The following is a 169,928-nucleotide window of genomic DNA, read 5'->3' as shown; positions in this document are numbered from 1 at the left end:
ATGATTTTTATTAATCGTCGTGGCTATTCACCGGCCATCATGTGTAACGAATGTGGTTATGTGGAAACCTGTCAGCATTGTGACAAGCCATACACCTTTCACAAATCCACTCAGCAATTGCACTGTCATCATTGTGGGTCGGTGCGCAAACGCCAGTTTAGTTGTCAGTCTTGCGGCAGTCACAATCTGTCTGCCGATGGGGTGGGAACAGAGCAATTAGAGGAAGCCCTGGCCCGCATTTTTCCGGAATACCAGGTGGCGAGAATTGACAGCGACACCATGGCCAGTAAACGCGCGCTTAATCAGACATTGGAGGATATCAACCAGCGTAAATACCAGATTCTGGTGGGCACCCAGATACTGGCAAAGGGGCATCACTTTGCACATTTGTCTATGGTGGCGATACTGGACGTGGATGCGGCATTGTACAGTGCCGATTTCAGGGCTACGGAACAACTGGCTCAGTTGGTAACGCAGGTGGCTGGCCGCACCGGCAGGGCAGGTAAAGAAGGCGAAATGTGGCTGCAAACCTGTCACCCTGACAATGGCTTGTTGCTGGATCTGTTGCACAATGGCTATGGGCATTTTGCCCGAACCACCTTAAAAGAGCGACAGGCAGCGCAACTACCGCCCTTTGAATTTCAGATACTGCTCAAGGCCGAGGCCATTAAACTGTCAGACTGTCAGCAGTTTTTATTACAGGTGGCGAAAATGTTCCATATGGAACAATCACTTAATGAACCAGCCTTAAAAGTCATAGGACCCTTTCCGTCATTGATGGAAAAACGCCAGGGCCGCTACCGGGTGCAATTGTTATTATCCCATCTGCAACGCTTGCCATTGCACCGCGCTGTGAATAAATATCTGGCGAATATTGAAGGGCTTGCAACAAAACAGAAAGTACGCTGGTCTGTGGATGTGGATCCCACTGATTTTTATTAGTTTTTTAATATTCCTGCGAGACGCGCAAAGAATTTAACTTTGAAGTGGTTTCCACCATAGTTCAGACACGGTAAGATCTGCCGCGCGCTAAATATCACAACACAACTATAAAATTAATTTATGGCACCAAAAGATTACGTCGCCAGGGACAGAGTTCCTCCAAAGAAAGGCACAGGAGCGGCTGCAAAAAAGCGGCCCAACAACAAATCACCCGGTAATTCCGGCAGAAGCCGGGGCAATCAATCCGCCCAAAAACCGGTGGAATCACAGGGGCAGGCTACGCCCTGGTTAAGAATCGTGTTTACCCTGGCGGTGATCATCGGCTTTGGGGTGTTTCTGTGGAGTATTAAAGACGCATCCGAATCAAACAAGCCGGTTGCCCAAAAACAGGAAACCGTGAAAAAAACAGAGGATAGTTTACCCGAAGCACCAAAGGAAGAATGGGAGTTTATGAAAACCCTGACGGATCCTGATTACGAAATTGAAGTAGAAAAACCGGATACCAGTCAAACATCCGATACCACTTATGTACTTCAATGTGGCTCGTTCAGACAAAAAGACCAGGCTGAAAGTATGCGGGCCCGTATCGCATTTCAGGGGCTGGAATCCAATATCAAAGAAAGTAATGGTAACAACGGTCGTTGGTTCAGAGTGGTGATGGGGCCTTACGATCGCAAGCGCATGGCGGAAAAAGATCGCCACACCCTGCAACGGGCGGGCTTTACCACGTGTCGCATCTGGTAAAGGTATTTTTTACATCTCTGGGGGGCTGATAGGTACATTTTTTTCGGAACCGAAGTCTAACTCAGTCATTATCATTTGATTGAAATCATTGGCGGGGCGCCGACTGCGCCTTCAGGTGACCGGGCTGCGCTTCGAACAAATACTTGCTTTATCTCTAAATGAGCATCCATGTTCTCGCCCCGGCAAACATGCCAGTAAAGCAAGCAACCCAAGTGTTGCGCCAGACATTCACTTACAACTTGTGAAATCGTCAGCGACGCAAAAACCTTGAAATCACACTAATCACCCCCACAAATTGCTCATAGTCTGAAAGTGCGCACTATGGCGCCAAATTAAGCAGGAACAAAAATGACAACGATAGTGTCTGTCCGCCGCGGAAATCAGGTGGTAATGGCTGGCGATGGTCAGGTTTCATTGGGCAATACCGTGATGAAGGGTAATGCCAAAAAAGTCCGTCGTTTGTATCACGACAAAGTTTTAGCCGGATTTGCCGGTGGCACCGCGGATGCTTTTACCTTGTTTGAGCGTTTTGAGTCAAAACTGGAAAAGCATCAGGGGCATTTAACCAAAGCCGCTGTAGAGCTGGCTAAAGACTGGCGAACTGATCGCATGTTACGTCGACTGGAAGCGCTGCTTGCGGTGGCTGATGAAACCGCCTCCCTTATCATTACCGGCAACGGTGACGTGATTCAGCCGGAAATGGATCTGATCGCGATAGGTTCCGGTGGCAATTACGCTCAGGCGTCTGCGACCGCTTTGCTGGAAAATACCGAACTGTCCGCCAAAGATATTGCCGAAAAGAGTTTATTTATCGCCGGAAGTATTTGCGTCTTCACCAATCACAGCCAAACTGTGGAAACACTGGATTACTAATCAGGATCAAGCATGTCTGAAATGACCCCTCGTGAAATCGTCCATGAGTTGGACAACCATATTATTGGTCAACAAAATGCCAAGCGTGCGGTAGCTATTGCACTGCGCAATCGCTGGCGTCGCATGCAGTTGGATACTGAATTGCGTCAGGAAGTGACCCCTAAGAACATTCTGATGATAGGCCCCACCGGTGTCGGTAAAACCGAAATCGCCCGACGTCTTGCCAAACTGGCCAATGCCCCGTTTATCAAAGTGGAAGCCACTAAATTTACCGAAGTGGGTTATGTGGGTAAAGAAGTGGAGTCCATCATTCGGGATCTGGCGGATATCGCCGTCAAGATGACTAAAGAACAGGAGCTGGCCAAAGTGCGTTATCGCGCTGAGGAATCCGCGGAAGAACGTATTCTGGATGCCTTGTTGCCGCCAGCAGAAAATGTCTGGGGTGAAAAAGAACAGACCGAAGACAAGGGTTCCCGTCAGGTGTTCCGCAAAAAACTGCGGGAAGGACAACTGGACGACAAAGAAATCGAAATTGATGTTGCGCTACCGCAGGTTGGCGTTGAAATCATGGCACCGCCAGGCATGGAAGAAATGACCAATCAGCTTCAGGGTATGTTCCAGAACCTTTCTGGTACCCAAAAGAAAAAAAAGAAGCTGAAAGTTAAAGACGCGCTGAAATTGCTGGTGGAAGAAGAAGCCGCCAAACTGGTGAATCAGGAAGAACTGAAAGAAAAAGCGCTGGAAGCCGTAGAGCAAAATGGCATTGTGTTTATAGATGAAATCGACAAAATCTGCAAGCGGGAAAATGTCAGCAGCGCCGATGTCTCCCGTGAAGGTGTGCAGCGTGACCTGTTGCCTTTAGTGGAAGGTTCAACCGTTAGCACCAAACACGGTATGGTCAAAACTGACCACATACTATTTATTGCCTCTGGCGCCTTCCAGATGGCGAAACCCAGTGATCTGATCCCGGAATTGCAGGGCCGTTTACCTATCCGCGTGGAGCTGTCGGCCTTAACTACCGACGACTTCAAACGCATTCTCACTGAGCCCAGCGCTTCGTTAACCGAGCAGTATCAAGCCCTGATGGCCACCGAAGGCGTCAATTTATCCTTCTCTGAAGACGGTATTGATCGCATTGCCCACGCCGCCTGGCAGGTGAACGAAACCACCGAGAACATCGGTGCCCGTCGTTTACACACGGTACTGGAACGTCTGATGGAAGATATCTCTTATGACGCCTCAGAAATGGACGGTGAACAGGTCATCATCGATGCGAAATACGTAAATGAGCATCTCGAATCCCTGGTAGAAAATGAAGATCTGAGTCGCTTTATTTTATAACTCAACTCTGATGTTAAAAGAAGCCCGCTGTCATTGCGGGCTTTGTTGTTTTTGCGACAACACAAATGTGTCTCCAATGTACTAACGCATCCATTTTTACCCGAAAAATGACGCTCAGAGTTTATTTATACCCGAAATTTCCGGTGTTATTTTTACTCATTCTTATAAATAAACTTATTTTTAAACGCTAAGCCCCTGATTTTATTACTTTGTTAACAAGCTATTATGATTTTTGTTAAAGCCTTCCTGTCTTAACCGAAACCGGCAAAGTAGTTGTTGTGAATTGACGCTGATTTCTGTGTCTCAGGCACAGAAATAATAACAACAACAGACCCTAATACAGGAACCCTATCCATGTTGACAAAACTCTCTGTGATTTCCGCCGCTGTAATGGCGGCAACCACTGCCCTGGCCGATGATATTTACATTTCTGAATATATCGAAGGCAGCAGTTATAACAAAGCTATCGAATTGCATAATCCCACCGGGGCCGCCATTGATCTCTCGGCCTACAGCCTGGATTTTTACTTTAATGGCAACACCTCGGTGGGATACAGCATCGCACTGGAAGGTTCTCTGGCCTCTGATGCTGCCTATGTGGTGGCTCATGGCAGTGCTGCTCAGGCAATTTTAGATAAAGCCAATCAACTGAAAAGTGGTAGTTGGTTTAATGGTGACGATGCTGTGGTACTGAGTAAAGAAGGTGTCGTGGTTGATGCTATCGGACAGGTGGGCGTTGATCCGGGTTCCAGTTGGGACAGCAATGGTGCCAGCACTAAAGATAAAACCTTACGGCGTATCAGTGGCATTGTCAGCGGTGACAGTGATGCGTTTGATGCTTTCTACCCTGATGTTGAATGGCAGGTTTTTGATAAAGACAGTTTTGATGATCTGGGCAGTCATGGCGGAAGTGACGGTGGTAGCGACGGAGACAACGGCGACAATAACGTCGATTTAGGGCTTTGCTCAGAGGCTGCCACGCTGATCAGTGCAGTGCAGGGAACCGCTGCCGAGAGTCCGTTAAAAGGCACTAGTATGGTAGTGGAAGCCATAGTGGTGGCGGATTTACAGCAAAATAATCAGCTCAATGGCTATTTTATTCAGGAAGAAGATAGCGATACCGACAATGATACGGCCAGTTCTGAAGGGGTGTTTGTGTACGACAGTACTACCGAGGTCAATGTGGGTGACAAAGTTCGCCTGGTGGCTGAAGTTCAGGAATACTATGGGGCAACGCAATTGGGTAACGTGGCCGCCGCAGAAGTGTGTGGCACAGGCTTTAGCGTTACCGCTGCGAGTATCAGCCTGCCGGTGGCAAATAACGAGGCATTGGAAAGTGTAGAAGGTATGTTGGTGAACATACCACAGACCTTAACGGTGGCCGATAACTACAGCCTCAGCCGTTACGGTGAAATCGTGGTGTCATCAGGGCGGTTGTACAACCCGACTCAGATTGCCTTACCTGGTGACGCGGCCAATGCCGTTGCAGCAGCTAACGCCTTAAATCAAATCACCATTGATGACGGCAGTACGCAACAAAACCCTGATGCGGTTCCCTATCCTGCTCCGGAGCTAAGCGCTGCCAATACCCTGCGCGCAGGCACCGAAATTCAGGGGGTTACGGGGGTTGTTACTTATGGCTTCAGCAAATACCGGATTCATCCTACACAATCGTTGAATTTTGTAGACGCCAATCCCAGAACGGTTGCGCCTGAATATAGCTATGAGGGAGAATTGCGGGTGGCCAGTTATAACGTATTAAACTACTTCAATGGCGATGGCCAGGGTGCCGGATTCCCTACTTCTCGTGGTGCCGATTCAATGGAAGAGTTTGTGCGACAGCGGGATAAAACCATCGCAGCCATTCTGACCATGGATGCGCATATCGTCGGCCTGTTGGAAGTGGAAAACGATGGCTTTGGCGAATTTAGCGCCATTCAGGATCTGGTCAATGGCCTGAATGATAATGCCACTGAAGGTGAGTGGGATTTTGTGAATTTTAATGCTGATAATATCGGAACTGATCAAATTACGTCTGCAATCATTTATCGCAAAGACATGGTGGCAGAAGTAGGCACCGCTGCTCATACCACCGCCGTGCCCTTTGATTATGGTAACCGCGCACCGGTGGCTCAGACCTTTAAAGACCTGTCCAATAACGATGAGTTAACCTTTGTGGTGACTCACCTGCGCTCTAAAGGCAGCTGTAGCAGCGCCGAAGGTGACGATCAGGATCTAGGTGACGGTCAGGGTTGCTGGAATGCCACCCGTGTGTTGGCCGCCAATGAGTTAATGTCCTGGCTGACCACTAACCCCACCGGAATAGCCGAGTCAGACATTATGATTCTGGGTGACATGAATGCCTATGGCATGGAAGATCCCATCACCACCTTTAAAAGTCATGGCTTAACGGATTTAAAAGCAGCGTACCTGGGTAGCTATAATTACTCCTATATTTATCAGGGCGAGTCAGGCAGTCTGGATCACGCATTTGCATCAGCCAGCCTGAGCAACAAGATAAAAAGCGTAACGGATTGGCATATCAATGCGGATGAACCCATCGCCTTAGATTACAACACCGAGTACAAGTCAGCCTATCAGCAGGCCAACCTGTATGCCCCTGACGCGTACCGCGCCTCGGATCACGATCCGGTGATCATCGAAATTGATACTTACCAGGAATCTGAGCTGGAGTGGGCAGATTTATCCGGCAAACGCGGATGGCGTACCTATCAATTTGAGTTGCCAGAAGACGCAAAATACCTGGAAGTGACCACCAGTGGCGGTCAGGGTGAACTGTCATTGTGGCTGAATCACGATAAAAGGCCCAACAAACGCCGTTATCAGTGTCGTTCAGATGATCAGGGCACCGCACAGCGCTGCGTCATTGAGTCACCAGAATCCGGCAAATGGTACATCCGACTGCGCGGCGAAAAACGCTATTCTGGTGTGTCTATGAAAGTCTATAGCCACAACTAACGGCTACTTTTTTTGCCGTATAAATGAAAGCCGGATTACCTGACGTGATCCGGCTTTTTTGTGATGCTGTGTTGCTACTCACTTGATTTTCTGCGTCTCCAGGGTTCAATGGGCTGCGCAAAATACCGCCACCAAACGTACTTCCAGGGAATCAAAATGAGTAATATAGTAATTCCGATAATTGAAGCTTTTGCATTGACGATGCCCGGTATCTCCTGGCCAGCCAGCCATGGCGGAAGGGCAACGACAGACAACCAGACAAGCTTCCAGGCGATTTCATAGAGCATAACAGGCAGAAATGCTAAAGGACGAAACACGCCACCGATCGCCAAGATGGCAAGGGTAAACAACATTGAATGCCCAAGTCCCCGCCAGTTAGTCCATTCAGACGCTCCCTCTAAAATATAATTCAGCTGCTTTGAACCCAGCACCATTACCATGGCAGCAAAAATGATTCTAAGCCCCCATGTTTTCCATAGTGGCACGGGTGGAGCACTGCTGGTTATTGCTTCATTCTCGTTCATATTACTTCTCCTTTTGAGACTCTTATTGATTGCTGCTTCGGTATTAAGTGCGACGCTCAGGATGCCTGCTTTTAGTCTTTCAGCGCATCTTCTCAGGTCGCTCTGATAGCCCTATTTACACAGTGCCTTCAGGCTTTTTGGGATAGTGGTTTTTGATTGTCCAAAACCATCCCTCGTTTTCTGAGTTCGCTGCAATGCTGCCATGGGTAAGGGCTTCAGGAGCATCGAATTTGAAAATCGATACACGAAAAACACAAAAATAAGAAAAATTTCGAAAATGAACACAGTTCACGTAATATCAATGTTGGCAAAAGAGAGAGCAAAAATTGGAACTAAACTGGGACTTGCTGAAATTGGCTCAACTATGCATAGTTTTGCTGAGTCTGACGCTGGCTATCATTCATTTTCGTCGAAGAGAAACGCATATTTTACATGTCGCTTTCGCCGTTTTTTGTGCCTCATCGTCAATGTATATTGCCGGTAAATTATTAGACGACTATTGGTCCCCTTATCACCATTTGCTCGGTACTTTGGGTTTTGCCACTTGTAGCGGCTATTGGCTGTTTGCGCGGGCGTTTTTTCGAAAAGCTAATCCTATAAATCGCCATCACCTGCTTTTCGTCGGTTTTCTTGGGGCATGTCTTATATTGCGACACCTTTTAAGGTTTACGGAAAAAATGTGGCTTGTTAGCACTGACTGGATCCCTGTATTGACAACCATTTTATCCGAAACCATTGCGTTGTTATCTTCAGGTATGCTCATTCTCGCGTTTTGGGAGGGATATCGAGGGCTGCAGAGTGCCAGAGCGCTGCAACGTAAAATAATTATTATTTACCTGGCTTCACTTGTTATCTCTATTATTAGTGTAATGTTGATTGCCACAGTACTGCCCAAAGATGTATTGGCTGGTGCAGGTCGAGACTGGCTCGTTGTTTTCGCTTACCTGTTGATACTGATCAACACTCATGGCCTGATTGAATTTCGTCAACATCAGCTTGAAATAAAATATAAAGTCGTTGATTCAACCGTTCATGAAGAAAATACACTCGCACAACAGCTCCGAGAGTTATTGATTGAAGAAAAACGCTTTTTGGATTCGAATTTACGGGTCGTAGATATTGCTCGTGAACTGGACGTTCCTGAATATCGGATCCGAGCCATTATGCTCAATCATTTTAATGCCAAAAACTTTAATCACTACGTTAATCAGTTGCGCATTGAATATGCAAAAACCTTATTGCAAGCACCTGATAAACTGGACTGGCCGGTACTTGTTGTGGGAATTGAAAGTGGCTTTGCATCTGCCGCTCCATTTACGCGGGCGTTCAAAGAGTTTGCCGGTTGCACTCCAGGGCAGTATCGCAAGCAACAACTGGCAAACGAATAGCTCTGGATAACAACAGCAGGTATGGCGCATTTCACGTTGATGATCCAATGTGTAATCAGTAACATCGACCTCTCCGCTATTGTCGTTATTTATCAGTCGTTTATGCTTTACTGATAGATTAAGAGTGTAACGATCAACATTTACCTGACGAGAATCTTAAAGCGCATGTCAATCATGTGGGAATTTCTTCCAGCGGCACATAGTCAAAATCAAAACCAAAGCAGCGAGGGCTGACGGCAGCTAGTGCTTTTTCGCTGCGAAAAAAAGCAGGGCAAGCCACGGCAAATACGGCCACTCTTTGCCCGTAGCGCAGTCGTTCAGCGTTGATGGGTTGAACTGTTTCGTAATCTACGATCACAATCAAATCAGGAACAGAGGCCAACACTTTGTCACCTTCTCTGGCCAACAGGTACTCGTTCTTGATGCTGATTTTTATTTCGCGATTGGTGTCTGAAAAATCCATGATGCTGGCTTGTCCCAAATCATAACCGCCAACAATCTGGGTGCTTTTGTCAATAATTTTACCGCAACTAAGTAGTCGGCACGTTCCGTACAGGGATGTCTCAAATAACTCCTGAAGCGCGGGCAGAATTTGCTCGGCGTTACCTTTGTGTTGCTTCAGCAATTGCCCTAACTGAATGGCGAAGCTTAGGGTGCCAGGAATAATGGCCCTTTTAAGCTGTTTTCCTGTCATGGGGTGCTCTGCCGTGGTGAGCATTCCGCCAGATGCCACAGTTAAGGCCCGAATGTGGCGCTCATAGGTGGCAGTATCCTTAGTGGAAAAGCTGGTGACATTGCCCTGATAATCATAGGCGACCGCTGGAGAGGGGGATACACCTTCTATGGCGTAGCTCATCATCTGCGCTTCGGGCAATGCCCGTCCCATTCCGTCTCCATCCACTATGGCCGTGCCAGAGGTGGCTGCGGCAATCAGAGGCAGCAAGGAGTTGGCTCCGCCAATCTCAAAAGCGGCAACAGCATCCACAGTTTCTCCTGTGTGTTTTTGCCATGCTTGCAAGGTTGCAGATGCTTCGGTCAATGAAGGTAATAGCTCCAGACTAACGGTAGGTGCACCAACACCGCCAAGAGTGATAACGCGAGCATCATCTTGTAAGTTTTCCGGGTTAAGCAGAGTTACATCCCCATAAGTCCGCAGCGCTTGTTTGGCTAATTGCAGCGGCACATAAGGATCACCTCCGCCACCTGTTGCTAAAAATACTGCACCCAGTGCCAGGTCATCCAGTTGTTGTACAGAAATCTTCATGCTTAAGCCCCCTTATCGCTTGCAAATACGATGTCACCAATGACTTTCACCCGCACTTTAATGTTTCCGTCATCCATATAAGGAATGTTGGTTTCTTCGATGTCTGCCAATTTCAGACTATCTGCATTGGCACCTGCCGCTACGGCGTTGTTTATTGCCTGACTTTCTACCTGTGCAATGGCGGCTTCTCTGGACATTTGGCGATAGTTGAGCATCGCCTCTGCTTCTCCACCGACCTGGGCTATAGAAGCGCCAATGGCATTGGCCACGGCGGCATTTTCCGGGCGGATAATTTGTGATGCCGAAGGCAAATCATCCTGCACCAGGATCGCACCCCCACCCACCAGAATAACGGGTACTGGTTTGCTGCTGGGCTTCATCATATCTATGTGTTGATCTAATAGTGCGTGCATGGTGTTGCGAGCATTTTTAATTGTGTTTTGCGACAGATGTTGGAGAAAGCGAGCATTGCCGATATCCGCTTTGCCTGATGCCACGATAATGTCTGTTGCCGTCAAGGTTGAACCGCCAAATATCAACGCCTCCTTTACCAGGTTGTGTCCTGTAGATTGTGGGCCGATGCGTAGGCCATCATCCTGCACAATACTGCCTCCGCCTAACCCCACTGCTTGAATATCAGGCATGCGAAAGTTAGTACGTACTCCGCCTACTGAAATGACGATATTTGACTCTCTGGGAAAACCATCCTGTAAAATCCCGATATCAGAGGTAGTGCCTCCTATATCCACCACTATGGCATCTTTGAGTCCTGTGAGTTTACTTGCTCCTCTGAGTGAATTGGTGGGTCCTGAGGAAAAGGTTAACGCTGGATATTGAGTGATAAATTGCGCGTTCATCAGCGTGCCGTCGTTTTGACTGATAAACATAGGGCAATTCAGGCCCTCATTGTGGATTGCTTGTAGCATGGCGCTGACCACTTTATGGGCGAACGGCAGTAATGCCACATTCAATGCAGCGGCATTTTCCCGTTCTAAAATTCCCAATTTACCCATTTTATGAGACAGAGTGATATTGGCATCCGGGATCTGTGTCTTGAGTAATTTTTCTACCTGAAATTCAGGCTCTGGATTCATGGGAGAGAAAGCCGACGCCACAGCGATATTTTTAATACCACTAACGCGAATATCGGCTATGACTTTGTGAATTTCTTCCTGATTGAGTGGACTTAACGGCCAGCCATCATAGAGATATCCACCATTGACCTGATAGGTTTTCAGTTGCATAGCGCCAACCAGATCTGTTGGCCAGTCACAACCCGGTGGCAAACCTTCTCCTGAGGGAGAGCTCATGCGAATGATGGCCGTCGGTGCCAATTCCCGGCGTTCCACGACGGCGTTGGTAAATTGTGTGGTGCCAATCATCACTGATTGAATTTGTGTAGCGGATATCGCTGCATCCTGAATAACCTGCCTCAGTGCTTGGATAATACCGGACAGCACATCCTGACTGGTAAGGGCTTTGGTGGCCGCCAGCAGTTGCTCTCCCTGCATTAACACAGCGTCGGTGTGTGTACCGCCGACATCGATACCTATTCGCATTGTCTGACTCCTGAATCGGGTAGATTCGATACTGATAAAGGGTTTAAATAATTAATTTGCAGTGTTGCCCGGTGGTGGCTTTACTGCTAAAAATCGTTTGCTGGTGACCCAGTAAACTAGTGCGCAGAGTAAAATGGCATCCAGCACATTGATACCTGTGACAGTGGGTAGTGTGATGAACATCTCAGTTATCGCCAGGCCGGCACCGGTAAGCCAGGCAATAGCCGCAGCGGGAGAAAATGGGATTTTTTGCGCCAATGTGAGCGCCTGGTAATCACCGCGATACAGCAAAAAGTAATCAACCATGATTACACCTGCCACCGGCACAAAGATGGCGGACAAAATCACCAGAAATTGAATGAATACTTCCAGAATGTTGAAGGACGCAGCAACAATTCCGGTAATGCCAAGCAGTGCCGTATTTAAATTATTTTGTGCTTTTGGCCAGGTTGCCGCAACGCTTAAACAAGTGCTGTAAAGGTTCAGAGAATTTAAGATCCAACTGCCGCAGATAACAATCGCAAATGCCATAACCCCTAAACCAATAGCCAACATTAATTGCAGAATTTCATGGCTGTTAGTCGCTGCACCTGCCCAGGCGGCAACGATCATCACCAACAACTGCACCACCAAATAAGACCAAAAAGCAGTATGCCATGCGCCGTGTTGGTGTCGGCTGAAACGGGTAATATCAGGTAAAATAATAGCGCCTATAATAATGGCGCCGACGATAGCGCTGACACCCTGACTAATAGCAATCTTGTTCTCGCCTGGTACATTGAGAAAGTCAGCCAGGGGTAAAAGTTGCAGCGCGCTGTACAGCATATATAGAGTCACAAGCGCAATAACCGGCACCATCCAGGAGGCAATGCGGTTGATGGCTGAGAAGCCGATTACCGTGGTAACAGTCATCAGAGTACCGGCTATAAGTTCGATTGCGAAACCCGGTAGCACATCCATTTGATATTGTTGAAACAGGACGTTGACCGCCCCGGAAAACAGATCGATATTGACCCCAAACCAACCCAATAACGACAGGGCAAATGCCAGATTAATCGCAGCAGCACCTTTATCACCAAATGCAATACGTACCAGTTGATAGGAGCTCATGCGGGTCTGAACCCCGATAGTGCCCATGGCACCGCCAATCAGGGTTAATATCAGGCAGCCAATTAGCATGGCCAGCAATGCGTCCGGTATAGACAGGGAATGTGCTACCTCTAGCCCTGTGATAAAGGTAGGTAGAGAAAAGGCAACCATAGCGGAGGTGGCTGCAATACGAGGCCAGGCAATCAACTGGTTTTGGTGGGGCAGCGTGTTCCTATGCTCTTGCGGGATCATGTCATTGTGCATTGTCTGAGCCTTTCACTGAAGTTGCTCTGATGGATGACTTAAGTCTATAACATGGCAGAAAAATATTAGTTTGAAGTGATGGGTGAGAAAAACAGATTGTTTTTTATTTCCCTGCAAATCAAAATCTTATTTTTTTCTAAGCGGAAAGTCTGATGACAAAAAAGAATATTAAGCTGGATGCAATCAATAAACGCATTTTGGCTACCATCCACAAACAGGCTGATTTGTCCAATCAGGAATTGGCGGATCTGGTGGGGTTGTCACCCAGTGCCTGCTTTCAGCGCACCAAAGCACTAAAAGAGGCCGGTTATTTCTTTAACTTTCACACCGAAATGGATTTAGACCGTATCTGTGAACACGTGCTGGCCTACGTGGAAGTTAAGCTCGAATCCAATACCCCTCAGGCCCGTAAACCCTTTGAACAGGCCATTCAGGATATCCCGGAGTTTATGGATTGTTTGAGAGTAGAAGGAGAATTTCACTACATGATGTTCAGTTGCTTTCCCAATATGCAGGCGTTGAACAAAGTTTGTGATGACGTGGCCGGAAATCCAAAACTAGGTATCAGGGAAATGCGTATCAGAACCATTTTAGAGCGATCTAAGTGGTATCTGGGTTATCCTTTGGAAAAACTCAACTGGTTAGAGTGAGACTTTAACGTCCGGCAGATAATTGCAGGTTGTTGCCGACCTTGTGCGTTTGTTGGGCAAGATAACCGGACCAGAAATCGGCACCTAATTCGTTCATCAGGTTGGCCTCGGCGTTCATCAGCATGGCAACTCCAATACCCAGCTCGCTGCTAAACGAGACTTCGGCGCGATAGCCTTTAACCCAGCCACTGTGATAAGCCACCTGCAGGCCGTCGATTTCATAAACTCGCCAGCCCAGGCCGTAGTGAGCATTGTCCAGTAAGTTTCGCCATGCGCGGCGTCTTAATTCGCGGGAGGTACGGATGTGAGGTTGGGTGATCTCGGTAATGATTTCCGGCTCGATAACATCCGGATATTCCCCCAACATGGCCTGTAACCAGATGCCCATATCGTGACTGTTAGTATTAATCCCTGCGGCCGGGGAAACCCGATAATAGGATTCGTTGAGTCGGGTTTTGGTCCAGTTTCTGGCACGGGTAAGTACATGGGGCTTAGCCCAGTCGGCGGCCTGCATCAGCGGCTCACGACCAACACTGGTGTGATACATGTTCAGCGGTGTCAGCAGCTCCTGCTCCAGCACCCGGCCGTAAGAGGTGTTTTGTTGCTGAAAGTGGTATTCCAGTACGCCAAACAGGGCATTCTGATAGGTGTAACATTTGCCGGGCTGGCACAAAGGGTCCAGATCTTTGAGTTGATCGATAATCTTTGGCAAGGGATATTCGGCTTCAATCAGGTTGTCGTAGGCATTGCGCATTAAGCCACTGCTTTGACTGAGCAGGTGCTCCAGAGTAATGGTGCGATTGTTATCGCTAAAGGAAAAATCAGGGGCCAGCTCCTGCAACGGTTGTTGCCAGTTCAGTTGCCCTTTGTGCACCAGTTTTGCTGTCAGCCCTCCGGTGAATGTTTTTGATACCGACGCCAGTCGAAACAGGGTTTGTTCGTTAACTGGCTGACCGCCCTTTTCGGTTAATCCGGTATTAAAATAACGCGGTGCATGGTCCTTTTCGATAAATACCATGCTAAACCCGGGGATCTTTTGGCCGCGAATTTTGGAACGGGTGTCCTGCCAAAATTCATCAATAAAATGTTCATCGGCTAATGCAGAAAAGCACATAGCAGACAGCAGGGCAACAATAGACAGACGCAAAAAAATCAACCAAAACTCCGGTAAAAATAACAACTTATTATTGCACACCTGAACCTGTTGGCAGCGTACAACCGCGCTATTATCGCGATTAAGGGCTGTGCTTGCAATGCCACACCGCTCAACAATTAGTCTGATAGTCAGAAATTAACGCAACATTCAGTTCCGGTTTCATCGCATCCGCTACAAAAAATAACGTAAACTGGCGTTAATTCCTTGCTCAAACCCGGAGCCAAATAATGAATTCACAGCAATGGCAACAAGCCAGAATGAGTCGTGATCGGCGCTTTGACGGTCGATTTTTTGTGGCTGTGAAAACCACCGGTATTTTTTGTCGCAATATTTGTCCGGCCAATCTGCCCAAAGAAGAAAATGTCGAATACTACCCCCATGCGGCGCAGGCGTTGCATCAGGGTTACCGGCCCTGTTTGCGTTGTCGACCCGACAGTGCCCCCAGCTCCTTTGCCTGGATGGGCGTTGAAACCACCGTGGCACGTGCAATGCGCCTGCTACGGGAAAACCCGGAATCCGATTTACAACATATAGCGCACAGGCTGGGCATCTCCGATGGCTATCTGCGCAAGCTGTTTCGCCAGCATTTAGGGGTATCACCAAAACAATTCCAGCTGACCGAACAATTGCTGTTCGCTAAAAAGTTGCTGCACGAAACCAACTTAACCGTTGAGCAGGTAGCCGCCACGGCGGGCTTTCAGTCAGCCAGACGATTGCAACAGAATATGAAACAGGCTATGCAACTGACGCCTTCGCAAATTCGCCTGAAACAAGCTGAGTCGGGTGGGCAATTGCAACTGTATCTCGCTTACACCCCGGAGTATTGCTGGCGTCAGGTACGGGATTTTTGGCAGGTGCGGGCCGTGCCCGGTATGGAAGAGGTTACCGAAACCAGCTATGCCCGAAGCTTCAACTGGCAAGGTCAGAAGGGCTATTTCAAAGCCGAGATAGAACCTGAGCGGTTTCGTTTTCGGGTTACCCTGAATATGGCCAGTTACGGTGAGTTGCGGGGTATTTTGCAAAATATTAAGCGCATTCTGGACCTGGAAGCGGATCACAGCCTGGTGCAGCAGGCATTACTCAATACCGGTTTAGCTGAGCAGCAATTAACTGTGGGTATACGTATTCCGGGAGTCTGGTCCCTATTTGAAGCAGGATGCCGGGCAGTGTTAGGTCAACAAGTGTCAGTTAAAGCGGCAGTGAATAAAGTGGCGCAGCTCACCGAAGTATTGGGCGAAGCTATTAACGTTGATGCGGATTCCGATGACGTTAGGGTTAGTCGCCTATTCCCTACGCCGGAGGCGGTTGCCAACAGTGACCTGGAATTTTTCAGGATGCCACAGGCCCGAAAAAATGCACTCAAGTCGCTGGCGCAGTTTGTGTATGAGCAAGGCGAACACACTTCACCCGATGAGTGGTTGAATATTAAAGGGATTGGACCCTGGACCATCGCCTACGCCAAAATGCGCGGACTGTCTGAGCCGGATATCTGGCTGGGCACCGATCTGGTGATAAAAAATCAGATTAAACAGTATTCCCTGAATACCGATGCCGCTGCTCCCTGGCGCAGTTATCTCACTTTCCAGTTATGGGACAAAGCCTGATGAACAATACCAGGACTCGCATTTTTGACTATCTGACAACGCCTTTGGGCTGGCTGGAAATTGCCGCCAGTCAGGGGCATTTGCAACATATACTGTTTGTGGATGAACCCGTGCATGGTGCATCGTCTGATTCCTTATTAACAGAAGCAAAACAACAGCTTGAGCAGTATTTTACCGGTAAACGCACAACGTTTGAGCTGCCACTGGCGCCCAAAGGCACTGAATTTCAGAGCAAGGTTTGGCAGGCGCTGTTGACCGTGCCCTATGGCGAAACCTGCAGTTATCTGGATATCGCACAAACCCTGGGGGATCACAAAGCGGTGCGGGCTGTCGGGGCTGCCAATGGTAAAAATCCGCTGAGTATTGTGGTGCCCTGTCACCGGGTTATCGGTAAAAACGGTAAATTGACCGGTTATGCAGGGGGATTGTCCAGAAAAGCATGGTTGCTGCAACTAGAATCAGGGCAAAATAGCGCAAAGCAAACCTCTTTCTGGGATGAGTAAAAGGACAGTGATATGCAGGCTAAATCTTATCTGGAACTTTTGATACTCGGTGCGCTGTGGGGCGCGTCATTTTTGTTTATGCGCACCGCTTCGCCGGAGTTTGGTGCCTTTTCTTTAATCCTGTTTCGGGCGTCGATTGCGGCGGTGTTTTTACTGGTGCTGATGGCCTTTATTCGCCGTCAGGAAATGCAGCAAATTCGCACTCACTGGCGACACCTGGTGGTGCTGGGATTAACCAATACCGCCATGCCTTTTACCTTGTTCGCCTGGGCCACCTTGTCGCTGGAAGCCGGGTTGACCGCTACCCTGAATTCCACCGCGCCCATGTTCGGCGCGCTGGTGGCCTGGCTGTGGTTAAAAGACAAAATAGCGCCAGCCACCATCTTTGGTTTGGTGGTGGGCTTTACCGGGGTGTTTATCCTGATGTCAGAGAAGATTTCCGATGACGCGATGTTGCTGCTGCCCATTATGGGGGCCCTGTTTGCTTCTACCTGCTATGGCTTTGCCGCCTGCTATTCCAAGCTCTATGCGGCGGGCATGAAACCGCTGGCCGTGGCTACCGGTAGTCAGGTTTACGCCGCTTTGCTGTTGATTGTTCCGGGCGTTATCACCTGGCCAGAGGCGATGCCGTCGGTCAGTGCCTGGCGGGATGTGATTTGCCTGGGCATTGCCTGTACCGGTGTGGCCTATATTCTGTATTTTCGCATTTTATCCCGCGAAGGTGTCAGCAAGGCCTTATCGGTAACCTATCTGGTGCCGCTGTTTGCCTTTATCTGGGGCTGGTGGTTCCTCGATGAGCAGGTTACCCAGAGCATCTTACTGGGTGCAGCGACAATTTTATTGGGTGTGGCACTTACCACCGGTGTGTTTAAGCTGCCGTCGAAATTCTGGTTTGCCAAGCCGGAAACCAAATAATAATCCGTGTGTAACCAAAACTTCTGAAAATCCATATTGACACAGCGCCTGGCGCTACAGTAATTTAAAAGGGAAATTGATACTTCTTGTCGGAGTGCCAGATTCTTCGGTGGTGGGTGATACCCACCGTTGAATTATTCTGGCTGAGATCGCAGTTGCGGGATCCGTGAACCTGACCAAGTTAATACTTGCGTAGGAAACAAGAAAGCAAGCTTCAAAAGCCAGGGATAATCCAGTTCAGGCACTTTCCAGGGCATTTGTGGCGGCTTCCTGTCCAGCTTCTTCTTATTTCTGACAAGACCGATTTAACACAAAGAGGTCTTATCATGACAACCAATACAAAAAATGCGCGTCAGCGCCGCGCTGAAGCCGAAGAGTTTATTCAACAACTACGCGGCTATGATTATCCCAATTCCAAAAAGGTTTATGTAACCGGTACCCAACCTGATGTGCGCGTGGGTATGCGGGAAATTCATCTGGCCGACAGCCTGATTGGCGGCAGCGAAGAAAATCCACAATATGAGTCGAATGCACCAGTGCGGGTTTACGATACTTCCGGTGCCTACGGTGAACCTGATGTCGAAATTGATGTGCGCCTCGGCTTGCCAAGGCTCAGGGAAGGCTGGATTGCCCAGCGTCAGGACTGCGAAACTTTACCTGCACCCAGCGCCGGATTCTCTCAGCAAAGGCTTGCGGATGAAGGGCTGGATCACATTCGTTTCGAGCATTTACCCGCGATTCGCAGAGCCAGAACCGGGGCGAATGTCACTCAGATGCACTATGCCAGAAAGGGCATCATTACCCCGGAAATGGAATACGTAGCGATTCGGGAAAACATGGGCAGAGCCAAACTGGCCGATGAGATACGCGCCGCTCAGCAAAAAGGCGAGTCTTTTGGTGCCAGTATTCCCGAACAGATCACCCCGGAGTTTGTGCGACAGGAAATCGCCCGCGGGCGGGCCGTACTGCCCTGTAATATCAATCACCCGGAAAGCGAGCCGATGATCATTGGCCGGAACTTTCTGGTAAAGGTGAACGCCAATATTGGAAATTCCTCGGTGACCTCTTCTATCGAAGAAGAAGTGGAAAAACTGGTGTGGTCAACCCGTTGGGGGGCAGATACCGTGATGGATTTGTCCACCGGTCGTTATATTCACGAAACCCGCGAGTGGATTATTCGCAACAGCCCGGTACCTATTGGCACAGTTCCCTTGTATCAGGCACTAGAAAAAGTGAATGGTGTTGCTGAGGATCTCACCTGGGAAATCTATCGGGATACCCTGATTGAGCAGGCCGAGCAAGGGGTTGATTATTTTACTATTCACGCCGGTGTTTTGCTCAGATACGTGCCCTTAACGGCAAAAAGGGTGACCGGCATAGTATCCCGGGGTGGCTCTATTATGGCGAAATGGTGCCTGGCCCATCACAAAGAAAACTTTCTCTACACCCATTTTGAAGACATTTGTCAGATCATGCAGCAGTACGACGTGAGTTTCTCACTGGGTGACGGCTTGCGTCCTGGCTCCATTGCCGATGCCAATGATGCAGCCCAAATGGGGGAATTATCCACGTTAGGTGAACTGACTAAAATTGCCTGGCAATAAGATGTGCAGACGATTGTGGAAGGGCCGGGGCATGTACCCATGCAATTGATTAAGCACAATATGGAAGAACAACTTAATCTGTGTCACGAAGCGCCGTTTTACACCCTTGGCCCACTCACCACTGATATTGCGCCCGGCTACGATCATATCACCTCTGCTATCGGTGCAGCGCAAATTGGTTGGTATGGCACCGCCATGCTGTGTTACGTGACACCCAAGGAGCATCTGGGCTTACCCGATAAACAGGACGTAAAAGAAGGGCTGATCACCTACAAGATTGCTGCTCATGCCGCCGATCTGGCGAAAGGCCACCCCGGAGCGCAGGTTCGCGATGATGCCTTGTCTAAAGCGCGTTTTGAGTTTCGCTGGCACGATCAATTTAATCTCAGTTTAGATCCGGAACGGGCACGGGAATACCACGATCAGACCTTGCCGCAGGAGTCTGGCAAGGTAGCGCACTTTTGCTCTATGTGTGGCCCTAAATTCTGTTCCATGAAGATCTCGCAGGATGTACGTGATTATGCCGCCGGATTGGGTGATGAAGTGATAGAGATCCAGATGCTGGATATTGAGGCTGAAATGCAACAAAAATCCGCTGAATTTAAATCCTCAGGCAGTGAGCTTTATCACCCGGTGAAATAAACCATGCAGATTGCAATATTAGGGTTTGGCTTGTTGGGGCGTTTGTGTGCTCTGCAACTCATGGGGCGGGCCAATCTGACCGTGTTCAGTGCTGATGATCCGGACATGCCGCAAGGGGCAGGTGCGGTAGCGGCGGCCATGTTGGCACCACTGGCTGAAGCGGTGCATTGTGCCGAGCCGCAATTGTTATCCCTGGGAAGGGAGTCGATGGTGCTCTGGCCGATGTTGCTGGCCAATCTGCCCAAACCGGTGTGGCTGCAACAGTCTGGTACGCTGGTGGTGTCCCATCATGCTGATGATGCACTGTTGGCGGAGTTTCAGCAGCGTACATCCCGGTATCAGGACCAGGCCAACCCCTGGCTGAATCGGCCGGAAATTGCGCAGCTGGAACCTGACCTGCCGGGGCATTTCCGACGCGCCTTGTGGTTGTCGGGAGAGGGACAGTTAGACAATCGCAGCTTTTATCGCGCCAGTTTGCAGGCCTGTCAGCAAGCCGGGGTCACTCTGTATTGGCAAACCGCGATGGATAATTTGTCCGCTCAGCAGTGGGCTTCGGAATGGACCAGGGGGCGTCTGGCCGGTCAGGCTTTTGATGCGGTGCTGGATTGTCGTGGTCTGGGGGCGCGCAAGACACTGGCCTTAAGGCCGGCAGTGGCCATGGCGCATCAGCGCGAGTCACCACAGGTGCAACGAAATTTGCGAGGTGTGCGTGGCGAGATCATTCGCGTTTCTGCGCCAGATGTACAGCTTACCCGTCCGGTGCGTTTTATGCACCCGCGTTACCCGTTGTACATTGCCCCAAAGCCAGAGCAGCAGTTTGTGATTGGTGCCACGGAAATCGACAGTCAGGATGACTCGCCCATCAGTTTGCAATCCAGTATGGCGTTGTTATCAGCGGCCTATGCTTTGCACCCGGGCTTTGCCGAAGCCCGCATTCTCAACGCCCGCACAGGGTTGCGCCCGGCATTTAGCCATCATTTGCCGGCCATTTATCGCCATGGCCGGTACTTTAGTCTCAATGGCTTATTTCGACATGGTTATCTGCTGGGGCCGCTGTTCAGTAAGGCGTTAACTGCCATGGTTCTCGGTCATGCCATACCGGAATCCGTGGCACCATTTATCACCGATTGCAATCAGGAGTCATGATGCAAATTCGATTTAACGGTGAACTAATTCACACTGAGCATCACAGTCTTGATGCGTTTTTAGTCTCTATGGTAGACACCAAACAGGCCTTTGCCGTGTCAGTAAACGGCGATTTTGTGGCGAAACAAAACTATCAGCACACTACTCTGCATGAGGGGAGCCAGATCGATGTGCTGTCACCCATGCAAGGCGGATAACAATGCTAAATGGCCACAATGACACCATCAAAAATAAGATTGAATCGTCAGAAATGTCTTACCCGCAATCACTTTTTAAGAACAGTCGCCTGCTTTTAGGCACGGCACAATATCCGTCTCCGAAACTGATGCAACAGGCAATCAATACGGCGCAACCTGCCATGGTGACAGTGTCTTTACGTCGTCAGGGCAGTATTGCCGGCGGGGCTGAGTTTTGGGATTTGGTAAAACAAACCGGGGTTCCGGTATTGCCTAATACGGCGGGCTGTCGCACCGTCAAAGAAGCCATTACGGTGGCGCAAATGAGTCGCGAGGTGTTTGCCACAGAACTGGTTAAGCTGGAGGTCACCGGCGATGATTACAATCTGCAACCGGACCCTTTTGCTTTGCTGGAAGCGACAACAGAGCTTATCAACCAGGGATTTAAGGTATTGCCCTACAGCACTGATGACCTGGTGTTGTGCCAGCGTCTGGTTGAGGCAGGGTGTCAGGTTGTGATGCCCTGGGGAGCGCCCATCGGCAGCGGCAAAGGTTTACTCAATCCCTATGCACTTAAAACCCTGCGGGCCCGATTGCCGGATGTGCATCTGATTGTCGATGCCGGCATAGGGAGTCCGTCGCATGCCTGTCAGGCTATGGAGCTGGGGTTTGATGCGGTGTTGTTAAATACCGCTGTGTCTCAGGCAGCTGATCCGGTGCGGATGGCGGGTGCATTTCGACAGGCAGTACAAGCCGGGCGAGACGCTTATCTGGCAGGACAAATGCAATCCCGGGAAACTGCCAGTCCATCCACTCCGGTATTGGGTACACCCTTTTGGCAACAATCATGAAAAGTGACAACAAACAGGCTTTTATCTGGGCTATTGGTGGTTCTGATTGTAACGCGGGCGCCGGTATTCAGGCGGACATCAAGGCGGCGCAGAAACTGGCAGTGTACTGCAGTACGGTTGTCACGGCGGTAACGGTACAAAACAGTCAGGGGGTGTCGACCATTAATCCGGTGGCGCTGGAGATATTCAGCGGCCAGATACTGGCGTTGGCACAGGATGGTTTGCCACAGGTTATCAAGATTGGTTTGTTGGCCAGCACAGAGCAGGTGTTGTGGTTGAGTGACTGGCTGCAGAGGCTTGAGCAGCAAAATAAAAAACCGCAGGTGATATTCGATCCCGTGGTGGTGGCCGGTGGCGGTGAACGTCTTACTCAACAGGATACCCGCCAGGCGTTGACTCAATTCCTGTTGCTCCGCGTGGATGTATTAACCGCCAACTGGCACGAAGCACTTTGGCTGACGGATAGCCAGGGCAACCCGGATAGTGAAACCCTGTTAGCCAGGTTGCAGCAACTACCGGTAAACCGGGTGTTGTTAAAAGGCGGCCATGGGCCGAATTCTGGGCAAAGCATCGACTGGTTGCTGGACAAAAGCGACGTGTTGGCATTGAGCACTAAGCGCATAACAGGCGTCGATGCTCACGGCACGGGATGCACTATGGCCAGTGCACTGGCGGCTGCCTTGGTAAAAGGACTCCCGCTAAAAGAGGCGTTTGTGCTGGCCAAAGCACTGGTTTTTCAGGGGATACAAAACCATTTGTCCATAGGGGACGGCGCGCCAAAGTTGGGCCTGCAAGCGCTGCGTTTTTCTGCTGAAAGCTTTCCGCAATATTATCCAGTACAAGAGGCGATACTACCAACCGCCGCTTTTGCCCGTTGCAACACAAAACAATTGGGGCTGTATCCTGTGGTGGATTCGCTGGTATGGGTCGAACGACTGCTAAACTATGGCGTTAAAACTTTGCAGCTGCGCATCAAAACCGGGGATATGCAATTTATCTCTGAGCAAATCCGCAAGGCCAATCAACTGGCCCGTGCTCACCAGGCCAGATTGTTTATCAATGACTACTGGCAGCTTGCCATTGAACATCATTGTTACGGCGTACATCTGGGTCAGGAAGACCTGGACTCGGCTGATTTAACCGCTATTCAAAAGGCGGGGTTGCGTCTGGGTATATCTACTCACGGCTATTATGAGTTATTGCGGGCCATGTCGTTACGGCCCAGCTATATCGCTATCGGCGCGATATTTGCCACAAACACCAAAGATATGTCGGGACAGATTCAGGGGACAGAAAAACTGCATCATCTGGTGCAATTAGCGAAAGATTATCCGCTGGTGGCAATAGGGGGCATTAATCTGGCAAGAGCGCCTGAAGTATTGTCTACGGGAGTTGGCTCTGTCGCCGTGGTCAGCGCCATTACTCAGGCGCACGATCCGCAAGAAAGCGTTCGCCAGTTCCGGTCACTGTTGCAACAACAGGGTATCGCAAATGAGCCAGAGCAGTACTGATAAACGTTACGTGCGGCAAATGGTGCTGCCGCAAATTGAGCCGGAGGGACAGGCATTGATTGCAGCCAGTCATGTGCTGGTGGTAGGCGCAGGTGGCCTGGGGTGTGCGGCATTGAGTTATCTGGTGGCTGCCGGAGTGGGGCAGATCTCCATCTGGGATGCGGATACTGTCAGTGCAACCAATCTGCCCAGACAACTCTTGTATCGCGCCGAAGATATTGGCCGTTTTAAGGTGGAGGCGGCAAAAACCCAATTACAGGGAATCAACCCCGATTGTCTGATTCAGGTGCAAAACCGGGCTTTTACGCCAGACGCTGACATAGTCGTCAAACCTCAGTTAGTACTGGATTGCTCGGACAACTTTAAAGCCCGCTTTGACATTAACCAATGGTGTTTCCGAAATCAGGTAAACCTGGTAGGGGCGGCAGCATCGCAGCTGAGCGGGCAGCTGTGGCTGTGCCATCACGCTCAGCAACAATCCCGACAGGGATGTTATCAATGCTTGTTTGGCGAGGGTGAATTGCCGGTCGAAAATTGCCTCAACCAGGGAATTTTAGGGCCCGTTGTGGGTACGATGGGCACAATGCAGGCCACGCAGGCGTTGTTAATCCTGGCCGGAAATAAATCAGAAAACCAATTTGTGCAGGTAAACTGGCAAACTCTGCAATGGCAAAACATGCATATTCATCAAAATACGCAGTGCTCCCTCTGTGCTTAGTTCTCCGGATTCATCAGCACTTACACGGGGTAACATAAAACTGTGGTTTCGGGAATGGCGGTTTGCTTCTAAAATCAGTATAGACCCAACACCTGAGGATTCTGTCGCGGCAGAACTGTTTTCTGACGCACTATTACATGAGCAACCAGCTTTATCAGAAGTTTACTATTGCCAGTGAACGCGCCTGGATCGTGGGGGATATCCACGGCCAGTACGAACTGCTGATTAAGCGTCTCGCACAATTGGGGTTTGATCCACAACAGGGGGATCGCTTGTTTAGTGTTGGCGATCTTATCGATCGTGGACCTGACTCACTGAAAACCCTGCAGCTTCTGAACAAACCCTGGTTTTATGCGGTAATGGGCAATCACGAACAAATGTTGCTCAAAGGACTGGATGCCATGGCAGGCAAAGGCAATATTGCTGATATTCTCAACTGGCAAACCTTCAATGGTGGCGACTGGTACCATCCTAAATCCGATATGGCACTCAAAGTGGCTGCCATGTTGGAGAAAGTAAAATCCCTGCCCATGGCTATTGAGCTGGAAACCGAGTCAGGACGCATTGGTATCGTGCATGCGGCTGTGCCGGGAAATCAGTGGCTCAGACAGGAATGTTTAGCCGCTGCAGATATTCAAAAGCACCTGCTATGGTACCGCGACAATGCGTTACTGGCACGCCAGTATCAGCAGCCGGAAGTGACTTCCAGTCCGCAGCAACGGGAAACTCATCAGGTGTCCGGTATCGACAAAGTGGTGGTGGGGCACACTATTATGACCGGCGGCAATCCGGTGTATCTGGGCAATACCCTGTATCTGGATGTGGGGGCCGCCAATGGCACTACACCGGCGGTGATATCAGCCCAAAAAGTGCTGCAAATCCACACTCAGGGTTCGTTTACACTTTCCTGAAAAGTAAGCGAAGGCCGCAAATCATACCTTATCTGCCAAATTGGCGACGGCTTTTCATTGCAGGGTGAGTTGCATTCGTTACAATAAGCACAATTTTTTGCAAAGGATGAGTTATGTCAGTTTCTGCCGTTGTTTTGGCTGCCGGTAAAGGCACCCGTATGAAGTCAGAGTTACCCAAAGTGTTACATCCCATCGCGGGCAAGCCCATGGTGCAACACATTATTGATACTCTGGGCGAAGTGGGCGCAGCACAAATCAACCTCATTTATGGTCATGGCGCAGAGCAACTGCAATCCGCATTAGCGCATAACAGCCTAAACTGGTGTTTACAGACAGAACAATTGGGTACGGGCCACGCAGTTATGCAGGCTGTCCCGCATATTCAGGATGACGACGATGTCTTGATTCTGGTGGGCGATGCGCCCCTGATCAAAGCCGAGACCTTGCAGTCGTTGATAGCCACTAAAGCAGAAGCGGATTTGGTGCTGTTAACCGTGGTGCTGGATGACCCGTCCGGCATGGGGCGCATTGTGCGTGATGGTGATCAGGTAAAAGCCATTGTTGAGCACAAAGATGCCAGTGCAGCACAACGACAAATTCAGGAAATTAACACCGGTATCATGATCATGGGTGGTGCTGATCTGAAGTGCTGGCTGGGCCAACTGGAAAACAACAACGCGCAGCAGGAATATTACCTCACTGACGTCATTGCTATGGCCGCAGAAGAAAACAAGGTGATAAAAGCCACGCAGGCCAGCTCGGCTGTAGAAGTAGAAGGCATTAACAATCGGGTGCAACTGGCCAAAATTGAGCGGGCTTATCAATGGCAACAGGCACAAACACTGATGCTTAACGGTGTTAGCCTGGCCGATCCTAACCGCATCGACATTCGCGGTGACGTGAGTACCGGCACAGATGTCAGCATCGACGTGAACGTAGTGTTGGAAGGCAAGGTTGTCTTAGGAAGCAAAGTAAAAATCGGTGCGAATTGTATTCTCAAAGACTGTGAAATTGCTGATGGTACGGTAATCGAGGCCTTTTCCAGTATTGAACAGGCAGTGGTTGGTACTGACTGCAATGTCGGACCATACGCACGCCTGCGCCCCGGTTCAGTGATGAAGGCCAAAGCCAAAGTGGGCAACTTTGTAGAGATGAAAAAAACCGAGTTGGGTGAGGGCGCCAAGGCCAATCACCTGACTTATTTAGGCGATGCCACTGTGGGCGCGGGCGCGAATATCGGGGCCGGCACCATTACCTGCAACTATGACGGCGTTAATAAATTCAAAACCGACATTGGCGAAGGGGCTTTTATCGGCTCCAACAGTTCGCTGGTGGCCCCGGTGACTATTGGCAAAGATGCGACAGTAGGTGCCGGTTCGGTGATCACCAAGACCGTCGAAAGTGAACAACTGGCCATTGCCCGCGGTAAGCAGCGCAATGTCACTGGCTGGGCGCGCCCGGTCAAAAAATAAGTTCTACAGCTTTCAGGTATCAGGCCGGGCTTTTTCAGTCCGGCCTTTTTTAGTGCTTTTCTCACCAGGATGAGAGCATGAATACTTGTTTTATGACCACAAAGTCCAGAAACTAAATATTCCTTTTTTAAAGTAAAGCCAAAGTGACTCTTATATGGATTCAGTAAGGTCAGCGTTTGTTCGAAGTACAAAACCCTATTCCCCTTTACGCGTAGTCGGCGCCCCGACAATGATATTAATTAAATGGTAGTGCTTTAAATTAGACGCCGGCGTCGAAAAAAGCCTATATACCATTAAACTCAACTAAGAAATCTTAGGGCTGGTTGGTAGTCCCGCCTCAAAATTTCTGGGCAAATCCAAATTAATTAGCTTTTGGCTCTGATTAGAGCTGGCCATGTTCGAATGTTGCTCAAAAAAGTTTTCCAATTAACCTCTGTTTTACCTGCCAGTTCGGCTATTTTTGCTTGCATTAAGTTTCGTTTTGAATAATATGTTTCGAAACGAAACTTAAGGTGCTTGTTTTGAAACGTAATACCCAGCAACGTCGTCGCCAGATTGTCTCTGCATTGGAGCAGCGAGGTGAACTCAGCGTTGAACAAATGGCCAGAGAATTTGCCACTTCAGAAGTAACCATTCGAAAGGATTTAGCAGCTCTGGAGCAAAGTGGTTTGGTATTGCGTCGTCACGGCGGCGCGATCCTTTCTCCGGGTGAAAGCAAAGAAGTAATTGAAGAAGTTTCAAAGCGAAAGATAGCGATTGCTAAAGCTGCGGCTGAGTTGATTCAGGATCACGATCGCATATTGATTGATTCCGGTACCACCACTCATGCCCTTGTGCCTTTTTTAAAGAACAAACGCGGCCTGGTGGTGATGACCAACTCCATGAATACCGCACAGGAAGTACTGGAGCTGGAGCCGGAGCCTACCCTATTGATGACAGGCGGTACCTGGGATGTGCAAAGCCAGTCGTTTCAGGGCGCGATGGCAGAACAAATGGTGACCTCCTACAACTTTGATGTGGCGTTTGTGGGGGCTTCGGGTGTGGATCTGGCCAGAGGCACCACCACCTTTAACGAGTTTACGCAACTGACCCTCGCCATGACGCGGGTAGCAAAAACCGTGGTGGTGTTAGCGGAATCAGAAAAGTTTGAGCGCAAGATGCCTAATTTAGAGTTGCCGTGGCAGCAAATCTCGCAACTTATAACCGACGATCAACTGGGCGATGATGCGGTGAGTCAGCTACAAAGCAATCATGTAGCGGTAACCCGCGTCGCCGTTTAACGAACAAAATTAACAACGAGAGAAATACTATGTGTGGAATAGTGGGGGCAATTGCAGAACGGAATGTCGTGCCTATTTTGGTGGAAGGTCTGCGCAGGCTGGAATATCGCGGTTATGATTCCGCCGGTGTCGCGGTCATTACCGAAAACAACAGCCTGCAACGGGTACGCCGGGTGGGTAAGGTAAAAGCCCTACAGGATGCCATCAAAGAGTCTCCGGTAAAAGGTGCGATTGGTATTGCCCATACCCGTTGGGCTACTCATGGCGGTGTGACGGAAAGCAACGCCCACCCTCATTTTTCAACTGACCGAATTGCTGTAGTACACAACGGTATTATCGAAAACTACGAGCCACTCAGTAGCAGGCTAAGCAGTGAGGGTTACACCTACGAAAGCCAGACCGATACCGAAACTATTGCGCACACTATTCACCACAAAATGCAAACCAGCAGCGATTTGCTCAAAGCCGTGCAGGAGAGTGTAGACGGTTTTCACGGTGCTTACGGTACCGTGGTTATGGACCTGGAAGATCCTGAAAAGCTGGTGGTTGCGCGCTCCGGTAGTCCACTGGTTATTGGCCTGGGTATTGGCGAAAACTTTATCGCCTCCGATCAGTTGGCGTTGTTGCCGGTAACCCGCCGTTTTATCTTTTTAGAAGAAGGCGATGTGGCCGAAGTAACCCGTACCGAAGTACGTATCTTTGATAAAGGTGGCGAAGCTGTTACCCGCGAAATCCACGATTCTGAAGTGGAGCACGACGCCGGTGATAAAGCGGGCTACCGCCACTACATGATGAAAGAGATCTACGAACAACCCATTGTTACACGCAATGCTTTGGAAGGTCGTTTGTCAGACAATGATTTATCTACCGATTTATTCGGGCGGCATTCGGAAGAACTGCTGAGTCAGGTACAACACGTGCAAATCGTCGCCTGTGGTACCAGTTACCACGCTGGCCTGGTGGCGCGTTACTGGCTGGAAGAACTGGCTAATGTCTCCTGTAACGTGGAAATTGCCTCCGAGTTTCGCTACCGCAAATCCCATGTACACAGTAACAGTCTGCTGCTGACCATTTCTCAGTCCGGTGAAACCGCTGATACCCTTGCGGCATTGCGCTTGTCTAAAGAATTGGGTTATCTCACCAGCTTAACCATCTGTAACGTACCGGGTTCTTCCATGGTACGTGAATCGGATCTGGCCTACATGACCAAAGCCGGTGCGGAAATTGGTGTTGCCTCCACCAAAGCCTTTACCACTCAGCTCACAGCCTTGTTGTTGTTTACTCTGAAACTGGGTCAACTGAACGGTTTGGCTAAAGAGAAACAACAAAAGATTATTCATGCCCTGCACACCCTGCCCAGCAAGTTAGAAGAAGTGTTAAACCTGAATAGCACCATCGAAAAACTGGCACCGGAATTTGCTAATAAGCATCACTCACTGTTTCTCGGCCGTGGCGAGCACTATCCTATTGCAATGGAAGGGGCGTTAAAGCTTAAAGAAATCTCTTACATCCACGCAGAAGCCTATGCCTCTGGCGAATTAAAACACGGCCCGCTGGCTCTGATCGACGATGAAATGCCGGTTATTGTAGTGGCTCCCAACGACCAGTTACTGGAAAAACTGAAATCCAATGTGGCTGAAGTACGCGCCCGTGGCGGCATCATGTATGTGTTTGCCGACAAAGACGCCAACTTCCAGAGCGACGACACTATGCGGGTGATTAACGTCCCTCACGTTGACGACATCATTGCTCCCATGGTGTACACCGTACCGCTGCAACTGTTGTCCTACCATGTCGCCATCATTAAAGGCACCGACGTAGATCAACCTCGCAATCTCGCCAAGAGCGTCACGGTGGAGTAGAAAAAAGGCCGAAAGGCCTTTTCTATGTGGGAGAGGAATAAAGATGCATACTAAGTATTAAAGTACCATACTAAGTAATATAGTTTCATACCAAAAAATAGATTGCACATAGAGCAATCAAATTGATTGTGATTAAATAGAAACCTAAGCTGTCATATTTTGATGATTAAAGCTAAGAATTCTTAATGATTCTTGAAACTTGTGACTGAGTTAGTCCAAAAGTCTTAGCTATTTTGGACTGGCTATCACCTCTTCCATCGTTATAAAGCTTATTAATCATTGCGTTTCGTTCTGTTTGAGACATCTCATTGGGATTAAAGTTAGTCAATTGACTGAAACCCTTACCAGATATAGTTTGTGTGATCGTTTCTACTTTTCCTGACCTTCTTTTAACAGATGCTTCCAATAATCCATCTTTATAGGTGATTGTAAATTCATCACATGTTTTGACTGATGGCATACCTAAACGCTCAAATAATGCTGGAACTGGGTGCTTGGATTTACTATTCATATTGTACTCTCTTACTGACGCATGCAATGCATAATAAGTTATGTATTTAATGCGTGTCAATGCAATTTTCGATTTTTTGGAGCACTTGATAAACTGAGAGCCGAATATCTAAATTGTATTAATGTTTGTTTAGACAATATTATTTTAATGGGGCATTAAAAGATGTTTACCCCTCTAGTTTGATAGTGCCTTTTCTAGTCGAGTTAGAGAAACTGCACTTGTTGATATGAGCTCCGTAGAAATCCCATTTTTCATAACAATTACATCTTTTGGGTTGTTTACAATAAAGTTTAAGTCATGCGTTATTACAATTGTCACACATTTTCTTTGCTCTGTTATTTCTTCGAGATCGCGCCATATTAACTCTTTAATACTATGATCCATTGAGCGCAGTGCCTCATCAACTAGAAGAATATTTCCTTTGTTTCCTAATGTAGCTGCCCACAAAATAAGTTGTCTTTGTCCACCAGATAATTGACTCAACATTCGATTGTGAATTTTTTCTACAGAGCGAAGCTCTCTATACGTTTCTCTCGAAAAGATATGTTCTAAGTGATCTCCTGAAATTCCAAAAGCTAAAAAAAGCTCTGAGACGGTCACGTCAAATGGGGTTATAGAGTCAATATCTTGAGGATAACAAAAAGCGATTTCTTTAATAAAAGAGTTTGCTTTCTGCCCATTCCAAAAAAAATCACCATTGAATAATAGTTCACCTGTTATTGCTTTAAATAATGTTGATTTCCCTGACCCATTTCTACCAAGAAGATATGTAATGCTTGGGGCTTGAAGTGTCTGATTAAACCCACTTAGTGCGGATACTTTTCCTTCCGCAGAATCGTAATACACTCGCAAGTCTGATATTTTGAATCCTCTTTTTGTCACCATTGTGCTCCAGTGATTCTGGTGTTGGCTCTTTTTCTAAAAAATAAGAGCACTAGGAGTAGTAAGCCTATCAAAGCACTTTTATCAGTATCTAACAGTACCTGATTAAAATCTTCTTGAAGTTTCAAAGAGAGTTCTTCAGAAACAACTAAAACAAAACTAAGAATGCCCGCTCCAACAGGGACACACCAAAATGTAGGTCTAGAGGTAAGTCGAAGAAAGTAGAGAACTCTTTCACCTGCAAGAGAGGCAAATAAGGCCTTTACTAGAAGTCCAATTCCGTTAGCATTCATGGCTGTTCCATAGAAAATGGAGTAAACCGCCCCTCCTAAGCCGAGAAATGCACCTGAAATCAAAATTCCTATGAAATAATAGTTTCTATCTTTGCGCTTCAGAATTGAGGAGGCTCCACCATTAGTTTCCCCCATGATTCTTAAAATAATACCGTGTTTTGATTTTTCCCAAAAAGCTAATAGTATTAAACACATGCAACTGACAATACTAATCCATAGAGCTGATGCTATCCGGGTATCTGAAAATCCAAATGAGTTTGCACCAAATTCCGCGTATATCATTGCGCTGCCGTCTAATAAACGGTATCCAATTGCCATTACAAGAAAGTAAGCAATCATTCCAGATAAAAGCTTTTGTTTGCCAGTACACCAGAAGATAAAACAGGTAACTGAACTTATTAGTATTCCAATCATTGGCGAAATGGCAATTAAAGATATTGAAGAATTAAATATCTCAGTACCATTAAATAATTGAAGTGTGACGATGCCTGAAACAGCCCATGTAGTTTCAAGCGATAAATCAGCCATTCTCAGTTTTAAGTAAGTGATATAACCAGCAGCAACTAAAGGGAGAAATATAATAGTATTGATAAAAAGATCAGCAATCATAGAGTTTATTTTTACCTAATGACTTCATCTGCACTTGATATTAAATTCTGAGGTAAGCGGATACCAAATGCTCTCATCGCCTGCAAGTTAACAATCAATTTATCTCCTGAGATTGTTTTTCTTCTTATGTTTCTTGGCTCTGTTCCTTTTAGGACTTCTATCACGACCTCCGAACTACTTTTACCAAATTTTTCATAGTCAACCGAATAACCTGCAACAGCACCTGCTCTTACGCTTCCACTGTCACTAGCAAAAACAGGTATATTGTTTTCCAATGCTATTTTGCGAATAATTTGAAAGGAGCCCACAGTTAAGTTATCGCCACCTACATAAATGACATCAACTGTTTTAGCTAAACTTGATACCGCTTGCGGAAGATCTGACTCGGTCATCACTGCTACTTTTGAGAGGGATAGTGATTTTGTATCAATTACTTTTTCAATGCTCTCTAAACCGGATACAGAATTCGGTTCATTTGGATTGTATAAAAAACCTATTTTTGTGGATTTGCCTAACACCTCTTCAATTAGTCTAATATTCGAGGAATAATTAACAGCATCGCTTAATCCTGTGCTATTTGTTCTGCTTAAGTCTGCACCTAAATCCTGAGGGTTGGTTACGAACGTGTAAACGATCTTCTGATTTCCATCCAGCTCTTTCATCACACCTTTTGAAACTGGTGTAGATATCGTGACTATTACATCAGGAGAGCGACTGGTGACCGTTCTGGCTAGCTGTGGAATTTCTTCGACTCTTCCTTGAGAAGATAAGATTGAAATATCCACTTCATGCTCACTGTACTTACTTCTGATCCCTGCTACTAATTCAGATTCAATTGTGTTTAAAACTGGATGGTCAATAAAATTGATTATTGTTAACTTCTTTTGATTTAAATCCGTCTTTTTCGATGGGATAGTTATATAAATTGTAGCTGCAGCTAGCACTACGGCTAATGTGAACCCAATTATTCTTTTCATTCAATTTGCTCTCTATGTTCTTGACTACATCTGCTTTCTCGCCATGCGAAGTCGCCAGGATGAGAATAGCTTTTAAGTATAACCTCTAGTTCGAGTTCTTTATGTGTACCAAAGCCGACTTCTCCCACAAGTATTCCCAATTTTTTCAGTTTTCTTTTGATATCATTAATTACAATTTTAGCTTCTTTTGGTTTCTTCAGGTCTCTAGCAAAATGTGCGAATGGGACAATCACTACCCCTTTTCCAATTTGATTAGAGTATTTGACGATTTCAGAAACCATAAAATCTTGATCTAATGTGCTGTCTCGTTCTTCAACGCATACTGCTGCAATTGCTACACTTTCAAATGATTTAAATCCCAAGAACTCTGATTCCAATTCAATTCCCTTTGGCCTCGTAGAGCATGCTGTGTCGTTAAAACTTGCGTATCTTGTGTTTATTAATAAAGTTCTCACTAAAACATCCTATAAGTCTGAATTCAGAGTGAATCCTGAGCTATCGTCCAAAGGTGTATAAATAAAGCTCTCGAAGCGTCAACTGGATCTCTTTTAACCGTTAAACGAGATCCTGATATTTCCTTTTTCTGATTATGCGTAACAAATAAAGTGGAAGTAGTGTCGAATAGTACGAAATCTATAGAGCCACCTAATTGAGATTTGAGATTGAGATACTTATCAGAATTTTCAATCTGACTTTTTTTGATGACCCTAATTAAAACTCCTAATTGTCTTTGCTCATAAATAAGCTTCCCCAACAGCTCTTTATTGGTTTGATCATCAATTATGAAAATTCTTCTTATTGCGATTCCTCTACTAGTGGCATCAATATGTGCTGATTTTTGGATACTGTTAAACGCTGTATCTTCTCTCCAAAAACTCTCAGATATATAATTTGTTGCATCAATACTAGTGTTGGTTCCATCAAACATTGTCTTCCATATGTTGACTGTTTCTTCTTTTCCAGGGTAGTAAACCTCTCCTAAAATCCCCTTCCTGATATCGCTCTTCATGCGCTTATCTAAATCCCTTAATGCGTCTTTAAATCCAGATTCTTCATATTTTGATAATACGATTGCCAACTCGTCTAACTCATTTTTATCTTCAAGTTGTGTCAACTTGTTAAGGACGGTGATGTTTTGTGTTTGGGTTTGAAAAAGACAAACTACAATCAGTCCGATAACTCCAGCATGGATTGAACTATTGAACTTTTCTCTCTTGGTCTTTCCGCTTGATAAGAAAAGAGCGCATGTTGCGGGAATTAATAAACCGGCAACATTTATAATTATGTATGTAAACACTGATTAATTTGCTCCATGTCTATATATCGACTTATCAAGAGAGTACAGCTGTCACAACACTTGACTAAACATTGTAAGAATATATCCGTTGAGTAAAAAAGCAACCATGTTTATAAATCGATAGTTGTTGACTTGTTGATATCTAAATTTAAGTAATAAAGTTGCATACCGATACGGCTCGACTTTAAGCCTTATACAGATCTGAGGTTAATTAAAATCGGACTAAGTTTAAGTTTTGTAAGGAGACACGTATGAACATGAAAGAACTAACCGACGGCGAATTTTAGCTGATCAAAGAGAGTCTGACTTACTACAAACGCAATATTGCGGAGTATAAGGATTATCCGAGCTACGAGTTCAAACAAGATCAGTTGCAGCGAGTGGACGAATTACTGGCAAAGCTAAAATCATAGTATGAAACTTTATTACTTAAAATAGGCTCCATTTTGGAGCTTAATTTCATTTCGGTATGATACTTTATTTTTTCGGTGGTGAAGTTGCCTAACGAAAAACAATATTTGCAGAGCATCTCAGTATGATACTTTATTACTAAACCACATTCTATTGTGGTAGAGGAATAAAGTATTCTGTCAGGAATACAAACAAGCCGTCTAAATTTGACGGCTTGTTTGTTTCGTAAGCGATAAAATTTTCATGCTAATTTAACTATTACCCCGGCAACCGCAATGGATTACTCGGGTTATGTAAAAAAGGACCATATATATTCCACCCCAAATCGGCCACTGTTCCATTCAAAATGCGCCAGCTTTCAACAAATCAGTAAGCCACGCCAATAAATTACGGCTTTTGTCTCTAAACGTTGAATAAGTGGCAGTATCTTGAGCGGCTTGTTTCATACCTGAAAACCACGGTTTTCGATATAACCTTCACATTTTGGCGACATTTTAGTCACATTGGCTTTGCTACTCTTTTTTCCGTTTCATCAAATTGTATTCATTCAACTCTCGAAAGCATCGACGTGAGCAGGCTATCGAGATTGATATCACAAACACTTAGAAGGAAAACGTTATGAGTTGGCAATTCAGACAGGTTTCATGGTTGACTATATGGGCGCTCTTGATTGGTTTACCACTTTTGGTTCACGCTGCGGAAGCGCCAGGAGTGTTGACCATTATAGTTAAGGATCAGGTCACTGAGCGGCCAGTGCCGGGTGTGCAAATATTGATCAGAGAACGGGAAACCGGTGACACCCAAGAATTAGTTACTGACTCACAAGGGCGCGTGGTTACAGAACAGCTTGATCCGGGTCTTTATTCTGTCAATCTGGCAAAGGTTGGTTTCGCGTCTTTATTTGAGCCTGGTGTCCGGGTGATTACCCGCAAAAATATCAAGTTAGATTTTGAACTTCGAATAGAAGATATTGAGGTAGTGGAGGTACGGGCGCAGCAATCTGATTTGTCCACTTCCGCCTCCGGAACTTATCTCAACCGAGAAGCCTTGCGCAGTGCGGTGGGTGGAGGAGCAGATCCTCTGCTCTCTTTAGATGGATTGCCAGGGCTGGCGTCAGCCAGTGAATTTGCAAGTTTTAGTGTACGTGGCCGTGGCCCAAGAGATAATTTGATATTCGTGGATGACTTTCCCTTCGATAAAGCTGTGCACTTTGATGCAACACTAGGTGAAGAAGAGGATGTGGGCGGGGGTGGTCGTTTCTCAATTTTTGCGCCCAATGTTATCAGCGGTGCTGAGTTCTCACCCGGCGGATGGGGGCCTGCTTATGGTGGGCGCGCCGCATCACTACTCAACCTGGAAGTTGCCGATGGTAACCCCAGCCCTTCAGCAAGCTTTCGCTATGATTTGGCAGGCTTTGAGGTAGGTTACGACGGTCCTGCCGGAATTATTGATGATTCCACAATACTTTTTTCAGCTCGTCGACTGGATTTTGGTTCATTGTTTGAAACTATTGACGAACTTGATATTGGCGAGCCAGTTTTAAGAGATGTGATCATTAAATCGGTCATTCCCATAAACACGAATAACACTTTTGAAGTGTTACTGATGGATACTCATGAGGAGTACACCCGTGGTGTTACTCACGTTTTTGCGTCACCTGATTTTGAAGATGCTGCGCTTCAGGATGCTGAACAAGATAGTGATTTATTTGGTGTGACATTGCGCACTTTAATCGGTGAAGAAGCGGTTTGGAACAACAAGGTTTACTACCGCAAAAGTGACAAGCTGAGTTCCGAGGGCGAGGCATTTCCCGATCTCGTCCCGGCCGGGTCGCCTGCGTCCAGTTTCCCGGTAAGAGAGAACATTATTACTATTGGCGAAAATGAAAGCGAAATCGGTTGGCGAAGTGATTTTGAAACAATGAATCATTGGGGCAAGCTGAGTGCCGGAGTCCGGGTAACGCAAATTGAACTGGATTACTATACCGAGTTAGATGGTGAGTGGATCCGATTTGTCTACGACGATGATGATTTCAGAGCCAATCCTGAGCAGCGCTATATCGTGTTGACATCAGAGAGCATGAACTCTTCAACTCGTCGGCAGGAAACAAATTACGCTGGCTACATAGATCAAGTTTTTGAATTCGGCGACTGGGATTTTGGTGCTGGTATGCGATTTGAACGGGATGGCTTTGCCGAAGAAAGCTTTGCCTCTCCGAGGTTTAACATTAACTGGCAACAGAGCAAAGCGGTTAAATATTTTGCGACAGCAGGGCTCTATCATCAATCTCCACGGTATTTGGAGCTTGCTGCCAACGAATCAAACAATCTGAAAACCGAAAAAATAGCCCATACCAGTATCGGTGTTAAATATTTTCCCAACAAGAACTGGTCAGTATTGACGGAGGCCTATTATCAGAACCTTAATAACTTGGTAGTGGACCTTGATCGGGCAAGTGGAACGTATGCTAACTCAGGCGAAGGTTCATCTTATGGCGTTGATATTGTGCTCAATGGAACAATTTTTGAAGGTCTTTACGCTACAGCAACCTATTCTTACAATGACGCAGTTGTGGATCGACAAGATGGTCGTGGTGATGTTGCCGCTGAATTTAGTAGAAAACATGTTGCGACATTGGGCCTGACCTGGGAAATTAATGATCGCTGGAAGGTTGCGGGGCGCTACAAATACCTGTCTGGCAGACCAGACGACCTGTTCATTATTCACACTGATGTATTGGGAGCGGGTCAACCTTTGAGATATTCGAAAGAAATCGTACAACGCAATGTCGGGCGCAAAAGTGGCTCTGGATTGTTAAACATTCGCGTCGATTATCGTCGCGCTTTTGGGCCTTTAGATGTGACAGCCTTTCTTGATGTCATCAACGTAACTGCAGCATCTTCAGGCGACGAGAGTGAGTTTGATTACCGTCGAGGCGTTATAGTAAAAGACGAAAGTGAAGCCGAACCCTTGATTGGCTTGCGACTGGATTATGCCTGGTAGAGGAGAGCTGCATATGGTTCACGCGCTTGGTACCGCGCCTATCAAAGTCTTGATTGTGGAAGATAACCGCGATATTTGTGAAAACATCGCCGCTTATCTCGAAAAACACAATTATCTACTGGATTTCGCTTATGATGGGATAAGCGCAATGCACCTGGTTTTAACCAATCCTTTTGATGTTATCGTGCTGGATTTAATGCTTCCAGGCATGGATGGATTAAGTTTTTGTCAAAAGTTGCGGACTGATGCCAAAGTGCAAACTCCCGTACTAATGTTAACGGCACGAGACAAGCTTGACGATAAGCTGAAAGGGTTCGAAGCGGGAGCCGACGACTATTTGGTTAAACCATTTGCATTACAGGAGTTGCATGCGCGACTTCAGGCATTATTCAAACGCAGTCACGGTAAAACCGATAATCTGCTAGCCGTTGGCAATTTGACTTTGAATAGTTCCACGTTGCAGGTACATCGCGCTGGGCGGCATATTGATCTCAACCCTTCTTGCATGAAACTGCTACAACGATTAATGGAGGAGGCGCCTTCGGTCGTGACGCGCGAAGCTCTCGAAACCTTGTTATGGGCTGATGAGCACCCCGATGGCGATGCCCTTCGTTCTCATATGTACAAGCTAAGACAGGCTGTCGATAAACCATTTGATACGCCGCTAATTCACACAGTTCATCGCATCGGATATCGCATAGCAGGGGGAACTGATTAATGTATCGTCGCAGTCTTCGCAAGCGTGTCGCCATTGCGTTTGCACTGTGCGTTGCGGTACTCAGTGTGGTTTGGGGGCTAGCCTTTTTCGCGGCGATCAGGTTGAGCGAAGATCGAGTGCTGTCACAACAGCTTGAGGTTGCTGCCGCAAGCTATCCTGACCTAACAACGAATCTTCGCGGATACACTGAAATTGCGAGCTTGCCTCAATCACTCAGCGAGTGGGCCAGTACCGATCCCGAAACAGGACTATACGAGTTTAGTGATAAAGAATTGCATGTTGCTGTAATACCTGTCGACAATGAACAAAAACGGGCTTATGTGGTTTTCGATGTTGCCGGAATTGAAGCAGCTTCCACAGAAGATTGGTGGTTGCTTCTGATGATTACCGGAGTTGTTGGTACACTCGGATTTCTTGGTTTTGGTTTAGGTATATTCGTCATGCGCAAGGCGGTTGCGCCGGTAATGGAACTGGCTGAAGTCGTCGCGGGTATCGACCCCAGGCAACTATCTGCAGAAGATTATAAGCGCATTGAATCTGACCGTTTTGGCGATGATGAGGTAGGCCTACTTGCCGGAACGATTGAGCAGACATTTGAGCGTATTAGTGCTTTTGTTGAGAGGGAACGCAACTTTACAGATTCAGCCAGTCATGAACTGCGGACACCGATCACCGTGATATCAGGAGCATTAGAGATCCTGGAACAAAGCGACTTATCTGAAAAAGATGTAAAAACACTGGAAAGAGTGAAGCGTGCAACGCTCGATATGAAAACTATGATAGAGATGTTTTTGTGTCTTGCCCGCGAAGTAGACGATGGCTTGTATGAAGAGCAGTTTTTACTATTGCCTCTGGTGCGCAGTGCAATAGAGCAGCAACGTCACCTGCTGCGTAGTAAGCTTGTCGATGTTGAAATTGATGCTCTCGCTAATCCAAATATTTACGGACATCCACAAGCTTTTTCTATAGCGGTCAATAATTTAGTACGCAATGCATTCGAACACACACTTGAAGGACAAGGGCCAATCACGATTCGCATCAAAGAACAGGAACTATTCATCAGTAACAAAGTTAGCAATGGTGTTGACGAACAGCATTCAGTGTCTTGCGTTTCGTCACCTCAAGGCTACGGTTTGGGTCTGGGAATCGTGCAGCGACTTTGTGAGCGCAACGGTTGGTCATTCTCTTTAATTGTTGATGAGAAGCGTGTAATCGCTCGATTGTCGTGGTAAATGCAGTTTATTAGTAACGCCAAAACCTCAAACCCGATACCAGTTTGAGAATGGCGAAATCACTGAAACCTATATGGATGGCAAAAAGACGTTTGCTGAGTCCATGGAGGCAGGTAAGCGATAGTTAACGCCCTGAAAAAACCAGTCGTCCTCCCATCACTGTACTGAAGATTATCTTGAATTCAGGGATAGCAACGCCAAAAAGGCATTTATCCGCTAAGTATCTATTTGGGTGAGCAAAAACCCGTGTTAACACTGTCGTGCAAGTTATCCTGAAAATCAGGCTTTTTAACTTATTTGGGAAAATTTTTCTGATTGTTTGGTCGCTGTTGCCTGCGTCAGGTGATATGCTGTTGCACGTTATTTCAACGTCAATTGTGTTTTATTTTCTGTGCGCCCATTAGTGATTAGTTTGTTGATCTTGTCTGTATTGTGTCAGTCGCTGTTGGCGGTGGCACAGTCGGTGGATTTGCATACCTATGATGCAGAACACGTGCAAACCTCTCATGATCACAGCCAGGATACCAAGCCATCTGTTGATCAGTATGGTGCTGAAGATAGTGAACACAATGTGGCGGATTGTCATCATTGTGGGCATTGTTCCGGCACTCACCTGAACTGGTTATCCGGCACCCTGGATACGCCATTGATCTGTTTTTCTGCCTCTCAGGCAACGGAAATCCCACTTCATAATCTGCCCCTGCGATGGCAGGAGTTTTTGCGCCCTCCTATCTCTTAAACCGTCCTTCAAAACACATACGCAGCGTAACAGTCGCTGCACAACGGTTTTTATTAAGAGAGTTAAATTATGACATTTTCCATTAAAACGATGGCGATCACGCTATGTGCTGCCTGTTTTAGTCTTCAGGCTTTGGCCAACCAGGCGCATCATCATCAGGACGCTGAGTCAGAACATAATCCCGAGGTTTTACCGGCAGATACCCATGACAATCATGGCGATCATCAAACCGATACCCAAAGTATTCAACTAACCGCGCAACAGATGGCAATGGCGCAGATTAGTGTCAATGCAATTTACCCACAGGTGTACGCCTTTGAGGTGTATGCTCCCGCTGAAATCCGGGCCAATGGTTACAGTTCATATCTGATTTCCCCGAGAGTGGACTCGGTGGTGATGAAACGCCATGTTTCGCTGGGTGAACAGGTAGAAAAACAACAGCCGTTAGTGACCCTGTTCAGTGAAACCGTGGCTCAGGCGCAGGCCGACTATCGTTTAGATTATGCTGAGTGGCAACGGGTTCGTCATATGCAATCGGCCACGGTAAGCCAAAAACAGCTCAGCGAAGCGCAAACCCGATTTGTGGCGGCCCGGGCTAAATTACTGGCGTTTGGTTTAGACGAACAAGCCCTGACGGAGTTAACCAAAGACAACGCTTCGCCGCTGGGGGAATATACCCTTTATGCCGCTCAGGCCGGTTCGGTTTTAAACGATGATTTTCAACAGGGGCAGCGGGTTCAGGCTGGTGAAGCGCTGCTGACCTTGGCAGATGAAAGCAATTTGTGGGTGGAAGCCCGGTTATCTGCGAATTCCAGATTAGACATTCCGCCGGGAGCCCACGCCAGGATCAGCATTCAGGGAAAATCCTATGCCGCAAATGTCATTCAGGAAGCCCATACCGTTGACCAGGTAACGCGCACCCGCGTTGTTCGTTTGCTGGTTAACAATGAAGCACATGAACTGCATTCCGGGATGTTTGCTGATTGCTTTTTTCAGTTTGCAACGCAGCAGGCCGTTATGGCCGTGCCCGATTCGGCACTGTGGCGCAATGCAGAGGGACACTGGGCGTTGTTCCTGCAAGAAGCGCCCGGCGAGTTTGTGGCCACGGAAGTAAAACCGGGGCGGCGTTTTGGTGAATACCGGGAAGTCTCAGGCCTGGCAGAAGGTACAAAGGTGGTGACTGAAGGGGCCTTTTTTGTGGCCTCTGAGCAAGCTAAATCGGGTTTCGATCCGCACAATCACTAACGGCAAAGGGAGTTTGTTATGTTACGTACATTGATAATCAGTGCGGTGAAATTCCGGCTGCTGGTGGTACTGGGGTTACTGGTGGTTATTCTGATGGCCGCTAAATTACTGCCCAAGATCAATCTGGATGCGTTTCCGGATGTGACCAACGTACAGGTCACCATCAATACTGAAGCCCCCGGACTGGCGTCTGAAGAAGTTGAACAGTTAATTACCTATCCAATAGAGGCCGTTATGTACGCGCTGCCGGATGTGGTGGAAGTTCGCTCGGTATCAAAAACCGGGCTTTCCGGGATCACGGTGGTGTTTGCCGATGATGTCGATATTTATTTCGCCCGGCAATTGGTGTTTGAGCGGCTGCAAACGGCACAAACCCTGATCCCGGAGGGAGTAGGTGTGCCACAAATGGGGCCCAATACCTCGGGGCTGGGGCAGGTGTTTCAGTATTTATTGTTAGCCGAACCGGAAGTCGAAATCAGCAGTGCGCAATTGCGCAGTTTAAATGATTGGGTGGTAAAGCTATTGCTGATGCCGGTAGATGGCATTACGGATGTGTTGTCTTTTGGCGGAGCCGTGCAGCAATATCAGGTCAACCTTAACCCTACCCGGTTGTTGTCATATGGATTGCAGCAAAGCGATGTGGTGGCGGCACTGTCTCGAAATAATAGCCAGACAGGGGGCTGGTACATGAACCGCGGTCAGGAGCAACTGGTCATTCGCGGCACGGGATGGCTTAGCCATGGCGCCGAGGGTTTGGCGCAAATTGCTCAGATCCCGGTAGCCACCATTGAAGGCGTGGTGATCAGGGTTGCCGATGTCGCTGCTGTACAAATGGGCAGTGAAATCCGCCAGGGCGCAGTGTCCATGACACGCCGAACTGCCGACGGCCAATCACAGCCGTTAGGGGAGGTGGTTTCGGGTATCGTGCTAAAACGCATGGGAGCCAATACCAAAACAACCATAGATGCTATCGAGCAGCGCCTGGCACTGATTCAACGCGCATTGCCGGAGGGCGTCACTATCCAGCCGTTTTACGACCAACGTTCGCTCATTGAAGCGGCGGTCAACACCGTGGTTGAAGCCCTGGCCATGGCATTCGTGTTGATATTAGTGGTGCTGTTTTTGTTTCTGTTAAACCTCAGCGCTACGCTGCTGGTGATTATATCAATTCCGTTGGCATTGGCGATTGCACTGATGTTGATGAGTTATTATGGCATCTCAGCCAACTTAATGTCGCTAGGCGGGCTGGCTGTTGCGATTGGCATGCTGGTGGATAGCTCGGTGGTGGTGGTGGAAAATATTTTCAGGCGATTGCAACACCAGGAAACGCCCTCGATACAACAGCAGGGGGTGATCAGTCAGCGGGTAAGCGACGCTGTGGTTGAGGTGGCTAAGCCGGTACTGTTTGCCACCAGTATTATCATTTTGGTTTTTATGCCGCTGTTTAGTTTTGAGGGCGTGGAAGCGAAATTGTTCGAGCCGATGGCGGTGAGTATTATTTTGGCGCTGTTGGCCGCAGTATTTATCGCTTTGTTGGTGTTACCGGCGCTGGCAACCTTGCTATTCAGACAAGGCGTGAGTGCAAGGCCGACTCCGTTATTGTCTGCGCTGGAGCTGGGGTACCGCAGGGCGGTACAACAGGTTATGCGCGTTCGCGGCTGGTTGTTGGCTGCCGTGCTAATGCTGGTTGTGCTGTCAGCGGGATTACTGACTCAAATTGGCAGCGAGTTTGCTCCGGAGCTGGAAGAAGGCACGATAAACCTGCGGGTGACTCTGGCACCTTCAGCAAATCTGGAAACGGCGTTGGATGTGGCAGCGAAATTGGAGGCACAGTTGCTGACATTTCCTGAGGTCAGTTATGCGCTAAGTCGCATAGGGAGGGCTGAACTGGGCGGCGATCCGGAACCGGTCAACAATATCGAAATTTACATCGGTTTGTTACCTGTCGCGCAGTGGACTTCTGCCCGGACGCGCTCCGAATTACAAGTATTGATGGCCCAAAAACTCAGTGTATTTCCCGGCTTGCTACTGAATTTTTCGCAACCCATCGCTACCAGAGTGGATGAATTGCTGTCGGGGGTAAAAGCACAACTGGCGGTTAAACTTATGGGCCCGGACTTATCCCTGTTGGCAACTAAAGGGCAACAAATGGAACAATTGGTATCCGCCATTCCCGGTACCTCGGATGTGGCGCTGGAACAAATTCAGGGGGAAGCGCAACTGGTGGTGCAGCCAGACAGGCGTCAGTTGTCCCGTTACGGTATTGCTGTGGCTGATCTGATGGCGGTGGTCAGAGATGGGTTAGGCGGGCAGGTGGCCGGACAGATCATCAAAGCGAACGAGCGCTACGATATTTATGTGCGCATCGATGCCCGCTACCGGCAATCTCCGGAAGATATCGAAGCGTTGCGACTGCTTTCACCGGGTGGCGCCTGGGTGCAGGTGGGGGATGTTGCATCCGTGCAGATTCAGTCGGGGCCACCGCAAATTCGTCGTGATGATGTACAACGGCGAGTGGTCGTGCAGGCGAATGTCAAAGGCCGGGACATGGGCAGCGTTGTTCAGGATATTCAGTATACCCTGACAACCGGGTTGTCATTACCGCCGGGTTATTCATTCTCCATCGGTGGTCAGTTTGAAAACCAGCAACGGGCTCAGGCAAAACTGTTGCAGATTATCCCCATTTCGTTGTTGCTCATTACCTTGTTGTTGTATTTTGCCTTCAATTCAATGCGCCTGGCGGGCATCATTCTGCTGAATGTCCCGTTGGCAGCAATAGGGGGGATTTGGGCCCTGTACCTGAGTGGTCAGTATTTATCTGTGCCCGCCAGCGTTGGATTTATCACCCTATTTGGCCTGGCAGTACTCAACGGCGTGATGATGGTGGACAGGATCCAGCGGTTTATAGGAGATGGTCAACCCCTGAATGAGGCAATATTAAATGGCGCGGTGTCGCGATTAAGGCCGGTGTTAATGACAGCCCTGACCTCTACATTGGGATTGATACCCATTGTGCTGAGCCAGGGGGTGGGGGCTGAAATTCAGCGGCCGCTGGCAACGGTGATCTTAGGCGGTATGTTTAGCGCAACCCTACTGACATTGTTTATCTTGCCGGTAGTTTACGCCATGCTGCCCGGGCGAGGTGGTAAGCTATCATCCTGATAACGTCAGGGAACGGAGCCTTTTGGGCTCCACTTTTTTGAAGTGGCCTGTCCCCGGTGTTTTATAATCGGGTTTACAGCGCTTATTTTTTGGTGAAAACTGCCATATTGTCATCGCTAATTTTAAAGGAACACCATGAAAACAGAATGGAAAATTGCCATTGGGCTAATGAGTTTTTACGCGCTGTTTGTGTCAGCGACACCAGCCCCTCTGTTGGCGTCAGCTCAGCATCAGGCCTTCTGGCAGAAGGTGTCTGCGTTATGCGGACAGGCGTATGAAGGTAAAATAGTCAAAGATACCGATGGTGATACCTTCGTTGGCAAAAAATTGATAATGCATGTGCGCAAATGTTCCGGACGGGAAATTCAGATCCCGTTTCACATTGGCGAAGATGCTTCCCGTACCTGGATTCTCACCAACACCGGGGCCGGTATTATGTTGAAGCATGATCACCGCAATCCCGATGGCAGCTATCATCCCACCACGATGTACGGTGGTCATACCGTTGCTGCTGGTTGGCCGCAAATGCAGTCGTTTCCGGCGGACCCTTATTCACAGCAGCTCTTTATGACACAGGGACTGCCCGGTTCCGTGGACAATGTCTGGCAGATGCTGATTTACCCCACCGTTTTTAGTTATCGTCTGGTCAGAGCAGCCCGTGAATTTCAGGTAGACTTTGACCTCAGCCAGCCGGTAAGCCCACCCGAAGCGCCCTGGGGCTATGAAAACTAAAGAATACTGTCGTATTCTGTCAGTGTGATTCGTTACTATAGTTAACACAATGGTAACACCAGGTTACAGAATGCTTTTCACTTCGCTACAGTGGCGGCGTAGAATTCGCTTTCTGACAACAGCTGTCACCTGAACAAGACTCAATTTCGCAACGCACTTACAAGGAGAATCAGCGTGAGGAAGTCGATTGCCAATGCTATGGCCAGCGTCGCCATAGCCAGCACCCTCATAGTAACCAGTATGGTTTCATACGCACAATTTGGCCCCACGCCGGTAAATGTGGAGGCAGCACAAATGCGTATGTTGGCCCCGGTAAGTTCCGTATCCGGGGCGATAGTCAGCCAGAACGATTCACAGGTGGCGGCACGGGTGTCAGGGCAACTGGTGCAGGTGGCTAAGGTGGGCACAAGGGTGCAGGCGGGCGAAACTTTTGCCGTTATTCGCGATCCCTCTTTGGTGTTTCGTCACGCTGAACAACTGGCCCGTATGAAATCCTCCGAATCCAATCTCACATTCCAGAACAGTGAAGTGAACCGGTTGCGCTCACTGGCCGAGAGAGATTTAAGCTCAAAAACCGAATTGGACAGAACTTTAGCCGCGCGAGATCAGGCGCAGGCTGAAGTGCAAGAGAATAAGGCGTTGCTGGATCAGATTGAACTGAGCCAGTCCTACCAAAATATGCAGGCGCCTTTCGACGGCGTCATTATGGAGCGGCTGGCAGACGTGGGCGAGCTGGTGGCGCCTGGTACAGCGGTGGTGCGTCTGGTGCAAACCACTGATCTGGAAGTCAGCGCTCGTGTTCCGGTGGCGTCTTTAGCCTATGTTACGCCAGGTAAAACCATCAGTTTCAGTTCTTCTGTGGGCAATGGTCAGGCGGTGGTACGCACCACAGTGCCTGTGGCCGATAATCGTTCCCGACTGGTGGAAGTGCGGGCCGATGTTACTGACGATAAATGGCCCGTTGGCCTGGACATCACTGCCAAAGTGCCTTCCGGCGCGGAAAAACAGGTGCTGGCAGTACACAGAGATGCGTTGGTTTTACGTCGTGACGGGGCCCGGGTGTTTCGTATCAATGGTGAAAACAAAGCTGAGCAGGTGATGGTAGAAACCGGAATTGCCACCGAGCGGTGGATTGAAGTCAGTGGTGATATTCAGGAAGGCGATAAAATCGTCATTCGTGGGGCGGAACGTCTGCAACCGGGTCAGCAGGTGATGATCCGCGAAAACAATGAGAGTCTGATAAGTCAATGAAACTAACGGCAGCCTCTTTAAATAATCCAACGGCGGTAGTGGTTGGGATTTTACTGATATTGTTATTCGGGGTATTGAGTTTAACCCGTTTACCAGTGCAACTTACGCCAGATGTGGAACAGCCACAAATTGTCATCAGTACCAGTTGGCGGGCGTCAGCGCCGGAGGAAATTGAATCGGAAATCATCGAGCCTCAGGAAGATGTATTAAAGAGTCTTCAGGGAGTTGTGACCATGGAGTCCAGTGCCTCCCAGGGCAGTGGCAGCATCGTTTTGCGCTACAAGACGGGCACTGATCTTAACCGCGCTCTGATTGATGTGATGAACGCCCTGAATCAGGTGCCTTTTTATCCACCAGATGCCAATGAGCCGATACTGGCCGTGGGTGGCGATTCGGTATTTGATGCCATTGCCTGGTTCGGTTTGCATACCTTGCCCGGGAATGACAAACTCATCGAAAGCTACCAGGATTTTGTGGAAGACGTTATTCAGTCCCGACTGGAACGGGTGCCGGGTGTCTCACAAACCAATGCCTTTGGCGGACTACCCACAGAAGTACGGGTTACCTTCGACCCTTACAAAGTTGCCGCGCTGGGTTTAAACATTCCGGAAATTGCCGCCAAAGTGGGGGGTAATACCGACTCGTCCGGTGGCTTTAAAAATATTGGGCGACGCAAGTATACGCTGCGCTTTGACGGTAAATATGACATTCCGGATCTGGAAGGTATGATCCTCGAATGGCGGGACGATACGCCCATTTTACTGCGTGATGTGGCCCGTGTAGAAGCGGTTTTAGGCGAACGCTTTGGGGTACTGACCCTGGACGGCGTGCCGGCCATAGCCATGAATGCTCAGGCGGAAGTGGGGGTTAACGTCATGGATGTTGACGAAGGTCTGAAGCAGGTGGTTAAAGAGCTGAACGAAGGGCCGCTGGCTCGCGCCGGACTTGAAATAATTCAAATGTACGACCAGACCATCTACATTGAAGATTCGATGGCGCTGGTGCGCAATAATCTGCTGCTGGGTTTTATCCTGGCGGTCTCTATTTTGTGGTGGTTTTTACGCAAGTTTAAGGCCACGCTGGCGGTGGCCTTGTCCATTCCGATTTCCCTGACGGTAACGTTTGTGGCGCTGGATTTAATGGGGCGCAGCCTTAATATTATTTCCATGGCAGGCCTGGCGTTTGCTGTTGGTATGGTGCTGGATGCGGCGATTGTGGTGCTGGAAAACATCGTGCGAATGCGGGAGCACGGTGCCAAAACCGGTGATGCTGCATTCCGGGGTACAACCCAGGTGTGGGGCGCGTTACTGGCGTCCACTACGACCACAGTCGCGATATTCCTGCCGATTGCTTTTTTAGAAGATGTGGCCGGGCAACTGTTTGCTGATTTGGCCATAGCCATCTCTGTGGCCGTGGTGGCATCGCTGCTAGTGGCTGTGTCGGTGATCCCGGCGGCATCTACGCGGCTGTTAAAAACCATTAATTCGGAAGATCCTCACGATCACTGGTGGGACAATATCACACGCGGCATTATGCGGATCACCGGCAGCAATAAAAAGCGCTTCGCCTGGGTGTTCGGCTTGTTTGGTTTTGCCGTGTTCGCCAGTTATTTGTTGTTTCCGCAAAAGGATTATCTGCCCAAGGGGAACGAAAACCAGTTTGGCGCCTTTATGTTGCCACCGCCAGGACTGAGTATTGACGCCGGCAGACACGAAATGATTGATGTCATTAATCAGCGCATGGAGCCTTACCTCAGCGGTGAAAAGCAACCAAAAGTGGCGCACGACTGGCTGGGCATTTTTGGTACCTTTGGCTTTATGGGTGGCCGCGCGGAAGACGCCGATGATATTCAGGCGCTGCTGGGTATTTTGAATTCGGAAATTTTATCCGGTTTTCCGGATACCATCGCATTTGCACAACAATCTCAAATTTTTCAGGGATTAGGCGGTGGTCGCCGCATTGATATTGATATTCAGGCCAATGATGAAGAACAGTTACTCAATGCCGCACGCGTGGGGTTTGGCGCTGTTATGGAAGCGTTGCCAAACGCACAAACCCAGCCGGTGCCCGGACTGAATCTGGCGGAACCTGAATTGCGCTTAATTCCCTACGAGCGCAAACTTGCCGAATCCGGCTGGACCCGCAAGGAAATGTCTCAAATCAGTCGGGCGCTGGGCAATGGTTTGTATGTGGGGGATTATTTCGACGGGCAAAAGCGTTTAGACGTGATTTTGCGCTCAGAGGAATGGCGCACACCTGAAGAGCTGGAGTCTACACCCTTATATACACCTGACGGCGGAGTACAACCGGTCAGTGCCCTGGCAGAAGTCAGTCGCACTTCCGGACCCGGAGAAATTCGCCGGGTAGACCGCAAGCGTACCATCACATTGCAGGTTACCCCGCCCGATAACCTCTCGCTGGAAGCGGCCATAGCGACCCTGAAAGAATCAGTGGATGACAAAGTCCTGGCGTTGTTGGGGGATGAAGGTGCCGTTACCTACCGGGGGACGGCCGAAGCCCTCACAGAAGCCATCACTAATATGAGTCAGAGTTTCATACTGGCGCTGATCATATTGTATTTGCTGATGTCGGCGCTGTTCCGCTCCTTCAAAGACAGTTTGCTGGTGGTGGCCACGATCCCGCTGGCTACCGTCGGAGGCATCGCCTCATTGCGCTTAACGGATCTGCTTACCGGCTTCCAGCCGTTGGATCTGTTGACCATGATTGGCTTTATCATTTTGCTGGGGCTGGTGGTAAACAACGCGATTTTGCTGGTGTATCAGACCCGTATGGCTGAACGCGAAGGCATGGCCCGGGTGGACGCGGTGGAACAGGCGGTCAGATTGCGTTTGCGACCCATTCTGATGAGTACACTAACCAGCTTATTTGGGATGTTGCCTTTGCTACTTATCCCCGGCGCCGGTGCAGAGCTGTATCGCGGCATCGCCGCTGTTATCGTGGGTGGCATGAGTGTCAGTACCTTCTTCACCCTGATTTTCCTGCCCAGTTTGTTGCAGTTAGGACAAAGCAAAGCCGAACAGCAGCAGGATGTGTCTGACGGCGAACCGGTAACGGTATCCTGATATCTGTAATGACTCACCGGCTTCCTGCCGGTGAGTCATCATTCCCGGTTTAATAATTCTGTTTAAAATTCAGTACTTTTTCCAGGTAACGGCGGCTTTCGGCGCGGGGATGTCTGGTTGTCAGGCTATCGTAAACTTGCTTAGCTGAGAGTCGATTAATGTTACTAATGGCCCGTTCGCGGTTGCTGTTGAAGGTTTTAAACACATTGCCCGCGCCGCCGTTGTACGCTGAAATGGTGGCATATTCCCGGCTTTGCGCCTGTTTGATGTTCTTCAGATAAACATCATCCAGCAGATGTAAATAGGCCGTGCCGATATCAATGTTGTCCTGTGGCCGGAATAACACCGATTGCGTGGGCTGATCGCTGCGGCCTTTAATGCGTTGGTACACGTCCTTACCCGCTGAGGCCGGGATTATCTGCATCAAGCCGTAGGCATTTGAAGTACTTACCGCGAAGGGGTTGAAGCTACTTTCGGTTTCGATAATGGCGTAGATCAGGCTGGCCGACACCTGATAGCGAGCAGAAGAAGCCAGTACGTATTGCGCGTACTGCTTTTTACGCAGTTCGTGATGATTGCTCACCAGCGGAAAGTTCACAGAATGGCGGGTACCGGCTTCGATGCTATGGATTTTGAGTTGGGTTGCCATCAGGTATTCAGCAAAGCGACCTGCACGCCACTGGAACCGCACCGCAACACCATCCTGATCCCGAACCTGTCCGTACAGAAAGGGTTCGCCATTAAACTGCGGAGTGTCGGCATTAAAAATGTCAGTCGCGGTTGGATCGGCGGTCGTCAGTAAGGTGGTGACAATGGCTTCTCTGAGCTGAGTTTTATAATCTTCGGCATTGATGGTTTCGACCCTTACCTGCCCCAGTGAAAAATCCACAATGGCTCTGGCCCGATAATCCTGGGTGTATTTTACATAGGTATCGTTGTCAGGTAGCTCGGTTTGTTGTTCTCCCCATTGGTCTGCCGCGTTTTCTTTCAGTGTCTCCAGCAGCTCCTTGAGGTTTTTTAAGTCGTATATTAAAGCGCCGGGATTGTTTTGATACTGAACCGCTTTTTGTTTGGCAAAGGATTCCAGTATTTGCCCGGCATCACCGGATTTAGCGGCCTGCGCCAACATGACGCGGTCGGTATGTGTACAGGAACCAATAAGCAGGGACAAACAAAAACAGAACAGCGGACGAATGAGTTGCGGCATGAAATTCAGGCATTGTGTTTTTCTGCTATTAGAGCAATAAAAAAGGCGTCAGATCAAATGCGAAAATCTGACGCCTCTTTGCTTCCTCATACCCAACATGAGAAACCTTTAAAATTCAGTAAGTCATGACCTGACAGATAACATGAACGATACTGAGTCATTGCTGTGCTGAACCCGGTGTAGCCGTGAGGCCACGGAACAGCTCAATCAATGACTGTGCAAATAATGTTATAACATCACAAAAAGATCAAGTGATTTTTTTATCTGCAAAGTCGCAGCGCCGGGCGGCGCTTGCACAGACCATATTGAATAGACGAAAAGGTGAATATATGTGATAGTTCATCACACTTTTGACACATAAGAAAAACGACATTGTCTTCTACCTCTCAGGCGCAACTCAGCGATATTGCACTCATCAGTAAATTACTGGAAATCTACGATCAAAAACAACTGGCTGGCTATCTCAACCAGTATTCTCCGGGCAAGTGGGCCAGAGAAACCATCAATCGGTGGTTGAAGGGCAAAGCCACGCCCACATTGACCCATCATGAATATCTGCATTTACAGGCATTATTACCGCAATCCAAAGTCACCTCAGAGAATGCCCAATTTCGCTTTATCGATTTGTTTGCCGGTATCGGGGGTATCCGAAAAGGCTTTGAGGATATTGGTGGATTGTGTGTGTTTACCAGCGAGTGGAACAAGTTTGCACAACGAACTTACAAAGCAAATCATCACTGCGATCCAGACAATCACGTTTTCAATGACGATATTCGCTCAGTGACTTTATCCCGGCGGGATGATGTTAGTGAGCAGGATGCTTACCGGCACATCGATGAGCAGATCCCGCAACACGATGTGTTGTTGGCGGGATTCCCCTGCCAGCCCTTTTCACTGGCGGGTGTTTCCAAGAAAAATGCCCTGGGCAAGGCTCATGGTTTTGAGTGTCAGACTCAGGGGACTTTGTTTTTCGATGTAGCCAGAATCATCGCGGCAAAACAACCGGCGGCTTTTGTGCTGGAAAATGTGAAAAACCTGAAAAGTCACGATAAAGGCAAGACCTTTAAAATTATCCTGCAAACGCTGGATGAACTGGGCTATGAAGTGGCGGATAAGGCGTTTTCCGGCAAAGATCCGAAAATCATCGACGCCAGACACTTTCTGCCGCAACACCGGGAACGGATCGTATTGGTGGGTTTTCGCCGCGACCTTAATTTGCATCAGGACTTTAGCCTGGCAGGCATAAACCAGTTTTTCCCGGACACCCAGATTAGCCTTGGGCAGTTACTGGATAAAGATGTTGATAGTAAATACATACTCACTCCAAAGCTATGGGAATACTTGTACCAATATGCACAAAAACACAAAGCCAAAGGCAATGGTTTTGGCTTTGGTCTGGTGAATGAGCACAGTGTGGCCAGAACCCTTTCAGCCCGTTATTATAAGGACGGCTCTGAGATCCTGGTGGACCGAGGTTGGGATCTAAATGGGTCTTTTGAAGCACAACTCATGGGAAATACTCGCCCTCGCAGATTAACCCCGGTAGAATGCGCCCGCCTGATGGGATTTTCTGCTCTCGGTAAAGATGAGTTCAGAATCCCGGTTTCTGATACTCAGGCATATAAACAGTTTGGCAATTCTGTGGTGGTTCCGGTTTTTGCTGCGGTAGCAAAGCTGATGGCGTCGCGCATTAAACTCGCCGCTGCCCGCCAGAATATTCAATCAGTGGCATAATTTTTAGGAACCATAGGAATATTAATGGACTGGAAAATCTTCTTCACGATTTTTGCTTCGGTGTTTATTGCGGAGCTGGGGGATAAAACCCAGTTGGCGACTATGTTGTTTGCCGCAGACAAGGCCGTGAGTAAATACACAGTGTTTCTGGCAGCTTCAGCGGCGTTGATTGTGGCTTCCGCCATAGGTGTTTTGGCCGGTACACTGTTGAGTGAATACCTCAATCCCAAATATCTGCAATATATCGCGGGTGTAGGTTTTATATTAATTGGTCTGTACACCCTTTACACTGCCTGAAGGTTATTGCCCGGCGGTTGAGGTAAAGGGGTACTCTGAGCGCACCCCATGCTTGTGATACAGGGCTTCCAACTGACCGTTTTGCTTCAGATCACGCAGTGCTTCGTCCCAAATCGTCATCAGTTGGGCAAAATGTATGTTTTGCTTACTAAAGGCAGGATACAGCGGAAGATCCCCGAACTTTTGCCAACTAAAGCCGGTATTTTGAATGTTTTCTGCGGCCATGAGTTGCTGCATTTCAGAGCTATCCCCCAAAATAAAGCGCACCTTTTCGGCTTTTAACAACCGGAATGCGGTAGTCGCGTCATTCACTTCATAACCCTGCAATCGATATTGTGGGAAGTAGCGGTCGTATAAATAATCGGTTAACCAGGCGGCGGGGGCGTCAAAAAAATCCGGTCCCCGGGCCTGGTACCTGGCGCTGAGGTAGATAGCGTAGATAAAGTCGGCATCCATGGCTTCTTGCGGTGTACTGATGTACTGCTCTTCGTTTTTATAGGCACCCAGCCAGATATCGGCACTGCCATTGACGACCATGGCTTTGGTGCGGGCGTAATCGGCATACACAAAACGCATCTCGAAGTCCGGAAAGACCCGCCTGAGCAATTCCTCATATAAGCCATCACTTTGCTCGGAGGTATATTTGGGCCAGATATCGGTAGCCACGATGAGCTGCTGCGCATGGCAAAACAGCGAAAATGGCAAGATTAAAAGCAGTAACTTTCTCACGGATAACTCCCGACGGTCTGACTACAGTGTCGTACAGCGCGATAAAAATGCCAGTTTTATTATCCGGATTTTTCCCTGCTATTGATTCAGACCAGAGTGTAGTGCCCGCCGGTAAGCCCCGATAGCCGGAATACAGGCCACGATACTGGTGGCGATTACAACCATAAGAGCGATAAGCATTGCGTCCTGAGTTAATAAGTCGGTGCTGATGAATAAACCGTAATAGGTACTCAGCCATTCGTTGCTGACCACCAGGGTGAGCCACACCAATAAAAACGACAGCAGTGTGGCAACTGCGGACACCAACAGAGCTTCAGCCTGAATAAGCACAAACAGCAAGCCAGGTCCCGCGCCTATGGCCCGAAGTACGGCAATTTCCCGGTGACGCTCACGCATTGAGGCTAATAACATCGTCGCTAAGCCGAACAAAGAGGAAATTAAAATTAACACCGAGATAACCCGCAGCAGGTTTTCCACCGTTCCCAGCATTTGCCACAATTCAGCCAGGGCAACACCGGGTAAAATTGCCAGTAAAGGTTCACCGCGATAGTTATTGATGCTGCGTTGCACACCAAAGGTGGCAAATTTTGAGTTTAAGCCCAAAAAGAAGGCCGTAATGGTTTTAGGTTGCAACGGATTTTGGTTCAGTGCGGCTTGTGGATCGCTGACATACCTGGCGATATGAGCGGCGGGCAAATGCACCAGTTCCAGCGATTCCAGACTGACGTGTACCGTTTGATCTACCGGTGTTCCGGTGGCTTTTAGTATTCCGGTAACCACAAACGGGGCTTCATCGTGATTACTAAAACTGACGCCGCCCACACCATGAGACAGGGTGATGCTATCGCCAACCTGATATCCCAGCTTTTGCGCCACTTCCGCGCCTATCACCGTTTGCAGAATATCACCGAAGGCTTCACCCTGCTGAAAGTCCAGCAGCTGCTTTTGACCATAACGGAAATGCTTAAAATAATCGCTACTGGTACCCATCACCCGGTAACCTTTGTGGGAATCCCCCAGCGAAACCGGAATGGCCCATTTTACCAGCTCGTCAGCCTGTATTTTTTCAAAGGTGGCCCAGTCTATATTGTTGGTGGCATTGCCCACCCGAAACACCGAATAGAGCAACAAATTAAGTTGCCCGGTTCTCGCGCCCACGATTAAGTCTACCCCCGATACCGTGCGCCCAAAGCTGTCTTTTGCTTCGCTGCGGATGTGCTCCACACTCAGCAGCAGGCTGATACTCACCACCAGGGAGATTATGGTCAGAATGACGGAGCTTTTTCGGCTTTTCAGGCTTCCGCTTGCAATACTCAGGATCATTGTTCCGCCTTGGCTGGTATGGCCTGATTGAGACTGGCCAGTGATACCCGCTCGTCAAAATACTGACTGAGGCTTTGGTCATGGCTGACAAAAACCAACGTGCTGTTTGCCTGCTCGCAAACCTGCAGTAACAGCTGCATAAAACTGTCTCTGGCATCTGAATCCAGTGCCGATGTGGGTTCATCCACGATCATTAATCTGGGGTTGTTGATCAATGCACGGGCTATCGCTACCCGCTGTTGTTGCCCGACACTCAGCTGCGAAGCCTGTTGTGCCAGTATGGTTGTCGGCAGTTGTAACTGCCTGATGGTTTGGGCAATCCGGTGGCTGAGATCGGCGCGGGTATTGCCCGCCAACCAGGCGGCTGCCTCGATGTTTTGTGCCACACTCAGATAAGGAATAAGGTTAAATTGCTGAAAAACCACGCCGATATTTTGAGCTCTGAATTTGTCCCGTTTGCGCGCTGACAACAAGGCGATGTCCTGGTTTAATATCCGGATACTGCCCTGTTGCGGCTTTAACGTACCTGCCAACAGATTGAGCAGGGTACTTTTACCGCTGCCTGAGGGGCCGTATAAAAATACTTTTTGTCCAACGCGCAGATCCCACTGCGCAATTGCCAGCAAGTCCGCCTCGGAAGTGGCCTGATAACGAAAGGTCACATCGCGCATTTGTAACAGGTAGTCGGTGTTGTGTTGTGTCATTAACGCCTAGCTTAAACGAGTTCTTATTGCTTTATTGATGTCCAGGGCAGAGTGCCACACTGAGCTGGCCTTGTCATCTGTATCGGTCCCGCTCTCAGAGGATGCCGGGTAGATAATCTCCAGGCGTGAATCGTCACTTTCACTGAGCTCAATGCAACTTAAAATGCCATCGGTTTTGTTAAAACCAAAAATACCGCGTTCTGTGATAAATACCCCTTTGAGCCGTTCCGGATTGATGCCATTGAGGAGTGTAAATATCTGAGTAAAATCAAAGATGTGACTTTTGTCGTAGATCCAGCCTTCGGTGATAAAACCGGAGCGGGTTTGTTGGGTATAGGCACAACCATCCTGTTCCAGTTGGGTTTGCCAGGCTGGTGTCGCCGGCGCGTCTGCGTGATGGTGATGATGGGCTTCTTCGTTAGCCGGTGCGCTATTGCGACGGGTCTCCAGTAGCGCAACTGGCAAGTTGCCCTGTACTGAAAAGTGCCGGGGTTTGTCCTGCAGCCCCAACTTTTCCAGGGTGTGTAGCATGTCGACTTTATCTTGCTCTGTGTATAAATCCGCCTTAGCGGCTACCAGTATGTCGGCGATTTCCAGTTGTTCGCGAAAGATGTGATGGTCATGGTAACGGGGTTGCACCAGCTTGCGGGCATCAAACATCGTCATTACGGCTTTGAGGTCAATGACTTCGCGGTTGTGGGGCTTCTGCAGTTCGCTGATTACTTCGTTTGGATGACCTAATCCGGTGGGTTCGATGAACAGGCGATCCGGTTTACTTTGGCTGATGAGCATAGCCAGCGCAATTTGCATGGGTAAGCCCGAAGTGCAGCACATACACCCGCCGGGTACCTCTTTGATAAAAATACCCTTTTGCTGGTCTTGTGGGCCGCTGAGTAATTGCCCGTCTATCCCTATTTCGCCAAACTCATTGACCAGTATGGCCCATTTTTCATTCCTGGGTTTGTGTTCCAAAAGATGCTTAATTAAGGTGGTTTTGCCGACACCTAAAAAGCCGGTAATGAGATGGGTGGGAATGGGTGATGAAATTCTGGCAGTCACGGTTCTGGGCGTTTGTGAAATTTGCAGTAATGTTATATTGTAACTGTACATTAAACAATAGTTGTGCCTCCGCGGCGTCGGACGGTTGTCAGGTGCGTTTATCAGTAACCTTTGTTGGCAACATTCATCAGAAATATATATCAGAAATATTGATCAGGTTTTTTCAATAAACACAGCATTATGTCTTTAAATCTAACCTCCCTGAAAAGGGCTAAATTCAGCCGCTACATCACACTGCTGGTGGTGATCGCGTGTTTCGCTGCGACGGGTTATGGGTTATCAGGCATGGTATTCAGGTTGTGGTTTCACCATGATGCTGTTCTGTATCATGTAGAGAATTCCTTGCAACCCAACGCTATCGGCTGGCAGGACCTGATGGGCGAAGATGATAAATTCTTGCTGCAGCAGCTACAACGCAATACCGCGGCTTTGTTAACGCCGGGTCAAACCGAATCTTCCGGCATCAGCGAAGAGCAGCGCCTGCTGGCATCGGTACTTAAAGCACAAACCTGGCAGGGACTGGATGGCTATCAAATCAATCGGGCAATGGCGCAACAGAATGTGAGTATTCCGGGTTTTATGGTGCCGCTGGAAGTCGACGGGCAGCAAGTCAGGAGCTTTTTTGTGGTGCCTTACTTTGGTGCCTGTCTGCACTTTCCACCACCGCCACCCAACCAGATGTTTTATGTTCAACTGCCCAACGCTATTGCGTTACCGGCGTTGGATAAGCCCTATTTATTCTCAGGCACCCTGAACGCCGAGTTGTTTGAAGATCCACTGGGAACTTCTGCCTGGAGTATGGAAGTTATGACTATTAATCAGTATGCTGAACAGGCCGACGATGCCAGAGAGCATCGTTTTTGACACACCTGAGCCGATCTCAGCGAAGCACAGAGAGCAGATAAGAACCACTTTATGCATATTCAATATGAAATTAACGAAAACGTTAAGCCGGAAGATTTTCGCCAATTACTGCATGACTCTACGCTGGCGGAACGCCGTCCGGTGGAAGATTATGCCTGCCTGAAAGGGATGCTGGAAAACAGCAATCTGATCATCAGCGCCTGGCATGAGCAAAAACTGGTTGGTATTGCCCGCTCTGTGACTGATTTTCACTATTGTTGTTATTTGTCGGATTTAGCGGTGCACAAATCATTTCAGGGTGAAGGCATAGGACTGAAGTTGCAACAGTTGACGCAGCAACGCCTGGGACCCAAATGCAAAATCATTCTGCTGGCCGCACCGGCGGCCAAAGACTATTACCAGCACATAGGTTATCAACACAACGAACGCTGCTGGGTACTGGATAGGGAGCAGCATTTAGGGGCTGACTAAACGCTGATGTGCTCCAGTTTGTACTGCAGGATGGGGCGGTACAGGTCGACACATTCTTCCCCGATTTTTATCAGGGCTTCAGCCTTGTCAAAATCCATAATGCCGTAGTCAGACAGCTTTGGTTGGATCACCAGATCCGGGGGATCGCCCGCCAATTGTGAGCGGGTGATGCGATCCTGCATAATATCGATACACCCCGACATCACAGCGAATACATCGGGGGTACGGGCTTTTACCTGTTTGCGTTCTTTCAGTTGTTGCAGGTAGTTTTTGCCCGACAACAACAGTTTGTCAAAGTGATTTCTGTCCGAACCCGGCTTGGCCACGTAATCCAGCGGTTTTTCCGGTTCGCTGGGCAACTCTTCGGCTTCGGCCTGAGGGAGTACTTTTTCCTGATTTTTCGCTCCCAGATTGGACTTGTCTGAATTTAAATCTACCGCTATTACAAAATCCGCACCCATGGCTTTACACAGCGAAACGGGTACCGGATTAACCGTGGCACCATCGACCATCCAGCGCCCCTCATATTCGTACGGTGCCAGGATACCCGGAATGGCGCAGGAGCAGCGCAGGGCATGTTTTAGCGAACCCTGAGTTAACCAGGTTTCCCGCCCGGTAAATAAGTCAGTCGCTACCGCGCCAAAAGGCAAGTTTAAATCCTCGAAGTTTACGTCGCCGATGGTTTCTGTAACCTTTTCGAATACCTTTTCGCCACTGATCAGGCCGCCCTGACCAAGACCCCAGTCCAGCAGGCTGAATACCTGCCAGTTATCCAGACTTTTAACCCATTCCTGCAGCTCTGCCAGCTTTCCGCTGGCCAGTGCTGCGCCAACCAGTGCGCCAATGGAACTGCCGGTTACAATGTGAGGCTCAAAACCAATTTCTTTCAGGCGGTTGATTATGCCGATATGTGCCCAGCCTCTGGCTGCACCACTACCTAAAACTAAGCCTAACTTCATTGCACTACTCCCGATTTAACACTACTCATCATTGCGGTTTTTGTGGCGATTTTAAAGGGTTTTTTACGAAATTTTGTTGTACCCGGACCCGCTTTGACGCAGTATGTAGCCTGCTTTTATTAGGTCCATTTAGCTTGAGGATTAACGATGAAAAAACAAGCACTTATTTCGCTATTTATGTTGTTGGCTCTGGCCTCCTGCAGCAAAAATGATGAAACTGCAGCGACCAGGGAAACTCCCGTAACCACTGAACAGCCGTTGCTCAAAAAAGCGGCGCCTGACGGTATAAAAGTAGGTAAGGATTATCACTCCCTGGCCAACCCCGAAGAGATCAAAGTCACGCATATTTCACTGGATTTAACCGTCGACTTTGAACGAAAAGTACTGGCCGGTACCGCTGAGCTGGAAATCACACGGGTTAATCCGGAAAAGAAACGATTAATTTTAGATACCCGCGATCTCACCATATTGTCAGTGACTGCAGATGGCAAAGACGTGCCCTATATCCTGATGGAACCCGATCCTCATCTGGGTACCGGGTTATTGATCACCGTCCCGAAAAAAGCCCGGAAGATTACCGTAGCTTATGAAACCTCACCAGACGCCTCAGGCGTGCAATGGTTAACGCCGCAGCAAACCGCCGGTAAACAACAGCCATTTTTGTTCACCCAGGCACAGGCGATTCATGCGCGTAGCTTTATTCCGTTACAGGACACGCCCAAAGCCAGAGTGACCTACGATGCAATTATTCGCACCCCCAAAGAGTTGTTGGCTGTTATGAGTGCTGCCAATGATCCGAATACTGAAAGGGACGGCGTGTATGAATTCACTATGCCGCAACCTATCCCCTCTTATCTGATAGCACTGGCGGTGGGTGATTTACAGTTTAAAGCCATGGGAGAGCGCACCGGCGTTTATGCCGAGGCCAGTTGGCTGGAGCGTGCGGCAAACGAGTTTGAAGACACCGAAAACATGCTGATAGAGACGGAAAAACGCTATGGCGACTATAGCTGGGGGCGATATGACCTGCTGATCCTGCCTCCGTCTTTCCCGTTTGGTGGCATGGAAAATCCCAGATTGTCATTCATTACCCCGACGGTGATTGCAGGTGATAAATCCCTGGTGGCGCTGATTGCCCATGAGTTAGCCCATTCCTGGTCGGGTAATACCATTACCAATGCCACCTGGCGGGACCTCTGGTTAAACGAAGGTTTTACCACCTATCTAACCTACCGCATTATGGAATTTATATACGGCACTGACCGCTACAACATGGAACTGGTGTTAGGCGCGCAGGATTTAGCCGCTGACATCGCCAGTTTACCGGAGAAAGATCAAATTTTAGCAATCGACTTACGCGGTCGTGACGCCGATGATGTGTTTAGCAACATTCCCTATGAAAAGGGCGCTTTGTTCCTCAGGGAACTGGAGACTAAAATCGGCCGTGAGAACTTTGATGCTTTTCTGCTGGGCTATTTCGAACACTTTGCTTTCCAGAGCATCACCACAGAGCAGTTTATTGATTATCTGGATGACACTCTGTTAGCTCAGTATCCGCAGGAACTCAATAAAGAGCGTATTCTGCAATGGATTTTCCAGCCTGGTATTCCAGAAGGCGCACCCGGTGCCAGCTCTGATGCCTTTGCCATTGTGGATGAAGCCCGCGATGCCTGGTTGCAGGGCGCGTTGAGAGCCGGAGACATCGACACCAAAAACTGGAACTACCATCAGTGGAAGTATTTTGTAGATAAGCTGCCCGCCATGAGCATAGAACAAATGTCGGAACTGGATGCGGCGTTCAATTTTACCGGCCATCAGAACAACGAAATCGCCCACAGTTGGTTGCTGCACGCGATCAACAACGATTACAAAGTGGCCTGGGACAGATTATACGATTACCTCACCAGCATCGGGCGCAATAAGTTGGTAAAGCCCCTTTACAAAGCCTTGGCAGAAACACCGGAAGGTAAAGCCTTTGCGAAAAAGGCCTTTGATGTGGCCAAAGCGGGCTACCACCCGCTCACCGTAAAAGCCAACGAAGCTTACGTGCAGTAAGTTTCAGGAAATAATTTCAGGGGCGGAGTTGCTGAAACGCTTTCAGGCACTCTGACCCTTTGAAATTATGCCCCTTTGAAATGACTACCCCTTGATATCAGGTGTTTCTCATGTGGCGAGCTAGTTGCGTGATGGGTTGGCGGATGGCTTCCCGCACCTGGCCGTCACTGACTACCTCATTTAGCGCTTTGTTGAAGCAGTACAACCATTGTTCAATCATTTGCTCTGTGACGGCAAATGGCAAATGTCTGGCGCGAAGTCGCGGATGACCATATTGAGACTCGTACAGTGGCGGTCCACCCAGCCAGCCGGCTAAATATTCAAAAAACTTTTGCCGAAGTTTGTCCATTGGCTTAGGGTGCAATGCCAGTAACTCGGCGGCGACGGGATCTGACTCCATAATATCGTAAAACCGGTTTGCAAGTTGCCGTGTGCCCTGTTCTCCGCCTATGGCTTGATAAGCGCTGACAGGCTTTTTTTTGAATAATTTGTTGAGCAAATTTAAGCTCCTGAGGCTGAAACTGGCGGCATTATAGCGCCGAATTAAACTGACGCGGAAATAAACAGGGGATGGGCACTGTCAGAGTTTGGGGTATTGGGGTTGTCTGCAGAACGTAACTCAACTGACAGGCAATCCTAAAGATGACCAGTCGTAAAGGGTTTCCACCGCAGGAGTATCGGGAAAATCCCGGTAAAACTGGGTAATGGCCTGGCGTTCATGGGCGTATAGGGCATTACGCGACGGTTCAGTGATCACTGTTTCTGAAGGTTTGCAGATGATGTCGATGTGAGGACTAAAATGTCGAAGCCATAAAAAGCCTCGCTGGATGTGGAAATCAGAAGTCACCAGGTACACTTTTTTGACGTTAAACAGGCGTATCGCCTGAGCGCAGAGTTTACCGTCTTCGTAGGTGTTTCGACTGGCGGCATAAGGCAGAAACTGTGTAGCCGGGGCACCTTGTTGCTGCATCCAGCGTTGCACATGGCTGGCGTGAGCGCAGGGGTGCTGATTGAACTTTTCTCCCCAACCACCGGTACACAGGATGGGAGTGTTAAATTGCTGTGCAATTCGCAGAGCCTGTTTGGCTCGTTGTTGCATAACAGGCAGTAGCTCACCCTGGGCTGTGTTTTTGTAACCTAATACCAGGGTGATAACATCGCTCTGAAAATGGTGCAATTCAGGTTGAGGCCGGGTCATTGCCATTAATTCGCAGGGTGAGTTTTGGCCATTGTGTTAACCAGGCTTTGGCGGCAACACGGTCTTTAAACAGTGACAGAGGGCGTTTGTCATTCCAGGTGATACAGGCGTCAAATAACAATGCCAGACCCCAGGGAGCCACAAACTCAGGCTGCTGATTTTTATTCAGTCGCACCGCAATGGCGGTTTCTTTTTCCGGCCAGTTGGACATCGCCTCAGCACATCCTGAATAGGGAGCGTGGCCGTGTTTTTTATGCATTCTGGCCTGATTTTTTACATCCCACTCCATCTGCACAAACTGCTTTTGTAAATGCATTTTCGCCTGACTCTCACTGAAACTGTGGTCAGTATCAAAATAAATAATGTCAATATCATTAAGGGCTGAAAAACTTTTTTGATGCAACCGATCCCAAACCAGATTGCGCAAGAACCCCGCAGCAATATAAGCCTGTGGTAGCGCTAATTCCCGCACAGCCTCAAGCACCTGCATTCTGAATTTGTCCTGCAATAGCCAGCGGCTGATTGTCTCCTGCGCTTCAGTTTCCGTCATACTCTATGCGGTGCTTTTGAGTAGTGCATTCACCAGTGCGAAACTGGCCGACAGAGAACACAAGGTCAACAGAATCGGCCTGAAACTGTTATCTACAAAGCGCTGCAGGTGTTTGCCCGTCCAGAAACCCAGTAACGCAAAGGGCACCATAGTGAGGCTGATTAGCCAGGTTGTTGTCGTCATTAGGCCGGTAACCTGATAACCCACCAGGCTGATCACACAGCTGTAGACAAAGAAGATCGATAAATTTGCCCTAATGGTTCTGGCATCACCGTGTTGCATTACCAGCGCCATGGGTGGACCGCCAATGCTGGTGGTGGTACCTGCCACACCCGATACAAAACCCGCAATCCCCAAATTTCTGGCATTGGCGGGAAAGGGTTTCAACCACAGGGATACAACCACAGTCAGTAACACCATAGTAGCTACCGTAATTTGCAGTGTCGCGACAGACATTACTATTAACAACCAGGTACCCAATACCGTACCTGGGATCCGGCTGATAAACGGTGCTGTCATAGTACGCCATTGAATGGCGTTTCTCTGTTGCCAGGCATTACTGGCACTGACAACCAGCGCGGTTACGGTCAGAATGTAGGGCACCCATTGGGGTTGCATGACCACCAGTATAGGTGCCGCAACAATGGCCATGCCAAAGCCAATAGCGGCCTGAACAACACAACCTAAAAACAGTGCCAGCGCACAAATCAGCCAGATGTAATCGAATTCCAGGGGCATAAGTTATTCTTTAGAAGGGAAGCGGAGAATGCATTGATCTTACGCTTTTTCAGTTACATTATGGATACCTGTCTCAAAATTTTTTCGTTTATGTTAAACACTCAGGCCGAAGATTTAGCCATCTCAGCAGCATTGCCAACCCCGGCGGAGTTTAATGCCCTGCGACAGTTGATGGGGTGGCGATGTATGACGGAACAGCAAACCGGGAACGCGCTTAACCATTCTCTTTTTGCTATTTGCGCACGCCAGCAAAGGCGTTTGGTAGGTTTTGCCCGCGTTATAGGTGACGGTGTTATGTATTTTTATGTTCAGGACGTCATGGTACATCCTGGTTTTCAAAATCAGGGTATAGGGCAGCGAATGATGCAGCAAATAGAAAGCTGGCTGGACAAAAACACACAACCAGGTAGCACCGTCGGTTTACTATCCGCAGAGGGCAAAGAGGGCTTTTATCAACCTTTTGGTTATCAGTGCCGACCTGCCAAAGGGATCGGCGCTGGTATGTCGCGATTTGTATCTTCAGGCAGGCGGGACAAACCATGAATGACTCAATAAGTAACCGGTTTAATGGTTTGGTACTGGCTGGTGGACGCTCGTCCCGTATGGGCCAGGATAAAGCGCAGTTAACTCTCCCCGGAAGAATCTCTTTGCTGGAACATGCCCGACAGCAGTTGTTGTCCGCTGGTGCAGGTGAGGTTTACCTCAACCACAGTTCGGTGTCCGGAGCGCAGAAACTGGTCGAACCCTTTCCGGATCGTGGGCCGTTATCGGGTATTCACGCCGCGTTGTGTAATAACAGCCATTTACCACTGTTGATCCTGCCGGTGGATATGCCCCTGATGACGCCTGTATATCTTCGGCAACTGGTGCAACACGGCCAGCATAAACAACATAGTTGTTATTTTCATGAACAATGCCTGCCTTTATTTGTATTCCAAAGTGACCAGGCAAAGCAGCTAATCTCTGCATGGTTAAGTGCTGGCGAATCGCCTTCAATATGGCGGCTCCTAAAGGCTTTGCAGGCTCTACCGCAGAATATAGAGGATGCCAATGCCTGTAAAAATGCCAATAATCCTGAGCAATGGCGCGAATGTTTAAAATCGCTTGGCGCAAACTGATGGGCTGACCTGTGACAGCTTTTTTGCTCCATATTGGTGCATTCAATGCCAAAGTCAGGTGGGCGGTCTATTGCTAACCTTATGATATCTATTGAAAAAACTATCTGGCGTGGGAGTTGCTAATAATCACCTTAGTGCAATTAACCCGTAGCAAGTACCCATTTTTCCATGGCTCAAGACGATCATTCACAACCTCTATGTGTGTTGCTTATTGATGACGACCCGCAGCGGGCAACGGAGCTCTCTGCTGCGCTGGACAAGTCCCGTTATCAGGTCAAACACATGCTCGGTGCTGAGGTATCCTTGTTAAAGCAGGTGGATACCCTGCAACCGGATGTCATTATCATTGATATCGAATCCCCCAGTCGGGATATCCTGGATTCATTACATACTCTGAATAGTTTTAATCCTAAGCCCATTGTGATGTTTTCCGAGCAGGAAGATACCAACACCATCAACCAGTCGGTACATAGTGGTGTCAGTGCTTATGTGGCACGAGATGTCAGTACGACAAGGGTACGGGCCATTATGGATGCAGCGGTGGCGCGTTTTCAGCAAATGCAGTCGTTGCGCAATCAATTGCAGGAAACCCAACAGGAATTAGCATCCCGAAAAATCATCGAAAAAGCCAAAGGCTTGTTAATGGAGAATCGTAATTTGAGTGAGAAAGAGGCCTACCAGGTTATACGCAAAATGGCCATGGACAATGGTTTACGTATGGACCAGGTCGCGAAAAACATGATTGATATCATTACGACGTTGTCGGTATAAGGCGGGGATATGTTCACACCAGAAAAAACAGATATCAGCATTGGTTTTATGCCGTTAAGCGATTGTGCCCCCCTGGTGGTGGCAGAAAAACTGGGATTTTTTCAACAAAATAATCTCAATGTGCAGTTAGTCAGACAAAATTCCTGGGCAACCCTGCGGGACAAACTCCTGGCCGGTTATCTGGATATGGCGCAAATGCTGGCACCTATGCCGCTGGCTATGCATCTTGGTTTGGGGAGCAGCGCTCAGGACATGACAGTACCGATGATCCTGAGTTACAACGGCAACGGGATCACCTTGTCCAATGCCTTATTTGCTGAAGTACAGCAAGCCGGAGATGAGAGTGCGGCGCAATTGTTATCGGAACCTCTGAGCGCCCAACGGCTTAGCATTATCGCCAAAGAACGGCGTAGTCAGGGGCAGAAAAAACTCTGTTTCGCGGCCGTTTTCCCATACAGCTGTCATTACTATCAACTGGTTTCCTGGTTGCAGCAGGGCGGATTATCCGCTGACGATGTGGATATTCGCATTATCCCGCCTTCGGGGATGGTGCAGGCCTTAGCAGAAAATGAAATTGACGGATTTTGTGTGGGTAGTCCCTGGAATGCGGCGGCAGTCAGGGCGGGCATAGGGGCAACGGTAATCGCATCCTGTGAAATATGGCACAACACACCGGAAAAAGTACTGGGGCTTACCAGAGCATGGCAGGCACAGCATCCGCAAAGCCTGTTCGCGGTGATTGATGCACTGAAAAAGGCCTGTCAGTGGTTAGCCTCGAAACCTAATCGCTTTGAAGCCGCCCGTTGGTTGGCTGAACCCGAATACGTAGGTAGCAGTCTGGACAGTGTTGCACCGGCATTGCTGGACAGCTGTCTGACCACCGAGGGCGTGGATTGCCGTGAAATCAAGGGCCACACCTTGTTTCAGGTGCCGCAAAAACTCAATCAACCCACACCGGAACAAGGAATATGGTTATTGCAGCAAATGCAGCGCAGCCAGCATTTACCCAGGGATACGGATCTGCACCAGGTGATCCGTCAGGTGTATACCACTGAACGTTATGATGATGCACCGAGGTAGTGCCAAAATGCACTAAAAGGATCTCTGAATAACGCAGCTGAATGAATCGAAAAAATGTAAGTGATTGAAATATAACAGTTATAAATTTTGGCATTAAGAATGCAGTGCTAAAGTCAGAGTGATAAGAATAATAACAATCCACTCCTAAAATATCGCAAACAGCTATTCCAGGTGTGAATCGCTGTTTGCCAGGCAAAGTAGCCCGCAGAACGAATTTCTTTGAGAAATTCGCGCTGTGGGTTTTTTTTTGGCTAAAAAAAGAGGACACGAGATGTTAAGCACACATTGGATAAAGAAATTTAAACGCTCGATATGCGTTGCAATGTCTTCCGTAACATTGCTGTCGACTGCTGTTTTTGCAGATGGGGATTGGCCGGAAAAAGAAGAGTTGAAGTTTGGCTTTATCAAATTGACCGATATGGCACCGCTGGCCATTGCCTATGAAAAGGGTTATTTCGAAGATGAAGGTCTTTACGTCACCCTGGAAGCGCAGGCCAACTGGAAAGTGTTACTGGACCGGGTGATAGACGGTCAGCTGGACGGCGCGCATATGCTGGCCGGTCAGCCGTTAGGTGCCACCATTGGTTTTGGTACCCAGTCTCATATAGTGACGGCCTTCAGCATGGATCTCAATGGCAACGGTATTACGGTGTCTAACGATATCTGGGCGCAGATGAAGCCGCACATTCCCCATGAGAATGGCAAACCTGTGCACCCCATTAAAGCCGATGCCCTGAAACCTGTGGTGGATTCTTATATTGCCAAAGGTAAGCCTTTCAATATGGGCATGGTATTTCCGGTCTCTACTCACAATTACGAGCTGAGATACTGGCTGGCAGCCGGCAATATTCATCCGGGTTTTTATGCGCCCCATAAAGGCGATATCAGTGGTCAGATCGATGCTCAGGCGTTGTTGTCAGTGACACCACCGCCGCAAATGCCCGCCACCATGGAAGCCGGCACCATTTATGGTTACTGCGTTGGCGAACCCTGGAACCAGCAGGCGGTATTTAAAGGTATCGGCGTACCGGTGATCACCGATTATCAAATCTGGAAAGACAACCCGGAAAAAGTGTTTGGCGTCAGTAAAGAATGGGCTGAACAAAACCCCAATACCCATAAGCGTGTGGTAAAAGCGTTGATCCGTGCCGCAATGTGGCTGGATGAAAACAACAACGCCAACCGTCCGGAAGCGGTAAAAATACTGGCGAAACCGCAATACGTAGGCGCTGATGCCGACGTCATTGCCAACAGTATGACCGGCACCTTTGAATTTGAGAAAGGCGACAAGCGCGAGATCCCGGATTTCAATGTGTTCTTCCGCTATCACGCGACTTACCCCTATTACTCAGATGCCATCTGGTATCTCACGCAAATGCGCCGCTGGGGCCAGATCAGTGAGCAAAAACCGGATCAGTGGTACTTCGATATCGCCGAGCAGGTCTATCGTCCTGACATTTATGAAGCCGCGGCCAAAGATCTGATCAAGGAAGGATATGCCACACCGGCAGGATTCCCAGACTTTGCAACCGAAGATGGTTTCCGCGACCCGCAAACTCACTTTATCGACAACATTACATACGACGGTAAAGCGCCCAATGCCTACCTACAGAAGTTTGCCATTGGCCTGAAAGCGGACGACAAAATTTGACCCCGACTTCGTGTCTCGAAAAAGAGCATGTGGTTGTTTTTGGACCTTAAGTACAGGGAAGTACATTTTTTACAGAACTACTGAGAACGACTAGTAACCCGGACAGATATGGATTCTGTTTTTTGATTAACCCGTAAACTTACACCCCGGAGTATTGTCATGAACCGAACTGCAGCATTGCAAAAAGTGACATTCCTGAAATTACCTGCGCCACTGGCCAATAGTGCCTGGCTGGCCGCTTTAAGAAGCGCGATGTTGCCGTTGATCGGCCTGACCTTGTTTCTGGTTTTCTGGAACATCGCCGCTAAAAATATTGATACCTCACTGGGCCAGTTTCCCGGCCCGGTGCAGGTTTACCAACAGAGCGTGAATCTCTGGCAAGAGCATCAGGCCGAACAGCAAAAAGCGGAAGCCTTTTATGAGCGCCAGGAAGAACGCAACGCCCGGCGTGTCGCGGCAGACCCTGATTATCAGCCCAAAATCAGACCTTATACCGGTGCCCCGACTTTTTTCGAGCAAATCTGGACCAGCTTATACACTGTGTCTGTGGGCTTTTTTATCGCTTCGTTGGTAGCGGTTCCGGTGGGTATCTTATGCGGTTTAAGTAAATCCGCTTATGCCGCCATCAACCCGTTAATTCAGCTGTTTAAACCGGTATCACCACTGGCCTGGTTGCCGCTGGTGACGATGGTGGTGAGCGCGGTGTACGTTAGCGATGACCCGCTGTTTTCAAAGTCTTTTTTAACCTCCGCTTTCACGGTCGCCCTGTGCTGTTTGTGGCCCACCCTGATCAACACCGCGGTAGGTGTATCGGGTATTCCTGGTGATCTGGTAAACGTCAGCAAAGTGTTGCGTCTGAACGCCTTGTCGCATGTCGTGAAAATTGTTTTACCTGCTTCTATTCCTATGATTTTTACCGGTTTACGCCTGTCTCTGGGCATTGGCTGGATGGTGTTGATTGCCGCCGAAATGCTGGCGCAAAACCCGGGTCTTGGCAAGTTCGTCTGGGATGAGTTCCAAAACGGCAGCTCTGATTCACTGGCCCGCATTATGGTGGCTGTGCTGGTTATCGGGGCCATTGGCTTCTTCCTGGATCGACTGATGCTGATGTTGCAGCGCAAGGTCAGCTGGGACAAGTCCATCAATTTGAGATAACACCTGGGCAGCGCCGCAGCCTGAATAACAAACGCTGCTGCCTGCAAATTTTAACGCTAAACAGCGGAGCAAAATCATGAGAAAGCATTTAGAACTAACCCAGGTGGGCATCGAGTTTCCAACACCAAAAGGGCCATTTGTGGCACTGCAGGATGTCAACCTGACTATTGGAAAAGGCGAATTTATCTCCCTCATCGGCCATTCCGGTTGTGGTAAATCCACGGTACTGAATATTGTGGCAGGCCTGTATCAGGCCACTACCGGTGGCGCGATTTTAGAAGGCAAAGAAGTCAATGAACCCGGCCCGGAAAGAGCGGTGGTATTTCAGAACCATTCTCTGTTGCCCTGGCTGACGGCTTATCAAAATGTGGAGCTGGCAGTGAAGCAAACCTGCAAGCACATGGATAAGGCGCAAAAGCACGAATGGATTTTACACAATCTGGAACTGGTGCACATGACCCACGCCAAGGACAAACTTCCCGGCGAAATCTCCGGTGGTATGAAGCAGCGTGTGGGTATTGCCCGCGCCCTGTCTATGGAGCCGCAGGTGCTGTTGATGGATGAACCTTTCGGTGCCCTGGATGCCCTGACACGGGCCCACTTGCAGGATTCCTTGATGGAGATCCACGCCGAATTAGGCAATACCGTGATCATGATCACCCATGATGTGGATGAAGCGGTACTGCTCTCAGATCGCATCGTCATGATGACCAACGGTCCGGAAGCCACTATCGGTGAGATTCTGGATATTTCATTAGAGCGACCACGCAACCGCATTGAGTTAGCGGATGACAAACAGTACAACCACTATCGCCATGAAGTGCTGAGCTTCCTGTACGAAAAACAACGCAAGGTTGAACCTGTGGCGGTGAAAAAGTCGCAACAGCAAGCCGCAGCAAAGCCCGATGCGGCCTGATTGGGGGAGAACAGTATGACTAAGCAAATGACAACAGCACAATCGCGCATTGTCGTGGTGGGTAACGGAATGGTGGGCCATCATTTTGTAGAACAAATGGTGGAGGCCTTGCCACAAGCACATATCACAGTGTTAAGCGGTGAGCCGCGACTGGCTTATGATCGGGTGCATTTATCAGAATATTTCACCGGAAAAACGGCCGCTGAGTTGGCTTTAACCGATGAAGCCCGTTATCAGTCTTTGGGAGTGGAGTTCCACGTTAACGCCAAAGTGGTGGATATCAATAAATCGGATAAAACCGTGACCACCGAAAGTGGTGCTACCTACAGCTGGGACAAACTGGTGCTGGCCACCGGCTCTTTTCCTTTTGTACCGCCCATTCCCGGTCACGACCAGGAACACTGCCTGGTGTATCGCACCATCGAAGATCTGGAGGCCATCCAGCATTCTGCCAGTCAAAGCAAAGTTGGTGTCGTCGTAGGCGGTGGCCTGTTGGGTCTTGAAGCGGCTAACGCGCTAAAACAAGCCGGCCTGGAAACCCATGTGGTGGAGTTTGCCCCACAACTGATGGGTGTGCAACTGGACGAAGGTGGCGGTGCGCTGCTTAAGCGCAAAATTGAAGAGTTGGGCGTGCAGGTGCATACCAGCAAAGCCACAGAAATTATTGAAGCGGGTGATAACAATCGCTATCAACTGCGCTTTAAAGACGGAGCCGTACTGGGTACAGACATGGTGTTGTTCTCTGCTGGTATTCGTCCGCAGGATGCACTGGCCAGAGAATTTGATATCGAAATTGGTCCGCGCGGTGGCATCGTGGTGAATAACCAGTGTCAGACTTCAGCACAAGATATTTACGCCATCGGCGAATGTGCGCTGTGGAATAACTTTATATTTGGTTTAGTGGCACCCGGTTATCAAATGGCTCGGGTAGCAGCAAGTCATATCGCAGGAGGCGATTTGGCGTTTACTGGTGCAGATATGAGTACCAAACTTAAACTCCTGGGTGTGGAGGTTGGGTCTATTGGCGACGCTCATGCCAGAACACCGGGTGCCCTTACCTACATATTTGAAAATCAGCCGAAGCAGGTTTACAAGAAAATCGTGGTGGATGCCAAGCAGGAACTGTTGTTGGGTGCTGTGCTGGTGGGTGATACCGGCGAATACGATACCTTGCTGCAATTTGCCCTGAACGGCATGGCTTTACCGGAAAATCCGGAATCCCTGATTTTGCCTGCTTCTGACGGTGCCGCTCCGGCCATTGGCGCAGGCGCTTTGCCGGATACTGCGACGGTGTGTTCCTGTCACAACGTTTCAAAGGGCGACATCATTTCTGCGATGGACGGCGGTGCTTGCGATTTAGGCAGTGTTAAAAGTTGCACCAAAGCCAGCACTGGCTGTGGTGGCTGTACTGCCTTGCTGAAAACCGTCGTAGAGACCGAGCTGGAAGCGCGCGGTGTGGAAGTGAAAAAAGACATCTGCGAACACTTTGCTTACAGCCGCCAAGAGCTGTACCACATGATTCGGGTAGAGCAAATTCACTCCTTCGATGAATTACTGGACAAACATGGCTCCGGCCATGGCTGTGACGTGTGCAAACCCACGGTGGCTTCAATTCTCGCCACTGCCTGGAATGACTATGTGCTGAAGAAGCCCCACATTGGTTTGCAGGATACTAATGATCGCTACCTGGGCAACATGCAAAAAGATGGCACCTATTCCGTGGTGCCGCGCATTGCTGGTGGTGAAGTGACCCCTGATAAATTGATTGTTCTGGGTGAAGTGGCCAAAGAATACAACCTGTACTGCAAAATCACCGGGGGGCAACGCATCGATTTATTTGGTGCCCGACTGGAAGAGTTACCGGCTATCTGGCGCAAGCTTATTGATGCCGGATTTGAAACCGGTCACGCCTATGGCAAATCTTTGCGTACCGTTAAATCCTGTGTGGGCAGCACCTGGTGCCGCTATGGCGTGCAGGATAGCGTTGGCACCGCCATCAATATCGAAGATCGCTATAAAGGATTGCGCTCACCGCACAAAATCAAAATGGCGGTCTCCGGTTGTACCCGTGAGTGCGCCGAAGCACAGAGTAAAGATGTGGGTGTCATCGCCACTGAAAATGGCTGGAACCTCTACGTCTGTGGTAATGGCGGAATGAAGCCTCGTCATGCCGACCTGTTTGCTACCGACCTGGATACCGAAACCCTGGTGAAGTACATCGACCGCTTTTTGATGTTCTACTGTAAAACCGCAGACCGTCTGCAGCGCACGTCCGTGTGGTTAGAGAATCTGGAAGGTGGCCTGGAGTATCTCAAGCAGGTAGTGATTGAAGACAGCCTTGGCATCGCTGAGGAACTGGAAGCACAAATGGCAGCAGTAGTGGGCACTTACCAGTGTGAGTGGAAAACCACGGTGGAAGATCCCGAAGCCCTGAAACGCTTCCGTCAGTTTGTGAACAGCCCGGAACAGGATGAAAACGTCGTGTTTGTGCAGGAGCGTACCCAAATTCGCCCGGCCACCAGTGAGGAAAAACAAGCCTACTGGTCACAACAGAAAATCGCGGTGCTGGATGCCACGCATTCCGAAACGACACCTCACACCGAACCGGCTTAACAGGAGCAAGATCATGAACTGGCAACCCGTATGTCAACTGGATGATTTGATTGATAACGCTGGCGTGTGCGCCAAACTGAATCAACTACAAATCGCGCTGTTTAAATTTATTGTGCAGGGCGAAGCGCAATACTTCGCTACCGGAAACTGGGATCCCATTGGCGAGGCCAATGTCATGAGCCGGGGCATTCTCGGCTCTGTGCAGGACGAGCTGGTGGTGGCATCACCACTGTACAAGCAGCATTATTCGCTGACCTCAGGCAAATGTCTGGAAGATGATTCCAGATCAATCCCGGTGTATCCGGTGCGCCTGGTGGGTGAACAACTGGAAATCCAGGCCTGAATTCAGGCCTAAAGTGAGTAACAGCAATGAACCTACCGGCCAATAACAAACATATGCTGGAGGCGTTTCCCAGCCTTCGACGCACGACTTGCCCCTATTGTGGGGTGGGGTGTGGCGTTGATGCCAAAATGGCTTTTGCGACGGATGATGCCGGTAAAATGTGCAGTCAGCTGGTGGCTGTCAGCGGTACACCCGAGCATCCGGCCAATCACGGTCGTCTGTGTGTTAAAGGCAGCAAATTGGTGGAGAGTAACGGTCCGGATAATCGCCTGTTGCAACCGCAGATCAATGGCCAGGCCAGTGACTGGCAAACGGCCATCAGTAAGGTCGCCACAGGTTTCAGTGATATTATTGCCAAACACGGCCCTGACGCCGTGGCGTTTTACGTTTCAGGGCAATTGCTGACCGAAGATTATTACGTTGCCAATAAGCTGATGAAAGGCTATATCGGCAGCGCCAACATAGATACCAATTCCCGACTGTGTATGTCTTCGGCCGTGGCCGGATACAAGCGGGCGTTTGGTGCGGATGCTGTACCCTGCTGCTACGAAGATTTGGAACAAACCCAATTGCTGGTGTTTGTGGGCAGCAACGCCGCCTGGACACACCCGGTGTTGTATCAACGTATAGAGCGGGCGAAACAACTGAACCCCGCCATCAAGGTGGTGGTGATTGATCCCCGAAAAACCGCCACCTGTGATCTGGCGGATTTACATCTGGCCATCAAGCCAGGCTCCGATGCCGCTATTTTCAACGGCTTGCTGAATTACCTTAATCGTCATGATGCTTTGGATAAGCAGTATATTCAGCGCCATACCGAAGGTTTTGAAACCTGCCTGGAAGCCGCCGCCAAATGGTGTGTTGAATGTGTCAGTGAATTTGCTGATGTTCCGGTGAATCAGCTGCGTCAGTTTTATCAACTGTATATGCAAACCCGTCGCAGCGTGACTTTTTATTCCATGGGGGTGAATCAGTCCTCCAGCGGAGTAGATAAATCCAATGCTATTATTAACTGCCATCTGGCTACCGGAAAAATAGGTAAAACCGGATGTGGCCCTTTTTCTATTACCGGACAACCGAATGCGATGGGGGGACGGGAAGTGGGCGGTCTGGCCAACATGCTGGCAGCCCATATGGATATCGACAATACCGCCCATCGCGAGTTAGTGAAAAGCTTCTGGCAATCCCCTACCATTGCCAACAAACCGGGCTTAAAAGCGGTGGATCTGTTTCAGCAAATCAAACAGGGTAAGGTGAAAGCCGTTTGGATCATGGCCACCAATCCGGTGGTGAGTATGCCGGACAAAGATGCCGTGGCAGAAGCACTGCAAGCCTGTGAACTGGTGGTGGTTTCCGATTGCGTGGCCAGCAACGATACCCTGGCCTTTGCTGATGTTTGTCTGCCCGCCAGCGGCTGGTCAGAGAAAAACGGCACGGTAACCAATTCTGAACGGCGTATCTCCCGTCAACGAGGGCTGTTGCCACCGGCTGGTGAGGCCCGACACGACTGGCAAATCATCTGTGATGTGGCCAAACACATGGGCTATGCCGGTTTCGATTTTCAGAACAGTTGCGATATTTTTAACGAACATATCGCCTTGTCCGGGTTTGAAAACCTGGGGCGCAGAGATTTTGATTTATCGGGGCTGGGTCATCTGAGCCTGAGTCAGTACGATAACCTGGCACCCATACAATGGCCAGTTACAGCGGATAAACCCCAAGGTACCCAGCGCCTGTTCAGTGATGGCCGATTTTATACCGCTTCGGGTAAAGCACAATTTGTGGCTATTACGCCGAGGTTGCCGGAGCAACAAACCAATGATGTCTTCCCGTTTGTGTTGAATACCGGGCGTATCCGCGATCAGTGGCACACTATGACCCGCACCGGCAAGGTGGCTGAATTGAACCAACATACCGAAAAGCCTGCCATTCATCTGCATCCGGCGGATGCCCATCGTCTCAGTATTGCTGACGGAGACCTGGTGAAAATCACTGCGCGGCATCGTCAAGGCGCGTCTGACACGGAATTTTGTCTGATGACGGCGGTTCTGGACAAACAGCAGCGGCGCAAAGACGTGTTTGTGCCGATGCACTGGAATCGCGAATACGCCTCACACGCCAACATCAATCGCCTGGTGGCACCGGTGGCAGACCCTATTTCCGGTCAGCCAGAATTGAAAGCCGCGGCGGTAGCCATTGAACCCTGGTCAGTAGAGCGCTGGGCGACCCTGGTGACCCGCCAGCCCCTGACCACAGAGAAACTGTCGGGGACATCGGGCTTTTGGTTAAAGCAGGTGTTGCAGCAAGGGTTCTGTTACCAGTTTGCATTCGATAAATTCGATGAAGATACGCTTCAATGGTTAAAAACATTGATTCACGTGGAACATAGCCTGATCCGGCTGGAGCAACCCGGGTTGTCTGGCTGGATGGCCAGTGCAACAAAGGCTGAATCTGATTCTCAGACATTGACTGCCATGCTCTGGTGTTCACAACAGCCATTACAGAACAATCTGGCCTGGTTTAACCATTTACTGGCATCTGATGATTTACCCGAAGACGACATTGTCAGCACACTGAAACATCAGGCATCGCTGGCGTTTCAGCAGGGAAAATTGGTGTGTAGTTGTTTCCAGGTGCGAGAGAAAACCATTCAACAAGCCATAGCTGACGGAGTTATTTCTGTGGCCGGGCTGGGTGAGAAACTGCAGTGTGGTACTAATTGCGGCTCCTGTAAGTCGGAATTAGGTAGCATGATCAAACAATTCGCTGACAATTCACGGTCAGAGGATGCCGAATATCATTTGGCTCAGGAGGTCTTATGAACCTGACTACTTCTATAAATAATCTGTTCGGACTGCTGAATTTCAGACGGTCCGGCCCGGCACAATCTTTCAAAGGCTTTTTTGACCTGTACTTTAAAAAGTACAGCGACGATCAGCGAGTTACAGGTGGTCGCGGCGAAGTCTTTATTGTCGGCGCAGGTCCCGGCGATCCGGAATTATTAACCTTAAAAGCCCATCGTTTAATTCAAAGCGCTGATGTGGTGCTGTTTGACTGGTTGGTGTCAGAGGATTTATTACGCCTGATACCGGCGTCGGCTACCCGACAGTTTGTGGGTAAGCGCTGTGGTCAACATTCTTTTGAGCAGCAAACCATCTGCAATCTGATGGTGGAGCACGCCCGTCTGGGACGCAAAGTGGTACGCCTGAAAGGCGGTGATCCTTCTGTTTTTGGCCGAGTCAGTGAGGAGTGCGATGCGCTGCAAAACGCCAATATTCCTTATGCCATCGTGCCCGGAATTACTGCGGCCTCCGGTATGGCGGCGTATTCCGGTATGCCACTGACCGACCGTCGTTATGCCCAAAGCGTGCGTTTTATCACTGCCACCTTGAAAAATCCAGAGGATGAGCCCGACTGGTCAGGCATGGTGACGCAATCCGGTAAGTCGCAGGACACCCTGGTGTTTTATATGGGGCTGAAGCGCATTGGTACTATCGCTCAGCGCTTAATATCCCACGGTATGAAAGCGGATATGGCCTGTGCTGTGGTGGATCAGGCCACGCAACAACAACAACAGATTATCACCGGAAATCTGCGCAATATCGCCGATTTAGTGGCCGCAAAGGTAATTGAAGGACCGGCTTTATTGGTGGTGGGCGAAGTGACTCAGCAACCCTGGTCGGTGGATTTGGCTTTGCTGCACAAGGAGCACATTACCTTTTAACAACACGCTACGGTTTAACTATTAACGCAAAATTTGTTCCCAACAAAACACCCATGTTTGCCGACAGCCCGGATTGTTGTCAGCCAAACAAAACTGATTTGTAACACACAACATGAGCAAAAAGCTCAACACTAAGAGGAACACACAATGCGTACTCAAAAAACAATATTGTCTATGGTAGTTGGGCTGGCTTGTACTCCGGCGATGGCGCAGGCTCAAGGCTCAGCAGCAAACTCAGTAGCCGAAGCAATTCAGGAGGCCAGTGTCAGCACCCTGTTTCGCTATCGCTATGAGGGCGTGGATCAGGATGGCCTGAGTGAAGATGCCAGCGCCAATACCCTGTTAGGCCGAATTACTGCTACCACCGCCAGCTACAACAACTGGCAGGCTGTAGTAGAGTTTGACTATGTTACCGAATTACTGGACAAGGATTACAACGACACCATCAATGGCAATACGGATTATCCGGTGGTGGCGGACCCCAGTGGTGCTGATCTGAATCAGTCCTATCTGAAATACAGCTCACAGGGTGGCACAGCCGTAACCTTTGGCCGGCAACGTATCAACCACAATAATCAGCGTTTTGTGGGCGGTGTGGCCTGGCGTCAAAACGAGCAAACCTTTGACGGGGTTCGCATTGAATCAAAGGTGGCTGAAAATTTTACCTTAGATTATGCCTGGTCATCCCGGGTGAACCGGATTTTTGGTTCGAAAAGTCCCAATGGCGATCTGGATGCCAGTCTGCATTTGTTTAATGCCGTCTATAGCCCGGCAAAAGGCCATAAACTGGCGGGTTTCATTTATCACATGGATTTTGATGATGCCCTGGCCCTGTCAAACAGCACGGCCGGTATCGACTATAACTACAGCGGAGCCGCTGGCGATATTGGGTATCAGGTGCACCTGAGTTATGCCAGCCAGAAAGACACCGGCGATAATCCGGTGGATTATTCTGCTGATTATTACGCGGTGGATGCCAGTGTTAAGGTGTCTGGCATTACCTTAGCTGCGGGCTTTGAGTCACTGGGTGCTGATAATGGCAAGGGCTTTGTCACGCCGCTGGCCACTCTGCATAAGTTTCAGGGCTGGACTGATAAATTCTTAGGAACGCCGGGAGTGGGTATTGAAGATACCTGGTTTAAGCTGGCCACTAATCTGGGAGGCGTGGCCGTTGCCGCCGTCTATCATCAGTTTGATGCTGAGCAAGGCAGTGCTGATTTGGGCAGTGAACTGGGCTTAGTGGCCAATTATGGCTTTGCTAAGCATTATAAGCTGACCGCCAAATACGCCAGTTACGATGCTGACAGCCATGCTACCGACACCGACAAAGTCTGGGTGCAACTGGTGGCTAAGTTTTAACAACTTTTGGCAATAAATAAAGCGGGCAGCGATACAGGCTGCCCGTTTATGATTGGCATTTGTGTCGGTTTAACTTTGCAATAGCACAAAGTTAAACCGGTTTTAGTTACTTTTTATCATAACCCGAATACTGCCCCGGTTATCCTTAAGACCTGCACCATATAAGCCTTGCAGATCATCATTGATGCATAAGAAGAGTTTCCCGGTTTCATCTTTCGGGGTTTGGCTTAGCGCATTCCCCACCAGAAACGGTTGCCCCTGTTCACCAATTTTGCCAATTAAGGCGCCCATGGCTACCTGCGTTAAGGGGTAACCCGGCTGGGTTGCGATAACATTCGGGCAACCATCGGCGTCGTACAGTTGACCGTTGTGAGTATCCGGGTCGGCAGTCCATAAACCGCTAACCCTGGAGATGGCAACTGTGCTGCCTTGTTTAACCTGGATACCGGTATCAAACCAGGGCTGACTGGCCTGAATACCTGTAAAGGGTGAGTCTCCAACAATCACTTCCAGCAATACCGGATAAGATTGGGTCGGGTTAGCCGGGGGCGGGTTGTAATCCAGTAAAATGTTGGATTCAAAACGATCGGTAAAGGCAAAGTTATAGGCATCAACATTGGGCACCTTATAGAGTTTCCAGGCCCAGGTATTCCAGAAGTTAGTGACGGGCTTTTTATTGAATTTCACGTTCTGCCAGGCTTTCTCTCCCCAACAGCCTGCTGTATAGGGGTTATTACCGGAGGTAAACCAGTCCTGAGGAGAGCCTCCAATGGTAGTACCTTTAGTATTGCCCACTGGCCAGGAGGCCGGACATCCCACCAGACCGGCGTTTAATGCCGCGAGTAAATCGGCCACCACCCAACCAAACAGGTCATTGTTCAGGGAGGGGACATCGCCATTCAACAATGTGTTGTCCCCGGTCAGACCCGCAATGGTATAGCCCGCATTTGCACCGTATATGCCTGCTGGCATGCTCAGTGTGGTCCAGCTACTGTCCTGACCACTGCCGGTGAATGCTGATGAGTTCAGCGTTGCTGAAAATGCAGCAAACTTGTTGCTGCTTGCCGCTATCGTCAGGCTGGCGGGTTTGGTTTTCCAGACCGCACTGGCCTGTATGAAGATATTGCGCAATTCTGGTGCGTGTTTGACCGTCACCGTAATGGCCACATTGTTATTTAAGTTGCTATTACCGGCCGGGATAGTCCAGCTGGTGCCCAGCGCCACACCGGGATCTGCCTGATAATCAGAAATGGTGGCCGAGTAAATGTCGCCCTTATCGTTTGTCAGTAGCGTCAAGTTAGTGCCTGTATGGTTGGGCAACTGCACAACACAGGTTTTATTGGCGCTGCAAGTCAGATTGCCCGACGAAGAAACACTCACAGTGCCATTGGTCAGTAAGTTATCCAGTGAGGTCCCCGTTGGGTCAGTATTCAGGCTATACACCAGATGCAGCAATACTTTTTGTCCTGTCGTAGGAGTGAGCGCTTCGCCCTGGGCGTTTAATGCTGTGGCTTCTACCGGAGCATATATCCCGCTGGCACCTGTATTATGGGTACTGCTCAGGGTTAACCAGCCTTCTTTAACGGCATCGTGGGCGTTGTTAAATTGGGAGACGGTTTTTAGTGAGGTATCTGGTGAGGATTTATACCAGGGTACGCTGATGGTAAAGGGGCTTGCTTTGCTCCCCAGCAGAGGGGTTTTCGTTGGATCGTCGGTGGTGGTGAAACCAGAAAACAGAATGTAGCTGTCCTGACTGATCTGAGTGACCTTACCGCTGGGATAGGTATTGTTCTCAGACTTAATATGGCTGAAGTCCACCGTAAAATTAAACTGTTGTTTTTGATCCGGAATTGCACTCTTACCGGTACCGGAAAAAACGCCAGTCAGTGTTAATGCGGCGGCGTTTTCGCTCAGATACAGTAAGTAATCGGTAAAATCGTGATAGGGGAAAGGGTTGTTTGCCGGATCAGTGTAATAGCTGGCTGGCGCGGCTGCCATTGTCGGGCCTGTGAGTCGGCTTGCGACCATATTGTTTGATGAATTTGTATTCACCGTGGTATCTGGAAACTGCTGACACGGATAAGCGTTGCTGGCCTGGCCAGGGGTTTTGGGTTGCAACAAGGCCTCATAAATGGCCTGACCACTGCCGCCCTGTTTGCTGTTGGTTTCGCTCAGTCGGCCGTTATCACTGGCAAAATCGTAACTCCAAACCTTTAGCGTTATAGGAAAACTAAACCAGTCGATGTCTGTGATATCGGCGTTGTTTCCCGGGATGTCGGTGGTGTTAATGGCTGCTGCGATATAAGGTTCAAAAAAGTCATACAGACTGGAATAGGTACGGCTGGTGGTATCGGAGGGATCGGGTTCACCCCCCGCTTCTTTGTGCAAATCAGCATTGCTGAGGTAAATGCGTCCCCCGGTGTAATGATCCAGAAACACATTAGCATAGTCATTCAAACCGGCGGATGCCGCCTGAGAAGAGGCCCAAAACGTTAATGCCTCATCAAAATGGGCGGCCCCTGTTGCATTGGTGGCTTTTAATCCGGTAATCCCGGATAGGGTTTGCGTTAATGGATAGCTTGTGCCGGTAGTAAGGGTTTTTTGATTGCTGCCGCCATAACCATAATATTGCTTCTGACCTAACTGCACTCCGTTCCCGGCAGGCAGGGTAAGATAGAATTGCTCAAGGAATTCATTGTAGGTGAGATCATTGCCGCCATAAGTGAAAACAATGGGGATATAGCCATTTGGATTTTTACTGGTACTCATTAAGGTCCCTCTAATTCAGGTTAAGAAAAGTGACATGACCTGAAGAGTATTAACCTAAATGCTGAAAAATCCACACCGAGCGTAAAAAAGCGTCTGGATTTACATTCCGAAACCTGATTTGGCTGGGTATTACCGGGCTTTGTTTTGCGCCAGTATCCGGTCTAACTGGTTGGCAAAAGCCTGTTTGTCTTTTTGCGAGTAGGCTGCGGTTTTCCCGGTTTGCTCGCCACTGGCGCGCATGGTGTCCATAAAATCCCGTATGTTAAGACGTTGTCGGATATTTTCCGGGGTGTAAAGTTCGCCTCTGGGGTTCAGCGCCTGGGCCTTTTTATCAATGACTTCCGATGCCAGCGGGATATCGGAGGTGATGATTAGATCGCCGGCCTGACAATCATTAACGATCCGGTGGTCGGCAATATCAAAGCCTTTTTCTACCACCACTGAGTGCAGAAAATCCGACCCCGGTAGTTGCGTGTAGCGGTTTGCCACAAAGTAACAGTGTGTTTGTGTGCGGTGCGCCGCCTTACTCAGAATCTCTTTTACCACCACCGGACAGGCGTCGGCATCTACCCATATTTTCATAAATTATTGAATTACCAGGTCTGTGTCCTGAATTTCCTTGCCACGCGGTAATGCATGTCCGGCAATCAGCACTTCTTCGTTATTAAATGATTCTATTGCATTTTTGTTGATGAGGTAAGAACGATGTAAGCGCAAAAACTGCTCCGGCAGTTGCGACTGAGTATCTTTCAGCGAGCTGTACACGACCCTTTTTTCACCGTCTCGCAGGTGGTAAGTCACATAATTGCCCAATCCTTCAACAAACAAAATATCCGCCAACTGTATTTTGCAGGTGCGCCGCTCGGATTTAACCAGAATAAACTCCGGGGGCTGCGTTGTACTGATGGCCTGTTTTTCCAGCAAGCCGATGTACAACATGAATATTTTTACCGTACCTAAAAGCAGCACTGTAGTATTGATTAAAATGCAATTGCGTACCCAGCCGGACAGGGTCAGGGCGAAACCTTGTTCTGTCGCTAACAACAGCTTTTCGTAAAAGAAATAGCCGAACAGCATTTGCAGTAAACCAGACACCGCGATAAGCAGGGCGTAACCACAGAAAAACCACCGGTATTGGCGCGCCACCAGAAAATGGGGGATCAGCAGGTACAGCATGGCATAGGCTGCCATAATGCGCACCGGCATCAGAATAAACTCCAGATAAAATGAGGCGAAATAGCCCAGCTCCGGGCGCATCCAGATATAACTGAACAGCAGGTAGTAACCCAACCAAAAGATCAGATGGGTCAAAAATCGCGAGCCAAACAGATAGAGTCCACTGTAGGTGGGTGCCCAGCGCCAGATGCCAGTCATTTATTTTTATCCTTACACATCAAAAAATCCTGCGTTGGCATAAAAGGCCAAAAAGCATCGCATTCTGATCCTAGTATGAAGGGCCGAATACCGGTGAACAAGCGAATACGATTATTTGCGGAAAAGGAAAGTTAAATGACATTACATCTACTGCTCAAACCCCTTGCTTTGTTTTTGCTGTTGTTAGCGCTACCCCCCGTCAGTGCCGACATTAATCCTCAGGAACGGCGCGCAAAATGGCATGCCACCTTTAAAGCGGCTCAACCCGTTGGGCGGGAAATAGTCACAATTGACCCGCAGTCAGTATTGAATGAGGCGGCGTTGCAAGTGGGTGATGTGCTGCTGTCAGTGAATGATGAAGTGATTCGCGATGGTGACCAGTGGTGGGACATTATTTACGGTCTGCGAGCTGCGACAGAAACCAAACTGACCTATCGCCGGGCGCAACAAGTGCATTCGGTCAGTGTGGTTTTTGAGCCGGTACCGTTGGAGCAATACGATAGTTTACGCACTGAATATGGCTTTGTTACCTCTGATTATAATATCCGGCAACGCACTATTGTGACCCTGCCGGAAAGTGAAGCGCTACTACCTGCCATTTTTGTGGTGGGCGGGCTTAGCTGTTCCAGTATGGAGTATACGCCCGGTCGACAATCCAACTTTATTCGCTCGTTGCGTTACCTGGTGGAACATTCTGACATGATGGTGATGCGAGTGGAAAAACCCGGTGTCGGTGACAGTGAAGGTCGCTGCTCGCAAACTGATTTTTTAACGGAACTCAATGGCTATGAAGTGGCATTAAAAACCTTGCTGGCGGATGCGCGTGTCGACAGAGAAAAGGTAATTGTTTACGGCAGTAGTATGGGCAGTGCACTGGCACCTTATCTGGCCAACAAATATCAACTCAATGGGGTAATCTCTGACGGTACTTTTTATCGCAGTTGGTTTGAACACATGCTGGAAATAGAACGACGTATTCTCACCATGAAAGGCGACGATCAGGCGACAGTAAACGACAAGATAAATCGCGCTTATATCCCTCTGTACTACGGCATGTTAATCGAGAAAAAGAGCTATCAGCAAGTGATTGCACAGTCACCGTTATTGGCTGAACACAACTACCACAGCCCGGCGCATATGTATGGCCGTCCGGTCAGCTTTTATCATCAGATGCAGGACTTTAACTTTGCCGGAGAGTGGGCAAAGTTGGATGCCCCTGCGCGCATCCGTTGGGGTCGCAATGACTGGATCATGTCGGAATACGACATTGATATGCTTGCTCAGGTGCTGGCAGCAAAAGGCCACAATGACTACGAAGTTCTGAAGGTGCCCGGACTGGATCACTGGGATACCCTGCATGACAGTGCGCTGAATTCATTTCAGGGAAAACCCGGTCAATGGAATGAAGCGTTACCACAGCAATTAGTAGATTGGGCCAGGTACATGCAGGACTAAAAAATCTCGCCATAGGCTGGAATTTGGCGGTGTAATCTGCATTAATAATAGCTGGTTAATTTAATCTGCCTTTAAGAGTGCATCATGTCTAAGGTTACACCGTTTTCCCCCTGGCACAGGCTTATGCCAATGCTGATTTTCGCCATGATTCTGTTACCGCAAGCATCCGGCGCGGTATCACTGGAAGTTAAACAAAAAAACGGTGATCCGGCAGTTGGTGTCGTGGTGTTATTAAACAATGAGGCGGCGACGGGCGCGAATACCAGCAAAGCTGAAATGGGACAGCGTGAGCGTCAGTTTGATCCGCATGTGTTGGTGGTGCAGAAAGGCTCGACGGTGAGCTTTCCTAATTATGACGATATTAAACACCATATTTACTCCTTTTCATCAGTAAAAACCTTCGAACAGGAATTGTACGAAGGCACCGAGAGTACCCCCGTCACCTTTGAAAAAGCCGGGATCGTTGAATTAGGTTGCAACGTACACGACTGGATGTTGGGTTACATTTACATTGCGGAAACCCCGTTTTTTGGCATGACAGACGAACAGGGGCAGGTCAATATAGGCAATGCCCCGGCAGGCGATTACGAGGTGACTGTCTGGCATCCCCGTATGGAAAACGTCAGCCATCGTTTTACTGCACACACCCGAATTGCACAGACGGCGCTGATCACGTTAGATAGCAACGTGGCTGAAGCGGCAGAAACCGATTTTGATCTGGATTTTGACGACTACTAATCTTCTGTAGGGTTAATCATCTTGTTGGCAAATTCAAACAGGTGTAGTGCCGCCGGGTGTTTGAGTTTGCGCTCTGGTGAGATCAGATAAAAGTCTTCCCGAATATCATTAGTACTGCCGACTATTTCCACCTGAAATTGTTTGGTAACGTGTTCGGCAATGGGGGATGGCGCACAAAATACACCGTAACCTCCCTGACCAAACAGCTTCATCAATGCGCTGTCTTCAAATTCAGCGGCAATGTCTGGCACGATACCTAATCGATCAAACCAGGCGATTAACTCTACCCTCAGTGTTGATTTTTCTCCGGGCAACAGCATGGGTGCCTGGTGCAAAGATAAGGGGAATCCCGCTTGTAAGTTCTCTGCCAGTGACTTTTCCGCAAAAAAAGTCATGCCGGTTTCGCCCACAAAGTGATTGTAAGCTTTAATGTTCCCACCCGGCGGCAGTGGTTGGTCTGAAAAAATCAGATCCACTTTATTCAGCGCCAGATCGCCCAGTAAACTTTCTAAATCGCCTTCTTTGCAAACTAATTTCAGGTTTTCATCGTAATCAATGCAGGTGCGGAATAAATCGAATGCCAACACCTTAGGAATGATATCCGTCACACCAATGGTAAATTGCAGCTGGTGCAGGGATTCTTTTTGTTTCAGATTTTGTAACAGCTCAGAGCCAAGACTGAAGATATCTTCTGCATAGCTGTAAACGAACTGACCCTGCTGATTCAGGATTAATCGCTTGCCCTTTCGATCAAACAGTTTTTTACCCAGATAGTCTTCAAAGGTTGCTATCTGACCACTGACAGTTTGTGGTGTCAGGTGTAGTAAGCTGGCGGCGCGCATAATGCTACCTTCACGAGCGGTAACGTAAAAATAGTATAAGTGGTGGTAATTCAGTTGTTGCATCGGAGTCTCGCCAGGCTAATTTGTAATCAGAGAATATCTGAATAAAAATTAAAAAGATACGAATATTACGATTCTAAGTTGTATCTGATAATGTCCGCCTGTTTCATCAATAGCGGAGGTTTTATGACTGACGCGGTAAAACGTTTCTTCCAACATGATGCGGCTGGCGGCATCTTGTTGGTCGCGGCGGCTTTCCTGGCCATGGTGATGGCTAACAGCCCTTTGCTGGGTGTCTACAAAGGCTTTTTAGAAGTGCCGGTGGTTTTCAAATTTGGCGCCTTTGAAATTGCTAAGCCATTAATTTTGTGGATCAACGACGGTCTGATGGCGATATTTTTCTTCCTGATAGGTCTGGAAATAAAACGCGAAGTGCTGGACGGACAATTAAAGTCAGTCGAGCAAATTACGTTACCAGGTGTGGCGGCTATTGCGGGGATACTGTTTCCTGCTCTGATTTATGTTTGGTTTAATTCTGGTGATCCGGTTGCGATGAATGGTTGGGCCATTCCGTCCGCCACAGATATCGCCTTCGCATTGGGTATTTTTGTGTTATTCGGTAAGGGGTTACCTTTGTCCCTTAAGCTGTTCCTTTTGAGTGTGGCCATCTTTGATGATATCGGCGCCATTGTCATTATTGCCCTGTTTTATTCTGAAAATCTGTCCACTACCTCATTGCTGGTAGCGCTAACCGGACTGGCCGTATTGTTCCTGCTGAATCGCAAAAAAGTGCGTTATCAGGCGGCTTATATCTTGGTGGGGGGGGCGTGGTCTGGGCGGCAGTACTAAAATCTGGCGTGCACGCCACTTTGGCCGGCTTTGCACTGGCCTGGTTTATCCCATTGAAGGTTAAAAATGCCGATGGTCACCAAATGCTGCCACACCTGGAGCATGCACTGCATCCCTGGGTGTCATTTCTGGTGCTGCCCATTTTTGCCTTTGCCAACGCCGGCGTGAAGGTCCTGGGGGCGACCACCGAAGATCTGCTTAACCCCATAACGTTAGGCATCGCTGCAGGCTTATTTCTGGGTAAGCAAATAGGCATTTTTGGCACCTGTTGGCTGGTGATCAAATTGGGCTGGGCGAAACTGCCCAAAGACGCTAACTGGGCGCAGTTGTATGGCGTGAGTTTGCTGTGCGGTATCGGATTTACCATGAGCTTGTTTATCGGCACCCTGGCGTTTGCCGATCAGGGCCTGGATTACCAACTGAGCGTTAAAGTTGGGGTATTGATGGGCTCATTATTGTCAGCGGTTGTAGGGGCTACCGTGTTGCTGGCTTCAAAACCGCAAGAAGATTATCAACTTTCTGGAGCAAAAGTATGACTAAAGGTTTGAAAAGGGGGATGGCCTGTGCAGCCGTTTTGTTGATGAGCAGTGCCAATGCGAAACCCGCGAGCGAGTTTTACGATGACATGAATCGCATGTGCGCTGATACCAACACCCAATCCAGCACCGTATTTATTACCAGTTGTTATCAGTACATTCGGGGCTTTTTGCAAGGTGCCATTTTAACGGATACCGCCATTATGGATGAAATGCAAAATGCCGGGTTTGATACCGGGTTTGCCAACCGGGCCTATCGAACCCGGGTTGGCATCGATAGAAAAAGCGTGCCAGCAACCCTTTATGCCGGCTTTTGTTTACCGGATGATTTGGTGACCCACGAAGTGGTGGTGAATTTGCTGGAAGATGTGCAAAAACGCTTTCAACAGGCGCAAGAGGGGATTCCCAATAACCCACTTTCTGAGCACTTGTATGAACTGCTGAAGCGCCGCCATCCTTGCGCTCAGGAGCCGCACCCGGTAACGCAGTAACACCAATATGGAGCAGGGTGAGTGCGGTCTCTTGGGGGCCGCCTTCACCAGGGCTTTGCAATTTCTCTCTGTAAATGCAGGTCTATCACTACAGACATTTTTATTGCGCTAATTAGCAGGAATACCCGATTTTGGTTTCGAGACTAAACTTAGGCGTATCCAATACCGCAAAATACTAAAGAGAGAACTATGACCTCACTGCTTAAACAAGGCCAAAACATCCTTAATACAACTCAGGCTGCTGATTTCATTGCGCCGTTATTATTGCGTTTATACCTTGCACCGGTACTTATGCAGGCAGGCTGGAACAAGATGAATCACTGGCAGGATACCGTGGCATGGTTCGGTAATGCCGATTGGGGTTTGGGTTTGCCAATGCCCGCTGTAATGGCTGCGCTGGCTGTGGGGGCTGAGTTTTTTGGTGCCATTCTTTTACTTATTGGTCTGGCAACCAGACTGGTGGCAATACCGTTAATGGTAACCATGGTGGTGGCGGCCATTACAGTGCATGGACAAAACGGTTGGTTGGCAATAGCTGACGCCAGCAGTTGGTTTGCTGATGGTACGATTATGAGCAATCCGGCCATTATGGAAGCCCCCGAAAAGCTGGCCGCCGCTAAATCCCTGTTACAGGAGCACGGTAATTATGAATGGCTTACTTCCAGCGGTAATTTTGTGATCCTCAACAACGGCATAGAGTTCGCAGCCACCTATTTCATCATGCTGCTAACCCTGTTTTTTATTGGCGGTGGCAGATATATCAGTGCAGATTATTGGTTGAACAAACATCTGACAAAGGTATAAGTCGCCTGAACGTATTTTAAAAAGCGGACTCAAAATCCGGTTTGATACACCTGATTGTATAGCTGAGTCAGCTCCTTGTGCGTGTCTGCTGTGTACCAGTCTAAATGCAACTGCAGGTAATCCCTTTGCTGACTGGCCTGGGCAATGGCCTGATTGAGTCGGGCTGCTAACTTTTCCCCTTGTGGGCCAGGTGAACACATAATGTAGCCGGTTTGGTAGTTATTCAGTTCGGCTACCGAAAAGGAGTAAAGCGGCGTGTCGGCACGCAAACTGGTGCTTTGGTAATGGTGTAACACGTTAGGGTATTCAATAATAAAGTCCACCCGACCGGCCAGCAACATATCCACCATGCCCCGCGCGGTGCCCTGGTCATTACGACGGTAAATGCGGCGGGATGTTTCAGCCTGACTGATGATGGTATCCACTATATCACCGTAACTTCTGCCCTCCTGGATGCCAAAAACCAACTCATCAGGCAACTGCAACAGTTTCTCAATTTGTACCTGGTGTTGTGCGTTTTGGGTTGTGGCTATTGCATCTTTAATCGCCGGATTTGAAGAGTACAGTCGCTGACCTAAAAACAGCGTTTGCGGTAACCTGGTCATTGGAAAAGTTTCCGTGCGTTGCCGGGTTTTGAGCTTGTTACCGGTACAGGCATTGTTGTGACTGAGCAAGATAGACTCGGCTCTCAGGTTATTGGCCTGCTGATACTGATAAGGCAGATTGGCTTCTTCGCTGAGCAGATCAAATAAGCGGTTTTCCAGGTTGACCCCGGAAGATGGCTTCGCATTGGGTGCGCTCATTTCGCTGACCCAGATAAGTGTTTGTGCAGCCAGTGCTTTATTGAACAGAAACAGGCATACAATTAAGGTCAGTCTAATTCTTGAATAGGTGATCACAGTACACAGCCAGACGCTTATCCTGGTCATCATAGTGGTCAGTTTTTGGGTTTATCTCAAGTCTTCATCGCATTTTTGTGCAATAACCAAAAAATTACCACTGCAAAGTGGAGGACAGTTCACTGGTGGAACCAAAGTATAATATTTAATCTATGGTGCAGCGTGTAAGCTCTTATTATCTAAGAGGGTTTAATCATGCTGTCAGGTAGCGCATTAGCGCAAAAAACATCGATACTTCCAAAAATATTAGTGGTAGACGATCAACCTAGTGAATCACTGTTGGTGGCTGACGTGTTAAGTCCGCTGGCCAGTATTATTACTGCCAGTGATGGTGACGAAGCCTTTGAGTTATGCCTGACGGGAAAACCCGATCTGGTGGTGATGGACATTGAGATGCCCAGAGTGGATGGAATTTCTGCCTGTCGCAACATTAAACACCACGAAGCTACAGCAGAAACGCCGGTGATGTTTCTGAGCGCCAGCAATGACATTAAGATTGAGCGCCAGTGCTGGGAAGTCGGTTGTACCGATTATTTGTGCAAACCCGTTGAGCGAGACATAGTGCAATACCGGGTGAAATTGCAATTGTCGTTAAAACAGCACTTGCAGGAACTTCGGCGCATAACCTGCTTTAATACCCACTCAATGTTAAAGAACATGTCCTGGTTTGATTGTCTGCTGGAAAATCAATTGCAGATTTCCGCTCGCAGAGAACTCCCGCTCTCGCTGTTATGCATAGAAATCGACAATGTTGAGGACATTATCAATCAACTTGGCTATCGCCAATATGATATCTGGGTAACTGGGTTGAACCGGCTACTCGAATCTCTCTCTGTAAGCCGCAATCACGTGGTGATCAGAGCGACCCGTAATCGCTTTTATTGTCTGTATCCTGAATCTGCAGAAGAGTCCGCCCGACATATGGCCTTTATGCTGTTTCAACAAGTGTACAACAAAGATGCGCTGCAGTTGTCGTGCTTTTCTCAAAACATTGAACTCAAAGTTTGCGCCTTAACTAACTATGCGGTAAAAACCCGTGCTATAGAGTTATTGTCGACCATCAACAAGGTCTTGCAAGACATGGCGGACAGAGATATTGTCCGGGGGATGTGTAGTCGCTTAAAGCGCCGGGATGCCCCCCTGTTTGAACCGCTCTTTCAGGCGATATTGTAACCGGCCCGTTGGTAATTTTTTTACAGACAGTGCTGACAAATATCTATTCTGCAGCTAGCTTTATGAGACAAAGAAGAATTATTCAGACTGTGCTAAGCCCCTGTTGCTGCTCCAAAAGACCAGAATGAGATGAGCCCTTTTTATGGTTTCCAATAAAAAATACAATATCTTGGTTATTGATGATGATCCTGCCGTTACGGATCTCATTTGTGAGTCCTTAGGTGATGATTACAACATGTTTGTGGCTTTAGCCGGCGCTGAAGGCATAGTGTTGGCCACGCAAAAAATACCGCCGGATTTGATCATACTGGATATCAATTTGCCAGGTAAGGATGGGCACATGGTGGCCCAGCAGTTGTGCCAAAATGAATGTACCAAAGGCGTACCTATAGTTTTTGTCACCGGGCTACGCGATGACAACGAAGTGGTCAAATCCTACGAGGTCGGCGGTGTTGATTTGGTGTTTAAGCCGCTCAATATTCGGGTGTTAAAAGAAAAAGTCAAAGCACACCTGCGCGATCATATCACCCGTAAGGAGTTGGCACAGCGTTGTGTCACCGATCCCATTACCCATCTACAGAATACCCGGGGCTTTAATAGCCACTTCAATAATCTTTGGTTAACCGCCAGGGTGCTAAATCAGGTAGTTTCACTGACCTTCATTAGCCTGGACAACGTGGATTTTTTACCCAGGTACCAAGGTATAAATAACCGTGAGGATTTTCTGCACGTATTCGCCAAAAAGCTGGCATTTGCCTTTGAAGGGGTACACTGCGAAATAGCCCGGTACTTTGGCTACACCTTTGCTGTGTCTGCGTTGGATAAATCGCCGGAGCAACTACAGCACATTTTACAGACATTAATGCACACCATTACCCGTGGCACACCTGATGTGGGTCACTGTCAGGATGCTGAACTGATTGCCAGTATTGGCATTGCAGCAGGATTAGTGTCTGATTATTCAAGCTCAGAAGGCTTAAAGCTGGCGGCTGACAAAGCCTGGTTGCAATCCAGGCAGGAGAATATTGAAAAACGCGGGATCGTGTTGACGATTGGCACCTGATCCCGGAACAGGTATTAGTTTTCTGTTATTTCTGTCTGATTTAAAAACCAGCACTCGAAATCTGCCTTGGGCAAAGGCTTAGCGCTAAAATAGCCCTGAAAGGAAGAAATCCCCAGGTCACTGCATTGTTGCAATGCCCCTGAAGTTTCAACATTAGTGGCTATCAGCTGAATGCCTCTCTCAGACATTGCCCGCAGGGTTTCCAGCCAGTGTTGATTATTGCTATTGTCTGACAGCCAACTGGCCGGGATCTTACAACTTGAAAATCCATAGCCTTTGTCTGCGATGGCACTTTCGTCCATATGCGCGAGATTCAGGGTAAACCTGATTCCAAGCTCCACCAGTACCGAGATATTTGCCAGGCAATCCGGATTGGCCAGATAGCGCGCATCTATTTCAAGGTTTACATTTTCAGAATAAACAATGTGTTGCAGCAGCGTATATTGCAGGAAACCCGGAAAGTCAGCCCTGGCTAAGGTCGCTTCTGACAGATTGATGTTTAAATAAAGCGGCTGGTGATAATTTTCTGCCCATTCTGAAAAGGTATTTATACTCTCTTCGATAACCCAGCGATCCAGCTGTTCTATATCATTCGAACTGGCTGCAGAATGTAAGTATTGTTGGGTGGGCAGCATCTCGTTTTCAGAAATAACCCGTAGCAGGGCCTCAAAGCCCACCAAATTTAAGCTGTTGGTTTCCAATATCGGTTGGAAAGCCACTTCAAGGGAAGTATCAATACTCATAGCGTTATTCTGGATGTTGATTGCGGGAGTACCATTTAGTTGCATTATCAGAGGCCTTATTTAACCTGATTGGGGAAATACGTGAGTGTAAATTAACTGGCTTCAGCATAGCTGACAAACACTCAAACACTAAATTAGACTTAAGTTGAATTTGTTTAATACTTTAGTCTTAGAATATGTGATAGTGGTGTTCTGGCTGTGGCAATAGCAATAAGTAAAAAGGGTCTAAAACAGTTAAAAAGTCAGACATTGAGCAGGCAAGGACAGGAGATAAAGCGGTATGGCGTTAATGCGAATCTATAAAACCAAGGTGTTGTTGGTGCTGATAACCACAGTGATTGTCAGCATGATGATGGCGATTGCCGCTTTTGTCTGGGTGGAGACTAAGCGATTCACTGACGATGTGGTGCAACAAGAATTTGATACCTTATTGCAACAGGTCGATACCGAGTTGCAATCTATCGCGAACGACGCCGTCAACCTTGCCGCCTCGGCTTCCTCAAGTGACTTAATCATAGCCGCAGAAGATGATCAACATGCCTTGCAGACATTGCAGTCTCACTGGCAGGCGCTGTTTCGCGTATACCCTACTTTGCAGCAGGCGCGATTTATTGCTGCCAATGGCGATGAGATCTATCGCGCGGAACGTGCTGAGCAGGGGGTGGCCTGGCGCAATACTGACGAATTGCAAAACAAAGCCGGTCGTCATTATTTCCTGGAAGCACTGGCGCTGGATGCCGGGATTTACGTGTCGCCTTTGGATTTGAATAAAGAAAATAACGTTGTGGAAATGCCGCTGCGTCCGACTATTCGAAGCTCTGCTAAATATTTCAAGGAAGGTGAACTACAAGGGGTGGTGGTCTTTAATTTTGATCTCAGCGCCACCTTCGCACGACTGGCCGATTTACAAAGTAAAAATAACCACTGGCTGGTAAACGACAAGGGGTTTTTCCTGAGTGCGCCGGACAACTCTGCCTGGGGATGGTTGCTGGACAGGCCGGAAAACCAGGTGCGCAATCGCTTCCCCGAGCTGCAAGATTATAAAGTGACTCAGGTGCTGCCTGAGTCATTTTCCGATGAATTTGTGATGGATAAAATCAGCCTGCCTACCCACAAGGTGATTTCGGTGGCGCTGGATGACCCTGAGTTTTGGCTCATCATGAAAAAACCGCAAAGCACCATGTTGTATCAGGAGCGCTCGGCTTATTTGATACTGGCGGGGTTAGTATTTGGGATCTTCATTGCGGTGGTTATCAATGTTTTCTTGTTCAGGCTAATCAGACAATTGCACGAAGAGAAAGACAATGCGGATAAGGCCTCGCAACAAGCCAGAGAAGCCGAAAAAGCCAAAGCGGAATTTCTGGCCCGGATGTCCCATGAAATTCGCACTCCCATGAATGGCGTATATGGCCTATTGCAAATTACCCAGGGAGAGCGCAACTACAAAAAAATTCATGATAACCTGGAGCAGGCCATCACCAGCTTTTCGTTGCTGAGCCGAATTATCGACGACATTCTTGATTTTTCTAAGATAGAAGCCGGCAAACTGGAGATAGTGATTGCGCCATTTCGACTGGATAATCTGTTAAAGCAAACCGGACAAATGATGGGGCGTGCTGCCTATGGTAAACCGATTGATTTGTGGATAGATATTGATCCTAGTTGCCCCAAAACTGTGATTGGTGATTCGGTGCGATTAAATCAGATCATCAGTAACCTGGTCAGCAATGCCATCAAGTTTACCAGTAAAGGCGAAATTAACGTGCGCGTCGCCGTGTTATCAGAAGATGAAAAACAACTGCAACTGGGATTTGAGGTGCAGGACACCGGTATTGGCATGACAGATGAACAAGCGACGAAAGTGTTTAGTGCCTTTACGCAGGCATCCGGGGAAACCAGCAGTAAATTTGGGGGTACGGGCCTGGGCTTAAGTATCGCCCGACAGTTAGTGGAACTGATGCACGGCACTATCGGGGTCAGCAGTAAAGAAGGGGCTGGCAGTACTTTCCAGTTCAATATTCAACTGCAAAAAGCCGAGGAGTCTCAGGAAGATAAACGCCTCTTTCAGGGCATTGATATTTGTCAGGTCATGGTACTCACCAAAAACGTCAATGCTCAGGCGATTATTCAACGTCAATGTTCTATCTTAGGTTGGCCTTCCAACTGTGTGCGAAGCCTGGATGATTTGCGAAATTCGCAACTGGCAGAAGGTGCCCAACGGGTCCTGCTGATTGACGAAGCCATTCTGGACACCATAGACAAGCAGGTCCTGGCTGAGTGGCAGCAGTCGCAGGTTGATATTGTGCATCTGATCATTGTGTCGCACAACCGCAAAGACTATGGTGAAAATAGCCTGGTGATTTGTGATGATGTTTTATTAAAACCCTTTACGCCGTCCACCCTTTACGATTCCGTGTTAAGCACCACCATCCCGTTTGCCGATGACGAAACTCCGGAAAAAGCACAACCACAGGACAGCCCGTTGGCGCGTCGCCTGGTGTTAGTGGTAGAAGATAATCCGATTAATCAGCAGGTGGCGGGAGCCATGTTAAAAAACGCGGGTGCGGTCACCAAATTTGCAGAAAACGGTCAGGAATGTCTGGATCTGTTAAACAAAGGGTTCAGGCCACACATTATTCTGATGGACATGCAAATGCCCATCATGGACGGTGTCGAAGCGGCGGAGGCGATCCGCAAAAACCCGGAATGGGACAATATCCCCATTTTAGCCACCACGGCGAATGCCATGGCTGCAGACCGAAAACGCTGTTTGCAGGCGGGAATGCAGGGTCACATTGCAAAGCCAGTGGTTAAAGACGAGTTATTGAATGCCATTTTAGCCCAGTTGAATAAATAACGACTCTACCGGTTTTTTGTTAGTCGTCTTCGTGGGCAATGACCCGATTTCGGCCCTGGTCCTTGGCGCGGTACAGAGCGGCATCGGCCAGATCAAACAACAGCGCCGGCGCTTCATCCTGTTGAGGGATATGAGTAGCGACACCAACGCTTATCGTTATATGTTTGTGAATGGGCGATTTGGCATGTGGCAACTGCTTTTTACGCAGATGCACCAGTAAGTTGTTCGCAACCCGCCAGGCACCTTCTCGTTCCGTATTGGGCAGAATAACGGCAAATTCTTCGCCCCCAACCCGCGCGACCAGATCGCCTGGGCGGCTGGCTGTTTTAAACAGACTGGCAGCCACCTGTTGCAGACAGGTATCACCCTGACCATGTCCATAGTGGTCATTGTATTTCTTAAAAAAATCGATATCGCACATCACCAGGCTGATAGCTTGCTGATCCCTTTGGGCGCGTTTCCATTCACTGGCTAATACCTGATTGTAGCTGCGCTTGTTGTCTAAACCGGTGAGTGGATCTTTGGTGGCTAATTCTTCCAGCATATCCCTTTGTAACTTCATCATCAGGTGGTTTTTTATCTTCGCCAGCAGCAACGGCATCTGCACGGGTTTACTGATAAAATCGACGGCACCCAGATCAAAACATCGGGTAATTTCAGATATTTGTTCCAGTGACGAGACAAACACCACCGGGATGTTAAAGGTTTTCATATTCTGCTTAAGTTCGCGGCAGATCTGATACCCGGATAAACCGGGAATAATTACATCTAATATAATCAGGTCAGGAGTGGGTTCAGCCAGTGCTCTTTTTAACCCTTTTTGCGCATTGGACTCGGTGAGCACGTCACACATTTCAGACAAGGCGTTATTGGCCATTTCTAAAAAGTAGCGATCATCATCAATGATTAGTATTTTGGCTTTGCTATCGGGGGAGTGAATACTCAATGTTGCCCCTCTGGTAACCGGTTTAGAAAGTCATTAAGTAAATCATGCCCTAGTGTAATTCAATAACGTGAGTACAGCCAAAAAAGATGCTTGCTCTGAAGAGTTGCGTAATTTTTTACAATAATTTCGTTTATCCAACATTAATTGACTATGCTATTAGAAAGCCTTTTCTCAAATTCTAATAGCAAACATGGATTGCCGTATGAATGAACTAACTCCCCGCAATGCAACCGCGTTTTCCGGAATAGTGAGTCCTTGCAGAAATATGAGCGTTATCGTTATGGAAAACGTGATGAACATGTGGGTAGCGATTTCAGGCATGCTCAATAATGCCGGTTTCACCAAAGTGTTTCATGCTGACAATGGCTTTGAAGCCCTCGAGGTAATGGCATCTGAAGAAATAGATATCATCTTTGCTGAGCATTACCTTCCTAAACAGGACGGACTCACTTTATTACAGAAAAGTCATAACAATTAGGTTCTAGGATTTAGATGGTTGGGTTTGCTTTTTTGTGGATCTTTTGCTTGTCATTCATACTTTTTAATAAGTATTCGAATCTCTGCTAATACCTCCATAACGGATTCTTTCAGATGTGATATTGCAGTATTAAATTCATGCCCCTCTGGGTTCTTCGACGTTTTCTCTATTTCTGTCAAAACTAAATTCAGTCGCATAGCCCCAACTCCCGAAGAAGATGTTTTTAAATAGTGAGCACCTTGTCTTATAGCTTCAGCATCCTTCTTGTGCACAGCATTAACTAACTTAGGGCACCCCTGTTTTAAATCTTCTACGAAGTCGGCATAGATGCTACGTAGTTCTTCGCTATCTTCTCCTACCAACCCAATCAGTATTTGTTCATCAATAACCGGGAGATTACTTTTCATATTTAAACCACTTCGAAAGAGTTTGTTGTAACTGTTCCATTTGAATTGGTTTTAACAATATTTCGTCCATTCCTGCTTTTAGGCAAACTTCTTGATCTTCTTTCATTCCTGCTCCGGTTATCGCAAGAATTGGAGTACGTTGTTTATGAGCCAATTTATTCTCTAACTTTCGAATACGCTCGGTCATTTCATAACCACTCAAGTTTGGCATGTGACAGTCTGAAAGAATAACTTTTGGATTATATTTCTTCCAATATTCAATACCTTCATTTCCGTCACAAGCAAGGTGAAACGAATAATTTAGTTTTTGTAGCTGGCGACCTATTATTCTTCGGTTAACAGGATTATCTTCCACAACCAACACATCAAAATTAACAACATCAGGCGAGCTTTTTTATCTACCTTTGGTGCAGCAGAGATTTCCCTTTCTTTAGGTATTGAAGAGTTGGACCTTTGGGACTCTTCAATTAGATCACTATTTAAAATGTCTCTTACCAGCTCCAACATTTTATGAAAGGTTAGTGTGTTGAGGTCAAGTAATCTCGCATGAATCGGAATAGCGACTAAAGACGTGTCCCGACAAACTACCAGGATTGGTTTTTTATACGACTCTAGTGTAAAAAGGGTTTTAATATACTTTTCATTTTCCCCATCACAAAAACAGAACAAAATGTCATATTTATCTATGTTGTCTGGCTGAAGATCCATACATACAACGTTGTTTAATGAAAGAAATTGCAGTATTTGGTCAACCTTTTCATCACGTTCAGAAGGCAGAATAACCCCCAATGTTTTACTCTGAATATCAGTTGATATGGGGTTTTCGGATAACCAAAATGGTACACTGAGTTTAAATGTTGCACCGTTATTGGGTTCGCTAACTACCCTAATTCTCCCTCCCATCAGGTTGCATAGGTTTCCACAAATAGCTAGCCCTAACCCTGTACCACCATAAAATCTATGGGTAGACTTTTCAGCTTGATAGAACGGTGAAAAAAGCTTTTTAATTGTATCTTTCTCCATTCCAATTCCATTGTCTGTAACAGTAAACTGTATATCTGCTACAGAATCATTGACTTCTAATACCCTCACATCCAGTGAAACATGAGCCTGCTCTTCTGAGTTTTGCTTTATAGAAAATTTAATTGCGTTACTAATTAAGTTAAACAATATTTGTCGTAATCTGTTTGGATCTCCCTCGACCCATTTTGGTAAACTTATATCTTCCAGAACTCGAAAATGGACCCGGTTACTTTGGGCTGTAGGTATAAAGATATCTACAACATTTGCTATTATCTCTGTAACGGAAAAAGGAATTGATTCCAGCTCAATCTTTCCAGCCTCCCCCTTACTAAAGTCCAAAATGTCATTCAGAATATTTACCATGTTGACTGCGGCAGATTTCGTTGTATTGACTAAATCTCGTTGTTCCGGGTCCATTGAGTGGATGTTTAACAGATCTAAACTTCCAATGATCGCATTCATTGGGGTCCGAAGTTCATGACTCATCATAGCGAGGAAATTACTTTTGGCGCTGTTTGCTTGCTCCGCTAACAATTTGGCTTGTTCTAACTCACTTGTTCGTTCATTTACTTTTGTAGTCAAAGATTTGTTTAACTTTTCGAGTCCATATGTAGTGACTTTTTGAAAAGTTTGATCTTTTATCACACCATGAATCCGCGTTCCTGATTTTTGATCTAGCGTTATACTTTCACCTATCCACTTGAGATAGGTCGTACGCCCTAGTTTGTTCTGAAACTTTAAATCAAGATCCATACGTTTATTACATTTAAGACAGTTTTTAAGCGCTTCTATCGTGGTGTTGCGTAAATCTTCATCCAGAGATTCAAACCATTGACCTATAGAGCTGTTGTCTTCTCCATCAAGCTCCATTAATGCATGGCAACGTGAATCCAGAGTCCATTGCAAATTATGGTGTTCACCTTCAGCGGCAACTTGACAGCTCCATACTCCAATTTCGGCTGCTTCAAGAGCCAGTTCATATATAGCAGGGTCTTGTTGCAGCATAGAGAATAGTTTGTTTTTAACACCTTTACTTTCTATGATTCCTATATAAAAAAGTCCACTTGGGTGAAAACTTAGGCGATATGTTTTGTCGTTGTCGAAATTACTTTTTAAAAAATAGACGTTTTCATTTGTTTTTTTTATAAAGTCTTCTGTAGTTCCTGCAGCCAATGGGATGTTAATCTTAAAAAATTCAAAAAAGTGTTTGTGATTTATGATCTTTGACTCAATGGAGAACCATTGTTGAACTCTCGGGGATAGGTGCCATTCTTGTTTTGCAATATCCAATACTAATGACGCAAAATCAGAGTGCTGTTCAGCTAAATGGAGACAGCCTTCACTCTGTGTATTATCTGAAAATACAGTCTCGTTATTTTCTATGTTCACGCTTTTGGCTCTCCTCAACTACTGCCGATGTCGATGTAATTCATGGTAAAAATAAGGTAGACCAAAAGTTAACATTATAAAAAATTATAGAACAAAAAATCAGTTATAGTGAAAGTTCAAGGATATTAATAATTTTTATAAAATATAGCTTTATTTTAGTTATTTGTAATAAGCGAATGATTGCCAGTCTCGCTCAATCAACCAAAGGAAAAGTTATGTCTGATAAAGTTTGTAATTTGTTTAATCCAAAAAATTCAACTAAAGTATTAAAGACAAATATATGAGTTTATGCTTTTCTGGTTATTTTATTGGTAGTATTTTTTCAGCAAATATGCTGTGCCAATTAAAATGATTTAATGTAAGCGATTAGTAGGCTGGTAAAGTGCCAAGAAAGTGTAGTTATAGTCAGTATGCAATTGATATGAAATTAGACTATAAAGGAAACTTAATCTTAGTACTTCACCGGGAGTAAGTAATGGTCTAATTGTTTTGATAATCGTTGTTGAAAAGGAAAATGTAAGCGTTCTTTCCCCTTACAACAGATGACTTTTTTATTTTATAATTATGTGAATTGAAAGTCACGATGATGGCCACACCACATCACAATAGTGCAACCACTTGATAATTAACCATGGTCAGACAGTATAGAGTCTAAAAAGAACTCTATGTATCATTGATCAAATCGGATGGAGTTATGAGCAAGTTACATCAAAATGAAACTATTGATATTTTGCTGATTTGTAATGTCGTGGACGAAATTTTAGGTGTGAGTAATAAGTTGTCTGAGGTATACGATAGCTATAAGTGTGTACTTTACAATGACCCTGACTTGAAAGCTTTAATTGCCAAAAAGCCTAATATTATCCTTCTTGGCTTTTCAAAAACCAGTGAATCAATAGAGTTTTACTCAGACTGTATTGCACAGCAAACGATAAACTTCCCACATTTTTCAATTTTGTTATGTGAGAACCGGCAAACAAAGGCAGCGTTTAACAATTGTATTAAAGGGTTGTTTGATGACTTTATAGTGTTTAAACCGCTATATGAAACCTATTCACTGAGCTTTAGTGTTTTTCGAGGATTAGAAACTGAGCTATCTAGCGCCCGCGAGCAATTTCGCTCCTCATTACTGGAATATCAGGATGTGGAGCTTGATAAATGTATTGATAAAGCAATCCATTTGCGTCGCAGGTATGTTGATAAATTTGTTGAGGAACGCGAAAAAGCGAGAAAACCAAAGGGGCAGAGTAGGGAGCAAAATGAAGCAAATTCTGAAGACTCATGTAAAACTATTAGGGCTATAGAGTCTATTGAAGAAACAGTAATACCAGGATTGGATGATCTCATAAATACACTAGAGGGAAATCGTAGTCATTCACCGCTAAGCCCTGGCATACATAGCGACGCTCAAAATGAATCTAAGAAACCAGTAAATTTGTATCCGGAAGTGTCGGCGGAAATCAAAAAAAGCGATTCAATTCAAGCACCTGTAAACCTTTATCCTGAACCTGAATCAGATAAAGTGTCATTTCACCATGGTATCGAGCCGAAAAATCTGTACCCAGAAACTCCGGAACCGTCAAAAGTAGAAGTAATTCAAAAGCCACCACAAAATCTATACCCTGGAAAGGAGGAGCATGAAAGTGTCCCCCCGGAACCAGTCAACATGTATCCACAATCTGAAAAGAAAACATCTTCCGAGACGGCCGGAGAAGCTCAAAGGCTTGATGAAGAAAGTGTAAGTGTCGAGGACGCAATAATTAGAGAATTTGAAGGATTTAATATCTTGATCGCTGAAGATAATGCAACATATAGGAAAATATTAAATCGTTCACTACAAAGACTCGGATTTACAGTACATGAAGCTGAGAACGGCCGTGAAGCTTTGGAAATGGTACAAACAATGAAATTTGACATTGCGCTTTTAGATCTTTTCATGCCTGAGTTGAACGGTATTGAGACTACCAGAGACATTCGCGCAATGATTCATGGAAAAAATTTGAAAATTATCGCTTTATCAGGAAATAAAGACAAAAATGTTGCAAGGGAGTGGGCACGTTCTGGCTTAAATGATTATCTGTTAAAGCCTGTAAATGCAGAAAAGTTATATCAGAAGTTAAAAAAGCATTTAAATATTAAGTGAAATAAAAGAGTTTGTGACTAAACCTAAATGACAGCCTCTCAAATTATGTTTCCGGGATTTAAGACAGGTTGCTTTGCTAAACCAACAGAACCTCTTATTCTCTTAAAGAGAGTACTCAACGGGTTCCGTTAAATTTATGTGGTTTACATTAACTTTCCAAATGTATATAGGCGTGACCACCAGTATCACGCCTTTTGTCACATACTTTGCGGATTAACGCATCGTCACATATTCCTCGCCAGACGTGGGGTGGATTGCCACACAGGCGTCAAAGTCCGCTTTGGTTGCGCCCATTTTTATGGCCACCCCAAAACCTTGCAGGATTTCATCCATGGCGTAACCAATACCGTGCAAGCCCACCACTTTTTCCTCAGGGCCTGCGCACACCAGTTTCATTTTGGTTTGCTGGCGGTTGCGGGTTACCGCAGTGTACATAGCGGCAAAACTGCTGTTGTATACCTTGATATTGTCTTCGCCGTATTTGGCTTTAGCGTCTTCTTCTGACAAGCCGATTGTGCCAATGGGCGGATGACTAAATACCACGGTGGGGATGGTGTCGTAGTCCATTTTGGCGTTAGTCTGACCATTGAACAGACGCTCCGACAGGGTGCGCCCGGCTTTGACCGCCACCGGGGTGAGATCCACTTTACCGATGTTATCACCAACCGCATAAATGTTTTCGGCCGTGGTGTTTTGGTACTCGTCAACGATGATATGACCCTGTTGATTAAGTTCAACACCGGCGTTTTCCAGACCCAGATTGTCGGTAGCAGGCACGCGACCTACGGCCCAGATAACCTGCTCAACGTCCAGGCTCTTACCATCGCTAAAGGTGAGCCTGAGCAGCCCATTATCTTGTTTTACTACACTTTCCGGAATGGAGTGTGTGTGTAGCGTTGGGCCATCTTCTGCCATGAGCTCCATCAGGGTGTCACTTAACATGCCGTCAAAGTTGCGCAGTGGTGCGTGTTTTCGCACTGCCAGGTGAGTTTCAGCCCCGAGTGCATGTAATACGCCGGCCAGTTCAACAGCGATGTATCCGGCTCCGATGACCGCGGCACTTTTTGGCATGTGCTGCAGTTCGAAAAAGCCATCAGAATCAATACCCAGTTCAGCACCAGGGATTGCCGGACGCCAGGGACGCCCCCCTGTCGCGATAAGAATGTGATTGGCGGTGTAGCGCTTACCGTCCACTTCTACGGTGTTCTTGTCTACCAGTTTGCCATAGCCATTAAGCACGGTGATTTTGTTGTTGCCCAACACCCGGTCGTAGGAGCCATGAATGCGCTCAATGTAGGCCTGGCGGTTTTTTACCAGGGTCTGCCAGTCGAATTTATTGACGGTTACGTCAAACCCATAATCCGGCGCGTAGCGATGGATCGCTTCTGCTACCTGGGCACCATACCACATGGCTTTTTTGGGTACGCAACCCACGTTGACGCAGGTGCCGCCAATGTGACGCCCTTCAACCAGTGCCACTTTCTGGCCGTGCATTGCCGCACGATTTGCCGAGGCAATACCACCACTGCCACCACCGATACAAATATAATCAAAATCTGCCATTGTTATCTTCCGGATAATTTACTTGTGCTATAGGTTATGGCTTCACAGTATAGAATTGCAAACCAGCTTTAGCGATTGAATGATTCAAGTTATTCCATTAGAAATGGAAAGCGGCCATTTTATTACCAGCGAATGCGTTTCTTTAAACCGATCATCCTTGATTACAGTTAATTTTGGTGAAAATTTCAAAGGGCGTCTACTATAAAGGATATAGAAGGAATTAATTCCAACTTGGGGTTATGACGATGACCTTTCAGGAGTGAAACTATGCGGGTGCTGGTGATTGATGATAGTGCATTGACCCGAAAAATGATCATTCGCACGATTGAACAGGCGTTTGCGAAAGCGACATTTGATGAGGCCGGGGATGGTGATGAAGCATTAACGCTGCTGAATGCCAATGATTACGATATTTTCACCATTGATTACAACATGCCGGGTGCCAACGGCGAAATTGTGGCTATTGCGGCCAAAACCACGAGTCCCAATGCGCGTATTTGCATGTTAACCTCGCAGGAAGAACCCGATGTGCAGCAAAGAGTGGAGCGCATTGGCGTTCGTTTTCTGCGTAAACCCGATTTTCAGGATGAGCTTCTGGACTTTGTGCAGGCTTCGTAAGAATTGTCCGGCTCACCTTGATTATTCTCTGACAATCCCTACTTCTTTGATAATTATTTTTAAGACGGGTTAAGTATGTCTTTTACGCAATTTGAGTCTGAATTAGGCCTGCCCTTATTCTCGAAGTTCGAACCAGAAACTATTCAGGAAAATGTCAAAAGTGCCATTGCTCAGTGCAAGCAGGTCATTGACGAGTGTCTGCAACAGACTGAATATCGGTGGGACAATCTGGTGTTACCTATCGACGAGGTTAGTGATCAGTTAAGCAAATACTGGTCACCGGTATCTCATATGAACAGCGTAGTGAGCAACGATGCGCTCAGAGAGGCGCACGACGGTTGTTTGCCGTTACTGTCGGAATACTATACCTGGATGGGGCAGCACAAGGGGTTGTACAAGGCTTACAAACAAATTGCTGAGTCAGCGCATTTTAAAACTCTGAACAGCGCACAACAAAAAGTGATTAATGACGCGTTGCTGGATTTCACACTGTCCGGTGTTGCCCTGGAAAATCAGCAAAAACAGCGTTACGCCGAGATTCAGGCGCGTTTATCAGATTTGTCCTCCAATTTTAGTAACCATGTGATGGATGCCACTTTGGCATTTACCAGACACATTACTGACCAGGCAGAACTGGCCGGATTGCCCCAATCGGCGCTGGATGCCGCCGCGCAGGCAGCCAAAGAAAAGGAACTGCCAGGCTGGTTGTTTACGCTGGACTTTCCCAGTTATTTGCCCGTGATGACCTATTGTGAAAATCGTCAGTTGCGCGAAGAAATGTATCGCGCCTTTGCCACCCGCGCCTCTGAAACCGGACCCAATGGCGGGCAATTCGACAATACCGGCATTATTGAAGAAACCTTAAGCTTGCGTCAGGAACTGGCTAAATTACTCGACTTTGACAATTATGCTGAATATTCACTGGCCACTAAAATGGCCGAGTCTGCAGATCAGGTGAAGGGTTTTTTAACGGATTTGGCTGAAAAGTCCAGGCCTCAGGCTGAAGCCGAGTTGCAAGAAATCCGGGATTTTGCGGCAGAACATTATGGTGCCACGGATATTCAGGCCTGGGATATCGGCTTTTACGCGGAAAAGCTCAAACAACAGAAATACGCCATTTCTGATGAAATGCTTCGTCCTTATTTTCCGGAAGACAAAGTGGTATCCGGACTCTTTGAGGTGGTCAGACGCCTCTATGGTATTAAGGTGTCAGAAAGACATGACGTGGAAACCTGGCACAAAGATGTGCGCTTTTTTGAAATCACCGATGAGCAGGGAGAGCTAAGAGGCCGGTTTTACCTGGATCTCTACGCCAGAGCGAAAAAACGCGGCGGAGCCTGGATGGATGAATGCCGCTCCCGTTGGGTCAATGTTGAGGGCAGGTTGCAGTATCCGGTGGCCTATCTGGTGTGTAACTTTAATGGCCCGGTAGGTGATAAACCTGCCTTATTTACTCACGATGAAGTGATCACGCTGTTTCACGAGTTCGGACACGGCATTCACCATATGCTGACCAAAGTCGATGAATCCGGTGTATCGGGCATTCGCGGTGTCGCCTGGGATGCGGTGGAATTACCCAGTCAGTTCCTGGAAAACTGGTGTTGGGAAGCAGAAGCTCTGGCCTTTATCTCCGGTCACTATGAAACCGGCGAGCCATTACCGCAGGAAATGTTGGATAAATTGCTGGCTGCCCGAAACTTCCAGTCTGCAATGCAAATGATCAGACAACTGGAGTTTTCGTTGTTTGATTTTGGTTTGCACGAGCAGTATCAGCCAGGCATGAATGTGCAGGACTACCTCAACGGCGTCAGAGACAAGGTGGCGGTAGTAAAACCACCTGAGTTTAACCGATTCCAAAATAGCTTTAGTCACATTTTCGCCGGGGGCTATGCCGCCGGTTATTACAGTTATAAATGGGCCGAAGTGTTGTCGTCGGACGCTTATTCGCGCTTTGAGGAAGAAGGGATTTTCAACGCCACAACCGGTGCCTCCTTTTTGCAAAACATTCTGGAAATGGGCGGCAGTAAAGAGCCCATGGAATTGTTTAAAGCGTTTCGTGGGCGGGAGCCCGACATTGCTGCACTGCTTCGCCATAGTGGCATCGCCGCCTGAGAAGTAACCGCCTACCGTGAGGAACCATCGTGAGCGTTGAATTATTTGCCGATATTTATGCCCGTGCAGCCGAGCGCAAGGGCGGTGAGCAGGCGTTAGAAAATTTGCTGGCCAAGCCTTTGCCCAGGGCGCAACTGGCTGCATTGGGCGAAGATCGGTTCCTCGCTGAGTTTACTAAAAAAGTGTTTCAGTCGGGTTTTGTGTGGCGGGTTGTCGAACAAAAGTGGCCGGCATTTGAGCAGTGTTTCTTTGGTTTTGATATTGCCAAAGTGCTGCTCATGCCCGATGAGATGCTGGAGCAAAAAGCCAGTAATCCCGACATTATCCGCAACTACAACAAGGTGAAAACCATTCGTGATAACGCCTTAATGATTGACGCGGTACACAGTGAAAAGGGGTCATTTGCGCAATTTATCGCTGACTGGCCGGAAGATAATATCATCGGGCTATGGGAAGTTTTGAAAAAGCAGGGGGCACGCCTTGGTGGCAATACCGGCCCGTATGCCTTGCGCGCGCTGGGTAAAGACACGTTTTTACTGAGTCGTGATGTGGAAGGCTATTTTAAGAGCCATGATTTGATCAGCGGCTCGGCAACGTCAAAGCGCAGCCTGGCCTGCCTGCAGGCGACATTTAATCAGTGGCAACAAGAGTCCGGCCGCTCCTTGCAGGAAATAAGCCGGGCCTTGTCTATGAGTGTTGGCGACAATCACGTGGGTATTGAGTAAGCGGAACGCGGGCTCTATCCTTGTGCTAAACTCGGCAGCTTGTCTGACTACAACCGATGATTTTCACAAATCTTCAGCGACGTGTGGCAAGATTTTGCTACTCTGTCCTGACGCTATTCTGATCCTGTAATTATGCTGCAATTTACTTTTTTCAAACACGGCCTTGTATTGCTCATAGGGTGCTTTCTGTGCTTTAGCTCAGTGGCGCGCAGTGAGCAGGTTTATCAGTACTTTGGCGCCAGCGGTAAGTACGCATTCAAGAATGATTACTTTGTAAGCTTGTTGCGCCAGGCACTGGACGCGACCAGTACCCAGTTTGGCGCGTACCAACTGACGCAATACCCGATGCGGATGAATCAAAGCCGGGCCATTGAAAACATGAATAAAACCTGCGATTTCGATGTGCAATGGCATATGACCACTGCCCTCAGAGAGCGCAAAATGCGGGCTATTAAAATTCCATTGTTCAAAGGTTTATACGGGTACCGGGCCCTGATGATTCACCAGGACAACGAGGCAAAATTTGCCGCAATTGATGATCGTCACCAGTTGCAAATGCTCACCGCCGGACAAGGTGCCGACTGGCCTGACACCGGCATTCTCAAAGCGAATCATTTTAATGTGTACGGGGTGGCCAATTATCATGCCTTGTTTGACTTACTGGCACAAAAACGCATCGACTACTTTCCGCGTAGTGTCACTGAAATCCAGGACGAACTGACTTTGCACGCAGAAAAGCCCCTGATGCGGGAGACACACATCCTGCTGTATTACCCTGCCCCGATTTATTTTTTTGTGTGTCCTGATGACCAAGAATTGGCCAATCGCCTGGAACAGGGATTGCGGCACCTGATAAGTAGCGGGGCTTTTGCGACACATTTTCGTGCCAGCAATGAGTTTCAGGGGTTTACCCGGCAAGGGGGTTTTGCTGATAAAACCCTGTTCAAACTCAGCAACCCACTGATCGCAGAACAGAGTTTACCTGCCGATGAGAGTTTGTGGTTGTTTCCCTGAACAACTGGCGCGAATACACCGAAGGAAAAAGGACCTATGTCAGACATTAAATTCACAAAACACGAAAAAGCGGCAATGGTGGATAAATTGCAGGCCTATTTTGAACGTGAACTGGATCAAGAGTTAGGTCAGTTTGATGCGGAGTTTTTGCTGGACTTCGTTTCCAAAGAGCTTGGCGCTTATTATTACAATCGAGGATTACATGATGCCAGAGGGATTTTCGAGGCCAGAGTTCAAACGATTGATGACGATATCTATGCCATTGAACAGGATATCAGCTAACCATGAACACCTGGCCTAGTGAATGCCACGCCTCGTTTACCAGACCCTAATGGGTTTTAAGCTTACTTAACAGGCCGTAAAGCTGCTGAATAGCTTCGTCAATGGCCTGCGAGCTTTGCTCTGATGCTTGTGACAGTGCCGAAACCTCACGGGTGGCGTCACCAATGATCACCATATTGCGGTTCAGTTCTTCACTGACCACACTTTGTTCTTCGGCTGCCGTGGCCATCTGCATCATGCGCTCACTGATTTCTGAGATCTGTTCAGCGGTTTCCTGCATACGGGAGAAGGCTTCCTGTGAACGCATTGAGGCCTGACCGGCCTGCTCGTTGCCTTTTTCAATAATATGCACGGTTGAATTGACCTCACCTTGCAGTGCATCAATAACCGTGGCAATTTCGCTGACCGAATCCGCGGTTTTGGAAGCCAGTGCCCTTACTTCGTCGGCGACTACGCTGAAGCCTCTGCCGTGTTCACCGGCGCGGGCTGCCTCAATGGCAGCATTTAAGGCTAACAAATTGGTTTGTTCGGCAATCGCGCCAATAACATCCAGTATCTTTTTAATATCCAGACTGCGGGTGGAGACGGCCTTAACCGCCTCTGAAGCGCTGGCCATTTCACTGGACAACTCGCTGGCACTTTGGGTTGATAATGACACCTGTTTTTCAGTTTGTTTCACATTGTCATTAGCTTTATCTGCATTGTCTGCTGCCTCAGCCGCTGTGCGGGCCACTTCTTTTGCTGCCTCTGACATTTGCGTAATCGCGGTAACCACGCTGTCTACTTCGGTCAATTGCACCTGAATCTGAGTATTGGTTTGTTGCGCCTGACTGCGGGTGGTTTTGCTGCCTTCCAGCACCTGTTCACAGACGTTTTTAGCCTGGTCTAACAGTTCCCTGACTTTTTCTCTGAACAGGTTGAAGGCGTTCGATAGCTGAGTCAGCTCAGCGTGTGATTGTACCGAGATGTCCTGAGTGAGATCGCCACCCTGGCCGGCCAGCTCAGTCATTTTATCGGCGATGAGTTTTACCGGGCTGACAATACTGCGGGTGAACAGGTGAACCATCACCAGGGCGATACCAGTGAGTACAATAGCAACGGTGATCAGGGAGCCCATCAGGGCGTTGATGTTCGAGGCAATGGTGTCGCTGACCCTTCGGGCAGGGCTGAGAGCCGTGGCTACATCCACACCAATGATCATTTTCCAGTGGGTACCAGGTGTGGTGAGCGGGATATCCCGGAGCACATACATCATATTGTCAATGGTGACTGAGCCGCCACTGCTGCTGAGTGATAGAATCTTTGCACTGGCCTGTTTGTTTTTGAACAGTTCATCAAATTTGCGGGCCAGTTTATCCGGTGCTTCGGTAGCGGCTGCGACGATTTCATGTTGGCTGATAACGTACACCGCAGACTTGCCCTGGTAGAGAGACTGTTTGAGGGCTTCAGCGGATTGCTGCAATATGGGTAGGTTCAGATCCACGCCAACCACTCCCCGAAAGCGTCCTTCAGCTAACACCGGATAGGTCAGACTGGTCATCAACTCTTCATAGCCCGGACGGATTTCATAATTGTAGGGGCTGATAATGCAGGGTTTATGGGTTTCTTTGGCGCATAAAAACCATTCTGCTGCGCGAAAGCCGAATTCATCCAGCGTGGTGTCGAATTTTTCCTGCGCGTCTTCGATCACCTCCTGAGTAATGGAATTATCAGGATTGCGCACAAAGTAAACTTCGAAACTGCCGTGACCGGCCACTGAGTGTTCAAATCCGGAAAGGTATTGCTCGCTGTTTCCGTCGAACTGGTCCTTTTCAAATTGTGCATAAATGGATGAGGTGGGACTCACCCGTAATAAGCTGGCCGTTATGCTTTGCACCTGGTTGCGACTTAGTTTTAAGTCGCTGTTATTGGATTCAATGCTTTGGGCGATTTGTTCTGCCAGAATTCGCGGAAAGGCATAGGCCTTTTCAATGGCCATGGCAATTTCGGCCGCCTGCTGCGACGCCTTCGCGGCCACCGTGCTTTCAATTTGTTGCGCTAACTCCTCGTTAACCTGGGTCACGATTTTGCCTTCTGTGGCGGTGAGTGAGAAATAGCTGACCACCATCAGTATCGCAGACAGCGCAATCAGCAAGGCGCCAACAACTGCAACCAGTTTAACGGCGAGACTCTGACTTTTAGATCTCATAGGTACCTCTTGCGGTTGGTGCTAACCGGGCTCAGAAGCTTACGGTTTTACTGATTGTTGCGAGTAAACGCGTGTCGCCATAAGTGTCCAGATCTGTGCCTTCCAGGCTCAGGCTGGCATCAAAGGCGTCAAAACTAAACTCAGAACCGATGCGCCAATGCAGGTAGTTGTCATCGCCAGGCTCCCATTCAAAGTCATCACTGTCCAGACTTTGTGAACGGTCAACGGTGGCCACCAGGGTGGTTTGTTCAGAGAAGGGGTAACTGTAGGAAATGGCCGTGATGATATGCCCTGCGCCGGTTCCGGCGTAATCAGGCGCGTACCAGAATTTCAGTTCCAGGTTGTCTTTGCCGATGGCGGCGGCGACTTCCAGATAATTGGCGTCGTTGCTGTCATCACCACCGTGATAGCTGTAGTAAAGTAGCGAGATGTCATACCAAATACCGTCTTGTAACTCATTGTAGTAGCCGGTATACAAATCTACTTCCAGATTGGTGTCGTCACCAAAGTCGACATTGGAGGCCCAGGCGCCGAAATAAAACCCCGAGTCAGCGGCAAAGTCCAGACTGCCCTGAAGTGCCGGCTTTTCATCCGTTTGGGTGACCCCGTTAAACAAATAATCCGATGCCAGGGTAATCGTTGCAGAACGCTCTGCGGCGATATTCTGGAACGACATAAGCAGTAAACACAGTGTGAATAAGCGGCCGTTCATAGGTCACCAATTGGTTGTTATTTGCTCTAATTATAGCAACCTTTGATTTTTTGCCTCTTTTTTAGCGGTTTTTTTCACGCTTTCCGGGCGGGTGTTTTCAGCGGCGTAAAGAAAGTGCTGCTTATTGCATATTTTTGAGTTTGGACATGACTTTATTAAAAATTAAACCGGTTTGTTCGGTTTTTTGCAGTGAGTGATTGTAATCGTCAAAGGCGGTATCAATGATATGGTGTATGCGTTCTTCCTGGTCTTCTTCCAGTCCCAGACTGGGTAGCAGCATTTCCAGATCACTCATCATATTGCGAATGGTTTTGGTACTGCCATCGATACTGTGTTGCAAATCCTGTGACGCGATATTGAGTAGCTGAGTAACCTCTTTGACGGAATGTTGCCAGTCTCGGGCAAGGGTCAGTGCCTGTTGTTGATTCAGGGCATCGACTTTGACTTCGAAGGTTTCCATTAAAAAGCAGAGGTTGTCCCGAAGCCGTCCGGTTTTTTCCTCATCATCGGGCATATTAAGCACCAGCAAGCTGGTATCACCGAAGGTAAAAATACAGCGGGAACCTCGGGTCCAGATGCGCTCGGACCGCCTGACAACGGTGATAATCTCCTGTTCCATAGATGTGCTGTTGCGTCCGGCAGAGGCTTCAAACCGGGGCTTGCTCTGCACTTCATAATAAAGTGTGGACTTTAACGAGAGTTCCGCCAGGCAGGAAAACATTGCCTGAGAAAGCTCCCCAAAATGGGTTGCTTTATTGGCATCCTGGACGCCACGCATAATGATACCCATTTCACTTTGTGCTGACATTGCCTGAAACGCGGTGTGACTGGCGTAATCCAGCTGTTTTTTCAGACCTGACGTAGAGCAAAGCATTTCCATGGCAGCGTGAACCTTTCTGGCGACTTCCACCACGTCATAGGGTTTGTTGATATAGTCATCTGCACCGGCTTCCATGCCGCGAATGCGTTCTTCTACAGAGGTTTTCGCTGACAGGAAAATGGTATAGGTGAAACAATGACTAAAGTCTTTTTCCACGATGCGACAAATCTCGTAACCCGTCGGGCCGGGTAACAGGGTTTCCAGAATAATGAGTGTCGGCTGATCAGGGGTCAGTGTTGTGAGCATCTCCTCGCCACTGGAAAACACACAAACCTGGTAGTCATCTTCCAGCATGCCCTGAAGCAATTCCTGTTCAATATCATCCGGCTCTACAATGCATATTCTGGGCTGAGACATAACCACTCCCTGTTTTGGGTGCACGCAAAATTTCCATTGTGAACCTTAATCAGCGCGGAGCAATTAGACAAAGGTCTAAAATTTTGAGTTATTTTAATCAATGCGCTGTTGCGTTAATCTCTGGTAAAATGTTCTCCGGCAGACAAAGCAGCAAAATTTTAAGGTAAACAAGTGACACAACACACTGAAGAAAAGCATCCATCAGCACAAGATAAAACCCACTTCGGCTACAAGCAGGTAGAAAAAAATGAAAAGGTCAATATGGTGGCTGATGTGTTTCATTCTGTTGCGGCTAAATACGACATGATGAATGATTTTATGTCGATGGGCATTCATCGCTTGTGGAAACGCTTTACCATAGATTGCAGTGGCGTGCGCAGTGGACAGAAGGTGCTGGATCTGGCCGGTGGCACCGGCGACCTGACGGCCAAGTTTTCCCGCCTGGTGGGTGAATCCGGCAAGGTGGTATTAGCCGATATCAATGGCTCGATGCTTAAAGTTGGCCGGGATAAACTGCGGGATAAAGGCATTGTGGGCAATGTGGAAACGGTGCAGGCAAATGCGGAATGTTTACCTTTTCCTGATAATTACTTTGATATAGTGACAATTGCTTTTGGTCTGCGCAACGTCACTGATAAAGACGCTGCCCTGGCTTCTATTTTCCGGGTGCTAAAGCCGGGTGGACGCCTGCTGGTACTGGAATTTTCCAAACCGGAAAATCCGCAGTTTGGCAAACTCTATGACTGGTACTCGTTTAATATTTTGCCCAAAATGGGGCAACTGGTGGCCAATGATGCTGACAGTTACCAGTATCTGGCGGAGTCTATCCGGATGCATCCGGACCAGGAAACCCTGAAAGGCATGATGCAAAACGTGGGCTTTGAGCAGGTGACTTATCACAATCTCACCGGAGGCATTGTGGCCTTGCACCGCGGGTTCAAGTTCTGATGCCAGCGCCGCAGTTAGTGTCAGCGCTGTTGGAGCAGGGGCTGAATGGCTTGTTGTCTCTGGATGATGCCAGTGCGCAACGCATTGCTAAGCTAAAAGGTAAACGCCTGGTGGTTTCCTTAGCAGAGCTTCCCGGCGATTTATTGTTTGTGTTTTCTACCTCGGTTGATGTATTGGTGTTAGAGCGACAACCGACTGAAGCTGACAGGCACACCCGTTCCGAATCCGATTGCTATCTCGAGACCAGCTTGTTTACCCTGCCGGAACTGCAAAATATCAGTAATATTACCCAGTTGATCAAGCAGGATAAGCTGTTACTGGAAGGCGACATTCAGATTGCGCAGCAGTTTAGTTACCTGCTGAAAGCGCTGGATATTGACTGGGAAGAACAGGTATCCCGTCATACAGGTGATGTCCTGGCCCATGAGATATTTCAGTTTGCAGATCGGGTCAGGCAGGGTTTGCAAGGCTTTAAACGACGTCTTGACAGCACCGTTAAAGATGCGGCGATTGAAGAAAAGAGGCTGGTGGCACCGGCACCGTTGGTGGATGAATTCAGTAGTCAGGTAAGTGAGTTGCAGCAACGCACGCAACAACTGCAGCGGCGTCTGGAGCAATTACAGCGAAAAGAACAGGGCAGTTAAGTGCGAATATTTCGAATTTACACCATTTTAAGTGTGTTGCTCAGGCACGGACTGGACAAACTCATACCTCAGCAGTTTCGCCCCTGGTATTTTTCCGTGGTTCGAATGTCGCTGTTTTGGGTGCAAAATCAATATCCCCGCAAAAGTGAAGGTGAGCGGGTTCGGCTGGCGCTGGAGTCGCTGGGCCCGGTTTTTATCAAATTTGGCCAGATGCTTTCCACCCGACGAGACTTGCTGGATCAGGAACTGGCGGATGAATTGGCACTGTTGCAGGATAAAGTAACCCCATTTGACGGCGCTATCGCGCAACAACTCATTGAGAAAGCCTTAAAGTTAGGTTCCATAGACGAACTGTTTGATGAATTCGATATCCGACCTCTGGCTTCTGCGTCTATTGCGCAGGTACACACGGCCCGCTTAAAAACCGACGGGCAACAGGTGATCATCAAAGTAACCCGGCCTGACATCAAAAAAACTATCGAAGCGGATATCGAATTGATGCGGGTGCTGGCAAAAATCGCTCAGCGGGCCTTACCGGATGGCCGACGCCTGCGGCCAGTGGAGGTAGTAGAAGAGTATCGCAAAACCATCATTGATGAACTGGACTTGTCCCGTGAAGCTGCCAACGGCAATCGTTTGCGCACCAATTTTGAACAGTCTGATGAGTTGTATGTACCGAAAATCTACCTGGATTACTGCCGGGTGAATGTGCTGGTGATGGAGCGTATCTCCGGTATTCCTGTGGCCAATGTGCAGCAGTTGCAAGCCAATAATACGGATCTGAAGTTGCTGGCAGAACGGGGCGTAAACATCTTTTTTACTCAGGTGTTCCGCGACAGTTTTTTTCATGCCGATATGCATCCTGGCAATATTTTTGTGTCCAGAGAAAACCCGGCTTCACCACAATACATTGCCATTGATTTTGGCATAGTCGGCACGCTGAACCGCGAAGACAAACGCTACCTGGCGGAGAACTTTGTGGCGTTTTTTAACTCGGATTACCGCAAAGTGGCAGAGTTGCACGTGGACTCTGGCTGGGTGCCGGCGACCACGAATATTGATGATTTTGAAATGGCGATCCGTTCCGTTTGTGAGCCTATCTTTCACAAACCTCTGGCGGAAATCTCCTTTGGTCAGGTGTTGTTGCAACTGTTCAGCACGGCACGCCGTTTTGACATGGTGGTACAACCGCAACTGGTGTTGTTGCAAAAAACCTTGCTGTATGTGGAAGGCCTGGGTCGACAACTCTACCCACAATTGGATCTGTGGCAAACCGCTAAGCCCTTTTTAGAAAACTGGATGAAGCAACAAATGGGCTGGTCGGCAATGTTGGGCAAAGTCAAAACCAACCTGCCATACTGGAGCGAAAAGTTACCTGAAATGCCGGAACTGGTGTTTGACAGTTTGCAGCAAGTGAAGCGGTTTCCGCAGAAACAGCAACACTGGCATGAACAACAGATTGTGCAGCAGCGGGAAAATACCAAGAGTATTGTGTATGCCATTTTAGGGGGCACCTTCATCGTGCTGGCGGCGTTACTCCCCGGCACAACATTACCGCTGTGGAGTGCGATGCTGTGCGGTGCGCTGGGTGCGGGCTGCTGGCTAAAAACCTTCTTTAAACTGTATCGGCTTTAACCTCAAACCGGCTCTTCGCCAAAGTGTGCCTGGTATATTTTCAGCATGGTTTGGGAATTCTTAAAACCACAACGCCGGGTGACTTCCTGTAACAGGCAGCCGCGCCCGAGCAGGTGACGGGCCAGATCCAGGCGCTTTTGAATGAGATACTGTTTCGGGGTACAGCGAGTCAGGTTGTTAACCCGCCGAAAAAACTGCCGTTTGGACAGGGCAAACTGCTCAAAATAATCTTCAAAACGAAAATCCGCATTGCTGATATGAGTCTCAATCAAACGGTTGAGTTGGGCCAGAAAGATAGCGTCCCGGGATTGCTGAAAAGGCACATGCTCTTTGATTTCCTGAAATTGTTGGCGTTTGGCCTGATGGCCCTGCAGCCTGATGGCACTCTCAAGCAACAGTTCTTTGTTAAAGGGTTTACCGAAAAACAGATGGGTGTTCAGATCCAGCGCCTTTAAGCGATTCGCTGTGGTATCCCGGGAAGTGATGAAGATCACCGGCGCACCGGGTTCTGCCGAACTGCTGTACAGTTCCTGTAGCAGCTCAAAGCCGTTACCACTGCTTTGGATGGGCTCCATTAATATGATGTCGGGTTGCCATTCACGGATCTTGTTCAGTCCGGCTTGCAGGTTAAAGATGCCTTTGCAGTTAAAATGCTGGCTCATTAGCTGTGCCAGACACATCTGAATTTCGGGACAGGGATCTAAAATCAGGCATTTAGGGCTTTCAGTGTTTGGCCCTGGCTTGTTTAACACCGGCTCCTGATAGGCCTCAAAAAATATCTGTGGCGGGCAAGGATCACAGGCACCACCGTTGTCTGCTGATTGGGTGATGTATGCCGGAAAGTGAATTCGCAGCAGGCTGGGGCCTGTTGCACTGTCAAACAGGGTAGTGCTGACTTCCAGCTGTTTACCCATGCTGGCAATCAAAAAGTAGCCAGATTCGCTCTCAGGATCGGGTATGGGGTTGATGGTGTCAGCTGGCATATCGGAACTGACCACCAAATCCAGTTGTTCCTGATGCGCTTCTAAATGGATCTGTAACCCGTATCTGGCCGGAATGTGTTTGACTAACAGATGCAGGTAAAAAGAGATGTAAATCAACAGTACCTGATCTTTTACCGGCAAAATATAGTGAATCTGTTCAGGCGCATCAAACCGGATAGTGTGTTGTGTCTCTGTGTCGGGAAAATGCTGCAACAGGCTGGTCAGGGCCCGATTCAGATTGCAACTGTTGTCGACGTTGGGGTGCAGATCGCCGGCCGTGCTTTTTACATAGCTGGTTGCCACCTGGGCGTGCTGAATGAGTTGTTCGATTTTTGCTATGCTGGATTCTGTCGCCAGGGCTTTTTCCAGTGCGTCCTGATCAAAACGGGCCTGCTGGAACCAGTCAAGGTAGTTGCTTTTAATCACAGAAAGCGGGTTGCTCAAATCATCAGACAGGGCATACAAAAAAGCATCGCGAGTTTCCATGAGCAATTGGTTACTGGCGGTCAGTTTTTGTATCACCACCTCTTGCTCTGCCATGTCTTGTTGTTGCTTATCCTGCTTCGCGTGAAATCGCATCAACCTGAATTTGTTTTTGCGTATTTTGAATCTGGCCCGCAACAAGGCAAATATCAAGAGCAGACAGCCTGTGGCCAGCAAACTCAGAAGCCCATAAAGCCATGCCACATTTTGCGGGTAAGCAGACTCCTGATGGATGAGGTCGGGGGTTTTAGCTAAGGCGAATTCCGCTGTGTTAGTGCTGTCGTTGTATACCCTGTGCCACTGGTTTGGCAGACCCGTGCTAAATGTCTTCGACCAGGGTATTTCTGTGATACGGTCAGGCAGATTGTTTTTGCCCTGCTCCAGGATACCCGACGCAAGTTGCAGGTAAAGCGCGATGTTTAACAGCACACTGAGCATTATCGAATACAACATACGCGAAACGTTAATTGAAACGCCTGGTGGTGGCTATTGGCTTCTGATGGCATTGTTGCAAACTCTTATTGTTATTTTTATCTGTATCTATTGAATCTGATTAAGGCTCCTTCCTGTTTTTCAATCCTGCGCCCAGGTACAACGGAAAGGTAAAAAATATAACCTTTTCCAGATAAGACAATAATCTGCCCAAGATTTCAAGTTACAAATTTTGACGAATTTGTAATCTATGATTTACAAACACTTTTTGCGAGGGACGCTTCGCCCAGTAAACCCATTTTCCGGTTTCGACATTAAGTGACACTAATTAAATCATTATTTATCAATGGTATACCTGATATTTCCGGATTGTCTGGTTGTGGTCGTACCAGATGCGAGGGGTGGCTATTGTCATTCAAAATTGCTGCACATGGGGTAAGAAATGTACTCGTTTTTTTGTTTCCCAAAAATTTAGCCTCCGACACTCGCGGTTTACCGTGGGATGCAACAGAGAGGTCTCAGGGGAATAAAACGGCGACCTGCTAGTACCTGATGCCGTTACGCCGTTTCAGTAATGACTGTCAGGGGTTACAGGAAATAAATCCAAATAATATCAATGACAGGAACAATAAAAGATGTCTCTTAAACTAAATAAAATATTGCTAGGTTTAGGTATTTCTTCGCTCTCGCTTATTGCCAGTTCCACACTGGCACAAGATCTTGATGCTGCGAAAGGACCGATGAAAAGCGCCGCTGAAAAAAGTGCTATAGCACTAAACAGTGCCCCTGACCTTGCTGAAATGCAGCAGCGTTACATCGTGGTATTTAAAGACAATGCCGTAATTGGTAGCGCTGAGTCGATTAAAGGCGGTGATGGTGTTTCATTGTTTGACAGAGAAGGTAAGCTGGATGCCCGCTTAGCCTCTGACTTTTTACGCGGTCTGGGTGCAACGCCAATAAAATCCATCGAAGGCCATAAGATGATGGTTGTTAACATGGACAAGGAAACCTTCAATACTGTATCCAACCATCACAGTGTTGCGACCGCTGAAGTGGATCCAAAGCGTTATCTGCAAGCGCAAACCACCCCTTATGGTATCCCCATGGTTCAGGCTGATCAGCTGTTTCAGAATAACCTGAGCGCGCGTAAAGTCTGTGTTATCGATACCGGTTACAATCTGGGTCACCCGGATCTGCCTGATCAAAACAACGGTGCCTCTGGTACTGCCAACAATGGCAGCGTGGGTAACTGGTACAACGATGGCAATGGTCACGGTACTCACGTAGCCGGTACTATTGCAGCACTGTCTAACAACGAAGGGGTTATCGGTGTATACCCAGGTGTTGATATTCACGCGGTTAAGATTTTCAATGATTCAGGTAACTGGACATTTGCTTCTGATCTGATTGCCGGTATTCAGCAGTGTGCGGATGCAGGTGCCAATGTTGTTAACATGAGCTTAGGTGGTGGAAGTTCTTCAACTTCTGAATCGAATGCGATGCAAGGTTTTAATGATCAGGGCATCATGTTAGTTGCCGCAGCGGGTAACGATGGTAACAGCACGTTCTCCTATCCGGCGTCTTATGATGCGGTTATTTCGGTGGCGGCTGTTAGCTCCAGCGAAAATCACGCCAGTTATTCGCAGTACAATAGTCAGGTAGAGTTGGCGGGACCAGGTTCGTCTGTTTACTCCACTTACCCCACGAACACCTATGCAACGTTGAGCGGCACGTCTATGGCAACGCCACACGTTGTAGGTGTTGCAGCGTTGGTATGGAGTTTCTTCCCTCAGTGTAGCGACGATCAGATTCGTTCAGCTCTGCAGGCAACCTCTAAGGACAAAGGTGCTTCTGGCCGTGATAACTATTACGGTTACGGTATTGTGCAGTCGGAAGATGCCTACAACTACCTGAACACCTATGGCTGTGACGGTGACGGCTCTGGTGGTGGCGGTGGCGGCGGCGGTGACGTCGATCCGGTAAATGGCTCATTGTCTGACCTGAGCGGTGCACGCCGCGCCTGGGATCGTTACACCTGGGAAATCCCTGCTGGTGTTACCACCATGACAGTGAGTATTTCAGGTGGCACAGGTGATGCCGATTTGTACATGCGATTCGGTGCGCAGCCTTCTACCAGCACCTTTGATTGTCGTCCTTACACTGCGGGCAACAACGAAACCTGTACCTTCAACAATCCTGCTGCGGGTACCTGGCACATCGGCATTCGGGGCTACTCAGCCTATAGCGGTGTTACCCTGAACTACAGCTATCAATAAAACCGTTTAAGGTCTGACGGGCTTCTTTTATGTGTTGGGAAGCCTTCAGTAGCAGAACACCGGGGCATGTTTGCTCCGGTGTTTTATTTTTTGGGGTATTCCAAATACACAGTGGTGCCCGCCTCAGCTGTACTGTCGAAGCGAATGACACCGCCCTGCGCTTCGGTCAGCAGTTTGGCCACATAGGTGCCAAGGCCTGTCCCACCGGGTTTGTTCCAGGTGGCATACTTTTCAAAAAAGCGCTCCTGCATCGGCGTTGCGACAACCGCAGGATTATTAACTAAACACACCACACTTTTGGGGGGGTTCTGAAAACTGATATTTATTGTTGCGCCCGCATCGGAGGCTTCAATCGCATTTTTAATAATGTTCATCAGTGTCATGCGCACCATGGCGTCTTCTGCCTGAATTATCAGTAAGGCATCATCATCAATTTGCCATTTTTGGCTTTTAGACCTGAGTAGCTCACTCAGTTGTTCCGTTATTTGTTTTACCATGTCCACTAAATTAAGGTTCATAGCATTGAGTTGATGCGCTTTATTTTCCAACCGGGTGACGATATTCAGGTTGTCCACATACGCATTGGCGGTGGAGCAAATTGCCCTTAAATGCTGAGTGGTCTCTTTGACTTTTTTGGGCTCATCATAATAGACATCCAGTTTTCTGAGATTGTCTGATATTTCCTGAAATGGCCGTTTCATGTCTTTTTGTAATGCCCGGTCGAACTCTGCCCGCAATTGGGTGTAATCCACCATGAGATCCACCTGCTCTCTGAGGTTTTTTGCCGCACGTGCAATTCGGACGTGGTTTTTCACCCGGGCGGCCAGTATCTTCGGGTTGATGGGTTTAGTGATATAGTCCACGGCACCTAATTCTAAGCCTCTGACTACATCATCAGTCTGATCCATCGCTGAAATAAAGATGACGGTAATATGTTGAGTTGCAGGGTGAGACTTGAGTTTCTTACAAACGGTCAGGCCGTCCATGTCTGGCATCATTATATCCAGAAGTACCACATCAGGAGGGCTGTCAGATAGGCAAATTTTTAATGCCTTTTCGCCACTGGTGGCGGCTTTAACCTGATAATCATGTCGTATTACTTCGGTGACAACTTTTATGTTATCCGGCACGTCATCCACCACTAAAATACTGGTGGTTTCCAGGTTTTCCGGTTCCGTTTGAGTGTGGTGAGCTGTTTTTACCGCGGCATTTTGGTGTTTTATCGGTAAGGCGATCGCGCGTTGCAGACGCTCACTGAAGGTTTTCAGTGAAAAAGGCTTAACGATAAACTCTGATATGCCAGATTTTACGGCGTTAACAACGGTAGATTGATCTAACGACGCGGAAATCATCACAAATGCACAATTGGCCATGTTGTCACTGTTGCGGACTCTTCTGAGTAATCCCAATCCGTCCACTTCAGGGGGGTGTTGTTCACATATGATGATATCCACTGGTTTCTTTCCGAGGATTTCATTGGCATGGCTCAACTTGGCGGCCTGCTGGATATGAACAAACCCCAATTGTTTGAGCATCGATGCGATGGTGGCACGAATATTATCGGCCGGATCCACAATTAAAACTGATTTCGCAGAAAAGCTGGCCTGCGGCTTACCTGAGAGCATTGATGATTCCTTTTAAACAACGACATGGGGTGTTTTCTTACTATTGGCGCATCGCCACTGTGAATCAAGGTTTTTTTGCACCTTGCATTTATTTAATTTGTTTAGCATTGTTAATACCGCATACCTTTTCCCCGGGCCGGATAACAGCATCTGACACCAGTGTTTTCAGGTCAGAATTTCTCTGCCGGGATCGATCGTGGACCGTTTTAGTGAGAAAAACCGTGAAAGGACTTAGGCCGTTATCGCTATTCATCGTTGCTGTAGAGCAAATTAAGGCAATACGCTGGCAGCGCAATATGTTCCTTCTGCTCATTGCGCTACCTGCTTTTGCGCAGCACAAAGTGGAAACCCTGTCTGTGTTCAATGGCTTAGCCAACCCGCAAATTTATGCTATCGCTAAAGACCGTCAGGGATTTATGTGGTTTGGTAGTGCCGATGGTGTCAAGCGTTTCAATGGCTACGAGTTTCATACCTTTCGACACGATCCGGACGATGCTCATTCACTGTCAAATAACAGTGTGGGAGTGATGCTGATCGATTCCTCCGATCAACTCTGGGTCGGTACCTGGGGAGGGGGGGTTAACCGGTTTGAGCGGGATGCGCAGTCTTTTGTCCGGTATCAGAATGACAGCACCCAGGCCAACTCATTGAGCGCTGACCGGGTTCAGGCGCTGTTTGAAAGTGCGGCCGGTGAAATATGGGTTGGTACCAACGGCGGTGGGTTAAATCGTTACAATGCCTCAAAGGATAGTTTTACGGCATGGCAGCACGATCCGGACAACCGCAATTCACTGGCCCATGATCGCGTCTGGAGTATTGCCGAAGATCACAGCAATACATTGTGGATTGGCACCTCCAATGGCCTGAATCAGTTTGACCCGGTGGCACAGACGTTTAATCATTTTGCGCCATCTGAGCAGGGATTGGACCACCCTGAAGTCAGAACCGTACACCTGGACAATGAACAGCGCATTTGGGTGGCAACGCGACTCAGTTTTGGCCAGTTTGAGCCTGCCAGTGGCGAGTACACGACGTATAATCTGCCGGCCGGGAACCTGCCAAGCATTACCAGTATCACTCAGGTTGAAGGTTCTTTGTTATTGGCGACGTTTGCTGGTGTGTACACATTTGATCTGCAACAAAAACGTTTTGTACCGGCGGGAGAAGAGCAACAATGGGGCTTACTGGAGAATCGTGACGTACGTCAGGTGATGCAGGACTCTACCGGTATCTTGTGGGCAGCGACCCGCTATTCCGGCGTCATCAAGGTTTATCAAAATGCCACACCCTTTGAAGGCTGGCGCAACATCTTAGCAGAATACCCCTTGTCCGGCTTGTTCAACCAGGTGGTGTCACTGCATCAGGAAAACACCGGGGAAATCTGGCTGGGCACCGGCCGCAGCCTGGTAAAGTTTGATGGCGCAGGTCAGTTTGCACCCCACATGAATACAGCAAGTCTGAACAAACTCAATCGGCTCAGGGTGTTAAACTTTGCTCAAAGTCAGTCGGGTGAAACCTATCTGGCCACTGATAATGGGCTATACCAGTGGCAGGGTGATATGTCGCGCATTCAACGCATCGTCATCCCGCAGTTGCAACCAGGGCGGCAGTCACTTGACTGGGTTACAGTGTCTTCAGGCACCCTGTCTTCCGATAATGAATTCTGGTTGCTGCTTTCAGGTGATAATCGCATTGTTCGCTGGTCTCCTGTAAACAACAGCTTGCGTTACTACCTGGACAATGTCGATCCGGCGTTTATATTTCAGACCCAACCGGATGAAATATGGGTGGGCACTGTGGGAGACGGCCTGTTTAACATCAAAACTACAAGTCATGCGGTTAAGCAATTTCATCAGGGGGACGGCAGTGGATTATCTGACAACACCATTAATGCGGCGCTGAAGGGAAAAAAGGGCGAGTTTTGGGTAGCGACACGGAAAGGCGTTGACCGTTACAACCCGGCTACGCAGCAATTTGAGCATTTCGCCATTCAACGTGAAAATCAGGATATCGCGGTGCAGAGTTTGGTGATGGACAGGCAAGACTACCTGTGGTTGGCCACCAATCAGGGCATTTTTAAGTTGGAACCCGCGGATGGCACATTGCATCATTTCACGGTCAATGACGGCTTGCACAGCAATAATTTTCTGGCCCGTTCTGCCCTGATGGCAAAGGATGGCAGTATTTATTTTGGCAGCATTGATGGCTTAACGCGTTTCCAGCCTGAAGAGGTATATGTAAATCGGGTACCACCGCCTGTGGTGATCACCGGTTTGACACTGGACGGTCGGGTTATTAGCCCGGTGCCTGAAACCCTGGAAGTTTCTCATCATTTTAAGCAGATTCAGATTCATTACGCAGCACTGGATTATCAGGCGCCGGAGGACAATCGCTATCGCACCCGGGTAACAGGGTACTCTGATGACTGGAGCCCTGTCTCTCCGGCCACTACGCTGTCGCTGGGTCGCCTGCAACCTGGCGAATATCAGCTGCAAATTCAGGGCAGTAACAATCATGGTGTATGGAGTGACACGCCGGCGACGTTGCACATTGTTGTGCATCCTGCCTGGTATCAGAGCCTCTGGTTTCTGACGCTTTTTCCACTGACTCTGATTATCATTATGTTGCTGGCTTGCCGCTATAAAATGCAACAGCACGCCAGGGTGCAACGTTACCTCTCGGCCCAGATTGAAGAGCGAACTCAGGACATACTGGTTTTGGGGGATGTTGGCCGGGATCTCGCCAGGACCTTTGATGCCAGCACAATCGCCCAAACGATTTTTGAGAAACTGCGCAGTGGCATCGATTGCAATACCTTTGCCTTGGGCATGGTCAACCGGGAAGCCGGTTTTCTGGAATTTATCTATGCTCAGTGCAATGGTCAGGACAGTTCGGGAACGCGGTTTTCATTGCAGGAAAAAGATCTGGCCTCTGTCTGGAGTGCAAATCACGGCCAGTCGCTCGCACTGCAAAACGACAGGCAATGGCAAGCGCAGAGCCTGGACCGCAGCAAATGCCTGAATGGACATGCCACTCAATCGGTCATTTGTGAACCCTTGTTAACTCACGATGGTGTACTTGGCGTAATCACTTTGCAAAGTGAGGTTTGCGATGCATTTAGCCATGCCCATCTAAGTATGTTGCGGGTAGTGGCCAGTCACGCATCGGTAGCATTGCAAAACACCATTGCCTTTGGCGAATTAGAAGCAGCGCAAAAGCGCCTGGCATTGGCAATGGAAGGCGCGAATGCAGGCATGTGGGAACTGGATTTAAGCAACAACAAACTGATAGTGAGTGAAATCTGGGCGCGGATGTTGGGTTATGAGCCAGACGAACTGAACAGTCGCTTTGGCAGTAGCCCGGAAAAGTTTATGGAACTTCTGCATCCGGACGATAAGCAGCGGGCTACCGCCAGCATTGCTGAGCACCTTGAAGGTAAAAGCGACACTTACCGGGCGGAATTCAGATTGTTAAACAAGCACAATGAATGGCAATGGACCCTCAGTATCGGGCAGGCTGTTCGGGATGCGAAAAGCGGTAAAGCGCTGCACATGTTTGGTATTCACCTGGACGTGTCTGATGCCAGACAACTGCAGGCGGCACTGGAAGAGGCCAGAGATAAAGCAGAGCAGGCCACTCAGGCTAAATCTGACTTTTTATCTAATATGTCTCACGAAATTCGCACCCCGATGAACGCTATTATTGGCATGAGTCATCTCGCCTTGCAGACAGAATTAAACCGCAAACAACACAATTACATCAGTAAGGTTCACAGCAGTGCAGAATCATTGCTGCGAATCATCAATGATATTCTCGACTTTTCCAAAATAGAAGCCGGCAAAATGGATATCGAGCACCTGCCTTTCGACCTGGAAGACGTTTTGCACAATTTGGCGAATGTGATGGGGTTTAAGGCGGCGGAAAAACAAATCGACTTCTATTTCTCCATCGCGCTGGGCACACCCACCATGCTCATTGGAGATGCTTTCAGACTGGGGCAGGTGTTGCTCAACCTGGGAAACAATGCCGTGAAGTTTACCGAACTGCATGGCGAAATTGTCATTCGGGTGGCAGTACAACAAGATCGTGACGATGCGGTGCTACTGCGCTTTGATGTGCAGGACAATGGCATAGGTATGACGGACGAGCAAAAACAGCGCCTGTTCCAGTCATTTAGTCAGGCAGACAGTACCATTACCCGTAAATACGGAGGAACCGGCCTGGGACTGGCAATATGTAAAGACCTGGTTACCCTGATGGGCGGTGAAATTTGGGTGGAGAGTGCGCCGGGAGTGGGCAGTACCTTCAGTTGCACAGTGCACTGTGGCAAAGATCTCAACGCCACCGTAGCTGTGCAGCACCCCTTGCAGCAATGTCACATTTTATTACTGGATGCCAGCACCGCTTCTTTGCAGGTGATGATGGATATGTTGTTGCCCATGGGCGCGCAAGTCACCGCCATTAAGGATGTGACTGAGCTGGACAGGGTTCTGGCTGAATCCGCTGCTTTGCCTGAGTTGGTGATTATGAAAACTGACAACCACGGAGAAGTGGTAAACCAGTGGCTGCAGTGCACAGCGGCGCTGCATCACCGAGACTGGCAGCCCAAAGTTATCCTGTTGTTGCCATTCGCTCAGGACGATGCGCAAAATACCGGCGATTTAGTGATTTCCGCCGTCCTTAACAAACCCCTGACTCCCAGTGTGTTGTTCAATACCTTGCAGGAAGTCATGCAACAGGGAGTCAGAGAGTTTGCCCGTCATCAACAAAACAGTGATAAAGATGTCGACTGGCGCAAGCTTAAGGGTGCCCGGATATTGCTGGTGGAGGATAACGCCCTTAATCAGGAATTGGCCACCGAGCTACTGACTCAAAAAGGCGTGGTGGTTACGCTGGCTGAAGAAGGACAGTCTGCCATAGACCTGTTAGCGGTACAGAGCTTCGATGTGGTGTTGATGGATTGTCAGATGCCGGTGTTAGACGGCTATAGTGCCACCCGATTGATTCGACAGAACATTTCTGAAGGTTTACCTGTGATCGCCATGACGGCCAACGCAATGGCGGGAGACCGGGAAAAGGCTTTGGCTGCGGGAATGAATGATCATATCGCCAAGCCCATTGAGCCGAATCAGATGTACAGCACTATTGCCAAATGGCTGCCCGCTGCTGTTGCAACTGACGGGGATAGCAAGGTTTTATCTCCAGAAGTGAACACAGTATCCGCCCCGCTGAATAACGAAATTGCCTTGTCGCATCTGGATCTGCAAAAAGGCCTGAATACCTGTGCCAACAACCCCAGCTTGTATATCAAATTGCTTCAGGGGTTTAGCGAGCAGCAACCGGTATTTCAGGCTGCGTGGGCCACCGCGCAGGAGAGTCAGCAACAGGAGGAAATGGTACGTCTGGCACATACCCTCAAGGGTAATGCCGGCAATATCGGTGCCATGAAGCTGTATGCTATTGCTGGCCAGCTGGAACAGCTTTGCAGTCATCATCCCGAACAGGTTATGGATGCGCTGTCCCGGTTACAACAGGCATTGGCTGATCTAAATCAGGAAATTCCGCAGGCTATCACTGAGTTGATGGCGAATTTACCTGATGATGTGGCTGAGCCCCCGCCGTCGGATGCTGACATTTCCTCCGAGGCTTCCGGCCCATTACTGGAATTGTTGGAAACTCAGGTCAAAGAGTCTGATACGGCGGCTGAAGATACGCTGGAACAGTTGCTTCCGCTATTGCCCGAACATCGAACTCTGCTGGAAAGTGCCTTACAGGCCCTGGATGAATTTGATTTTGACCGGGTGGAAAGCCTGCTGGAACAACTGAAAAGTAGCCAGTAACGCGCCTGATTTTCCCGGTCTGGTGAAATTTTTCATTGCAATGCACTTTCAATCAATAACAAGAGCCCGGTCTGGTGAGCGCCACAGGCACGCTTAAATGCGTTGTCGGATGTAGGTGGTTAACGTCCTGTCTGGCCTTGATATCACGCTGACTTTACCACTGACTATTGGCACCGAATGATGATTATACGCAAAATACAAGACACTGACTGGCCTGCAATTCTGGCGGTTCAGGAGCGCGTTTATATTGATGTGCCACCCGAACCCCTGAACGTTTTGCAGGATAAAGTACGGCACTCCAAAGGCACCTGCTTTGTGTGTCTGGCTGGTAGTCGTCTGGTGGGATATTTGCTGTCTCATCCATGGGGTGAGGAAAAACCCCCAACATTGCATCAGACTCTGGCTCCGGCTTATTGCGATGACTATATATTTCTCCATGATCTGGCGATTGATTCAGCACAAAAAGGCATGGGATATGGAAAGGCCCTGCTGGCCGCATTTTGGGACTCCATTAAGGCAAAAAAGGTCAACGCGGTACGCCTGGTTGCAGTGCAGGACTCCGAAGGGTTCTGGCAACGACAAGGGTTTCAGGTTAAAAAAGGGCTGTCGGTGGCCGCCGGATATGGCGACAGTGCGACTCTAATGGAAAGGCTACACAAAAGCGGGTAGGGCTAATAATTGCCAAAGAAGCCTTCAACCCGCAATGCCAGGCCGTAAGAAGCGCTAAAGTGTTCGTCTCTGCGCCATAAAATGAAGGGTTCAACTTCAAAATACAACCATTCCCGTACGGCATTTTTACGCCAACGGCTGCTCACCAGGTATTCTTCTACGCGGTAATCCGGTTGGCTTAAACCTTCTACGTAAAATCCGGTGATCAAGGCGGATTTTTCATCCAGCCGGTGCATACTGTAAAGGTTGTGCTGCCACAGCCAGTCGTTACTTTCGTCGCGATAAAAAAAGTTGTTGTCCAGGCGCAGCACCGCGCTGTTAAACAAATCTTGTTCCAGTTGCAGTCCCAGGTGACTGCCAAAGCCATCGTGACTGTAGAAATAGGCTGCGGCTTCCCAGCGATAGCGTTGGGTCTCGGTCAGTTCGCCCCGGGCGGCATAGCGTGAGCGGGCATAGGGCTGCGCCTTGCGACCAATGCCGATGCGATGCGACCACTGACTATCTTCGGTTTGTTTCTGGGTCCACTTCAATGCCAGGTTAAAGCGATTTTGCCGTGATAACACATCGTTTTGGGCGGCCTTAACCGGGGCTCTTTCCAGGTCTTCATCGTAATCACTGAATACCAGATCCACCTGATTTTTCAGGTTGGGCAATTTAAATTTGAGCCTGATTTTGGTTTCAAATTCGGCGATATCCCGGCTGCGGGGTTCCCAGCCAAGGCTTATCCGGGCACCACCTTTGGGCTCCTCATTGACGACAAAGTTCTCGTCTGCAAAAAAATCATCCAGCCAAACGGCGGTGTCATTAACGGACCCCGTGACACTTTTATGTAGTGAGTCCCACCATTGCTGTTCCGGGTCCGCATAGGCTAACGGCATATACAACAGGGCACTTACCAGGGCGATATTTACTTTTTGCAACAATCTGCTCAACCTTCCACTGTCTTTTTGCTATCTAAATAGTTGATAATGGGTTCATTAAACAATAATGAAAAATTACCTCAATACACTAAGTGTGGTCTATAACTGCCTGCAACGGCAACTATCAAACACAAAGATATTTGAGAAACCGTCATAAAAACCCGTCTGACTCTCTGCATTTGTGGGTTGATTGGGTATAATGCTTAAAAAATTTCAGGAGACATCTCATGGGTGGCATCAGTTGGGTACAGTTGCTGATTATATTAGCGATTGTGGTATTGCTTTTCGGAACTAAGAAACTGAGAAGTTTGGGCTCGGATTTGGGCTCTGCGGTAAAAGGTTTTAAAAGTGCTGTCACTGACGAAAATAAACCCGATGCGGACTTCAAAGAGCCGGAAGGTGTCCAGGATCAGTCAAATAAACAGCAAACGACGCAATCCAAAGAAAAGCAGAACGCTGAATAATCAGGCCATAAGTCATGTTTGATATCGGATTTTGGGAGCTGCTGGTAATTGGCGTGATCGCGCTCCTGGTGCTGGGCCCGGAGCGGTTGCCCGGTGCTATTCGCTCCACCAGTCGCACTATCCGTAATATTAAGAATGTCGCCAATGGCTTTCGCCAGGAAATTGAACAGCAGGTTCGCATTCAGGAACTGCATGAAAACCTGAAAAAAGCCGAAGAACAGCAACTCAAAAACCTGTCGCCGGAACTGCAGGAGAGTGTTGACGAGCTAAAAGCGGCGGCACAATCCGTTAACAAGCCCTATCAAAAAGAATCGAATCAATAGATGTCCGAAGCCACCACATTAATTGACCACCTGGTGGAGCTGCGCAACCGACTGTTAAAAGCGGTTTTTAGTGTGCTGCTGGTGTTTATCTGCCTTGCTTATTTTGCGCAGGATCTGTATTCCCTGATGTCTGAGCCTTTACTCAGCGTTATGCCTGAAGGGGCGCAAATGATTGCTACAGATGTGGCCAGTCCCTTTTTTGCCCCCTTTAAACTCACCCTGGTGTTGTCTTTTTTTATTGCCATTCCCTATGTGCTTTACCAGATGTGGGCGTTTGTGGCGCCGGGTTTATATCAAAATGAAAAAAAGCTGGTGGCACCTTTGATGTTGTCCAGTACGCTGTTGTTTTACGCGGGTATCGCCTTTGCCTTTTTTGTAATTTTTCCGCTGGCATTTCCATTTTTTATCGGGGTTGCGCCTGAAGGGGTGGTGATCAGCACCGATATCAACAGCTACTTAAATTTTATTCTGAAACTGTTTTTCGCCTTTGGCGTCTCGTTTCAGATCCCAATCGCCATTATATTACTCTGTTGGACCGGGTTTACTACCGCAGAAAGCCTCAGAGAAAAGCGGCCTTATGTGATTGTCGGGGTCTTTGTCGTGGGCATGTTAATGACACCTCCCGATCCCATCTCGCAAACCCTGTTAGCATTACCTATGTGGCTTTTATTTGAACTTGGTGTCATGATCGGTGGTCTATACGCAAACGCCAGAGAAAGCTCTGAACTTGACGAAGAAGAAAAAAGGATAGCGAAATAATATGAAATTAACTCGATTCGCGCTGGTTGCCATCGCACTGCAACTGATGAGTTTTAATTTACAAGCAGAAACATTAGCCGAGGCCGTGGACAAATGCCGGGTTATCAGTAATTCCCTGAAAAGACTGGTGTGTTATGACCAGCTGGCACAACGGGCCAACAATCTGGAAGATTCAGAACTGGCGGAGTTTTATGCCAAACGCCCGGTTGCAGCTCCGGTACAGGGGCAAACATACGCCCCGGTAGCCAGTGATAATTCTGCCATGCCAGAAAATACCTTTGGTCTGGAACTGGAAGTATTGAAGGAGAAAAAAGCCGAGGCATCAGAACAAACATCTATCGTCGGCAAGGTAGATGAAGATCCTTATGGCAAGCTGATAATCACCCTGTCTGACGGACAGGTCTGGAAGCAAATGGATTCGGAACAGTTCCGTCTGTCGGCAGGTGATACTGTGGTGATCAGCCGTGGCTTTATGGGCTCGTTTTATCTGAAGAAAAACGGTCAGAATAAGACCTTGTTAGTCAAGCGTCTAAGTTAACGAGGGGAACCTGTGTCCCCTTTGTTTGATATTGGCGTTAATCTTACTAACAACCGCTTTAACGATGATCTGCAGCAGGTCCTTGCGCGTTCAAAAGAGGCGGGAGTGCAGGGCCTTCTGCTTACCGGCACCTCGGAGGCCGAAAGCGCTGCAGCGCTGAACATCTGCCACAACTATCCCGATTGTTGGTCGACAGCCGGAGTGCATCCCCACGATGCCGCCAATGTCTCCGAAAATTTTATTGCGCAACTGCGCCACTTAGCCCGTGACGACAAAGTGCTTGCCATCGGAGAATGCGGCCTGGACTTCAACCGTAATTTTTCGCCCAGGGAAGCACAGCTAAGCGTGTTTCAGCAACAGATAGAATTAGCGACCGAGTTAAACCTGCCCCTGTTTTTGCATGAGCGCGACGCATTCGATGAACAGATTAAGATGCTGTCTGCGGTGAACCGTTTGCGCGGTGTGGCCCATTGTTTCACCGGTACCCCTGCCCAGATGCAAGCATATCTGGCACTGGGTTTGTATATCGGGATCACCGGTTGGGTGTGTGACCCCCGGCGCGGACAAGACTTGCAGGAAGCGGTAAAACACCTGCCATTAGAACGACTGCTGCTGGAAACCGATGCGCCCTTTCTTACCCCGAAAACCTTGCCAGGTAAAATCAGACGCAATGAACCCTGTTATCTGCCCCATATCGCAGAAACTGTCGCTGATCTAAAACAAATTTCTGTAGAAGAAGTTGCCCGTGCTGCTACGCACAATGCACAAACACTTTTGGGTTTCGCCTTAAATTAGTACCTGTCATTAACCAGGAGAGCTTATGCCATTTTCCCATTCTGAATTTCCTGCGACGCGATTGCGCAGAGTACGCCGCCAGGCATTTAGCCGAGATTTGGTACGTGAACACCAACTCAGTGTTAAGGATTTGATTTACCCGGTGTTTGTACTGGAAGGCGAGCAGCAAAAAGAAGCTGTACCTTCTATGCCGGGTATTGAACGATTATCCATTGATTTGTTACTGGAAGAGTGTGCCACATTGGTGGAATTGGGTATCCCGGCGATTGCGCTTTTTCCGGTGACGCCACAATCGGTCAAAAGCGACGGCGCTGAAGCCGCCTGGGACCCGCAAGGTTTAGCGCAACGCACAGTGCGGGCGGTAAAAACTGCCTTTCCCGAGCTTGGGGTAATTACTGATGTTGCCCTGGACCCTTTCACCAGCCACGGGCAGGACGGCTTAATCGACGCCTCCGGTTACGTGTTAAACGATGAAACCGTAGAGGCACTGGTGCGCCAGGCTTTGTCGCATGCAGAGGCGGGCGCAGACATTGTTGCGCCTTCTGACATGATGGATGGGCGAATTGGTGCCATCAGGCAGGCACTGGAATCGGCGGGTCACATTAATACCTGCATCATGGCTTATTCAGCGAAATATGCCTCACATTATTATGGACCCTTTCGTGATGCGGTGGGTTCGGCGGCCAATCTAAAAGGGGCGGACAAAAAGAGTTATCAGATGGACCCGGCCAATTCAGATGAAGCTATCCGGGAGATTGCGCTGGATATTCAAGAAGGGGCCGACATGGTGATGGTCAAACCCGGTATGCCCTATCTGGATATCGTGCGTCGTTGCAAGGCAGAGCTGGCGGTGCCAACTTTCGCCTATCAGGTCAGTGGTGAATACGCTATGCACCAGGCGGCATTTGCCAACGGCTGGTTAGCCAGGGATGCCACGATACTGGAATCCTTGCTGGCGTTTAAGCGGGCCGGTGCCGATGGTATTTTAACCTATTTTGCCAAAGAGGCGGCCAGCTTACTCAAAGCCTAACTGCCAGTTAACGGCCTTTATGCTGCTTTGCTCTTCTTTCAGTAAATGTTCCAGCAACGGATTGCTGGCCAGATAGCCACGGTTAAACTGCAGTTGCCAGTGACTGTCGTTTATCTTGATATCCGGCACCATAAAGCGATTGTCGAGGCGTTGACTGCACAGGATGGTGGCCAGTCTCAAGGTGCGGATCAGCAGGTTTATCTGGTGCTCGTTGCTTTTAATACTTAGCCCGTCGCTGTGGGTCGCATTGGGATTAGAGCTGACCACCCTGGCAATCAATTGTTTTTCTTCAAAGTTTAGCCAGGCCATGTTGGTATGCTGGATAAGGTAGCGACTGTGTTGCTGGTGATTTTTAAAACTCACCATTTGCCCGGCTTCATGCAGTAAACAGGCATTTTGCAATACTTTTTGCTGCATCTTGCTCAGGCCTGGCTCAGGCTGACAGTTGGCCAGAATTTGCTGGCAACAGCGGTAGACCCGGTGCGCCTGACTTTCATCAATGCGAAACAGGGCCAGCACTTTTTCCTGAGTGCGGTTAAAGGGCGTGGGCAGGATAGTGGCCAGTACCCCTTCCCGCAGTGCCCCCTGTGCCAGGTGCATTTCTTTGATATTCAGGGATTCAAATAAGGCGATTAAAATTGCCAGTCCGGCCGGAAAGATCGCTCTGCGACTTTCCTGCAACCCGTTAATTTTCAGGTTGTCCAGATGCCAGGCGGAACAACAGGCTTGTGCTAATTGGTGTAAAAAGGGCAATGTGATGATGGCGGGCAGGTTTTGGGCACTGAGAATTTCTACGATAGCCTGAGGCGTACCTGAAGCGCCGAGACAATCATCCACCTTGAGATCGCGAAACTCATCCTGCACCGGCGCTATCACCTGTTTGGCCGCAGCAACTGCCTGCTTAAAGCCTTCGGCGTTGAGTTGATTGTTGGCAAACCATTTGTTGGTCCATGTGACGCAGCCCATGTTCAGGCTTTGCAATGCTTTGGCCTGATTGCCTTTGCCCCAGCCCAGCTCAGTACTGGCGCCGCCAATATCGATTACCAGCGAAGTCTGATTGGGCTTTTGATCACTGGTAACACCGTTGAATATCAGTCTGGCTTCTTCTTCGCCGCTGATCACCTGTATTTTGTGGCCCAGGATTTTTTCACCCTGGTGCAGAAAGTCCTGACGATTTTGCGCCAGACGCAATGTGGCTGTGGCAACAACCACAATGTTGGCGGCGGGAATGTGCTGTAGTTGCTGGGCAAAGATCGCGAGGCAATCCCAGCCCCGTTGCATACTGATTTGATCTAATTCTTGTTGCTCATTAAGCCCTGAGGCCAAACGGACTTTTTGTTTTACCCGGTTCCTGATGCGAATCCCGTTTTTGGTGTTTTCTACGACCAACAGGTGAAAACTGTTGGAACCAAGGTCGACGGCGGCATAGGTGTTTTCGAGCATGTCGTTTGGCATCGGGCTAAGGCAATTTACCTGTTGTTATGGCGCTTTTGGTTGTGACGTTTATCACGATGAGCGCGCTTGCGGTGATGCCTTTTCGGAGCATTGACGTCTTCCAGCAACGCATCGTGGAAGTAGTCTGTTACCGGTATTGTATGGCCGATATAAGTCTCAATCGCCGGCAAGTTCAAGGCGTACTTTTCACAGGCGAAACTGATAGCGTGACCACTTTTCCCCGCCCGACCAGTACGGCCAATACGGTGTACGTAATCTTCCGCATCATCCGGCAAGTCGTAGTTGTAAACGTGGGAAACCTTATCGATGTGTAAACCACGGGCTGCGACATCGGTGGCCACCAGAATATCCAGCTGACCTTTGTCGAAATCCTGCAGTATATTCAGGCGTTTCTTCTGCGGTACATCACCGCTTAACAAACCCACCCGATGCTTATCGGCATTTAGCCAGTCTGTAACCAGTTCACAGGTGTGTTTGGTGTTGGCAAACACGATGGCTTTTTCTGGCCAGTCTTCTTCCAACAGCGTTAACAGCAACAACATTTTGTCGTTGTCTGAGGGATAAAACAGCTCTTCTACAATGCGACTGGCGGTCTTTTGCTCAGGTTCAACCTGTACATGTACCGGGTTATCCATGTGCTCATAGGCCAGTTCCTGAACGCGGAAAGACAGCGTTGCTGAAAACAACATACTCAGACGGTTAACGGCCGGTGGCATACGGCGGAACAAAAAGCGGATGTCTTTGATAAAGCCCAAATCAAACATGCGATCAGCTTCGTCCAGTACGGCGACCTGAATGTGTTGCAGGCTGAAGACCTGTTGTTTGTAATAATCGATGATGCGGCCAGTCGTACCAATGACTATGTCTACGCCTTTTTGCAGGGTTTCCAGTTGACTTTGATAGCCTTCACCACCATATATCAAACCAAGCGATAAATCCGTGTGTTTGGCCAGAATTTCTGCATCTTTGTGGATCTGCACGGCCAGTTCGCGGGTGGGTGCCATAATGATAGCACGGGGCTGACCGGTATTGTCTTGCTCATGAGTGAGCAGGTGATTAAAGGTTGCAACCAGAAACGCAATGGTTTTGCCTGTACCTGTTTGTGCTTGTCCGGCGACATCCTGACCATTCAGGGATTGCGGTAAGGCCAGAGCCTGAATCGGCGTGCAATGTTCAAAACTGGCCGCCTGAAGTGCCTTTAAAATTTTCGGATGAATGTTTAGATCCGAAAAGTGGGTCTCTGTTAAATGTGTTGTTTGCATAGCTTATTGCTTATCAACCCTTGCATATTAATCCAGTTGCTATAAGAATAGCGCAACATTGGTTTCGTCTCACTTGATGAAACCCAAGCCTAACGTGGAGAGTTTAATGAGTGATAAAATAGTCACCTTGTCTGATAGTAGTTTTGAAAGCGATGTCATCAAATCAGAAAAACCTGTTTTGGTAGACTTCTGGGCTCCATGGTGTGGCCCATGTAAAATGATCGCGCCAATCTTAAATGCTATCGCGGAAGACGACAATTTCGCCAGCAAGATAACAGTTGGCAAGCTGAATGTCGATGATAATGTTGAAACTGCCGGTAAATACGGTGTTCGTGGCATTCCGACCTTGTTGATTTTCAAAAATGGCGAAGTCATCGGCACTAAAGTCGGTGCATTGTCTCGTGCTCAGCTGGAGCAATTTATCAGCGAGTCAGTTGCATAAATCCGGGCTGGTCAGTAAGTGTTGTTGCAACACTTACTGACAGCTATTAACGCCTGCCTATTCGCTGATTTTCTTCTGATTATCGGTTTTTATAAAAGCACACACCAATTCTGACAGGATTTGACCTGCGGCGCGCATTTCTTGCGGCGAGTTGATATCTGGCGCGGCTTCAGCCAGATGCAGGTATTTGACTCTGGGCAGCATGGCCATCTCCGTCACGTAATACAGCGCATCCTCATAGGGCATCCCGGTTGCTGTGATGGCACTGGCTGGCATATTGGAAAGACAATCTACATCCAGCTCCACCCCAATGGGTAATCCGGAGTGCATCAGATAGCGGGCGCAATCTTCCAGGCATTGATCAAAGTTGAGTTTCCTGCTCCAGTGACTATCCTGAATGCTTATCCAGCGAAAGTCGTGCTGGCGCATTGCCGCTAACGCATCTTCATTGTTTTTTTGTTCGTGCAGACCCAGCACCATGTAACGCGACAGCAGTTGCTCTGTTGCGGCGTATCGGAATGGGTTACCACTATGACGTCCTTCCTGAGCCCGAAAATCACTGTGGGGGTCCAGATTAGCCACTGCCAGCGGCAGTTCTTCTGAGGTGCTGCAGGCTTTGATTATCGGATAAGCATTGTTATGCCCACCGCCAATGATGATGGGGATCAACTGCGCATCAAAGATGGACTGCAATAATGCGCTTACTCGCTCGTCTATCTCACAACATAAATTGCGCAGTGTTTCCAGATCAGTATCTGACTGATCCGCCTGTTTCAGTAAGTCGGAAAAGTCCAGCTCCCCTAACAAGGCGATTTTTTCAGTGGGAATAAAATCGTTGTGTTGCAGGTTAATAAAGCTTTTTAAAAACGCCTGCCAACCATAGCGGGCACCGCCTTTGCCCAGATTAGCGCGGGGGCCGATATCTTCCACAAGGCCCACCAATACGTATTCGATACCGGCGCGTTTTAAGGCATGGAAATCAGTGTGTTGTGCGAAACACAACACCTCGCCGATTTTGGTTTCACCGGCGCGTTGATTTAACAACGAGGCGATGTCATCCAGACAATAGAAATTGAGTTCGGTACTCATCTGTCAACGCGACCTGTTAATCTATATCCAGTGGTTCCGGCGACAGCACAATGCCCGTGCTGTCAGCATAGATGTGGTCTTCCGGTAAGAAGGTCACTCCCGCAAAATTCACGGCAATGTTGATTTCGCCAATATCATCGGAGTCGGCGCCTACCGGTATGGAAGCCACGGCGTGAATACCGATGTCTGAATCTTCCAACACATCAACGTCCCGGACACTGCCATAACAGATGATGCCTTCCCATTGGTTTTCCACCGCGGTCTGAACATTCATGGCATCCAGCAATGCTCTGCGGGTGGAGCCGCCGCCGTCGATTAACAACACTTTACCGGCGCCATTTTCATTGACCACTTTATCGATCAGACCTTTGTCTTCGAAACACTTAACTGTGGTTACTTCACCACCAAAGGAGTTCCGGCCTCCAAAGCTGATGAAGATCGGATCCAGTACATCAATGCTGTCAGCAAATAAGTCACAAAGTTCAGATGTGTTGTATTCCATGTCAGACCTCAAAAGGGCAATTTTTTCTTAGTCTACGCCAAGTTAAGCGCTTTGTCAGGCCTATTAAATCAGAGTTTTTGGCTTTCTCTCCGGTTGGCGAAAAGATTGTCATATTAGTGTCTTTTTAGTGTAACCACAGGTTAATAAATCGTCGCTAGACTGCCTGTAATGAGATTACCGCGATTGCATGATTGACAGAAACTGACTGGTAAAACAAAACGATGAACCTGATTACACGCGTCGATTTACAGTTGTTCCAATGGTTGTTTAGTAAGAGTACTGGACGGGATTGTACTGTGTTTCGCTACATCTCGAAAAGCGGCGATGGTCATGTTTATCTGATTCTGGCATTGGTGTTATGGCTGTTTGAACCTCGCCATGGAGCGCTGTTTTTATACACCGGATTGTTAGCCTACGCGATGGAATTGCCCCTGTACGTTATGTTGAAGAAAATGTTCAAACGGGCGCGTCCATGTGATTTCCGCTGTGACATTATGGCTCATGTACAACCTTCCGATAAATTCAGTCTTCCGTCCGGTCACACGGCGGCGGGCTTTTTAATGGCGACATTACTGGCCAACTTTTATCCGTCTTTCGCTGTACTGGCCTATAGTTGGGCCAGTCTGATTGCGTTGTCTCGCATTATGTTAGGGGTTCATTATCCCGGTGACATTCTGGCGGGTGCAACACTTGGCGTCGCCATCTCTACTATCAGTATCAATCTTCTTGCCTAATTTAACCGGGTTCTACAGACAAGCATAACAACATGACATTAAAAATATTGTACGGTGTCCAGGGCACCGGAAACGGCCATACTACGCGTGCCAGAGTGATGGCCAAAGCCTTTGAAGAACGACGGGATGTCGAGGTGGATTTTCTGTTTAGCGGGCGCGCCAAAGAAAAGTACTTTGATATGGAGGTTTTTGGGGACTTTCAAACCCGCAAGGGGTTGACCTTTATTCACTCAGAAGGTTCGGTAAACCCCTTTAAAACCGTTACTCAGGCAAGGCCAATACAACTGTGGAAGGATGTTAAAGCGTTAGACTTGTCCGGATATGATCTGGTGCTGAACGATTTTGAGCCGGTCAGTGCCTGGGCTGCTAAACAACAAAAAGTCCCTTCTATTTCTATCAGTCATCAGGCGGCTTTTGCACATGATGTACCGAAAGCCGGGCAAAGTGTGATTGACCGGTTGATTATGAACAATTTTGCGCCAACGCAAATGAGTTTAGGGGTGCACTGGTATCACTTTGGTCACGCTATCATGCCGCCGTTTATCGAAGACCAGCTTTCTGATGTCACCATAGGCAGTCATTATCTGGTTTATCTGCCCTTTGAAAGTCTGGAAGAGATTTCTACCTTGCTGGAAAGCCTCAGTGAATACAACTTTATGTGTTTTCATCCCGACGTTGAACAGGAGCGGGATGAGGGTCATATCTCCTGGTGTAAAACCAGCAAAGCGGGCTTTCACAAGGCGTTACATAGTTGCGCCGGGGTTATTGCCAACGGTGGATTTGAGCTGTCCAGTGAATGTCTGCAATTGGGTAAAAAATTGTTAATCAAGCCGCTGCACGGGCAATTTGAGCAACTGTCTAATGCCAAAACGCTGGATGCGTTGGGACTGTGTCAGATCATGATGAGTTTGGATCAGGAAAAGCTGGAGCAATGGTTGGATCTGCCTCCCGGCGAGGCCATCGAATTTCCCAGTGATCCGTGTGCATTAATTGACTGGTTGGTGAAAGGTGAGTGGCAGGATACCGCGTCAGTAGTTAAGGCATTGTGGCAACAGGTGAAATTTCCTGACAACGTGCAGCGCAAACTGGATAGTATGGTGAAAGCCTAAGCCGCAGAACAGCGGCGTTGGTATTAAAAAGGCAGGCGTGGTAAAACAGATCAAAGCAACCCCGTCTACCTGAGTTACATGACTAAATCATCGGTACATACCAAGGTTAGTGGCTTTAGTGCCTGCCTGCGCACTCACTATGATGGCCCGTTAAACGCTGACGCGCTGGAACAGCAGGTGCGCAAAATAAGCCTGCCAGCAAATCACACCCTATGGCGGGCTCATGAGCAACAGCAATATCTGTATCTGCTTGAGTCAGGTTTGCTCTATGCTTTTTTTGAAACGACCCAGGGCAAAACGTTTTGTAAGGAAGTGTATTGGGAACAGGATTTGATATTTGGTTTTCGCAGTTTACTGTCGAATGTACCCTATCCCTATAGTGTCAGAACGCTTGAACCTTCGGTGCTGTATCAAATTCCGCGTCAGCAGTATCTGCAACTGACAAAGCGATGCCCAAAATGGCAGGCGTTTCATTTAAGTGTGGTCAGCGAATATTACATGCACAAAGAAGGTAAAGAAGAGTTTTTATTGCTGAACTCTCCGCAGCAGCGAGTGGCTTTATTTTACGATACCTATCCGGATTTAGTGGCCCGTTTGCCGCAACATATCATTGCGTCTTACCTTGGGATAACCCCGATAAGCTTTAGCCGCATTAAAAAAAGATTGGGTCAGTTAACAATTGTTAATGCGCGCAGGGCAACGACACTCTAAGCTTGCCGCCATCTATTCCCAGCAATGCTATGAGTCATGCAAATTACTGTTAAAACCTTTGAAAACCTGTCAGTCCATGAATTACACGACATTTACCAACTGCGCATCGCGGTGTTTGTGGTGGAGCAAACCTGTTATTACCAGGACGTCGATGATCTGGATAAACACCCACTTACCCAACATCTGATGATCCGGGACGGTAATGTACTGGCGGCCTACGCCAGAGTGCTGGCACCAGACACCGCTTATCCTGAATACGCCAGTCTGGGCCGTATCGCTAATGCGAAGAGTCATCGCGGCATGGGACTAGGTCATACTCTGGTGGCAAAATCGCTGGAGGTTTCCCATCAGCACTGGCCGGAACATGGCATTAAAATCAGTGCCCAGGCACATCTACAGGGGTTTTATGGCAAGCACCAGTTTGCAGCGGTATCTGATGTCTATCTTGAAGACGATATTCCCCACATTGCCATGCTAAGAAAACCTGATCATAACGGGTAGCTGATAGTCGTGGATAAGCGTCTTTTTTATATCTGGCGGCGACCGGTGGTCTCTGCGCTGTTGCTGGCCATTGGTTTTTTGTTGATCGGAAACCTGTTTGCCACCGGGGCCGACGTATTTGTAAAGGCCTTTGCCAGTTCCAGTGGCATATACCAGTACCTGTTTTTACGTCAATGCTTGCTGGCACTTTGTCTGTTGCCGTTTTTCCTGCAATTACCCAAAGATGCCAGAATATTGCGGCGTGCCAGAGTGCAAACCTTCAGGGCAAATCTGACGGCGATAGGTGGTGCCTGTGTCTTTCTGGCATTGACGGAGCTGTCGCTGGCGACTGCGAATGTGTTGTTTTACGCCAGCCCGGTACTCACTTTGTTGCTGGCGGCCTGGTGGTTTAAGGAGCCGCTGCACAAATACCGAATCTTCAATATTGTGTTTTGTTTTTCCGGCGTGATCATTGCTTTGCAGCCCGACAGTGGCGGCATCGGGATTTTTGCCGGACTCGCAGCGGCCCTTTGCATTGCCTGTCACAATTTATTGGTGCGTTTTATCCCGGCCAGCACACCGACACTGGCAATTATGTTTTGGGGAACCACGTTATCGATACCACTGATGGGGGCGCTGGCCTTGCTGGACTGGCGACCTCTGAATCTTTCAATGCTGGTGCTGGTGGTGGGATCTGCCATTTGTGTTTGTGGTTACCAGTTGTGCTGCATTGTGGCCTATCGAAGGGCGGAAGCAGGCGCGATTGCTCTGGCGGAATACTCCGGATTGATCTTTGCCGCACTGGTGGGCTGGTGGATCTTTAAAGAAGCGATCGATATCTGGATTTCTGTTGGTATGCTGATGATCATTGCGCCGATTCTGTGGCAAACAATACACGAGCAGAAAAAGGCGAAAGCGCTGGTTAATGAAGAGTGCATTTCCTCTGAAAAACCTTAAAACACTTTCGGTGAAGATTATTTCCTGACAAACTGGCAAACGGAATCTTTCATTAACGTATTTTTCAATAGGAGTCTGTTTTGAAATCGTTAGTTAAAAAAACGCTTGTGTTGTCCGCTATGGCTGCTTTGTCTTTACCTGCATTGGCAAAAATGACACTGTTTAGTGAAGACATGTCTCATGGCGCTTTTCTTAAAAACGCTCAGGTATTTAATGGCTTTGGATGTTCCGGCGAAAATAAGTCGCCACAGCTGACCTGGTCAGGTGCACCGGAAGGGACTAAGTTTTTCGCTGTTTTCGCCTATGACCCGGATGCGCCCACCGGCAGCGGTTGGTGGCACTGGCAGCTGGTTAATATTCCGGCTGAGGTCACTTCCTTAGCAAGCGGAGCCGGTGCCGTAGGTGATGAACATCTTCCCAAGGGGGCAATGCAACTGCGCAATGATTACGGCAGCGCTGGCTTTGGTGGCGCCTGTCCGCCGGTGAACGACGGTGCGCATCGCTACCTGTTTACCGTTTATGCCTTGCCTGGCAAGCTGGATTTATCGCCGGATGCCTCGGCGGCCCTAACCGGTTATATGGTGCAGGCTAACGCTCTGGATTCAGTGACGATGCAGGCCCTGTACAAACGCTGATACCGCAACTGAGTTGCCCGGTTGTTGAACCGGGCAGCGCCTGGTGTCATGTGCTGTATTGCCCGGACGGGAATACAATTGTACAAATATCCAGTGCTTTTGATTATAATGCCCCAACTTCTTTTCCTCAGGCAATAAAAACAGGGGTGCCATGGACGTCTCGCGACTACTGGATAACTTAAACGACAAACAGCGTAGTGCCGTAGCTGCACAGGCCCAGGACATGTTGGTGCTGGCGGGTGCCGGTAGTGGTAAAACGCGGGTTTTGGTGCACCGAATTGCCTGGCTGATGGATGTTGAGGGGCTGGCTCCGCACAACATTCTGGCCGTGACCTTTACCAACAAAGCTGCCCGCGAGATGCGTGGTCGGGTGGAAGAGTTAATGGGGCGCTCTTTGCATACCATGTGGATGGGCACCTTTCACGGTCTGGCCCATCGCCTGCTGCGTGCTCACTATGCAGATGTAAATCTGCCTGACAGCTTTCAGATCCTGGACTCGGATGATCAGTATCGGTTGATCCGTCGGATTTTGAAATCCATGAATCTGGATGAAAAACACTGGGCCCCGAAACAGGTGCAATGGTATATCAATGGCAACAAAGACGAGGGCTTAAGGCCACATCAGATTGATACCCGGGATGACTACACGCAGCAAAAAATGGCTGAGATTTACAAAGTGTATCAGGAAACCTGTGATCGCTCCGGGCTGGTGGATTTTGCCGAGCTTCTGTTGCGGGCTCATGAGCTGTGGGTGAACAACCCCGAGATTCTGGCCCATTATCAACGTCGTTTTCGCGCCATCTTGGTGGACGAGTTCCAGGATACTAACAATATTCAGTACGCCTGGCTGCGTTTGCTCAGTGGCGAAGGCAACAACACCATGATTGTCGGCGATGACGATCAGTCAATTTACGGTTGGCGCGGTGCCAACATCGAAAATATCCATCATTTTCTGCGGGATTATCCCGGTGCTGAAACCATACGGCTGGAACAAAATTACCGCTCCACCGGTGTGATTCTGAAAGCAGCCAATGCGGTAATAGACAATAACCAGGGGCGCCTGGGCAAAGAGCTCTGGACCGAGCAGGGCGAAGGTGAGCTGATAAAAGTCTATGCCGGTTTCAACGAAATGGACGAAGCGCGATTTATCATTTCTAAAATCAAATCCTGGTTTGAACAGGGCAACGCCCTGCAGGATTGTGCCATTTTATACCGCAACAATGCCCAGTCCCGTATTCTGGAAGAAGCCCTCCTGCACGAATCTATCGCCTATCGCATTTATGGTGGAATGCGCTTTTTCGAGCGGCAGGAAATCAAAGACGCACTGGCCTATATGCGTATGATGAATCATCCCCTGGATGACGCCGCATTTGAACGGGTGGTGAATGTACCCGCACGTGGCGTGGGTGAAAAAACTCTGGGTCAGATCCGGGAGCTGGCACGTGAAAATCAGCAGTCATTGTGGCAAACCGCGATGTTGATGATCGCCGAAAAGCGCCTCGCTTCGCGGGCCAGCAACGCCATCAAGAGCTTTATTGATATGGTGCTCACCATGCAGGAAGATTTTGCTGACATGGGGCTGGAACAGCAATGTGATGCCGTTATTCGCCATTCCGGATTGTATGCCATGTATCAGGCGGAAAAGGGAGAGAAAGCCCGGGCCAGAATTGAAAACCTGGAAGAACTGGTAACCGCCTGCAAACAATTTGTGGTACCCGAGGAAGCGGATGAAATGACGCCTGTGGCTGCATTTTTGGCGCATGCCTCGCTGGAGGCCGGTGAGACTCAGGCGGATAAGCACCAGGATGCGGTACAAATGATGACCATTCACAGCGCCAAAGGACTGGAGTTTCCTCTGGTGTTTTTGGCCGGTGTTGAAGAAGGCATGTTTCCCAGCCAAATGAGCCAGGAAGAGCCGGGACGGCTGGAAGAGGAACGAAGGCTTTGTTATGTGGGTATGACCCGTGCAATGGAGCAACTTTATCTGACCTGGGCGGAAAGTCGGCGTTTATACGGGCAGGATAAATTTCACACTAAGTCACGCTTTATCAAAGAGATGCCATCGGAGTGTCTGGAAGAGGTGCGTCTGCGCACAACAATATCCCGGCCAGTCTACAACCGCTATGAGCACGCTGCTTCCCACCAGGCGTTTGAAGATTCCGGTATGCAGTTGGGGCAACGGGTACAGCATCCCAAATTTCAGGAAGGCACGGTCATCAATATGGAAGGTCAGGGCGAACATGCACGAATTCAGGTCAATTTTGATGAATTTGGCAGCAAATGGCTGGTCATGAGCTATGCACGTTTGACTAAAGTATAATAACATTTAACAGGTATTTAATTGCATACTTAGACGCTAAACCGCCGAGCAGAAAATGACCCTGATGCAGCACAAAGTACTCGTTATCGAAGACAGCCCCACCAGTATGCGAGTACTGAGCCATCTGGTGTCTAAAGCCGGACTGGAACCCGTGACAGCTGCGAATCTGGCGCAGGCGAAACAGATCTTTGCCTCCAGCTATCCCGAGGAGTACCTCTGTGCGCTGGTGGATTACAACTTACCCGATGCCGAAGACGGCGAAGCCATCGACTATGCCATTCAGGCCTTTATTCCCACCGTTGTCATTACCGGCCGGCTGGATGAGCGCACCCGTGATAGGGTGTTGTCCAAAGATGTGGTGGATTACATACCCAAAGAAAATGCCCAGGTTTACGATTACCTCAGCCGGTTGTTATTGCGGCTGGAAAAAAATAAAAAAATCGGTGTGCTGGTGGTAGATGATTCCCGCCTGAGCCGTTCGATGGTGACATCTTTGTTGCGCCGCCACAATTTCGTGACCTATGAAGCGGAAGATGGCCAGGAAGGTCTCACTGTGTTGCGGCAACACAATAATATCAGGCTGGTGATCACCGATGAAAACATGCCAAATAAAACCGGTGTGGAAATGGTGGCCGAGTTGCGCAACACCTTCAGCAAAGATGAAGTGGCGGTAATTGGTGTTTCGGGTAAAGGCAGTTCTGCATTGTCTGCGCGGTTTATCAAAAGTGGTGCAAACGACTACATCAGCAAGCCCTACTGTCACGAAGAGTTCTTTTGCCGGGTAATTCAGAATATTGAACACATTGAAAACGTTGCGGCGATTAAACATGCCGCCAATACGGATTACCTGACCGACTTACCGAATCGTCGTCACTTTTTTGCCCGCATTAAGGCCAATCTGAGAATGGCGCCGGGCTTTGTGTGTTTTGCCATTTTTGATATGGATAACTTTAAGGCGATAAACGACAATTATGGTCACGATGCCGGAGATCACGTACTCAAGGTGGTAGCGCAAATACTCAATAAACACTGTGAGTATCATTATGTAGCGCGCTTTGGTGGCGAGGAATTTTGTGCCTACTTGTCAAACCTGGATATGGCGTCTGCCAGCCAATTGCTCGATGCCGTGCGTGAGGAAATTGCTTCTACCGCAATCCGTTATAAAACTCATAAGATCAATGTATCCGTGAGCATCGGCGCTTCCGCCAGATTTAACGGCAACACCGATGAGACACTCAAACTGGCGGACGAAAACTTGTATCAGGCCAAACAAAACGGGCGCAATCAGTTAGTCTTTGACTAGTTCCCGATGAACAGGCCGGTTTTTTATCTGGTAAGCGCGCCAGGAATCAAAGCTAAACAGGATCAGGGCAGACCAGACAAAACCAAAGGTGATTAAACGGTTTTCATCTAACGGTTCTCCATAAAGGAATACAGCCAGCAAAAACATGATACTGGGGCCGATATACTGGAAGAAGCCCAGCGTCGAATATTGAATGCGTCTGGCCGCTGCCGTAAAGCACAATAAGGGCGCTGTGGTAACAACCCCGGCCGCGATCAGGATCAGGTTCATTTCACTGTTATTATTTAACATGTTGCTGGCCGGAGACGCCATCGCCCACCAAAACCAGATGGCAAATGGCAACATCATCAGGCTTTCCACATACAGGCCTGGGATGGATTCTACTGCGACCTTTTTGCGCATCAGTCCATACACACCAAAACTGCCCGCCAATACCAGCGCTATCCAGGGCAGCCTGCCGACGGATATCACCAGAAACGCTACACCAATCGTGGCCATAACGACAGCCACCTGTTGCAGTTTACGCAATCTTTCTCCGAGAAACAGATAACCCAACAGAACATTTAACAAGGGGTTAATGTAGTAACCCAAACTGGCGTCCAGTAAGTGATCATTGTTAACCGCCCAGATAAACAGCAGCCAATTTCCGGCCAGTAATAAACCGGACAACAACAAAGTTGTTACCACTTTTTTGTTTTTCAGGGCGCTGAGCACTTTGTGATGGTGGCGCAAGACTAAAATCAACGCGAACAACACCACCACTGACCAAACGATGCGATGCAGCAGTATTTCCAGCGCGGGCATGGATTGCAGAAGTTTGAAGTACATGGGGGCAAATCCCCACATGCTGTAGGCACTAATAGCGAGCAATACGCCGGCCTTAGTTTGATCGCGTTGCATGGGTATTTTCTTAAACGTTTACGAGACAGACAATATATAGTCTATTCAGCGATTTGGAAGCGTTGAATTGATCTTTGTGATAGCGAAATAAACTAAATTAAGCTGTCAGCTTTACTGCACACTTGGAGATAAAAAATATCTCTGATTAAGAATTGTGCAGTGCATTATTCACATTCATTTTTTGTCATTTTAATTGACGGCTTGTTCACTGCTCAACCTATATGCTGATGACATCAAAACAAATGGTGTGGTTGACGGATATGACGACGGATTTGCAAAATACAACAGGCCTTAAGCATAAGGATGTTAAACTGTCAGTGAATACAATGGACGTTTTGTTCTGGATGCTGGATGAGTCAAAACTCATGAATTTAAAAGAAAAAAGCGAAAAAGTACTGCTTACCGCTTTTGGTTCAATCGCTGCCGCTCGCGAATATCGTTCCGCCGTAGAGGCACAGCAATTTACGTTGTCGTATATTTCTGCCAATCTGGCCGCCAATGAAGGTGCGTCTCAAACTCTCTAAATCGCGCGTAATTACTACACTGGCGGGTGCTTAACAGCACTGGCGGTTAAGGCCATTCTCAGCCCCACAAAAACAAACACTATACTTTTTTACAGAGTACTGCCCTTTACCCCTGGTGATCTGCTCTGTCATCTCCTGCGTAGCTAGCCTTGTTATTCGCCTAATTTTTTATTCGAAAATAAACAGTAACAAGAGGATATTGCCATGAGGAGCATGACCAAACTACTACTCACTGCTATTTGTACTTCAGTATTATTTGCCTGTTCAGACAATGATAATAAGTTGCCTGAAGTGACACCGCCCCCACCGGCACCGGAGCCTGAAACCAGCGACCCCTTTGTCAGGGTCACACACGCCTCACCTGACGCTCCTTTGGTGAATGTGATGGCCAATCGCGCCATACTCGCTGACCTCGAAGCCGTGGATTATCAGACTTCGTCCGGGTGGATTTCAGTACCTGCTGACACCTACAGTGTTCAGGTTGATGCCCTGTTACCGGCAAACGCCAGCAGCACTGTGATTGATGCTTCGTTAATCTTGCAGAATGATAAAACCTACGATGTGGTCGCCATCGGTGCGACTGCAAACATTGCCCCGCTGGTCATTGAAAATGACCTCAGCGAAGTGACGCCAGGTAATGTGCGTTTGCAGGTGGTTCATGCTGCACCCGCAGCGCCTTTAGTGGACGTATACGTTACTGCCCCGGGGGATGATTTAAGCGCAGCGCAACCCGTTGCGACAGCCGCTTTTATGGAGTATACCGGGCAGGTGGAAGTGCCCGCCGGTGACTATCAGATCAGAATCACCACTGCCGGTACCAACACCCTGGTGTATGACTCCGGCACGCTGAGCCTGACGGCGGGAGCTGATCTTATGGTGTTTGCCACTGAAAACGTGGGGGCCGGTGACTCGCCTGTCACCTTATTGGTAGCCGATGGAAGTGCGTCATCTTTGCTATGGGATGAAGCCACCGGAGCCAACTTACGGGTGGTACACGGGGTTGCCAACGGGCCTTCTGTGGATGTGATTGCCAACAACGAGGTGGTACTGGTTGAAGCCGTACCTTTTACCGCGGCTACTGATTATTTGTCTGTCACCGAAGGGGACTACCTGATTGACGTGGCGGCAAACAACAACGGCGTTGTGGTGGTAGACGATGCTTCGGCCAGCCTTGCCATTGGCCAGAGTTACACGGCGATAGCTAATAATGTGTTGTCGGATGTTGGGCTGGACATCGTAATGGACAATCCGCGTCGGATCGCCACTGCAGCTCAGGTGCGTATCTTCCACGCCTCGCCGGGTGCGGGTGATGTTGATATCTATGTGACGACAGATGGCGACATCGACAATGCCGATCCTGCTTTTAGCAGTGTGCCTTTTACTACCCCGATGTTGACGGAAACCGGTTATGTGCAGCTGGCTGCGGGTGATTATTTTGTCACTGTGACTGCGGCAGGTACCAAAGATGCCGCCATTGAAACCGGTCAGCTATCCTTGCAGGCGGGCAGCATATATACCGCCATTGCAGTTGATGCCGAACGCGGCGGATTGCCTCCGCAACTGATATTAATGGATGATTATAATTAGGCTGGCTATTGCGCTTATACACAAGATTATTTGCAAAAAAGTTTGACCGCAAAAAGGCTTGTCATAAAAAAGGCCGTCGCTGTTACAGCGACGGCCTTTTGCACAGCAGAATAAATCAGATTAGTCGTGGTTGTGCTCTTCTGCTTCTTCAGCAATACCCAACCAGGTGATTTTGGATGGTGCGAAGTCCAGTTCAATATCACCTTCTATTTCCATGTCTTCCAGGTGAATCTGTAACACATGCTGAGCGATAGGGTCTGAAACATACGCATAGTGACCGTTTTGCGCGACCGTCAGGCTGAAGTTCATGCCTTCTGGCATGTTGGCAACATCCTCTTCAGTGATGTCTAACTGGGTTTCCAGCTCCCAGTGCATATGGCCATCATGCTCATGTCCACTCAAAATGTTCAGGAATCCGGCGCTGTCCAGTACCAGGAATTGCTCACCACCGTGAGAAAACGCATAGGCTACCGGGCTGGCTTCAGGTTGCCATTCCAGCAATTCCATTTCGTTTTCTTCAGGGTTGATAGCGGTCAGGATTGCGTGGCTGCCGCCGTGTGCAGAGGCAATACCGATAAAGGTTTCACTGTCTTCATGACCATAGATAGTGCCGATACGCAGGCCTTCCAGACCGTCGATATTGGCAATCTTTTCCGCTTCGTACTCGTCGTCGTGTTGATGCGCAACCAACACGCCATCACTACAACCAAAGACCACAAACTCGTGGTTTTGTGCCGCGCCATGCAGGTCAGGACAGGTCAGTTCCAGAGTCTGCTCCAGCTCATACTCACCATCGTGCAGGTGATAAACCCCAACCTGGTCTGGCAGAATTTTGGCACCAGAGGTGCTTTCAGCATCGTCGCGACGAATAGTGGATAACAGGTGCTCACCCCGAGGCTCAGCAACACCATGCATATTGATTGTGTAATTTAACGTCGGTAAATCGCTGTTTTCGTTACTGATGTCCAGATCCGTTAGCACCTGCACTGCTGCGGGTGTACCGGAATCTGCGTCACCGTCATAAAAGACCGCCATTTGGCCATCGTGATTGACGAGGTGTGTGGGACGACTGCCGGATGATTCAAAATCACTCATAGCCGGTGCCTGCTCGTAGTCATGCAGATGATCACCGTGATCTTCACGCCAGAGGCCACTGTCGATGAAACCCAGGTAATCCTGACCCCGGCTGGCGATTACCGCATAACGCAGATCCGCAGAAGCTGCCAGAGAATTAGATTCATGGATCAGGGCGAAGCTGTCCAGCGCTTCACTGTGCTCGATATCCAAAATGGTGACACTGGCACTTTCACCGGACAATACCGCCAGACGACCCATGGACTCAATGGTATGTTCACCGTGGTCATGATCGTCGTCATCGCTGTGATCATCATCAGGTACTTCGATAGGATCTTGCTCAATAATCGTTGTTTCGGCGTCACCACAACCCGTTAGCAAGATGGTTCCGATCGCTGCCGCCAGCAATTTAAGTTGGAATGAATTAGTCATAAATTGTTCCCTATTTTGTATTTTTAGCAAAGATTTAGAAATAACCTCGGATACCCACAGCAATGCTGCGGCCCGGGCGTGGTGCAATATCTTTTAAAAACGAAGAGTGAACTCTCGCTTCGGTATCGGTCAGGTTGGTACCCTTCAGGTAGAGATCGATATCCTGACCCATCGCTGACAGTGTGTAAGTGATGTTGGCATCCACCAGGGTGTAGCCGTCGGTCACGGTTTCTTCGTCAGCAATGCGGTCCTGTTCCTGATAACGGGTAACATCCAGGTGAGCACTTATATTTTGATGTTCATAACTAAACTGCGCACCAAATCGCAGGGGCGGAGTGCGCGGCAGATCGCCGCCGTCTTCCAGTCGGGCTCTGACATAGTCTGAAAAGAAAGTCGCTTTGAAGGTATCCGTGGCCTGCCAGGCTACCTGCGCTTCAAATCCGTGCAGGATAACGTCGTCAGTCTGGAAGATATACACCGGTAATTCGCCAGAATGTTCATCATGGCCTTCGTCTCCGTGATCGTGTTCATGATCGTGATCATGGCCGTCTTCCGCGAATAATCCGGTATTGATTTGATAGTAGTAGTTATCTACCCGGTTGTAGAAGGCGTTGAGAACAAAGCCCACTTCCCCCTGGGTTTTCCTCAGTGTCAGGTCAATGTTGTTGGCTGTTTCCAGATCAATAACATCCTCGGTTAACTCGATATGGGTTTCGTCACCGTCCTGATGCAAGGCAAATAACGCACCAACTTCATAAGACTGGGTACCGATATGAGGGCCAAAAGACAATAGTTCTGATGCCGATGGGGCACGCTCAGAGCGAGAAACCGATAAACCCAGGTTGTAGCCGGGGGTAAAGTCCCAGACTAAACCGGCAGACAGGCTGACAGGCGTAAATTCATGGTCTGCTTCAAAGACACGGATATAAGAAACTTCGTCGCCGTGGTCGTGCTCGTGATCATGTTCATCTTCGTGATCATGCTCGTCTTCATGACCGTGAGCTTCAATCTCTGGCAGAAGCACATTGTCCGCCGTCAAAGTAACACGCTCGACACGGGCACCCAACTGCACCAGCACATTGCCAAAATGGCGTTCTTCCATAACGGCCAGCGCCAGGGTTTCAGATTCTGAAGGTGGTGTGAACGCCTCTGAACCCTGGGCAGCGACTTCACTGTTTTTGTAGTGAAAGCTGATGCCGCCATTCCACTCACCAAACGAGGCATGCATCACATCTAAACGCAATTCCTGGGTTTCATTTTCGAAAGTGGTGCCAGTGACATTTTCTTCAATTTCTGCGTGTTCATAGTCGGTATAGCCGGCTCTGAGCTGTACTTGCGAGATCCAGTCGCCATCCAGGTTGTACTCACCCTGCAATTGCACCCGGGTTTGTTCCAGATCAGCAAAAACATCCACTTCTTCGTCACCGTGACTGTGGCCAGGAATACCGTATTCACGATTAAATTGCTCTACCGCAACTCCGATGTAACCCTGTTCGAACAGATAACTGGTGCCCAGAGTAAAGCCATTGGATTCTTCACCACTGTTGGCAACCACATTGCCATGCTCTTCGTGGTGTTCATCATGTTCATCGTGTTCCAACTCCGGCGCTACCGGCGTTTCATAGTCGTTGGATTCGCGCCAGTAACCATCCAGGTATAGGCCGAAGGATTCCGTGCCGGTAGTGGCGTTAAACGATGCCAGTTTTTGGTCGTCCGCCGAGTTGGCTTCCAGCAACCATTCACCACGGGTACTGGAATCAGTGGGAACGCGTTGGTCTACCACGTTGACCACACCACCGATAGCACCACTGCCATAAAACAGGGTGGCCGGCCCGCGTAATACTTCAATTTGTTGTGCGGTTGATGCTTCAGAAGCCACAGAGTGATCCGGACCAACGCGAGACACATCACTGCTGTCTAATCCGTTTTGTGCGATAAGTACCCGTGGGCCACTTAAACCGCGAATTATTGGCGTACTGGCAACTTTGGCGTGAAAATTAGTGTGCACACCGGCGACTTTTTCCAGACTGTCGCCTAACGATGCTGCCTGTTGTCGGCGCAACGTGTCGCCACCCAGTACACTGACCGGCGCGGCGGATTCCATAACCGACATATGCACAGGGGTAGCCACAACATCAATAACTTCTATCGGTGAGCGTATCAATGTCAGCGCGAGTTGCTGCGTCGCATTATCGCTCAGCGTAATATCCTGATGCAGGTGGGCAAAGCCTTTCGCTGAAATGTGTATTTCGTTCACACCGACTGAAAGATTTTGTAACACAAAGCGTCCCTGTGCATCCGTTTTAGTGGTGATCCCTGCGCCTTCAACCTCTACGTTGGCACCCACAACGGCATTGCCTTTGTCATTTGTTACCACACCTTCAATCGTTTGTGCCATCACACTGGCAGGTAACAAAGCGCCAATAAGGGCGGCAACTTTGGTAATTCTGTGCATTCCAAACCTCTAAGTAATGTTATATTGTATCATACTGTGGGCGATGTTATATTGTCTCAAAACGGAAAGCAAATTGACTTTTTAAAAACGGCGTGAGCATTGCGAATACCCGGGGCATTTATGACCCCAAAATTGGCCGGTAACAGATAGTCAGAACTGCTTGCTGTCAGGTCAGATTCGACAGCATTGCCAATAGAAGAGGACCGCGTGAGCCGGAAGTTATCAGACCATGTTATTTTGGCCGACAAGCGTGCCTGCCAGCACACTGGCCGGAAGCTCACTGAAAAGCGGCAACGGATTCTGACATTATTACTCAAAGCCGGATGTCCGCTGTCTGCCTATGAGCTGACTCACGCTTACAACAAGGTTAACAAGCCAGCCATTATGGCGATGTCGGTATACCGAATTCTGGAGTTTTTGGAGTCCATCCAACTGGTCCATCGCTTGCAATCGGCAAACAAGTATGTGGCCTGCTCCAGTCTGTTAACCTGTCAGCACCATCCGTTTTCCATGTTTGTGATATGCCAGTCTTGCCAGCAGGTTGAAGAAATTCCGGTGGCGGAAAATCTGGTACATCAACTGACCAGCACCATCGAAAACACCGGGTTTTTGATGACTGATACCCAATTAGAAATCACCGGAATTTGCCGTCGCTGTCAGTGACAGGCGACGAATACAATATAAGGAAAACAGTAAAATGCAGTTACAGCAAATTGGCGATAAGGCAGCCGTCGGACTTTCATTTCTGTGTCTGCTGCACTGTTTGTTTTTACCCCTGTTGTTATTGATCCTGCCACCACTAACCGGCCTGCTAGCACTGAATGATGAGATTTTTCACATCGGATTGCTTTACCTCATTGTGCCGCTGAGCTTGATTACGTTGATTGTCGGCTACCGTAGACACAGTCAGACTGCGGTGCTGACCGTTGGGGTAACAGGGCTTGGATTGTTGCTGGCGGCTGTTCTGTTTGGGCACGATTATTTGGGGGAAACCGGCGAAGTTCTGTTGACCGTGCTGGGCTCTGTGGCAATAGCCTGGGGGCATCTGCGCAACTATCGATTACGCCAGTGTCAGCAGCCAGAAGCGCCATAGGCTGGCTTCTTAAACCCGCAATGAGCGGATGCTAACATGGGCAACTGCTTATCGATAAATTGGGTTTTGCGCTTTTTTCTCAGAGGCAAGATGGGGTATTGGTGACGGGATCATTTAGGTTGTGTTGACCTAACAATTCTTCATAATGAAGGTTGCTTAGTTAAGTAAAGGATTAAAAAAGGCCAATGTTTATGAATACAATGCGTTTGTTCGGCTTAGCTTCTCTGCTGGCACTCACCGTTGGATGCACCAGCAATAATGCACTCGCCATGCCGGAAAAAGCAGACGATGTGGTGCAAGCCACTGACGTTACCATGCCGGTGAGGATAGCGACCTGGAATATTGAACATCTGGCGTATCCCCAGGACACAGGGTGCAGACCGCGTACTGAACAGGAGATTGTTGCACTCAGGCACTATGCCGAAAGTCTTGATGCCGATGTTATCGCGCTGCAGGAAGTCGCTTCGGCAACAGCCATGGCGCAAATTTTTCCTGACAGTGACTGGCGGATCATCGTATCGCAAAGACCGGACAGCGAGTCCTATGAGTGCCGGGGCAGTGGCTTTACCTCTACCCAGCAAAAAGTGGCCTTTGCCGTCAAAAAATCCGTAGCTGTACTGGCAACAGACAATGTTGAAGAGCTGGCGCTGGATATGCCCGGCTTGCGCTACGGACTAGTCATCCAGGTGGCTTCGCCTAACGGACCACTGGACATTTTAAACGTACATATGAAAAGCGGCTGCTTTGTAGATGATTACCTGAGCAGTGATTCTGAGTCTTGCCAAATCTACGCGAGGCAAGCGCCTATTCTCGATAACTGGATTGCACAGCGCGAAGCGCAGGGCACGGCCTATGCGGTTTTAGGCGATTTTAATCATCGCATGTCGGCGCCGTACAATCGCCTGTCAAGGTTGCTGTTCAGCGAAAACCGCTCGACCCGGTTGGCAACCCGCGATGTTATTGGGTGTCACCCGCGTTACCCGGCGCCTATCGATCATATTCTGGTGGGGGGCATGAATACCCAGGTGGCCAGTAATTCAATACAGGTGCATCAGTTTGACAACATGGAAGCCGAGGCCATGCTTAGTGATCACTGTGCAATTTCCACCGCCCTGTTTGCAGAAAAACCTGCTTATTCGACAGCGGTAACCTGGCTCACCCGCAGCAAAGAATATCAACTGTTAACCGAAGACATGTACCGCCAGGCCACAGAAGCCATCAAATCGGTATCGTCTGAAACCAGCAACTGGGTGGTGGTGATGGATGTGGATGAAACCATTCTGGACAATTCCGCTTACCAACGCCAAACAGAGACACTGGGAACCGGATTTGCTCCTGATACCTGGAATGCCTGGGTAGAAAGCGAAAACGCTGTATTAGTGCCTGGCGCCAAAGCCTTTATGGAAGCGGTGTATCAACAGGGGGGTAAAGTGGCGCTTATCACCAATCGGCCGCGTACGCTGGACGCCCACACCTGGCGTAACTTGCAGGCGCTTGAGGTTCCGGTGACTAATGATAACACCTGTTTGATGGGCCGGGTGGCGGCGGATAAGGAGGTGATTGGCCAACCAGGCATACACAACGATAAAGATCTGCGTCGCCAGCAAGTACGCCAGGGCAAAGCCGGGTGCTTTTCCTTAACCCGGGAGATTAATCGCAGTTGGGCTCAACCTCATCAGATTTTGTTCCAGGTGGGCGATAACATTGAAGACTTTGCAGGTGTTACCCAGGAACACGCAGATATTGGCGCTTTGCTGCCAGAGCATGGCCGCAGCCTGTTCCTGTTGCCCAACCCCATGTACGGCTCCTGGCGTTAACACGGCTAAACCGCAAATCGTCGCCACTTACAGCATGTAGGTGGCGGTGCCAAAGGCGATATGAGTGCCTTTTTCATTGTGTAATTCCATACGGCACACCGCCACCTTATTGCCTTTGCGGATCATCTCAGCGGTTGCCGTGAATTCTTCACCTTTGCCTGGTCTGAGATAATCTACCCGCATGTCGATGGTGCCAATTCTGGCAATGCGCTGCCTGAACTCATCGGCAGTGAGATCGTTCAGGTCTTTTGCTACGTAGAGCATCGCCATTAAACCACCTACGGTATCCAGGATGGCTGCGGTGACACCCCCGTGCAGGATTTTTTGATAGGGGTTGCCCATCAGGTTGTCTTGCCAGTTTAACCGGATGGTGGCTTTATCAAAATTGGTACGCTCGATTTGCAATCCCAGGAAACGGTTAAAGGGCAGTTGTTGATCAAATACATCCATGACCAAATCCAACATGGCTTTTTGGGTTAATTTTGTCTCTTGCATGCTAATTCCTGTGAAGTTTTTAATGAAGCCAGGGCTAAAAACTCATACACTTAGTGGTGCGCCATTTTGCCATTTTTAATGGCTGTCTTGTTAACTTATTAAATAATCATTCTGAAGCCCTTTGAAATCGAATACTGCCACCGTTCCTGTTCAGGTTGAAAGCCTCCGGACCCCCAAACAAATACTTTCGGAAGTGTTTGGTTATCGCGAATTCCGGGAGGGGCAAGGTGACATCATCGAGCATACCTTAAATGGACTGAATACCCTGGTGTTAATGCCTACCGGGGGGGGCAAATCACTCTGTTACCAGATCCCGGCTTTGCTGTTACCCGGCATGACAATTGTCGTTTCCCCGCTGTTGTCTTTAGTGCGGGACCAGATTGATTCGCTGGCGGCGATGGGGATTACCGCTGAGTGTCTGAATTCAACACAAACTCCTCAGCAACAAATGCAGGCGGTGCAAAACCTGTCGTCCGGGCATAGTAAATTACTGTATGTCTCACCGGAAAAGCTAATGCAGGTGCAGTTTTTACATTCATTGGCGCAACTGCCGGTGAGTTTGATCGCCATTGATGAAGCCCACTGTGTTTCTCACTGGGGGCATGATTTCAGGCCCGAATATCGACAACTGGGGCAACTTAAACAGTTTCTGCCCAACACCCCGGTGATGGCACTGACCGCAACAGCAGACATCGCCACCCGTTCGGATATTTTGCTGCAGTTGGGTATTCAGGATGCCTTTGTCTGGCGCGGCAGCTTTGACAGACCCAATATCCGCTATCTGCTGACGCAAAAATTTAAGCCCCTGCAACAATTGCTGAAGTATCTGGAACAACAGGATGGCAGCGGTATTGTCTATTGCAACAGCCGCAACAAGGTAGACACACTGACAGAACAATTGTGCCGACACGGCATTAAAGCCGCCGCCTATCACGCCGGTAAATCCACAGAAGAACGGGAGTGGGCCCAGTCCCAATTTTTACAGGACAAAGTGGATGTGGTGGTGGCAACTGTGGCGTTTGGGATGGGGATTAATAAACCCAATGTGCGCTTTGTGGTGCATTATGACCTGCCACGCAGCGTTGAGTCGTATTATCAGGAAACGGGCCGGGCCGGGCGTGATGGTATGCCTGCTGAGGCGCTGTTGTTGTTTGATGAAAAAGAAGTGGCCCGCAATAAAGACTGGATTGCCCAATCGGAAAATGCACAGCGCCGGGAAGTAGAACTAAACAAATTTCAGGCACTGGTGGCTTTTGCTGAGGCCCAAACCTGCCGGCGTCAGGTGCTGCTGAATTACTTTTCGGAATTCAGCGATAAAGCCTGTGGCAATTGCGATATTTGTCTGGATCCACCCAAGCGCTTTGACGCCACTGAAGAAGCGCAAAAAGTGCTGTCCTGCATTTTGCGCCTGCAACAGGCCGTGCCGGTAAAATCGGTGATTGAAGTCCTACGGGGTAAAAAACTAAAAGACATGCCACCAGAGTGGTTTGAGTTGTCAGTTTATGGCATCGGACAAAAGCAAACTGACGCCTGGTGGTGGAATGTTATTTATCAGCTTATTCATCAGGGGATTATGCGTCAGGACGTGACCCAAAACTTAGCATTGAAACTGACCGAGGCTGCCCGGCCGGTGCTCAAAGCGGAATATCCCCTGACCCTGGCGGTCCCTCGTCTGAACCTGTCTTTTAGCAAAGACAAATCGGTGGATGCGAAACACTATGACCGCAAATTGTTTGCCCTGCTGAAGAATCTGCGCAAACGGCTTGCCGAGCAGGAAGACGTGCCACCTTATGTGGTGTTTAACGATGCGACGCTGGCTGAAATGGCACAGTGGCAACCATCCACCCAGCAAGAGTTGTTGCAAATCAACGGCGTCGGTCAGACGAAACTGAAAAAGTATGGTGAAGAATTTATTCGCTTACTCAGAGATTACAGCCATTAGTGGCGAATTAACTGGTTTGTCAGGCAAAGTCATAGTCCCCCCCTTTGGTCAACGCTCTTTTATAGGCGTCTCTGGCCTGGATTTTCTCTACCCACTGAGTAATTGACGGGTAGTTTTTACACAGGCCGCGATGCACAGCAGCCTCAAGCGGAAAACTCATCTGGAAATCTGCACCGGTCAGCCGGTTCGTCGCAAACCACTCGTTGAGCTTTAAATGGGTTTCGATAAAGGCCAGTTGCCGGGTAATGTTGGGCATTATGAAGTTCTTATTCACCTTGTTGGCAATCGCCCCTGCAATGGGCTTCACGAAAAAAGGTTGGGCATTGTCTTTCACTTTTTGCATAACCAGCTTGAGCAATAATTGCGGCATCAGACTGCCCTCGGCGAAATGCAACCAGTAAACATAGTGCTGGTGCTGATCACTGCTTTCCGGTGGACGAAAAGCGTCATTGCTGTAGGTTCTGGCGAGGTAGTCAATAATGGCTCCCGACTCGGCAATGGTATGCTCCTTGTCGGTCAGCACCGGTGATTTTCCTAACGGGTGGACTTCTTTCAGTGATGCGGGTGCCAACATGGTTTTCTTGTCACGTTGATAAAACTCAATCTGGTAGTCCAGGTTAAGCTCTTCCAGCATCCACAACACCCTTTGTGAGCGAGAATTATTGAGGTGGTGTACGGTCAGCATGGTTTTTTCCAAAAAAAATTTATTGTGGTTATACGCCATTAACCACTAAAAAGACCATATTAATTTTGCATCAAAATTTGCTTTACCGCTTCAGAAAAACCCGGTAACGCCTGCATCGAAAAACACAGGTGGTAATTTAAATTTCCTTCCCGGATAAACGAACAGGGTTCATTTATATTACTGAACAAGGGTTGGTAAAAAATCCTAAGGGTTTCAGGGGGAATAAGGTGGCGTAACTGAGGTAGCAGACTGTGATTTGCGATAAGGGCGTGCAGTCCGCTTTGCAGTTTTTCCCTGGGTACAGACGTTAACGGGATAACACCAAAACCACCCGTAGTGACCAGATTAAGATACAGGGCCTGGTGCAGGGACTTATCGGTTTCGATCAGAGTCAGTGGTACAGCCAATCCCATGAAAGCCTCTGAGGTTCAGTGAGATTGGCGGACAGGCATGGTGGCGGCGTTTTTATCCGCCTGCAGGCAGACTGGAAAAATAGGCGGCTAAATTGGCAATGTCATCGTCTGACAGTGCCGCTGCCATTGGTGTCATCACCGGATTTTTACGGGTGCCATCGCGATAGGCTTTTATGGCATCCACCAGATAAAGTTCTTTCTGGCCTGCGAGATTGGGGTAATTAGGAATCATGGAGATACCATTGGCGCCGTGACATGCCTGGCAGGTTACGGATTTAGCTTTGCCTTTGGCTGCATCCCCGGCAGCTGTCGCTGACGTCGAGGCCATTCCAAGGGCAAGCGCTAGCATTAAAAAGTTTCGGGTCTTTTTCATGGTGTTAGCTCTCTGCTTGTGAGTGTTTTTAACCGGAGTTGTTCAACAACAGTAACCTTGATCAATACTCCGGCGGATTATTTTGGATCAGTGTGCTTATGGCTGATTGCTATTGTTCCCCCAGACTAAAATAATTCAGCTTGGATGTCATGTTAACTGCCAACTGTTTCAGTGTATCACTGGCTGCCGTGGCTTCTTCCACCATGGCCGCATTTTGTTGGGTCATATTATCCATCTGGCTGACAGCACTATTGATTTCGCTGATACCGGTAGACTGTTCTTTAGAAGACAGGGCAATTTTATTCATCATTTCGGTGACTTTAACCACAGAATGAATAATTTCTTCCAGTGTATCACCTGAGTTGTTTACCAGTTGTTTGCCTTCGTCTACTTTTTTCACACTGTCCTGAATCAGTTCTTTGATCTGTTTAGCGGCACCGGCAGAACGCTGTGCCAGATTGCGAACTTCGGTTGCCACAACGGCAAAGCCCCGGCCTTCTTCGCCCGCCCGGGCAGCTTCCACGGCGGCATTCAGTGCCAACAGGTTAGTTTGAAAGGCAATTTCATCAATAACATTAATAATATCCACCACCTTTTTACTGGACTGACTAATTAACTCCATGCTGGCGATAGCCTCTGACACGATTTGCCCGCCCTGATGGGCTTTTTCTTTGGTCTGATTGGCTATCTCATGCGCTTCCTGACTGTTTCTGGCGTTCTCCTGCACTGTGGTTGTTAACTCTTCCATGCTGGCGGCGGTTTCTTCCAGCGAAGAAGCCTGTTGTTCGGTGCGGTTACTGAGTTCCTGATTACCCTGGGCAATCTCATTGGCACCTACCATCACCTCTGAGGCGCAGTGATTGATATCTAAAACGGTTTCACGCAATTTATCGACGGTGCTGTTGATGGCCCCTTTCAAACTTTCAAACTCGGGAATAAACGTCTGTTGAATGGTGGTATTCAGATTCCCCTGAGACAGGTTTTCCAGAGCCATTCTGACGGCGTTGACGGCGTTGACCCGGCCGGTTACCTCAATGGCAAATTTAACCACTTTATACACCTCGCCATTGAGATCGAAGATCGGGTTATACGTGGCGTGGATCCAGACCTCAGAGCCGTCTTTCGCAATGCGTTTAAATTCGCCCGCCTGAAATTCACCTTTGCGCAGATTTTCCCAAAATGCCTGATAATCCTGACTGTCCCGGTAGTCCTGGGTGACAAAAATGCCGTGCTTTTTACCCTGAATCTCAGCCAGCTGATAGCCCATGGTGTTGAGGAAGTTATCATTGGCTTTGAGAATGGTAGCATCAGGGCTGAACTCAATAATGGCCTGTGATTTGTCTATCGCATTGAGTTGCCCCTGATTATCGGCATCAATCATTTTTTGCTGGGTGATATCGGTGGCGTATTTCACTATTTTGGCCACTTCGCCATTCAGTCCCAGTATGGGATTGTATGAGGCCTGAATCCAGATATCGTCCCCTGATTTGGTGATCCGCTTAAATTCTCCTGATTGATATTCACCGGCGCGCAACGCGTCCCAAAAATCCCGGTATTGTTGGTTGTTTTTGATGGCGTCGGGCACAAATATCTGGTGTTTTTTGCCCTGAATCTCCTGCAGTTGGTAACCCATAGCCTGCAGAAAATTAACGTTAGCTGTGAGAATGCTGCTATCCAGGTTAAATTCAATCACGGCTTGTGATTTACCGATAGCGGCGATTTGCCCCGCGTAATCGGCATTCTGTACTTTTTGCGCTGTAACATCGGTGGCGTATTTCACCACTTTGAATGGTCGCTGTGCGGCATCCAGGATGGGATTATAAGAAGCCTGTATCCAGACATCCTGGCCATTTTTTGCAATCCGTTGATACTCACCGGTAGTGAATTTTCCGTCATTCAGGTCCTGCCAAAAGCGCGCATACTCGGCAGACGCGCTGACCTCTGGTGCCACGAACATGCGGTGGTGCTTGCCCTGTATCTCATCCAGTTCGTAACCCATGGTGGCCAGAAAATTGTGGTTGGCGGTTAATATGTTGCCATCCATATCGAATTCAATGACCGCCTGAGATTTGCCAATGGCGGAAATTTGCCCCTGGAAATTGGCATAATCTTGTTTTTGTTGGGTAATGTCTGTGGCGTATTTGACGATTTTCAGCACTTCGCCGTTAACATCAAATATCGGTGTGTAGGCGGCCTGTATCCAGACCTCTTTACCTCCCTTGGCGAAGCGCTGATACTCCCCGCTCTGATGCTTACCCTGGCGCAATTGCTGCCAGAAGTCCTGGTAATCCGGACTGTTGGCATAGGCGCCATCCACAAACATGCGGTGATGTTTGCCTTGAATCTCAGCCAGCTGATAACCCATGGTGGCCAGGAAATTTTCATTGGCATTCAGTATCTTACCGTCAGTGTTAAACTCAATCACGGCCTGGGTTTTGCTGATGGCGGCTATCTGGCCTTCAAAATCTGTATTTTTCAGCTTTTGCTCAGTAATATCACTGGCGTATTTAATAATCTTTTTTAGTTGACCTGTACTGTCATAGATGGGGTTGTAAGACGCCTGAATCCAGACGCTTTGGCCATTTTTAGCGACGCGATGAAACTCACCAGACTGGAACTCGCCGTTGTTAAGTTGTTGCCAGAATGTGCGGTAACTGTCTGCGCTTTTTTCTTCCTCAGAAACAAATATTCTGTGGTGCTGCGCAACCACTTCGTCCAGCGCGTAGCCCATTGTCTGCAAAAAGTTCTCGTTGGCCCACAATATCCGCCCATCTAAATCAAAGTGTATCACTGCCAGGGATTTACTGATGGCATTGATTTGACCTTCGTATTCGGCGCTTTGGGCTTTTTGGCGGGTGATCTCGGAGGCAAACTTGATGACCTTATAGACGTTTCCTTGCTGATCTAAAATGGGGTTATAGGTGGCCTGAATCCAGACATCGTCGCCATTTTTATTGATTCGCAGGTATTCTCCGCTTTGAAATTGGCCATCGCGCAGATCATTCCAAAAAGCCTGATAATCGGCATGTTGGCTGTCTCCCGGGCGCAAAAACATACTGTGATGTTTGTGTTGAATTTCATTCAGGGCATAGCCCATAGTGGCCAGAAAATTATCGTTAGCCGATAAAATATTACCCTGGGGATCAAATTCAATGACTGCAAAGGAGCGTTGCAGGGCCTGGGTGGTATTTCTGAGTTCCTGCAGTTCGACGCCGGTATCCGGCTCTGTGGTAATCTTTAACTTTCCAAAACCTAGTTTCATAATGATTCTGCCTTCCTGGTGATAGAAAATTCAGCGCTCTGATCACGGGCTAAGAGCGATTTTCTCAAAATCTTATTGCGTGCCAGATTAATACTAAACCACATCTGTATTTTTGCCATTTCAGGCATAGCAAACAGGGTAAAATCTCTGCACCAACGGTAATCTGTTAATATAGAGGGCAGGCAGCATATTGCTATTAGCCATTAGTCGGATTTTTTGGCATCAATCGGCTACAATTCCGGCTAACCTGAGTACAACGAATGTTACACAACCGTTATGCAATTATTCATGTTGGATTATGGCTGGGCCAGCGATACACAGGGGTTGGCGTTGCAACTGACCCAACTGCAGGCGCACCAGCAGTGGCAAATCAAGCAGCACGAACAGGGGGCCGACCGCGAACAATGGTTCATTGACATGAACGGCGCACAGTTTCTGATCTTTGTTGAGCATCTGTCTGAAAGCGCCTGGGTTGAATCGGCGGGCGCACAGGACGCAGGGCAATTGCAGAATTTTTGTGCGATCTTGTTATCAGATACAGCAGTCTGATCGTATTATGCTATCCTGTGTGAATTTACTGTAATCTTGGAAACGTTCTGAAGCAGCTCGCAATCATATTGTTGTGTCATTGGTGCAGTTTGATATTTGCTGTCGCAAATGCCGATGTGCTGATACTGGATGACCGCAATCCGCATGTTGATCTGAGTGCTCATTTGAGTTTTCAAACGACGGATGATCAGGTGCAACTGTCAGATATTAAGAATCGCCAGTTGCAATGGTCAGTTGCTGATCTGCCAAAAGTATTGTCACCCGAACAGAGTTTGTGGGGCAAAGCCAGTTTGCGCTATGAGTCACTGGAAAAATCGCGCTATACCCTGATCATTAATAATCCCAATCTCAACTATGTCGATATCTTTATCCTGGATGATTTAGGCCGTATTTTGCATTCCGCGAATATTGGCGCCAATCGCCCCTTTGCGAACCGGCCTTTTAACTATCGTGAATTTGCGTTGCCCTTTGAGCTGGACTTCGGGCAAAAGTTTGACATTGTGTTTCGAATCAAAGACGACGGTCCCCTGGTCTTCAATGTCAACTTCTGGAAAAGCACCGCGCTCATCAAACAGGAGACCCGAAATCTGGCATTGATCGGGGTGTTTACCGGTGCACTGCTGATTTTGGGCACTTATTTTCTGCTCACCTATCTGATGTTGGGGAGTCCGGTGCGTTTTTGGTTTGCCATCGCCAACCTGGTATTTCTGGTATTGTTTTTAAACAATGAAGGGGTACTGGGGCAGGCGACCGGGTTTACCGCTTATATCGTGCCCTTTTCGCTGGGGCTGGTGGCACTGTCAGTGTATTGTGCAGTGAAAGTGTCCTATGCCATGTTGATTGGTATGCCGGGGTACTGGCGACTGGTGAACTATCTGTGCGCCATCGCCTTTATTGTCATTGCTTTTTGGCCGGATGCTTACTGGCAAATTGTATTGGCGGCCGGATTAGGTGCAGCGGTGATCCTGCTGCAATTGTTTTTGGCCATTGTGTATCGCAACCCGTTTAACAGCTTACCCAATAAGCTTTATATCGCGGGCTGGCTGGCTATCAGTTTGACCACGCTGACGCATACGGTGTTGTTTATTGACGGACAGGTACTGAATACAGGTTCCAATCTCGGATTTAACCTGCTGATATTGTTAGGCGTTATCTGTATTGCTGTTGCTGTAGAGGCACATGAAAAGGTGATCATTCACCGTCAATACGAGCAGCAAAAGAGCACCATCGCCGATCTGCAACGCTTCTACGACTTTTTCCGCAATTCTGCAGAAGGCTTGTTCAGTACCACGCAGGATGGTCAGCTAATCTCGGTTAATCCGGCGATGTGTCACCTGTTTGGCTATCAGAATGAACGACAACTTTTACAGGAAGTGCGTCATGCCACGCAATTTTATGCCAATGAAGAAGATCGGGACATCCTGATCGGGCAACTCATTAAAGAAGGCAGCTGTATCGAAAAAGAAGTCAAAGGGGTCCGCCGGGATGGCACGGAGTTTTGGTTTTCGATTTCGGTACAAATGCGCGAAGAAAATGATATCAAACTGCTGTTTGGTTCCATTGTGGACATTACCGAGCGCAAACAATCGGATATTAGTTTACGTTATATGGCCACCCATGATTCGTTGACCGGTATCTATAATCGTCGCCATTTTGAAGGCCAGTTGACCGAGGCGTTATCCGCCATGAAAAACCAGGAACAGGAGCTCACCTTGCTCTATCTGGACCTGGATCAGTTTAAAATTGTCAATGATTCCTGTGGTCACAAGGCCGGTGATGTACTGATCAAACAACTGGCGCAAAAGCTCAACGATATTGTTATGAATCGCGGTATTTTAGGGCGTATGGGAGGCGATGAGTTTTCGGTCTTGCTCAAAGGCGATGAAGCCGTGTCTGGTTATACCGTGGCTAAAAAACTGTTAAATGTGGTCCAGGAATATCGTTTTATCTGGGACAATCGCATGTTTACCCTGGGGGTCAGCATTGGTTTGGTGGAATACCGCAAGGGCATTAACAGTGCCGAGCAACTGATGAGTATGGCGGACTCAGCCTGTTACCTGGCCAAGCAACAAGGCCGGAATCAAATCCATGTCTATTCCAGTGAAGACGCTAAAATGCAGCGTTACGAGGCTGATCTGGAGTCCATCACGCTAATTAATCAGGCGCTGGATGAAGATAAGTTTATTCTCTATTTTCAGCACTATCAGTCTTTGCAGAAAAGCCGCGCAGGACACCAATACGAAATATTGCTGAGAATTCAGGGTGATGATGGCAACATTATTCCTCCGGCTGCCTTTTTACCGGCAGCGGAGCGCTATAACCTCAGTACCAAAATCGACAAATGGGTGGTGGATCGCTACCTGCAATGGTTATCCGGCCACCCGGAACATCTCCATGAGCTCAGTCAGGCCAATATTAATCTGTGCGGGCTGTCGATGGGGGATAAAGATATTAAACTGTATTTCCTCAATGCCTTTGAGAAATACAACATTCCCTATGAAAAAATCTGTTTTGAGATCACGGAAAGCACCGCTATCGTAAAGATGGATGAGACCCTGGATTTTATCAATACCTTCAGAAAACTGGGTTGTAAGTTTGCCCTGGATGATTTTGGCATTGGCTTTTCATCGTATGAGCATTTGAAAAAACTGCCGGTAGATTTTGTAAAAATCGATGGCAGCTTTGTCAAAGACATTCTGGTGGACCCCATCGATATGGCGATGGTGTGTTCCATGAAAGACGTGGCCAAGGCCATGGGCATCGGCACGGTAGCAGAGTACGTGGAGTCCACAGAGATCATGGTGGAGCTGGGTAAAATCGGCGTAGATTTTGCGCAGGGCTATGGCGTGGCAAAACCTGAAGCACTAAATAGTTTTAAAAGTTATAATCAGATAACTTGAAATTGACCCCATTTGTTATCATATCGGGTCTACTCCGAAACTGAAGTTAATACCTATGTCACAGCTGCTTCCTAAGTATCAATTTGTAAGTTCTGCAAAATTACCTACCCGGTTTGGCTCGTTCATGATCCACGGTTTTGTAGATACTGCCAGTCATCAGGAGCATGTGGCCTTATCGTATGGCGAATGGCAGGAAGAAGATGTGGTGCCTATTCGTATCCACTCTGAATGTCTTACCGGAGATTCCCTGTTCTCTACCCGCTGTGATTGTGGGTTTCAGTTAGAAAAAGCACTGGAAAATATTGTCAAAGAAGGCCGGGGCGTGCTGTTGTATTTGCGTCAGGAAGGTCGTGGTATCGGATTGCTCAACAAGATCAAGGCCTATAACCTGCAGGATCAGGGGCTGGATACCGTGGAGGCAAACGAGCATCTGGGCTTTGATGCGGATCTGCGGGAATACGATATCTGTAAGGTGATGCTGGACACGCTGAAAGTGAAAAAAGTTCGGCTTATGACCAACAATCCCAAAAAAATTGCCGCCTTAAAAGACCTGGGCATCAAAATAATCAAACGTGTGCCAATCGATCACGGTATCACCGAAGACAACAAACACTACCTGAAAACTAAGACCAAAAAACTGGGCCATGCCTTTGACCCACATTTGTTAAAGTAATCCCCTTCCAGCAAAGAATTCCCGCCATTGGGGCGGCAACAGTGTTGCAACACACCGTCTCCGCCTGAATCAATGAACCGGATGCGCCTATTCCTCAATTGTCAGGGTGGCTTCAATACGGCGATTCAGCTTTTCAGCAAAGATGGTTTTTTGGCTGGATAATAAATCGGTTTCGCCATAGGCAACGACGGTAATGCGATCCGCGGCAACACCGTAATGCTCTATCAGCAGAGATTTAATCGCTTCAGCGCGGCGTTTGGACAAATCAAAATTGTATTCGTTGGTGCCGGGACGGGAAGCGTGCCCTTCGATGCGCAACGTCGCTTTGGGGTTAAATCGGGCTCTGGCAGCGAATGCCTTGAGTTGCTCACTGTCCTGCTTTTGCACCACAGCACTGTCGTGTTCAAAAAAAGCGGTAAAGGTAACGGTGTTAATTGCATCTTCAGGTTCCGCTATCTGACAGCCATCAGCGTTGACCGCCGCTGTTTCTGAATAGGGGCAGTTATCGCGGTAATCGGCGACACCATCCTGGTCATCGTCTTTGTGTTTTGCCGCGGGTGCGCTATGCCCAAACTTATAGGCTATCCCCAACCTGGCCCCTAAATTATTGTGGTTATCTCCCAATTCCCGATACCAGGTTGCCTCGGATATCAAGGCCCAACTGTCATTGATACGCCAGTGTTTACCCAGACCCAGATTTAACAGGTTGGGTTCATCACCCAATGTTTCCCGTTTCAGACCGGTAAATACGTAGGTATCGCGACTATTGAGGTAGTACAAAACGTCAGCGCCGTAGCGCATGCCTGCATCATTGACAGGATCGCCGGTTTGCAGACGTTCGCGCTCGAGATCGGCATTGAGACCGGTAAGCTCGATACGGCCTGCCCAGTCAGCGTTGAACCGGTAACCAAATTCTTCACCGAACCCCCAACCTGAACCCAGTGCGCCGGGTCGGTCTTCATCGGGACTATACATTTCGCCGCTCAAGCCAAACCACCAATATTCCTGATCGGTGTCATTGTTTGCTGCAACGTAAGGGGTGATACTGGTGCTGATTATAAGTGCCATTAGCGTTTTTTTCATGGTGCTCTCCTGAGTGTCTTTGTCCTCAACAAACCCGGAAGCGGTGTCCGGGTTTTCGTGTCGATGCCTGAATGCTTATGCTTTGAGTTCTTCGAAGGCTTTTTGGGCTTGTTCTTTGGTCATGCCGTACTTTTCCTGCATGACACCGTGAAAGTTCTCGAATTTTCCTTCGATTTGTTTGACTTCATCGTCGGTCAGCTTGCCCCAATGTTGTTTCGCCTTACCGGTCAGTTGATCCCATTTACCTTTTGCAATATCAATGTTCATAGTGACTCCTGGTGTTGCGTGATGAGTTTCGTCAGGGTTAATTCAACTATCTTGCCAATATTTAAGTTATTGATATTTAACAGTATGTTTTTATCTTATGGGTGAGGTTGAAGACCGGCCGGAATATTTTACAAGGCCAGATTGTGAAATTTACAGGCTGCGGGAATGCTCTGTTGCTGGCACAGCAGACAACAAAATTGTCAATAAAACCGGATCGACAGCTGGTTATTGTTGATTAACGCTTCATTAGTGACTTCTCGATATGCTGTCTCTGTTTCAGCATTGTTTTGGCTTGTAAAAGACAAAGCGGCAAAAGTATCGGTACTCATGTGCTTATTAGTCGAAACGTATTATTTTTATAGATGCTGCGGTAACCGCTTAGCTCTGCTAACTTTTTACCTTCAGGTAATAAATTTTGTAAAAACTGACGAACCGGACGATGATTCAACTTCCCGCCCGTCGACACCAGGTCAGCAAATACCCTAAAGCAATCAATCGTGTATCTGGAAGTATGCTGAATAGAAGGTTGTTCAAACCAACAAGCAATACTGTTCAAATTTTACAGCCACCCTACTTTTGTCAAATTTCTTTTGATAGACGACATTTGTCGTTTTTCTCCAACCTGAAAAAACGCCCGAACCTAAGCTGTTGAGTTTACAGGGGGGAAAATTGCGCTTAAATTGTGTCAATGTGAAAAAACGACAAATGTCTCGATATTATTGGACATTTGTCGTCGATAAAAATGTTATATGCTAATGGGATTCAGAAATATTGAAGTTGTTTGTTAAGCACTGCGGCAAATATACCATTCCGAAAATTAACTTTTGGATCTCCAAAATTGATGCAGTTGGATTCTTGATATTAAGTATTCTTCTCACCGGACCTGTTTGGTTTGCATCTTACCTTGTAGAGAACTCCATCTTCCTTGCATATTTAATAGCCTTCATAACGATCTTCGTGGCTTACTCGGAAAAGCAGAATAAAGTAGTAGTGATTTTAGTCGCCGAGTTGCTGATAGATATGGCTCTTATTAACAGTGGTTTTTATACAATCGGTCTTATGGTTGTGACCGCATTCGTACTCACTTTCGTAAGAATAGGTAAAAAGGTTTATGGATTCTTTTTCATGTGTGTCAATTACCAACTAAAAGCCAACTACACATGTAAAGTTTGCAATAAAGACTTATTTGTTTTGGAATTGCCAAGTGAGCATGAGCGAACTAATCAATAGCGCATATAACAAAGGCAATTAATCCCGGACAAAAATCCATTGGCTGCTCCTCGTTCCTCGGGCATTATAGCCAATAAATTTTCGCCGTTTATTGCGGCAGTTATAAGGCAAAGGAATCCCGTGCAAAAATTTAGACTTGATTTAGAAAATGGACTTATCCTCTCATCAGATCTATCTGAATCTAAAGTTGCAGTGATTCCCGATGTCAATAAACAAGACATGGAAAATGGGTATATTTGGTATGCACTACCGCTTATTGAAATAAATGGGGAGAAAATAGTTTTGAACCTCTGTTTCTTTCAGTCAAAGCTTCAAAGCGTAAATATTTCAATAAGCAACCCTGAACTATATGGAACCAGCTGGAGTGACTTCAGCGAAGACAAAGAAAAATTGCGAGCGAAAAATACGGAGAAGTGGCTTTCTGACATTGGCTACAGCACCGGAAAATATTCATGGGGTGAAATCTGGGCGGGCTATGATTCAAAAGGCGGTTCCGGCCATGCGGTTGTGCACTATGCCTTAGAACAAGAAAATTTAAACGTGGACAAATACCCGTTGGCTGGCCTTCGTTCCTCAGGCAGTATAGCCAACAAGTATTTGCCCTTTAATTTAGTAGTTAGGTTGCACTATGTTTAACGACCCTTGGAACC

143 protein-coding genes, 2 pseudogenes and 1 riboswitch (1 of these 146 cut by a window edge) are annotated in these 169,928 nt (G+C 48.3%); of the genes and pseudogenes, 93 read left to right on the top strand and 52 right to left on the bottom strand.

The genetic code is table 11. From position 1 onward, the window contains the following. The 5 genes from priA to LJ740_RS17465 all read left to right on the top strand — a co-directional run. Positions 1-942, top strand: a 942-nt coding sequence (gene priA / locus LJ740_RS17485; RefSeq protein WP_229530408.1) for a replication restart helicase PriA, incomplete at its 5' end; no start/stop codon positions are given. A gap of 120 nt (positions 943-1,062) precedes the next feature. Continuing rightward, positions 1,063-1,686, top strand: coding sequence for an SPOR domain-containing protein (locus LJ740_RS17480; RefSeq protein WP_229530407.1), 624 nt, complete (start codon positions 1,063-1,065; stop codon positions 1,684-1,686). A gap of 348 nt (positions 1,687-2,034) precedes the next feature. Beyond that, entirely contained in the window at positions 2,035-2,559 is a 525-nt protein-coding gene (hslV, locus tag LJ740_RS17475; RefSeq protein WP_229530406.1) for an ATP-dependent protease subunit HslV, read from the top strand. A gap of 12 nt (positions 2,560-2,571) precedes the next feature. Further along, positions 2,572-3,900 carry an HslU--HslV peptidase ATPase subunit gene (gene hslU, locus LJ740_RS17470; protein WP_229530405.1) on the top strand — a complete coding sequence of 443 codons (1,329 nt, stop codon included), beginning with the start codon at positions 2,572-2,574 and terminating at the stop codon, positions 3,898-3,900. A 354-nt stretch (positions 3,901-4,254) separates the two neighbouring features. Continuing rightward, positions 4,255-6,879, top strand: coding sequence for an ExeM/NucH family extracellular endonuclease (locus LJ740_RS17465; protein ID WP_229530404.1), 2,625 nt, complete (start codon positions 4,255-4,257; stop codon positions 6,877-6,879). A gap of 74 nt (positions 6,880-6,953) precedes the next feature. On the opposite strand, the gene LJ740_RS17460 is transcribed toward LJ740_RS17465, so the two are convergent. Further along, complete coding sequence (locus LJ740_RS17460) at positions 6,954-7,403, bottom strand: hypothetical protein (protein ID WP_229530403.1); 450 nt, start codon at positions 7,401-7,403, stop codon at positions 6,954-6,956. A 677-nt stretch (positions 7,404-8,080) separates the two neighbouring features. Here LJ740_RS17460 and LJ740_RS17455 point away from each other — a divergent pair. Beyond that, a complete protein-coding gene (locus LJ740_RS17455; RefSeq protein WP_229530402.1) occupies positions 8,081-8,791 on the top strand; it encodes a helix-turn-helix domain-containing protein in 711 nt (236 codons plus the stop codon). Between the two features lie 172 nt (positions 8,792-8,963). Here LJ740_RS17455 and LJ740_RS17450 read toward each other — a convergent pair whose 3' ends face one another. The 3 genes from LJ740_RS17450 to LJ740_RS17440 are packed head-to-tail and all read right to left on the bottom strand — an operon-like array spanning position 8,964 to position 12,967. Continuing rightward, positions 8,964-10,055 carry a DUF917 domain-containing protein gene (locus LJ740_RS17450; RefSeq protein ID WP_229530401.1) on the bottom strand — a complete coding sequence of 364 codons (1,092 nt, stop codon included), beginning with the start codon at positions 10,053-10,055 and terminating at the stop codon, positions 8,964-8,966. Between the two features lie 2 nt (positions 10,056-10,057). Beyond that, the gene (locus tag LJ740_RS17445; RefSeq protein ID WP_229530400.1) at positions 10,058-11,614 is read right to left on the bottom strand and encodes a hydantoinase/oxoprolinase family protein; all 1,557 of its coding nucleotides are present in this window, start codon (positions 11,612-11,614) and stop codon (positions 10,058-10,060) included. 51 nt (positions 11,615-11,665) lie between these two features. Continuing rightward, the gene (locus tag LJ740_RS17440) at positions 11,666-12,967 is read right to left on the bottom strand and encodes a purine-cytosine permease family protein (RefSeq protein ID WP_229530399.1); all 1,302 of its coding nucleotides are present in this window, start codon (positions 12,965-12,967) and stop codon (positions 11,666-11,668) included. 152 nt (positions 12,968-13,119) lie between these two features. On the opposite strand from LJ740_RS17440, the gene LJ740_RS17435 reads away from it, so the two are divergent. Continuing rightward, on the top strand, positions 13,120-13,617 hold the full coding sequence (locus LJ740_RS17435; protein ID WP_229530398.1) for an Lrp/AsnC family transcriptional regulator: 498 nt from the start codon (positions 13,120-13,122) through the stop codon (positions 13,615-13,617). Between the two features lie 4 nt (positions 13,618-13,621). Here the strand turns inward: LJ740_RS17435 and LJ740_RS17430 are convergent, their stop codons facing one another. Continuing rightward, on the bottom strand, positions 13,622-14,773 hold the full coding sequence (locus LJ740_RS17430) for a serine hydrolase domain-containing protein (protein WP_229530397.1): 1,152 nt from the start codon (positions 14,771-14,773) through the stop codon (positions 13,622-13,624). Between the two features lie 227 nt (positions 14,774-15,000). Here LJ740_RS17430 and LJ740_RS17425 point away from each other — a divergent pair, with 227 nt between their 5' ends. The 13 genes and pseudogenes from LJ740_RS17425 (at position 15,001) to glmS (ending at position 29,968) form a co-directional block, all read left to right on the top strand. Next, complete coding sequence (locus LJ740_RS17425; protein ID WP_267498339.1) at positions 15,001-16,377, top strand: DNA-3-methyladenine glycosylase 2 family protein; 1,377 nt, start codon at positions 15,001-15,003, stop codon at positions 16,375-16,377. Next, positions 16,377-16,880, top strand: a complete 504-nt coding sequence (locus tag LJ740_RS17420; protein ID WP_229530396.1) for a methylated-DNA--[protein]-cysteine S-methyltransferase — start codon at positions 16,377-16,379, stop codon at positions 16,878-16,880. The genes LJ740_RS17425 and LJ740_RS17420 overlap by 1 nt, the downstream gene beginning before the upstream one ends. Positions 16,881-16,892: 12 nt before the next feature. After that, positions 16,893-17,795 (top strand): DMT family transporter, encoded by a 903-nt coding sequence (locus LJ740_RS17415; protein ID WP_229530395.1) that lies wholly within the window; start codon positions 16,893-16,895, stop codon positions 17,793-17,795. An 80-nt stretch (positions 17,796-17,875) separates the two neighbouring features. After that, a riboswitch (TPP riboswitch) is annotated at positions 17,876-18,011 on the top strand. Between the two features lie 110 nt (positions 18,012-18,121). Further along, positions 18,122-20,041: pseudogene (gene thiC / locus LJ740_RS17410) on the top strand (phosphomethylpyrimidine synthase ThiC). A gap of 3 nt (positions 20,042-20,044) precedes the next feature. Further along, positions 20,045-21,187, top strand: coding sequence for an FAD-dependent oxidoreductase (locus LJ740_RS17405; protein WP_229530394.1), 1,143 nt, complete (start codon positions 20,045-20,047; stop codon positions 21,185-21,187). Next, positions 21,187-21,384, top strand: a complete 198-nt coding sequence (gene thiS, locus LJ740_RS17400) for a sulfur carrier protein ThiS (RefSeq protein WP_229530393.1) — start codon at positions 21,187-21,189, stop codon at positions 21,382-21,384. The genes LJ740_RS17405 and thiS overlap by 1 nt, the downstream gene beginning before the upstream one ends. Before the next feature lie 53 nt (positions 21,385-21,437). Then, the gene (locus tag LJ740_RS17395; protein ID WP_229530494.1) at positions 21,438-22,214 is read left to right on the top strand and encodes a thiazole synthase; all 777 of its coding nucleotides are present in this window, start codon (positions 21,438-21,440) and stop codon (positions 22,212-22,214) included. Continuing rightward, positions 22,211-23,725, top strand: coding sequence for a thiamine phosphate synthase (gene thiE, locus LJ740_RS17390; RefSeq protein WP_229530392.1), 1,515 nt, complete (start codon positions 22,211-22,213; stop codon positions 23,723-23,725). Before LJ740_RS17395 ends, thiE begins: the two co-directional genes overlap by 4 nt. Then, a complete protein-coding gene (locus LJ740_RS17385) occupies positions 23,706-24,443 on the top strand; it encodes a HesA/MoeB/ThiF family protein (RefSeq protein WP_229530391.1) in 738 nt (245 codons plus the stop codon). Before thiE ends, LJ740_RS17385 begins: the two co-directional genes overlap by 20 nt. 137 nt (positions 24,444-24,580) lie before the next feature. Then, positions 24,581-25,354, top strand: a complete 774-nt coding sequence (locus tag LJ740_RS17380) for a metallophosphoesterase (RefSeq protein WP_229530390.1) — start codon at positions 24,581-24,583, stop codon at positions 25,352-25,354. A gap of 113 nt (positions 25,355-25,467) precedes the next feature. Next, positions 25,468-26,826, top strand: a complete 1,359-nt coding sequence (gene glmU / locus LJ740_RS17375; RefSeq protein ID WP_229530389.1) for a bifunctional UDP-N-acetylglucosamine diphosphorylase/glucosamine-1-phosphate N-acetyltransferase GlmU — start codon at positions 25,468-25,470, stop codon at positions 26,824-26,826. Positions 26,827-27,338: 512 nt separating this feature from the next. Continuing rightward, positions 27,339-28,106, top strand: coding sequence for a DeoR/GlpR family DNA-binding transcription regulator (locus tag LJ740_RS17370; protein WP_324255631.1), 768 nt, complete (start codon positions 27,339-27,341; stop codon positions 28,104-28,106). A 29-nt stretch (positions 28,107-28,135) separates the two neighbouring features. Beyond that, positions 28,136-29,968 carry a glutamine--fructose-6-phosphate transaminase (isomerizing) gene (glmS, locus tag LJ740_RS17365; protein ID WP_229530387.1) on the top strand — a complete coding sequence of 611 codons (1,833 nt, stop codon included), beginning with the start codon at positions 28,136-28,138 and terminating at the stop codon, positions 29,966-29,968. A gap of 172 nt (positions 29,969-30,140) precedes the next feature. Here the strand turns inward: glmS and LJ740_RS17360 are convergent, their stop codons facing one another. The 6 genes from LJ740_RS17360 to LJ740_RS17335 all read right to left on the bottom strand — a co-directional run bounded on the left by LJ740_RS17360 (position 30,141) and on the right by LJ740_RS17335 (position 34,537). Next, entirely contained in the window at positions 30,141-30,479 is a 339-nt protein-coding gene (locus LJ740_RS17360) for a hypothetical protein (RefSeq protein WP_229530386.1), read from the bottom strand. Between the two features lie 174 nt (positions 30,480-30,653). After that, positions 30,654-31,364, bottom strand: a complete 711-nt coding sequence (locus LJ740_RS17355; RefSeq protein WP_229530385.1) for an ATP-binding cassette domain-containing protein — start codon at positions 31,362-31,364, stop codon at positions 30,654-30,656. Then, positions 31,358-32,263, bottom strand: coding sequence for an ABC transporter permease (locus LJ740_RS17350; RefSeq protein ID WP_229530384.1), 906 nt, complete (start codon positions 32,261-32,263; stop codon positions 31,358-31,360). The genes LJ740_RS17355 and LJ740_RS17350 overlap by 7 nt, the downstream gene beginning before the upstream one ends. An 11-nt stretch (positions 32,264-32,274) precedes the next feature. Next, positions 32,275-33,240 carry an ABC transporter substrate-binding protein gene (locus LJ740_RS17345; RefSeq protein WP_229530383.1) on the bottom strand — a complete coding sequence of 322 codons (966 nt, stop codon included), beginning with the start codon at positions 33,238-33,240 and terminating at the stop codon, positions 32,275-32,277. Beyond that, entirely contained in the window at positions 33,237-33,695 is a 459-nt protein-coding gene (locus tag LJ740_RS17340) for a threonyl-tRNA synthetase editing domain-containing protein (RefSeq protein WP_229530382.1), read from the bottom strand. Before LJ740_RS17340 ends, LJ740_RS17345 begins: the two co-directional genes overlap by 4 nt. A 23-nt stretch (positions 33,696-33,718) precedes the next feature. Continuing rightward, a complete protein-coding gene (locus LJ740_RS17335) occupies positions 33,719-34,537 on the bottom strand; it encodes a hypothetical protein (protein ID WP_229530381.1) in 819 nt (272 codons plus the stop codon). A 1,029-nt stretch (positions 34,538-35,566) separates the two neighbouring features. Here LJ740_RS17335 and LJ740_RS17330 point away from each other — a divergent pair. The 9 genes from LJ740_RS17330 (at position 35,567) to LJ740_RS17290 (ending at position 50,113) form a co-directional block, all read left to right on the top strand. Next, positions 35,567-37,951: a TonB-dependent receptor gene (locus LJ740_RS17330; RefSeq protein WP_229530380.1), complete on the top strand. Its 2,385-nt coding sequence runs from the start codon at positions 35,567-35,569 to the stop codon at positions 37,949-37,951. Positions 37,952-37,964: 13 nt separating this feature from the next. Further along, on the top strand, positions 37,965-38,669 hold the full coding sequence (locus LJ740_RS17325) for a response regulator transcription factor (protein ID WP_267498338.1): 705 nt from the start codon (positions 37,965-37,967) through the stop codon (positions 38,667-38,669). Next, positions 38,669-39,901 carry a sensor histidine kinase gene (locus tag LJ740_RS17320; protein WP_229530379.1) on the top strand — a complete coding sequence of 411 codons (1,233 nt, stop codon included), beginning with the start codon at positions 38,669-38,671 and terminating at the stop codon, positions 39,899-39,901. Before LJ740_RS17325 ends, LJ740_RS17320 begins: the two co-directional genes overlap by 1 nt. Positions 39,902-40,313: 412 nt before the next feature. After that, positions 40,314-40,640: a hypothetical protein gene (locus LJ740_RS17315; protein ID WP_229530378.1), complete on the top strand. Its 327-nt coding sequence runs from the start codon at positions 40,314-40,316 to the stop codon at positions 40,638-40,640. Positions 40,641-40,709: 69 nt separating this feature from the next. Further along, positions 40,710-41,885, top strand: a complete 1,176-nt coding sequence (locus LJ740_RS17310; protein WP_229530377.1) for an efflux RND transporter periplasmic adaptor subunit — start codon at positions 40,710-40,712, stop codon at positions 41,883-41,885. A gap of 18 nt (positions 41,886-41,903) precedes the next feature. Then, positions 41,904-45,047 carry an efflux RND transporter permease subunit gene (locus tag LJ740_RS17305; protein WP_229530376.1) on the top strand — a complete coding sequence of 1,048 codons (3,144 nt, stop codon included), beginning with the start codon at positions 41,904-41,906 and terminating at the stop codon, positions 45,045-45,047. Between the two features lie 135 nt (positions 45,048-45,182). Continuing rightward, the gene (locus LJ740_RS17300) at positions 45,183-45,779 is read left to right on the top strand and encodes a hypothetical protein (protein WP_377307109.1); all 597 of its coding nucleotides are present in this window, start codon (positions 45,183-45,185) and stop codon (positions 45,777-45,779) included. Between the two features lie 174 nt (positions 45,780-45,953). Continuing rightward, the gene (locus LJ740_RS17295; protein WP_229530375.1) at positions 45,954-47,030 is read left to right on the top strand and encodes an efflux RND transporter periplasmic adaptor subunit; all 1,077 of its coding nucleotides are present in this window, start codon (positions 45,954-45,956) and stop codon (positions 47,028-47,030) included. Further along, the gene (locus tag LJ740_RS17290; protein WP_229530374.1) at positions 47,027-50,113 is read left to right on the top strand and encodes an efflux RND transporter permease subunit; all 3,087 of its coding nucleotides are present in this window, start codon (positions 47,027-47,029) and stop codon (positions 50,111-50,113) included. Before LJ740_RS17295 ends, LJ740_RS17290 begins: the two co-directional genes overlap by 4 nt. A 49-nt stretch (positions 50,114-50,162) precedes the next feature. Here the strand turns inward: LJ740_RS17290 and LJ740_RS17285 are convergent, their stop codons facing one another. Beyond that, positions 50,163-51,320 (bottom strand): murein transglycosylase domain-containing protein, encoded by a 1,158-nt coding sequence (locus tag LJ740_RS17285; protein ID WP_229530373.1) that lies wholly within the window; start codon positions 51,318-51,320, stop codon positions 50,163-50,165. Positions 51,321-51,692: 372 nt separating this feature from the next. On the opposite strand from LJ740_RS17285, the gene dcm reads away from it, so the two are divergent. Next, positions 51,693-53,054, top strand: a complete 1,362-nt coding sequence (gene dcm / locus LJ740_RS17280; RefSeq protein ID WP_229530372.1) for a DNA (cytosine-5-)-methyltransferase — start codon at positions 51,693-51,695, stop codon at positions 53,052-53,054. Positions 53,055-53,078: 24 nt separating this feature from the next. After that, positions 53,079-53,351 (top strand): TMEM165/GDT1 family protein, encoded by a 273-nt coding sequence (locus tag LJ740_RS17275; protein WP_229530371.1) that lies wholly within the window; start codon positions 53,079-53,081, stop codon positions 53,349-53,351. A gap of 3 nt (positions 53,352-53,354) precedes the next feature. Here LJ740_RS17275 and LJ740_RS23350 read toward each other — a convergent pair whose 3' ends face one another. The 4 genes from LJ740_RS23350 to LJ740_RS17255 all read right to left on the bottom strand — a co-directional run bounded on the left by LJ740_RS23350 (position 53,355) and on the right by LJ740_RS17255 (position 57,217). Beyond that, positions 53,355-54,080 (bottom strand): transporter substrate-binding domain-containing protein, encoded by a 726-nt coding sequence (locus tag LJ740_RS23350; protein WP_229530370.1) that lies wholly within the window; start codon positions 54,078-54,080, stop codon positions 53,355-53,357. Between the two features lie 78 nt (positions 54,081-54,158). After that, positions 54,159-55,403, bottom strand: a complete 1,245-nt coding sequence (locus LJ740_RS17265; protein ID WP_229530369.1) for an ABC transporter permease — start codon at positions 55,401-55,403, stop codon at positions 54,159-54,161. Continuing rightward, the gene (locus tag LJ740_RS17260; protein ID WP_229530368.1) at positions 55,400-56,107 is read right to left on the bottom strand and encodes an ABC transporter ATP-binding protein; all 708 of its coding nucleotides are present in this window, start codon (positions 56,105-56,107) and stop codon (positions 55,400-55,402) included. The genes LJ740_RS17265 and LJ740_RS17260 overlap by 4 nt, the downstream gene beginning before the upstream one ends. Positions 56,108-56,113: 6 nt before the next feature. Further along, a complete protein-coding gene (locus LJ740_RS17255; protein WP_229530367.1) occupies positions 56,114-57,217 on the bottom strand; it encodes a CobW family GTP-binding protein in 1,104 nt (367 codons plus the stop codon). Positions 57,218-57,346: 129 nt separating this feature from the next. On the opposite strand from LJ740_RS17255, the gene LJ740_RS17250 reads away from it, so the two are divergent. Continuing rightward, complete coding sequence (locus LJ740_RS17250; RefSeq protein ID WP_229530366.1) at positions 57,347-58,030, top strand: DUF3299 domain-containing protein; 684 nt, start codon at positions 57,347-57,349, stop codon at positions 58,028-58,030. Positions 58,031-58,081: 51 nt separating this feature from the next. Then, on the top strand, positions 58,082-58,501 hold the full coding sequence (locus LJ740_RS17245; protein WP_229530365.1) for a GNAT family N-acetyltransferase: 420 nt from the start codon (positions 58,082-58,084) through the stop codon (positions 58,499-58,501). On the opposite strand, the gene rssA is transcribed toward LJ740_RS17245, so the two are convergent. Next, entirely contained in the window at positions 58,498-59,460 is a 963-nt protein-coding gene (gene rssA / locus LJ740_RS17240) for a patatin-like phospholipase RssA (RefSeq protein WP_229530364.1), read from the bottom strand. The genes LJ740_RS17245 and rssA overlap by 4 nt on opposite strands. Positions 59,461-59,607: 147 nt before the next feature. Between rssA and LJ740_RS17235 the strand changes: the two genes are divergently transcribed. Further along, complete coding sequence (locus LJ740_RS17235; RefSeq protein WP_229530363.1) at positions 59,608-61,515, top strand: M1 family metallopeptidase; 1,908 nt, start codon at positions 59,608-59,610, stop codon at positions 61,513-61,515. A 97-nt stretch (positions 61,516-61,612) separates the two neighbouring features. On the opposite strand, the gene LJ740_RS17230 is transcribed toward LJ740_RS17235, so the two are convergent. The 4 genes from LJ740_RS17230 to LJ740_RS17215 all read right to left on the bottom strand — a co-directional run bounded on the left by LJ740_RS17230 (position 61,613) and on the right by LJ740_RS17215 (position 64,001). Further along, on the bottom strand, positions 61,613-62,014 hold the full coding sequence (locus LJ740_RS17230) for a group II truncated hemoglobin (protein WP_229530362.1): 402 nt from the start codon (positions 62,012-62,014) through the stop codon (positions 61,613-61,615). Positions 62,015-62,134: 120 nt separating this feature from the next. Further along, on the bottom strand, positions 62,135-62,713 hold the full coding sequence (locus LJ740_RS17225; protein ID WP_229530361.1) for a YdcF family protein: 579 nt from the start codon (positions 62,711-62,713) through the stop codon (positions 62,135-62,137). Next, positions 62,694-63,263: a nucleotidyltransferase family protein gene (locus LJ740_RS17220; RefSeq protein WP_229530360.1), complete on the bottom strand. Its 570-nt coding sequence runs from the start codon at positions 63,261-63,263 to the stop codon at positions 62,694-62,696. The genes LJ740_RS17225 and LJ740_RS17220 overlap by 20 nt, the downstream gene beginning before the upstream one ends. 3 nt (positions 63,264-63,266) lie before the next feature. Beyond that, positions 63,267-64,001 carry a sulfite exporter TauE/SafE family protein gene (locus LJ740_RS17215; RefSeq protein ID WP_229530359.1) on the bottom strand — a complete coding sequence of 245 codons (735 nt, stop codon included), beginning with the start codon at positions 63,999-64,001 and terminating at the stop codon, positions 63,267-63,269. Positions 64,002-64,034: 33 nt separating this feature from the next. Here LJ740_RS17215 and LJ740_RS17210 point away from each other — a divergent pair, with 33 nt between their 5' ends. From LJ740_RS17210 to LJ740_RS17155, 12 genes are all read left to right on the top strand, one after another. Then, positions 64,035-64,544, top strand: coding sequence for a GNAT family N-acetyltransferase (locus tag LJ740_RS17210; RefSeq protein ID WP_229530358.1), 510 nt, complete (start codon positions 64,035-64,037; stop codon positions 64,542-64,544). Continuing rightward, on the top strand, positions 64,541-65,119 hold the full coding sequence (gene mobA, locus LJ740_RS17205; protein WP_229530357.1) for a molybdenum cofactor guanylyltransferase: 579 nt from the start codon (positions 64,541-64,543) through the stop codon (positions 65,117-65,119). The genes LJ740_RS17210 and mobA overlap by 4 nt, the downstream gene beginning before the upstream one ends. Before the next feature lie 168 nt (positions 65,120-65,287). Continuing rightward, positions 65,288-65,890, top strand: coding sequence for an ANTAR domain-containing response regulator (locus tag LJ740_RS17200; protein WP_229530356.1), 603 nt, complete (start codon positions 65,288-65,290; stop codon positions 65,888-65,890). 9 nt (positions 65,891-65,899) lie between these two features. Next, positions 65,900-66,970 carry a CmpA/NrtA family ABC transporter substrate-binding protein gene (locus tag LJ740_RS17195; protein WP_229530355.1) on the top strand — a complete coding sequence of 357 codons (1,071 nt, stop codon included), beginning with the start codon at positions 65,900-65,902 and terminating at the stop codon, positions 66,968-66,970. Positions 66,971-67,292: 322 nt separating this feature from the next. Beyond that, positions 67,293-68,621, top strand: a complete 1,329-nt coding sequence (locus tag LJ740_RS17190; RefSeq protein WP_229530354.1) for a CmpA/NrtA family ABC transporter substrate-binding protein — start codon at positions 67,293-67,295, stop codon at positions 68,619-68,621. A gap of 252 nt (positions 68,622-68,873) precedes the next feature. After that, positions 68,874-69,776 (top strand): ABC transporter permease, encoded by a 903-nt coding sequence (locus LJ740_RS17185; RefSeq protein WP_229530491.1) that lies wholly within the window; start codon positions 68,874-68,876, stop codon positions 69,774-69,776. A 76-nt stretch (positions 69,777-69,852) separates the two neighbouring features. Then, the gene (locus tag LJ740_RS17180; RefSeq protein WP_229530353.1) at positions 69,853-70,692 is read left to right on the top strand and encodes an ABC transporter ATP-binding protein; all 840 of its coding nucleotides are present in this window, start codon (positions 69,853-69,855) and stop codon (positions 70,690-70,692) included. Between the two features lie 27 nt (positions 70,693-70,719). Further along, complete coding sequence (gene nirB / locus LJ740_RS17175; protein ID WP_229530490.1) at positions 70,720-73,305, top strand: nitrite reductase large subunit NirB; 2,586 nt, start codon at positions 70,720-70,722, stop codon at positions 73,303-73,305. Positions 73,306-73,318: 13 nt separating this feature from the next. Then, on the top strand, positions 73,319-73,648 hold the full coding sequence (gene nirD / locus LJ740_RS17170) for a nitrite reductase small subunit NirD (protein ID WP_229530352.1): 330 nt from the start codon (positions 73,319-73,321) through the stop codon (positions 73,646-73,648). Positions 73,649-73,674: 26 nt separating this feature from the next. Beyond that, the gene (locus tag LJ740_RS17165) at positions 73,675-76,470 is read left to right on the top strand and encodes a nitrate reductase (protein WP_229530351.1); all 2,796 of its coding nucleotides are present in this window, start codon (positions 73,675-73,677) and stop codon (positions 76,468-76,470) included. Then, the gene (gene cobA, locus LJ740_RS17160) at positions 76,467-77,372 is read left to right on the top strand and encodes a uroporphyrinogen-III C-methyltransferase (RefSeq protein WP_229530350.1); all 906 of its coding nucleotides are present in this window, start codon (positions 76,467-76,469) and stop codon (positions 77,370-77,372) included. Before LJ740_RS17165 ends, cobA begins: the two co-directional genes overlap by 4 nt. A 147-nt stretch (positions 77,373-77,519) precedes the next feature. Beyond that, positions 77,520-78,731 (top strand): alginate export family protein, encoded by a 1,212-nt coding sequence (locus LJ740_RS17155; RefSeq protein WP_229530349.1) that lies wholly within the window; start codon positions 77,520-77,522, stop codon positions 78,729-78,731. A 102-nt stretch (positions 78,732-78,833) separates the two neighbouring features. On the opposite strand, the gene LJ740_RS17150 is transcribed toward LJ740_RS17155, so the two are convergent. The 3 genes from LJ740_RS17150 to LJ740_RS17140 all read right to left on the bottom strand — a co-directional run bounded on the left by LJ740_RS17150 (position 78,834) and on the right by LJ740_RS17140 (position 82,874). Continuing rightward, the gene (locus LJ740_RS17150) at positions 78,834-81,500 is read right to left on the bottom strand and encodes a hypothetical protein (protein ID WP_229530348.1); all 2,667 of its coding nucleotides are present in this window, start codon (positions 81,498-81,500) and stop codon (positions 78,834-78,836) included. 129 nt (positions 81,501-81,629) lie between these two features. Next, positions 81,630-82,082 carry a YaiI/YqxD family protein gene (locus LJ740_RS17145; RefSeq protein ID WP_229530347.1) on the bottom strand — a complete coding sequence of 151 codons (453 nt, stop codon included), beginning with the start codon at positions 82,080-82,082 and terminating at the stop codon, positions 81,630-81,632. Positions 82,083-82,085: 3 nt separating this feature from the next. Continuing rightward, positions 82,086-82,874 (bottom strand): LytR/AlgR family response regulator transcription factor, encoded by a 789-nt coding sequence (locus LJ740_RS17140; protein WP_229530346.1) that lies wholly within the window; start codon positions 82,872-82,874, stop codon positions 82,086-82,088. Between the two features lie 135 nt (positions 82,875-83,009). Here LJ740_RS17140 and LJ740_RS17135 point away from each other — a divergent pair, with 135 nt between their 5' ends. Together LJ740_RS17135 and LJ740_RS17130 are read left to right on the top strand one after the other, a co-directional pair. Next, a complete protein-coding gene (locus LJ740_RS17135; protein ID WP_229530345.1) occupies positions 83,010-84,329 on the top strand; it encodes a site-2 protease family protein in 1,320 nt (439 codons plus the stop codon). An 84-nt stretch (positions 84,330-84,413) separates the two neighbouring features. After that, positions 84,414-85,067: a methylamine utilization protein gene (locus tag LJ740_RS17130; protein ID WP_229530344.1), complete on the top strand. Its 654-nt coding sequence runs from the start codon at positions 84,414-84,416 to the stop codon at positions 85,065-85,067. On the opposite strand, the gene nhaR is transcribed toward LJ740_RS17130, so the two are convergent. After that, complete coding sequence (gene nhaR, locus LJ740_RS17125; RefSeq protein ID WP_229530343.1) at positions 85,064-85,972, bottom strand: transcriptional activator NhaR; 909 nt, start codon at positions 85,970-85,972, stop codon at positions 85,064-85,066. The two genes, LJ740_RS17130 and nhaR, sit on opposite strands and share 4 nt — an antisense overlap. Before the next feature lie 123 nt (positions 85,973-86,095). Here nhaR and nhaA point away from each other — a divergent pair. The 3 genes and pseudogenes from nhaA to LJ740_RS17110 all read left to right on the top strand — a co-directional run bounded on the left by nhaA (position 86,096) and on the right by LJ740_RS17110 (position 88,589). Further along, a pseudogene (nhaA, locus tag LJ740_RS17120) lies at positions 86,096-87,294 on the top strand (Na+/H+ antiporter NhaA). Next, complete coding sequence (locus LJ740_RS17115; protein ID WP_229530342.1) at positions 87,291-87,785, top strand: hypothetical protein; 495 nt, start codon at positions 87,291-87,293, stop codon at positions 87,783-87,785. Before nhaA ends, LJ740_RS17115 begins: the two are co-directional and overlap by 4 nt. 189 nt (positions 87,786-87,974) lie before the next feature. Then, positions 87,975-88,589, top strand: a complete 615-nt coding sequence (locus tag LJ740_RS17110; RefSeq protein ID WP_229530341.1) for an HvfX family Cu-binding RiPP maturation protein — start codon at positions 87,975-87,977, stop codon at positions 88,587-88,589. 29 nt (positions 88,590-88,618) lie between these two features. On the opposite strand, the gene LJ740_RS17105 is transcribed toward LJ740_RS17110, so the two are convergent. Then, entirely contained in the window at positions 88,619-89,521 is a 903-nt protein-coding gene (locus LJ740_RS17105) for a hypothetical protein (RefSeq protein ID WP_229530340.1), read from the bottom strand. A gap of 162 nt (positions 89,522-89,683) precedes the next feature. On the opposite strand from LJ740_RS17105, the gene LJ740_RS17100 reads away from it, so the two are divergent. Together LJ740_RS17100 and LJ740_RS17095 are read left to right on the top strand one after the other, a co-directional pair. After that, the gene (locus tag LJ740_RS17100) at positions 89,684-90,661 is read left to right on the top strand and encodes a response regulator (protein WP_229530339.1); all 978 of its coding nucleotides are present in this window, start codon (positions 89,684-89,686) and stop codon (positions 90,659-90,661) included. A 142-nt stretch (positions 90,662-90,803) separates the two neighbouring features. Then, positions 90,804-91,724, top strand: coding sequence for a response regulator (locus LJ740_RS17095; RefSeq protein ID WP_229530338.1), 921 nt, complete (start codon positions 90,804-90,806; stop codon positions 91,722-91,724). A gap of 14 nt (positions 91,725-91,738) precedes the next feature. Here LJ740_RS17095 and LJ740_RS17090 read toward each other — a convergent pair whose 3' ends face one another. Further along, entirely contained in the window at positions 91,739-92,467 is a 729-nt protein-coding gene (locus LJ740_RS17090) for an EAL domain-containing protein (RefSeq protein WP_229530337.1), read from the bottom strand. A 280-nt stretch (positions 92,468-92,747) separates the two neighbouring features. Between LJ740_RS17090 and LJ740_RS17085 the strand changes: the two genes are divergently transcribed. Next, a complete protein-coding gene (locus LJ740_RS17085; RefSeq protein ID WP_229530336.1) occupies positions 92,748-95,324 on the top strand; it encodes an ATP-binding protein in 2,577 nt (858 codons plus the stop codon). Positions 95,325-95,343: 19 nt separating this feature from the next. Here the strand turns inward: LJ740_RS17085 and LJ740_RS17080 are convergent, their stop codons facing one another. Continuing rightward, entirely contained in the window at positions 95,344-96,270 is a 927-nt protein-coding gene (locus LJ740_RS17080) for a diguanylate cyclase (protein ID WP_229530335.1), read from the bottom strand. Between the two features lie 202 nt (positions 96,271-96,472). Between LJ740_RS17080 and LJ740_RS17075 the strand changes: the two genes are divergently transcribed. Further along, the gene (locus LJ740_RS17075; protein ID WP_229530334.1) at positions 96,473-96,748 is read left to right on the top strand and encodes a response regulator; all 276 of its coding nucleotides are present in this window, start codon (positions 96,473-96,475) and stop codon (positions 96,746-96,748) included. A 50-nt stretch (positions 96,749-96,798) separates the two neighbouring features. Here the strand turns inward: LJ740_RS17075 and LJ740_RS17070 are convergent, their stop codons facing one another. From LJ740_RS17070 to LJ740_RS17060, 3 genes are read right to left on the bottom strand one after another with little or no spacing between them, the layout of a single operon-like run. Then, the gene (locus LJ740_RS17070) at positions 96,799-97,155 is read right to left on the bottom strand and encodes an Hpt domain-containing protein (protein ID WP_229530333.1); all 357 of its coding nucleotides are present in this window, start codon (positions 97,153-97,155) and stop codon (positions 96,799-96,801) included. Beyond that, positions 97,145-97,510: a response regulator gene (locus LJ740_RS17065; RefSeq protein ID WP_229530332.1), complete on the bottom strand. Its 366-nt coding sequence runs from the start codon at positions 97,508-97,510 to the stop codon at positions 97,145-97,147. The genes LJ740_RS17070 and LJ740_RS17065 overlap by 11 nt, the downstream gene beginning before the upstream one ends. After that, positions 97,480-99,567, bottom strand: a complete 2,088-nt coding sequence (locus tag LJ740_RS17060) for a sensor histidine kinase (RefSeq protein ID WP_229530331.1) — start codon at positions 99,565-99,567, stop codon at positions 97,480-97,482. The genes LJ740_RS17065 and LJ740_RS17060 overlap by 31 nt, the downstream gene beginning before the upstream one ends. 694 nt (positions 99,568-100,261) lie before the next feature. Here LJ740_RS17060 and LJ740_RS17055 point away from each other — a divergent pair. Further along, the gene (locus LJ740_RS17055) at positions 100,262-101,710 is read left to right on the top strand and encodes a response regulator (protein WP_229530330.1); all 1,449 of its coding nucleotides are present in this window, start codon (positions 100,262-100,264) and stop codon (positions 101,708-101,710) included. A 213-nt stretch (positions 101,711-101,923) separates the two neighbouring features. Here the strand turns inward: LJ740_RS17055 and gorA are convergent, their stop codons facing one another. Then, positions 101,924-103,273: a glutathione-disulfide reductase gene (gorA, locus tag LJ740_RS17050; RefSeq protein WP_229530329.1), complete on the bottom strand. Its 1,350-nt coding sequence runs from the start codon at positions 103,271-103,273 to the stop codon at positions 101,924-101,926. Between the two features lie 267 nt (positions 103,274-103,540). On the opposite strand from gorA, the gene LJ740_RS17045 reads away from it, so the two are divergent. The 5 genes from LJ740_RS17045 (at position 103,541) to LJ740_RS17025 (ending at position 108,024) form a co-directional block, all read left to right on the top strand. Further along, a complete protein-coding gene (locus LJ740_RS17045; RefSeq protein ID WP_229530328.1) occupies positions 103,541-103,891 on the top strand; it encodes a response regulator transcription factor in 351 nt (116 codons plus the stop codon). Between the two features lie 75 nt (positions 103,892-103,966). Beyond that, entirely contained in the window at positions 103,967-106,003 is a 2,037-nt protein-coding gene (gene prlC, locus LJ740_RS17040; RefSeq protein ID WP_229530327.1) for an oligopeptidase A, read from the top strand. 26 nt (positions 106,004-106,029) lie between these two features. Further along, on the top strand, positions 106,030-106,728 hold the full coding sequence (locus LJ740_RS17035) for a DNA-3-methyladenine glycosylase I (RefSeq protein WP_229530489.1): 699 nt from the start codon (positions 106,030-106,032) through the stop codon (positions 106,726-106,728). Positions 106,729-106,860: 132 nt separating this feature from the next. Next, positions 106,861-107,742, top strand: coding sequence for a type 2 periplasmic-binding domain-containing protein (locus LJ740_RS17030; RefSeq protein WP_229530326.1), 882 nt, complete (start codon positions 106,861-106,863; stop codon positions 107,740-107,742). A gap of 36 nt (positions 107,743-107,778) precedes the next feature. Beyond that, entirely contained in the window at positions 107,779-108,024 is a 246-nt protein-coding gene (locus LJ740_RS17025) for a DUF2164 domain-containing protein (RefSeq protein ID WP_229530325.1), read from the top strand. Between the two features lie 46 nt (positions 108,025-108,070). On the opposite strand, the gene LJ740_RS17020 is transcribed toward LJ740_RS17025, so the two are convergent. From LJ740_RS17020 to LJ740_RS17010, 3 genes are all read right to left on the bottom strand, one after another. After that, positions 108,071-110,212, bottom strand: coding sequence for a methyl-accepting chemotaxis protein (locus LJ740_RS17020; protein WP_229530324.1), 2,142 nt, complete (start codon positions 110,210-110,212; stop codon positions 108,071-108,073). Positions 110,213-110,243: 31 nt separating this feature from the next. Beyond that, the gene (locus LJ740_RS17015; protein ID WP_229530323.1) at positions 110,244-110,924 is read right to left on the bottom strand and encodes a TorF family putative porin; all 681 of its coding nucleotides are present in this window, start codon (positions 110,922-110,924) and stop codon (positions 110,244-110,246) included. Between the two features lie 121 nt (positions 110,925-111,045). Continuing rightward, a complete protein-coding gene (locus tag LJ740_RS17010; protein WP_229530322.1) occupies positions 111,046-112,161 on the bottom strand; it encodes a response regulator transcription factor in 1,116 nt (371 codons plus the stop codon). A 171-nt stretch (positions 112,162-112,332) separates the two neighbouring features. Between LJ740_RS17010 and ubiE the strand changes: the two genes are divergently transcribed. From ubiE to ubiB, 3 genes are read left to right on the top strand one after another with little or no spacing between them, the layout of a single operon-like run. Continuing rightward, positions 112,333-113,109 (top strand): bifunctional demethylmenaquinone methyltransferase/2-methoxy-6-polyprenyl-1,4-benzoquinol methylase UbiE, encoded by a 777-nt coding sequence (ubiE, locus tag LJ740_RS17005; protein WP_229530321.1) that lies wholly within the window; start codon positions 112,333-112,335, stop codon positions 113,107-113,109. Further along, on the top strand, positions 113,109-113,753 hold the full coding sequence (locus tag LJ740_RS17000; protein ID WP_229530320.1) for a ubiquinone biosynthesis accessory factor UbiJ: 645 nt from the start codon (positions 113,109-113,111) through the stop codon (positions 113,751-113,753). Before ubiE ends, LJ740_RS17000 begins: the two co-directional genes overlap by 1 nt. After that, entirely contained in the window at positions 113,754-115,388 is a 1,635-nt protein-coding gene (gene ubiB / locus LJ740_RS16995) for a ubiquinone biosynthesis regulatory protein kinase UbiB (RefSeq protein WP_229530319.1), read from the top strand. It begins immediately after the preceding gene. Between the two features lie 2 nt (positions 115,389-115,390). Here the strand turns inward: ubiB and LJ740_RS16990 are convergent, their stop codons facing one another. Continuing rightward, complete coding sequence (locus tag LJ740_RS16990; RefSeq protein ID WP_229530318.1) at positions 115,391-117,307, bottom strand: helix-turn-helix domain-containing protein; 1,917 nt, start codon at positions 117,305-117,307, stop codon at positions 115,391-115,393. A 614-nt stretch (positions 117,308-117,921) separates the two neighbouring features. Between LJ740_RS16990 and LJ740_RS16985 the strand changes: the two genes are divergently transcribed. Then, the gene (locus LJ740_RS16985) at positions 117,922-119,562 is read left to right on the top strand and encodes a S8 family serine peptidase (RefSeq protein WP_229530317.1); all 1,641 of its coding nucleotides are present in this window, start codon (positions 117,922-117,924) and stop codon (positions 119,560-119,562) included. Between the two features lie 83 nt (positions 119,563-119,645). Here LJ740_RS16985 and LJ740_RS16980 read toward each other — a convergent pair whose 3' ends face one another. Then, on the bottom strand, positions 119,646-121,187 hold the full coding sequence (locus LJ740_RS16980) for a response regulator (RefSeq protein ID WP_229530316.1): 1,542 nt from the start codon (positions 121,185-121,187) through the stop codon (positions 119,646-119,648). 221 nt (positions 121,188-121,408) lie between these two features. Here LJ740_RS16980 and LJ740_RS16975 point away from each other — a divergent pair, with 221 nt between their 5' ends. Then, the gene (locus tag LJ740_RS16975; RefSeq protein WP_229530315.1) at positions 121,409-127,027 is read left to right on the top strand and encodes a two-component regulator propeller domain-containing protein; all 5,619 of its coding nucleotides are present in this window, start codon (positions 121,409-121,411) and stop codon (positions 127,025-127,027) included. Positions 127,028-127,207: 180 nt separating this feature from the next. Further along, the gene (locus LJ740_RS16970) at positions 127,208-127,696 is read left to right on the top strand and encodes a GNAT family N-acetyltransferase (protein ID WP_229530314.1); all 489 of its coding nucleotides are present in this window, start codon (positions 127,208-127,210) and stop codon (positions 127,694-127,696) included. Positions 127,697-127,698: 2 nt separating this feature from the next. Here LJ740_RS16970 and LJ740_RS16965 read toward each other — a convergent pair whose 3' ends face one another. Next, positions 127,699-128,616, bottom strand: a complete 918-nt coding sequence (locus LJ740_RS16965; protein WP_229530313.1) for a hypothetical protein — start codon at positions 128,614-128,616, stop codon at positions 127,699-127,701. A 227-nt stretch (positions 128,617-128,843) separates the two neighbouring features. Between LJ740_RS16965 and tatA the strand changes: the two genes are divergently transcribed. The 6 genes from tatA to hemB are packed head-to-tail and all read left to right on the top strand — an operon-like array spanning position 128,844 to position 132,525. After that, positions 128,844-129,080 carry a twin-arginine translocase TatA/TatE family subunit gene (tatA, locus tag LJ740_RS16960; RefSeq protein ID WP_229530312.1) on the top strand — a complete coding sequence of 79 codons (237 nt, stop codon included), beginning with the start codon at positions 128,844-128,846 and terminating at the stop codon, positions 129,078-129,080. A 14-nt stretch (positions 129,081-129,094) separates the two neighbouring features. Continuing rightward, the gene (gene tatB, locus LJ740_RS16955) at positions 129,095-129,403 is read left to right on the top strand and encodes a Sec-independent protein translocase protein TatB (RefSeq protein ID WP_229530311.1); all 309 of its coding nucleotides are present in this window, start codon (positions 129,095-129,097) and stop codon (positions 129,401-129,403) included. Next, positions 129,404-130,162 (top strand): twin-arginine translocase subunit TatC, encoded by a 759-nt coding sequence (tatC, locus tag LJ740_RS16950; RefSeq protein ID WP_229530310.1) that lies wholly within the window; start codon positions 129,404-129,406, stop codon positions 130,160-130,162. A 1-nt stretch (position 130,163) separates the two neighbouring features. Next, a complete protein-coding gene (locus LJ740_RS16945) occupies positions 130,164-130,700 on the top strand; it encodes a hypothetical protein (RefSeq protein ID WP_229530309.1) in 537 nt (178 codons plus the stop codon). A 12-nt stretch (positions 130,701-130,712) separates the two neighbouring features. Then, complete coding sequence (locus LJ740_RS16940) at positions 130,713-131,495, top strand: TatD family hydrolase (protein WP_229530308.1); 783 nt, start codon at positions 130,713-130,715, stop codon at positions 131,493-131,495. Positions 131,496-131,520: 25 nt separating this feature from the next. Next, a complete protein-coding gene (hemB, locus tag LJ740_RS16935; RefSeq protein WP_229530307.1) occupies positions 131,521-132,525 on the top strand; it encodes a porphobilinogen synthase in 1,005 nt (334 codons plus the stop codon). On the opposite strand, the gene LJ740_RS16930 is transcribed toward hemB, so the two are convergent. Both LJ740_RS16930 and rhlB read right to left on the bottom strand, forming a co-directional pair. Beyond that, positions 132,511-133,980 (bottom strand): Ppx/GppA phosphatase family protein, encoded by a 1,470-nt coding sequence (locus LJ740_RS16930; RefSeq protein ID WP_229530306.1) that lies wholly within the window; start codon positions 133,978-133,980, stop codon positions 132,511-132,513. The two genes, hemB and LJ740_RS16930, sit on opposite strands and share 15 nt — an antisense overlap. A 14-nt stretch (positions 133,981-133,994) precedes the next feature. Beyond that, on the bottom strand, positions 133,995-135,242 hold the full coding sequence (gene rhlB / locus LJ740_RS16925) for an ATP-dependent RNA helicase RhlB (RefSeq protein ID WP_229530305.1): 1,248 nt from the start codon (positions 135,240-135,242) through the stop codon (positions 133,995-133,997). Between the two features lie 106 nt (positions 135,243-135,348). Here rhlB and trxA point away from each other — a divergent pair, with 106 nt between their 5' ends. Further along, positions 135,349-135,684, top strand: a complete 336-nt coding sequence (gene trxA, locus LJ740_RS16920) for a thioredoxin TrxA (RefSeq protein WP_229530304.1) — start codon at positions 135,349-135,351, stop codon at positions 135,682-135,684. Positions 135,685-135,741: 57 nt separating this feature from the next. On the opposite strand, the gene LJ740_RS16915 is transcribed toward trxA, so the two are convergent. Further along, on the bottom strand, positions 135,742-136,773 hold the full coding sequence (locus LJ740_RS16915; RefSeq protein WP_229530303.1) for a formimidoylglutamase: 1,032 nt from the start codon (positions 136,771-136,773) through the stop codon (positions 135,742-135,744). Between the two features lie 16 nt (positions 136,774-136,789). Beyond that, positions 136,790-137,275, bottom strand: a complete 486-nt coding sequence (rraA, locus tag LJ740_RS16910; RefSeq protein WP_229530302.1) for a ribonuclease E activity regulator RraA — start codon at positions 137,273-137,275, stop codon at positions 136,790-136,792. 221 nt (positions 137,276-137,496) lie between these two features. Here rraA and LJ740_RS16905 point away from each other — a divergent pair, with 221 nt between their 5' ends. The 8 genes from LJ740_RS16905 (at position 137,497) to LJ740_RS16870 (ending at position 145,524) form a co-directional block, all read left to right on the top strand. Beyond that, entirely contained in the window at positions 137,497-138,009 is a 513-nt protein-coding gene (locus tag LJ740_RS16905) for a phosphatase PAP2 family protein (RefSeq protein WP_229530301.1), read from the top strand. A gap of 32 nt (positions 138,010-138,041) precedes the next feature. Next, positions 138,042-139,118: an MJ1255/VC2487 family glycosyltransferase gene (locus tag LJ740_RS16900; protein WP_229530300.1), complete on the top strand. Its 1,077-nt coding sequence runs from the start codon at positions 138,042-138,044 to the stop codon at positions 139,116-139,118. A gap of 78 nt (positions 139,119-139,196) precedes the next feature. After that, positions 139,197-139,829: a Crp/Fnr family transcriptional regulator gene (locus tag LJ740_RS16895; protein ID WP_229530299.1), complete on the top strand. Its 633-nt coding sequence runs from the start codon at positions 139,197-139,199 to the stop codon at positions 139,827-139,829. A 36-nt stretch (positions 139,830-139,865) separates the two neighbouring features. Continuing rightward, positions 139,866-140,330 (top strand): GNAT family N-acetyltransferase, encoded by a 465-nt coding sequence (locus LJ740_RS16890; RefSeq protein WP_229530298.1) that lies wholly within the window; start codon positions 139,866-139,868, stop codon positions 140,328-140,330. A 9-nt stretch (positions 140,331-140,339) separates the two neighbouring features. Further along, positions 140,340-141,266: a DMT family transporter gene (locus LJ740_RS16885; protein ID WP_229530297.1), complete on the top strand. Its 927-nt coding sequence runs from the start codon at positions 140,340-140,342 to the stop codon at positions 141,264-141,266. Between the two features lie 119 nt (positions 141,267-141,385). Continuing rightward, on the top strand, positions 141,386-141,901 hold the full coding sequence (locus tag LJ740_RS16880; protein ID WP_229530488.1) for a YbhB/YbcL family Raf kinase inhibitor-like protein: 516 nt from the start codon (positions 141,386-141,388) through the stop codon (positions 141,899-141,901). A 151-nt stretch (positions 141,902-142,052) separates the two neighbouring features. After that, on the top strand, positions 142,053-144,221 hold the full coding sequence (gene uvrD, locus LJ740_RS16875) for a DNA helicase II (protein WP_229530296.1): 2,169 nt from the start codon (positions 142,053-142,055) through the stop codon (positions 144,219-144,221). A gap of 55 nt (positions 144,222-144,276) precedes the next feature. Continuing rightward, positions 144,277-145,524, top strand: a complete 1,248-nt coding sequence (locus LJ740_RS16870; RefSeq protein WP_324255630.1) for a diguanylate cyclase — start codon at positions 144,277-144,279, stop codon at positions 145,522-145,524. Here LJ740_RS16870 and rarD read toward each other — a convergent pair. Beyond that, on the bottom strand, positions 145,510-146,424 hold the full coding sequence (gene rarD / locus LJ740_RS16865; protein WP_229530295.1) for an EamA family transporter RarD: 915 nt from the start codon (positions 146,422-146,424) through the stop codon (positions 145,510-145,512). The two genes, LJ740_RS16870 and rarD, sit on opposite strands and share 15 nt — an antisense overlap. Positions 146,425-146,651: 227 nt before the next feature. On the opposite strand from rarD, the gene LJ740_RS16860 reads away from it, so the two are divergent. Next, entirely contained in the window at positions 146,652-146,948 is a 297-nt protein-coding gene (locus LJ740_RS16860) for a hypothetical protein (protein WP_229530294.1), read from the top strand. Positions 146,949-147,161: 213 nt separating this feature from the next. Then, a complete protein-coding gene (locus tag LJ740_RS16855; protein ID WP_229530293.1) occupies positions 147,162-148,535 on the top strand; it encodes a DUF4397 domain-containing protein in 1,374 nt (457 codons plus the stop codon). Positions 148,536-148,655: 120 nt separating this feature from the next. On the opposite strand, the gene LJ740_RS16850 is transcribed toward LJ740_RS16855, so the two are convergent. Both LJ740_RS16850 and LJ740_RS16845 read right to left on the bottom strand, forming a co-directional pair. Further along, positions 148,656-150,041: a 5-methyltetrahydrofolate--homocysteine methyltransferase gene (locus LJ740_RS16850; RefSeq protein WP_229530292.1), complete on the bottom strand. Its 1,386-nt coding sequence runs from the start codon at positions 150,039-150,041 to the stop codon at positions 148,656-148,658. A gap of 34 nt (positions 150,042-150,075) precedes the next feature. Further along, a complete protein-coding gene (locus LJ740_RS16845) occupies positions 150,076-152,496 on the bottom strand; it encodes a TonB-dependent receptor (RefSeq protein WP_229530291.1) in 2,421 nt (806 codons plus the stop codon). A gap of 207 nt (positions 152,497-152,703) precedes the next feature. Between LJ740_RS16845 and LJ740_RS16840 the strand changes: the two genes are divergently transcribed. The 3 genes from LJ740_RS16840 to LJ740_RS16830 all read left to right on the top strand — a co-directional run bounded on the left by LJ740_RS16840 (position 152,704) and on the right by LJ740_RS16830 (position 155,406). Beyond that, positions 152,704-153,159, top strand: coding sequence for a Fur family transcriptional regulator (locus tag LJ740_RS16840; protein ID WP_229530290.1), 456 nt, complete (start codon positions 152,704-152,706; stop codon positions 153,157-153,159). Positions 153,160-153,193: 34 nt separating this feature from the next. After that, positions 153,194-153,589 (top strand): MerC domain-containing protein, encoded by a 396-nt coding sequence (locus LJ740_RS16835; RefSeq protein WP_229530289.1) that lies wholly within the window; start codon positions 153,194-153,196, stop codon positions 153,587-153,589. 191 nt (positions 153,590-153,780) lie between these two features. Continuing rightward, positions 153,781-155,406, top strand: coding sequence for an HAD family acid phosphatase (locus tag LJ740_RS16830; protein WP_229530288.1), 1,626 nt, complete (start codon positions 153,781-153,783; stop codon positions 155,404-155,406). Positions 155,407-155,433: 27 nt separating this feature from the next. Here LJ740_RS16830 and LJ740_RS16825 read toward each other — a convergent pair whose 3' ends face one another. Next, complete coding sequence (locus tag LJ740_RS16825; RefSeq protein ID WP_229530287.1) at positions 155,434-155,901, bottom strand: thioesterase family protein; 468 nt, start codon at positions 155,899-155,901, stop codon at positions 155,434-155,436. Between the two features lie 121 nt (positions 155,902-156,022). Between LJ740_RS16825 and recQ the strand changes: the two genes are divergently transcribed. Further along, on the top strand, positions 156,023-157,843 hold the full coding sequence (gene recQ, locus LJ740_RS16820; RefSeq protein WP_229530286.1) for a DNA helicase RecQ: 1,821 nt from the start codon (positions 156,023-156,025) through the stop codon (positions 157,841-157,843). A gap of 19 nt (positions 157,844-157,862) precedes the next feature. Here the strand turns inward: recQ and LJ740_RS16815 are convergent, their stop codons facing one another. The 4 genes from LJ740_RS16815 to LJ740_RS16795 all read right to left on the bottom strand — a co-directional run bounded on the left by LJ740_RS16815 (position 157,863) and on the right by LJ740_RS16795 (position 162,576). Further along, positions 157,863-158,528: a glutathione S-transferase gene (locus LJ740_RS16815; protein WP_229530285.1), complete on the bottom strand. Its 666-nt coding sequence runs from the start codon at positions 158,526-158,528 to the stop codon at positions 157,863-157,865. 59 nt (positions 158,529-158,587) lie between these two features. After that, positions 158,588-158,941: a hypothetical protein gene (locus LJ740_RS16810; protein ID WP_229530284.1), complete on the bottom strand. Its 354-nt coding sequence runs from the start codon at positions 158,939-158,941 to the stop codon at positions 158,588-158,590. Between the two features lie 52 nt (positions 158,942-158,993). After that, positions 158,994-159,290, bottom strand: coding sequence for a c-type cytochrome (locus tag LJ740_RS16805; RefSeq protein WP_229530486.1), 297 nt, complete (start codon positions 159,288-159,290; stop codon positions 158,994-158,996). A 133-nt stretch (positions 159,291-159,423) separates the two neighbouring features. Then, complete coding sequence (locus LJ740_RS16795; protein ID WP_324255629.1) at positions 159,424-162,576, bottom strand: methyl-accepting chemotaxis protein; 3,153 nt, start codon at positions 162,574-162,576, stop codon at positions 159,424-159,426. Between the two features lie 276 nt (positions 162,577-162,852). Here LJ740_RS16795 and LJ740_RS16790 point away from each other — a divergent pair, with 276 nt between their 5' ends. The 3 genes from LJ740_RS16790 to ribA all read left to right on the top strand — a co-directional run bounded on the left by LJ740_RS16790 (position 162,853) and on the right by ribA (position 166,698). Further along, complete coding sequence (locus LJ740_RS16790) at positions 162,853-163,125, top strand: DUF3630 family protein (RefSeq protein WP_229530283.1); 273 nt, start codon at positions 162,853-162,855, stop codon at positions 163,123-163,125. A gap of 89 nt (positions 163,126-163,214) precedes the next feature. Next, positions 163,215-166,025, top strand: coding sequence for an EAL domain-containing protein (locus LJ740_RS16785; RefSeq protein WP_229530282.1), 2,811 nt, complete (start codon positions 163,215-163,217; stop codon positions 166,023-166,025). A gap of 55 nt (positions 166,026-166,080) precedes the next feature. Beyond that, positions 166,081-166,698, top strand: a complete 618-nt coding sequence (gene ribA, locus LJ740_RS16780) for a GTP cyclohydrolase II (protein ID WP_229530281.1) — start codon at positions 166,081-166,083, stop codon at positions 166,696-166,698. A gap of 87 nt (positions 166,699-166,785) precedes the next feature. Here ribA and LJ740_RS16775 read toward each other — a convergent pair whose 3' ends face one another. Both LJ740_RS16775 and LJ740_RS16770 read right to left on the bottom strand, forming a co-directional pair. Further along, entirely contained in the window at positions 166,786-167,781 is a 996-nt protein-coding gene (locus tag LJ740_RS16775; protein WP_229530280.1) for an OmpA family protein, read from the bottom strand. A 75-nt stretch (positions 167,782-167,856) separates the two neighbouring features. Continuing rightward, a complete protein-coding gene (locus LJ740_RS16770; protein ID WP_229530279.1) occupies positions 167,857-168,048 on the bottom strand; it encodes a CsbD family protein in 192 nt (63 codons plus the stop codon). 1,350 nt (positions 168,049-169,398) lie between these two features. Between LJ740_RS16770 and LJ740_RS16765 the strand changes: the two genes are divergently transcribed. Both LJ740_RS16765 and LJ740_RS16760 read left to right on the top strand, forming a co-directional pair. Further along, complete coding sequence (locus LJ740_RS16765) at positions 169,399-169,914, top strand: hypothetical protein (protein WP_229530278.1); 516 nt, start codon at positions 169,399-169,401, stop codon at positions 169,912-169,914. After that, on the top strand, positions 169,907-169,928 hold the beginning of the coding sequence (locus LJ740_RS16760) for a hypothetical protein (RefSeq protein ID WP_229530277.1). It continues 365 nt past the right edge of the window; the window shows 22 of its 387 coding nt (coding positions 1-22); the start codon lies at positions 169,907-169,909; its stop codon lies beyond the right edge, outside the window. The genes LJ740_RS16765 and LJ740_RS16760 overlap by 8 nt, the downstream gene beginning before the upstream one ends.

Origin of the sequence: Planctobacterium marinum (assembly GCF_020687805.1) — a bacterium.
GTDB classification, from domain to species: Bacteria; Pseudomonadota; Gammaproteobacteria; order Enterobacterales; family Alteromonadaceae; genus Planctobacterium; species Planctobacterium marinum.
The sequence above is the reverse complement of the archived record's forward strand: the minus strand, read 5'-3'. Positions and strand labels throughout refer to the sequence as shown.

Bases quoted from the DNA above. Each gene is read 5' to 3' on its own strand.
- LJ740_RS17450 (WP_229530401.1), bottom strand. From the start codon at position 10,055: ATGAAGATTTCTGTACAACAACTGGATGACCTGGCACTGGGTGCAGTA.
- LJ740_RS17305 (WP_229530376.1), top strand. From the start codon at position 41,904: ATGTTACGTACATTGATAATCAGTGCGGTGAAATTCCGGCTGCTGGTG.
- LJ740_RS16770 (WP_229530279.1), bottom strand. From the start codon at position 168,048: ATGAACATTGATATTGCAAAAGGTAAATGGGATCAACTGACCGGTAAG.
- LJ740_RS17275 (WP_229530371.1), top strand. From the start codon at position 53,079: ATGGACTGGAAAATCTTCTTCACGATTTTTGCTTCGGTGTTTATTGCG.
- LJ740_RS17055 (WP_229530330.1), top strand. From the start codon at position 100,262: ATGAGCAAGTTACATCAAAATGAAACTATTGATATTTTGCTGATTTGT.
- LJ740_RS17025 (WP_229530325.1), top strand. From the start codon at position 107,779: ATGTCAGACATTAAATTCACAAAACACGAAAAAGCGGCAATGGTGGAT.
- LJ740_RS16930 (WP_229530306.1), bottom strand. From the start codon at position 133,980: ATGCCAAACGACATGCTCGAAAACACCTATGCCGCCGTCGACCTTGGT.
- LJ740_RS16835 (WP_229530289.1), top strand. From the start codon at position 153,194: ATGCAGTTACAGCAAATTGGCGATAAGGCAGCCGTCGGACTTTCATTT.
- LJ740_RS17165 (WP_229530351.1), top strand. From the start codon at position 73,675: ATGAACCTACCGGCCAATAACAAACATATGCTGGAGGCGTTTCCCAGC.
- LJ740_RS16985 (WP_229530317.1), top strand. From the start codon at position 117,922: ATGTCTCTTAAACTAAATAAAATATTGCTAGGTTTAGGTATTTCTTCG.
- LJ740_RS16845 (WP_229530291.1), bottom strand. From the start codon at position 152,496: ATGCACAGAATTACCAAAGTTGCCGCCCTTATTGGCGCTTTGTTACCT.
- LJ740_RS17260 (WP_229530368.1), bottom strand. From the start codon at position 56,107: ATGACACAACACAACACCGACTACCTGTTACAAATGCGCGATGTGACC.
- LJ740_RS16915 (WP_229530303.1), bottom strand. From the start codon at position 136,773: ATGAGTACCGAACTCAATTTCTATTGTCTGGATGACATCGCCTCGTTG.
- LJ740_RS17435 (WP_229530398.1), top strand. From the start codon at position 13,120: ATGACAAAAAAGAATATTAAGCTGGATGCAATCAATAAACGCATTTTG.
- LJ740_RS17360 (WP_229530386.1), bottom strand. From the start codon at position 30,479: ATGAATAGTAAATCCAAGCACCCAGTTCCAGCATTATTTGAGCGTTTA.
- LJ740_RS17220 (WP_229530360.1), bottom strand. From the start codon at position 63,263: ATGACGGAAACTGAAGCGCAGGAGACAATCAGCCGCTGGCTATTGCAG.
- LJ740_RS17350 (WP_229530384.1), bottom strand. From the start codon at position 32,263: ATGATTGCTGATCTTTTTATCAATACTATTATATTTCTCCCTTTAGTT.
- gorA (WP_229530329.1), bottom strand. From the start codon at position 103,273: ATGGCAGATTTTGATTATATTTGTATCGGTGGTGGCAGTGGTGGTATT.
- LJ740_RS16860 (WP_229530294.1), top strand. From the start codon at position 146,652: ATGACATCAAAACAAATGGTGTGGTTGACGGATATGACGACGGATTTG.
- LJ740_RS17380 (WP_229530390.1), top strand. From the start codon at position 24,581: ATGAGCAACCAGCTTTATCAGAAGTTTACTATTGCCAGTGAACGCGCC.
- LJ740_RS17030 (WP_229530326.1), top strand. From the start codon at position 106,861: ATGCTGCAATTTACTTTTTTCAAACACGGCCTTGTATTGCTCATAGGG.
- LJ740_RS17135 (WP_229530345.1), top strand. From the start codon at position 83,010: ATGACATTACATCTACTGCTCAAACCCCTTGCTTTGTTTTTGCTGTTG.
- nirB (WP_229530490.1), top strand. From the start codon at position 70,720: ATGACAACAGCACAATCGCGCATTGTCGTGGTGGGTAACGGAATGGTG.
- glmS (WP_229530387.1), top strand. From the start codon at position 28,136: ATGTGTGGAATAGTGGGGGCAATTGCAGAACGGAATGTCGTGCCTATT.
- hslU (WP_229530405.1), top strand. From the start codon at position 2,572: ATGTCTGAAATGACCCCTCGTGAAATCGTCCATGAGTTGGACAACCAT.
- uvrD (WP_229530296.1), top strand. From the start codon at position 142,053: ATGGACGTCTCGCGACTACTGGATAACTTAAACGACAAACAGCGTAGT.
- LJ740_RS16805 (WP_229530486.1), bottom strand. From the start codon at position 159,290: ATGCTAGCGCTTGCCCTTGGAATGGCCTCGACGTCAGCGACAGCTGCC.
- LJ740_RS17000 (WP_229530320.1), top strand. From the start codon at position 113,109: ATGCCAGCGCCGCAGTTAGTGTCAGCGCTGTTGGAGCAGGGGCTGAAT.
- LJ740_RS17385 (WP_229530391.1), top strand. From the start codon at position 23,706: ATGAGCCAGAGCAGTACTGATAAACGTTACGTGCGGCAAATGGTGCTG.
- LJ740_RS17405 (WP_229530394.1), top strand. From the start codon at position 20,045: ATGCAGATTGCAATATTAGGGTTTGGCTTGTTGGGGCGTTTGTGTGCT.
- LJ740_RS17415 (WP_229530395.1), top strand. From the start codon at position 16,893: ATGCAGGCTAAATCTTATCTGGAACTTTTGATACTCGGTGCGCTGTGG.
- LJ740_RS17250 (WP_229530366.1), top strand. From the start codon at position 57,347: ATGTCTTTAAATCTAACCTCCCTGAAAAGGGCTAAATTCAGCCGCTAC.
- rraA (WP_229530302.1), bottom strand. From the start codon at position 137,275: ATGGAATACAACACATCTGAACTTTGTGACTTATTTGCTGACAGCATT.
- LJ740_RS17425 (WP_267498339.1), top strand. From the start codon at position 15,001: ATGAATTCACAGCAATGGCAACAAGCCAGAATGAGTCGTGATCGGCGC.
- LJ740_RS16880 (WP_229530488.1), top strand. From the start codon at position 141,386: ATGGCTGCTTTGTCTTTACCTGCATTGGCAAAAATGACACTGTTTAGT.
- LJ740_RS16855 (WP_229530293.1), top strand. From the start codon at position 147,162: ATGACCAAACTACTACTCACTGCTATTTGTACTTCAGTATTATTTGCC.
- LJ740_RS16850 (WP_229530292.1), bottom strand. From the start codon at position 150,041: ATGACTAATTCATTCCAACTTAAATTGCTGGCGGCAGCGATCGGAACC.
- mobA (WP_229530357.1), top strand. From the start codon at position 64,541: ATGAATGACTCAATAAGTAACCGGTTTAATGGTTTGGTACTGGCTGGT.
- LJ740_RS17345 (WP_229530383.1), bottom strand. From the start codon at position 33,240: ATGAAAAGAATAATTGGGTTCACATTAGCCGTAGTGCTAGCTGCAGCT.
- LJ740_RS17100 (WP_229530339.1), top strand. From the start codon at position 89,684: ATGCTGTCAGGTAGCGCATTAGCGCAAAAAACATCGATACTTCCAAAA.
- LJ740_RS17460 (WP_229530403.1), bottom strand. From the start codon at position 7,403: ATGAACGAGAATGAAGCAATAACCAGCAGTGCTCCACCCGTGCCACTA.
- LJ740_RS17130 (WP_229530344.1), top strand. From the start codon at position 84,414: ATGTCTAAGGTTACACCGTTTTCCCCCTGGCACAGGCTTATGCCAATG.
- tatA (WP_229530312.1), top strand. From the start codon at position 128,844: ATGGGTGGCATCAGTTGGGTACAGTTGCTGATTATATTAGCGATTGTG.
- LJ740_RS17245 (WP_229530365.1), top strand. From the start codon at position 58,082: ATGCATATTCAATATGAAATTAACGAAAACGTTAAGCCGGAAGATTTT.
- LJ740_RS16790 (WP_229530283.1), top strand. From the start codon at position 162,853: ATGCAATTATTCATGTTGGATTATGGCTGGGCCAGCGATACACAGGGG.
- LJ740_RS17395 (WP_229530494.1), top strand. From the start codon at position 21,438: ATGTCTTACCCGCAATCACTTTTTAAGAACAGTCGCCTGCTTTTAGGC.
- LJ740_RS17355 (WP_229530385.1), bottom strand. From the start codon at position 31,364: ATGGTGACAAAAAGAGGATTCAAAATATCAGACTTGCGAGTGTATTAC.
- tatC (WP_229530310.1), top strand. From the start codon at position 129,404: ATGTCCGAAGCCACCACATTAATTGACCACCTGGTGGAGCTGCGCAAC.
- LJ740_RS17455 (WP_229530402.1), top strand. From the start codon at position 8,081: ATGTGGCTTGTTAGCACTGACTGGATCCCTGTATTGACAACCATTTTA.
- LJ740_RS17200 (WP_229530356.1), top strand. From the start codon at position 65,288: ATGGCTCAAGACGATCATTCACAACCTCTATGTGTGTTGCTTATTGAT.
- LJ740_RS16825 (WP_229530287.1), bottom strand. From the start codon at position 155,901: ATGCAAGAGACAAAATTAACCCAAAAAGCCATGTTGGATTTGGTCATG.
- LJ740_RS16815 (WP_229530285.1), bottom strand. From the start codon at position 158,528: ATGCTGACCGTACACCACCTCAATAATTCTCGCTCACAAAGGGTGTTG.
- LJ740_RS17140 (WP_229530346.1), bottom strand. From the start codon at position 82,874: ATGACTGGCATCTGGCGCTGGGCACCCACCTACAGTGGACTCTATCTG.
- tatB (WP_229530311.1), top strand. From the start codon at position 129,095: ATGTTTGATATCGGATTTTGGGAGCTGCTGGTAATTGGCGTGATCGCG.
- LJ740_RS17285 (WP_229530373.1), bottom strand. From the start codon at position 51,320: ATGCCGCAACTCATTCGTCCGCTGTTCTGTTTTTGTTTGTCCCTGCTT.
- LJ740_RS16980 (WP_229530316.1), bottom strand. From the start codon at position 121,187: ATGCTCTCAGGTAAGCCGCAGGCCAGCTTTTCTGCGAAATCAGTTTTA.
- LJ740_RS16945 (WP_229530309.1), top strand. From the start codon at position 130,164: ATGAAATTAACTCGATTCGCGCTGGTTGCCATCGCACTGCAACTGATG.
- LJ740_RS17045 (WP_229530328.1), top strand. From the start codon at position 103,541: ATGCGGGTGCTGGTGATTGATGATAGTGCATTGACCCGAAAAATGATC.
- LJ740_RS17190 (WP_229530354.1), top strand. From the start codon at position 67,293: ATGTCTTCCGTAACATTGCTGTCGACTGCTGTTTTTGCAGATGGGGAT.
- LJ740_RS17300 (WP_377307109.1), top strand. From the start codon at position 45,183: ATGAAAACAGAATGGAAAATTGCCATTGGGCTAATGAGTTTTTACGCG.
- LJ740_RS17440 (WP_229530399.1), bottom strand. From the start codon at position 12,967: ATGCACAATGACATGATCCCGCAAGAGCATAGGAACACGCTGCCCCAC.
- LJ740_RS17255 (WP_229530367.1), bottom strand. From the start codon at position 57,217: ATGTACAGTTACAATATAACATTACTGCAAATTTCACAAACGCCCAGA.
- LJ740_RS17225 (WP_229530361.1), bottom strand. From the start codon at position 62,713: ATGACCCGGCCTCAACCTGAATTGCACCATTTTCAGAGCGATGTTATC.
- LJ740_RS17070 (WP_229530333.1), bottom strand. From the start codon at position 97,155: ATGAAAAGTAATCTCCCGGTTATTGATGAACAAATACTGATTGGGTTG.
- LJ740_RS17215 (WP_229530359.1), bottom strand. From the start codon at position 64,001: ATGCCCCTGGAATTCGATTACATCTGGCTGATTTGTGCGCTGGCACTG.
- trxA (WP_229530304.1), top strand. From the start codon at position 135,349: ATGAGTGATAAAATAGTCACCTTGTCTGATAGTAGTTTTGAAAGCGAT.
- LJ740_RS17110 (WP_229530341.1), top strand. From the start codon at position 87,975: ATGACCTCACTGCTTAAACAAGGCCAAAACATCCTTAATACAACTCAG.
- LJ740_RS16970 (WP_229530314.1), top strand. From the start codon at position 127,208: ATGATTATACGCAAAATACAAGACACTGACTGGCCTGCAATTCTGGCG.
- thiE (WP_229530392.1), top strand. From the start codon at position 22,211: ATGAAAAGTGACAACAAACAGGCTTTTATCTGGGCTATTGGTGGTTCT.
- rarD (WP_229530295.1), bottom strand. From the start codon at position 146,424: ATGCAACGCGATCAAACTAAGGCCGGCGTATTGCTCGCTATTAGTGCC.
- LJ740_RS16775 (WP_229530280.1), bottom strand. From the start codon at position 167,781: ATGAAAAAAACGCTAATGGCACTTATAATCAGCACCAGTATCACCCCT.
- glmU (WP_229530389.1), top strand. From the start codon at position 25,468: ATGTCAGTTTCTGCCGTTGTTTTGGCTGCCGGTAAAGGCACCCGTATG.
- LJ740_RS17195 (WP_229530355.1), top strand. From the start codon at position 65,900: ATGTTCACACCAGAAAAAACAGATATCAGCATTGGTTTTATGCCGTTA.
- thiS (WP_229530393.1), top strand. From the start codon at position 21,187: ATGCAAATTCGATTTAACGGTGAACTAATTCACACTGAGCATCACAGT.
- nhaR (WP_229530343.1), bottom strand. From the start codon at position 85,972: ATGCAACAACTGAATTACCACCACTTATACTATTTTTACGTTACCGCT.
- LJ740_RS17185 (WP_229530491.1), top strand. From the start codon at position 68,874: ATGTTGCCGTTGATCGGCCTGACCTTGTTTCTGGTTTTCTGGAACATC.
- LJ740_RS17085 (WP_229530336.1), top strand. From the start codon at position 92,748: ATGGCGTTAATGCGAATCTATAAAACCAAGGTGTTGTTGGTGCTGATA.
- LJ740_RS17095 (WP_229530338.1), top strand. From the start codon at position 90,804: ATGGTTTCCAATAAAAAATACAATATCTTGGTTATTGATGATGATCCT.
- nirD (WP_229530352.1), top strand. From the start codon at position 73,319: ATGAACTGGCAACCCGTATGTCAACTGGATGATTTGATTGATAACGCT.
- LJ740_RS16900 (WP_229530300.1), top strand. From the start codon at position 138,042: ATGACATTAAAAATATTGTACGGTGTCCAGGGCACCGGAAACGGCCAT.
- cobA (WP_229530350.1), top strand. From the start codon at position 76,467: ATGAACCTGACTACTTCTATAAATAATCTGTTCGGACTGCTGAATTTC.
- LJ740_RS16890 (WP_229530298.1), top strand. From the start codon at position 139,866: ATGCAAATTACTGTTAAAACCTTTGAAAACCTGTCAGTCCATGAATTA.
- LJ740_RS17325 (WP_267498338.1), top strand. From the start codon at position 37,965: ATGGTTCACGCGCTTGGTACCGCGCCTATCAAAGTCTTGATTGTGGAA.
- LJ740_RS17480 (WP_229530407.1), top strand. From the start codon at position 1,063: ATGGCACCAAAAGATTACGTCGCCAGGGACAGAGTTCCTCCAAAGAAA.
- LJ740_RS17145 (WP_229530347.1), bottom strand. From the start codon at position 82,082: ATGAAAATATGGGTAGATGCCGACGCCTGTCCGGTGGTGGTAAAAGAG.
- LJ740_RS17105 (WP_229530340.1), bottom strand. From the start codon at position 89,521: ATGATGACCAGGATAAGCGTCTGGCTGTGTACTGTGATCACCTATTCA.
- LJ740_RS17235 (WP_229530363.1), top strand. From the start codon at position 59,608: ATGAAAAAACAAGCACTTATTTCGCTATTTATGTTGTTGGCTCTGGCC.
- LJ740_RS17015 (WP_229530323.1), bottom strand. From the start codon at position 110,924: ATGAACGGCCGCTTATTCACACTGTGTTTACTGCTTATGTCGTTCCAG.
- LJ740_RS16810 (WP_229530284.1), bottom strand. From the start codon at position 158,941: ATGGGATTGGCTGTACCACTGACTCTGATCGAAACCGATAAGTCCCTG.
- hemB (WP_229530307.1), top strand. From the start codon at position 131,521: ATGCCATTTTCCCATTCTGAATTTCCTGCGACGCGATTGCGCAGAGTA.
- LJ740_RS17445 (WP_229530400.1), bottom strand. From the start codon at position 11,614: ATGCGAATAGGTATCGATGTCGGCGGTACACACACCGACGCTGTGTTA.
- LJ740_RS17330 (WP_229530380.1), top strand. From the start codon at position 35,567: ATGAGTTGGCAATTCAGACAGGTTTCATGGTTGACTATATGGGCGCTC.
- LJ740_RS17155 (WP_229530349.1), top strand. From the start codon at position 77,520: ATGCGTACTCAAAAAACAATATTGTCTATGGTAGTTGGGCTGGCTTGT.
- LJ740_RS17290 (WP_229530374.1), top strand. From the start codon at position 47,027: ATGAAACTAACGGCAGCCTCTTTAAATAATCCAACGGCGGTAGTGGTT.
- LJ740_RS17150 (WP_229530348.1), bottom strand. From the start codon at position 81,500: ATGAGTACCAGTAAAAATCCAAATGGCTATATCCCCATTGTTTTCACT.
- LJ740_RS17320 (WP_229530379.1), top strand. From the start codon at position 38,669: ATGTATCGTCGCAGTCTTCGCAAGCGTGTCGCCATTGCGTTTGCACTG.
- LJ740_RS17265 (WP_229530369.1), bottom strand. From the start codon at position 55,403: ATGATCCTGAGTATTGCAAGCGGAAGCCTGAAAAGCCGAAAAAGCTCC.
- LJ740_RS16895 (WP_229530299.1), top strand. From the start codon at position 139,197: ATGACTAAATCATCGGTACATACCAAGGTTAGTGGCTTTAGTGCCTGC.
- LJ740_RS17075 (WP_229530334.1), top strand. From the start codon at position 96,473: ATGAATGAACTAACTCCCCGCAATGCAACCGCGTTTTCCGGAATAGTG.
- rhlB (WP_229530305.1), bottom strand. From the start codon at position 135,242: ATGCAAACAACACATTTAACAGAGACCCACTTTTCGGATCTAAACATT.
- LJ740_RS16870 (WP_324255630.1), top strand. From the start codon at position 144,277: ATGACCCTGATGCAGCACAAAGTACTCGTTATCGAAGACAGCCCCACC.
- LJ740_RS16830 (WP_229530288.1), top strand. From the start codon at position 153,781: ATGAATACAATGCGTTTGTTCGGCTTAGCTTCTCTGCTGGCACTCACC.
- LJ740_RS16990 (WP_229530318.1), bottom strand. From the start codon at position 117,307: ATGTTGTATTCGATAATGCTCAGTGTGCTGTTAAACATCGCGCTTTAC.
- LJ740_RS17115 (WP_229530342.1), top strand. From the start codon at position 87,291: ATGACTAAAGGTTTGAAAAGGGGGATGGCCTGTGCAGCCGTTTTGTTG.
- ribA (WP_229530281.1), top strand. From the start codon at position 166,081: ATGTCACAGCTGCTTCCTAAGTATCAATTTGTAAGTTCTGCAAAATTA.
- rssA (WP_229530364.1), bottom strand. From the start codon at position 59,460: ATGAAGTTAGGCTTAGTTTTAGGTAGTGGTGCAGCCAGAGGCTGGGCA.
- prlC (WP_229530327.1), top strand. From the start codon at position 103,967: ATGTCTTTTACGCAATTTGAGTCTGAATTAGGCCTGCCCTTATTCTCG.
- hslV (WP_229530406.1), top strand. From the start codon at position 2,035: ATGACAACGATAGTGTCTGTCCGCCGCGGAAATCAGGTGGTAATGGCT.
- LJ740_RS17465 (WP_229530404.1), top strand. From the start codon at position 4,255: ATGTTGACAAAACTCTCTGTGATTTCCGCCGCTGTAATGGCGGCAACC.
- LJ740_RS17180 (WP_229530353.1), top strand. From the start codon at position 69,853: ATGAGAAAGCATTTAGAACTAACCCAGGTGGGCATCGAGTTTCCAACA.
- LJ740_RS16795 (WP_324255629.1), bottom strand. From the start codon at position 162,576: ATGAAACTAGGTTTTGGAAAGTTAAAGATTACCACAGAGCCGGATACC.
- LJ740_RS17090 (WP_229530337.1), bottom strand. From the start codon at position 92,467: ATGAGTATTGATACTTCCCTTGAAGTGGCTTTCCAACCGATATTGGAA.
- LJ740_RS17010 (WP_229530322.1), bottom strand. From the start codon at position 112,161: ATGTCTCAGCCCAGAATATGCATTGTAGAGCCGGATGATATTGAACAG.
- LJ740_RS17420 (WP_229530396.1), top strand. From the start codon at position 16,377: ATGAACAATACCAGGACTCGCATTTTTGACTATCTGACAACGCCTTTG.
- LJ740_RS17020 (WP_229530324.1), bottom strand. From the start codon at position 110,212: ATGAGATCTAAAAGTCAGAGTCTCGCCGTTAAACTGGTTGCAGTTGTT.
- LJ740_RS16905 (WP_229530301.1), top strand. From the start codon at position 137,497: ATGAACCTGATTACACGCGTCGATTTACAGTTGTTCCAATGGTTGTTT.
- LJ740_RS17310 (WP_229530377.1), top strand. From the start codon at position 40,710: ATGACATTTTCCATTAAAACGATGGCGATCACGCTATGTGCTGCCTGT.